This window comes from Azospirillum ramasamyi, from assembly GCF_003233655.1.
In the GTDB taxonomy this organism is placed as follows: Bacteria; Pseudomonadota; Alphaproteobacteria; order Azospirillales; family Azospirillaceae; genus Azospirillum; species Azospirillum ramasamyi.
Window position 1 is genome coordinate 242,844 of sequence record NZ_CP029831.1, and the last position, 230,686, is coordinate 473,529.

Here is a 230,686-nt window from a genome sequence, read left to right on the forward strand (position 1 = left end):
GGGCGGCGGCCTCGCGCTCGTCGGCGGCAAGCCGCTCGACGGACTCCGCCAATGCCGCAAGGCGGGAGGACGCGGCGTCGGCCTCGCGCGCAAGCTTGGCGTGGCGGTCGCGGGCGGCGTTCAGCGTGGCAAAGCCTTCGCGCACGGCGTCGCGGGCGCGGCGGTCGGCCTGGGCAGCTTCCTCGACCGCCAGTTTCGCGGCGTCCAGAGTCTCGCGCGCCAGATCGACCCGTTCCTCGGCAATCTCCAGATCGCCCCGCAGTTCGGCCAGCCGGTTGCGCTGCTTCAGACGGATCGCCGCGGCGGTGGGGGCGCCGGCCTGAACGGTCAGCCCGTCCCAGCGCCACGCGCCGCCGTCACGGCTGACCAGCACCTGCCCCGGCGCCAGCGTCGCGGCCAAAGCCCCGGCGACGGCGGCATCGTCGACCACCCCGACATGGGCGAGAGCACGGGCGGCGGCGCGCGGCCCCTCCACGCGGCTCGACAGCGGCTCCACCCCGTCCGGCAGCGGCGCCACCGACCCATAGGCCGGCAGCGTGCGCCAATGCACCGGCGCTTCCTCGTCCAGCGGCGCGGTCAGCGCATCGCCGAGCGCGGCGGCCAGCGCCCCCTCATAGCCGGGCGACACCGCCACCGCGTCGACCAGCGGCGGAAACGGCCCGCCGGCTCCGGCCTCCAGCAATTCGGACAGCGCCCGTTCCTCGGCACGCAGCTTGGCGCGGGTGGAGTCGGCGGCGGACAGCGCCTCGCGGGCGCGGGATTGGGCCGGCTCGGCCTCGGCCTTCGCCTGTTCGGCCGCCTCGGCCGCCTCGCGCGCCTGTTCCAGCCGCTGTTCGGCGAGTTCCACCGCCAGTTCAGCATCCGACAGGTCGGCGCGGGCGGCGATCTCGGCCTCCAGTGCGGCGCGCTGGGCCTGCTGCTCGGCCAGCCGCTTGGCGAGGCCGGCGGCGCGGGATTCCAGTTCGGCGGCCTGACGCTGCGTGGCGGCGCGGCGGGCCTCGTCCGTGGCGACCGCCTCGGTCAGGCGGGTCAGCTCGCGGTCGAGGGCATCGACCTGCTCGCGCGCCTCGGCCAATGCGTCCGCCGCGGCTTCCTCCAGCATCTCCTCGTCGGACTGGGCGGCGATCAGGCGGTCGCGCTCGGCCATCAGCCGGGCCAGCGCCTCCCCGGCATCGGCGGCCAGCGCCTCCTCACGGCCGAGGTCGCCGGCAATCTGGCGCAGCCGGGCCTCCAAGGCACGCTGCTGGTCGGCGACGCGCTTCTCCTCGGCGTCGAGTTGTTCGCGGGCGATCACCAGCCGTTGCAGGGCGGCCGCCGCGCGCGCCTCGTCCTGGCGCTTCTCCGGCAGGCCGGCGGCGGCCTCCGTCCGGCGGGCGGCGAACTGGTTGACGGCGAGCATGCGGTCGCGCACCGCCGCCTCGGATGCCTCGAAGGCGGCATGGGCGCCGGCGCGCTCCTCCTGGGCGGCGATCCAGCGCAGGTGCCACAGCACGGCCTCCGCCTTGCGGATCTGGTCGGACAGGTTGCGGTAGCGGGATGCCTGCCGCGCCTGTTTCTTCAGACTTTGCAGCTGGGTATCCATCGCCCCGATCACGTCGTCGAGGCGGGTCAGGTTGGCTTCCGCCGCCTTCAGCCGCAGTTCGGCCTCGTGCCGGCGGGAATGCAGGCCGGTGATGCCGGCGGCTTCCTCCAGCAGGGCGCGGCGATCCTGCGGCTTGGCCGAGATGATCTGCGCGACCTTGCCCTGGCTGACCAGAGCCGGCGATCCCGCACCCGACGCGTTGTCGGCGAACAGCAGCTGGACGTCACGCGCCCTCACCAGCTTGCCGTTGATGCGGTAGTCGGAGCCGGAGCCGCGCTCGATCCGCCGGGTGATCTCCAGCTCGTCATGCTCGTTGAAACCGGCGGGCGCGGTGCGCGACCGGTTGTCCACCGCCAGCGTCACCTCGCCCAGATTACGGGCCGGCCGGCTGGAGGTGCCGCCGAAGATGACGTCGTCCATGTCGCCGCCGCGCATGCGCTTGGCCGACGTTTCGCCCATCACCCATCGCAGCGCCTCCACCAGATTGGACTTGCCGCAACCGTTTGGACCGACGATCCCGGTCATGCCGGGTTCGATGACCAGTTCCGTGGAATCGACGAAAGACTTGAAACCCGACAGGCGGAGACGCGTGAACTGCACTGGAGAAGAACCTTTGGCGTACTGGGCTTTGATTAAGGTGCCGGCTCTGGAAAACTGCGGCCCCCTCCCCGACCCTCCCCGCTCTCGGCCAGCCGAGGGCAGGGGTGGGTCAGGGAGGGGGCATTACCGATGCGGATCCTGCAAGCCGGCTTAGTTCAGCAGCTTGTCGATTTCCTTCGCGAAGGTCTCGAACGACTGGGCGCCTTCGATGCGGGCCTTGCCGTCGTTGAGGATGAAGGTGGGGGTGGCCTCGATCTTATACTGGTTCTGGCCGGTCAGGCGGGTGTTCAGGATGGCGTCGGCCAGGTCCTTGTTGGCGAGGCAGGCGTCGATGGTCTCCTGGCTCATCCCGGCCAGCTTGCCGTACTGCGACAGCGCCTTGGTCGGATCGGAGGAGCGGCTCCAGTTCGACTGGCTCTTGAACAGCACGTCGGTCAGCGGGAAATACCGCTCGGGCGGGGCGCAGTGGGCCAGCATGGCGGCGCTGAGCGCGGCCTGATCGAAGGGGAAGTCGCGGAAGACCAGCTTGGCCTTGCCGGTGTCGATGTAGGCCTCCTTGATCTTCGGCAGCACGTTGATGTGGAAATTGGCGCAGTGCGAGCAGGTCATCGACGAATAGTCGAGGATCGTCACCGGCGCATTCGGATCGCCCAGCACGCGGTCGACCATCATCTCCGAAACCGGCGGCAGGGTGGCCGCGGCCTGTGCGGCCGTGGACGCCGCGGTCATGGCGGTGCCGAACGCGGCGGTGAAGCCGATGGCCAGGAGGCCGGCGATTCCCAGGATTTTGCGGTTCACTTTGCCCTCGTTCCTACCAGATGTTGACGTATAGACAATGACGCCCCGATGCGTCCAGCAAGCCGGCTAGCGCGCCGCACGTTTCGGCCGGGCCATCAGCGAGCGGCCGAAACGTTCAAGGGTGGCGCGCAGCTCCTCGTCCTCGACCTCAGCGGTGGTGGCGGTGATGCCGATCTCCTCGTCCATGGTCAGGGCGCGCGGGCGCACCACCGGGGAGGGAGTGGACGGCAGGGCGGCGTGGATCAGCTTGATCTTCGCCACGGCGCGATAGCCGAAGAAACTGTTGATGCGCTCGATGATCTGCGGTTCCAGATGCTGCAGCTCCAGCGCGATGGCGCCCATGGCGCGGATATGCAGCGTCGCCTCCTCGCGCTTGCCGCGGGGAAAGCTGAGCTTGTCGGGGGCGGTGCGCAGCGACAGCTGATGGCCGACGATGGACGGCCAGTCGGTGATCAGCGCGCCGAAGGCAAGTCCGCGCTTGCCCAGCACCTTGCCGGCGACCTCCGGAACGGATTGGCCGATGCGACGCGGTCCGTTCATGCTCTGCGATCACTCCTGTGCGGCCCCGGTCCGGGAACCGGTTCCGGTTCATGTGGGATGGCGGCACCCTAGCGCAAGCGTAGGCCGATGCCCAGCATCCGGCCGGGGCTATGGCCATCTCCCTTCCCCAGACGCTCCAGTCCCTCTATTTCTTCCCATCATGATACCGAATTCGATCGAGGCCGCCCGGCGGCTGCTGTCCTGGTACGACCGCCACCGCCGCGACCTGCCCTGGCGCGCCAGGCCGGGGGAAACCGCCGATCCCTACCGGGTCTGGCTGTCGGAGATCATGCTGCAGCAGACCACCGTGCCCGCCGCAGCCCCCTATTACCGCAGCTTCACCGAACGCTGGCCGACCGTGCGCGATCTGGCCGACGCGCCGCTGGACGACGTGCTGGTGGCCTGGGCGGGGCTCGGCTACTACGCGCGCGCCCGCAACCTGCACAAATGCGCCCGCGTGGTGGCCGACCTGCATGGCGGGCGGTTTCCCGGCGACGAGGCGGCATTGCTGGAGTTGCCGGGCATCGGCGCCTATACCGCCGCCGCCATCACGGCCATCGCCTTCGGCCGCAAGGCCACCGTGGTGGACGGCAATGTGGAGCGGGTGATCGCCCGCATCTTCGCGGTGGAGGAGCCGCTGCCCAACGCCAAGCCCGCCCTGCGCCGGCTGGCGGCCACCCTGACGCCGGATTTCCGTCCCGGCGACTATGCCCAGGCGATGATGGATCTGGGCGCCACCATCTGCACCCCGCGCAAGCCGAAATGCATGCTGTGCCCCTGGGCGGATTTTTGCGAGGCGCGCGCCGCCGGCATCGCCGAAAGCCTGCCGCGCAAGGCGGCCAAGAGCGAGAAGCCGACCCGGCGCGGCGTCGCCTATTGGCTGCTGAACCCCGAGGGCGCCGTCCTGCTGCGCCGCCGGGCGGAGGAAGGGCTGCTGGGCGGCATGGCGGAGGTGCCGTCGACCGCCTGGGGACCGGAACCGCCGGGCGAGGCCGCGGTCGCGGCGCAACAGCCCCTGCCCGCGCGCTGGCGCCGGCTGCCGGGACTGGTCCGCCATACATTCACCCATTTTCACCTTGAGCTTGAGGTGGTCGCCGCCCAGGCCGGTCCGGACTGGCAGCGGGCCGACGGGAATTGGGTGCCGGTGGACCGCCTGGGCGATCAGGCGTTGCCGTCGGTGATGGTCAAGGTGGTGCGCCTCGCGCTTGCCAATGCGTGACGGGCCGCCCGCCTGTCCGACCGGGTGATGGAGTGCCCATGGGAATGCCGCGTGCCGTGACGGCCGTTCTGTTCGTCCTCCTGGCCCTGACCGGGCTTGCGAAGGCGGACCCGCCGGGCAAGGGGGAATGGGCGGGCGTGGCGCTGGTGCTGGCGCTCGACGGGTCGGCCTCCATCACGACCGGCGATCTTGAATTCCAGCTTCAGGGCCATGCCGCCGCCTTCCGCGACCCGGCGGTGGCGGATGCGCTGTCCTCGGCCAGGGCGCGGGTGACTCTGGCTGCCTATTCGGGCCCGAACAGCCTGAAGGTGCTGATCCCCTGGACGACTCTGAACAAGCCGGAGGATGCCGGCCATTTCGCCGACCGCATCGACGCCCTGCCCCGCGGCTTCCAGGGCGACTCGACGGCCATCGGCAGCGCCTTACTGGAGGCGGCGAAGCTGTTCGACCGCGGCGGCAAGGCACCGCGGCAGGTGATCGATCTGGTCTCCAACGGCTTTTCCAACGCCGGAATCGACCCGGCCGAGGCCCGCGACCGGGTGACGAGGCGGGGAATCATCGTCAACGGCCTCGCCATACTCGACGAATTCTCCTGGCTGGAGGAGTATTTCGAGGAGAGTGTGATCGGCGGTCCGGGAAGCTTCGTGAAAAGCGCCATGGACAAGGACAGCTTCGTCGCCGCGTTGCGGCAGAAGCTGATCCTTGAAATGGTATCCCTGCCCGATCACATGCCACGCCCAAGCGCCGCCACTCCCTAGGCGGCCGATAAGACTCCGAGGAGCGGAACAGGTGGAAAGCGTCGATTTTCTGGTGGTCGGGGCCGGCATCGCCGGCGCGTCGGCGGCCTATGAGCTGGCCGCGCAGGGCCGGGTGGTGGTTCTGGAGCGCGAATCGCAGCCGGGCTATCACTCCACCGGCCGGTCCGCGGCGCTCTATACCCAGACCTACGGCCCGGCGCCGATCCGCGCACTGACGGTGGCGAGCTGGGATTTCTACACCAACCCGCCTGCCGGCTTCGCCGAACACGACATGCTGACGCCCCGCGGCGCGCTGATCATCGGCGGCGGCGACCAGATCGACCGGCTGGATGCGGAGTATGAGCAGGGCCGCCGCCTGACGCCGTCGGTCGAACGTTACGACCGTGGCCAGGTCCTGGCCCGGGCACCCTTCCTGCGACCGGACTATGTGGCCGGCGGCGGCGTGTGGGAACCCGATGCCCGCGACATCGATGTCCACGCCCTGCATCAGGGCTATCTGCGCGGACTGAAGGCGCGCGGCGGCCGGGTGGTGACCGATGCCGAAGTGCGAGCGCTCGCTCGCCGCGACGGCCTGTGGGTGGCGGAGACCAGCGCCGGAACCTTCGCCGCGCCGGTGGTGGTGAACGCCGCCGGGGCCTGGGCCGACAAACTGGCGAAGCTGGCCGGAGTCGCGACGGTCGGGCTGGTGCCGAAGCGGCGCACCGCCATCACCTTCGATCCGGTATTCGAGGATCCGGCCGACAAGGACGGGCTGGACGGCTGGCCGATGGTGTCGGAAGTGGCCGAGACCTTCTACGTCAAGCCCGATGCCGGCCGCCTCATGGCCTCGCCCGCCGATCAGACCCCGGTCGAGCCCTGCGACGTACAGCCTGAGGACATAGACGTCGCCCTGACGGTGGATCGGCTGGAACAAGCCTCGCGCTTCACTGTTCGGAGATTGGCCCACCGTTGGGCGGGGCTGCGCAGCTTCGTGGCGGACAAGGTTCCGGTCGTGGGGTTCGCGCCCGATGCGGAAGGGTTCTTCTGGCTGGCCGGCCAGGGCGGCTACGGCATTCAGACCGCACCGGCCATGGGACGGGTGGCGGCCGGACTCGCCACCGGCCGGGGTCTGCCGGAGGATGTACGGACATTGGGCGTCGCCGAGACCGACCTGTCGCCGGCCCGGCTGCGGTAAACGACTGCGGAACCGGGGAGGCGTGTGATGGCAGTGCGTCGGGTCGTGAAAAGCGGGCGCGCCCGCCGCCTGTTGTCCGTGGCATCTCTGGGCATCGCCGGGGCTTTGGCCGGCTGCGCCAACCAGGCGGCGGACGAGGCGCTGCTGGCGCAGACCGCGCTGGTCGGCATGTCGAAGGAAACCCTGCTGTCCTGCGCCGGCGTGCCGCAGCGTCAGGCGACGGTCGGCAACCAGGAGTTCTTCACCTACCGCAGTTCCCGCATCGTGTCCTACCCCAGCCCGCCGCCGCTGGGGTATTACGATACCTGGGGGTGGCCCGGTTACGGCTGGGGATGGCCAGGTTACGGCTATGGCTGGCCGGCTTATGGTTATGAAGTCAACAGCTACGACTGCGAAGCAACCTTCAGTTTGAAAAACGGAGTGGTCGAGCGCGTGGTGTATGGCGGCACATCGGGTGGGTCGGCACGACTTGGCCAATGCTATGCCATCGTCCAGAACTGCATGGCGCTGGTTCCACAGCAGACGATCAGACCAAGCCCTTGATTTCCTTGTCCATGCGACAACTCGTCACTGTTGCATAGCTGCTGCAGAAGGAGAGGAAGGGTTGTAGCCCCTCTAGTACCCGTACTCAGTGTCTGGTAATAGCTCCATTGGCTGATGCCACAGAACAGCAACAACGCATTGCCTGGAGCAGACCCCATGACCATCCTGTCGCGCGCCGCCGCCGCCCTGCTGGCGACCTCGGCCCTTGTCGCCATCGCTTCCCCGTCGCTCGCTCAGGACTTCAAGGGCAAGTCGGCCGGCGACATTCTCGTCCGTGCGCGCGGCCTGGCCGTACTGCCGCAGGAAAAGGGCACTCTGAACAACAGCGCGCTGGGCGACATCGGGTCGGCCAAGGTCGGCAACGACTACATTCCCGAAGTCGACTTCACCTATTTCTTCACCGACAACATCGCCGCCGAGCTGATCGCCGGCACCAGCCGCCACAAGGTCAGCGGCAACCTGCTGCCGGCGCTGGGCGGCGGCATCGATGTCGGCAAGGTTTCCCTGCTGCCGCCGACCCTGACGGTGCAGTACCACTTCATGCCGAAGGAGCGCATCAGCCCCTACGTCGGCGCCGGCATCAACTACACCCTGTTCTACAACGCGGATGCGGCCAACAACCCGAACGCCGCCGGCCTGAGCGTCACCGACGTCGAGTACAAGAACCGCTTCGGCTGGGCCCTGCAGGCCGGTGTCGACGTCGCCCTGACCGGCAACTGGTCGCTGAACCTCGACGTCAAGAAGATCTTCCTGAAGACCGACGTCACCGCGACTGTCAACGGCGCGCTGCCGGTCACCTCGAAGGTCACGCTGGACCCGTGGCTGGTCGGCGTCGGCCTCGGCTACCGCTTCTAAGAACGGGCTCCGGGACTCGTCCCGGGCATCCAAAGGACGGCCTCCCCCATCCGGGGAGGCCGTCCTTTTCTTTTAACCATCTGTCTTGCAGATTGTACGCGGGTTCCCATGATACCCTAATCAGGGTCAACGGAAGGGAGACCGTACCGCCATGCATGTTGCAGCCGTCTTGAAGCGCAAGGGCAACCGGATCGTTTCCGCCGCACCGGACGATACCGTGGCCGCCGTGACCCGCCTGCTGACCGAGCACCGGATCGGCGCCGTGCTGGTGATGGACAGCGACGGCCAGCCGGTCGGCATCCTGTCGGAACGCGACATCGTGCGGGCGATCGCCCGCGACGGGGCTGCGGCACTCGACCGCCCCGCGGCGGACCTGATGACGCGCGAACTGATCACCGCCAGCCCCACGGATACCGTCGCCGACATGATGGCGGTGATGACCGAACGCCGCATCCGCCATGTGCCCATCGTCGAGGCCGGCCGCGTGATCGGCGTCATCAGCATCGGCGACGTGGTGAAGGCGCGCATCGACGATGCCGAGTTGGAAGTCGAATCCCTGCGCGGCTATGTGGCCGGAATGGGCTGAGGCGATCCACCCGTTTCCAACGCGAGAAGGCCCGCCGGGGTGTCCCGGCGGGCCTTCTCGCGTGAAGATCCGACATGCTGGCTTGTACCGGCAGGCCAATGAATTGACCTGCCGTATTGCGTTCGCCGGTATTAGGCCGAATGCGACTGCGGGAAAGCCATGGCTGCCTGGGTGCGGTTGCGCACGCCCAACGACTTGAAGATCGCGGTCATATGGATCTTCACCGTGCCTTCGGACAGGCCCAGCTCATGGGCGATCTGCTTGTTCGACTTGCCTTCGCGCAGGCGGTCGAGCACCTCGCGCTGACGCTGGGTCAGCAGCTGCTCAAGCTGAGGGTCGGTCGGCGGCATCATCGAACCGCCGCGCTGGTCGGGTTCGATCCCCTCGCGCAGAACCGTCGCCGGCACATAGACGCCGCCGGAGAAGATCAGATCGAGCGCGCTCAACATGATCTTCACGCTCGACGATTTCGGGATGTAGCCGGCGGCGCCGTTCTCCAGCGCCTCCCGCACGTCGGAATGCGCCTCGGACGCGGACACGACGACGACCTTCGAATTCGGCTGCCGATCGCGCAGCATGCCAATTCCGGAAAAGCCGGGCCAGCCGGGCATGCGCAGGTCGGTCAGGATCAGGTCATAGGCCTCATCCTTCGCAGCCGCCATGTCCAGAAGCTCGTCGAAATTGCTGGCCTCCGCAAAGGTAGCATTATCGCGCAGCTGCTCAAGCAGACGGCGAAGACCTTCCCGGAACAGGACGTGATCATCACCGATCAGGATCTTCATCGCTCAAACTCCCGAACCATGCCTGCCCCTCCGAAAGTCGCCCCAGGGGTTTGAGAAAAGGAGGGGGCTGTTGCCACCCGCATATTCCCTAAAATCCAAAGGATATAGCAGGCACCGGCCGAACGTAATCTCTATTGAGATGTAACACGCAGGGACGAGAGCGGACAACCGGAAATTAACTTTTGTCACGGCCGCGAATGCCGATCGGCTGAGATCGCCGCTCGCCAAGAGTGATATTACCAAGGATTTGTGATAATTTTAGGTCATCGTGCGAATGCGCTCTTCACGGTTTACGGAAGGGCAAAAAGAAAGCCGGGCCGGCGCCTTGCGGGCACCGGTCCGGCCTGAGCTCGCACACTCCCGCGGACGGTCGGACGCGTGTCAGAAAGCGGCCTCCTCCAACTCCATCAACGGCTTGGCGCCGGCGGTGATGGTGATGAACAGGCTGTTCGTCTGCGGCAGCAGCTTGGTCATGTAGAAGCGGGCGGTCTTGATCTTGGCCTCATAGAAGGCGGCATCGCCCTCCCCGGCTTCGAGCCTGGCCTGCGCCTTCTCCACCATGGTCAGCCAGCTCCAGCCCAGCGCCACCAGACCGAACAGGCGCAGATAGTCGCTGGCGGCGGCGCCCGCCTCCTCCGGATCCTTCAGCCCCTTCTGGGCGATCAGGGCGGTGGCCTGCTGCAGCTTGGCGAAGGCCTTGGCCAGCGGCATCACGAACTCGCCCAACTCGTCCTTCTCCATCGCCGCCTCGATGTCGCGGCCGACGGGATGGAAGAAGTGACGGAGCAGGCGGCCGATGTCCTGCGGCAGCTTGCGGCCGACGAGGTCGAGCGCCTGGATGCCGTTGGTGCCCTCATAGATCTGGCAGATGCGGGCGTCGCGGACATACTGTTCGACGCCGGTCTCCCAGATGAAGCCATGGCCGCCATGGACCTGCACGGCGATGTTGGCCGCGTCGAAACCGATGTCGGTGAACAGCGCCTTGATGATCGGCGTCATCAGCTGGACGAACTCGTCGGCATCGCGGCGTGTGCGTGCGTCCGGGTGCTTTTCCGCCACGTCGAGCTTGTAGGCGGTCAGCGCCCCGAGTGCACGCGCGCCTTCGGTGAAGGCGCGGGCGGTCAGCAGGTTCTTGCGCACGTCGGGGTGGACGATGATCGGGTCTGCCGGCTTGTCCGGCGCCTTCACCCCCGACAGCGACCGGCCCTGGAGCCGTTCGCGGGCGTAGTTGACGGCGTTCTGGTAGGAGACCTCGGACAGGCCCAGCCCCTGGATGCCCACGGCGAGACGGGCCGCGTTCATCATCACGAACATGGCGCGCATGCCCTTGTGCGGCTCGCCCACCAGCCAGCCGGTGGCGTCCTCGAAGTTCATGACACAGGTCGACGACGCCTTGATGCCCATCTTATGCTCGATGGAGCCGCAGGCGACGCCGTTGCGGTCGCCCAGCGTGCCGTCGGCGTTGGGCATGAACTTCGGCACCAGGAACAGGCTGATGCCGCGGGTTCCGGCCGGGGCGTCCGGCAGGCGGGCCAGCACCAGATGCAGGATGTTCTCGGTCAGGTCATGCTCGCCGGCCGAGATGAAGATCTTGGTTCCGGTGATCCTGTAGGCGCCCTCGCCATCGGGCACCGCCTTGGTGCGGATGATGCCCAGATCTGTGCCGCAATGCGGCTCGGTCAGGCACATGGTGCCGGACCAGCTGCCGTCGACCAGCTTTGGCAGGAAGCGCTGCTTCAACTCGTCCGAGCCGTACATCGCCAGCGCGTTGTAGGCGCCGAGCGACAGGCCGGGATACATGCCGAAGCTGAGATTGGCGGAGCAGATGAACTCCTCCAGCATGATGTTGACCAGCTTCGGCAGCCCCTGCCCGCCATAGGCCGGGTCGCAGGCCAGGCCCTGCCAGCCGGCGGCGATGTAGGTGCCGTACGCCTCCTTGAAGCCCTTGGGCGTGCGGACCTCGCCATTCTCGAAATGGCAGCCTTCGCCGTCGCCCGACTGGTTCAGCGGGAACAGCACCTCCTCGCACAGCTTGGCGCCTTCCTCCAGCACCTGGCCGACGAGTTCCGGCGTGGCGTCCTCGTAGCCCGGCAGGGCGGCCAGCCTGTCCAGGCCGACGATCTCGTCGAGGACGAAGCGCACATCCTCAAGCGGAGCCTTGTAGATCGGCATCTCTCGTTCCTCCCCCCTCAGTTCCGCAGCGGCTTGCCGGTGAGCAGCATGTGCTCGATCCGGTCGATGGTGCCGCCGGTGCGCACCAGCCCCATGAACGCCTCGCGCTCCAGCCGCAGGATGTGGTCCTCGCCGACCGGCTTAGAGACGTCGGCCTCCTCGCCGCCGCTCAGCACCTCGGCCAGGGCGGCGCAGACCACCTTGTCGTGCGGCGTGACCTTGCCCTGCAGGGCGAATCCTTCCACCGCCAGTTCCATCGCCGCCTTGGCGCTGGGGCCGGGCAGGACGTAGGAGGCGGTCTTCTCCGGCGGGGCATAGTCGGCCGCCAGTTCCAGCGCCTTGGCCTTGGCGTCGGCCAGCAGACGGTCGCGGTTCATGGTGATGCCGTCGGTGGCGCGGAAATACAGCAGTTCCTTGGCCTCTGCCGCCGACTTGGCGACGGTGGCGGTGCTGATGATCTCGAAGGCCTTGGCGATGCCCGGCATCGGCCCGCGCGGCGCCTTCGGGTTGGCCTGATGGCGGGCCAGCATTTCGGTGCAGCCGCCCCAGGCCGGGATCAGGCCGACGCCGACCTCGACCAGACCGACATAGGTCTCGGCATGGGCCTGGACATGGTCGGAATGCAGCAGGATCTCGCAGCCGCCGCCGAGCGCCATGCCGCTGGGCGCAGCCACCACCGGGAAGGGCGCGTATTTCAGCGCGCGGTAGGTGCGCTGGCCGCTCTCAACCATCTCTTCGATCTGCGGCCACAGGCCGATGTTCAGCGCGAAAAGGGCGAGGCCCAGATTGGCGCCGACCGAGAAATTGTCGGCCTCGTTGTGGATGACCAGCGCCTTCCAATCGCCCTTCCCATCGCCGATCAGGCGCATGGCCTTTCCATAGGCGGCCATGATGTCGGCATCGACGGCGTTCATCTTGCTGGTGAACTCGACGCACAGCACGCCGTCGCCGATGTCCCACAGGCTGGCGGAGGCGTTCTTCCACACCGGCTTGCCGGCGGCCCGCTTGATGTCCGACAGCAGCAGCACGCCGCCCGGACGCACCACCGTGTCATAGACGCCGGAGGTCGTCAGGTGCTGGAGCTTGCCGCCCTCCACCCGATAGAAGGGTCGGCCGGACGCCGTCTCGACCAGCGCCGGGACCGGGATGCCTTCCGACCGGCACAACTCGGCGAACCAGTCGGTGCCCAGACGGTCGATCAGCTCGAACGGACCCTGCTTCCAGTTGTAGCCGAGACGCATGGCCTCATCGACGGCGACGATGCTGCCGGCGATCTCCGGCACCAGGCTGGCGGCATATGCCAGCGTCTGCGCCAGGACGCGGCGGGCGAAGCGGCCGCCCTTGTCCGGGTGCTCGCACAGCTTGCGCAGGTCGCGGCCGGCGGCGGACACGCTGTCCAGCCGGGCCTTTTCCGAAGGGGCGTATTCGCCGGTCCGCAGATCGACCGACTCCTTCACCTTGCCGCCGCCGGCCTTGTTGATGCGGTAGAAACCGCCCTTGCCCTTGCGGCCGGTATAGCCCTCCACGATCATCCGGGTGATGACCGGGTGTTCGCGCATCAGGCCGCGATAGGCGTCGTCGGCCGGCAGCGTCGCCGACATGCTCTTGGCGATGTGCGGCATCAGGTCCAGCCCGACCAGATCCATCAGGCCGAAGATTCCGGTCTTGGGGATGCCCATCGGACGGCCGCCGACGGCGTCAGCCTCCTCCACCGTCAGGCCGAGATCGACCGCGGCATTGACCGCCGACTGGATCCAGAAAACGCCGATGCGGTTGGCGATGAAGCCCGGCGTGTCCTTGCAATGGACCACGCCCTTGCCCAGGCGGCGGTCGCAGACCTCGGCGATGGCGGCCATGGCGTCGGGCCGGGTGCCGGCGCCGCCGACGATCTCCAGCAGCCGCATGTAGCGCGGCGGGTTGAAGAAGTGGGTGATCAGGAAGTCCTTGGCGAACTGCTCGCTCTGGCCTTCCGTCAGCACCGCCAGCGGGATGGTGGAGGTGTTGGACGACACCACCGAGCCCGCCTTGCGCACCGGGTCGATGCGCTTGTAGAGATCGGACTTGATCGCCGGATTCTCGACGATGGCCTCGACGATCCAGTCGACGTCGGCCAGCAGGTTCAGGTCATCCTCGAGATTGCCCGGCGTGATCAGCCTGGCGTTCCTGGGATGCATGAAGGGGGCCGGATCGGTCTTCAGCATCTTCGCCACGGCGCCCTTGGCGATGGCGCTGCGGTCCGCACCCTCCTTCGCCGGAATGTCGAGCAGGACGCAGGGGATGCCGGCGTTGGCGAAATGGGCGGCGATGCCCGCCCCCATCACGCCCGCACCGATCACGGCGGCGCGTTCGATCTTCATGGTCGTTTCCTCCCCGATCCCATTGCTCAGACCGCTTCCAGGATGGTGGCGATGCCCTGGCCGCCGCCGATGCACTGGGTCGCCAGCGCGAACTGCTTGCCCTCGCGCTTCAGCAGGGCCGCGGCCTTGCCGGTGATGCGGGCGCCGGTGGCTCCCAGCGGGTGGCCGAGCGCCAGCGCGCCGCCGTCCGGGTTGATGCGGGACGGGTCGATGTCGAGATCGCGCATGCAGGCGATGGCCTGGGACGAGAAGGCCTCGTTGATCTCGATGATGTCTATGTCGTTGATCGACAGGCCGGCACGGGCCAGCGCCTTGCGGGTGGCCGGGACCGGCCCCAGCCCCATCAGTTCCGGCGCGCAGCCGGCGACGGCGACCGAACGGATCTTCGCCAGGATCGGCAGGCCGTTGGCCTTGGCATACTCCTCCGTCGTCACCAGAACGGCGGCGGCGCCGTCGGTCAGCGGCGAGGAGGTGCCGGCTGTCACGGTGCCGTCGGCGGTGAAGGCCGGCTTCAGGCCCGCCAGGCTTTCGGCGTTGGTGCCGGGGCGGATGCAGCCGTCCTTGTCGACCAGGCCGCCGGGGGTCTGGATGCCGACGATCTCGGCGGCCATGCGGCCGGAAGTTTGCGCCTCGGCGGCCTTGGCATGGGAGGCGACGGCCAGCGCCTCCTGCTCGGCGCGGGAGATGGAATATTTGCGGGCGACATTCTCGGCGGTGACGCCCATCGAGCAATAGGCTTCCGGATAGGAGTCCTTCAGCGCCGGGTTCGGCATCGGGTTGAAGCCCATGATCGGCACGCGGGTCATCGATTCCACGCCGCCGCAGATGAAGACCTCGCCGGCACCCATTTGGATGGCGCCCGCCGCCTGATGGATCGACTGCATCGAGGAGCCGCAATAGCGGTTCACCGTGGTGGCCGCGGCGGTCTGCGGCAGCTTGGCCAGGAAGGAGATGGTGCGGGCGACGTTCAGCCCCTGCTCGCCCTCGGGGAAGGAGCAGCCGACGATGACGTCCTCGATGTCGTCGGTCTTCAGGCCGGTGCGCTCCACCAGCTCCGCGATGACGCGGGCCAGCAGGTCGTCGGGACGGACCTTGGTCAGTTCGCCCTTATGGGCGAAGGCGAAGGGCGAACGGGCGTAACCGGCGATGACGACCGACTTCATGAGTGCTTCTCCTCCTTGTCCTGCGTCTCCGTGATGCCGTTGCGGCGAAGATGCTCGGAGATCTGGGTGTCGATGGTGCACAGCTCCGCCAGCGTCTGCTGGACATCGGCAAGCTGCTGTTCAAGCGCGGAAATCCGGCGCCGCGCGATCGTGCGCATGTAGCGCATCTGTTCGATCTGGGCGTCGTCGGTGTCGTAGAGGTTCAGGAAATCCTTGATCTCGGCCAGGCTGAAGCCCAGCCGCTTGCCCCGGCAGATCAGCCCCAGCCGGGCGCGGTCGCGGTGGCCGTAGACACGCGCGCTGCCGACCCGCTCCGGCGTCAGCAACCCTTCGTCCTCGTAATGGCGGATGGTGCGGTGGGTCAGACCGAATTCCCCGGCCAACTCGCCGATGGCGAGGCGCGGTCCGGACATGCGGCTGCTTTCCGCACCCTCCCCGGTCTCCGCCGTGCCGTAGGCGACCGAAAGCTGATCCACTCCGTCCGTTCCTTTCCTTGACGTTTACGTAAAGGTAAGGTTGATGCCGCATGCTGTCAACAGACTTGTTGACCAGGCCAACCAGTTTGGCGAACCCCGCCCGGCCCTTGGGCAGGCGACTGCCCGGCCATCAACGGGTGCGGCGCGCCCGCGCAGTGACAGGATGCCACGCCCTGTTCCCCATGGCGGCTGTGGCAGGCTTTGCCCAGGACGAGACGCGGCCCGGCCGCTTCCCCGATTCCATATGGGAAGCGGACACGGTGGTGCATAGACGGCCAGAAGGCCGCGACGGTTTCAGGACGGCTTGCCCGTCATTCGGCGGATCAGGACAGGGGACAGGAGACAACCCATGTCGGCGCGCGCCATCGTATCGCTGGGCGTCTGGATATTGGCCATGGTGCTTCTCGGCACCCTGACGGTCGGCGTCGCGCTGGCCTTCTACGTGCTGCTGACCCTGTGCTTCGCGGTGGTGGTCGCGGCACTGACCCTGCTCGTCCGGCGGCGGGAAAACCACCGGGGCGAACAGAGCTACCTTTAGATTCCGTCATGAAAAAGGGGCGCCGGAAACGGCGCCCCTTTCTTCATTCCGCTCACTACGTCTCCCTCACTCCGCTCCCCTCACTCCGGCAGCACGCGCAGGCGGGACACCGCGGTGCGGGCGGACAGGTGGGGGCGCTGCAGATCCTGCACATGGGCGCCGGGGGCAGCGAAGTCGCCGGGCGTGACGGCGCGGACGAGATAGACCAGCCGGAAGCGGGGAGCCGACTTCGGCAAATCGACGGCGGCCAGGAAGCGGTCGTCGCGGAACTCCACATTGCGGACCGACGACAGCTCGCCCAGCCAGGACAGCTTGCCGAGCTGGCCGCTGTTGCCGAGCCGGACATTCTCGATCTCGAATCCCGCCGGCAGCGGGTCGCTGACCAGAACCGAATGATCGAGCGGGTCGCCGACCTCACCCTCCAGGATCACCACCAGCAGGTCGTTGTGGCGGATGCCGGCCGGATCGACCGGACGTCCGGCCATGTCGAACAGGCGGCGGCGGATGGTCATGCCCTGCTCTTCCGCGCCCGCCGGCTGGTCGGGCACGCCGGCCACCGAGACGGTCTGCCGGACCTCGCCTCCCAGGTTGCGGATCGCCGGCGGTGCGGCCGGGTCGATGCGCAGGACCTGGGGCTTGGCGTTCTCCACCGTCTGGTCGCCGATGGCGAGCTTCATCGGCGCGGCGCGGTCGATCAGGGCCTTGGACGCCAGCAGCAGCCAGGCCTGCTCCTGCGGGTTGGTGGTGCGGACCGCGGCGAAGGTCTTTGCCGCGCGTTCTGCCGCCTGGAAGATGCGGTCACGGTCGACCACCCCGCTTTCCGCCATCAGCGCCACCACGCCGGCCTCGTCCCGCAGGGAGGAACCCTGGTCGCGCAGGGCGGCCGTCACCATCCGGGCGCCGGTCAGCCTGGAGAATGCGTCGGCGGCGGCCTGCTGGTCGCCCAGCGCCGCGGCGGCGGCGGCGATCTGCGCCCGGCCGAAGTCGGTCGGCAGCCGGTCCCAGTAGTTTTCGCGGAAATAGCGCAAAGCGCCGGCATCGATCAGCTTCGCCCGCGCTAGCACATACAGGGCATAGGCACGGCCCGGCAGGTCGGCGGTCTCGACCCAGGGGTTGTCGACCGCCTGCTTCATCCAGTCCAGCGCCTTGCGGTAGGGCTGGTCGGGGATGCGGTAGCCCGCCGCCTTGGCACGGCCCAGCACGTCGACCGCATAGGCGGTCAGCCACGGGTCGAGATCACCCTTCGGCGACCATGCGGCGAAGGCCCCATCTGCACGTTGGAAGGTCAGCAGCCGGTCGAGGCCGCGCTGGACACGCGCCTTGATCCGATCCTCCGGCGCGATGCCCAGGCTGGCGGCGACATCGGCCATCGACAGCAGCGGCAGGATGCGGCTGGCGGTCTGCTCCGCCCCGCCCGGTGCCGCCCGGTCGAGCTCGAAGAGCAGGCCCGGCAGGTCGAGGTCCGGCAGCGGAGCCACCAGGGCCCCGACGGACAGGGTTTCCGGCCGCAGCCCGGCGCCGATGTCGGCCGGGAGAGTCAGGCTCTTGTCGGTGGGCAGGGCGATCACGGTGCGGCGCGAAATAAGCGGCGAGGCCGGGCGCACGGCGACGTCCCAGCGCCGGGTGACCCGAACGCCGTCCGGGCCGGTGACGTCAAGCGTGACGTGGCCGGTGCCCACGGCGTTGGCGGTCAGCACCCGGCCGGCGGTCGCCCGCTTGCCGCGCGCCAGCTTCGGCACCTCGAGAGCCGAGCCCCCGTCGCCCGGAAGAATGGAGACGGCACCCTCGGCGGTCAGGGTCATCCGATAATCGCCGGACGGGCCGTTCAGGTTGTCGAGCGACAGCATCACCTGCGCCGAATCGCCGGGCGCGAGGAAGCGCGGCAGCACCGCGTCGGCGACGACCGGGTCGCGGACCAGCATCTGGCTTTCGGCATGGCCGATCCGGCCCTCGCTCCAGGCCACCGCCATCAGGCGCAGGCGGCCCTGGAAATCGGGCAGATCAAAGGGAACGGAGACCTTGCCGTCGCCGCCGACCGTCAGAATCCCGGAATAGAGCGAGATAACCCGTTCCGATTTGGGAGGCACCAGCCCGGCGACCTGACGCAGTCGCGGCGCCGGCGCGGCCGGCGGACGGGTGGAATCGAGGCTGGCCGGGTCGATCAGGCGGCCGTAGGAATCGCGCAGCTCCACGGTAAGCGGCCGCTTGCCCAGATAATGGCGGGCCGGATCGGGAGACGGCTGGTCGGTCAGCTGCATCACCGATTCGTCGACGGCGGCCAGGGTCACGAAGGCCTGCTTGCCCTCGGCGATGCCCTCCACCGTGATGTCGGCGGTCATGGCGCGGCGCGGCTCGATCTCGGCCGGGGCGGACAGGCGGATGTCCAGCGTGCGCGGGGCCTTGTCCATCGCCAGCCAGGCGAGGCCGACGGCGCGGCGCGGCGGCTTCTTCGACTGCGGGTCAGAGGTGGCGAAGGCGGTCGCCAGCACATGGGCGCCGCTGGTCCAGCCCTGCCCGACCGGGATTTCCAGGAAGGCGCCCTGGGTGCCGATGGCGCGGGTGACGGCATAGGTCACGCCGCGATCGGCCACCGCCACCAGAACCTGACTGTCATAGGGCGGCTTGACGAAGACCCAGGCGCTTTCCCCGGCGCGGTAGGCCGGCATCATCACCGAGACGTCGACGGCGTCCGGCCGTTCCCCCGCCGTCGGGGTCATCCACCAGCCGGCGGCGAAGCGCACGCTGGTGGCGACGCCGGTCTTGGGATCGAACACCTCCAGCCGGTAGCGGCCGACGGCGACCGGGGCCTCCACCGCGGTCGGGCTGGCAGCCTGGGCCGACAGGGTGCCGCCGGTCACGCGCTGGTCCTTCACCGTGACCTTGTAGTCCCAGCGGCCGTTGGCCTCGTACCAGGCGTAGTCGTACTCCTCCTCGAACAGTTCGTAGGAGAGGTCGGCGCGGTCGGTCGGCTTGCCGTCCGGGCCGACGGCGATCACGTCGAAGCCGGCGGTGGCGCCTTCCGGCACGCCGTCGCCCTCGAATCGCGGCTTGACGCCGATGGCGAAGGGTTGGTGGCGCACCGGCAGGACGAAGTCGCGGCCGACCGGACGGCCGCCGATGTCGAACAGGGTGGCGCGCACCACCGCTTCCAGCGGGCGGGTGCTTTCAGGCGGACGCGGCAGCTTGACCTTCAGGCGGGCCGAGCCGTTGGAATCGGTGATGAATCCCGGCAGATCGGCGCGAGCCGCCTTCACCTCCTCCTGCGCCAGACCGAAATGATAGCCCGGCAGGTTGGGATAGGGGTTGACCGCGGAGCGCAAGGTCACCGTCAGCTCTCCCGGCAGGCCGGAGGCCGGCGCGCCGTAGAGATAATGGCTGCCGAGCGCCACGTCGGCCTCGCCGTCGGCCGCCAGCTCCGTCGTCGGGGAGGAGAGCGTCAGGTCCAGCCGCGGGGGGACGAAGTCCTCCAGCAGGAACTCGGCCCTGCCGATGGCCGGGCCTTCCGGTTCGGCATGGGCGGTGACCATCCAGCTGCCGGGGAAGGCGTTCATCGGCAGGTCGATGCGGGTGGCGAAGCCGCCGGCCCCGCTGTCGGTCAGTGTGCGCCGTTCGACCTCGAACCCGTCGGGGCGCAGGACCCGGATGGTCAGCGTCTTGCCGGCGGGCGGATTCAGGTCGGTGTCGCGCAGCAGGGCGGTCAGCTGCACCGTCTCGCCCGGCCGGTAGATCCCGCGCTCGGTATAGAGATAGGCGTCGAGCCCGCCGGTCATCGGACGGGCGATGGGAGCGGGCTTGTCCGGCGTCTCGGCCGAGGGGGCGCCGCCGGCGGTCAGGTCGAGAACGGCGAAATCGCCGTCGCCGCGCGCGGCGAACAGGGCCTGCACCGGCTCGGTCCCGGCGGCGCGCAGGGCGGCGAGGTCGAAGCGGCCCAGCCCGTCCTCGCCGGTCTGGACGCGGCCCAGTTCGGACCCGTTGCGGGCGACCAGACGCAGTTCCACGCCCGCGGCCGGGCCGGCGCTCTGGACCGAGCGGGCGAAGACCACCAGCGAATCGTCGCCCAGGATGGTGTTGAGGCCGAGGTCGGACACCACGAACCACTGGGTCGCCTTGCGGTCCCAGCCGCCCGGCTTGATCTCGTCGGCGCCGGCCACGGCGACATAGACGCCCGGCTCCAGCTTGCCCAGCACGGCGTCGATCGGGAAGGCGGTGGTGACGCTGCGGTTCGGCTGGTTGCCGATCCCCATCTCGCCGCGCCAGACCTCCTGCCCCGACTTGTCGAGGATCTCGCCGATGTCGTAATCGGTCATCTGCTGGGTGATGCGGCCGAAATAGATCTTCTCGACCAGCGCCCGGTCGGCGATGCGCAGCACCTGCAGCTTCGCCCGGTCAAGGTTGATCGAGCGCAGCGGCAGCCCGTCCGACCCGACGCGCGGCAGGATGTAGCCGGCCCCGCGGAAGGCCAGCGAGGGCTTGCGGTTGGGCACCTGCACCTCGCGGGTGTCGGCGGCCGGCAGCCGCTTGCCGTCGATGCCCGGCAGCCCGTCCTTCATCGTGACCCGGTAACTCTCGCCATGGCGCAGCCCCTCGACGCACAGGGTGCGGTCGCGGGCGATGGCGGCACCGTCGACCGTCGGCTCCACCGTGACATAGTCGCGGTAGTTGACGGCGCGCGAGCGCTCCAGCCGGTCGGTGAAGGTGAAGCAGGCCTGGGGCGTATCGCGCTCCGCCACCACCTCCACGCCCGACACGCCGAAGGGCACGGGCTCGGCCGCGGGATCGGCGGCGAAGGTCCGGGAAACGGTGTACGTGCCGGAGCACGCGACGAGAACGGCACAGACACGCGCCAGCGCACGCAACATTCGAGACAGGCCCCAATTCCGCGGGTGGGTCCGGAACCGCAACACCGGGGACAGCCCTGGCGTCGGCTCGGACCTGGACAAAACCGGCGCGGAGTATGCCCAAGCGGCTGGGGTTTCGCCATGGCTTTGCGGCGGGGGCGCGCAGATCGCTCCCGCCGCGGCAACGCCTGAAGCGAATTTGCATTCGCATTAAATCTAAATGACCTCGTTCGCCGGTCGGGCTTCGGCCGCATGAGCGGCCGGGCCGCCGTCGCGGTCCAAAACGGATTGCAGTCCGCTTCAGCTGTCCGAGAAGCGGTTGCGCAGGCGGGCGATGGCCTCGTCCAGCACCTCGTCCCGCTTCGAGAAGCAGAAGCGCACGACGCTGGCCGGCGCATTCTCCACGAAAAAGGCGCTGACCGGGATGGCGGCGACCTTCGCCTCCGCCACCAGCCAGCGGCAGAAGGCCTGATCGTCGCCGTCGAAGCCGAAGCGGCCGATGTCGGCGGCGACGAAATAGGTGCCGGCGCTGGGCAGCACGTCGAAACCGACGGAGGCGAGCCCGGCGGCCAGCCGGTCGCGCTTGGCCTGCAGCCCGGCGGCCAGCCCGGTGAAGTACCCCTCCTCCTTGCCCAGCCCGTAGGCGACGGCGGTCTGGAGGTTCGGCGGGGTGGTGAAGGTCAGGAACTGGTGGGCCTTGGCCACCGGCTGCAGCAGATGCGGGGCGGCGGTGACGTAGCCGACCTTCCATCCGGTCAGCGAGAAGGTCTTGCCGGCCGAGCCGATCTTCAGGCAGCGGTCGCGCATGCCCGGCAGGGTCATCAGCGGGATGTGGCGGCGGCCGTCGAAGACGATGTGCTCGTACACCTCGTCGCAGACCGCCAGCGCGTCATGGCGCTGGACGAACTCGGCGATCAGTTCCAGCTCCGCCCGGTCAAAGACCTTGGCCGCCGGGTTCAGCGGGTCGTTGATCAGCACCAGCTTGGTGCGCGGCGAGAAGGCGGCCTCCAGATCGGCGCGGCTGAAGCTCCAGTCCGGCGCCTTCAGCGAGACGAAGCGCGGCACGCCGCCGGCCAGCCGGACGATCGGCAGGTAGCTGTCGTACATCGGCTGGAACAGCACCACCTCGTCGCCCGGATTGATCAGGCCGAGCAGGCAGGCGGTCAGCGCCTCGGTGGCGCCGGAGGTGACCATCGTCTCGGTCTTCCAATCGACGTCGAGACCGTAGAAGCGCCGGGCGTGGGCGGCCAGCGCCTGCCGCAGGTCCGGGGTGCCCATCATCGACGGATATTGGTTCCAGCCCTGGAGCAGCGCGTCGGCCGCGGTCTGCAGCACGTCGGCCGGCCCACGGTCGTCGGGGAACCCCTGGCCCAGATTGATCGCGCCATGCTCCTCCGACAGGCGGGACATGACCTCGAAAATGGTGGTGCCATAGCTGGACAGCAGCGCGTTGCCCGACTTCACCGGAAAACCTCCTCATGCGAACGGACGCACAAGATGGATGCTGCGGGGCGGCGCTGTCCAGTACCCGCTTTCAAAGGCCACAAATCGGGCGGCCGACCGGACAAGTGGAACGTTTGAAACGGTGTGGAACGGCTTTTCGGGGATGTTCCACTGTTCAATTGCCCAGTTCGCCCGCGCAACCCGGCCCCCTCGCGATTGGGAATGGTGGCGTCCATTCCTAACACCTGGCGGGCCGGCGGGTAAGGGATTGCGGGAAAAAGCGGCGGATCAGCCGCGGTTCATCTTGCGCAGGCGGCGCTCGCGCAGCTTCAGGCGGATGCGCTCCACCGGGCTGAACACGCGGGGATAGCGGCGCTTGTTGCGCACGAACATACGGCGGGCGTCGGCGGAGTTGCGCAGCACGAGAATGCCGCCGAGCAGCATCACCGGCAGACCGCCGGGACCGGGGAGTGGCGCCAGCAGCAGGCCGAACAGCATGATGGTACATCCGGCGCCAATCAGTGCCAACTGGCGCACACGCGCGAGCGACAGCGTCTGGGCGGTATCGGGAGAACTCATCTTCGGTTCGCTAGGCTCCATGCTTCGGTTGGTCTGCATATGGGCCGGAAGGTGGTGCGCGAAAAGTCCCCCTCCCCTTGCGGGCGACGGGAAGCAGCGTCACGGGGTAGCCCAGTACCGGAGACAAGGATTTCTACGGCCGGCACTCCCGAAGGCAGGGTTCCAGCCGGCTTGAGGGCTTATCGGCAAAGCGCTCCAGAGCCCTGCCTGCGCGGGGATTACCGGAAGTCCCCTTCGATCCACACTCTCAACGAGGCATGAGGGCTCGTATGGGCCGTCGCGATGAAACGGAAAAGGCCCCACCCCTCAATGCAGCGTCCGCACCGGCCCCGGACGGGTGCCGCGAAGGCGGGCGGGGTCGAGGCGGCTGAGGGCGGCGTCTCGCTCGGCGGGCTTGGGTTCCCAGCCGAATTCGCGGATCAACTGGTCGCGGGCGGCACCGGCCCGCCGGGACAGCCGGTCGAAATCCTCCGGCCCGGCATCCCGCGGGGGCTGGGGGCAGCGGCGGTCGGCGCAGCTTTCCAGCATCAGGCGGATCATCCGCTCGCGCTTTGCGGCGTCGACATAGCCCATCTGGTCGAAATACAGCTTGGTGAAGGCCAGTTCGGTGACGCGGGCATGGCTCTTGCGGTCGCCGACGATCACCGCGGCCACGAGTTCCACGCAGCGGCCGGCGAAATGCGGCAGCGGGGCCGTGCCGTCGTCGGCACGGTCGAGCAGGCTGCTCGGCAGATCGACCAGCCGGCCGGTCACGTCCTTCACCAGATAGCGGCGCCACACCGACATTTCCGCCTCCCGTCAGGCTTTTGCCTTCGACGGGAAGCCTACACCAGACGGCGGGAGGACGGAACCGCCCGCGCGTTATAAGATCATGGGAACATGCCGGATTCTCAATGCGGCACCAATGGCCAGAACAAAGTGATGGCAGCCGTCCCAAGAATTACAACCATGATCGACAGCGGCAGACCCAGCCGCCAGTAGTCGCCGAAGCGGTAGCCGCCCGGCCCCATCACCAGCGTGTTGCACTGATGCCCGATGGGGGTGAGGAAGTCGCAGCCCGCCCCGATGGCCACCGCCATCAGGAAAGCGTCCGGCCGAAGGCCGAGATGGGTGGCGAGGGCGGCGCCGATGGGCGCCATCACCAGCACGGTCGCGGCATTGTTCAGGAAAGGCGTCACCGCCATCGCCGCCACCATGATCATGGCCAGCGCGCCGACCGGCGGCATTCCCTGCGACGCCTCCGACAGCAAACCGGCGATCAGTTCGCTGCCGCCGGTGGTGCGCAGGGTCTCGCTGACCGGAATCAGGGAGCCGAGCAGGACCAGGATCGGCCATTCCACCGACTCGTAGGCCTCGCGCAGGCTGACCACCTTCATCGCCATCATCGCCACCGCCGCCCCGAAGAAGGCGATGGCGACCGGAACCAGCCCGGTGGCGACCAGCACCACGGTCAGCACGAGAACGGCGACCGCCGCCGCGCGCTTGGGCGTGCGGCCGATGGCGAGGTCGCGCTCGGCCAATGGCAGGCAACCCAGTTCGGCCAGCGTGTCGGACATGGAGGCCTTCCGGCCCTGCAGGACGACCAGATCGCCCGACTGCAGGCGGACACGGCGCAGCCGCTGGCGAATCGGCCGCCCGCGCCGGCTGATCGCCAGCAGGTTGGCGCCGAAGCGCTCGCGCAGGTTCACCTCCTCGATGCTGTGGCCGATCATGGCGGAGCGCTGTTCCACCACCGCCTCGACCACGGCGATCTCGTCGCCCTTCTCGACCCCCTGAAGATCCTTTTCATCGACCATCTTCAGGCCGGCGCGCTTGACCAGTTCGGCCAGCGCCGTGGTGTCGCCCTCCAGCACCAGGATATCGTCGGCATACAGCACCCAATGGCCCGACGGCACATAGCGGCGGTACTTCTCGCGCACGATGGCGGCAAGCGTGATCTCGCCTTCGCCGAGCGCCTCCAGCTCCGCGACCGTGCGGCCGACGAACTGGGAACCGGCGGGCAGCCTCGCCTCCGCCGTGTAGTCGTCGATGTTGAAGGCCGGGCCGGCCGCCGCGGCCCGCCCCTTGGGCAGCAGCCGGTAGCCGACCGCGAGGAAGGCGACGCCGAACACCGCGATCACCAGCCCGACCGGCGTGAAGTCGAACATGCGGAAGGGTTCGCCGGTCATCTCGGCGCGGACGCGCGACACGATGATGTTGGGAGAGGTGCCGACCAGCGTCATCAGCCCGCCCAGCAGCGACCCGAAGGCCATCGGCATCAGCAGCATCGACACCGGCGTGCCGGTACGCCGCGCCACCTGCAGGGCGATCGGCATGAAGATGGCGAGAGCGCCGATGTTCTTGACGATGGCCGAGAGCAGCGTGACCGCCCCGGCGAGGATGACGACCTGCGCCCACACCGTCGACATGCGCGACGCCAGCGGGCGCATTGCCGCCTCCACCGCCCCCGAACGGCCGATGGCGGCGCTGACCACGAGGGCGGAGCCGACGATGATGACGATGTCGTCGGAAAAGCCCTGAAAAGCCTCTTTGGCCGGAACGATCCCCACCGCCACCGAGGCGAGCAGGGCAATCATGCCGACGAGATCGTAACGCAGCCGGTCCCAGATCAGCAGCGCGATCACCGCGCCGATGATGCCGAACGATAACATCTGGTCAAAGGTCATTGGGCGGGGCGGCGTCCTTCCTGTTCATGCTCCGGGGCTGCCCCGTGGTCGGGGGCGCCGGACAGAAAGAACCCGAAGCGGGCGGTCAGCGCGCCGAACCCGACGCCTTTCCCTCACCACGGCCATTGCCCGACCTGCCGGACGCCGGCGCTCCCTTTTCGGGGGAGCGGGCGTCCCGCACCAGCCGGCCACACTGTGGCTGCTCATCACTGCCTGGGTCAAGGAAGGGCAGCACGCCGGCCAGCGGAGTCAGCAGCACGCCCAGCGCCACCGCCGCGGCGCCGCGGGCCGCCGACTCGGTGGGATCGACGCCGATGTCGGGATCGCCCAGCGTGCCGCCGACCAGCACCGGCACATGGGTGGCGAACACCTGCGGCGATTTGGAATCGCCGACGATCCGCAGGTCGAGCCCCTCGTTGCGCAGGCTGATCGTCCCCTTGCCGGTGACCAGGGTTTCGGGCGTGTCCAGCACCAGCGCCTCGGCGCGGGCGATGCCCTTCTCCACCGACAGGTTGCCGACCAGGCAGTTGAAGGGCAGCGGCTCCGACCCGGAGATCACCACGCCCAGCGTCTCCAGGATGTTGGTCTTCAGCCCCTTGACCGCGAGGCTGGTGACCCGCCCGCCGTCGACCGAGACGCCGACCTTGCCGTCGGAGGTCGCCAGCAGGTCGGCCACCGTGTTGCCGCTGCCGGCCAGCTGGATGCGGCCGGCCACCGTGCCGCCGATCTGCCCGGCGAAGGAGGTTTCGCTGAAGAAGGTCGACAGCTTCACGGCGCGGACGTCCAGGTTGGTGCGCAGGGCCGGAACCTTGCGGCTGCCGTCCACCTGCACCATGCCGGCGATCCGCCCGCCGCCGATGCCCAGCGACAGCGGATCGAAATGCAGGTCGCCGTTCGTCAGCTTGACGCGCATGTCCAGATCCTGGAGCGGCGTGAAGGGCGCCTCGACCCGCTTGCCGCGCAGCCGGACATCCATGTCGGTGTTGCGCAGCTTCTCCACGTTGATCGGGGTGGACGGAATGACCCGGTTGTTGCCGCGGGTCGGGTAATCGTCGCTGCCGCGCGGCGAGGCGCCGACGAGGCCGGCCAGATCCTGCGCCGCCAGCCGGTTGGAGGTGAGGTCGGCCTTCACCATCGGCCGTTCGCCGTTGGTGTCGACCGACAGGTCGCCGGACAGGTCGCTTTCGCCGACCTTGCCGTTCATGCGGTGGAAGGCCCACAGGCCCCCTTCGCGCGACAGGTGGCCGGAGATGGAATAGGGGCGCGTCTTCGGCGTCGGGATGCCGAGGATCGGGAAGATTTCCGCCAGATCGTTGCCGCTGAGCGCCACCGACAGGTCGATGCCCTCCATCTTCACCGGCTCCGCCACCGAGCCTTCGATGCGGCCCTCGGTCTTGCCGATGGCGGCCTCGATCTTCATCGGATAGGGCTTGGGATCGTCGCGCAGGTAGAGCAGCGAGCCGCCCTCCGCCGCCAGGGTGAAGGGCTTTCCGGCGAAGCTGCCCTTGCCGTCCAGCCGCACAGTGTCGACGTCGTTGCCGCCGGTGGCGGTGTTGATGGTGTTGTCGATGTCGATGTCGCTGGTGGGGTCGCGGTAGCGCAGCCGGCCGTCGGCGATCACCAGCCGCTCGATCACCGGGATGTCGCCGCGGTCGTCGGGGGTCGCGGCCTCCTTCGCCACCTCCTTTTCCGCATTGGGCGGGCCGAAATTCCAATTGGCCTCGCCCTGCCCGTTCTTCTCCAGGATCAGCTTGGGGCCCTGGAACTTCAGTTCCGGCAGCTCCCAGTCGCCGCGGAGCAGGGGCCAGGGCCGCAGCGTGGCGTCCAGCGCCTGGATCGCCACCATGTCCTTTTCTCCGCCCTGCTCCCGCGCCCATTGGGCATTGGCGACGCGCAGGCCTTCGACATGGATGCGGATCGGATTGCCGAGATGGACGCGCAGGTCGCCGTCGATGGCGACCTCGCGGTTCAGCGCGGCCGAGGCCCGGCCGGCGACGAAGCCGCGGGCATCGTTCCAGTCGAACAGCAGCAGAAACGCGCCGACGCCGACGACGGCGAGACCGACCAGACCCAGCAGGCCGTAGCCGATCCATTTGAACACCGACCCCGCTCCCGCTGCCATGCCTCCGGCCCTCCCGAAAATCATCCTTTCCCTGTCAACGGATGGCGGGGCTGAACGGCGAAGGGGCGAAGCCGGGATTACCGCAAGAGAGCCCCTCGCCTAACTCGAAGGTTATAGAATTGCCATGTCGCTTATATTGGATTTAACGCAAAATTCAGGTTCCTCGGGCCGTAATCCGATGATCCGGTTCGACACTCCCTGGCAGCCACGGCCGCAGACACGATGCGCTCCCTTACCAACTTCGCCCCATCCACCTTCGAGGAACGCGGTGCCGCGGTGGCCTTCACCACGCCGGTCCTGGCCCAGACACGGGTGCGCAAGGACAGCCGCGACCAGCTGGAGGTCCTGGTGCCCAACCTGTCGGAAGGGCGCGGCGTCTATGTGGTGCCGTGGAAGTCGCTGCCGCTGGCCTTCCCGATGACCGTGCACGACCGCATGCTGCACGACCTGATCGCCAAGGCCGATGGCTGCTCCCCCGACGACGTCCGCAAGGCGGTGCTGGAGGCGGCGCGCTGCGGCCTTGCCGGCGCCGGCGCCGTGGCGGCGGCGGAAGCGGCGCTGGGCGACGACGAGGAGCAGCGGCTTCTGATCAATTATCAGCTGATCGTCGAGGCGCTAAAGGCGGTCGGCCTGGAATCGACCGAGATACTGCGCGTCGGCCTGACCTCCGCCGAGGGGCAGAAGCTGACCCGCGACCTGATGATGAAGGCGGCGCAGCGCCTCGGCCTGGAGCCGACCGAGCTCTATGGCCGCATCGCCGAGTTGGCGGTGCTGATGGAATCGATCGGGGTCGCCGCCTCACCCAAGCCGGCGCGGCTGCGGCGGCTGATGCGCGACCTGCAGGGTTTCCGCGACAGCATGACCGACTGGGCCACCGACAACGTGTCGGAAGCGGCCCCCATCGGCGGCTTCTGCGCCGAGGTGGCGGAGCACACGGTCAACCACGCCCGCAACGTCATCGGCCAGCTCGATCAGGCGATGGCCTCCTTCGAGACGCTGCTGCGCCAGTGGGAGACCAAGCGGCCGCAGATCCGCAAGGCGTCCAGCCGGCTGTCCTGGCTGCTGGACGGCTGGGAATACCTGATCCTGCTGTGGAGCGACGCGCTGACCCAGGACCGCTACTCCCAGGACATGGCCGTCCACGACATCTTCCGCGTCATTCCGCTGCTGCCCCGCGACGAGGAGCGGATCAACCAGTCGCTGATGGCCGACAAGCTGCACGCCAGCCAGAAGCGGTCGGTGCGCGCCTATGTCGACTGGCGCAGCGGCCAGCTCGACGTCGATCTCGTCATGCGGATCGAGACGCTCAAAGGGAAGGCGGCCTGACCATGGAGATGAGGGATCTGGTCGCGCTGGGCGACAGGCTTCTGGAAATCGACGAAGCCAAGTTCCGTCAGGTGGTCGATCTGCTGGAGCAGATGAACGAGCATCCCGACATCCAGCGCACCATCGCCGCCATCCGCCCCCGGCTGGTCGAGCTGCGGCTGCACCGCCGGCCCACGCTGAAGCGCCTGTTCTGCGACCCGTTCGAGGATCTGTTCGAAGCGTTGGGCAAGGCCGACCCGGTGCCGCTGAGCGTGATCGAGCGGTCGCTGATGAACAGCCTGTGGCCGCTGGTGGAGGCCGAGATCGGCAAGGACCGGCTGCGCGGCTTCCGCCCCGCCCTGCAGGACGGGCCGCAGCGCAAGGCGCTGACGGAAGCCTTCTGGGCGGAATGCGGCGCGGCGGTGACCCGGATCGCCGAGGGCATGGTCGCCGGCCATAACAGCGCGCTGGATTTGCGGTTGAACCCGGCGCGGATGCGGGCGCTGACCGACATCGCCACCATCCTGTCCATCGCGCCCGAGGTGACGGAGATGAAGGCGGCGTTGTCGCCCAAGCCGGTGGCGAAGCTGCACGCCGACCATGTCGAGGCGATCCAGGCGGTCGGCCGCCGCGTCTCCCGCGCCCAGCCGGAGGCGCTGAAGATCTTCGTCCTGATCGCCACATCGCGGCTCAGCGACCCGACGGTGCTGCTGAGCGGCTTGTGGGACATGGATCTGGGGCAGAAATCGGCCGACCGCGCCGCCCTGTTCATGGCGCTGAGCGGAACGGTGGTCGCCCAGATGGAGGACCGTTCGCGCGCCTTCCAGAGCACCTCCGGCACCGGCACCGACCGCATGGCGGCGGCCGATCTGGCGCTCGGCCTCGTCGCCAGCCTGGACGCCACCCGCGCTGCGATGGAGCACAGCCGCAACAAGGAGTTCGACCAGCGGCTGAAGGAAGTCCGCAACTCGGTCCACGCCATGGTGAAGACCCAGGTCCTGCAGGACGCCGACGCCGGCATCGTCGCCGCCATCGGCGCGCTGGACGGCGGCAGCGAAGGACGGGCCCAGCTGGCCCAGGCGGAGAACCAGGCGCGGGCTTTGCGCAAATGCGCGACCATAGCCGATTCGCTGGGCCTGCGCGGCGAGTTGCGGGAGATGACCCGGAAGACCACCGCCTCGCTGACGGAAAAGGCGCAGCAGGCGCTGGCCGGCCCCGCCGGCAACGCGCGCACCGGCTATACCGCCATCCGCATGATCGAACTGATTGCCGGCCCCGCCGAAGCGAATAAGATCATGGACGGGATCATGAACGGCGGCCGGCGTTGAGTGTGCGGGCTGCCGGCGGTTTGGAGGATCGGGAGATGGGAGCGGGATACACCGGCTGGGAACTGCCTGCGGAGGAGCGCGGCCGGCTGCTGGCCCTGATCCCGCAGCGCTATGAGCGGCTCGTCGCCGACCATGTGACCCAGAGCTTCGGCGCCGGCCGGGATGAGCCGCTGCCCACGGCCACCGAGGCGGAGGTGATCGGCTGCGCCGACGACGGCGAGGGGGTTCAGGCGGTCGTCGTCGCCATCGACGGCACCAGCGACCGGCCCGACGGCTCCACCTACCACATCACATGGTCGCTGGAGCGCAACCGCCGCGCGGTGGAGTCAAACGACGTCATCCGCGACTATGGCTGGCGCCCGCTGGAGCCGGTGACGGTCAGGCTGGTGCCGCGGTTCTTCGGGCAGTGAGGAGGGGGGCAGTGATTTTCGGGCGGTGAGGCGCCCCTCACGGCACCTCCGCCACCCCTTCCGCCGCGACGCCGCGCTTGAGGCGCTGTTCGCGGTAGACGATGAACAGGCCGCTGCCGATGATCAGCGCGGCCCCCAGCCCGATGCGGGCGGTCGGCGCGGTGCCCCAGACGGCGAAGTCGAGGATCACCGCCCACAGGATCGCCACATACTGGAACGGCACCACCACCGCGGCCGGGCTGAGTTGCAGCGAGCGGTTCATCATGGCGTGGCCGGCCAGCGCGGTGATGCCCAGCAGTCCCAGCAGGAAGAAGCCGAGCCAGCCCGGCGCCGACCAGGACCAGGGCAGCGCCGCGCCGCCGATCAGGACGCCGCCGACCATCTGGTTGCCGACCAGCGTCAGGCTGGAGGCGGAGCGCAGGACGCGGGTGGAGATCACGCCGGCGGAGAAGATCACCGCACCCAGCAGCGCCACCAGCGACGGCCACAGGTCGAAGCGGCCGGTCGGGTTCAGCACGATGACGACGCCGACGAACCCCACCAGCACCGCCGCCCAGCGGCGCCAGCCCACGCTTTCCCCCAGGACCAGCACCGACAGCGCGGTGACGATCAGCGGCGCCGACATGTAGATGGTCATCACGTCGGCCAGGGGCAGATAGCCGACCGCCCAGTAGAAGCAGGCGACGTCCACCGTCATCAGGAAGACGCGCAGGATGTGCAGCGGCAGCCGGTCGACGGCGAAGACCCTCGCCACGCCCTCGCGCCAGATCATCGGCGCCAGCACCGCCAGCCCGAACAGGCTGCGCACGGCGATCAGCATTGCGACGGAATGGTCGGCCACCAGCCACTTGCCGAGCGCGTCGTTCAGCGTGAAAAGCGTCATCCCGCCCAGCATCATCAGGATGCCGAGGCGGGTGTCGGTCGCGGGTGCCGCGGTCATGGGTTCGCCCGGAGATGGTTGGAGGCGTGATCGATGGGGCGGCAGAGTAGCGTAAGCGCCGCCCGGCTTTCACATCCTCAGATCACACCCCTGTCCCGCAATACGGCGATATCGGCCTCGCTCAGGCCGAGCGATTCCGCCAGCACGGCGTCGGTGTGCTGACCCAGCGTCGGCGGAGCGGTGTCGTGGACCAGCGGCGTGCCGCTGTAGCGGATCGGGCTCGCCACCGTCGGCACGCTGCCCTGGGTCGGGTGCGGCAGATCCTGGTGGATGTTGCGGGCCTTCACCTGCGGGTCTTCGAACACCGCGGTCAGGTCGTTGATCGGGCCGCAGGGAACGCCGACCTGCTCCAGCGCGGCGAGCCAGTCCTGGCTGTCGCGGGTGCGGATCAGATCCTCCAGCAGGGCCACCAGTTCCTTGCGGTTGGCGACGCGGGCCGGGTTGGTGGCGTAGCGTTCGTCCTTGGCCAGTTCGGGACGGCCGGCGACCGCGCAGAACTTGGCGAACTGGCCGTCGTTGCCGACCGCCAGGATGATGTGGCCGTCGCGGGTGGCGAAGGCCTGATAGGGCACGATGTTCGGGTGGGCGTTGCCGAGCCGCTGCGGCGCCTTGCCGCCGACCAGACAGTTCATCGCCTGGTTCGCCAGCACCGCCACCTGCACGTCGAGCAGCGCGAGGTCGACCTGCTGCCCCTCGCCGGTGCGGTCGCGGTGGGCCAGCGCGCCCATGATGCCGATGGTGGCGTAGAGGCCGGTGAAGATGTCGGTCACGGCGACGCCGACCTTGACCGGTCCGCCGCCCGGCTCGCCGTCGGGCTGGCCGGTGATGCTCATCAGCCCGCCCATGCCCTGGATCATGAAGTCGTAGCCGGCGCGGTTGCGGTACGGCCCGGTCTGGCCGAAGCCGGTGATCGAGCAATAGACCAGACGCGGGTTGACCGCCTTCAGGCTCTCATAGTCGAGGCCGTACTTGACCAGCCCGCCCACCTTGAAATTCTCGATGACGACGTCGGCCTGGGCGGCGAGCTTGCGGACGAGTTCCTGCCCCTCCGGCCGTTCGAAGTCGATGGTGATGGAGCGCTTGCCCCGGTTGGTCGACAGGAAATAGGCCGACTGGTCGCCGGCCCAGGGCGGCCCCCAGGCGCGGGTATCGTCGCCGGCACCCGGCCGTTCCACCTTGATCACGTCGGCGCCGAGATCGGCCAGCGTCTGCGCCGACCACGGCCCGGCGAGAACGCGCGACAGTTCCAGCACCCGGATGTGCGACAAGGGTCCGGCCAAGGTGTGTTCCTCCTGTTGATTTTTTATAGCCCTCTCCCGTCCCGGGAAAGGGAGGGCCCCGCCGAAGGCGGGAGGGTGTGGGGTGGTCCGAACATGGATTCCATATCCTCGGATTACCCCTCACCCTTCCCAAGCTTCGCTTTGGCCCCTTCCCTCTCCCGGGGCGGGAGAGGGAGTCAGGTTACGCCGACACCAGTTCTTCCAGCGAGCGCTCGATGATGTCCAGGCCTTCGTCGACCAGGGCATCGGAGGCGGTCAGCGGGACCAGGACGCGGATGACGTTGGCGTAGGTGCCGCAGGACAGCAGGATCAGGCCCTTCTCCGCAGCCTTGGCGACCAGCGCCTTGGTCAGGTCGGCGGCCGGCTCCTTGGTCTCGCGGTCGGTCACCAGCTCCATGGCGATCATGGCGCCCAGGTTGCGGACGTCGCCGATCACCGACAGGCTGTTGCGCTGGGCCATGGCGCGGAAGCGGCCGGCGATGCGCTCACCGAGCTTCTCGGCGCGCTCGATCAGCTTCTCTTCCTCGATGACGTCGATGACGGCCAGCGCCGCGGTCGTCGCCAGCGGGCTGCCGGCATAGGTGCCGCCGAGGCCGCCGGGGATCGGCGCGTCCATCAGGGCGGCCTTGCCGGTGACGGCGGACAGCGGGAAGCCGCCGGCCAGGCTCTTGGCCATGGTGACGAGGTCCGGCTCGATCCCGGCATGCTCGACGGCGAACATCTTGCCGGTGCGGGCGAAGCCGGTCTGGATCTCGTCGACGATCATGACGATGCCGTGCTTGTCGCAGACCGCGCGGATCGCCTGCAGGAAGGACGGGCTGGCGATGTTGAAGCCGCCCTCGCCCTGCACCGGCTCGATGATGATGGCGGCGACGCGGCTGGCGTCGACGTCGGCCTTGAACAGGGTGTCCAGCGCCTTCAGGCTCTCCGCCTCGCTGATGCCGCGATAGGCGTTGGGGAACGGCACATGGAAGATTTCGGCCGGGAAGGGACCGAAGCCGACCTTGTAGGGCACGACCTTGCCGGTCAGGCCCATGGTCAGCAGCGTGCGGCCGTGGAAGCCGCCGGAGAAGGCGACCACGCCGGGACGGCCGGTGGAGGCGCGGGCGATCTTGACGGCGTTTTCCACCGCCTCGGCGCCGGTGGTGAAGAAGGCGGTCTTCTTCGGCGTCGGGCCGGGGACCAGCGCGTTCAGCTTCTCCGCCAGTTCGACGAAGCTGTCATACGGCGTGACCATCGCGCAGGTGTGGGTGAAGCGCTCCATCTGGCCCTTCACCGCCTCCATCACCTTCGGGTGACGGTGGCCGGTATTCAGCACGGCGATGCCGCCGGCGAAGTCGATGAAGCGCTTGCCCTCGACGTCCCACATCTCGGCGTTTTCAGCGCGGTCGATGTAAAAGGGCATGCCGGCGGAAATACCACGGGAAACGGCAGCCTCGCGACGGGCGACGAACGACTGGTTGGTGCTCATTCTTGCTCTTCCTTTAACGACGGTCAGGCGCCGAGGCCGACGCAGAGATACTTGACTTCCATGAAATCATCGAGGCCGTACTTGGAGCCTTCGCGGCCGATGCCGGACTCCTTGACGCCGCCGAAGGGGGCGACTTCGGTCGAGATGATGCCTTCGTTGATGCCGACGATGCCGTATTCCAGCTTTTCCGCCACGCGCCAGACGCGGCCGATGTCGCGGCTGTAGAAATAGGCGGCGAGACCGAATTCGGTGTCGTTCGCCATGCGGATGGCGTCCTCTTCCGTCTCGAACTTGAACAGCGGGGCGACCGGGCCGAAGATCTCCTCGCGGGCGACGCGCATCTCGGTGGTGATGCCGGTCAGGATCGTCGGCTCGAAGAAGGTGCCGCCCAGCGCGTGGCGCTTGCCGCCGACCGCGACCTTGGCGCCCTTCTCCAGAGCGTCGCCCATCAACTCTTCCACCTTGGCGACGGCATCGGCGTTGATCAGCGGACCCTGGGTGACGCCGGCCTCCGCGCCGTTGCCGACCTTCAGCGCCTTGACGGCCTCGGCCAGCTTGGCGGCGAAGGCGTCATAGACGCCGGCCTGTACCAGCAGGCGGTTGGCGCAGACGCAGGTCTGGCCGGCGTTGCGGTACTTCGACGCCATGGCGCCCTTGACCGCCTCGTCCAGGTCGGCGTCGTCGAAGACGATGAAGGGGGCGTTGCCGCCCAGTTCCAGCGACACCTTCTTGACCGTGCTGGCCGACTGCCGCATCAGCAGCTTGCCGACCTCGGTCGAGCCGGTGAAGCTGACCTTGCGGACGATCGGGCTGTGGGTCAGCTCGTTGCCGATGGCGACCGGGTCGCGGCCCATCACGATGTTGAAGACGCCGGCGGGGAAACCGGCGCGCTCGGCCAGTTCGGCCAGCGCCAGGGCCGACAGCGGGGTGTCCTCGGCCGGCTTGACCACCACGGTGCAGCCGGCGGCCAGGGCCGGGGCGACCTTGCGGGTGATCATGGCGTTCGGGAAGTTCCAGGGCGTGATCGCCGCGACGACGCCGATGGCTTCCTTCAGGACGACGATGCGCTTGTTGGCGGCGAAGGACGGGATCACGTCGCCATAAGCGCGCTTGCCCTCTTCCGCGAACCACTCGATGAAGGATGCGCCGTAGACGACCTCTCCGCGGGACTCGGCCAGGGGCTTGCCCTGCTCGGCGGTCATCAGCTGGGCCAGATCCTCCTGCGCGGCGAGGATCAGGTCGTACCAGCGGCGCAGGATCGCCGCGCGCTCCTTGGCGGTCTTGGCCTTCCAGGCCGGCAGGGCGGCGTTGGCGGCATCGATCGCCTCGCGCGTCTCGGCGGCGCCCATGTCGGACACTTCGGCGATGACGGCGCCGGTGGCGGGGTTGGTGACCGGGAAGCTCTTCCCGGAATCGGCCGCGCGCCACGCACCATTCACGTAGCCTTTGCTTCGGAGAAGGCCCTGGTCGTTCAACGACAGCATGTTCGATCCGCCCTGGATGAAGGATTGTGGAACCGTCCGGCCGCGCCCGGCGGATTTCCCTTTTTCATCAAGGGCTTCCTGCCGGGGGCCTGGACCATGGAAAGAAGCGTACCATGTTTAATAAATTAAACAACCCCTGTTTAACTGTTCATATTCTGATGACGGGGTTGCGTTAATGGGATATTGGCTAGACGGGTGTGGAGCAGGAGTCCGATGATGGAATTCGACGTCGGCGCAAGGCTGAAGCAGATCCGCGAACAGCATGGGCTGTCCCAGCGGGCGCTCGCCCAGCGAGCCGGAGTGACCAACGGTACAATTTCCCTGATCGAGCAGAACCGCAGCAGCCCGTCGGTCTCCTCGCTGCGCAAGGTGCTCCAGGGCATCCCGATGACCCTTGCCGAATTCTTCTCCTCCGACGACCTGCCGCCGCCCGAGCAGATCTTCTTCAAGGACGACGAACTGATCGAACTGGCCGGCGAGCTGAAGGGCACCGTCGGCCAGATCTCCTTCCGGCAGGTGGGCGACCTGCGCAGCCGGAACCTGCAGATCCTCCACGAACGCTACGCCCCCGGCGCCGACACCGGCCGCACCATGCTCCAGCACGAATCGGAAGAGGGCGGCATCGTCATCAAGGGACAGATCGAGCTGACGGTGGGGGAGCGCAAGCAGCTGCTCGGCCCCGGCGACGCCTATTTCTTCGACAGCCGCGTGCCCCATCGGTTCCGCAACGTCGGCGAGGAGGAGTGCGAACTGATCAGCGCCTGCACGCCGCCGTATCTGTGAGCGGGTGAGCGGGGGCCGAGGCCCCCTCCCCTCCCCCGCCTTCGGCGGCAGAGGGATTTAATTGCGGAGCGCGGCAGTCCCCTCTCCCTCGAAGAGGGGAGGGTCAGGGAGGGGCACCAGTACGAGCCCCTCCCCCTCATACCAGCCCCCTACCCCGCATTCCCCTTCAGCCGCTCGTTGCGGCGGCGCAGCAGTTCCAGCGTCGACAGCATGCACACCGAGATCACCGTCAGCACCACCGCCACCGCGGTGATGGTGGGGCTGATGTTCTCGCGGATGCCGCTGAACATCTCACGCGGCAGGGTGCGCTGCTCCGGCCCGGCGAGGAAGAGGACCGTCACCACCTCGTCGAAGCTGGTGGCGAAGGCGAACAGCGCGCCAGACGCCAGACCCGGCAGGATCAGCGGCAGGATCACCTTGCGGAAGGTGAGCAGCGGCGGCGCGCCGAGCGAGGCGGCGGCGCGGGCCAGCGTCATGTCGAAGCTCTGCAGCGTCGCCGACACGGTGATGACGACGAAGGGGGTCGCCAGCGCGGTGTGGACCAGGATCAGGCCCAGATAGTTGCCGGTCAGACCCAGCGGCGCGAAGAAGAAATAGACGCCGACCGCGGTGATGACGACCGGGACCACCATCGGCGACAGCACGACGGCCAGCACCAGCGGCTTCCACTTGCTCTTCCACTGGGCCAGTCCCAGCGAGGCCAGCGTGCCCAGCACCATCGACAGGACCGCCGAGGCCACGCCGATGATCATGCTGTTCTTCAGCGCGTTCATCCAGCGCGCGGAACCGAGGAAATCCTCGTACCAGCGCAGCGAGAGGCCCGGCAGCGGATAGGTCAGATAGGTGCTGGAGCTGAAGGACAGCGGCACGATCGCCAGGATCGGCGCCATCAGGAAGAACAGCACCAGCGTGCCGACGACGACCGTCGTGATCCAGGCGATGCGCTGGCTGGCGGTCTGGGGGGAATGGTTCGCGCTCAATTCTTCAGACCTCCCGTCGTCTGGCGGCCGAGCGCCAGCTTGCCATAGAGCAGCGCCAGCACCAGCGTGGCCAGCAGCAGCACCGCGCCCAACGCCGCGGCGAGGCCCCAGTTGACCGTTTCCGTGGTGTAGAAGGCGATGAAGGACGAAATCATCTGGTCTGCCGCGCCGCCGACCAGCGCCGGCGTGATGTAGTAGCCGATGGCCAGGATGAAGACGAGCAGGCAGCCGGCGCCGATGCCCGGAATGGTCTGCGGCAGGTAGATGCGCAGGAAGGCGGAGACCGGCGGCGCGCCCAGCGAGGCGGCGGCCCGCATATAGGCCGGCGAGATGCCGCGCATCACGCTGTACAGCGGCAGGATCATGAAGGGCAGCAGCACATGGGTCATCGCCATGTAGACGCCGAAGCGGTTGTAGATCAGCCGCACCGGTTCCTCGATGATGCCGAGCCATTGCAGGGAGCCGTTGACGATGCCCTCGCTCTGCAGGATCACGATCCAGGCGCAGGTGCGCACCAGCAGCGAGGTCCAGAAGGGCAGCAGCACGAAGATCATCAGCAGGTTCGACCGGCCGGTCGGCAGGTTCGCCAGCATGTAGGCGACCGGGAAGCCCAGGAGCAGGCAGAGCGCGGTGACGCCGAAGCCGATCTCGAAGGTGCGCAGGAAGATGTCGCGGTAGATCGACTGGTCCGCCGGAGCGTGGACGATGGCGCCGTCCGCGTCGCGGGTCAGATCGACCGCGGCCAGCAGGTAATAGCTGGTGACCGGGCCGCTGGCGCTCTTGATCGCCGTCCAGCTCTCGCGCTCGCCCCAGGCCGGCGAGATCTCGATCATCGTCGCCTTGGCGGTGCCGGGAGCGGGCTGCTCCTTCAGCCTGCGGCCGGTCGACAGCAGGGTGGTGCGGAAGCCGTTGACGACGTAGTTCAGCCGCTTGGCGGCGACGGCCAGCGTTCCGGCCTCGCGCGCGGCGAGGATGTCGGCGGCGAGCGCGGCGAAGGCGGCCTCGTCGGGCAGGCCCTGGCCGCTCCACTGCTCCAGCGCCGCCACGGTCTGCGGCATCACCTGCGGCACTTCCCAATCGTCCACCGACTTCCAGATCATGCCGGCGAGCGGCACGACGAAGGTGAACAGCAGGAAGGCCAGCAGCGGCAGCACCAGACCCAGCGCACGGAACTGCCGGGCCCGCTCGGCCCGTTTCAATCGACGCTTCAACGGCACGTCGGCGCCGGCAACGAAGGCGGCTGTCATCGGCATTGTCCTGTTGGAAAGTCCTTTCCCTCTCCCGCCCCGGGAGAGGGGGGCGCCATAGGCGCCGGGTGAGGGGTAATCCAAGGAACCATGCGGTTCGGGATTCCTGCGTTGCCCCTCACCCTTCCCAAGCTATGCTTGGGCCCCTTCCCTCTCCCGGGACGGGAGAGGGCAATACTGCTCAGACGCTTACTTCGCCGCCCACTTGTTGAAGCGTTCGGTCAGGCGATCGATGTTCTCCAGCCAGAAGTCGGTGTTGATCTCGATCGCGTTCTTCATGTTGTCCGGCGCGGTCGGCAGGTCGGTCAGGACAGCCTTCGACAGCAGCGACGGGGCATTCTTGTTCGAGGTGCCGTAGGCGATGCCTTCGGACAGCTTGGCCTGGTTCTCCGCCTTGCCGACGAAGTTCAGGAACTTGTAGGCGGCCTCCTGGTTCGGGCTGCCCTTCAGGATCACCCAGCTGTCGATGGTGTAGAGCGCGCCGTTCCACACCATGCCGAAGTTCTTCTTCTCGTTCTTGTTGGCGGCGTCGATGCGGCCGTTGTAGACCGAGGTCATCGCGACTTCGCCGGACGCCAGCAGCTGCGGCGGCTGGGCGCCGGCCTTCCACCAGACGATGTCGTTCTTGATGGTGTCGAGCTTCTTGAAGGCGCGCTCGATGCCGGCCTCGGTGCCCAGCACCTTGTAGACGTCGGCCGGGGCCACGCCGTCGGCCATCAGCGCGATTTCCAGCGTGGTCTTGGCGCCCTGGCGCAGGCCGCGCTTGCCCGGGAACTTCTGGGTGTCGAAGAAGTCGGCCCAGCTCTTCGGCGCTTCCTTCAGCTTGTCCTTGTCGTAGCCCAGCACGAAGTCATAGACGATGGCGCCGACGCCGCAGGCGTTGACGGTGGCCGGCAGGTAGGCTTCCTCGCCGCCGATCTTGGAGTAGTTCAGCTTCTCGTACAGGCCTTCGTCGCAGCCCAGAGCCAGCTCCTCGCTCTCGACCTGGACGACATCCCAGGTGGAGGCGCCGCCCTGGACCTTGGCGCGCAGGACGCCGACGCCGCCGTCCCAGGATTCGTCGTTCATCGGCGTGCCGGTGGCCTTGAACGGCTCGAAATAGACCTTCTTCTGGACTTCCTGATAGGCGCCGCCCCACGAGACGACAGTCAGGTCGCGGGCGCTGGCGGCCGATGCCAGGGCGGTGAGGGCGGTGAAGGTCGCAGCGAAACCGAGAGCCACCTTAATCTTCGACATGATCCCCGTCCTTGTTCGTCGTGGTTGTTGTTGCTGGTAAGGCACCCTGGCGCTGAGGAACCACGTCCTCAGACCGGATCGAGCGCCCGGCAGTCCTCCGGGCGGAAAGCGATGTAGACGTCCTGGCCCGGCGCCAGCCCGGCATAGGAGCCGGCCGGCAGCTTGACCATGAATTCCGGGTTGGAAGGCGTCGACAGGATCGCCAGCGTGTGGTCGCCGACATAGATCAGGTCGGTCAGCGTCGCCGGCAGGCGGTTGGTGCCCGCATCGCCGCTGTCGCCGGTTTCGATCGCCACGCGCTCCGGGCGGATGGACAGCGAGCTGCGGCTGCCGGCGCCGCCGACATTGACCGCCTGCGCCACCACCGAACCGCCGGCATCCAGCGCGATCCGCGCCCAGCCCTGTTCGATATTTTCAACAACCCCGTTCAGAACATTGTTCTCGCCGATGAAGTTGGCGACGAAGCTGTTCACCGGCCGCTCGTACAGCGCGTCCGGTCGGTCGATCTGCTGGACGATGCCGTCGTTGAACACCGCGATGCGGTCGGACATGGTCAGCGCCTCCCCCTGGTCGTGGGTGACGTAGACGACGGTCAGGCCCATCGTCTCGTGCAGGCGCTTGATCTCCAACTGCATATGCTCGCGCAGGCGCTTGTCGAGCGCGCCCAGCGGCTCGTCCATCAGCACCAGGGCGGGATTGAACACCAGGGCGCGCGCCAGCGCCACGCGCTGCTGCTGGCCGCCGGACAGCTGTCCGGGACGGCGCGTGGCCAGGTTGCCGAGCTTGATCATGTCGAGCGCGGCGGCCACGCGTTCCTTGGTTTCCGCCTTGGAAACGCCGCGCACCGACAGCGGGAAGGCGACGTTCTCCTCGATCGTCAGGTGGGGGAACAGGGCGTAGTTCTGGAAGACCATGCCGATGTCGCGCTTGTGCGGCGGCACGTTCTTGATCGGCCGGTCGCCGATGAAGATTTCGCCATGGGTCGGCACCTCGAACCCGGCCAGCATCATCAGCGTGGTGGTCTTGCCCGAACCCGACGGCCCGAGAAGCGTCAGGAATTCGCCCTTGCGGATGTCGAGATCGAGGCTTTTCACCACCAGATGCTCGCCATCGTAGGTCTTCTGCACCCCGGTGAAGCGCACCAGGGTATCTGTCGTCGCGATCATCCCGCCGTCCATCCGTCCGCTCCCGTCACAGGCGACCTGGATCCGGGTACGCCACCCCGGCCCGGTCCGTCTTTCTGACCCTGACGGTAGCATGCGTTTAAGAAAATAGACAAGAGGAATGGCTATGACTTGAACAATCCAACACTCTGCCGATTTCTTGTGCAAATGCGAAGGCCATGCCCACGCTTCGACCGGCAGTGTGCTTCATTCGCATGCGATTGAGAAGACCAATGATAGATATCGCTGACGGACGGAAGCATGAAAATCCGCTGGCGATGCGAAAGAATGAGACGAATCGCCGCAGGCGATTCGTCTCGGTGCCGACTCAGCGCTGCTGGGCGGCCTGGGAGTAGACGAAGCTGTCGAAGCCGTTCTCGGCCACGCGGAACCACAGCCGCTCCTGCTCCAGGAAGGGCTTCCAGCCGTCATAGACCTTCTTGAAGCGGGGATTGCCGGCGGCGAGCTTGTCGTAGAATTCGAACGACGCCTTCTCGCAGGCCTGCATCATGTCGCGCGGGAAGGGACGCAGGACGGCGCCGCCGGCGACCAGCCGCTTGAGCGCGGCGGCGTTCAGCGTGTCGTATTTGGCGATCATCCAGGTGTTGGCCTCCCAACAGGCCTGCTCCAGGATGGTCTGGTAGGATTTCGGCAGCGATTCCCAGGCCTGCATGTTGAACATCAGCGGGATCTGGGCCGAGCCTTCCCACCAGCCGGGGTAGTAATAGTATTTGGCGACCTTGTAGAAGCCGAGCTTCTCGTCGTCGTAGGGGCCGACGAACTCCGCCGCGTCGATGGTGCCGCGTTCCAGGGCCGGATAGATGTCGCCGCCGCCGAGCTGCTGCGGGACCAGTCCGAAGGGCATCAGGATCTGGCCGACCAGACCGCCGATGCGCATCTTCAGGCCGTTCAGATCCTCCAGGCTCTTGATCTCCTTGCGGAACCAGCCGCCCATCTGGGCGCTCGTGTTGCCGGCGGGGATGTGGTGGATGTTGTAATCCTTAAACACCTCCCGCATCAGCTCCAGCCCGCCGCCATGCATCATCCAGGCGATGTGCTGGCGCGTGTTCATGCCGAAGGGCATGGCGGTGTCGAAGCAGAAGGTCGGATCCTTGCCGACATAGAAATAGGCCGCCGACTGCCCGCACTCGACGGTGCCGTTCTGCACCGCGTCCAGCACCTGCAGCGCCGGAACGATCTCCCCGGCGGCGAAGGGGCGGATCTGGAACCTGCCGTCGGTGGCGTCGGACACTCGCTTGGCGATGAACTCCGCCGCGCCGTAGATGGTGTCGAGGCTCTTGGGATAGCTCGACGCCATGCGCCACTTGATCTCCGGCTGGGAGGTCTGGGCGATGGCCGGGGCCGCGATGGTCCCGGCGGTCCCGGCGGCGGCAATGCCGACGCCGGCGCTGGAGAGGAACGCACGCCGTTTCATGATGACGTCTCTTCCCGTCTTTATGGTTGGTTGTGCCAGTATGATAGCGCAACCAACCGCTCGGGGAATCCCCCTTCCACTGGGGGGCGCGGAATGCGTGGAAGAATCTTGCACCGCAAACGAAAAATCCAGCCGCGGAGGGCTGGATTTTCGGCGACGCAGCATTATTTGTTGTTTCGATCGCCTTCCAGGCGTTTCCTCCCTAAACTCGGGTCGCGGCTCAATAGCTAGCGGCCTTTTTCTTTTTCTGCAATATGCTGAAAGTCAGCTTCACAAACTTTTTTGGCGTCCGCACGACCCGCACGTGCCGAAAGCTAAAATCCTCACGCCTTTAAATTGTTATTTCCAGCGCCCGTTTTGCTTGACCCTTTATAAAGGACCGGGATGATACAGTCCTTGCACTGTTCGATCCCTGCCCCACCCCTTGCGATTCCCGAAAGGACGATGCCGTGAAGAGGCCCCTTGGACAACCAAGCGGCAAGCCCATACGCCGCATCCAGGCGCTTGGTCTGCGTGCAACGGTCGCCATCACCGTGGCGATCCTCGTACTGGGTTCGACTGTGGTGATGGGCCTGGTCGTCGGCAACGGCGCCGCCGACGCCCTGAAGCGGGAGATCGGCGATTCGATGACCGGGCTGGCGCAGTCGCTGGCGCGGCAGCTCGATTCGACCATGTGGGCACGCGCCAACCAGATCGCCGCCCTCTCGCGGATCGAGGCGCTGAAGGATCCGGCGGTGGCGCAATCGACCATCGACGAGTTGAAGCGCCGCGACCCGACCATCGCCTGGATCGGCATGACCAACGCCGACGGGCGGGTGATGGCGGCCTCCGGCGGGCTGCTGCTGGGGGCGGACATCTCCAGCCGTCCGGTCCAACTGGAGGGCATGAAGGGCCTGTTCGTCGGCGACGTGCACGATGCGGTGGCCCTGCGCGGCAAGGTGCCGTACCTGGAGGGCGAAACCCCGAAATTCGTCGATGTCTCCGCCCCGCTGACGACTGCCGGCGGCACCCCGGCGGGCGTGCTTGCCGCCCATTACAGCTGGGAATGGGCCTACGCCTCGATCCGCCAGCTGACGGCGCCGCTGTCCGACCGCAGCGGGCTGACGCTCTTCATCCTGTCGGCCAACGGCTCCGTTCTGATCGGGCCGGACGATACGGTGGGAAAGCCGCTGCCGGTCCCGGCGCTGTCGGCGAAGCTGCGCGACGGCTGGAGCGCCGACGTCTGGCCGGACGGCGTCACCTATGTGACCGGCGTGGCGCATGGCCGGGGCCTGCATGACTATGCCGGACTCGGCTGGACGGTCATCGCGCGCCAACCCGCCAACGAGGTGTTCGCCGAGACGGGCCGGCTTCGGCTGACCATCGTCGCCACCGGCATCCTGCTGGCCCTGCTGTTCAGCGTCGTCGGCTGGTTCGCCGCCGGACGGATCGCCCGCCCGTTGGGCGCCATCGCCGACGCCGCAGAACGGATCGGCAGCGGCGAGCACGGCGTCAGCATCCCCGAGGTCGGCGGCGCCGCGGAGATCCGCCGGCTGTCCGTCTCGCTGCGGGACATGGTGGACAGCCTGACCAACAAGGATGCCGCACTGATGCGGCTGGAGGACATCGCCTACGAGGACCGGCTGACCGCGCTGCCCAACCGGCGCTATTTCGAACAGTATGTCGAGGCGTCGACCGGCAGCGGCGGCGGATCGGCGACGGTGATGTACATCGACCTGGACGGCTTCAAGCCGGTGAACGACCGGCTGGGCCACGATGCCGGCGACGCCGTCCTGCGGCAGGTCGGCAGCCGGCTCGCCGGCATCTTCCGCGACGACGATGTGATCGCCCGGCTGGGCGGCGACGAGTTCGCGGCCATCCTGCCGCGCCGCCCCGGCCGCCCCGCCCCCGATTTCGGGGAACTGGCGTCCCGCATCATCGCCACGGTGAACGAGCCGGTTTCGATCAACGGCGAGAAGGTGCGGGTCGGCTGCTCCATCGGCATCGCCTCCTGGCCGGATGACGACAGCGACATGGCGACGGTGATGCGCCACGCCGACGCCGCGCTCTACAAGGCCAAGCGCGACGGGCGTAACCGCGCGGTGCGCTGGACCAGGGTCGAGATGGGGGCCGAGGGGTAGGAGACCGGGCGGCTCTAGCGTCCCTCCAGCCCCCGAACCATCTCGTTCATGAATCCCAGCTTTTCGATCACCGTGGCCGACAGGATGAAGGGGTAGAGATCCGGCTGGCCCATGCTGCGGTTCAGGCTGTTCACCGCATAGGTCAGGGGCAGCCAGGGCTCGATCAGATCCTCGATGCGTTTCGCCCGGTGGGGGTTGAAATCGACCTCGGCCTCCAACTCGGCCCCTTCGGTGATGCGGGGACGGATCTTCAGGCCGAAGGCGCGGGCTGTCTCCAGCGTATCGACGATGTGGAGGTAATGCGCCCAGGTCTCGGCGAAATCCTCCCAGGGATGGGCGGTGGCGTAGGCGCTGACGAAATTCGCCTGCCAGTCGGCGGGGGCGCCGTTGGCGTAATGGCGTTTCAGCGCCTCGCCGTAATCCTCGCGCTCGTCGCCGAACAGGGCGCGGAAACGCTCCAGCAGGGCCAGGTCGTCGCGCACCAGACGGTCCCAGACATAATGGCCGATCTCGTGCCGGAAATGGCCGAGCAGCGTGCGGTATGGTTCGCCCATCTCGGTGCGGCGCTTCTCGCGCTCGGCGTCGTCGGCCTCGGCGACGTTGATGGTGATCAGGCCGTTGGCGTGGCCGGTCAGCACCGGCGTCACCGTGCCGTCGGGCCCGACCGTGTCGGACAGGAAGTCGAAGGCCAGACCTTCCTCCGGATTCTCGATCCGGGTCTGCAGCGGCAGCTTCAGGTTGGTCAAGGTGTAGAACAGGTGGTGCTTGGCCAGTTCCAGCTTGCGCCAGAGCGTCAGGTTGGCGGTGTCCGACAGGTCGGGGATGGTGCGGTTGTGCCGGCAGGCGGCGCAATGGGTGTCGGCGGAATCGGCCGGCAGCATCCAGTTGCAGGCATCCAGTTCGGCGTTCGCACAGAATTTGTAGAGCGGTTCGATGGTGGCCAGCGCGCTCCACACCCCGTCATGGTCGGTCGGGTCGATCGCCGACAGGGTGCCCAAATCCGGCAGATAGCCCAGCCGGTAGCCGCAGCGCTCGCACAGCGTGTTCTCGAAGTAGAGCGGCTGGTGGCAGTTCTGGCATTCGAAGAGTTTCATGGCGGGGCGATCCCGAGGTCGAGGGGTTCCCTCTCCCCCGATGGGGAGAGGGGATAACTCTGGTCAGCCCGGCGTTTTGACCGGAGCTTCGGGCTTCGCCTCCGGCTTTGCCGGCGCCGCTTCCGCCACGGCTTCCGCCTCGACCGGTTCCTTCGTCTTGGCCGGCTCCGCCGGCTTTTCCTCCTCCACGGTCTCCTCGCTGAAGGACAGGGTCGGGCTTTCGGCGACGCTGCGCAGGGCGCGGGCGGCGCGGCGGAGGGCGAAGGAGGTCTTGCCGTCCGGCTCCAGCGCCAGCAGCAGCAGTGAGCGGCCGGTAACCATGTAATCCTCGCCGGTGTTGACGCGCGGCACCTCGTCGGGATCCGTCAGGTTGGTGTCGACCAGACAGCGCCAGACGCTGCCGCCGGTCACCTCCGGCAGGGTGAACTCCACCACGTCATGGTGGGCGTTGATGACCAGCAGCAGGGTGGCATCCATCGCCGGGCGCTTGATGCCGCTGGCCTGGGCGCGGCCGTCCAGAAGCATGCCCAGGCAGCGGGCATTGCCGTCGTGCCAATGGCCCTCCTCCATCTCGTCGCCGCTGGGGGTCAGCCAGGTGACGTCCTTCACGTCGAACTCGGCATTGTATTCGCCCGACAGGAAGCGGCCGCGGCGCAGCATGGGGAAGGATTGCCGGACCGCCACCACGCGGCGGACGAACTCGATCAGGGACTGCCCGTCCTCGTCGATGTCGTCCCAGTTCAGCCATGCCGTCTCGTTGTCCTGGCAATAGGCGTTGTTGTTGCCGTGCTGGGTGTTGCCGAACTCGTCGCCGGCCAGCAGCATCGGCGAGCCCTGCGACAGCAGCAGCGTCGCCAGCATGTTGCGCTTCTGGCGTTCGCGCAGGGCCTTGATCTCGGGATCGTCGGTCGGCCCCTCCACCCCATGGTTCCAGGACAGGTTGTGGGAGTGGCCGTCGTTGTTGCCCTCGCCGTTCGCCTCGTTGTGCTTGTCGTTGTAGGAAACGAGGTCGTTCAGCGTGTAGCCGTCATGCGCGGTGATGAAGTTCACGCTGGCCCAGGGCTTGCGCCCGCGCTTGTTGAACAGGTCGGCGGAGCCGCACAGCCGCGGCGCCACCTCCGGCAGCTTGCCCTCGTCGCCCTTCCAGAAGGCGCGGACGGTGTCGCGGTAGCGGTCGTTCCATTCGGCCCAGCCCGGCGGGAAATTGCCGACCTGATAGCCGCCCGGGCCGCAGTCCCACGGCTCGGCGATCAGCTTGACGCTGTTGAGGATCGGATCCTGCAGGCAGCTGTCGAGGAAGCCGCCGCCCTCGTCGAAGCCGTAGGGCTCGCGGCCGAGGATGGTGGCGAGATCGAAGCGGAAGCCGTCGACATGCATCTCCGTCGCCCAGTAACGAAGCGAATCGGTGACCATCTGCAGCACGCGCGGATGGCTGAGATTGACGGTGTTCCCGGTCCCCGTCTCGTTGATGTAATAGCGCTTCTGGTCCGGGATCAGGCGGTAGTAGGAGGCGTTGTCGATGCCCTTGAAGGACAGGGTCGGCCCGCGCTCGTTGCCCTCGGCGGTGTGGTTGTAGACGACGTCGAGGATGACCTCCAGCCCGGCATTGTGGAGATGGGCGACCATCTCCTTGAATTCCTTGATGGCGTTGCCCGAGGCGGCATAGCGCGGCTCCGGCGCGAAGAAGCCGATGGAGTTGTAGCCCCAGTAGTTGGCCAGCCCCTTGTCGACCAGATGCTGGTCCTGGACGAAGGCATGGACCGGCAGGAACTCCACCGAGGTGACGCCGAGCGACTTGATGTAGTCGACCACCTCCTTCACCGCCATGCCGCCATAGGTGCCGCGCAGGCTGTCCGGCACCGCCGGATGCAGCTTGGTGAAGCCCTTGACGTGGGTTTCATAGAAGATGGTGCGGTCCCAGGCGATGCCGGGCTTGTGGTCGCGGCCCCAGGTGAAGGCGGGGTCGATCACCTTGCATTTCGGCATGAAGGGCGCGCTGTCGCGCTCGTCAAAGGTCAGGTCGTCGCCCGATTCCATCACATAGCCGAAATGGGCCGGGTTCCAGCGGATCTCGCCGACCAACTCCTTGGCGTAGGGGTCGAGCAGAAGCTTGTTCGGGTTGAAGCGGTGCCCCTGCTCCGGCTCGTAGGGGCCATACACGCGATAGCCGTAGAGCAGGCCGGGGCGGGCGTCGGGCAGGTAGCCGTGCCAGATCTCGTTGGTGAATTCGGGAAGCTCGATGCGTTCGAGCTCCTCCTCGCCGTTCTCATCGAACAGACAGAGTTCGACCTTGGTGGCGTGGGCGGAAAACAAGGCGAAGTTGACGCCGAGGCCGTCCCACGTCGCGCCCAGCGGAAAGGGCAATCCTTCACCGAGCCGCGTTGCCTGTTTCAGGATGTTTGCCATGATCGCCCACTTCTCCGCCTAGTCCAAAGCCGTGCCCTCGCTTCTGAACAGTGAGAAGCGCGGGCCGAGCCTTCAACCCAGCCGATGGGCGCTTGTTCCTTCCCGAAATTTCCCAGCCCTTCAGGATAGGACCGGGCTGGTGCCGGCCGGCATCCCGCGGCGCAGCAAGGCCGCCAGATCGCGCAATCCCCGGTCGCGCGGGTCGCTGGCCCGCCAGACGAGGCCGATGACGCGGCCGGGCGGGCGGGCGCCGGCGGCGGGCGCATCGAAGGGACGGTAATCCACCAGCCCGCCGACACTGGCGGTCCGGCCGGCCTCCCCACGGGTCGCCAGCAGCGGCATCAGCGTGCAGCCGGCCCCGGCGGCCACCATGTGGCGCAGGGTTTCCAGCCCGGTGGCGTGGACCCCGCCGCCGCGCGCGCTGAGGCCGCAGGCGGCCAGCGCCTGATCGCGCAGGCAATGCCCCTCCTCCAGCAGCAGAAGCTCGGACGGGTCGAGGTCGGTCAGCGACAGGCCGGGCGCCGAACAGAGGCGGTGCCCGGCGGGATGGGCGAGCAGGAAGGGCTCGAAGAACAGCGGCTCCGCCACCAGCCCGTCGGACTCCACCGGCAAGGCGAGCAGCACGGCGTCGACCCGGCCGTCGCGCAACTCCTCCATCAGGCTGTCGGTGCGACCTTCCGACAGGATCAGCGTCAGATCGGGCAAGGCATCGCGCATCGCCGGCAGGATGTGCGGGAACAGGTAGGGGCCCAGCGTGTGGATCGCCGCCAGCCGCAGCCGGCCGGTCAGCGCGCCGCCCGATCCGTCGGCCAGGGCCAGCAGGCGGCGCGCCTCCTCCAGCACCACGCGGGCCTGGGCGACGATGGCCTCGCCGCGCGGGGTCAGCAGGACCTTGCGGCTGGTCCGCTCGAACAGCGACAGGCCGAGGGCATCCTCCAGCTTGCGGATCTGGGCGCTCAGCGACGGCTGGCTGACGGCGCAGCGTTCGGCGGCGCGGCCGAAATGACGCAGCTCGGCGACGGCGACGACATATTCCAGGTCACGCAGGGACAGGGCGGAGATATTCATAGACGATGCCTATGGGCGCGTTTCCTTCAATGTCTTGGATATATCGTTCCAGACGCCGGATAACCAGGGGCGAGACAATGACGCCGCTTCAGGCGACCCCGCCCCAAGGAGGATGACCCGGATGACCACCCTGACCACCAGCTTCGGCCAGCCCGTTCCCGACAACCAGAATTCGCTGAGCGCCGGGCCGCGCGGTCCGCTGCTGCTGCAGGACTTCCACCTGATCGAGAAGCTGGCCCACTTCAACCGCGAGCGCATTCCGGAGCGCGTGGTCCACGCCAAGGGGGCCGGCGCCTATGGCAGCTTCCGCGTCACCCGCGACGTGACCGGCTGGACCAAGGCCGCCTTCCTGTCCTCCGTGGGCAAGGAGACGCCGGTCTTCCTGCGCTTCTCCACCGTCGGCGGCGAGAAGGGCTCCGCCGATGCCGAGCGCGACCCGCGCGGCTTCGCGGTGAAGTTCTACACCGAAGAGGGCAATTACGATCTGGTCGGCAACAACACGCCGGTCTTCTTCCTGCGCGATCCGCTGAAGTTCCCCGACTTCATCCACACCCAGAAGCGCAGCCCGGCCACCAACCTGAAGGATCCCACCGCGATGTGGGACTTCTTCTCGCTGTCGCCGGAGACGATGCACCAGCTGACCATCCTGTTCAGCGACCGCGGCACCCCGCGCAGCTATCGCCACATGCACGGCTTCAGCAGCCACACCTTCTCGTGGATCAACGCGGCGAACGAGCGCTTCTGGGTCAAGTACCACTTCAAGACCCGCCAGGGCATCCAGAACTTCACCGCCGAGCAGGCGGTGACCATGGGCGGCATCGACCCCGACCACGCCACCCGCGACCTGTTCGCCTCGATCGAGGACGGCGACTTCCCGGCCTGGACCGTCTCGGTGCAGATCATGCCGGAAGCCGAGGCCGACGACTACCGCATCAACCCCTTCGACCTGACCAAGGTGTGGCCGCATGCCGACTACCCGCTGATCGAGATCGGCGAGCTGGTGCTGAACCGTAACCCGGAGAACTTCTTCGCGGAGACCGAACAGGCCGCCTTCAGCCCGGCCAGCGTGGTGCCCGGCATCTCCTTCAGCCCGGACAAGATGCTGCAGGGCCGGCTGTTCGCCTATGCCGACGCCCACCGCTACCGTCTGGGCGGCAACTACGCGCAGATCCCCGTGAACAAGCCGCAGGGCTGCCCGGTCCACAATTACCAGCGCGACGGCGCCATGCGGGTGGACGGCAACGGCGGCGGGCGGCCGAACTACGAGCCGAACAGCTTCGGCGGCCCGACCCAGACCGGCGTGGCGAGCGAGCCGCCGCTGCGCATCCGCGGCGACGCCGCCCACTACGACCACCGCGAGGGCAATGACGATTACGCCCAGGCCGGCGCGCTGTTCCGCCTGATCGGCGCCGAGGCTCAGGACCGCCTGATGGACAACATCGCCGGCAGCCTGGGCAAGGCCCCGCTGTTCATCCAGCAGCGCCAGTTGAAGCATTTCCTGGCCGCCGACCCGGCCTATGGCGAGGGCGTCGCCAAGCGCCTTGGCCTGACCGTGGCGCAGGCCGCGGAGTGACGTGACGCGCCGGCCCTTCCGCCGCTTTGCGGGAGGGCCGGCTTCGTGATGCCGCGCCCATCCCCTGGGCGCGGCATGGTTGCCGGCATCCAGCCGCGCATTTCCCCTAGACTTGCGGCCCTCTTCCCCATGGTGGGAGGAGGGCTTTTTCTCGTGTCCAACGCTCCCCCTTTCCACCCAAATGGTGTGAATCCCGCTTGGGGGCAGACAAAGCGGCGGCGGGCGTCCTAAAGTCCGCCTTCAGCGCGACAGCTTCGATGACGGAATGGGACGGGACAACGACACCGAACGATCGTCCGGCGGGCGATCCACCAGCGCATTGACCGGGAAGGGGCTGGATACGCTGCTGGCTGCGGCGGAGACGCTGCCCCATGCGCCGGAGGATGAGTGGCGGCTCGACCTGTTCCGGGTGGCGCTGCGCATCGCGCGGTCCACCGAATCGGTGGCGGATCTGGAGCGTGCCAACCTCGCCTTCAGGGCGCTGCCGCACCGGCTGCGCAACCCGCTGGTCGACCGCGCCGCCATGCTGGCCCGGCGCGAGGCGGAGCGCGCGCAGGTGGCCGCGGAGCCGGAGGACGAGCCGAAATCCGGCGGGCTGCTGGGCGGGCTGTTCGGACGCGGGGGCGGGCGGCCGAGCCGGAAAACCGCCAAGGAGCGGCTGATGCGCGAACTGACGACCCGTCGCGACCCGGACGATGACCGGGAGATTTGAAGACCCGATCGCCGAAAAATCCAGACAATGGAAATCCCGGCGCAGGACAAGCTTCCGGGCGGCAGATGCCCGTTCGGCGGCTTGGCCATCCGAAGGACTCCGATACCCTCCCCCTTCCGCGTTCTCCTGCCGCGTCGAAGGTCACAGCCGGGACGGTTTACGGCGGAGCGGGAATGTGCAAAGGTCGCTACCTCCAAATCGGGCTTATCCTGACGTTACAACTGAACGATGACCGGGGGTTCCGTGCGTCGCCTGAAGCCGTTGCTGACCTGCGCCGCCTTGACCGTCCTGCTGAGCGCCTGCGCCAGCGGGGGCGGATCGCAGCGCACCGCCACCCCGGCGGAGATCGATGCCCATATCGCCGAGGCATCCAAGCGGTTCGACATGCCTGAACTGTGGATCCGCGAGGTGATGCGCCAGGAAAGCGGCGGGCGGACCATGCTCAACGGCAAGCCGATCGTCAGCAAGGCCGGCGCCATGGGCCTGATGCAGGTGATGCCGGGCACCTATGAGGAGATGCGGCGCAAGCACGGTCTGGGCTCCGACCCGTTCGACCCGCGCGACAACATCATCGCCGGCACCGCCTATCTGCGCGAGATGTACAACCTGTTCGGCGCGCCGGGATTCCTCGGCGCCTACAACTGCGGTCCGGGCTGTTACGGCGACTATCTGGCCGGCAAGCGCGGCCTGCCGGGCGAGACGCGGCGCTACATCGCGGCGGTCGGCCCGCGGTTGAACCGCACCCCGGCCCCCAACGGCGCCGACATCGTGGTGGTCAGCGCGCCGTCCTCCGATTCGCCGCCGGACTACGGGTCGCCCTACGCGTCGTCGCGGCCAACTCCTTCCTATACGCCGCCGGCGAACAGCCGCCCGGCGGCCAGCCGTCCGCCGATCGCCGTGGCGGCGCTGCCCGCGCCTGCCCCGGCGGCGGCACGGGCGCCCGCCGTGCGGGTGGTGGCGCCCGAAACCGCGCCGGCGCCGCGTCCGGTTGCGACGCTTGCGGCAGCGGGCGGCGGGGTATGGACGGTCCAGCTCGGCGCCTTCCGCTCGCCCGACGACAGCCAGCGCGTGATCGACCGCGCCCGCAACTCCATGCCGGTGCTGTCGCGCTCGCAGCGGGTGGTGCAGGCGGTGGATACCCAGACCGGGCCGCTCTACCGCGCCCGCCTGTCCGGCCTGTCGCAGCAGGATGCGGCCAGCGCCTGCGACGGGCTGGTCACCATCGGCATGGCCTGCTTCGTGGTGGCGCCGGGGGCGTGACCGGCATGGCCGGGCAAGTCCCCGGCCCAAGGGTGTGACGTCCATCGGTCGGCTTGCCGTCCGGCCGCTGGTGGAGATGCCGTGAAGGCTGCGGCTGCGCCCTCCCCACCCTCCGCTACCCGCCTATCCCCGCCAGATCCCGCGCCGGGGCGTTGTCGAGCGCCGTCTGCAGATAGTCCAGGAAAGCGCGTTCGGCCCGGTTCAGCTTCGCCTGTTCGTTCCAGATCAGGTGGATGTTGACCGGCGCGATGCCCTCGTAGGGCGGCAGTTCCCACAGCATGCCGTCACCCACGTCGCGGGCGGCGATGTGCTCCGGCAGGGGACCGATGCCGATGCCGCAGAGGATCATGCGGCGCACCTCCTCCAGATTGGCGGAAGACGCGACGACGCGGCCGGCGAAGCCTTCGCGTGCGCGGAACAGCGTCAGCGGCGACAGGGCGCCGTCGATCTGGTCGGAGGTGAAGGAGACGAAATTCTCGTGCCGCAATTCGGCGATGTCGATGTCGCTCTGGCCGAACAGGCGGAAATCGGGGCCGCAGTAGAGGCGGTAGGTCTGGCGCAGGAACACCCGGCTGGACAATCCGGGTATCGGTTCGCGCAGCAGGCAGATGGCCATGGCGCCGACCCGCTGCTGCAACGCGATGTGGGCATCGGCCGAGGCCATGACGTCGATGCGGAAGGTTACCTGCGGATACATCCGGTGGAATTCCCGCAGCGACCGGTCGAGCAACGGCGTCTGGATGCGGCTGGTCATCAGGATGTGGACATGGCCGCTGATCTCGTCCTTGGCGTCGCGCACCAGGGCCCCCAGCCGTGACACGGTGGCGTGGATCGCCACCGCCTCGTCATAGACCTGCTCCCCGGCGGCGGTGACGGCGAACCGGCCGGGACCACGGTCGATCAGCGTGCGGCCGAGCTGCTCCTCCAACCGCTTCAAGGCGAGGCTGACCGCCGGCTGTGTCAGGAACAGGCGAACGGAAGCCTTGGTGATGCTTCCCTCCTGCACGATCACCATGAAGGTGCGCAGCAGGTTCCAATCCATTTGCTGTCCCAAGCGGGCCAATGCCTGCCTTTGCGCCTCGCTCTCGCTCACCATCCCATCCCTTGTTCAGTCCGGCCGTTTCCGACGGACGCCTTCGGTCGCCCAAACTTTACGCATATGCATATACGATGCGCAACCGCCGCATAAATCAAACTCATATCCAAAATGAAAAATGCTTATTTGCCAGTTCGCATCCGTCACCGCCTAATCGCCACATGGCGGCCTTCAGACATAGGCAAGCCGGCCCGTGCATAACATCGCATGATAGCGGCCATATCCATTATAGATATGCTGCGTAGCTACCGCTTTGTCTTTTTACAACCGGCTGCGCAATGCAGTCGCAGCGGCCAAGAGGATTCGGAATGACACGAGAAACGGCAGAGCGTCTCGACCATGCGTTGCCCGATCCCGGCTTGCGCGCCGCGATCCTCGAAGCCGCCGACGCACAGCAGGACGACTGCGTGGCGCTGCTGTCCGACCTCGTGCGCCAGCCGTCGCTGCTGGGGGAGGAATCCGGGGCGCAGGCGCTGATGGCCGAGCGGTTCGCCGCGCTGGGGCTGGAAGTCGACCGGTTCGAGGTGGACGAGGAAGCGATCTCCCGCATGCCGGGCTTCTCGCCGCCGGTTCTCCCTGGCGCCTATGACGGGCGCGAGAACGTCGTCGGCATTCACCGCCCGCGCGAGGCGAAAGGGCGCTCGCTGATCCTGAACGGCCACATCGACGTGGTGCCCGCCGGCCCGGCGGAGCTGTGGACCACCCCGCCCTTCGAGCCGCGCATCGCCGATGGACGGCTCTACGGCCGCGGAGCCGGCGACATGAAGGCGGGCATCGCCGCCTACACCTCCGCTTTCACCGCCCTGCGCAAGCTGGGCTACCAGCCGGCCGCCCCCGTCTTTCTGCAGACGGTGATCGAGGAGGAATGCACCGGCAACGGCGCGCTCGCCTGCCTGCACCGCGGCTACCGCGCCGACGCGGCGGTGATCCCGGAGCCGTTCAACCATTCCATCTCCGTCGCCCAGGTCGGCGTGATGTGGCTGCGGCTGGTGCTGACCGGCACGCCGGCCCATGTGCTCGACACCTCGGCCGGCGTGAACGCCATCGAGGCGGCCTATGCGCTGGCGGCCCATCTGAAGGCGCTGGAAGTGCGGTGGAACGATCCGTCCTGCCGCCACCCCGCCTTCTGCGGCCATGCCCATCCGATCAACGTCAATCTCGGCCGGATCAAGGGCGGCGAGTGGCCGTCGTCGGTCCCGACGCGCTGCGCGCTCGACCTCCGGCTCGGCTTCTTCCCCGGGCAGGAGCCGGAGGCGGTCCGCGCGGAGGTGATCCGGGCGGTGGAGCAGGCGCGGTCCGGCGACCCGGCCCTTGCCAATGTCGGCGTCGAGCTGCAGTGGAACGGCTTCCAGGCCGCCGGCTGCGAGATCGACCCGGCCCACCCGCTGGTGACCATGCTGGCCGACAGCCACCGCGCCGTGCTCGGCGGCGACCCGGAACTGGTGGCGCTGACCTGCACCACCGACGCCCGCTTCTTCCAGCTCTACGGCGACACGCCCGCCACCTGCTACGGGCCGGAGGCCACGCGCATCCACGGCATCGACGAATCGGTGTCGCTGGACAGCGTGCGCGACGTGACCCGCGTGCTGGCGCTGTTCATCGCCGGCTGGTGCGGTCTGGAACCCGTTTGATCCCTCCCTTGACGAGACCCGCCCGATGACCGCCGAGACGCCGACCTCCACCGCCGCCCAGCGCCCCACCCGCGACTGCTCCGAGGTGGAGTGGAAGGTGCGCACCGATCTGGCCGCCGCCTACAAGCTGTTCGACCGGCTGGGCATGACCGACCTGATCTACACCCATATGTCGGCGCGGATCCCCGACACCCCCGATCATTTCCTGATCAACCCCTATGGCCTGATGTTCCACGAGGTGACCCCCGACAACCTCGTGAAGGTCGACATCGACGGCAATCTGGTCGACGGGCGCGAGGGTGACGCCATCAACCCGGCCGGCTTCACCATCCACAGCGCCGTCCACCACGCCCGCCCCGACGTGGGTGCGGTCATCCACCTGCACACCAACGCCGGCATCGCGGTGAGCGCCCAGGCCGACGGGCTGCTGCCGATCACCCAGGAATCGCTGCGCTGGTACAACCGCATCGCCTACCACACCTACGAAGGCATCGCGCTCGATCTGGCGGAGCGGGAGCGTCTGGTCGCCGATCTGGGCAACCATCACAGCATGATCCTGCGCAACCACGGGCTGCTGACCGCCGGCCAGGACGTCGCCGAGGCGGCGGTGCTGATGTACTACCTGGAACAGGCCTGCAAGCAGCAGATCATGGCGATGGCCGGCGGCGGCAAGCTGATCTATCCGTCGCCCGAGGTCTGCGAGCACACGGCGCAGCAGTACGAGCGCGCCTATCCGCGCGCCGGCGTCCTGGAATGGGACGCGATACTGCGCTGGCTGGACGGCACGTCCGGGCCGGTCGGGCCGCGGTGAGGCGGTTGCCGACGCCCCGCTGCTCCTTCCCTGCCCCCTCCCCGCCGAGGCCAGACTGCCAAACGAACAACACCGACACGACAGGGTCGCTGACAACACCGACAACTTCTGGAGACGAGGACACCCGATGACCAAACGCCTTACCGGTTTCCCCGCCAGCTTCCAACGCGGCTTCACCCGCGGGTTCCACCGCGCCGCCGCCGCCGGCCTGCTGGCCGCCGTGCTCGCCGTTCCCGGCGCCGCGGCGCTGGTCACCGCCCCGGCCATGGCCCAGGAGACGCCGGTCCGCGGCGGTATGCTCAACTCCATCGTGCAGCCGGAACCGCCGACGCTCATGCTGGGCCTGAACCAGCAGGCGCCGACCCAGACGGTCGCCGGCAAGATCTACCAGGGCCTGCTGACCTACGACCAGAAGCTGAACCCGTTGCCGTCGCTGGCCGAGAGCTGGACGATCTCGCCGGACGGACTGACCTACACCTTCAAGCTGTTCCAGAACGTCAAGTGGCATGACGGCAAGCCCTTCACCGCGAAGGACGTGGTCTTCTCCACCTCCAAGTTCCTGATGGAGGTCCACCCGCGCGCCCGTGCCGCCTTCAGCCGCTGCGAGTCGATCACCGCGGTGGACGACCATACCGTCGAGTTCAAGCTGAAGGAGCCGTTCCCGGCCTTCATCCAGGCGTTCGAGGTGTCCTCCGCCCCGATGGTGCCGGCTCATATCTATGAGGGCACGGAGTTCCGCTCCAACCCTGCCAATGCCACGCCGATCGGCACCGGCCCCTTCAAGCTGAAGGAATGGGTCAAGGGCAGCTACATCCAGCTCGTCCGCAACGAGGACTATTACAAGAAGGACCTGCCCTACCTCGACGGCATCACCTTCCGCGTGATCCCGGACGCCGCCAGCCGCTCGCTGGCGCTTGAGAGCGGGCAGGTGCATCAGACCCAGTACAGCGATCTGGAGCCCTTCGAGGTTCCGCGCATGAAGGCGATGTCCCACCTGACCATGACCACCGCCGGCTACGAATTCGTGGCCCCGCTGTCCTGGCTGGAGATCAACCACCGCGTCAAGCCGCTGGACGACAAGCGCTTCCGCAAGGCCATCGCCTACGCCATCGACCGCAAGTTCATCCGCGACAAGATCTGGTTCGGTCTGGGGCGCATCCCGACCGGCCCGATCAACTCGGTGGTCAAGTTCTACGATCCCAACGTCACCACCTACGGTCCCGACCTCGCCAAGGCCAAGGCCCTGCTGGACGAGATGGGGCTGAAGCCTGACGCCAAGGGCGTGCGCGCGACCGTCAAGATCATGCCGATGCCCTACGGCGAGACCTGGACCCGGCTGGGCGAGTATCTCAAGCAGTCGCTGTCCAAGGTCGGCATCGCCGTCGTGCTGGAAAGCACCGACGCCGCCGGCTGGAACCAGCGCGTCTCCAACTGGGATTACGAGATCACCACCAACTTCGTCTACCAGTACGGCGATCCGGCGCTGGGCGTGGCCCGCACCTACCTCTCGTCCAACATCCGCAAGGGCGTGATGTTCTCCAACACCATGGGCTACTCGAACCCGCGCGTGGACGAGCTGTTCGCCGCCGCCTCGCGCGAGAACGACCCGGTCAAGCGCCAGGAGCAGTACAGCGAGGTTCAGAGCATCCTCGCCGACGAGCTGCCGGTCGTGTGGCTGCTGGAGATGGAGTTCCCGACCTTCCTCGACAAGCGGGTCAAGAACGCCAACAAGACCGCCATCGGCGTGAACGACACGTACGAAGACGTCTGGCTGGCCAAGTAACGAGACCTCCCACTCCCCCCTCTCCCCCCGGGGAGAGGGCTGGGGTGAGGGGGCGCGCGGCGGCCCCTCACCGAGTATCCGCGCTATGCCTCCCCCCTCACCCCGACCCTCTCCCCGGGGAAGAGGGGGAGAAGGCGAGAGTGCGGCAATTGGAATAGGACCACGCCCATGCTGGGATTTGCCCAACTCTTCGCGAGCCGCCTCGTCAAGGCTGCCGTGATCCTGATCGCCATCGTGGTGATGAACTTCTTCCTCGTCCACGCCGCTCCCGGCGACCCGGCCATGGTGATGGCGGGCGAGGCGGGGGCCGCCGATGAAAAGTTCGTCGCGCAGCTGCGCGAACAGTTCGGGCTCGACCGCCCGATCCTCGAACAGCTCGGCACCTATGTCGGCAAGATCGTGCAGGGCGATCTCGGCTTCTCCTACCGCCAGCAGCGGCCCGTCTGGGACATCCTGGCGGAACGGCTGCCGGCCACCCTGGTGCTGACGCTGACCGCCTTCGTGCTGGCGCTGGCGCTGGGCGTCGCGCTCGGCACGCTGGCCGCCGTCAAGGTCGGTACCTGGGCCGACAGCGCCATCACCGTCGTCGCCCTTCTGGCCTATGCCACGCCGATCTACTGGATCGGGCTGATGCTGAGCCTGCTGTTCTCCATCCAGCTGGGATGGCTGCCCGCCTTCGGCTATGAGACCGTCGGCGCCGGCTATACCGGGCTGGCCCATGTCGCCGACGTGGCGAAGCACATGATCCTGCCGGTCGTCACCCTGGCGCTGTTCTACATGGCGAGCTATGCCCGCCTCACCCGCGCCTCGATGCTGGAGGTGCGCGGCCTCGATTTCATCAAGACCGCCAAGGCCAAGGGGCTGTCGCAGGGCCGGATCGTCACCCGCCATGTGCTGCGCAACGCCATCCTGCCGGTCATCACCGTGGCGGGCATCCAGGCCGGCCAGCTGGTCGGCGGTTCCATCCTGATCGAGACGGTGTTCGCCTGGCCCGGCATCGGCCGGCTGGCCTTCGAGGCGGTGCTGCAGCGCGACTATCAGGTGCTGCTGGGCATCTTCCTGGTCACGTCGATCATGGTGATCTTCTTCAACATCCTGACCGACATCCTCTACGGCCTCGTCGATCCGCGCATCCAGGTGTCCCAATGATGAAGTCCGAATTCTGGCGGGCCTACGCCCGCAACAAGGGCGCGGTCCTGGGCCTCGTCATCCTGGCGGCCATCGTCTTCCTGGCGGCCTTCGCCTCCCTGCTGTTCCCCAACGACCCGTGGGACATGGCGACCGCCCCCTTCCAGCCGCCGCTGTCCGAGGACGCGCTGCTGGGCTCCGACATGCTCGGCCGCGACATCGCCGCCGGCATCGCCCATGGGGCGCGGGTGTCGCTGCTGATCGGCCTGACCTCCACCGCCGCGGCGCTGGCCATCGGCGTCACGCTGGGCGCGCTGGCCGGCTTCCACGGCGGCCGGGTGGACGAAGCCATCATGCGCTTCACCGAGCTGTTCCAGACCATCCCGAACTTCGTGCTGGCGGTGGTGCTGGTCGCCATCTTCACGCCCAGCCTGACCACCATCGTGCTGGCGATCGCCATCGTCAGCTGGCCGCCGCTGGCGCGCCTCGCCCGCGCCGAGTTCCTCAGCCTGCGGACCCGCGAGTTTGTGCAGGCCGCCATCACCACCGGCCAGAGCAACACCACCATCATCCTGCGCCAGATCCTGCCCAACAGCCTGTCGCCGATCATCGTCTCCGCCTCGCTGATGGTCGCCACCGCGATCCTGCTGGAAAGCTCGCTGAGCTTCCTGGGGCTGGGCGATCCGAACGCCATGAGCTGGGGCTACATGATCGGCGCCGCCCGCACGGTGATCCGCCAGGCCTGGTGGATGAGCCTGTTCCCCGGCCTCGCCATCGTGCTGACGGTGCTGGCGCTGAACCTCGTCGGCGAGGGGCTGAACGACGCCCTCAACCCGAAGCTCGCCCGGTCGCGCGGGTGATCCGATGAGCCTGTCCGAACTGACCCGCAACCCGACGGAGACCGCCGCCATGACCACGCCTCTTCTCGATGTGCGCGGCCTCAGCATCGCGCTGCCGCCGGGCGCCGACCGGCCGCTGGCCGTCGACAACCTGACCTTCACCCTCAACCCGAACGAAATCCTGTGCGTGGTCGGCGAGTCCGGCTCCGGCAAGTCGATGACCGCGCACGCCATGATGGGCCTGCTGCCCGCCCCGCATGTCCGCGTCGCCGGCGGCAGCCTGCTGTTCAAGGGCAAGGACGTGCTGACCATGCCGGAGGCGGAGCAGCGCTCCTTGCGCGGCGGCCGCATCGCCATGGTGTTCCAGGAGCCGATGACGGCGCTGAACCCGCTGATGCGGGTCGGCCGCCAGATCGGGGAGAGCCTGCGCGAGCACACCGACCTGCCCGCCCCCGCCCGCCATGCCCGCGTGGTGGAACTGCTGGGACAGGTCGGCCTGCCCAACCCGGCCGAACTGGCCGAGGCCTACCCGTTCCGCCTGTCGGGGGGCCAGCGTCAGCGCGTGATGATCGCCATGGCGCTCGCCTGCCAGCCCGACATCCTGATCGCCGACGAGCCGACCACCGCGCTCGACGTCACCACCCAGAAGCAGATCCTCGACCTGATCCGCGCGATCCAGGCCGAACGCCACATGGGCATGATGTTCATCACCCATGATTTCGGCGTGGTGGCGGAGATCGCCCACCGGGTGGCGGTGATGCGCCACGGCAAGCTGGTGGAGTACGGCCCGGCGTCCGAGGTGCTGAACCGGCCGCAGCACCCCTACACCCGGCAGCTGATCGCCTCGGTGCCGCACTACATCGAGCACCGCGACGACCACACCAAGGCGGGCGCGCCGCTGCTGGTCGCCGACAAGGTCCGCAAGGTCTTCCATGTCGGCGGCGGCCTGTTCAAGAAGTCCAAGGAGGTCGTGGCCGGCGACGACCTGTCGCTGACCATCCATCCCGGCGAAACGGTCGGGCTGGTCGGTGAATCGGGGTCCGGCAAATCGACGCTCGGCCGCTCCATCGTCGGTCTGATCAAGCCGGATTCGGGCCGCATCCTGTTCGAGGGCACCGACCTGCTGGCGCTCGACAGAAAAGGTTTCCGCCCCTATCGCCGGGCGGTGCAGATGGTGTTCCAGGATCCCTACGCCTCGCTGAACCCGCGCCACCGCGTCGGCGACATCGTGGCCCAGGGGCCGGTCGCCTACGGCGAGGACCGCGGCAAGGCGCTGGCCCGCGCACGGGAACTGCTGGCGATGGTGGGGCTGGACGGTTCCGCCGCCGACCGCTATCCGCACGAGTTCTCCGGCGGCCAGCGCCAGCGCATCGGCATCGCCCGCGCGCTCGCCATGGAGCCGAAGCTGCTGGTGGCGGACGAGCCGGTTTCGGCGCTCGACGTCTCGGTGCAGGGGCAGGTGCTGGAACTGCTGGACGACATCCGCAAGCGGCTGAACCTCGCCATGCTGTTCATCACCCACGATCTGCGGGTGGCGGCGCAGGTCTGCGACACCATCGCGGTGATGCGCCGCGGCAAGATCGTGGAGCTGGGCACCGCGCGCGACGTGTTCACCAACCCCCGCGACGCCTACACCCGCAGCCTGCTCGACGCCATCCCCGGCAAGGCCTGGCAAATCCCGGACGACCTGCAGCCGGCCAAGGCCGGTTCCGGGCTGGCGGGAGCGCATTGAATGAAGGTCGCCATCATCGGGGCCGGCGCGGTCGGCGGCCTGCTGGCCGCCCGGCTGGGGGCGACGGAAGCCGAGGTGACGCTGGTCGCCCGGCCGAACGCCGCCGCCGCCATCCGCCGCAACGGCCTGACCCTGGTGACGCCCCTGAACCGCGTCGCCCGGATCACGCCGCGCGTCACCGACGACAGCCTGTCGCTGGGGCCGCAGGATGTGGTCTTCCTGTGCGTCAAGGCCCATGCCCTGCGCGGGACCATCGACACGCTGACCCCGCTGCTGGGACCGGAGACCGCCATCGTTCCGATGGTCAACGGCATCCCCTGGTGGTATCCGCACCGCCAGCCGGAGCCGCTGGCCGACCGGCCGCTCTCCAGCGTCGATCCCGACGGGCTGCTGTGGCGCTCCATCGATCCCGACCGGGTGGTCGGGGCGACGACCTTCGTCGCGGTGGAGGGCGACGGCCCCTGCCGGCTGCGCCATGTCAGCGACCAGCGCTTCGTCTTCGGCGATGCCGGGGGTGGTAGCGCGGGCGGCCGCGAGAACCCGGCGGTGGACCGCATCGTCACGCTGTTCGGGCAGGCCGGGTTCCAGCCGGCGAAGACCGCCGACATCCGGCAGGCGATCTGGGTGAAGCTGTGGGGCAACCTTGCCTTCAACCCGTTGAGCGTGCTGACCGGATCGACGCTGGGCCGCCTGTGCAACGATCCCGGCACGCGGGAGGCCGGCCGCGCCATGATGCTGGAAGCCAAGGCGGTGGCGGAAAAGCTGGGCGTGGTCTTCACCACCAGCGTGGACGAGCGCATCGCGATGGCCGCCGGCGTCGGCGACTTCAAGACTTCGATGCTGCAGGACTATGAGGCCGGCCGCCGGCTGGAGCTGGAAGCGATCCTGGGTTCGGTCATCGAACTGGCCGAGCGTGCCGGCGTCCATGTGCCGATGCTGCGCGCGGTGCTGGCGATGGTCGATCTGAAGGCGCGGGAGCGGCGGGAAGCGGCGGCTTAGAAGCGTCGGCCGCGCCCCTCGACCATTGCCCCCTTCGACCATTGCCCCCTCCCCATCCCTTCCCCGCTTCGCGGAAGAGGGGGCAGGACGCTTGTCGACGTGAGCTATCCGCGAAGCGGCGGAGTTCCCTCTCCCGCGAGAGCGGGGGAGGGTTAGGGAGGGGGAACCGCAAAGCCCCTCCAAGAAACCAACAAACACCCTCGGAGCCACCATGCCCCTGCCCTCCAACCTGCCGATCAACGCCGACCGTCTGTGGGACAGCCTCGCCGAGATGGCAAAGATCGGCGCCACCGCGAAGGGCGGCAGCTGCCGCCTCGCCTTGTCGGACGAGGACAAGGCCGGACGCGACCTGTTCGTCTCCTGGTGCGAGGCCGCCGGCTGCACCGTCAGCATCGACCGCGTCGGCAACATCTTCGCCCGCCGCAAGGGCCGCGACGACAGCCTGCCCCCGGTCGTGATGGGCAGCCATCTCGATACCCAGCCGACCGGCGGCCGCTTCGACGGCGTGTTCGGCGTGCTGGCGGCGCTGGAAGTGGTGCGCTCGCTGAACGACCGCGGGGTGGAAACCCTGCACCCGGTCGAGGTCGCGGTCTGGACCAACGAGGAGGGTTCGCGCTTCTCGCCGCCGATGATGGGATCGGGCGTCGTCACCGGCGTCTTCACGCTGGAGGAGATCCTCGACCAGGTGGCGCAGGACGGCGCCCGGCTGGGCGACGAGCTGGTCCGCACCGGCTATGCCGGCGAGGCGTCCGTCGATCACCCGATGCACGCCTATCTGGAGGCCCACATCGAACAGGGCCCGGTGCTGGAGGTCGAGGGCAAGGAGATCGGCGTCGTCACCGGCGCGCAGGGCCAGCGCTGGTATGAAGTCACCGTGACGGGAGTCGAGGCGCATGCCGGCCCGACGCCGATGCGCCTGCGCCGCGACGCGCTGGTCGCGGCATCGGCCATGGTGCTGGCGGTGCAGCGGATCGGGCTGGAGACGGACGGCGATCCCTGCACCACCGTCGGCATCCTCGACGTCCACCCGCATTCGCGCAACGTCATCCCCGGCCGGGTCTTCTTCACCGTCGACCTGCGCCATCCGGATGCCAACACGCTGGCCGACATGGACCGCCGGTTCCGCGCCGCCGTCGCCGAGATCGCCGAGCAGCAGGGCGTGAGCGCCGAGATCGCCGATTTCTGGCACTTCCCGCCGACGCCCTTCGCCAAGCCGCTGGTCGACCGGGTGCGCGAGGCGGCGAGCGGCTTCGGCTTCAGCCACCGCGACATCGTGTCGGGCGCCGGCCACGACGCGGTCTATGTGGCGGGCAAGGTGCCGACGGCGATGATCTTCATTCCCTGCGAGGACGGCATCAGCCACAACGAGGTCGAGAACATCTCTCCCGCCGATGGCGCCCGCGGCGCCGCCGTGCTGTTCGAAACGCTGGTCGCCACGGCCGGACGGCCCTGAGCGCAAAAGCCCCCCGGAGATCCTCCCATGAAGTTCGTCCATCACCCCGACGCGGCCCTGCACCGCCCCGCCAGCTACTTCAACAAGGGCCTGCTGCGCGCCCTGCCGGAGAAGCCGGAGCGGGTCGGTGCGCTGGCCTCGCTGATCGAGAAGCGGGGCGAGACGCTGATCCGTCCCGACGACTACGGCTCCGCCCCGCGCGCCGCGGTCCACACGCCGGCCTATCTCGCCTTCCTGGAAACCGCCCATGCCCGCTGGGTGGCGAGGGGCGACATGGGCGACGTGGTGCTGCCCAACGTCCACCGGATGCAGGCGGCCCCCAACTATCCCACCTGCATCGTCGGGCAGGCGGGCTGGCACATGTACGACACGGCCTGCCCCATCGGGGCGGAGACCTGGACCGCCACCTGCGCCGCGACGAACGCCGCCATCCATGCGGCGAAGCTGGTCGCCACCGGGGAGGACAGCGCGGCCTACGCGCTGTGCCGCCCGCCGGGGCACCATGCCACCCGCGACATGGCCGGGGGGTTCTGCTACCTCAACCATGTCGCCGTGGCCGCGGAATCGGTGCTGCCGATCCTGCGCTCCCAGGGGCTGGCGGCCCGTGTGGCGATCATCGACGTGGACGTCCATCACGGCAACGGCACGCAGGACATCTTCTATGACCGCGACGACGTGTTCTTCGTCTCGGTCCATGCCGATCCGGCGCAGTTCTATCCGCATATGGCGGGCTACGCGCAGGAGCGCGGCATCGGCCGCGGCGAAGGCTACAACCTGAACCTGCCCCTGCCGATCGGCAGCGACGAGGCCACCGTGCTGGCGACCATCGGCAAGGGGCTGGAGGAGATCCGGCGCTTCGGGCCGGACATGCTGTTCGTCTCGCTGGGCTTCGACACCTTCATCGACGATCCGCTGGCCGCCTTCGGCGTCACCACGCCGGGCTTCGCCCGCATGGGCGCGCTGCTCGCCGCCGCCGGACTGCCCACCGTGCTGGTGCAGGAGGGCGGCTACGCCATCGACGCGCTGTCGGCTAACCTGTCGAGCTTCCTGGACGGGTTCGAGGGCAAGGCCGCCTGATGACCGCCGTCGCCGCCACCGGAGCCGGCCGCGATCCGGTCAAGTATCTGCTGATCGTCACCATCAGCCTGTTCTGGGGCCTGAACTGGCCGGCGGTGAAGACGATCCTGACGCAGATGCCGATCTTCAGCCTGCGCGCCATCGGCTTCACCGCCGGGGCCGTGCTGCTGCTGGGGGCGGCGCGTCTGGCCGGGCACCGTCTGCGGGTGGAGCGGGCGGAATGGCCGGCTCTGGCGGCGGCGGGGTTTTGCAACGTGCTGGTCTTCAACCTTTGCACGGCGCTGGGCCAGAGCCTGATGGCGACCTCGCAGGCGGCGATCATCGCCTTCACCATGCCGGTGTGGGCGACGCTGCTGGCGATCCCGCTGCTGGGCGAGCGGCCGGGGATGCGGCAGGTCGTCGGGCTGGCCTGCGGGCTGGCCGGGCTGATGGTCCTGCTGGGGCCGGAGGCGCTGTCGGCGCCGCCGGCCCAGCTGGCCGGCCCGGCGGTGATGCTGGTGTCGGCGCTGGCCTGGGCGCTGGGCACCATCGTGATGAAGCGGCGGGTCTGGCGCAGCAATCCGATGGTCATCACCGGCTGGCAGTATGTGCTGTGCGCCCCGCCGATGATCCTGCTGGCGGCGACGGAGACGAGGCCGGCCCTGGCCGAAATCAATCCCGAGGTGTGGGTCGGCTTCGCCTGGCACATCCTCTGCTCGCTCTGCGCGGCGCAGGCGCTGTGGTACGTCACCGTCCGCCGGCTGACGGTGGGCGAGGCGGCGGTCAGCACCCTGCTGATCCCGGTGGTCGGAGTCGGCGGGGCGGTGCTGCTGCTGGGCGAGCCGATGACGCTGCGGCTGGCGGCGGCGCTGGTGCTGATCCTCGCCGCCGTCGCCTGCGTGCTGGCGGTCAGGCCGGCCCGGCGCTGAGCCGAGCCGCCCTCCTGTCCCGCCCTGCCCCGCCTTACTCCTCGGTGAGGCGGCGGCAGCGCCGCTTCATCATCGCCAGCGCCTCGTCGGCGCGGGCGCCGGAGAGGTCGAAGCTCCGCTCGTCCAGCAGGACGCCGTCGGAGTTGTAGGCGCGGACCAGCAGCCCCTCCGGCGTCTGGCTGACCGACAGGTCGAGGACGCCGTCGCCGGTCTCGTTGCCGGCGATGTCGAGGAAGTCGTTGACCTCGTCGAAGTTGATCTCCACGTCGTCCGGCCAGACGCCCTCGGCGGTGAAGTCCAGCAGGTCGTTCAGCCCGCCGACCGGCTCGCAGCGCTTCACACGCGGGTCGGCGGCCCCGACCGCCTCGGTGAAGGCGGCCATCGACTGGCGGATGCGCTCCTGCTCGATCGGGTCGATCTCAAGCTCCTGCCCGTCGTCGGCGAAGCCGAGCTTGAGCGGATCGGGCATCCCCTCCCCTTCCTGCTCCGCATCCTCCTCGATCACCAGACCGACGACGCCGACCAGCCGGGTGCCGGCATCGTCGGCGGGGGCCAGCAGATCCTGTTCGCGGGCGAAGGTCTCCGCCTCCTCCGGCGAGGAGATCAGGCGGCGCAGCAGGGTGCGGCGGTCGGCGGCCTCCAGATAGGACAGCGGCTCCGGGTCCAGCCACAGCGGCAGCAGCCGCATGTCGGCGGCCTTCTCCAGCAGCCCGGCCGAATCGAGCGCCTCCTCGATCACGCCGACCGGCGGCGGCGCGTCGAGCGGGCCGTCCACCTCCAGCGCCAGCCAGAACAGGGTGGAGAGGGTCGGGTCGCCCTGCTCGTCGGTGCCCTGCGCGGTTTCCGAGAAGGCTTCGACCTCGTCCATGAAGTCGTAACCCTCCTCCTCGCGCAGCTTGCCCAGCGCCGCCTCGATCACGCCCTGGCGGTTGGCGTCCAGCACCTCGTCCAGCAGGGCGCCGAAGCGCTCGTCGTTGTTGCGCCACAGCCGGACCAGCCGGTCGGCCGGCGTTCCGCTGAACTGGCCGCCCTTGCCGTTGACCCCGTCCTTTTTCGCCATGATGCGCCCGTTCCTTTCTGATATCGCTCGTCCATTCGGCGAGACCATAGGAGCGCCGCGCCATCCTGTCGACCGCGATATGGTGACGGACCATCCTCCCAAGGGTGGTGCCGCCCGGCGGACCGGACAGCGACGATTGGCCCCTTCCACCCGGTCGGGAAAGGGGTAGGATTCCATGCTCAATCCTTCGGGTGATCCGCCATGTCCGAACGTCCGGTTTTTCCCAAAGACTTCCTGTGGGGCGCCTCCACCTCCGCCTACCAGATCGAGGGCGGGGCCGAGGCCGACGGGCGGGCGCCCAGCATCTGGGACAGCTTCTGCAAGCTGAAGGGCCGGGTAGACAACGGCGAGAGCGGCGACGTCGCCTGCGACCATTACCACCGGATGCCGGAGGATGTGGAACTGATGGCGGCGCTGGGGCTGCGGGCCTACCGCTTCTCCGTCTCCTGGCCGCGTGTGCTGCCGCGCGGGCGGGGGGCGCCGAACGAGAAGGGGCTGGATTTCTACGACCGGCTGATCGACCGGCTGCTGGAGAAGAACATCGAGCCCTGGCTGTGCCTGTATCACTGGGATCTGCCGCAGGCCCTGCAGGACATGGGCGGCTGGACCGTCCGCGACGGCGCCGGCTGGTTCGCCGATTACGCGGCGCTGTGCGCCCGGCGCTATGGCGACCGGGTGAAGCGCTGGGCCACCTTCAACGAGTTCTCGGTCTTCACCCTGTTCGGCTGGGCCTTCGGCTGGGGGGCGCCGAGCATCGCCGACCGCGCCAGCCACCTGAAGGCGATCCATCACGTCAACCTCGCCCATGGCGCCGGGGTGGACACGCTGCGCGCCCTGGTGCCGGGCGCCTCCATCGGCGCGGTCCACAGCGTCCAACCGATGCGGCCCGAGACCGACCGGCCGGAGGATGTCGAGGCCGCCGCCCTGTTCGACGAGCATTGGAACCGCGCCTTCCCCGACGCCCAACTGCTGGCCCATTATCCGCGCCGCATCGCCGAGGCCATCGAGCCCTATGTGCAGCCCGGCGACATGGCGCGCATCGCCCGGCCGTTGGACTGGTTCGGGCTGAACCATTACGCCCCGGTCTATGGCCGCAGGGACGACAGCCTGATCTGGGGCTTCGGCTTCGGATCGCCGCCGGCGGGGATGAAGCGGACGGCCATCGACTGGCCCTATGACCCCGGCTGCTTCCGCGACACGCTGATCGACCTGACCCGCCGCTACCGCCTGCCGATCTATGTGACGGAGAACGGCTACGGCACCAAGGCGGCGGAGGCGCCCGACGCCGAGGGCCGCGTGGCGGATCCCGAGCGGCTGGCCTACCTCCAGGCCTACATCGCCGCGATGGCGGAGGCGAAGGCGCGGGGGGCCGACGTGCGGGGTTATTTCGTCTGGTCGCTGCTGGACAATTTCGAATGGGGCGGCGGCTATGGCACGCGGTTCGGCATCGTCCATGTCGATTTCAAGACGCAAGCGCGGACCCCGAAGGACTCGGCGCGCTGGTATGCGGACCTGATCCGAGGCGGCTGACGCGGCGCCGGCCGCCCGCCTTGGCCGGCGGGGCGGCGGCGGATGGAACAGTGTGGAACGGATTTCGCGCGCTGTTCCATCCGTCCACCGGTGCCGGGGCGGGATCGGGGAGCGCAGCGGCGACCGGCTCCACGGGCCGCGGGCGGGGACGGTCGCCGCCGGGGCCGGCGGGCGTCGGGGGCGGAGCGGCCGGCTCGGGCTGCGGCGGCGATGAGGGCTGAGGGGACGGCTGCGCCAGCGATTGCGGGGGCGATTGCGGGGCCGACGTTGCCGCCGGTTCCGGGGACGGGGCGGGCCGGTCGGGCTGGGCAGCGCGCGCCGCCGGTCTGGCCGGGGCGTCGAGCCCGGCGAACAGGCCGAGCCGTTCGGCCAGCCAGCGCACCGTCTTCGGATCGCCCATCGACACCAGCCGCTCGATCTGTTCCGCCACCAGGGTCCGGATCGAGGACAGGCGCAGCTCCGCCTCCCGGTTCAACGCCTGCCGTTCCCACCAGACGCGATGGCGGAAATCCCGCGATCCGTAATAGGCCCGCCACAGGGTGGTGCGGCTGCATCCCATGGCGCGGGCGACGTAGAGGAAGGAACTGCCGCGCGCCAGCATGCCGGCGGCCATGATCCATTGTTCCTCGTGGAACTGAGATCCGGGAACCAGCGCCCCGCCCGCCGGGACCGGCGGCTCCTCCGCCCAGCAGGGGAAATGGTCGTCGGCGAGGGTGCGGCGTACGCCTCCGGTGAGTGCCGCCTTGGCAAAATAGGGTCCGACGTCTGAGTTTTGCGTGGCGCGTCATTGCGCGGACGCAAACGAGTTGCAAACGTCATGGCTTATCAGCGGGTCGAGGTTCTGACGGGGACGGAGCGGCGGCGAAATTACACGCCGGCGGAGAAGGTCCGAATGGTCGAGGAGGCGTTCCGCCCCGGCGTGGTGGTGACGGAAGCGGCCCGCCGGCTGGGCGTGCACGAAAGTCTGCTATACCGCTGGCGAGGGCTGATGCAGGCGAGCGGGAGCGCGGTGGCCGAACCGTCCAGCTTCGTCGCAGTGACCATCACGCCGGAGCCGACCGTAACAGAACCGCCGGTCTTGGAGCCCCCTGAACCATTGCCGCCTCCAGCGGGTCCGACCACGAGCCCGGCGATCCTCGAGGTCATCCTGCCCAGCGGGGCACGCCTGCGTCTGGAAGGGCCGGTCGATCCGGCTCTGGCGGCGGCCGTCGTCGGTGCCCTGGCATGATCCCGGTGCCGAGTGGCGTGCGGGTGTGGCTGGCCAGCGGACACACCGACATGCGCAAAGGCTGGGCGAGTTTGGCGCTGCTGGTGCAGGAACGCTTCGCCCAAGACCCGCACAGCGGCCATCTCTTCATCTTCCGCGGGCGCCGCGGCGATCTGGTGAAGATCATCTGGTATGACGGCCAGGGCAGTTGCCTGTTCATGAAGAGGCTGGAGCGGGGCCGCTTCATCTGGCCCACGCCGGCGGACGGCGCGGTGTCGATCTCGGTTGGGCAGATGGGCTATCTGCTCGAGGGCATCGACTGGCGCAACCCGCAGAAGACTTGGCGCCCCGAGGCCGCGGGGTGACTGCGACACGGTGAATCGACGCACCGGTTCAGGGGTGATTGTGGCGGCTCAACGGCGCGTTCCCAGGTAAACTGGCGCCATGACCGCCGCCCCGCTCCCCTCCACCTCGGCCGACGACGTCGCCAACTTGCGCGCTGCCTTGGCGCAGGCCGAGGCGCGGGCGGATGCGGCGGAAGCCGAAGCGGCGCGGGCCAAGGCGATGGCGTCGAACACCGAGGCGCTGATCGCCGGCCTGAAGCTGGAAATCGAGAAACTCCGGCGCGAACTCTACGGGACGCGCTCCGAGCGCAAGGCGCGTCTGCTGGACCAGTTGGAGTTCCAGCTCGAAGAGTTGGAAGCGACGGCCGGCGAGGACGAACTGGCGGCCGAGCAGGCCGCTGCCAAAACCACCGCGGTGGCGGCCTTTACCCGCAAACGGCCATCACGCCAGCCCTTCCCCGACCACCTGCCGCGCGAGCGCGTCGTTGTGCCGGCACCGGCGAGCTGCCCGTGCTGCGGCTCGGACAAGCTGTGCAAGCTGGGCGAGACGATCACCGAGACGCTGGAGGTGATCCCGCGCCAGTGGAAGGTGATCCAGACGGTGCGCGAGCGGTTCTCCTGCCGGGCCTGCGAGACGATCAGCCAGCCGCCGGCGCCGTTCCACGCCACCCCACGGGGCTGGGCCGGCCCCAACCTGCTGGCCACCCTCCTGTTCGAGAAGTTCGGCCAGCATCAGCCGCTGAACCGGCAGGCCGAACGCTTTGCGCGCGAGGGCGTGCCGCTCAGCCTGTCCACCCTGGCCGACCAGGTGGGCGCCGCCGCCGCGGTGCTGAAGCCGCTGCACGACCTGATCGCCGCGCATGTACTGGCAGCCGAGCGGCTGCATGGAGACGACACGCCCGTGCCCGTGCTGGCCAAAGGCAAGACCGACACCGGGCGGCTGTGGGTGTATGTGCGTGATGACCGGCCGTTTGCCGGCCAAGCCCCACCGGCAGCGCTGTTCCACTATTCGCGAGACCGCAAGGGCGAGCATCCCGAACGGCACCTGGCCGGCTTCACGGGCTGGCTGCAGGCCGATGCGTTCGCCGGCTATAACCGGCTGTACGAACCTGAGCGCCGACCGGGGCCGATCAGCGCCGCACTGTGCTGGGCGCATGCAAGGCGCGGCTTCTTCAAGCTGGCCGACATCGCCGCGAACACCAGACGCGGCAAGGATGCCCCGCCGATCTCACCGCTGGCCCTGGAAGCCGTGACCCACATCGACGCCCTCTTCGATCTCGAGCGCGCCCTGAACGGCAAGCCCGCGGCCGAGCGGCTGGCGGCCCGCCAGGAGCACGGCGTCGCCCTGGTGGCCACGCTGGAGAACTGGATGCGGACGGAGCGCGCCCGGCTCTCCCGCCATGCCCCCGTGGCCAAGGCGATGGACTACATGCTGACGCGCTGGGACGGCTTCACGCGCTTCCTCGGCGACGGCCGGCTGTGCCTGACCAACAATGCCGCCGAACGCGGCCTGCGCGGGATCGCTTTGGGCCGGAAAGCGTGGCTGTTCTGCGGCTCCGATCGCGGCGGGCAGCGGGCGGCGATCATGTACGGCCTGATCACCACGGCGAAGCTCAACGACGTCGATCCCCAGGCATGGCTCGCCGACGTCCTGGCCCGCATCAACGACATCCCCCAAACCCGCCTGCACGAACTCCTCCCCTGGGAATGGAAGGCAATCCGCGAGCAGACGAAAGCTGCCTGACCGCGGCACTCAGCGGATGCTTACGGTGCGGCTGTCGAGCGGCATGGCGGGGCTCCGCTGGTGGATGGGACCAGCGGGGAAGGATATAGGAATTTTTTCTGACATAGGAGTTTTTATCCAAGAGGTGGGGCTGCAGTTGTTCGCGGACGAAAAATGGCCACCTGAGGCCCGCAAAGCGTACAAGAAAACACTGATACAGTATGATCTAGTTACTGAAATAGATTGGGATGGCGCAGCGAAATCTTTGCCGAATATTCTCCAAATCAAATGCCTGTTACTATTCTTGGAGAAATAGCACTATCACAGCCGACAGACTGTCCCACAGCGACATTAGATGCTCTGGAGATGGTGTAAAATTTGGAGAGTGAACATATCTGTTCAGGGTATCAGCTGATATTATTTTCTCACTTTGATTGAACTTCTTAATTACATCCATCTGCTTTCCATCGATTTTTCCCGACATTTGAAGATGGAGGCTGGCTTTCTCAAGCCTAGTCGCCAACTTATCATTCTCGTGGACATTGACCTTAGCCCGTTGGATATAGTTTTCCAAAGAAATCTCAATCAGAACGCGCATGAGCACGGAAATCGCGTTTACATGCTTTTGAAGATCGAGATGAAACTGTAGCTCTTCCCAAATCTGGTGATGGCGCTGGAGTCTCCCAGGCCAATATAGGCCAAACTCGGTTTGCGGAATGAGTGTACTCCGAACTGTGGGTGTCACCCTCACACTCGGCTTCGGTTTAGGCACCCTAGTCTTGAGCTTTGTGACGCTAGTCTCAGCAGCAACTGCGCCAGAACTAGGAAGGACGCCTTCTCCCTCAAGCCGATTCAGATAATCCTGCTTGCCGTCGATATCCCAAATATCGCCCAAAACAATGTTACGGCTGGCAAGGTCATTCGCAATTCGCGCGAGAGCAGCAAGCGACATTCTTTGATCGTGGATGAACTGAAACTGTCCCCCTTTCATGCTGATGCCGACGCGCTGACGGAGCGGCTCGGCCGAGAGAAGGCGATTAAGAGCGCCTAACAGAACCATCTCTGGACGAAGCGCCAGCAGATGAGGCTGGCCGCGATATGGTGAAAGGCAGTGAAGATGTCGGCGCGCCGTTCGTAGCGGACGGCGATGCGGCGGAAGCGGGCGAACCAAGCGAGCGTACGCTCGACCACCCATCGGTGTCGGCCAAGACGCTCGCTGCTCTCGACGCCACGCCGGGCGATCCGCGGAATGATCGCTCGTTGGCGCAGCGCCTGCCGGCAGTGTGCAAAGTCGTAGCCCTTGTCGGCGTGCAGCTTGGCCGGGCGGCGCCGGGGCCGGCCCGCACACTGGCGGATCGCCGGCACGGCATCGACCAGCGCCTCCAGCAGCTTGCTGTCGTGCCGGTTGGCTGGCGAGATCCTCAGGGCGAGCGGGATGCCGTTAGCATCGACGAGGATGTGGCGCTTGGAGCCCGGCTTGCCGCGATCCGTCGGGTTCGGGCCGGTCTCCTCACCCCCCTTTTTGCCGGGACGCTGGCGCTGTCCACCGCTGCACGATCCCAGTTGATGGCGTTGGCATAGCCGAGCCGGTCGAGCAGCACACGATGCAGCCGTTCCCACACGCCAGCCCGATGCCACTCGTGCAGACGCCGCCAGCAGGTCATCCCCGAGCCGCAGCCCATCTCCACCGGCAGAAGCTCCCAAGGAATACCCGTGCGCAGCACGAATAGGATGCCGGTCAGCGCCGCACGATCGTCCAACCGGGGCCGTCCGCCTTTTGGCTTGGGCGGCTCCGGCGGGATCAGCGGTTCGATGATCGCCCACAAGGCGTCGGAAACAAGAGGGGCTGCCATGCCCCTACCAACCGTTCCTGGCCGGTTTTGTTACGCACTCTAAGCGTAGAGCGTGGTATCTTGCGACGTTCCGGCAAGAGATTAGCGTCGGCTAAACGCTTCTCGATTTCATCTGCCACGCTGGGCCCGCCACCTTTGCCGGTACGCGACATAAAGGTTGCCTTCATACGGTCGTCCCAAGTGCTCTGACCAATACCATTCTGCGTACCGGTATGGCGGCGAAAGAGAATTTCATCAATACGGTCGCGGTCGGCTTCGATCTGACAGCTGATCTCTAGTGGAAATGTGCCCCGCCACAGACTTCTCTGCTCGCGAAAGAACGCCTGCAACTCGCGTGTTGGAGCTCGACGAGGCTCTTCCAAGAGCTTCAGGCATGTCACGCGTCTATTGCCATCAAAGACAATGAACTTTGCTTTCTCTGGCGAAATAAGCGGATACTCATATATCTCTCCCTTCTCAACAATGTCTCTCGCAAGGTTGCGCATGTGCTGTTCGCGCTCGTTAAAGAGCCATGCGATTGCGGCCGATTCATTCTCTAACTCGCCATGCCTGTCATTTGCGCGATTGACAATAAGCGCAGCCAGCGCAATTTTCCGAATCATCATTCGTTTCCCTACCGATTAGGCTACCTTGCTCACTCTGAGAGGACAAAACTGTAACGGATCTGGCGAATTATGCAATTCATGCGTTATTGGTGCGGAATTAATATACCTATCGTTGATAAATTCGCGAGGAGATAGAAAATGATTGAAGACGATGATTCCGTTGGCACAAAAGCTCCCAGCACGCGGTTCCTGAAGCGTCACATTTTGCCTTCGGATAATCATGGATTTATTGGACGAATATACGACCTCAGCATCGTATCTTATTATTTTGATAGCTATGCTGAGCTAGCAATGCACCCGGATTGCAGGTCGTAGCTATGTTGCAGACACAGGTGCAGACGCAAAAATCAACAAAAACATAGACTTACGATAACGGCGGCGCTCCGCGCGCACCTCCTACATATTGATTCAAATCGGATGCGTCTTCCGGTAGAGTGTCGGCCTCGGGGGAGGTCGGCCGTGGGCAACGAGCGCTTCTACAAAATCTGCCAGGACTTTGACCTCAGCATCCACACCGATGCTGACGAGTTGACAGCTCGTTTCACAGACGAGGCGCAGGCACGAACCTTCTTCGAAACCCTGGTCTGGCCGGACGGTCCGTTCTGCCCGCATTGCAAATCCGTCAAGGTCTACCGCTTCAACTCGGTCAAAACGACCCGTAGCGGAGAAGCCCGCGCCCCGCGTGTCGGGCTGTTCGAGTGTGGAAACTGCGCCGCCCAGTTCACCGTCAAGACCTTCACGCCGCTTCACGGGACAAAACTCCCACTTCTCAAGTGGATAAAGGCGCTGTTCTACCTGCTCAGCAGCAGCAAGGGCGTCTCGTCCGTCGTTCTGGCCCGGCATCTCGGCGTGACCCAGCCGACGGCCTGGAAAATGGCACATGCTGTCCGCGAACTTCTCGATTACCGGCACGAAAGCGAACCGGTTCTCGACGGCGAGGTCGAGATCGATACGAAACGAATCGGCGGCGAGCCGCGCAAGGACGGATACACGAAATACGTGTGGAATCCGCGCGGCAAGGGGTCGGACAAGGCGATCGTAGTCATTATGAACGCCCGGGAGGGGCGGGTTCGAACCGGCGTTGTCTCCGGGGAGTCCGCCGCGGAATTGGCCTCGGTCATCAAGGCGGTTGTGAAGCCCGACGCGCACCTGATGACCGACGGAGACAAGGCCCTCGCGGTCGTCGGTCGGGATTTCGGCGGACACTCCAGCGTCAATCACGGAGCGGAAGAATACGCCCGTGTCGAGCGGAAGGACGGCAAGCGACCGCGCAAACGGCGGCGCAATGCTGAGTTGCGGGACGACGAACGGAACGTTCACGTCAATCACGCCGAGGGCTTCGCGGGGCTTCTCGAACGAAGCCGTTTTGGTGTCTACCATAGGTTTAGTCGCGTTCACCTGAGCCGCTATCTCGACGAAGCCGCCTGGCTGTGGAGTTCGGCTTCGTCGAGAACGATGACGACGACCGATGGACATTCGCAGGGCGAAGTCCAGGCGGAGCCGTTCGTCTTTCAGTTGATGACGCTGATGCCCCGGGCGCTCGGCCGACAAATCCGCTGGTCGGCAAAGGGCGGTCTGTTCTGGCCGCCGCCGTTGCAGGACGGGGATCCTCCGGCACCGTCGCGGGTCCTGATGCTGGCGCGGGCAGAGGAGAAAGACAGCAAAGGACACGGCCTGCCGCGGAAATACCGCGAGGCCCCAAAGGGAACACGTAGAACTCGCTCGCTTCCGGGCCCGGTGCGCCTCCGCGCGACATCTCCACCGCTACGACCGCTGCGTCCGGCCCCGCCGCCGCCCGACTACACCGACGAAGAGATCGACGGACTCTACTGACGACGCCGTGTCGGGGGCTTCCACCGACCGGTGGACTGTCGCATCTGGAGACTACTCTGCTCGCCTAAAAACTGTGTCCTGCGCCGATGCGGGGAGACGAACGCCGATGATCGGCCGCAGGTCGCCTACCATATCTAGGCTATGCCTCTAAACAGTTTGCCTGCTGACCTGTGTCTGCAACATAGCTACGTTGCAAGTACGCATTTGATGTAAATAATTATGTTTATCTTCTTTCTCGCCGGGTGGAGAAACTGAATCTTGCCGGCAATATGCTGTGGTCCGAACCGTTTCCCACAGCCACAAGCCTTCCTATATCGCTCTATGAATGGCTGACAGCTTCGGCGGATGTTTTTCTAACGCGGTTCATTTCTGTCGTTGATTGCACGTTGCAGCTTGTGAACGCCGTTTATGAAACCGGGCTCCCTCCGGCGGACTGCAAGATGAAGAAGCTGAAGCAGTCTGGCGTTTCGGCCGCTGTTATTGCTCACCTGGGCGGCATGCTCGATGAGCAAGCGCGCCTAAGGACTGAGCGTAATGCCCGTATACATGAGGGCGTAGAGAGAAGTTTCACCTTGGATGACCAGACCTTTATGACCGCAGCTATGTTTGCGCGAGGCCATGGCATCAGGGGTTTTGATCAAAGCGGTCGTCGCATCAACGTAAATCGCTCATTTCGCGAAGGACTAGTCGGCCTTCAAAGGGAGTTTAATAGTTCGACGCGGAAGCTCGTGCGTCAACTTGACCCCCTTTATGATGAACTGTGGAAGGAGTTCGAGAATCGGTTCGGCCCCCGAATCGCGGCAGCAACCCACGGGTTTAATGCGCGTGCACGCCGAGAAGAAATGCTGTCGCTTTCGGATGCTTCCGACAAGGGGGGCTTCTGATTCGTGGCGGCTCCTTAAATGGCTTCCAATGTTTGCCTCCCTACCCCCCACAACTCTCCGCAGAACCCGCAAAAATTTCGCTCTCAACCTCAACAATCCGCAACAGGATTTTCCGAACACCCCCGCTCTGCGCCCAACCCGCAAAATCATTTGCCTGCAAAGGGCGCACACTCGTTCCAACGAAGGATAATCGAGGGAACGAGACATGGACGGCATGCCGACGGGCCTGCGGGCGGAGCGCGATCCCGGCCAAACCCCCGACCGGATCGACCGCAGCTATCGCCTGGACGACCGCTACAGCCGCGCCGGGGGGCAGGTCTATCTGTCGGGGACGCAGGCGCTGGTCCGGCTGCTGCTGCTCCAGGCGGAGAGCGACCGGCGGGCCGGGCTGAACACGGCGGGCTTCGTCAGCGGCTATCGCGGGTCGCCGCTGGGCGGGCTGGATCAGGCGCTGTGGCAGGCTCGCACGCATCTGGACGCCCATGCCATCCGCTTCGTCCCCGGCGTCAACGAGGATCTGGGCGCCACCGCCGTCATGGGGACCCAGCAGGTCGAATCCTCGGGCGAGGGCACCGTCGATGGCGTGTTCGGCATGTGGTACGGCAAGGGGCCGGGGGTGGACCGCTCCGGCGACGTGCTGAAACATGCCAACGCCTATGGCAGCTCGCCGCGCGGCGGGGTGCTGGCGGTGGCCGGCGACGACCATGGCTGCGTGTCGTCCAGCATGCCGCACCAGAGCGACCTCGCCATGATCGCATGGTCGATGCCGGTGCTGAACCCGGCGGGCATCCGCGACTATCTGGAGTTCGGGCTGTACGGCTATGCCCTGTCGCGCTTCTCCGGCGCCTGGGTCGGGTTCAAGGCGATCTCGGAATCGGTGGAAAGCTCGGGCACCGTGCGGATTCCGGCGCTGGAGGGCGGCTTCCTGCCGGTGGAGTTCGATCCGCCGCCGGGGGGGCTGCATTACCGCTGGCCCGACCTGCCCAGCCTCGCCATCGAGGAACGGCTGGCCGCCAAGGTGGCGGCGGTGAAGGCCTTCGCCCGCGTCAACCGCATCGACCGGACGGTGTTGGGTAGGGGCGGCTGGCTGCGCATCGTCACCACCGGCAAGGCGCATCTCGACCTGATGGAGGCGCTGCGGCTGCTCGGCATCGGGCCGGCGGAGGCGGAGCGGATCGGGCTGTCGGTCCACAAGATCGGGCTGTCCTGGCCGCTGGAGCCGGACTTCGCGCTCGCCGCCGCCCGCGGCGCCGACGAGGTGCTGGTGGTGGAGGAGAAGGCGCCGGTCGTCGAGGGGCAGTTGAAGGATCTGCTGTTCCACCTGCCGGCCGGGGAGAGGCCGCGCGCCGTGGTCGGCAAGACCGACGAGTTCGGCGCGCCGCTGCTGCCCGCCACCGGGGAACTGCGGCCCTGGATCGTCGCGCGGGCGCTGGTGGAGCGCATCCGCCACCGATTCCCGGAGAGGGACTTTTCGGCACGGCTGGCGGAGCTGCTGCCGGGGGAGGCTCCCGCCGCCCCTGCCCTGCCGCGCACGCCCTATTTCTGCTCCGGCTGTCCGCACAACAGCTCGACCAGGGTGCCGGAGGGCAGCAAGGCGATGGCCGGCATCGGCTGCCACTTCATGGCGTCGTGGATGGACCGCGACACGGTGGGCCTCAGCCAGATGGGCGGCGAGGGCGTCAGCTGGATCGGGCAGGCGCCGTTCAGCAAGCGGCCGCACATCTTCCAGAATCTGGGCGAGGGCACCTATTTCCATTCCGGCCTGCTGGCGATCCGGCAGGCGGTGGCCGCCAAGATCAACATCACCTACAAGATCCTGTTCAACGACGCCGTCGCCATGACCGGCGGCCAGCCGGTGGACGGCCCGATCTCCGTCGATGCCGTCACCCGCCAGCTGGCGGCGGAGGGCATCACCCGCATCGCCGTGGTCAGCGACGCGCCGGAGAAATACGACAGCCGGTCCGGGCTGGCGCCCTTCACCACGGTGCATCACCGCGAGGAACTGGACGCCGTGCAGCGCGAGATGCGCGAGATTCCCGGCGTCACCGCCATCGTCTATGAGCAGACCTGCGCGGCGGAGAAGCGGCGGCGGCGCAAGCGCGGCACCATGGCCGACCCGGCGCGGCGGATGGTCATCAACGATCTGGTCTGCGAAGGCTGCGGCGATTGCGGCAAGAAGTCGAACTGCCTGTCGGTGCAGCCGAAACACACAGAATTCGGGGTGAAGCGGCAGATCGACCAGTCCAGCTGCAACAAGGATTATTCCTGCGCCGACGGCTTCTGCCCCAGCTTCGTCTCGGTGGTGGGCGGGTCTTTGCGCAAGCCGGACCCGGACAGGGTGGCCGCGCGCTTCGCCGCGGATCTGGCGGCGCTGCCGCTGCCGCGCTATGGCGCGAGGGAAGAATTGGCGGAGATCCTGATCGTCGGGGTCGGCGGCACCGGCGTCGTCACCATCGGCGCGGTGCTGGCGATGGCGGCGCATCTGGAGGGCAAGGCGTCCTCGGTGCTGGACTTCATGGGCTTCGCGCAGAAGGGCGGCGCGGTCTACAGCTATCTGCGGGTGGCGGGGGATGCGGCGCTGCTCCATCAGGCGCGGATCGACCCGAAGCGGGCGCAGCTGGTGCTGGCCTGCGACACGGTGGTCGCGGCCTCGCCCGACGCGCTGAAGACGGTGCGGCCGGGACGGACGCGGGTGGTGGCCAACGCCCATGTGGCGCCGACCGGGGCCTTCACCCGCGACGGCGCCAAGCTGCCGGATGCGGGGGCGCTGCTGCGCGCCCTGCGCCGGGCGGCGGGGGCCGAGCAGGTCGAGGTGGTGGACGCCAACCGGGTGGTCACCGCGCTGTTCGGCGACAGCATCCTCGCCAACGTCTTCCTGATGGGCGTCGCCTTCCAGAAGGGGCTGCTGCCGGTCGGGCTGGAGGCGCTGACCCGCGCCATCGAGCTGAACGGAACCGGCGTCGCCGCCAACCTGCGCGCCTTCGCCTTCGGCCGCCTCGCCGCGCACCGTCCGGAGGTTCTGGCGGGTCTGGGGGCGGAGGAGGAGGCGCAGACCCCCGATTTGGCCTCCGGCGATCTCTCCGCCATCGTGGAGCGGCGGGCGGCTTTCCTGGCGGCGTATCAGGACCGCGCCTATGCCGAACGCTACCGCGCGCTGGTGGAGCGGGCGCGGCAGGCGGAGGACCGCGCGGCTCCCGGTTCGACCGCACTGGCGGAGGCGGTGGCGCGCGGCGCCTTCAAGCTGATGGCCTACAAGGACGAGTATGAGGTGGCGCGGCTGCACAGCGATCCGGCTTTCCGCAAAAGCCTGGACGAGCGGTTCGAGGGGGATTGGAAGCCGGTCTTCCACCTCGCCCCTCCCCTGCTGTCGCGCGAGACCAACGGACTTGGCGAGCCGCGCAAGATGGCGCTGGGCGCCTGGATCCTGCCGGTGTTCCGCGGGCTGGCGGCTTGCAAGCGGCTGCGCGGCACGGCGCTCGACCCGTTCGGCTATACGGCGGAGCGCAGGATGGAACGCGCGCTGATCGCCCGCTATGAGGCGACGGTGGCGGAGATCGCGGAACGGCTGTCGGCGGAAAGGCTCGCCACCGCGGTGGAGCTGGCGGCGCTGCCGCAGGAGATCCGCGGCTTCGGGCCGGTCAAGCAGCGCGCGTGGGAGGCGGTCGAGCCGCGCTGGCGGGCGCTGGAGGAGCAGATGCGGCGGGACGAGGCTCGGGCGGCGTGAGGCCGCCCGGCCTGCTCCCTACATGCCGTCGATGAGGTCGTGGGCCTCCAGCACCGTTTCCGGCAGGGTCAGCGTCAGCGCCTCGAACGGCGCCAGCAGGGCGCGGATGTTGGAGCCGACGCCGCAGACCCGGTAGTCCAGGCGGATCGCCTCGATCCGTTCCGGCAGCGTGCGCTTGCGGTCGCTGATCAGCTGCCATGCCAGCACGCAGCTGTTCTCGCCGTCCTGGGCGATGACGTAGTCGTAGTCGCCGTAGCGGTTGCGGCGGGCGCCGTCGGCGACCTTGACGCGCATGTCCGGGAATTCGCGCGTCGTCGTCTCGGTCAGCGTCTCCATGGTGTAGAGCGGGACCGGGAAGACGCGCGGCGGCTGGACCAGGGCGCCGAACAGGCTGTCGGGCAGGGTCTGCACGTCCACCAACAGGCGGTTCTCGCCCGGCAGCACGGTGGGGTTGCCCAGCGCCACGATGTAGCTCTTGTAGACGGCGCCGGTGTCGCGCATGCGGGCGGCGACGATGGGGAAGTCGCGGCTGTCCGGCAGGGTGACCGGCAGCGCCGCCGGCTGGATGCGGCGCCAGGGGGTGGGCGCCTGGGTCGTGTTGTCGCGCACCCAGCCTGCGCAACCCGAGGTCAGCAGGGCGGCGGCCAGCGTCGCCAGCAGGAGGGCGCGGGCCATCGGAGTCTTGACCATGCGAGTCTCGGGCATCGGGGCTCCCTTACCAATCATGGTAGATCGTCTTCCAGGTGATGCTGACGCCTTCGCGCGATTCCTCGGTGCTCAGGCGGTCGTCGATGGCCTTGAACTGGTTGTAGGCCTCGTCGTAGCGCATCAGGTTGTAGAGCGCCCAGCCGCGCAGGATGCCGAGGTTGCGCGGTTCCGGCTCCAGCTCCTTGCGGGCGTCGAGCAGGCGCAGCACGTCGTGGTAGCGTTTGTCCTCCAGCGCCCGGTTGGCCTCGGTCGCCATCAGCGAGGCGCGGATTTCCGCCTTCTGCGCCGCCGTCATGTTGGCGCGGGGCAGGTCGCGGGCCAGACCGGCCACGTCGCCGGTCGCCAGACGGGCGATGGCCTGCCCGTAGGCGTTCTCCTGCGCCTGGGTCGCCGTCTGCGGCAGGCCGTTGGCCGACAGGTTGCGGCTGGGGATCTGCGTTCCGGCCGATGCACCGCCTGTCGATGCGCCGCCGGCCGACACACCGGCCTTGGCGGGCTCGCGCGCGGCCAGAACCTGCGCCTCGGCGAAGGCGGCCTCGGCCTCCGACGGGCGTTTCAGTTCCAGCAGGCACCAGCCGCGCTGCTGCAGCAGGGCGGCGGTCGGGCCGCTCCTGGCGATGGAGGCGCGGATGATGGCGATGCAGGAGGCATAGTCCTGGCGGGCCAGCGCCCGGTCCAGCTCGCTCGGCCCCTGCGGACCGCCGCGCCCGCCGGCCGGCCCGCGCGGCGGATCCACCGCCTTCAGCGCCTGATCGACACGGGTCGATTTGCCCTTCCACGGGGCGGCGGCGGCGCGGGCCTGCGGCTTATCGCCCAGACCGTTGTAGGCAAGCACCAGCCCTTCCGCCGCCCGGTCGGACGGCGACCAGTCGTTGGCCTGGGAGAACCAGCCCCGCGCCTCGGCGAAGTTCCTCTGCTTCTGGAAGTACCAGCCGAGCGCGATGGCGCCGTCGGCGTCCTGCCTGTCGCGGACGACGCCCTGGACGCGCGACAGGTCGGCGGCGGACAGGGCGCCGGCCTTGCTCCCCGCGCTGGCGGCGCCGAGCCGCTCCAGCAGACGGCCGGTTTCGAGTTCGGCTTCGGCGCTGCGGACGGTGGAGTAATCCTCCCCCGTCGCCGGGTTGGCGGTGGCGCCGAGCGCCGTCAGCTCGCGCAGGCGGTCGGGGCTGAGATAGCGCGACGCCTTGAAGATGGTGTCGCGCCGCTCCTTGGCCTTGGGGCAGCTGGTGACGATGGTCTTGTAGGTCTCGAAGGCGCGGTCGGTCTGCTTCAGCTCGGCATAGGCCTCGGCAAGGCGCCACGCGTTGTCCAGCCGGTTGCAGGCCACCGCCTCGGGGTTGGCGGCGGCGGCGTCCACCACGTCCTGCCAGCGCTTGGTGTCGCTGGCCGAACGGAGGCGCCCGGCGCTCTCGGCGAGGTCGAGTTCCTGCAGCAGCTTGTCCGACGGCTGCCAGGAGGGCGACTTGCGCCGCTGCTCGGCGATGGCGGCGCGCGCCTCCGCCACCTTGCCGGCCGATGCAAGATTCCAGAACGGGGTCTCGTCGATGCCGGGCGTGGTCGGCTGCGGCGCGAACAGATCCTTGGGCGGCTCCCAGGTCGGATCGAGGGCGCGCAGGCGGGCGATCTCCGCCTCCAGCCTTTCGCCGTCGCCGATGCGGGCGTAGTAGCGCAGCGCCGTCTCGTCCACCTTGCCGGCGGCGGGGGCGGAGCCGCTGCCGGGGGCCGGCGCCACCTCCACCGTCACGCCGGGGGCGAGCGCGCGGCCGCCGCCATGCGACTGCGCCCAGGCATCGCTTCCGCCGCCGAGCGCGGCGATGCCGGCAAGAAGAAGGGTCGAAAGAAGGACGGGACGGGTCACGGGTCGATCCCCAGGCTCTGGGCCGCCAGCGCGGAGAGGTGGAACAGGGTGGTGGAGTAGTAATCCTCGTTGGCCGCCAGCGGCGGCACGGTCACCGCCTGGCCGGCGTCCACCCCGGTCCCGGCCAGACGGCAGGCCAGCCGGTAGACCGCGAGCATGCCGACGGAGGCCGCCACCTGCGTGGTGGTGCCGCCCGGCAGCGAGACGGTGGCGGGGACCGCCGATCCGCCGAACTTCGCCACCAGATCGGCATAGGGGCGGAAATAATAGGGATCGCGGTAGCCGTCCCAGGCCAGATAGAGCGGCACGCGCACGGCGTCGTAGCCATACTGCTTCCTGAAGCCGTCGGCGACGGTGACGGTGCCGGCGGCGTCCAGCGCCATCCAGTCCGGCGGCAGCTGGAACCCGCCGAAGCGCGCCTTCGACAGCAGGACCAGACCGGCGTCGGTCAGCCGGCCCCAGCGCTCCCCGCCGGGCAGGGCGGCGAAGGCGCGGATCGCCGGAAAGATCCAGTAGCTGGGATTGAGGACCAGCGTTTCGCCCTTGCGGAAGCCGTCGCGTCCCGGCAGCAGGACGGTCAGCCCGGCATGCTCCACCAGCACCCCGGCGTCCAGCGCCTTGACGATCGCGGCGGCGGCGGTGCGGTAGGCCTCCGTCTTCCACAGCTCGGCGGCGCGCAGCAGCGCCCAGGCGATCAGCATGTCGCCGTCGGACGCGTTGTTGCGGTCGGTGACGCCGCCGTCGGGCGCCCAGCGCCACGCCACCAGCCCGTCGTCACGCACCATCAGCGTGCGCTGGGTCCAGCTCCACATCCGGTCGAAGGCGGCGCGGTCGCCCGCCGCCACGGCCAGCAGCATCCCGTAGCCCTGCCCTTCGGAATGGCTGACGTCCTTGTTGCCGGTATCGACGATCCGCCCGTCCGGCCGCAGGAAGCGATCGGCATAGCGCCGCCATGCCGCCCCATCGAAGGGAGCATCGGAGGGCGCGGCAAGCGCGCCGGCCGGAAGTGCCGCCAGACCTGCCGCCGCCAATCCCAGGGCTGCCGTCCCGATCAGCACGTCACGCCGCGTTGGGGTCATGGCTCGCTCCGTTCGTGATGTCCATGCTTCAGCAGAAGACGCATGCTGACCGTCAGCACCACCGCCGTCCCCAGCAGCAGGGCGAACAGCAGTTCGAGCCGCTGCGACAGGTTGCGGGCCAGGATCAGGATCAGGTTGCCGATGTCGAAGGGGGTGAGAATGATCTGGTAGGGGCGCGACGCCTCCAGCGTGGTGACGGCCGGCGCCGCGCTGCTCCACAGCGCCCCGCCGCCGTGCATCCTGTCCCACAGGCCGGCCTGCCCCAGGCTGCCCATGGCGCGGTCGATGGACCGGGTATCCGATGCGGTCAGCAGGGTCCAGGTCAGCGGATCGGCGCCGGGCGCCCGGTATTGCAGCAAGGCGGCCTCCGGCAGCTGGTCGGCATTCTCGGTCAGGGCGACGACGTCGACCGGCGCGTCCTCCACCGTCCAGTGGTTGACGTAGCGGGCGGCGGCGGCCATGGAGCGGCGGGCCCAGTCGGGAACCCAGCCGCCGGACGCGGACGCGCCGTCCTTGGCGTCGCCGGCCATCCGCTGCCAACGGTTCTGGGCGCCACCGTCGGCCGCCTGCGCCGTGCCGGCGACGCCGAAGGACGAGGGCGAGGGCGAGGGCGAGGCGCCGGGCCGCGCAAGGCCCGGACGGGGGGTGCCGGACCAGCCCAGCCGCAGCCGGTCGACCAGGGCGCGGCGGTCGGCATCCGCCATCGGCTCTCCCCGCGCATTGGCCTGGGCGATCAGGGCACCCGCCTCCAGCAGGCCGGCGAGACGGTCGGCCGGCAGGGGAGAAGAGGCGAAGACCGCCTGAGGCAGCGCCGCGACCGGGCCGACGATCAGCGCGTTGCCGTCCGGCGCGCCGCCCCAGCCGGTGTAGGGCACCACCGCCATCAGGTCGCCGGCCCGCTGCGCAAGCCGGGCGGTCAGGCTCCAGGCCGCGCCGAACCAGGCGGACTCGCGCCCGACGACCACGAGGTCGAAGGGGTCCGCCGGCTGCCCGCCGGCAAGGCCGCCATAGGGATAGGCGGTGTTGGCGAAGCCTTCCAGGCTGGGCAGGGTGACGAGGCGGGCGAAGCCGGGGATTTCGATGCTGGAGCTGTCGTGCAGGGTGAAGGACGGGCGCCGCACCGCGAAGACGCAGTCGGTGCCGCCGGCCGGCGGCAGCTCCGCCTCCACCTCGATCACGTTGGGGCCGGGGCGGAACATCGCCATCGGCAGCGGCATCTCGCCGTTGTCGATCACGCCGCTGGACCGTTTGTCGATCTCGATGGCGCCCGCCGGCTTGCCGTTCACCCGGACGTTCAGCACCGCTCCGGGGCCGAGGTTGCCCTCGAAGGCGGCGTCGATGTGGAACAGGATGGCGCGGTCGCCGACCGGGGCGAAGCCGGTGGGCAGGGTCAGGCCGAAGCGGCCGGCATAGCGGTAGCCGCTGTGCTGGACGGTCTGGAAGCCCAGTTCCGACAGGCGGTAGCGCCCCTCCGCCTGCACCGGCGGGTGCGGCAGGGGTGCCGGCGGGGCGGCGTCGGCGACGATCATCGCGCTCTGGGTCGGCAGCGGCCGGGAGAGGTCGGCCAGCCGCATCACCGCCTGATCGACCTCCTGCTGGGTGCGGCCGGAAGCGACGGCGACGAAGGCCCCGCCGCCTGGGCCGGGGAGCGGATAGACGGCCAGGAAGGGGCCGGTGATGGCGGCGGCCCGCGCCTCGCCCAGTAGCGGGGCGAGGCGGTCGCGGGTGCCGATCAGCACGTTCTTGCCGCCCGGCAGAGGGAGGGATTCCAGCACCGGCGCGCCGGACGCGCTGGAATCGGCGGGCTTGGAGGGCGGCTGGACCGGCACCGCCGTCACGCGCGGGGTCTGGTCGCCGCGCAGCAGGCCGTAGGACTGCGCCACCATGGCGCCCCAGCCGAGATGGTCGGCGTCGATCTCGCTGCCGGGATGGAGGATTGCCAGCGGTTCGCGCGCCCGGTCGGCGGCGACCAGAAGCTGCCGCATCATGGCGAGGTCGGGCTGGGGAACGCCGCCGTCCGACACCAGCGTCAGCGACGAGGCGGCGAGGTTCACCCGCGCCCACAGGTCGTAGGTGCCGCGCACCGTGCAGATGGCGCGGTGCTGCGCGTTGGTCTGGAAGACGATCTGGTTCTCGCCCGGCCGCATCAGGCTGGCCGGCAGGGTGATCGAGGCGTTGACCGGCCCGCGGAAGGCGGACAGCGGCAGGTCGGCCACCGGCGACCCGTTGATGTAGACCGACATCGATCCCTTTTCGGGCAGGATGTCGATGCCGTTCTCGTAGGTCAGCGCCAGGACGGCGGAGGTCAATCCGACAACCGGCGGCAGGACGGCGCGCAGGACGACCGTCTCCGTCTCGCCATGCAGGGTGACCTCCGGCTGGCCGTCGCGCAGGTTCGACAGGGGGATCACCCGGCGATCCGCGGCATCGGCCGGCGCCGCCCAGCCGGTCGAGAGGGCAAGGCACAGGGACAGCAGGGCCAGAAGGCCCCTGACAGACCTCCAGGCGCCGGTGTCCCGAGCGCCGGTCGGGTTGCAGGCAGCCCTGGGGCCGCGGTTATCAATGCAGGAATGAGCCATGGCCGTTACGGAGCCTGGAAGCTCAGGATGCGCCGCATGGCGCGCGGCAGGGCGAGCAGGACATGCCCGAGCCGCGGCACCACCCGCGTGGCGAAGAACAGCAGCCCGCCGAAGAAAGTCGGGGCGGCCACGCGCTTGCGGTCGAGGAAGGCGTCCCAGCCGACGCTGTTGCCGAAGACGAAACGCGCCATCTCCACGATGTCCTGGCGGTCGCGCGGGGCGAATCCGGTGCCGACCGCCAGTTCGCCGTTGCGCATTTCGACGCGGTAGATGCGCACGCCGGTGGTGGTCGCCGCCTCCGTCTCCGTCGCGGTGATGGTGAGGATCGGCGTCTGGTCTGGCCGGGAAATCGCCTCGCGCCATTTCGGATCGACCAGAAGGCCGACGCCGCCCGCCGACACGTCGGCGACGGTCAGGTCGATGCTGGTCCCGTCATCGAGGGTCAGCACGGCGGCACGGTCGACGGTGAAGCGCTCCTGCCGGCGGACGCGCCTGCGCTCGAAGACGACGGCGAGGCCGCCCAGCGCCAGCATGAAGCTCAGGGAACACCAGACCGCCACCGGGACGATGGCGGCGCGGTGTTCCGGGAACACGTAATAGCGCCATGCGCAGGCGGCCAGCCCGGCGCCCAGCAGCAGGGTGGTGACGATGAAGGGCGTCGCCAGCGGCGAGAAGCCGTCCTCCTCCACCGACTGGCCCTTGGCGGTGACCTTGAAGACCGGGTCGCGCGGCCGGATCAGGGTGGCGATCGCCGCGCGGGAGACGTGGAAGGACTGCAGATACTCGTACAGCTCCGAGAACAGCGGCCAGCGCATCCGCCCGTGCAGGAACTGCGACAGGAATGCGGCGGCGAAGACGTGCGGAATGACGAAGCAGGCGAAGTCCGGCAGGTTGATGCGGTAGATCTCCAGCCCGAACAGGGCATAGCACAGCGGCGACAGCAGGAAGATCGGCCGCCAGAACCAGAAGAACCAGTACAGCATGGTGCTGGTGTAGCAGAGCCGCTGCGCGACGGTCAGGCCGCGCTTGAACAGCGGGTTCTTCAGCAGGAACAGCTGGATCATGCCCTGGGTCCAGCGCGAGCGCTGGGCGATGAAGCTGTCGAAGGTTTCCGGCTGCAGCCCGGCGATCAGCGGGCGCGGCAGGTAGACGCTGCGCCAGCCGCGCGAATGCAGCTCCAGCGCGGTCTCGCAATCCTCCGTCACGGTGTCGCCGCTGAAGCCGCCGACCTCCTCCAGCGCCGCGCGGCGCAGGATGGCGGCGGACCCGCAGAAGAAGGAGCCGTTCCAGCGGTCGAGCCCCGGCTGGATCGAGTAGTAGAACATCTCGTTCTCGCTCGGCATCCGCTCGAAGGTGCCGAGGTTGTATTCGACCGGGTCGGGATTGACGAAGAAATGCGGGGTCTGGACCAGGAACAGCCCGGAGTCCTTCTGGAAGAATCCCACCGTCGCCTTGAGGATGCCGACCGTCGGGACATGGTCGGCGTCGAGGATCAGCACGAGATCGCCCGACGTCTTCTTGAAGGCATGGTTGATGTTGCCGGCCTTCGCATGCTCGTTGCGCGGCCGGGTCATGTAGGTGACGTGCAGCCTTTCGCACAGCGCGGTCAGCGTCTCGCGCCGCTCCTTGGCGGCGGCGGCCAGTTCGGGATCGCTGTGGGCCAGCTTCTGGTCGGTGCCGCCGTCGTCCAGCAGATAGACGCGCAGCTTGTCGCGCGGGTAGTCGATGCAGACCGCGGCGGCCAGCGTCGTCTCCAGCAGTTCCGGCTCCTCGTTGTAGGAGGGAATGTAGACGTCGACGCTGGGCCAGAGGGCGGGGTCGCCCGTCGGCTCCGACGGTTCGCGGGCGATGGGGTCGATGATGACGAACAGCGAGGTCAGGAACAGGACGAAGGACAGCGCCTCCGCCGCGAACAGGGTGACGCCGGGAATGAAGTTCACCAGATCGTCCACCGGCGGCAAGGTGCCGGTCAGCCGCCAGAAGAAATAGCGGAAGGTGACGAAGGCCAGCAGCAGCACGGTCAGGGTGCGGGCATGCCAGAAGCGCCGGGCGAAGCGCCCCAGCACGAAGGCCGCCGCCACGACGCCGACGGAAATGGCTGCGCTGGCAAATCTTCCGACGGGCAGTGCCGCGAGCGCAAGAAACAGACCGGCCGACAGCAACAAAAGAATCCAAAGCAGAACGGAACGCAGCGAAAACCGGCGGCTGTTCTGGCTCGACTGACTTTTGATTCGCTGCGCCTTATTGTTCATGGTCCGAACAATGGTCTTGGCGCCCGGGGAAGGTGTCATGAATATCCGCGGAATGAGGGCGGCCCACGATAGTGGGTACCCCCTTATGCCTCAAGCTTCGTTACAAATCGTTACTTCCTCTTGATAAGCATTCCGGGAATACAATCAATTTCGTGACGTTGCATTCGGGCTACAGGTGTAGGCGGGGGGGACAGGTGCTGTCGCGTCGCGCGACTCTGCGAATCAGGTGAATGGCAGATCACTCCCCTCTCCCCGGCGGGAAAGGGGGGCTGGGCGGATGCCTCCGGCGCGCGGCTGCCTTGCGGTGAAACTCGGGCTTGGGGGGATGACGCGGGAAGGGAATACCGTCATCGTGGCGGACCATTCCTCTGGCCAGCGGTTGCATGCCCACCCTCGTCCTTCTGTCCGACGCCTTCGCCGTGCTGGCCCCCGTGTTCGTGGTGGCGGCGCTGGGATATGGCTGGACGCGCGCGCAGCTTCCCTATGACAGCGCCTTCATCACAACCTTCGCGATCAACGTGTCGTCGCCCTGCCTGGTGTTCTCGGCGCTGACCCGGCTGCGGCTGTCGGCCGAGGTGATGGCGGAGATCGCGGCGGCGGCGGCGGCCTGCATGGTGCTGACCGCGCTGGCGGCGGTGCCGGTGCTGCTTGCGGCGCGGCTGCCGCTGCGGGTCTATGTGCCGGCGATGGCCTTTCCCAACGCCGGCAATCTGGGGTTGCCGCTGTGCCTGTTCGCCTTCGGCGAGGCCGGACTGGGCCTTGCCGTGCTGTTCTATGCGGTGATGTCGGTGGGACAGTTCACGCTGGGGCCGGCGCTGGCGGCGGGGCGCTTCGACCTGCGGCAGATGGCGCGCACGCCCACCATCTACGCGGTGGCGCTCGCCGTGGCGATCCAGCTGGCGGAGTTGCCCCTGCCCGCCTGGATCGGCAACACCACAACGCTGCTCGGCAACTGCGCGGTGCCCCTGATGCTGTTCTCGCTGGGGGTGGCGCTGTCGAAGCTGCGGCTGTCGGGGGCGGTGCGGGCGCTGTCGATGTCGGCCTTCCGGCTGGCCGCCGGTTTCGCCATGGGGCTGCTTGTGGTGTGGGCCATGGGGCTGACCGGGGCGGCGCGCGGCGTGGTTCTGGTGCAGAGCTCCATGCCCGTCGCCGTCTTCAACTATCTTTGGGCTCTGCGCTACGGCAATTCGCCGGAGGAGGTGGCGGGCATGGTGCTGGGCTCCACCGCCATGGCCTTCGTGCTGCTGCCGGCGCTACTGATGATGGTGATGCAATAGGGGAAGGAGTGGGACGGATGGCGCACAGGGAACACCGCTATGCCTTGCGGGTCGACTGGACCGGCAATCTCGGCACCGGCACCTCGGGCTATAAGGCCTACAGCCGCGACCACATGATCGGCGCCGGAACCAAGCCGGCGATCCCCGGCTCCTCCGACCCGGCCTTCCGCGGCGACCCGGCGCGCTGGAACCCGGAGGAGATGCTGGTCGCCTCGCTGTCGGCCTGCCACCAGCTCTGGTACCTGCATCTCTGCGCCAGCGCCGGGGTCGTCGTCACCGCCTATGCCGACGAGGCCGAAGGGGTGATGGAGGAGGAGCCGGACGGCGGCGGGCGGTTCAGCGGCGTCGTGCTGCGGCCGCGGGTGACGCTGGCTCCGGGATCGGACGCGGCGAAGGCCCTGGCCCTGCATCACGACGCGGCGGAGAAATGCTTCATCGCCCGCTCGGTCAATTTCCCGGTCCGGCACGAGCCGGCAGTGGAAGTGGCGGTGGAGGCGACGGAATGAGCGACACCCCTGCCCTCTCCGTGCTGGACGCCGTCGCCGGCCGGCGCAGCGTCCGCGCCTTCCTACCGACGCCGGTGGAGCGGGAGACGGTGCTGCGCATCCTCGACCTCGCCGCGCGGGCGCCGAGCGGATCCAACATCCAGCCCTGGAAGGTCCACGCCATCGCCGGGGAGGCGCGCGCCGCCCTGTCGGCCGAGCTGCTGGCCGCCCATGAGGCGGGCGAACCTGAGGTGCCGGAATATCCCTACTACCCGGAGAACTGGCGGGAGCCCTATCTGGGCCGGCGCCGGGCGGTGGGCTGGGCGCTCTACGGCTCGGTCGGCATCGCCAAGGGCGACCGCGAACGGATGGCGCGCCAGCATGGCCGCAACTGGCTGTTCTTCGGGGCGCCGGTCGGGCTGTTCTTCGCCATCGACCGCGACATGGGCAAGGGCGCCTGGCTCGACCTCGGCATGTTCATGCAGAACGTGATGATCGTCGCCCGCGGCTTCGGGCTGGAGACCTGCCCGCAGGCGGCCTTCTGCTACCGCCACGCCATCACCGCCCGCCATCTCGGCCTGCCGGATACGGAAATCATCGCCAGCGGCATGGCGCTGGGCCACGCCGACTGGTCGGCGCCGGAAAACGCCTTCCCGACGGAGCGTGAACCGGCGGAGGCATTCACGCGCTTCACCGGATTCTAATACCGCCACGACGGCGGCGGTGCGCCCTACAGGGCGGTGAAGCCGTTCAGCGCCGCGCTCAGGGTGTCGCGCAGGCGGTTGGGCTGGATGGGCTTGTGCAGCAGGGCGCATTGGGCGCCGGCGGCTTCCCGCAGGCGGTCGGCGGAGGTGTCGCCGGTCAGCAGGACGCCGGGCACGTCGCGCGACAGGCGGCGGCGGACCATGTCCATCACCATCAGCCCGGTCGTGCCCTCCGGCAGCCGGTAGTCGGCGAGGATCATGTCGGGGGCCTGCCCGGATTCGATCAGCTCGTCCAGCAGGCCGTCCGCCTCGGTGCCGCTGCCGGCCTCCGCCACGCGGAACCCCCACTCCTCCAGCATCAGGGCCAGCGCCATGCGGATGACGGCATCGTCCTCCACTAGCATGATCAGCCGGTCTTCGCTGCCGCCGGCGATCGCGACCGGTTCGGCCCCGCCGGCCCGTGCCGGCGTGCCGGGGCCGGACTCGACCAACGGCAGGCTAACGGTGAAGCGGCTGCCGCGGCCGAGCGAGGAGGTGACGTCGATGCTGCCGCCCAGCATGGTGACCAGCCGCCTGGCGATGCTCAGCCCCAGCCCCAGCCCTTCCCGGCGGTCGCGGGCGGCGTTGCCGACCTGATAGAAGTCCTGGAAGATGCGGTCGATGTGCTGGTCGGCGATGCCGATGCCGGTGTCCCACACCTCGATCTGCAGGCTGCCGCCGCGCCGCCGCGCGCCCAGCAGCACCCGCCCGCCGGGGGCGTAGCGCAGCGCGTTGGCCAGCAGGTTGCGCAGGACCCGTTCCAGCAGGCCGGGGTCGGTCCGCGTCGCCAGCCGCGGCGCCAGCAGGCGCAGTTCCTGCCCGCCCCTCTCCGCCAGCGGGGCGAATTCCCCATGCAGGCGGGACAGCAGGGCGCCGATATCCACCGGCTCCGGATGCGGCGCGACCAGACCGGCCTCCAGCTTGGAGATGTCCAGCATCCCGTCCAGCATGCCGCCCAGCCCGCCCAGCGAGGATTGGATCTGCTCCGCCGCCCGCCGCGCCCCGGCCGGAAGGCTTTCCCGCAGCAGCAGGTCCGACAGCAGCAGAAGCGCCTGGACCGGCTGGCGCAGGTCGTGGCTGGCCGCGGCCAGGAAGCGTTCGCGGGCGTCCAGCGCGACGTTCAGCTCACGCTCCAGCGCCTTCACCGCGGTGATGTCGGCGACGCTGGACACCACGGCCTCCACCCGGCCGGCGGTGTCGGCGACGGGGTGGCTCGACACCCGCAGCCAGCGGGTCGGGGCGGTGGCCTCCTCCCCCTCGACGACGCCGACGATGCGCTCCACCACCGGCTTGCCGCTGCGCGCGGCTTCCGCCGCGGGGGGAAGCCCATGCAGGCGGTTGCCGTTGGCGTCGATGAAGCGGCGCCCGGCGGTGGTCGCCACCGGGCTGGCCGGGGCGGTGGCCGGGACCAGATGGCCCTCCGTCCGGTCGCCGTCATAGCCGGCGGCGGTCGGATCGAGCAGCGTGCGGGCCGGGCCGCCCAGCAGCCGTTCGGCCATCGCGTTCGCCAGCAGGCAGCGGCCGTCGGCGGCGGTCATCGTCAGCGCGTCGTGCAGCGACTGCACCAGAACCCGGTGCCGCCGCTCGCTGAGATTCAGCGCCGCTTCCGCCGCCCAGCGGGCGGTGACGTCACGGAAGGCGACCACGGCGCCCTGGATGCGCTCCTGGATCGGGGCGAGGCGCTTGCCTTGCATCAGCATGGGCGAGATGGAGACCTCGACCAGCACGATGCTGCCGTCCTCCCGCCGCAGCCTTTCGCAGGCGACTCCGCGCGGCCGCCCGTCGGTCAGCGACAGGGCCAGCGCGCGGGCGGCACCGCCGCTTGCCGGCAGGCAGGCCTTCCCGTCCGCCGGCAGATTGCCGTCGCCCTCGGTCGCCGGACCGGCCAGCAGGTCGGACGGCGGGCGTCCGATCAGGTCGAGGTCGAGATGGCCGGTCAGCGCCGTGGCTGCGGCGTTGACGAAGCGGATGCGCCCGTCGGCGTCCACCCCCAGGATGCCGTCGCCCACCGATTGCAGGATGTGGTGGTAGTCGGCGCGCGCCCGCTCCGCGTCGTCGCGGGCCTGCTGCACCTCGCGCAGCCATGCGTTCCGTTCGGTCAGGTCGGTGATGGTCAGCAGCACGTCGCCGCGGTCGCCGTCGTCCAGCGCCACGGTGCGGGCGTCGGTCAGCCCGTCGATGACGGTTCCCTGCGGCCCGACGTAACGGAACTCCTGCCTGACCCACTCGCCGGTCTCGCGCAGCCGGCCGAGCGCGGTGAACAGCCGGCCATGGTCGAGACTGTCGACCAGCAGGGTGAGGGGCCGTCCCTTCAGCCGCAGCATCGGCAGCCCGAACTGGCGCTCGGCCGCGGCGTTGGCCTCCCCCACGATGCCGGCGGCATTCACCGCCAGACAGGCGAGCGGCACCGACTGGAACAGCTGGAGATACTGCAGCCGCGACGCCTCCAACGCCTGCTGGGCGCCGCGCAGCTCCTCGTTCTGGATTTCGAGTTCGGCCTGATGGACATACAGCTCGTGCAGCAGTTCCTTCACCGACGTGGCTGTGATGTCCGCAGCCTCGAAACGGCCGTCGTTGAGCACGCTTTCGGCGCGGCGCCGCAGGCCGCCGGAGGTTTCCTTGGTCATCGGCCCCCTCCGTCCTCGCCGCCCTCGCCGTCATCCAGCCTCAGTTCCATCAATTTCCGGTTGGTGATGTTGATGTGGCTGACGACGACGCCGCCGTCGGGGTCGTTCAGGCGCGTGGCGTGCATCAGGAACCAACGCTGCTCCTCGGACGAATGGCAGGGATATTCGATCGTGAAGTCGCCGGCCCTGCCGTCCAGGATGCCCTGCAGCCCGTCATGCACCGCGCGGGCGACGCCATCCTGCCCGAGGACGCCGGGAGCGAGGCAGACCTCCAGATAATTGCTGCCGACTCCGCAGCCGTCCCTGGTTCCGCCGCCGTTGCGCTCGGCAAAGCCGCGCCATGCTGCGTTGACCATGACGATGCGGCCATGGCGGTCGGTCACGGCGATGTGTTCCGGCAGGCTGTCCAGCACGTTCTGCAGCCGCTCCTGCGCCTGCTTGGTGTCGGTGACGTCGACGAAGGTCACCACCACGCCGGCCACCTGATTCGTGTCGGTCAGGTAGGGCAGGATGCGGGTCAGAACCCAGCGGCCGTCATGGACGCGGACATGGCGTTCCACCGGCTCGCGCCCGCCGAACACCGCCCGGATGTCGGCGAGGAAATCGGGATAGTCGATGTTGGTCGACAGATGCGCGATGGAGCGGCCGATGTCGCGCGGGATGATGTTGATGAAGCTGGCCGCCGCCGGGGTGAAGCGGCGGATGACGAAGTCGTCGTCGAGAAACACCGTGCCGATCTCGGTCGAGCGCAGCAGGTTGTCCAGGTCGTTGGTGATCTCCGTCAGCTCCTCCACCTTCGCCTGGTATTCGGCGTTGACGGAGTAAAGCTCCTCGTTGACCGACTGCAACTCCTCGTTGGTGCTCTGCAATTCCTCGTTGGAGGCCAGGAGCTCCTCGTTGGTGGCCTGAAGCTCCTCGTTGGCGGTCTCCAGCTCCTCGATGGTCGCCTGCAGGTTCTCGCCGCGCGACAGCAGTTCCTGCTCCAGCCCGCGGATGCGCTCGGCGGCGTCGGCGTTGAGGTCGAAGTCGGAATCGGGAACCGACAGCGGCAGCATGTTGGCGCGGTCCAGCACCACCAGGGCGAAGCGCCGCCCGGTCTTGCGAGCGACATAGGGCTGGACGCGCAGGCTGAGCGCCGCCACGCCGTCGCGGTCCTTCACCGGGATGTTGGACAGCGCGAATTCCTCGCCCGAGCGGAAGGCGCGGTTCAGCGCGGTGCCCGTCACCATGGCGACCGAGGAGGGCAGCAGCTTCAGCACGTTCAGCGTCGCCTCGCCCGGCGGCACCTTCAGCAGCGAGGAGGCGTCGCCGAACACATGCAGGATGTTCATCTGGTCGTTGACCAGCAGGCAGGGCGGCACATAGGTCTTCATCAGCGTGGCCATCGCCTCGTCGATGGCCGCTCCCTCCTCCATCCCCGGCGACGAGACGTCGTCGCCATGGCGGGCCAGCGGGGCCGCCACCGTCGGCACCAGCAGCCGCGACAGCCGGAAGGATCCGGTGCGCAGGCTCTGGAAGATCTTGTTGCGGCTGTCGACGGTGTGGAAGTCCGACTGCAGGTCGCCCAGCGTCTCGCTGGTGCCGAGGAACAGGAAGCCGCTCTGCCGCAGGGCGTACTGGAACAGGCCGAGCACCTTGCGTTGCAAGGGCTGGTCCATATAGATCAGCAGGTTGCGGCAGCTGAGCAGGTCGATCTTGGTGAAGGGCGGGTCGCGCATGATGTTGTGCGCGGCGAACACCACCATCCGGCGGATATCGCGCGACACCACATAGCTGTCGCCCCGCGCGGTGAAGTAGCGGGAGAGCCGTTCCTGCGACACGTCCTCGGCGATGGCGCGCGGATATTCGCCGAGGCTCGCCACCTCTATGCTGTCCTGGTCGATGTCGGTGGCGAATATCTTGACGTCGACGCTGCGGCCCATCCGTTCCTGCGCCTCGGCGAACAGAATGGCGAGGGAATAGGCCTCCTCCCCGCTGGCGCAGCCGCAGACCCAGACGCGGATCATGTCGGACGGGCTGCGGTTGGCGAGCAGGCTGGGGATCACCCGGTCGGCCAGGATGCGGAAGGCCGCCTCGTCCCGGAAGAAGCGGGTGACGCCGATCAGCATCTCCTTGTAGAGGTTCACCGTCTCGGCGCTGTTCCGCCGCAGCAGGGCGGCATACTCCTCCATCGACTCAAGCCCGGCGCCCTGCATCCGCCGTTCGATCCGCCGCAGCAGGGTCGCCAGCTTGTAATGGGAGAAATCGACCCCGGTGACGGAGCGGATGACCGCGATGATCTGGGCCAGCGGGTCGGCGCCCTGGTCGGTCTGGCCGTCGCGCTGCCGCCGGTTCGCCGCCGGACGGGCGCGGGCCAGCGCCTTGCGCGCATGGTCGATCAGGCGGGCCGGCAGCTCGTCCGGCGGCAGGGTGGCATCGACCTGCCCCGTGGCCAGCGCGCTGCGCGGCATGCCGTCGAACTGAGCCGTTTCCGGCTGCTGCACGGCGGTGAAGCCGCCGGCGGACTTGATCGCCATCAGGCCGCGGGTGCCGTCGGATCCGGTGCCCGACAGGATCACGCCGATGGCGAGCGGCCCCTGGTCGCGGGCCAGGGCGGTCAGGAAGATGTCGATCGGCAGGCTCATGCCGCCGCCCGCGTCCTTGGCGGTCAGCCTCAGCCGGCAATCCTCGATGGTCAGGTGCTTGCCGGGCGGCAGCAGATAGACGGTGTTGCGCTGGACCGGAACGCCGTCCGTCGCCTGAACCACCTCCATCGCCGTGTGCCTGGCCAGCAGGTCGACCATCAGGCTCTTGTGCACCGGCGACAGGTGCTGGACCACGACATAGGCGAGGTCGCTGTCGCCCGGCACCGCGTCGAAGAAGCGCTGCAGCGCCTCCAGCCCGCCGGCCGAGGCGCCGAGGCCGACGATGCAGCAGGACGTCTCCGGCCGGCTCTCCGCGTCGGTTCCAGAATCGGACGGGCCGGGGGCCGGAACGGGAGTCGCGGCGGCGGCGGCGTCGGTGGCCGGGGCAGTCGCCGCATCGGCGTCGTTCTGGTCGGGCTGCGTGACCGGCGTATCCGATGGCACGATGATGAACGAGTCCTTCTAGCGTCCTGGCGTCGGTCTGCCGACCCTCGGTGCAAACGAGCTCCGGCTATATCCAACGAACCTCAATTGGTCAACTTGACTATCGGAGGACATGATCCTCCGGTCACGTCACTTTAATTGGCGATGTCCGATCAAGCTATCGATTTGACCTTGGTTTTATAACGAATGTATCGTGTCTAAATCGCTCCTTTGCCTTTAGGTCGGAAAGCCTGCCGCGGGGGCCTGACGCCGGGGAAATTCCTGCTATGTTTCCTGGCCCGGCGCCGCATCGTGGTGCATCGGGGACAGGCATGGCAGCAGGGACGGGTCATGAGCTTCACCTCGATCTATCGGCACGGCTTCGCGCGGGTGGCCGCCTGCACGACGCGCTGCACCCCGGCGGATCCGGCGGCCAACGCCGCGGCGGTCCTGGAGGCGGCGCGCGCCTGCCACGACAAGGCGGTGGCGGTGGCGCTGTTCCCGGAACTGGCGCTGTCCGGCTATGCGATCGACGACCTGCTGATGCAGGATCCGCTGATCGACGCGGTGGAACAGGCGATCCTCGATCTGGTGCAGGCCTCGGCCGGGCTGATGCCGCTGCTGCTGGTGGGCGGGCCGCTGCTGCATGACGGGCGGCTCTACAACACGGCGGTGGCGATCCACCGGGGCGAGCTGCTGGGCGTGGTGCCGAAGCAGCATCTGCCGAACTACCGGGAATTCTACGAGCGGCGGCAGTTCGCCTCGGGCACCGGCACGGACGGCGGGACGATCCGCATCGGCGACCTGACCGCCCCCTTCGGCCCCGACCTGCTGTTCTCGGCGGAGGATCAGCCGGGGCTGGTCGTGCATGCCGAGATCTGCGAGGATCTGTGGGTTCCGGCGCCGCCCAGCACCATGGCGTCGCTGGCGGGCGCCACCATCCTGGCCAACCTGTCGGCCAGCAACATCACCATCGGCAAGTCCGACACCCGCCGCCTGCTGGCGCAATCCCAGTCGGCGCGCTGCCTCGCCGCCTATCTCTATTCCTCCGCCGGGACGGGGGAGTCGACCACCGACCTCGCCTGGGACGGCCAGACCTCGATCTTCGAGAACGGCGAGAAGCTGGCGGAGACCGACCGTTTCCCCGACGGCGCCCAGATGGCGGTGGCCGACGTGGATCTGGACCTGCTGCGGCAGGAACGGCTGCGCCAGGGCACCTTCGACGACAACCGGCGCCTGCACGGGGCCGCCAGCGGCGGTTTCCGCACCGTCGCCTTCCGGCTGGACGCGCCGGAGGAGGATGTCGGGCTGCTGCGCGTGGTGCCGCGCCTGCCCTTCGTCCCGGCCAGCGCCGAACGGCTGGAGCAGGACTGCTACGAGGCCTACAACATCCAGGTCGCCGGGCTGGTGCAGCGGCTGCGCGCCACGGGCATCGGCAAGCTGGTGATCGGCGTGTCGGGCGGGCTGGACAGCACCCACGCGCTGATCGTCGCCGCCCGCGCCATGGACCGGCTGAACCTGCCCCGCAGCGGCATCCTCGCCTACACCATGCCCGGATTCGGCACCAGCGAGGGCACCAAGTCCAACGCCTGGCGGCTGATGACCGCCCTGGGGGTGACGGCGAAGGAGCTGGACATCCGGCCGGCCGCCAACCAGATGCTCAAGGACATGGACCACCCCTTCGCCCACGGCGAGGCGGTGTATGACGTGACCTTCGAGAATGTGCAGGCCGGGCTGCGCACCGACTACCTGTTCCGGCTCGCCAACCAGCACAACGGCATCGTGCTGGGCACCGGCGACCTGTCGGAACTGGCGCTGGGCTGGTGCACCTACGGCGTCGGCGACCAGATGTCCCACTACAACGTCAATGCCGGCGTGCCGAAGACGCTGATCCAGCACCTGATCCGCTGGGTCAGCCGCACCGGCCAGTTCCAGCAGGAGGTATCGGAGACGCTCGACGCCATCCTGAAGACGGAAATCTCGCCGGAACTGGTGCCGGCCGGGTCGGACAAGGCGCTGCAGAGCTCCGAATCCGTGGTCGGGCCGTACGACCTGCAGGACTTCAACCTGTTCTACGTGCTGCGCTACGGCTTCCGCCCGTCGAAGATCGCCTTCCTGGCCCGCCATGCCTGGTCCGAGGTCGAAAAGGGCGACTGGCCGGAGGGCTATCCGCTGGAGAAGCGCCGCGCCTACAGCCCGGCCGAGATCCGCGACTGGCTGCGCGTGTTCCTGCGCCGCTTCTTCGGCTTCAGCCAGTTCAAGCGCTCGGCCATGCCCAACGGGCCTAAGGTTGCGGCCGGCGGCTCCCTCTCCCCCCGCGGCGACTGGCGCGCGCCGTCCGACGGCAACGCCCGCATCTGGCTGGAGGAGCTGGAACGCGAGGTTCCGGCGGAATAAGGACAGCAAAAAGGCCGGCGCCCCATCGGAGCGCCGGCCTTTTTCGTTTCGTTCAGATGCCGGTCAGATCGAGATGCGCAGGGATTCGCGGTTGACCGGGGCGGCGTCGGGGGCGGTCATCGGGCGCGGCGGCACGGCGGGACGCATGCCGGCCGGCGGCTGGGCCGCAGCCGGGGCGGCCTGGGGAGCGGCCGGAGCTTGTGGGGCGGCGGCTTGCGGCGCGCCCGCATGGGGCTGGGTCGCCTGCTGTGCGGCGATGAACTGGCCCTGGGCGGTCAGGCCGCTGGCCACGTTGCGGTTGATGTTGACCAGCGTGTCGATCTTGCTGAAATCCAGGTCGATCAGACGGTTGGTGGTCTCGCGGTCGACCAGCAGCGACAGGGCCGCGATGTTCGTCCGGACCTCCGGCGGATGGCCGCAATCCTCTTCGGTGATCGCCGCCTGGAAGATGGTCCACAGGCGCTGATTCAGCTGAAGTGCCTCGCGATAGGCCTTCTCGTCCTTGGCATGGCTGGCGGCGATGATGCGGCGCGCCGCTTCCGCCAGGGCCCAAGCCTCGACGTCGCGCGGATTGTCCGAGGTCGGCTTGTTGGCATAGGTGGGAGTCGGCTTCATTCCAAACCCTCGGTGGAAAACCCATCCGGTGGGGCGCAGCCGCCCCTTTGATAGTCAATGAAGTGTCGGTTATCCGGCCGGTTTTGTCAACGCAACGGGGGTACTTCCGCCGCCGCGGCGGGCGATGCCGCAAACTGGTCACAAGTTCTATGCGTTTCGGCCAGGAGCTTGGCGGCAACCTCCGCCACCCGGTCCTCGGCGATGCCGTCCATCAGGCCGCGGGCATTGGGATCGGCGGCGACGCGGGCCAGCAGATCGGCCTGGGGAACCTCGCTGACCACCACCCGCCCGCGCGGCCCCCACGGGCCGTAGACGGCGGGATAGCCAGGACCGAACAGCCCCACCGTCGGCACGCCGGCCGCCGCCGCGATGTGCATCAGCCCGCTGTCGTTGCCGACATAGAGCGCCGCGCGCTCCAGGCAGGCGGCGGCGGCCATCGGGTCGGTGCGGCCGGTCAGGTCGATGGCCCGCGCGCCCAGCGCGTCGAGCACCGGCCGCGCCCGCTCCCGCTCCGGCCCGGCGGCCAGCACCGCCACGCGGGCCCCCGCCAGCGCCCCGCCCTGCCCCGTCAGCCTCAGCGCCAGCCGGGCGAAGCGGTCGGCCGGCCATTCCTTGCCCAACCAGTTGGCGGTCGGCCCGATCGCCAGGAACGGCCCGGTTCCGGCGGGGATCAGGGCGTCGGCCTGCCGCCGCGCCGCGTCGTCGATCCACAGCCGGGGGGCCGGCGGCGGCGACAGGCCGAGCAGGGCGGCATTCTCCTCCACCTTGTGCATCGGGCGGGGCGGCTTGGCGTGGAAGACCCGACGGCGGGCCGGCACCAGCCGACCGACCGCCGAGTTGCGCAGGTCCAGCACCAGATCCCAGCGCGTGCCGACGCAATCCAGCCACAGCCGCAGCCAATGCCGGGCGTAGGAGCGCTTCGCCAGCGGGATCAGCCGCTCCAGCCCCGGAACGGAGCGGAACAGCGGCGCCGGCAGCGGCCCGCAGGCGATGGTCAGCCGCGCGTCGGGATAGGCGCCGGTCAGATGGTCGAGCAGCCCGGTGGACAGCACCGCGTCGCCCAGCCGGTTGGAGGTGATGAAGAGGATGCGGCTCATGATGCGCGTCCGGCGGCATCCCGCGGGCTGTCACCGGTAGAATGCCGCCGTCCCGGCCGCAGCGTCAGCCCCCGCGACATCACCCACAGCGCCGGCAGCAGCATGCCCAGCGGCATGGCGTACATCAGCGGCACGAAGACGGTCGCCTTGCCGGCCAGGCTGGTCAGGCCCAGCGCGGCGGCCTGCAGCCCCATCACCAGCAGCACGGCGATGGTCACGCGGGAGGACTGGCCGCGCCGGTTGAACTCGCCCGACAGCAGCGCCGACAGCGCCACCAGGGCATAGGTCAGGGCCAGCAGCGGCGAGGAGAAACGGTGGTGCAGCTCCGCGATCAGGCCGCGGCGCATGCGCTCGTCCTGCGCCGCCACGTCGCCCGCCATCAGTTCGGCCGTGCTGCGTTCGCGGGCGTCGGGCCAGCGCTCCGCCGCCTGCGGCGCCACCGCCTTCAGGTCAACGGCGTAGCGGTCGAAGAACAGCTGCGACAGCCGGCCGGTCCTGCGGTCCAGTTCCTGCCGGTTGCCGTCATAGACGACAAAGCGCGTGCCCTCCGGCCCGGTCTGCATCACCGCGCGGTCGCCCATGATCGTCACCGGCTTGTCCGGCTGGCGCCCGTCGTGGATCAGCACCTTGTGCAGGTTGCCCTCGGCGTCGCGGTCGCGCAGGAAGACGCTGAAATGGTCGCCGACCTCGTTGAACACGCCCTCGCGCAGGAACAGCTGCGAATAGTCGCTGCGCACCGTGTATTCCATCCGCACCAGCTCGCGGTGGGCGGCGGGGGTGATCCAGACGTTCAGGGTGAGGACGACGGCCGCCACCCCGGCCGCCAGCACCAGCGCCGGCTGCGCCAGCGACAGCGGGCCGACGCCCGCCGCGCGCATCACCACCAGCTCGCTGTCGGCCGCCATCTTGTTGTAGGTGAACAGGATGGCGCCGACCAGCGCCAGCGGCAGCACGATGCCGAGGAAGGTCGGCACCGTCAGCAGCAGCAGCCACAGGAACATGCCCATCGGCGCGCCGGCGCTGACCACGATCTCGATCAGGCGCAACGACTGGCTGAGCCAGATGGTCAGCGTCAGCCCCGCCGTCGAATAGAGGGTGGCGATCAGCAGGTTGCGGAACAGGTACCGTTGCAGTCGGTTCATGGGCATCGGTTCACAGGCGGCGGCCGGGGCTGTATACGGCCGGCAAGCTGACCGCCCCGGCCCGCCGGGTCAAGTGTTGAAAACCGGGGCCCCGATCCCGGAGCGCCGCGACGGCCCCGTCTCCCCTTGCGGAGCCGGGCATCCGCCGCCGCGCGGCGAGGGACGGGAAACCGCTGGCGCGGGTCCGCGGCAACCGGTATGACGGTCGGCATGGCGACGATCCAGGAAGCGATGACCGCGGCCGTGGCGCATCATCAGGCCGGCCGGCTGAACGAGGCGGCGGCGCTGTACCATGCCGTGCTGGACGCCGTGCCGGGCCATGCCGACGCCGCCCATCTGCTGGGCGTGATCCATCTGCAGTCGGGACAGCCGGAACGGGCGGTTTCGCTGATCCGCGGCGCCATCCAGCACAACCACCGGGTCGCCGATTACCACGACAATCTGGGCAGCGCGCTGAAGGCGCTCGGCCGGCTGGAGGAGGCGGTGGCCGCCCACCGGCAGGCGATCCGGCTGCGGCCGGACTTCGCCCAGGCGCTCTACAACTTGGGCAACGCGCTGGAGGCTCTGGGCCGGCTGGAGGAGGCGGCGACCGCCTTCCGGCAGGCGGCGGCCCGGCGCCCCGGCTATGCCCGCGCCCGCTTCAACCTGGGCAACGTGCTGGCCGCCCTCGGCCGCCGGGCGGATGCCGAGGCCGCCTACCGCGCCGCCATCGCCGACGATTTCGGCTTCGTCGAGGCTCATGCCAATCTCGGCGGGCTGCTGCTGTCGCCGGGCCGGACGCAGAAGGCCGCGGCGGCGCTGGCCCGCGCGCTGGCGCTGCGCCCCGACCATGCGGCGGCGCTCGCCAACCTCGCCGCGGCGCGGCTGGCGCTGGGCGACCGCGACGGGGCCGACCGCGCGGCCCGCCATGCCGTGGCGGCGCGGCCGGATCTGCCCGACACCCTGCTGCGGCTGGGGGAGATGCGCCAGAACGCCGACCGGCTGGGCGCCGCCGCCGACGCCTATGCCGCGGCGCTGGCCTGGAACCCGGCGCTGGCGGAGGCCCATGCCAATCTGGCGCTGGTGCGGCAGGGCCAGGGGCTGCTCGACGCGGCGGAGGCCGGGAACCGGCGGGCGCTGGCGCTCGCTCCCGCCCTGGCCGACGTGCGCTCCAACCTCGCCTATCTCCAGCTGTTCAAGCCGGGGGTGACGCCGGCGGCGGTGCTGGAGGCGCACCGGACCTGGGATGCGGTCCACGGCGCGCCGCATCGCGGGCGCTGGGTCAAGCCCGGCCGGGGGGGCGCGGGCGGAGCCGGCGGCAAGGGGCCGCTGACGGTGGCGATCCTGTCCGGCGACTTCCGCCGCCACCCCGCCGGCCTGTTCGCGCTGCGCACGGTGGAGGCGCTGCCGGCCCATGACGTCCGCCTGCTGCTCTACGCCAACCAGACGGAAACGGACGACGTGACCGAGCGCTTCCGCAAGGCGGCGGCGCGCTGGACCCCGGTGGCCGGCCTGACCGATGCCGAGATCGCCGCCCGGATCCGCCACGACCGGCCCGACGTGCTGATCGACCTCGCGGGCCACAATGCCCGCGGCCGGCCGGGCGTCTTCGCGCGCAAGCCGGCGCCGGTGCAGGTGGCGTGGTCCGGCTACATGGCGACGACCGGGCTGGCGGCGATGGATGCGCTGGTCGCCGACCGTCACCATGTGCCGGAGGGCATGGAGGGCTTCTATGCGGAGCGGGTGCTGCGCATGCCCGACGCCTTCATCGCCTATGACCCGCCGGGCGGTGAGGATATCCTGCCGCTGACGCCGCCGCCCAGCCTGTCGGGCGGGCCGGTCACCTTCGGCAGCTTCAACATCCTGACCAAGCTGAACGACGGGGTGCTGGCGGCCTGGGCGGCGATCCTGAACCGTATGCCGGGCTCGCGCCTGCTGATGAAGACCAAGGCGCTGTCCTGCCCGGCCACCGCGGCACTGTGGCGCGGCCGGCTGGCCGCCGCCGGCATCGACCCGGACCGGGTGACGATGGCCGGCGCCAGCAGCAGCCTGGACCATATGCGCCGGTGCGCGTCGGTGGACGTGGCGCTCGACCCCTTCCCTTTCGCCGGCAGCACCACGACGCTGGAGACGCTGTGGATGGGCGTGCCGGTTGTCACCCTGCCGGGGGAGACCTTCTCCAGCCGCCATTCGCTGGCCTTCCTGAGCGTGGCGGGGGTGGAGGGCTGCGTCGCCGCCGACCCCGCCGATTATGTCGAGCGCGCCATCGCCCTCGCCTCCGACCCGCAGCGTCTGGCGGAGATGCGCCGCGCCCTGCGCCCCCGCATGGCCGGCGGACCGCTGTGCGACGGCGGAAGGCTGGCCGCCGCCCTGGCGGCGGAGCTGCGGGCCCTGGCGGCTCGCGGCTGAAAGCCAGGCCGGAACCAATCCGCCCGCCCCGCCGTTGAGCGTGGACACCCCCTCCACGCCCACAGATGCGGGATTCCGGCGCATGCGTAGCTCCACTCGGCTTGCCATCATGCTTTCCGCGACGGTCGCAGTCCTGTCGCTCGCCGGCTGCGGCGAGCAGGCGAGCCTGCCGGTGGCGGCCGGCACCGGCCCGAACCCGACCCTGCCGGAACCGAAATCCACGCTGATCCCGACCGTGAACATCGCCGAAGCCGTCGGCTGGCCGGAGGGGGCGCAGCCGGTCGCGGCGGAGGATATGAACGTCACCGCCTTCGCCACCGGGCTGGACCATCCGCGCTGGATGCTGGCGCTGCCCAACGGCGACATCCTGGTGGCGGAAACCAACGCCCCGCCCAAGCCGGAGGACGGCAAGGGCATCAAGGGCTGGGTCATGGGGATGGTGATGGACAAGGCGGGCGCCAACACGCCGAGCGCCAACCGCATCACCCTGCTGCGCGACGGCGACGGCGACGGCAAGGCCGAAATCCGCGAGACCTTCATGGAAGGGCTGAACTCCCCCTTCGGCATGGCTCTGGTCGGCGACGAACTCTATATCGCCAACACCGACGCGGTGGTGAAGGTGCCCTACAAGGAGGGCGACACCAAGATCGCCGCCCAGCCGCAGAAGGTCGTCAATCTGCCGGGCGGGCCGATCAACCACCACTGGACCAAGAACATCATCGCCAGCCGCGACGGCAGCAAGCTCTATGCAACCACAGGTTCAAATAGCAACGTAGGCGAGAATGGGATGGAGGCGGAGGAAGGCCGCGCCGCCATCTGGGAAATCGATCCGAAGACCGGATCGCACCGCATCTTCGCCTCCGGCCTGCGCAACCCCAACGGCATGGATTGGGAGCCGGTCAGCGGCGTCCTGTGGACCGCGGTGAACGAGCGCGACGAGATCGGCAGCGACCTTGTCCCCGATTACATGACCTCGGTGAAGGACGGCGCCTTCTACGGCTGGCCCTACAGCTATTACGGCCAGCATGTCGACCAGCGGGTGGAGCCGCAGCGCCCCGATCTGGTCGCCAAGGCGATCCCGCCGGACTATGCGCTGGGTCCGCACACCGCGTCGCTGGGGCTCGCCTTCTCGCGGCCGGGCGAACTGCCGCAATCGTTGCAGCAGGGCGTCTTCATCGGCCAGCACGGTTCGTGGAACCGCGAGCCGCCCAGCGGCTACAAGGTGATCTTCGTGCCATTCCGCGACGGCAAGCCGGCGGGCGAGCCGGTGGACGTGCTGACCGGCTTCCTCGACAAGGACGGCAAGGCCCAGGGCCGCCCGGTCGGCGTCATCCTGGACAACAAGGGCGCGCTGCTGGTCGCCGACGACGTCGGAAACGCCATCTGGCGCGTCAGCGGCAGCGGAACCTCCCAGTCGGCGGAACGGCCGGAGCAGCCGTCACAGTAACGGCGGCCTGCTTGATGGTTCCCCTCTCCCCTGGGGGAGGGGGAGATCCGCCCTCCCCTTCGGCGGCGGATGGCGCGATACTGCGCCATGATCTATCTCGACCATCTGGCCTCGACGCCGCTCGACCCGCTGGTGCTGGAGGCGATGCTGCCCTGGATGCAGCCGGGGGCCGCCGGCAACCCGCATGCCGCCCATGCCGCCGGCTGGCGGGCCGCCGACGCCATCGAGGAGGCGAAGGGAGAGATTGCCGCCCTGGTGGGGGCGCGGCCGGGCGAGGTGGTCTTCACCTCCGGCGCCACCGAGGCGAATACGCTGGCCCTGCTGGGCGGGTTGCCGCCGGGGGGCGGCTGCGTCGTCTCGGCGGTCGAGCATGCCAGCGTGCTGGGCTGCCTGCCGGAGTTGCGGCGGCGCGGCCATCCGGTCGCCGTGCTGCCGGTGGACGGCAGCGGGCGGGTCGATCCGGCAGACCTTGAGCGCGCTTTGACGGAACTGCCCGGCCCGGCGCTGGTGTCGGTGATGGCCGCGAACAACGAGGTGGGGACGGTTCAGCCGCTGGCGGAGTTGGCGACCGCAGCCGCCCGCCATGGAGCGTTGATTCACAGCGACGCGGTGCAGGCGCTGGGCACGCGGGCGCTCGACATGGAGGCTCTCGGCCTGCACGGGTTGAGCCTGTCGGGGCACAAGCTGTACGGGCCGATGGGAATCGGCGCGCTGATCCTTCGCCGTCCCTTCCGGCCGGTGCCGCCATCGGCGGGCGGCGGGCAGCAGCGAGGCCTGCGGGCGGGCACCCTGCCGACGCCGCTCTGCGTCGGGCTGGGCGCCGCCTGCCGGCTGGCGCGTCAGAGGCGGGAGGAGGATGCCCGGCGGGTCGCGGAGCTGCGCGACCGGCTGTGGCGGCAGCTGTGCCGGCGCTTGCCGGGGATCCGCCGGAACGGCGCCGCCGAGGATGGCGACCGGCTGGCCGGTTGCCTGAGCGTCACCCTGCCCGGCATCGACGCCGCCGACCGGCTGCTGGACCTGCCGGATCTGGCGGTCGCCACCGGATCCGCCTGCCACAGCGGAGCGGGCGAACCGTCGCATGTCCTGCTGGCGCTGGGGCTGTCGGCCGCCGATGCCCATGCCAGCCTGCGTTTCGGGTTGGGCCGCGGCACGACGGAGGTGGAGGTGGACGCGGCGGCCGGACGGCTGGCGGATCTGCTGAAGGCCTGATCGGGTCAGAACTGGATCCGGGCGCCGACCTTCACCACCGCGGCGGTCGTTTCGGGACCGCTGTCGAAATTGGTGTCGGCCACCAACTGCCAGCGCGGCGTGATGCGATAGGTCAGGTCGGCGAGATACTGCTCGTTGGCCGCCGCCCCCTCGGGCTCCGACCGGCGCACCCGGAAGGACAGGGACATGTCGCCACGGCCATAGACCAGCCCGGCATTCAGGCTGCGGAAGGATGCGCCGTCCGCCTCCTGCTGCTGGCGCAGGTCGCCGTCCAGGGTGATGTTCTGCCAGGTGAACTGGCTGCCGACGATCCAGGATTGCTTGGGAAGGCGGCGGCTGTCGCTGCGCACGCGCGCCCGGCTGGTGCCGGCGGTCAGCCGGGCCTTGATCCCGCCGATCTCCAGGGTCTTGCGCACCGCCGCCTCCACCAGATGCAGCGCCTCGCTGGGGTCGGGCCAGTCGGCATTGCCGCGCGGCAGCGGCGTATAGCTGGCGCCAAGCTCGAACCCGTGCAGAGGCGGGGTGTAGTAGGTCAGCTTGGCCGTGCCGCTTCCGGCGCCCGCGAAGGCCGGCATCGTCATGCCGCCGAACAGACGGGTGCGGGCGCCATCGGTCTGCCCGATCTCCAGCTCTCCCCAGGATACATCGACCTGTAAGAACTGGCGCTGATCTGCAAGACTACCCTTTTGATAGAGTATCTCGGCCGGCGCCTCTCCAGCCGAAAAAATCGCCGCTGCCGCCAGAATTGGCATGGAAATTCGTCGTTGCATGGGCAAGACCTGTGCTGGTTGGCCGGGGGTCGACTGTCCATTCCGTCGATGCGGCCCTATGTATCCTTTCGCATTTGAGAGATGTTCGTATAAAATTCTGACAAAACTGTGACCTCGACTTTGTATGTTGCGACGCAGAAATGCGTATGGATTCGCAAAACACGCGAATCCATCGAAGTCGGGACGGAGATTATTTGAAAGACGGGTTGGGGAGTGGCTGATCCTTCAGCGGCCAGCCACGCTCCAAATTCAGACGATGGCCTCGACCGCCACGCCGGCCTGTTCAAGCGCCCGGCGGACGGCGGCGGCCATGGCGACGGCGGTGGGGGTGTCGCCGTGGACGCAGATGGTGTCGGCGACGATGGGCAGGCGCGTGCCGTGTCGGCTTTCGACGGCTCCTTCGAGCACCATCCGAACCACCCGCGCGGCGGCCAGATCCGGGTCGTGGATCACCGATCCCGCGACTGTGCGCGGCGTCAGGGTGCCGTCATCCTCATAGGTGCGGTCGGCGAAGGCCTCTCGGGCGACGCGCAGGCCGGCGTCCTGGCCGGCGCGGTCCATGGCGCTCAGCGGCGGGACGACGAACAGCAGGGCGGGGTCAACCGCCTTGACGGCGCGGGCGATGGCGGCGGCCAGATCCGGCTCCACCGCCGCCGTGTTGTAGAGGGCGCCGTGCGGCTTGACATGGGTCACACGCCGGCCCGACAGGGCGGCGCAGGCCTGGAGCGCGCCGACCTGATAAGCGACCAATCGCTCCACCTCCGTGGCGGTGATGCCGCGGATGACCCGGCGGCCGAAGCCGGACCGGTCCTCGAAGCCGGGATGGGCGCCGATGCGCACGCCCTTCTCCCCGGCCAGGCGGGCGGTGTCGGCCATGATGGTGGGATCGCCGGCATGGAAGCCGCAGGCGATGTTGGCGGAGGTCACGATGTCGAGCATCGCGCGGTCATCGCCCATGGTCCAGGCGCCGTAGCCCTCGCCCATGTCGCAGTTCAGATCGATGCTCGGCATGGCGTCTCCCGCAAGTCGGCTGTTCAGGACGGAGATGCGGGGAGGATACAGCGTTCCGGACCGGCAGGGCAGAGGGAGCAGGAGGCGACCCGTCAGTCCTGGTCGTCCAGCGACGCCAATTCGGCCTCCACCGCGATCAGCCGCTCGCGCAGCCGCTGGCGTTCGGCCTCCAGCGCCTCGCGCCGGCTGATGTGATCGATGGACTTGTTCCGCAGGTCGCGTTTGAAGCGGACGATCTCAGGCCGGGTGACGTCGGGACGGATCAGGTTGCGCTGGTCCGCCAGCCGGAGCTGTTCGCTGGTCAGGGTGGCGAGCTGGTAGACGGTGGCGTAGCTGGGCGGCAGCTTAGAGCCGGGGAGGCGTCCGCTGTCCACCGCCTCCGCCACCATGCGCAGCTGGTAGGCGACCTGATAGCCGAAGGGCAGCTCATTCTCGACCATCGCCTGGAACTCGCCATGGGGCAGGCGCAGGCGGGCCTGGACGAGATAGCGGCCGATCAGCAGGAACTTCTCCTGGGCGCTGCGCCACAGGGTCGAGATCTCCTGCACGAACTCCTCACGGCGGACGAGGTCGACGGTCGCCTCCGCCATGCGCTCGATCCGCTCGTCCACCGCGATGTGGCGGCGGGCCTGGGCCTTGGATACCTGCTTGAACCCGCTCATTGCGCCAACTCCAGTTCGTGACGGACGAAGGCCCAGACGCCGGCGACATGCTCGGCCCCCTTGCCGCCCTTCAACTCCAGGAGGCCGAGGCCACGGCTGGCGGTGAATTGGATGTCCTCGTAATCCGGCACCTCGACCGGACAGATCCGGCCGTCGCCCAGCAGCTTGCGCTGAGCCTCGGTGAAGCCTCGGGTGCGCGGCTTGACGCGGTTCATCACGAAGGCGGCGTTCTTGCCGTAACGGCGGACGAAGCGCATCCAGGGCCGGACGGAGTCGAGGTCGTCGTCGCTCTGGCCGGTCGGCACCACGATCAGGTCGGAGGACAGGGCAAGCAGCTTGAACTCCTCCGGGTGGTCCTCGATCGACGGAGGGGTGTCGATCACCAGCAGGTCGTAGCCTTCGATGCCATCCAGGGCGGCGCGGATGTCGGCCGGCGTCATGCCCGCTTCGAAGTGGGTTATGGAGGTCATGCCGTCCGGGCGCTTGGCGAACCATTTGGTCAGGCTGCGCTGGGGGTCGAGATCGAGCGTCGCGACCGTGCAGCCGTCGAGCGCCGCCGCCACCGCGATGTTGCGGCTGAGCGTCGTCTTGCCGATCCCGCCCTTCGGGCCATTGACCAGCAAGCGCTTCACCGGTCCGTGTCCCGTGTCGTTGGTCATCTCATGTCCCTTTTCGCCATCGGCTGTGAACCCCTTTTACCAAAGCGCGGCTGTGGCGCAAATCTAAGACATGTCTTAGGTCCGCTCCGCCGGTTCAGGGTGTCGCAACTGCCACAGACGGGCAGCAGATAAGACTGAACTTCGGTTATCATCGCATGCGGCGGATGGCCGAGGCCAGCACGGGACGCACCGCCGCGTTCTCCGCACAGCCGTCGGTTTCGGCGCTTCGCTCGCCGGCCAAGGCGATGACGCGCAGACGCTCGGCCAAGGCGCGTTCGGCGGCGCAGGCCTCCTCGCACAGGGCGCGGATTTCGGCGATGCTGGGCCGCCATTTTCGGGTGCGGCGCCAGACCCTGGCGGCCTGATCAATCGCCCAGGCCGGGAACTCCCCCAGATCGTCCGCCCAGTCCATCGCGAGCAATTGCTCCACCTCCGGCGTCGTCGCCTTCGCCGGGAAATGGCTCAGCAATGCCAGCACCCGGCCCAGCAGGTGATTGGCCGGCGCGGGCGCCAGGATGCCGTCGTCGATCTCCGCAAGGGCGCGGCGGGCCAGAGCGGCATGACGCGGCGTGACCCCGGCCGGCGGCGTCCAGTCCTCCACCACGTCGGAGAAGCCGTTTTCGGTGAAGCGGCTGTGGCGTCCGGTCTGCCCGCGGTCGAGCAGCTGCCGCAACGGGTCGGGCAGAGCCTCGCGCAGCATCCGGCTGCGCAGAGCCGGCGCCATGGCCGGGTCGAAGGGCAGCGGAAAGCTCGGCTGCGATGCCGGCGAGGCCGGGAACGGGTGGAGGTTGCTCATGCGCCGACTCCCCAGGGGTTGGCGGTACCGGCGGCGGCACCGGGTTGGCCGTTCAGCCGGGCGGCGACGCTGGCCCAGGCCGACAGGCGTTGTTCGGCGTCCGCCGCCGGACGGTTGGCGGACCGCTTCGCGTCCGGACGGGCGTCGGCTTTGCGGTTTGCCCGGTTTGCCGGATTGCCGGTGGCTTCCGCGGGCTGTTGCGCCATACGGGTCATGTCCTGCAGCAGCCAGGAACGCCAGGCGGCGGCGACGTCACGGTAGCGGTAGCCATGGGCGCGGCATTGCTGGACGAAGCGTTCGGCATGACGGTCGAGATCGACGGCGGGGAAGCGGCTCGCGGCCCATTGGCGATCGGTGGCGGATGGGGTCCAGTCCTGGTCTACTGGTTCGGCGGTCGGTTTGGGGGCCGGCTTGGCGACGGACCGCGCATGGGCCGGTTCCTGGCCGGCGACCCGTGGCCTGCCCGCCCGCCTATGGAGCGTGTCCGGATTCTGTTCAGGTTCAAGCTGTTCATGACTCGCCGCTGGACAGGGGGAGTCCATTGCCGAGTCAGCGGGGCTGTCCACCCTTGCACCCTGCCCGGCATCGTCCGTGACGGTCAGGGCCAGCCGGTAGCGGCAGCTGAGACGGCCGCCGCTGGCCGACCGGCGGTGTTCGATGGTCACCAGCCCGAGCGCTTCCAGCCGGCCCAGGATCCGGTTCACCGTCGGGCGGCTGCGTTTCAGCTTTCCCGCCAGCGTCGCCTGCGAGGGCCAGCACACGCCCATGTCGTCGGCATAGGTGCTGAGGGCGGCCAGCACGGCGAGGCCGTCGGCGTCGAGTTCGGGGTGATCCAGCCACCAGGCCGGAATCCGGCCCCAGCGGTTGGGGTTTGCGCTATGGTCGGTCATCTGCGGCGATACTCCTCCGTGCCATCGGCCCGGCCGGCCCGATTGGTTGGACAGCTGGTTGGACAGGCGGCGGTGGCGAGTGGATGGGGTGATTTGGCAAGGAGGATTCGAAGCGGTCCGCGGCAGAGTCGAATCGCGGGCTCGCACTCCATAGAGCAGCAGCCCGCGGATGGTCAGGAATAGCCCGCGACCTTGAAGCATCAGCCCGCGACCATGGAGCCACAGCCCGCGATGTCCCGCCGAATCGGGATCCTGGAGCTTCAGGTCGCGGGTATGGAGCCCTTGCCCGCGATTGCCGGACCGCTTCCTGTCTGTCTTTCCGGGCGTTTCCTGGAGCAACAGCCCGCGATTCCCCGCCGGCCGGGATGGCCGGGAGCAATCCGGCCGGTTCGCGGACGGTGCCGGGGGTGGTGTTCCCCGGTCATGGAGCAGTAGCCCGCGTTTCCCCCTGCCATGCCCCGGGGCGAATCTTCCTGATTCCGCCCGATTCTCCCCGATTCTTCAGGGAGCCGCGGTTCCGCGACCCGGGAAGCCGGGGGCAAGGGCGGCAATCGCGGGCTATCGCTCCATGATCGCGGGGCGTTGCTCCATCATCGCGGGCTGTCGCACCATATGCGCGGGCTATCGCTCCACCCCGGAGGCGTTAATTTCCTTCGGTTCTGTTGCGCCCGGGGGCTCCGCGCGCCATGGTTACTCCCGACCTTCGGAGATGTTCATGAGCAAGATGGCCCCGACCAGCGCCGCCCAACTCATCCTGTTCGAGCTGGAAGACCGTTCACAATCGCACCTGATCGCGCTCTACGATCTGGCGCCGCGGTTCGTGTTCGTCTCCCGCGACAACGACAAGGAGAAGGTGGCGAAGGAGAAGGGCGAACTGGTCACCAAGGACAGCTTCATCAAGTCGGTGCGGCGCGAGTTCGCGTTTCGCGGCCGCAACTACCGCCTGACCGTCCAGCCCGCCCGTATCGACCGGCTGAGCAGCGCGAAGAAGGACGACCGCGCCCCCGGCAGCGGCCCGGATCTGGTGGAAGTCGAGATCTTCCCGTCGGAGCGCGAACAGGTGGTGGAGCAGGTGGTGCGCCGCCTCGCCATGGACCGCTCGCGCCTGTCGCTGACCGGCGAGAACCGCGACAAGGTGCAGATGCGCTTCAGCCTGTACGAGATCCAGCGGGAACTGCGGGCGGTCAACCACACGCTGTCGATCCAGGACATCCGCGAATCCCTGACCATCCTGGCGCGGTCGCGCATCATCATCTCCACCGGCGGCAGCGCGGAACCGGGAAAGAAGAGCCGCGGACAGAACCTGCTGGAATCCACCGCCTTCCCGGTGCTGGCCATCCGCTCCCGTCCCGATCTGGTCGATGAGGACGGCGGTGTCGAGGAGACCTATCTGGAGTTCAACCCGCTGGTCTCCGCCGCCATCCGCGACCTGGAGTTCAAGCCGGTCTCCTACGCCTGGCTGATGAAACTGAAGTCGCCGGTGTCGCGCTGGCTCTACAATCGCCTGTCCATCGAATACGACACCGCCGACGACGATGCGAAGCCGGTGTCGATCAGCGCCGACGAGATCATCAAGAACAGCGGCATGAACGAGTGGTCGCGCCGCCGCGATACGCTGCGCGTGGTGACGGCCGCGGTCGACGCGCTGGTGGACGAGGGCATCCTCGACATCGCCGACAAGGAATACACCAAGGTCGGCAAGCGCATCGACGCCATCGACTATGTGCTGACGCCGTCGCAGAAGTTCCTGGATCAGGTCCGCCGCGGCCGCCGGGTGCAGACCACCAACATCGACCTGCTGAAGCAGATCGTCGGCAACGCCATGCGCCCGGACGGCTTCGTGCCGCTGAAGACCGGGGAGGCGGTGGAGGTGCGCAACAAGCGCGCCAAGCGGCTGGCCGACCAGCCGAAGGCCGAACAGGGCTCTCTGCCGCTGCCGAAGAAATAGCGGGTCAGCGCGGCAGGATCCGCCGCGCCAGCAACGTGATGGCGGTGCCGAGCAAGGCGCCCGCCATCACGTCGGACGCCCAATGGCGGTGCTTCACCACCCGCCCGCCGGCGAGCACCGCCGCGGTTCCGTAGATCATTGCGCTCTGTGCCGGCGACCGGCTGACCGAGGCCAGGGCGGTCGCCGCGGCGAAGGCGCTCGCGGCATGGCCGGACGGCAGCGACCGTGCGCTGATGCGCCAGCCCGGCTTGCGGCGCGGTTCGCATTCGTCGGGGCGGCGGCGCTTCACATAGCGCTTGATCGAGCGGCTCGCGGCCGCCGTCATCACCAGCCCGGCCACTCCCACACTGCCGGCCCGGCGCAGATCCCGCTGTCCGGCCAGCAGACCGACGATGCCGGCGATGGCGAAGCCGGGGATCAGCACGTGACGTTTTATGGCGTAATGGCCCGCGGCGGCCAATGCCTGGCTGACCGGGCCGGGATCGCAGGTGACGATGTCGTGGACCTGCGCATCCAGCGTATCGACGGCGGTCAGGGCGGGCTGGAAGGCCGCGGGCGCCGGGCGCCCGCCATAACCGATGCCGCCGCCCGGATTCTCGATGCCGCTCTGTTCGGTGATGTCGTTCAACGCCGGTCCCCTGCATGCCGCGCCCGCAAAACGGAGGCCGCAGGGGAACGCGGCGGAAGAGGGGCGGTTCCTCGCCCCGTTCTTCCGCCGTAGCGGGTCAGCCCTGCGCCGGCCGCCAGCTTGCGAAGGCGTCGAGCAGCGCCCTCAGCACCCGCTGGAGCTTTTCCGCCCGGTCGGGACGATAGGCGAAGGGCGGCGCCTCCTCGTCCATGTAGCGGTCCTGCGCCAGCTCCATCTGAATGGCGTGGACGTTTTCGGCCGGCTGCCCATAGGCGCGGGTGATGTGGCCGCCGACGAAGCGTCCGTTGGTGACGCAGGTCATCCCCTCCGCCGCCGCGGCGCTTTCCATCGCCGCGACGACGCGGGCGGCCAGCCGCGGATCGGCACTGATGCCGCGGGCCGTCCCCAGGTTCAGGTCGGGCAGGCGCCCGTCGAACAGGCGCGGCACCTGGCTGCGGATCGAATGGGCGTCATAGAGCAGGGCGAAGCCGTGGCGCGCCTTGACCCGCGCCAGCTCCGCCGCCAGCGCATCGTGGTAGGGACGCCAATAGCCCTCCACCCGCTGCGCCACCTCCGCCGCGTCGGGCGCCTGTCCGTCGCGGTAGAGCGGCGTGCCGTCGAACAGGGTTTCCGGGCACAGGCCGGTGGTCGCCTGTCCGGGATACAGGCTCTCGCCGGTCGATGAGCGGTTGAGATCGACCACGTAACGGGAGTAGCGGGCGCTGAGCAGCGTCGCGCCCAGGCCGGTCGCGAAGCCGTACAGGCGCGGGATGTGCCAGTCGGTGTCGCGCAGGGTCAGCGCCTCGTCCGTCAGGCGGTCGGCCAGACCGGGAGAAAGCTCGGTCCCGCAATGGGGCATGCTGATGACCAGCGGCCCGTCGCCTTGAACCAGATCGAAGATGGTGTCGGTCATTATACGGTCTCCAGGGATACCGGCATCAGATGGTCAAGCGTGCCGTTGCGCACCAGGGCGCCGATGGCGGCCAGATCCGGGGCGAAGTAGCGGTCCACCTCATAGCGCGGCACCTCGGCGCGGATGGCGGCGATGGCCTGCTCCAGCCGGCCGGTGGTCTTCAGCGGGCGATGGAACTCCAGCCCCTGGATCGCGGCCAAAAGCTCTATGCCGACGATGTCGGCGACGTTGCCGGCGATGTCGCCCAGCCGCCGCGCCGCGAAGGTCGCCATGCTGACATGGTCCTCCTGGTTGGCGGAGGTCGGCAGGCTGTCGACGCTGGCGGGGTGGGCGAGAGTCTTGTTCTCCGACGCCAGGGCGGCGGCGGTGACATGGGCGATCATGAAGCCGGAATTGAGGCCCGGTTCGGCGACCAGGAAGGGCGGCAGGCCGCTGATGGTGGTGTCGATCAGCATGGCGATGCGGCGCTCGGCCAGGGCGCCGATCTCCGACGCGGCGATGGCGAGCTGGTCGGCGGCCATCGCCACCGGCTCCGCATGGAAGTTGCCGCCGGACAGCACCTCGTCGGTGTCGACCAGAACCAGCGGGTTGTCGGTGACGCCGTTGGCCTCGATCACCAGCGTGCGCGCCGCCTGCCGCATCTGGTCAAGGACGGCGCCCATCACCTGCGGCTGGCAGCGCAGGCTGTAGGGATCCTGCACCCGGTGGCAGTCCGGCCCCTGGTGGCTGGCGTTCAGCTCGCTGCCGGCCAGCACCTCGCGGAAGGCGGCGGCGACGGCGATCTGGCCGGGCTGGCCGCGCAGCGCGCTGATGCGCGCGTCGAAGGGGCGGTGGCTGCCCATAACGGCCTCCACCGACAGGGATCCTGCGACCAGCGCCGCCTTGAAGGTGCGCTCGATCTCGAACAGCCCGGCGAGCGCCAGACCGGTCGACACCTGGGTGCCGTTGATCAGCGCCAGGCCTTCCTTGGCCTTCAGGTCGAACACCGGCAGGCCGGCGATGCGCAGCCCCTCTTCCGCCGGCAGGGTTTCGCCGTTGACCCGGACATGGCCGATGCCGAGCAGCACGCCGCACAGATGGGCCAGCGGCGCCAGATCGCCGGAGGCGCCGACGGAGCCCTTGCCCGGCACCACCGGCAGCACGTCGGCCTCGTAGAGCTTCAGCAGCGCATCGACCAGCGCCGGCCGCACGCCCGAGGCGCCGACGGCGAGGCTGACCGCCTTGATCACCAGGATCAGCCGCACCACGCCATCGGCCAGCGGGGCGCCGACGCCGGTGGCGTGCGACAGGATCAGGTTGCGCTGGAGCGTTTCCAGATCCGCCGCGGCGATGTGGGTGTGGGCCAGCTTGCCGAAGCCGGTGTTGACGCCATAGACCGCCTCGTCGCCGCCGGCGATCCGGTCGATCAGGGCGCGCGAACGCTCCATCCGCGGATAGGCCGCCGGGTCGAGCGTCAGGGCCGGACGGCCGCGGTAGATGCTGCGCAGCGTGTCGAGCGACAGCGCGCCCGGAACAAGTGTGATGGTCTCGCTCATCCCAGAAGTCTCCCAAGGGTCTTTTTGAAGCGTTCGGCGATTTCGTGCTCGCGCGGGTGGCGGCGGTCGCGGACGACGGCGCGTCCGGCGATCAGCACATCCCGCACCAGGGGGGCGTTGCCGGCGAAAATCCAGCTGTCCAGCAGTGCGTCGTCCTTGCGCGCCGCCAGCAGCGGGTGGTCGGTGTCGAGCACCACGAGGTCGGCGCGGCGACCGGCGGCGATGCGCCCGGCATCGAAGCCGGTGGCCTGCGCGCCGCCGGCCTGGGCGCCCTCGACCAGACGGCGGGCGGTGGAGCGGCGGGAGCCGCCGGCCAGCACGGTGCGCCGTCCGCTGGTCAGACGCGCGCCATATTCCAGCCAGCGCAGTTCCTCCACCGGGCTGACGGAGATGTGGCTGTCGGAGCCGATGCCCCAGCCTCCGCCCTGCGCCATGTGGGATTCGGCGGCGAAGAAGCCGTCGCCGAGATTGGCCTCGGTGGTCGGGCACAGCCCGGCGACCGCGCCGCTGGCGGCGACGTCCGTCACCTCTTCCGCGGTCATGTGGGTGGCGTGGATCAGGCACCAGCGGCCATCGACCGGCTGGGTGTCGAGCAGATGCTCCACCGGGCGGCGGCCATGGTGGGCGAGGCAGTCCTCCACCTCCCGGCGCTGCTCGGCGATGTGGATGTGGATCGGGCCTTCCGGCTGGGCGGCGACGGTTTCGCCGAGCAGATCGTCCGGGACGGCGCGCAGGGAATGCGGGGCGATGCCGAGCCGCACGTCGTCGTCCCCGCCATAGGCGCGGCGCAGGGCCGCGGTCAGCCGGTCGAACCCTGCCCCGTCATGGATGAAGCGCCGCTGCCCGGCGGTCGGCGCCGTGCCGCCGAAGCCGGACGCGTTGTAGAGCACCGGCAGCAGCGTGATCGGCAACCCGGCGCTGCGCGCGGCGGCGATGGCGCGGTGGCTCATCTCCGCCGGGTCGGCGTAGGCGCTGCCGTCGCGGTCGTGGTGCAGGTAATGGAATTCGGCGATGGCGGTGAAGCCGGCCTTCAGCGTCTCCACATAGAGCTGGGCGGCGACCGCCTCGAAATCCTCCGGGTCCATGCGGTCGAGCGCCCGGTACATCACCTCGCGCCAACTCCAGAAGCTGTCCGAGCCTTCACCGGAGGATTCGCCCATCCCGGCGATGGCGCGCTGGTGGGCGTGGGAATGCAGGTTGGCGATGCCGGCAACGGCGGCCCCGGCGAAGCGCTCCGCATCGGCCGGGCAGGCGGCGCCGGGCGTCGCCGAGACGATCCGGCCGCGCTCGTCCGTCGTGACCAGCACATCCTCCGCCCAGCCGTCCGGCAGCAGCGCCGAGGCAAAAAACAGGTTGCTCATGAGGGCGCCCTCGCTATTATAGACAACACTATACAAGTATAGGCAACCTGCTGCCAAGGGGGTTGCTGCACGAACTGGTAGGAAGGAGCCGAACCGATGCCGACCAGCGCGCCGTGGGATTCCCTGTGGATCGACCTGTCCGTCGCCACCATGAGCGACGCCGACGGCTATGGCGCCCTCGTCGACGCGGCGGTGGGCATCAAGGACGGCCGCATCGCCTTCGTCGGCCGCCGCGCCGATCTGACCGGCGCGCCCGATGCGCTGGCGACCCGGGTCCATTCGGGGCGGGGCGGCTGGATGACTCCCGGCCTGATCGATTGCCACACCCATCTGGTCTATGGCGGCAACCGCGCCCGCGAGTTCGAGATGCGGTTGAACGGCGCCAGCTATGAGGAGATCGCGCGGGCCGGCGGCGGCATCCTGTCCACCGTCACCGCCACCCGCGCCGCCGGTGAGGACGAGTTGCTGGCCGCCACCCTGCCGCGGCTGGACAGCCTGCTGGCAGAGGGCGTGACGACGGTGGAGGTGAAGTCCGGCTATGGGCTCGACACCGAGACCGAGACGCGCATGCTCTGCGTCGCCCGCCGGCTGGCGCAGGTCCGAGCGGTGGAGGTCCGCACCACCTATCTCGGCGCCCACGCCCTGCCGCCGGAGTTCAAGGGCGACCCCGACGGCTACATCGACCGCATCTGCACCGAAACCCTGCCGGCCATCGCCGAAGCCGGGCTGGCCGATGCGGTGGACGCCTTCTGCGAGGGGATCGGCTTCTCGGTCGCCCAGACCCGCCGCGTGTTCGAGACGGCGAAGCGGCTCGGCCTGCCGGTGAAGCTGCATGCCGAACAGCTGAGCAACCTCGGCGGTGCGCAATTGGTTGCGGAGTTCGGCGGGCTGTCGGCCGACCATATCGAACATCTGGACGAGGACGGCGTCGCCGCCATGGCCCGGGCCGGCACGGTGGCGGTGCTGCTGCCCGGCGCCTTCTATGCCCTGCGCGAGACCAGGCTGCCGCCCATCGACCTGCTGCGCCGCCATGGCGTGCCGATGGCGCTGTCCACCGACAACAATCCCGGCACCTCGCCGGTCACCTCGCTGCTGCTGATGCTGTCGATGGGCTGCACCTTCTTCCGCCTGACCCCGGCGGAGGCGCTGGCCGGCGTCACCCGCCATGCGGCCAAGGCCCTGGGCCTCGCCGACCGCGGCGTGATCGCGCCCGGCAAGCGGGCCGATCTGGCGCTCTGGCGCATCGAGCATCCGGCGGAGCTGGCCTACGCCATCGGCCTCAACCCCTGCATGGCGGTGGTGAACGGCGGCGTGGTCCGCGAGCCGAGGAACGGAGCGGAGGACGCATGAGCGACGTCATCTCCACCGCGCAGCCGCGCTACGCCCAGATCAAGGAGGCCATCCGCCGCCGGATCAGCTCGGGCGACTGGCCGGAAGGCTTCCAGATCCCGTCGGAGCACAAGCTGCTGGAGGAATTCTCGGTCAGCCGCATGACGGTCCACCGCGCGCTGCGCGACCTGACCGACGAGGGGCTGCTGACCCGCGTGCAGGGGCTGGGCACCTTCGTCGCCGAACGGCCGCCCAGCACCGACGTGGTGGAACTGCGCAGCATCGCCGACGAGATCGTTGAGCGCGGCAACGTCCATTCCTGCCGGGTGGAGCAATTGCTCGCGGTCACAGCGGATGCCGGGCTGGCCCGCCGCTTCAACCTGCCGGTGGGCGCGAAGCTGTTCCATTCCGTCGTCATCCACTGCGAGAGCGACGTGCCGGTCCAGCTGGAGGAACGCTGGGTCAACCCGGCGGTGGCGCCCGACTATCTCGACCAGGACTTCACCCGCCAGACGCCGGGCGAATACCTGATCCGGCTGGAGTCCTCGCCGCAGGTGGAGCACGTCATCGAAGCGGTGTCGCCGACGCCGGAGATCGCCCGGCTGCTGGACATCCCCGTCACCGAACCCTGTCTGCGCGTGACCCGCCGCACCTGGGTCGGGGGGCGGGTGGTGACGGTGGCGATGCTGGTGCATCCCGGCAGCCGCTACCGGCTGGGGGCGCGCTTCCAGTTGCCGCCGCCTTGAAGAGTCAGCCCCCCTCCCTAATCCTCCCCCGCTGGGCGGGGGAGGGGACTGCCGCCTGTCTCGCGCTCACCCTCCCACCAGGAGCCACCAACCCATGTCATCCCGCCTCGACAACCAGCGCGTCATCCGTGCCCCGCACGGCCCCGAACTGAGCTGCAAGAGCTGGCTCGCCGAGGCGCCGATGCGCATGCTGATGAACAACCTCGATCCCGACGTCGCCGAACGGCCGCAGGAGCTGGTCGTCTATGGCGGCATCGGCCGCGCCGCCCGCGACTGGGAGAGCTTCGACCGCATCGTCTCGGCGCTGAAGACGCTGAACGACGACGAGACCCTGCTGGTCCAGTCGGGCAAGCCGGTCGGCGTCTTCCGCACCCATGCCGATGCGCCGCGCGTGCTGATCGCCAACTCCAACCTCGTGCCGCGCTGGGCGACCTGGGATCACTTCAACGAGCTGGACCGCAAGGGTCTGGCGATGTACGGCCAGATGACCGCCGGATCGTGGATCTACATCGGCAGCCAGGGCATCGTGCAGGGCACCTACGAGACCTTCGTCGAGGCCGGGCGCCAGCATTACAACGGCGACCTGAAGGGCAAGTGGATCCTGACCGGCGGGCTGGGCGGCATGGGCGGGGCGCAGCCGCTGGCCGCCACCATGGCCGGCGCCTGCATGCTGGCGGTCGAATGCCGCCCCAGCAGCATCGAGATGCGCATCCGCACCGGCTATCTCGACCGCCACACCGCCGATCTGGACGAGGCGCTGGCCTGGATCAACGAGGCCTGCGCCAAGGGCGAGGCGATCTCCGTCGGCCTGCTCGGCAACGCCGCCGACGTCTTCCCCGAACTGGCGCGCCGCGCCGGCACCGACATCAAGTCCCGGCCGCACATCGTCACCGACCAGACCTCCGCCCATGACCCGGTGAACGGCTATCTGCCGCAGGGCTGGACGCTGGAGGAATGGGAGAGCGCCCGCGAAAGCCAGCCGGCCGCCGTCGCCGCAGCCGCGCGCAAGTCGATGCGGGTGCAGGTGGAGGCGATGCTGGCCTTCCACGCCATGGGCATCCCGACCGTCGATTACGGCAACAACATCCGCCAGATGGCGAAGGAGGAGGGGCTGGAGAACGCCTTCGACTTCCCCGGCTTCGTCCCCGCCTATATCCGCCCGCTCTTCTGTCGCGGCGTCGGCCCGTTCCGCTGGGCGGCGCTGTCCGGCGATCCGGAGGACATCCGCAAGACCGACGCCAAGGTGAAGGAGTTGATCCCCGACGATCCGCACCTGCACAACTGGCTCGACATGGCGGCCAAGCGCATCCGGTTCCAGGGCCTGCCCGCCCGCATCTGCTGGGTCGGGCTGGGTCAGCGCCACCGCCTGGGCCTCGCCTTCAACGAGATGGTGAAGTCGGGCGAGCTGAAGGCCCCCATCGTCATCGGCCGCGACCATCTCGACAGCGGATCGGTCGCCAGCCCGAACCGCGAGACGGAGGCGATGAAGGACGGTTCCGACGCCGTGTCGGACTGGCCGCTGCTGAACGCGCTGCTGAACACCGCCAGCGGGGCGACCTGGGTCAGCCTGCACCATGGCGGCGGCGTCGGCATGGGCTTCTCCCAGCATTCGGGCATGGTCATCGTCTGCGACGGCAGCGACGCCGCGGCCAAGCGGATCGAGCGTGTGCTGTGGAACGACCCGGCCACCGGCGTGATGCGCCATGCCGACGCCGGCTATGACATCGCCATCGAGTGCGCCAAGGAGCAGGGGCTGAACCTGCCGTTCCTGAAGTAGGCGGGGAGGGGGAGGAGAATCCCCCTCCCCCCGGGAGAGGGCGACTCGCGGTCACCCCAGGGCCGGCAACTGCGCCGACAGGGCCAGATGCAGTTCGTGGCGACCGTCGGGCAGGCCGGGGCGATGGCCGAAGTCGAGGGCGATGCCGCTCACCTTCATGCCGTTCGCCGCGGCGTGGGCGTGCAGCCGGGCGAAGCCGTCCGGGATGGCGGAAACCGGGCCGTCATGGATGAGGCGCAGATAGCGGCCGGCCGCGAGGTCGACGCGGACCATGCCCGGCGGGATCTCCGTCGCCTTGGCCGCCAGGAAGCCGACAAGTTCGCGCCGCAGCCCGTTCTCCTCCGGCAGCGACACCGCCGCGAAGGAGGTCGCCCCGCTGTCGGCGGCGAACAGGCGCTCCCACGCCGCCGATACCGCCGCCGGCAGGTCTTCCGGGCTGGCCTCGACCATGAAGCCGATGGCGGTCAGTTCGGGATAGCTCACCGTTTCGATCATGACAGTCCCTTGCTTGCTTACAGGTCCGGGTCGGCCAGCAGCCGGGCGAGGACCGGGCCGGCGGATCCGTCGCCGACCGGACCGCCGTCCACCGACAGCAGCGGGCGCAGGCCCAGGCTGTTGGTCAGAATCGCCTCGTCGGCGCGGGCGAGGTCGTCGGGGGTGAGCGGCGCCTCGACCGCGCCGTGGCGCTCCAGGATCAGGGCGCGGCGGATGCCGGGAAGGGCGCCGTCGGCGACGGGCGGGGTCAGCAGCCGGCCGCCGACCGACAGGAACAGGTTGGCGACGCTGGATTCGGCCAGCCGGCCGGCGCCGTTCAGCAGCAGTGCCTCGTCGGCGCCGCGTTCCGCCGCCTCCTGCCGGGCCAGGATGGAATCCAGGTAGTTCAGCGACTTCAGCCGCGACAGCGGCGAATGCTCGTTGCGACGGGTGCCGCGGGCGATCACGGCGGCAGCCGGCGCCGTCATATGGGCGGCGGGGGCGGCCGTCATCATCGCCGTCGGGCGGGCGTCGGCGGGCGGCAATACCCCGCGGGCGCCGGTGCCGCGCGACAGGGTCAGGCGCAGCACGCCGTCCTTGGTGCCGATCGCCGCGATCAGCGCCGCCATCGCCCGCGACAGCGCCGGAAAATCATAGGGCAGCGGCAGGCGCAGCAGGGCGGCGCCGGCGGCCAGCCGGTCGAGATGGCGGGGCAGGTGGCGGGTTGCGCCGTCCTTGATGCGGATGGTCTCGAACAGCCCGTCACCCAGGGTGAAGCCGCGATCGGCCGGATCGATCCGCGCCTCGGCGGCGGGCAGCAGGCGGCCGTTCAGCCAGATGGTCATGCGACGTCCTCTTCCGCCAACTCGCCGGCGGCGCGCAGCTGGGCGCGGGCCTTGACCAGCATTTCCTCATGTTCCGCCGCCGGATCGGAATCGGCGACGATGCCGCCGCCGGCCTGGGCGATGACGCGGTCCTGCGTCACCGACAGGGTGCGGATGACGATGTTGCTGTCCATGGCGCCGTCGAAGCCGATCCAGGCGACCGAGCCGCAATAGGCGCCGCGGCGGGCGACCTCCAGCTCGTCGATGATCTGCATGGCGCGGATCTTCGGCGCGCCGGTGATGGAGCCGCCGGGGCAGGCGGCGCGCAGCAGATCGACCGGCCCCAGCCCCGGCAGCAGCCGGGAGGTGACGACCGACACCAGATGGTGGACGCTGGCGAAGCTCTCCAGCCCGAACAGCACCGGCACCTTGACGCTGCCGACTTCCGACACGCGCGCCAGATCGTTGCGCAGCAGGTCGGTGATCATCAGGTTTTCCGCCCGGTCCTTGATGCTTGCCGACAGTTCCGCCGCCGCCGCCGCGTCGGCCGCGGGGTCGGCATGGCGCGGGCGGGTGCCCTTGATCGGCCGCGTCTCGATGGTCCGGTCGGCGCGCAGCCGGATGAATCGCTCGGGCGAGGCGCCCGCCAGCCGCAGGCGGGGACCGCAGTTCAGGAAGGCGGCGAAGGGGGCCGGGCTGAGACGGCGCAGACGCTCGTACAGCGCATAGGCGTCGAGGGTTCCGTCCACGTCGGCCAGGAAGCGTTGGGTGAAGTTCGCCTGATAGATGTCGCCGGCGCGGATATACTCCAACACCCGGCCGACACGGTCGAGATAGTCGGGGCGCGCCAGTTCAGACCGCCAGCGCACCGGGGCCGGACCGGCTGATTGTTCCGGTGGCGGAACGGACAGCCGCGCGGCCATGCGGCGGGCGCGCTCCTCCGCCTCCGGCCGGGCGGCCACGACCCAGGCGCTCCGCGTCTCCCGGTCGAAGGCGGCGACGACGTCGTAGAGGCCGAAGGCCATGTCCGGCTGGCCCCCCGGATTGCCATGGCGGGAGCGCAACCCTTCCAGGGCCGTTCCGGCTTCGTAACCGATAAAGCCCACCGCGCCTCCGGTGAAGGGGACCGGGCCGGGGGAGGGCAGGGGATATGCTGCCAGCGCCCGCTCCAGCGCGTCGAAGGGGCTGCCGGGCTGCGGGGCGCCATCGACCAGCGTCCGGCCGCCGATGGACTCGACGGTCTGGAACGGTTCGGCGACGATATAGGAAAAGCGCCCGTTCCGCGGATGGGGCGCCGCGCTGTCGAGCAGCATGGCCCAGGGCTCGGCGGCCCAGGAGCGGAACAGGGCGGCGGGGTCGCCGCAGGGGATGGGAATGGTCAGCATGGCGGTGGCAATTTGGCCGGCGGCTCACATCAAGATGGTGGCGCCGCCGTCCACGACCAAGACATGGCCGTTGACATAGGACGCCGCGGCCGATGCCAGGAAAACCGCCGCCCCGGCGATCTCCTCCGGCCGGCCCCAGCGGCGCATCGGCGTGCGGTTGGCGAAATAGGCCCCATGTTCGGGATCGGCGGCGATGGCCGCATTCGTTTCGGTCGCGAAAAAGCCGGGCGCGATGGCGTTGCTGGTCAGGCCGAGCGGTCCGTATTCGGCGGCCAATGCCCGCACCATGCCGTTCAGCCCCGCCTTCGCCGAGGCATAGACGCTGTCGTTCGCCCGCGAGATCTGCCCGGCGACCGAGGAGATGGCGATCAGACGGCCCCGGCCCCGCGGCAGCATCAACCGCGCCGCCTCCCGCGCCAGGATGAGGGGAGAAGCCAGATCGACGTCCAAAAGAGCCAGGATCTCATCGTCGGTCAGGTCGGCCAGCGGTTTGCGGTTGCGCTGCCCGACATTCTGGACCAGCACGTCGAGCCGTCCATGCTCCCGCCCGATCCGGGCGAAGGCGTCGCGCACCGCCGCCCGGTCCGCCACGTCGAAGGCCAGTGCGGACGCGCGTCCGCCGTCCGCTTCGATCTCGGCCACCCGCGCCGCCAGCGTCGCGGAGTCGCGGCCGTTCAGCAGCACATGCGCCCCCGACCCGGCCAGTGCCCGCGCGATCTCCAGCCCCAGGCCGCGGCCGGACCCGGTGACGAGCGCCACCTGTCCGGCGAGCGAGAAAGTCGACAGATAGGGTGGGATCGTCGCGGCCAACTCTGCCTCCCAGGTTGTTGCGGCACCGCCGGTGCTTGGGGTCGCGGCGGACATTTAGCAGACCCGCAGGCCCGATGGCACCCCGCATGCTGCCGGGCGGCGAATCGGGGCGCAGGTCACGCCGGAACATCACCCGGCAGGCGCCATCCGGCAGCCCAGGCAGTGAGAAGCCGCTCTTTCACGGTTATCGTCCGGAAAGAATGCTATTCAAGGCTGCAGAGGTTTCGTGAAAGTATCGCCTGCAGGAAATCAGGTAATCACTCTCGATAATTGTCTGGTCGTCGCTCTCCACCTTCCGATGAAAAGCGGGCTGCTCGGGTGGTAGTACTTCTTTCTCTGATATTCCGTTATTTCGTATAGTGGGGTTGCGGAACAGGACCGCAAGCGTCCGCGGATGTCGGCGCACGGTTCGTCACAGGGAGAAAAGTCATGACACGAGCGCGTTCCAATGCGGTGGTCGGAGCCGTGAAGGCCGGCGACATCATGGTCAAGCATCGGTATGGAGTGGATGCCACCGGCATCGCCATCAAGATCGGTCAGCTGTTCAGCCGGGGAAAGTCGGACTTCGTCCATGCCGGCATCGCGAGTTCTCCCACGACCATCATCGAAATGGACGGTGACGGGCTGCAGGAGAACAGCCTGCTGATCAAGAACGCCAAGTACACCTACGACGTGTTCCGCTGCGCGATCCCCAGCATTGCCGAAGGCGCGGCGCAGACCGCCATCATGATGCGCCAGGGTGTGGCTCCCGGCGGCGGCTTCAACGCCGGCGGAACCACCCAGATGCCCTACACCATCGGCGGCGCCGTGAAGTCCCTGGGCCGGGGTGGCGGCGTTCAATCGACCGATCGCGTCAACACGCTGCTTGACCAGCTTCTTGCCGGTGGCAAGCAGGCCTTCTTCTGTTCCGGTCATGTCGTCTATTGCTATCTGGTGGCGATGGAGCAGGCGAACATCGCGATTCAGGGGAGCTTCCCGCTGCAGAACATGCAGGCGGTCTTCGGTATGGAAGCGCGTTACTACAATCCGTCCTTCCTGCATCAGCATCTCAGCAACAACCAGAATTTCACGCGGGTGGGCAAGGTCAGGGGCGGCGTCCGCGTGGGATGACCGGGCCGGTCGCGACACGGGCATAGCCATGAGAAAGGCCCCGGACGCGATGCATCCAGGGCCTTTTCCGTTACGTCCGTCTTCCGCTACTTCCCGATGCCGGTCAGTGGACCGACGCCTCCCGGCTGCCGGCGGTGCTCGCCACCGGCGGCAGGGCGAAGCCGAGCGGCGGGCGTTCCGGCGCCTTGAAGCCGTGCGCGCGGTCCTCCTCGACCACCACGCCGTCCAGCGCCAGCCGGCCATCGACCACCGACAGGGTCATGGTGGTCTTGCCCTCCACCTCCTCGTCGAGCAGCCGCTCGGCGATCGGATCCTCGACCAGTCCCTGGATGGCCCGCTTCAGCGGACGGGCGCCGAAGGCGGGATCCCAGCCCAGATCGCCCAGCCGCCGCTTGGCCGCCGCATCGGCCTCCAGGGTGACGCCGCGCTCGGCCAGCCGCTCGTTGACGCGGGCGAGCTGGATGTCGACGATCCGCGCCATCTGGTCGCGGCCCAGCCGGCGGAAGATCAGGACATCGTCCAGCCGGTTGAGGAATTCCGGCCGGAAGGCCTTGCGCACCGCGTCCATCACCTCCACCGTCACGCCGGCCATGTCCTCGTCGTCGCCCAAGGCGCTCAGCGCCTCGGCCCCCAGGTTGGAGGTCATGATGAGGATGGCATGGCGGAAGTCGGCGGTGCGGCCCTGCCCGTCGGTCAGCCGCCCGTCGTCGAGCGCCTGCAGCAGGACGTTCAGCACGTCGGGATGCGCCTTCTCCACCTCGTCCAGCAGCACGACCTGATAGGGCCGGCGCCGGATGCGTTCGGCCAGCGAGCCGCCGTCGTCATAGCCGACATAGCCCGGCGGCGAGCCGATCATGCGGCTGACCGCGTGCTTTTCCATATACTCCGACATGTCGAGCCGGGTGATCGCCGTCTCGTCGTCGAACAGGAAAGCCGCCAGAGCCTTGGCCAACTCGGTCTTGCCGACGCCGGTCGGACCCAGGAACAGGAAGGAACCGGTCGGGCGGCTGGGATCCTTCAGGCCGGCACGGGCGCGCCGCACCGCCTTGGACACCGCGCGCACCGCCTCCTTCTGGCCGACGACGCGTTCCGCCAGCTTGTCCTCCATGCCCTTAAGCCGCTGGCGCTCGCCCTCCAGCATCCGTTCGACCGGGATGCCGGTCCAGCGGGTGACGACGGCGCCGATGTCCTTGGCCGTCACCTCGTCGCGCTCGGTATTGGCGCGCGATTCGGCCTCGGCCAGACGCTTCTCCAGGTCGGGCACCACGCCATAGGCAAGCTCGCCGGCCTTGGCCCAGTCGCCGTCGCGCTGGGCGCGCTCCAGCTTGGTGCGGGCCTGGTCAAGCTCCTCCTTCAGGCGGCGGCCCTCGGTGCGGCGGGACTGCGAGGCGCGCCACTCCTCCTCCATCGAGGATTGGCGGGCTTCCGCCTCGGCCAGCTCGCCTTCGAGCAGGTGCAGGCGTTCCTGCGACGCGGCGTCCGGCTCGGCCTTCAGCGCCTCGCGCTCGATCTTCAGCTGGGCGACGCGGCGGTCGACGGCGTCGAGCGCCTCCGGCTTGCTGTCGATGGCCATGCGCAGGCGGCTCGCCGCCTCGTCGACGAGGTCGATGGCCTTGTCGGGCAGCCGGCGGTCGCCGATGTAGCGCGCCGACAGGTTCACCGCCGCGACCACCGCCGCATCGGCGATGCGCACGCCGTGGTGAACCTCGTACTTGCCCTTGATGCCGCGCAGGATCGACACGGCGTCGTCCACCGACGGCTCGTCCACCGTCACCGGCTGGAAGCGGCGGGCCAGCGCCGCGTCCTTCTCGATGTACTTGCGGTACTCGTCGGGCGTGGTGGCGCCGACGCAGCGCAGCTCGCCGCGCGCCAGCGCGGGCTTCAGCATGTTGGCGGCGTCCATCGCCCCGTCGGTGCGGCCGGCGCCGATCAGGGTGTGCAGCTCGTCGATGAACAGGATGATGCGGCCATTGGCCTCCTGCACCTCGCTCAGCACCGACTTCAGCCGTTCCTCGAACTCGCCGCGGAACTTGGCGCCGGCCAGCAGCGCGGTGAGGTCGAGCGCCAGGACGCGCCGGTCCTTCAGCCCTTCCGGCACGTCACCGGCGGCCAGTCGCTGGGCCAGCCCTTCGACCACGGCGGTCTTGCCGACGCCGGGCTCGCCGATCAGCACGGGGTTGTTCTTGGTGCGGCGGGCCAGGACCTGGATGGTGCGGCGGATCTCGTCGTCACGGCCGATGACCGGATCGAGCCGGCCCTGCCGCGCCTCTTCCGTCAGGTCGCGGGTGTAGCGGGCCAGCGCCTCGCCGGCCGTCTTCTCGGTCTCCGCATCGGCGGGATGGTCCTTGCGCTGGGCATCGGCGGCGGCGGCCAGCGCGTCGGCATCGACGCCGGCGCGGCGGAACAGCGCGCGCAGCGGGCCGCTCTGGCGGGCGAGGCTCTCCAGCAGCCGTTCGGCGGTGACGAAGCGGTCGCCGCCGTTGCGCGCCGCCGCGACGGCGCCCTGCAGAACGGCGGCCAGCGCCGGCGACATGTAGAGCGGCTGCGGGCCTTCGCTGGCACCCGGCTGGACCGGAGCGCGGGCAAGCTGTTCCTCGGTCGCGGATTTCAGCAGATCGGGATCGCCGCCGGTGTCGCGCACCAGGCGCGCCGCCACGCCGCTGCCCTCGTCGATCAGGGCCTTCAGCAGATGTTCGGGGAGAAGCTGTTGATGCCGCTCGGCAAGGGCGGCGATCTGCGCGGCCTGAATGACGCCACGCGCACGATCGGTGAATTGACCGAAGTCCATCCGGCACTCCGTTTCCATGGTCTTCCGCCCAGCCATCGGGCGCGGAACGGCGCCCCCGCGGTCCGCAAAATGCGCGACCGGCCGGCGCCTGATGAGTAAATGGTTAACGGATTTGCGGCGATCAAGAGGGGCCCAAGCCGGGGATGCGGCAACCGTAGGGAAGCGGAAGCCATATTGACACACGATGCCCATCCTTCCCTTCATAGCGCCTTGGTATGGACGGCAAGGGTTCCGGCGGGATGGACGTGCGGCAGCTTCGCTATTTCCTGGGCATCGTCGAGCATGGCTCGATCTCCCGCGCGGCGGAGGCGCTGCGGGTGGCGCAGCCGGCGCTCAGCCTGCATCTGAAGCGGATGGAGGAGGATTTCGGCTGCCAGTTGGTCCTGCGCACGGCGCGCGGGGTGGTGCCGACCGAAAGCGGGCGGCGGCTGGCGCAGCGGGCGGCGGCGCTGATCGAGTCGATGGACGGGCTGCGCGACGAGGTGCGCGCGGTGGAGGCGGTCCCCGCAGGTCCGGCGACCGTCGGCATCCCGACCTCGCTGGGGCCGGTGCTGACCGTGCCGCTGGCGCTGGCGGTGCGCCGCGCCCATCCGCAGATCCGGCTGCGGGTGGTGGAAGGGCTGTCCGGCCACATGCTGGAATGGGTGCTGTCGGGGCAGCTCGATCTGGCGCTGGTGTTCGGCGCCGAGGAGATGGCCGGGCTGGAGACGGAGCTGGTGGCGCGGGAAAGCCTGCATCTGGTCGGGCCGGTGGACGACCCGCTGCTGCGCGGCCGCAGCTCCATCCCCTTCGCCGAGGCGCTGGCCCTGCCGCTGATCCTGCCCGGACGCCCCCACGGCGTGCGCGAGGAGGTGGAGCATGCCGCCCTGCTGGCCCGCGCCCGCGTCACCGTCGCCATGGAGATCGACGCGCTGGAACAGATCAAGGCGCTGGCGGCGGAGGGCTGCGGCTATACCGTGCTGTCGGAGCGGGTGGCGCGCTATGGCGCGGTGGCGGATCGCCTGACCGGGCTACCCATCGTCGATCCGCAGATCGACCGCACCATCCTGCTCGCCCATGCCGCCGGCCGGCCGATGCCGGTCGCCGCCCGTGCGGCGCATGTCATCCTGCGCGACATCCTGGCCGGGCTGACGCAGGACGGCGGCTGGCGCTGAACCGCCGCCGCAGCAGTAGCAGCCGCCCTGTCGCTTCGGCAGCGGTCAGGAACCGAGATTGACGATTTCCACCCGGCGGTTGGCGTCGCTGGCCGGGTTGGCGGGGTCGAGCAGCTGCTGGGCTCCGCGGCCGATCGCCACCAGCCGGCCGGGCGACACGCCGAAGCTCCGGGTCAGGTAATCGCGCACCGAGGCGGCACGCCGCTTCGACAGGGCGAGGTTGTAATCGGGGTTGCCGACACCGTCGGTGTGGCCGGTCAGCTGGAAGCGGTAGGCGGCGAGCTCCGGCGAGGTCAGGGCGCGGCCCAGCTCGTCGAGGATGCCGGTGGCCTTCGGCGTCAGCTCCGCCGAGTTGAAGGCGAACTCCACCTGGAAGCTGATCCTCGGTGCGGCCTTCGGCTTCGCGGCGGCGGGAGCGGGAGCGGCAGCGGGGGAGGCGGGCGCCGGCGGGGGTGCCGCCGGTTCCGCGGCGGCGCCGGTGCCGAGCGCGAGGCCGCGGGTCCTGGGCTTCCCGTCGGCCGGGGGCGTGTCCGGCCGTAGGGCGCGGATGAAGTCCTCGGTCGTGGTGGGGGCGACGGTCGGTTCGGTGGCGGCGGCCAAGCTGCCGCATGCCAGCAACAGCGCCAATCCGGCGAATACCGGCCGCAAGACTCTGACTGTCCCCATCCTCAACCCCTCCATCCTCACGCCGGCCGTCTCCGATTCGGGAAAAGCCGGCAGCATGGTAATCGACCGCGTGTCCCGCTTCCAGAATTTGAGCTTCGGGTTGTGCTCTCCCGAGCCAACTCAGCCATGAAAACCCGCGTCGCCGTTTTTCCGTCGACAGCTGCACCGCGATCTCGCCGATCGTTTTCCGCGAGTTCCGCCGGGACCAACCGGCGCGCGAGGTGGCCCCGATCCGGTGGAGGCGGCCCGCCGTCAGGGACCATTTTTGCCGCAGGACTCCGTGGTTCCCGGTCTTGCCCCTGCCACAGCGCGGCGATACCGTGCAGCCCCCGCCGCAGCCGTCCCGGTTGGAACATGCACGACATCGTCATTCAAGTCCTCGGCGTCGCCGGGCTTCTCATGCTCGTCAGCTTCCTGCCGCCGCTGGCCGCCCGCTTCCAGATGCCCTACACGGTGCTGCTGGCGGGCGTCGGGGTGGCGCTGGGCGCCGTGATCCAGACCTTCGCCGGGCCGACCAACGACCCGTTCCACGATTTCCTCAATTCGCTGGCCGAACTGAACATATCGTCGGACGTGCTGCTGCACATCTTCCTGCCGATCCTGCTGTTCGAATCGGCGTTGGCGGTCGATGTGCGGCGGCTGTTCGACGATCTGTGGCCGATCCTGCTGATGGCGGTGGTTGCGGTCTTCGTCTGCACCTTCGCCGTCGGCTATGCGGTCAGCCTGTTCACTCCGCTGGGGCTGGTCGCCTGCCTGCTGCTGGGGGCCATCGTCGCCTCCACCGATCCGGCGGCGGTCATCAGCATCTTCCGCGACCTCGGCGCGCCGCGGCGGCTGACCACGCTGGTCGAGGGCGAGAGCCTGCTGAACGACGCCGCGGCCATCGCGCTGTTCACCCTGCTGCTGGAAATGCTGACGCGCACCTCCCATGGCGGAGTGGCGGCGGCTTCGCTGGATTTCCTGCGCGACTTCATCGGCGGCGTCGTCACCGGCTACATCTGCGGCCGCATCGTCTGCATGCTGGTGGAGCCGATGCGCAACCAGCCGATGGCGGAAATCACGCTGACGGTGGCGCTGGCCTATCTGTCCTATGTGATCGCCGAGCATTACGTCGGCTCCTCGGGCGTGGTCGCGGTGGTGACGTCGGCGCTGGTCGTGGGGTCGGTCGGCAAGACCCGCATCTCCCCCGCCACCTGGGGCGCCATGGAGCATGTCTGGCAGCAGCTTGGCTTCTGGGCGAATTCGCTGATCTTCCTGCTGACCGCCATCCTGGTGCCGCGCCTGATGGCCGACGCCGGATGGGCGGAGGTCGGGCTGGTCCTGGTGGTGGTCGCCGCCGCCACCGCCGCGCGGGCGGTCGTTCTGTTCGGCCTGCTGCCGGTGCTGTCCTGGGCCGGTCTGGCGCAGAAGGTCAGCAATTCCTACAAGACGGTGATGCTGTGGGGCGGCCTGCGCGGGGCGGTGTCGCTGACGCTGGCGCTGGCGGTTACCGAGAATTTCCGCGTGCCGGATCCCGTCCAGAGCTTCGTCGCGGTGATGGTCACCGGCTTCGTCTTCGTCACGCTGTTCGTCAACGGCACCACGCTGCGCTGGCTGATCCGCGTGCTGAAGCTGGACGAGCTGACGCCGGTGGAGCGCGCCATGCGCAACCGGGCGCTGGCGCTGTCCACCGACAGCATCCGCGACCGCGTCGCCGCCGTAGCCCAGACCTATGAGGTCGACGGCGCCGTCAAGGACGTGATGATCTCCCGTTACGAGGAGCGGCTGAAGAAGATCGACCAGGACAGCGGGGACGAGGCGAAGCTGACCGACGAGGACCGCGTCACCATCGGCCTCGTCATCCTGGTGAACCGCGAGGAAGAACTCTATTACGCCCACTTCTCGGAAGGCATGGTGTCGCGCGCGGTGATGGAGTTGCTGGCCGGGCGCAGCGGCCGGCTGCTGGACGCCGTCAAGGCCCAGGGCCGCAACGGCTACCGCGCCTTCGAGGAGCCCTTCATCGCCGTCTCGCCCTGGATGCGGGGGGCGAGCTGGCTGCAGCGCCGATTCGGCATCCACCGTCCGCTGGCCCGGCGCCTGTCGATGCGCTTCGAGGTGCTTGTCGCCGTGCGCACCGTCCTGCGCGAGCTGCTGGCCTTCACCCGCGACCGGCTGGCCCGCGTGCTGGGGCAGGAGGTGGCGTTCGAGCTGGAGGGATTGCTGGTCGGCCGGCTCGGCATCGTCGAGCAGGCGCTGTCGGCCCTGAAGCTGCAGTATCCCGACTATGCCGTGGTGCTGCAGAGCCGCTACGTCGGCCGCGCCGCCCTGCGGCTGGAGCAGGCCGACTATCGGACCCTCTACGCCGAATCGATCATCAGCCAGGAGGTGCTGACCGACCTGGAGCGCGACCTGGAGCAGCGCCGCCGGGTGCTGGAGCGCCTTCCGAAGCTGGATGTCCGCTTCGACGTGGCGGATCTGGTGCGCCGGGTTCCGCTGTTCGCCGATCTGCCGGCCGAGCGGGTGACGACCATCGCCACGCTGCTGCGGGCGCAGCTGGCGCTGCCGGGCGAGACCATCGTGCGCAAGGGCGAGCGCGGCGACGCCATGTTCTTCATCGCGTCCGGCGCGGTCGAGGTGCTGGTGCCCAATCTGGCCGAGCCGGTGAAGCTGGGCACCGGCGATTTCTTCGGCGAGATGGCGCTGCTGACCCGCCAGCGGCGCAATGCAGACGTGCGGGCGCTCGGCTATTGCCAATTGCTGGTGTTGGATGAGAAGGATTTCCGCCGGCTGGTGCAAAAGGACGCGGATCTGCGATCCCACATCCAGGCGGTCGCCGAGGCGCGCCGGCAGCCGACCCAGTCGTCCCCGGCCGCCTCGGCGGTGAGCTGACCGCAGGGGAAGGGATTTTTTCATGGGCGAGACCGCGACGGGCGGCGGCCAGCTTTGGCTGCGCCTGATGCCGGGTCTTTTCGTGCTGCTGTGGAGCACCGGCTTCATCGGGGCGAAATACGGGCTGCCCTATGCGGAGCCGCTGACCTTCCTGCTGATCCGGCTGGGGCTGGTCGCCGCCGTGCTGGCGCTGGTGGCGCTGGCGTGCCGGGCGCCCTGGCCGAAGGATTGGGCGAGCGCCGGGCGAATCGCGCTGGCCGGGCTGCTGGTGCACGGCGTCTATCTCAGCGGCGTCTTCCTCGCCATCGCCCATGGGCTGCCGGCCGGCGTCACGGCGCTGGTCGTCGGCATCCAGCCGCTGCTGACCGCCGCGCTGTCCGGCCCGCTGCTGGGCGAGCGGGTGAGCCGCCGGCAATGGGCCGGGCTGCTGCTGGGCCTTGCCGGCGTCGGGCTGGTGGTGCGGGAGAAGCTGTCGGTCGATGCGGAGCATATGATCGGCATCGGCTATGCCGTCGCCGCGCTGATCGGCATCACGCTGGGCACGCTCTACCAGAAGCGCCACGGCGGCGGGATGGATCTGCGCAGCGGCACCGCGATCCAGTACGCCGCCACCGCGCTGGTGCTGGCCGTCGTCGCGCCGCTGACCGAATCCATGCAGGTGGAATGGACGGGGGAGTTCCTGTTCGCCCTGCTGTGGCTCAGCTTCGTGCTGTCGATCGGCGCCATCTTCCTGCTGTTCGCCCTGATCCGCCGCGGCGCTGCGGCCAAGGTCGCCAGCCTGTTCTACCTGACCCCGCCGGTCACGGCGCTGGTCGCCTGGATCCTGTTCGACGAGAAGCTGGGCGTCGCGGCGCTGGCCGGCATGGCCGTGGCGGTCTGCGGCGTGGCGCTGGTCAACCGGAAGTGAGTGAAAGCGCCGGGCGCGGCAAAATTTCGCTGGATCGTTCGATGGGTCAGCAATCTAATATGTCTGACAAATCGATAAATCCCCCAGGAGGGAAGCGATGGCGGACGTGCTCGATTTCGGCAGCTTCGACTACATCATAGCGGGCGGCGGCACGGCCGGCTGCGTGCTGGCCAACCGGCTGTCGGCCGATCCCGACGTCTCGGTCCTGCTGCTGGAGGCGGGCGGCAAGGACAGCTGGGTATGGCTGCACATCCCCGCCGGCTACCTGTTCTGCATCGGCAACCCGCGCACCGACTGGTGCTTCAAGACGGAGGCGGAGGCCGGGCTGAACGGCCGCAGCATCCACTATGCCCGCGGCAAGGTGCTGGGCGGCTGCTCGTCGATCAACGGCATGATCGCCATGCGCGGGCAGGCGCGCGATTATGACGAATGGGCCGCCATCACCGGCGATTCCCGCTGGAGCTGGACCGAGGTGCTGCCGGTCTTCAAGGGCAGCGAGGATTACTGGCGCGGCGCCGACGAGATGCACGGCGTCGGCGGCGAGTGGCGGGTGGAGCGGCAGCGGCTGCGCTGGGATCTGCTCGACCGCTTCGCCGAGGCGGCGCATCAGGCCGGCATTCCGCGTTCGGACGACTTCAACCGCGGCGACAATTTCGGCGTCGGCAGCTTCGAGGTGAACCAGAAGGGCGGCATCCGCTGGAGCGCCGCCAAGGCCTTCCTGCGCCCGGCGCTCGACCGGCCGAACCTGAAGCTCGCCATCGAGGCGGCCATCGACAAGGTGGAGATCGCCGACGGCCGCGTCACCGGCATCCGCTTCACCGTGAAGGGCGAGCCGGCGCGGGCGGCCTCCCGGATCGAGACGGTGCTGGCCGCTGGCTCCATCGGCAGCCCGGCCATCCTCCAGCGTTCCGGCATCGGCCCGGCGGAGCATCTGAAGTCGCTCGGCATTCCGGTGGTGCTGGACGCGCCCGATGTCGGCGCCAACCTGCAGGACCATCTGCAGCTTCGCATGATCTACAAGGTCGATGGGGTGCTGACGCTGAACAAGCGGGCGGGCAGCCTGTTCGGCAAGGCGATGATGGGGCTGGAATATGCGCTGTTCCGCAAGGGGCCGCTGACCATGGCGCCCAGCCAGCTCGGCGTCTTCGCCAAATCCTCGGCGGAGATGGAGACGGCCGACCTGGAATACCATGTGCAGCCGCTGTCGCTGGAGAAGTTCGGCGATCCGCTGCACGCCTTCCCGGCCTTCACCGCCAGCGTCTGCGACCTGCGCCCGGCCTCGCGCGGCTGGACGCGGATCACCTCGGCCGACCACCGCGAGAATCCGGCCATCGCCCCCTGTTACCTGTCCGATCCGGCCGACCGGGCGAAGGCGGCGAAGGCGCTGGCGCTGACCCGCCGCATCGTCGCCCAGCCGGCGCTCGCCCCCTACCGTCCGCAGGAATACAAGCCCGGCCCCAGCTTTCAGACGGAGGAGGAGTTGGCGCGCGCCGCCGGCGATATCGGCACCACCATCTTCCATCCCGTCGGCACCTGCCGGATGGGCGGCAAGGACGACGCCACCGCCGTGACCGATGCGGAGATGCGGGTGCGCGGGGTGCGCGGCCTGCGGGTGATCGACGCCTCGGTGATGCCGACCCTGACCTCCGGCAACACCAACACGCCGACGGTGATGATCGCCGAACGCGGCGCCGCCCTGATGCGGGCCGACCGCCGCGCGGCGTTGCGGGGGTGAACCCCGTGCCCGCCGGGCGGCGGCGGTGCCGGATCACCGCCCCGTGCTGTAGACGCCGTGGACGCCGAACTCCACCGACTGGCCGGTCAGGTGGCGGGTCAGCAGGGCGGCGACCTCGGCGGCGGCGGGTCTGCCGTCGAGCGCGGCGAGATCCCGCTGCAGGGCCGCCATCGGCTTGGGCGAGGCGATGGCGAGGAAATGGTCGGCGCCGAAGGGCGGTTCCACCGTCAGGGCCAGCCGGTAGGGGCCGCCCCTGGGGATCTGCGCCGGGTCGCCGCGCTCGGCCAGCGGGTAGAGATAGTTGACCGTCCCGTCGGCGGCGAGGTTGATCAGGGTGAAATGGGTGCCCGTGTTGCCGCGGATGTCGAGGGAGACCGTCTCCCCCTGCCGGTAACGGCGGTCGCCCGGCTCCAGCGCCAGGGCCAGCGAGCGGTCCTGCGCCGCCGCCTTCAGCCGCACCACCAGCGACCATTTGTCGATCACCCCCTGCACCCGCCGCCGGGTTTCCGGCGCCATCGGGTCGCCGGCGATGCTGGCCAGCACGTCGCCCATCGAGCTGACCACCTCACCGGCCGCGCTGTCCCAGACCAGGGCGGGGTCGTCCTTGCCGGCCATCTCGATGCCGGAAAGGCCTGCGGCCAGGGTCTTCACCGCGGCCGGCTTGCCCAGGATGCGCAGCGGGATCGGACCGGCGGCGGGCAGCAGGGACGGCGGCTTCGGCTTGGTGGCGACCGGGTCGATCAGCGGCACCTCGCCGCGGCCGCGCGGCTGGACCTGGGGATGCTGCCGCCCCTCCAGCGCCATGCGGACGGCGCCGCGGATATGCGCCTCCAGCTCCCCCTTGGTGACGACGCCGTCGCCGTTGCGGTCGGCCTGCCCGCGCAGCGCGTTGGCGAAGGCCCAGCTCAGCGCGCCGCGCGGCTTGCGGTCGATCATCACCTCGGGCGCCAGTTCATGTTCGGCGACGGCGGCGAAGAAGGTGACGTGCGGCTGGTCGTCCGCCTCCGCCTGCAGGGCGGCGCGGGTTGGCGGGGGCAGGGCGTCGTCCTCGATGCGGTCGACCGGCGCGCCGTCGATCCGCGCCGCCCGCGTGCCCAGCATGCCGGCGCGGTCGTCGAAGCCGCGGGTCATCGTGCCGGAATGGCAGGAATCGGAGACGAAGATCACCCGGCGGGGGGCGGCTTCCTTCAGCAGAACGGCGATCTCGTCGTCGGTCAGGCGCTGGGCGGTGCCGGGACCGCGCGGGGCGAAATCCGCCAGCACCAGGAACTCGTCCATGCCGTCGACCTCGCTGCCGGGCACACGCTCCGGCTGCTGCGCGCCATGGCCGGCAAAGGTCAGCACCAGGGTCGAGTCGGGAGAGGTCTCGGCGATCAGCTCCCGCCACGCCGTGATGATCCGGCTGCGTTCGGCCTCGCCGTCGATGAACAGGCGCAGCTTCGTGACGCCCAGCCCCTTCAGCGCGGCGCTGATGTCGCGTGCGTCGTTGACGGCGCCCTGCAGTGGGTTGATCCGTGTATAGCGGTCGATTCCGATCACCAGCGCCGCGATCTCGGCCCGCGCCGGGCTGACGACAACCAATGAGATCATACCGGCTGCAAGACAGGCCGTCAGGCGGGCAAACGCCCTGTCGGTCATCCGGTGCCGCATTCCACCCAGCATCATACTTCTCCCGCGTGACCGTGCCTCGAAGGCTGCAGGCCAGAAAATTGCATAAAACGCCGCACAATTTGGTGGTAATATCCCCTTCCGCTATAGTTGTTGCTATGGCAGCGTTGCGGCTGGTCCTGATCGGAGGCGGGGTATGCCCACTGTGGGGGTGGAGCGGACGGCCCGGAGTTCTGGATCTGATCGAAATGTCTCTCGAACAGAAAAGCAAACGGGAAATCAGGTCATGCGAAGCAACCGTGCCAAGGCAAGCCTCGTCTCGCTCACCATCGTCGCCATGGCGCTCAGCGGCTGCGTGACCACGCAGGCGGACCGGATCGGCGCCAATGACGGCAGCGACGCCTGCTACCAGTACCGCGTCGCGCTCGATTCGACCGGCAACTACTATGCCGAGGACATGCTGAAGGGCGCGGCCATCGGCGCCGGCGTCGGGGCGCTGACCGGTGCGCTGGCCGGCGGCAATGTGAGGAGCGCGCTGATCGGCGCCGCCGCCGGCGCGGCGCTGGGCACGCTGGGCGGCTACTGGACCTCCAAGTCGCAGCAGGGCCGCGATCAGGCGATCCTGGGCGTGATGAGCGACCTCGACACCGAGAACCAGAACCTGAACCGCACCCAGGTCGCGCTGGACCAGCTGGTGAATTGCCGCCGCGCAGAGATCGCGCGCGTCAAGGCCGACTACCGGGCCAAGCGCATCGGCAAGCCGGAGGCCGAGCAGCGCCTGGCGCTGATCCGCGGCCAGCTGGACAAGGACTACTCCATCGCCAGCAGCATCAACCAGAACATCGTCAAGCGCCGCGACGAGTATCTGATCGCCGCCGACAACATCCAGCCGGGTTCGGCCGAGAGGATCCGCACCAAGACCGCGGTCAAGGCCCAGACCAAGAAGAAGCCGGCGAAGCAGACGGCCACCACCCAGGCCGCCCAGGTGGTCGAGCGCACCAACACCGCCTTCGAGACGTCGGAGCGCATCAACGCCACCACCAGCAGCATCCAGCAGATCGCCCAGAAGGAAGCGACGCTGGACGCCGCCTGACCGGCGCGGTCCGACGACCCGACCGGCGGCGGTCCCGCGCAAAGGATGCGCGGGACCGCCGCCGGACGACACCAGTGCAAGCGGAACCGATGATGGCCGGCTGTCTTTCCCGCCTGAACGCGCGCCTGCGGCGCGGCGCCCTTCCCGTCGTCCTGCTGGGCGCGCTCCTCTGCGGCGTGGCGGGGGCGTTCGCGGCCCGGCCGGCGCTGGCGGGCGACGCGTCCACCGGAGCGTTCCTCAGGATCGAGACAGGCGGCCACACCGCCCGCGTCAACCGGCTTGCCGCCGACGCGCAGGGCCGGCTGATCGCCACGGTTTCCAACGACAAGTCCCTGCGCCTGTGGGCGCGCGACGGCGGGGAGCCGCTGGGCGTCCTGCGCGTGCCGATGGAGGCGGGGGACGAGGGCGCGCTCTATGCCGTGGCCCTGTCGGCCGACGGGTCGCTGGCGGTCGCCGCCGGCAACACCGGGTCGAGCTGGGGCGACGGCGTCACGCTCTATCTGTTCGACGTCAAGGCGCAGCGGCTGAAGGCCCGGCTTCCGGGACAGCCGCAGGTGCTGAACGATCTCGCCTTCTCGCCCGACGGGCGCTTCGTCGCCGGGGCCTTCGGCGGCACCGCCGGCATCCGCGTGTGGGACAGTTCCAGCTTCAGGCTGGTCGCCGAGGACACCGCCTATGAGGCGCGGGTGTCGGCGCTGGCCTTCGCGCCCGACGGGCGGCTCGCCACCGCATCCTTCGACGGCAACGTCCGTCTCTACGACGCCGCCTTCAAGCCGAAGACCAAGCGCAAGCCGGGCAAGGGCGTGCCCTATTCGGTCGCCTTCTCGCCGGATGGGGCGCTGCTGGCGGTCGGCTATGCCGATCGGGCGCAGGTCGACGTGCTTGCCGCCGCCGATCTGAAGACGCGCCACAGCGCCAAGACCACCGGGGTCACCGGCGGCAGCTTCGCCGCGGTCGCCTGGGACGGCGCGGCGCTGGTCGCCGCCGGCACCGCGACGGTGGACGGCAGGCGCAACGTGGTGCGGCGCTGGGCCGATGCCGGCAAGGGGGCCTACACCGACACGCCCGCCGCGCGCGATTCCGTGACCCATCTGCTGGCCCTGCAGGGCGGCGGGGTCGCCTTCGCCGCCGCCGATCCGGGATGGGGCGTGATCGACCCGGCCGGCCGGCTGCAGTTCGCCCGCATGGGCGACGTCGCCGATTACCGCGACATCCATCTCGGCCGTTTCGGCCTGTCCGACGATGGGCTGGTGCTGGAATTCGGCATGGAGCAGGGCGGCCAGCGGCCGATGCGCTTCGACGTGCTGGCCCGCAGCCTGACCCCGGCGCCGGATGGGCTGCCCGGCCTCGCCCGGCCGGCGGCGGAAGGCCCGGGCATCGGCGTTTCCGACTGGCGCAACACCCGCACCCCCAAGGTCAATGGCCAGCCGGTGAAGCTGGACAGCGGCGAATGGGCGCGCAGCGTCACGGTCCTGGGCAAGGAGCGCCGCGTCCTGCTGGGCGGGGAGTTCAGCCTGCGCCTGCTCGATTCCGCCGGGGCGGAGCTTGCCCGCGCCGAGGTGCCGGCGGCGGTGTGGGGCGTCGTCGCCTCCGCCGACGAGCGCGTCGCCGTGGCGGCGCTGGGCGACGGCACGCTGCGCTGGTACGCGCTGTCCGGCGGTGCCCGTCCGCTGGAGGAGCTGGCGGCGCTGTTCCCGCACCGCGACGGCCGCCGCTGGGTCCTGTGGACTCCCGAGGCCTTCTTCGACCATTCCGAAAGCGGCGGCGAGACCCTGGTCGGCTTCCACCTGAACGACCCGAAGAAGAAGGGCAGCCAGTGGGTCGAGTTCAAGCAGGTCTACCGCGTGTTCAACGCCCCCGAACTGGTGCGCGCCAAGCTGCAGCAGACCGGACAGGCGGAGATCGCCGCGCGGCTGTCCGCCATCGGAGACATCCGCCTGCTGACCCAGCGCCGCCCGCAGGTGACCTTGCTGGATTACTGCACCGTGCCCGCCGCCAGCCGCGGTCTGGCGCTCGGCACCGGCGCGACGGAAGCCGCGGCGGCGCCCGTGGTGGCCGCGACCGTTCCCACGACCATTCCGACGGCCGCGGAAACCTGCCATCCGCTCGACATGACGCCGGTCAGCCGCGCCTTCGCGCGCGCCAAAGAACCGGCACCCGCCCCGCAGGCGGCGCCCCAGGCCTCCGCCAAGCCCGCGCCGCAGGGACAGGAGCTTGACGTCGCGGCGGAGGAGCCGCGCCTGTCGGTCACTCTGCCCGAGGGGATCGGGTCGGTGCGGCTGCGCTACCGGCTGGCCGACACCGGCGGCGGCATCGGCTCGGTCGACCTGTTCCGCAACGGCCGCAACGTCAGCGGCCAGGACACCTCCCGCGCCTTCGCGCGCGCCAAGGAACCGGCGCCGGCCGCCCAGCCGGCCCCGCAGCCCGTCCCTCAGCCCGAGCCCGCGGCCGGCGCCACGCCAGCGGATACCGGCAAGGACCAGCCTCCGCCGCCGGAGGAGCGCGTCAGCACCGTTCGCCTCGATCCCGGCAGCAACCGGGTGCAGATCCGCGCCTACAACGGCAGCGACGCGATCTACGAGCACTCGCCGCTGGTCGATTTCGTGCTGCCCAAGCCGGAGTTGACGGCGGTGGCGGCGGCGGCAGGCGGCAAGGCGGCCGATGGCGTGGCGGAGCGCGCCGCACCGGCCAAGCCGCGGCTGATCACCTTCGTCGTCGGCATCGACAACTACCGGCCGGAGGGCACGCAGCTGCGCTTCGCCCGCGCCGACGCCTCCTCCTTCGCCGAGGCGCTGAGCGGCCGGATTCCCGCCGGCTACGATCGGGAGCAGTCACTGGCCCTGTCGAAGGCGCTCTATGACGAGCAGGCGAGCCGCGACGCCGTCATCGCCGGGCTGGAGGATCTCGCCGCCAACGCGCGGGAGGAGGATACCGTCGTCCTCTACCTCGCCGGCCATGGCGTGATCGTGCCGTCGCCGAAGGAACCGTCGGTCAGGCTCTACCATTTCGTCACCCAGAACGTGACCGCCGCCACCCCCCAGGCGATCGGCGAGCAGGGCCTGTCCGAGAAGGAGCTGAACCGGCTGGTCAGCGCCATTTCCGCCCGCAACGTGCTGGTGATGCTCGACACCTGCCATTCCGGCGCGGTGTCGGCGGGCACGGTGGACAAGCTGTACCAGGACATGGGGCAGCGCTACCTGCTGGCCGCCTCATCGGAGCAGGAGGAGGCGCTGGACAGCTATGACGGCCGCAACGGCATCTTCGCCCATGCGGTGCTGGAGGGGCTGAAGGGCAAGGCGCTGCTGCCGGGGGACGAGGCGATCTACAACCTCACGCTCGGCCAGTATGTGAACCGCGCGGTGCCGCGTCTGGCGCGCGAGAAGAATTGGAACCAGTCCGCCATCTTCAAGACCGGCGGCAACGAGCTGAACCCCTTCCCGCTGGCGGCGCCGCAGCCCGGCCAGCCTTGAGCGGGCATCCCGGCCGGACCGGCGCGGCGGCGGGACATTCCGCCGCGCATCCCCCGGATTTGCCTGCTAAAATGGGTGGATAAAGGTCGATTAGTTCGTTCACAGTATTTTCAAAACAGGGGCCGGACCGCTTTCAGGACGGCATGCGGATCGGGGTGGACATGCAAGGCGGCGATCAGTTTGGCGGCACGCCCGGACCGGAGACGGAACGCACGGTTCTGATGCCGACGCCGGGTGGCCGGCGCGCATCCGGTGCTTCCCATGGGGAGCCGTCCGCCGCTGCGCGGGTGGAGGCCGTCGGCGTTCCGGGACCGGCGCTGGCCGGCATCTTCGCCGCCCGTTCGCCGCTTGCCGCCGCCGCCTCTCCCGTGCTGCTGCTGGCGGCGCGGCTGAACGACGTGACCGGGGTGCCGGACCTGGAATCGCTGCGCCAGCGGGTGATTTCCGCCCTGCGCGACTTCCAGAATTGGGTGACCAAGTCCGGCATGGAGCCGGCGACCCAGGCGACCGCGCATTACGCGCTCTGCGCCCTGATCGACGACATCGTGCTGAACTCGCAATGGGGCAGCCAGAGTTCCTGGACGCGCCAGAACGTCACCAGCATGTTCCACAGGAACGTGGTCGGCGGCGACCAGTTCTATGACCGGCTCGCCTCCGCCCGGCAGGATCCGGGCAAATACGGCGACCTGCTGGAGCTGATGTATCTCTGCCTGTCGCTGGGCTTCCGCGGCCGTTACCGCGTCGCCGGCCGCCAGGACAGCGAGCATGCCCGCATCCGCGAGGACGTCTACAACATCCTGGTCAAGCATCGCGGCTACGCCGACCGCATCCTCTGCCCCAACGCGGCGGCGCTGGCGATGGACTATCGCCCGCCGCGCAGTTCGCTGCCGGTCTGGGTGGCCGGGGCCGGCACGGCGCTGTTCCTGCTGCTGCTGTTCCTGGCCTTGAGCTTCCTGCTGAACGGTGCGTCCGACCGGCTGTTCGCCGGCATGGGCGGCCTGCCGCCGCATGGCGGCGTGGTGATCGAGGCGCCGGCCCCGGTCAAGCTGGCGGAGGCCGCGCCGCCGCCGCCGCAGATCGCGCCCCCGCCCCCGCCGCAGACCACCCAGGTCCAGCGCGTGCGCAAGTTCCTGGAGCCGGAGATCGCCGAAGGGCTGGTCGAGGTGACGGAGGACGCGCTGTCGATCACCGTGCGCATGCGCGGCAGCAACCTGTTCGCCAGCGGCAGCGCCAGCCTGAACGACAAGGTGCGGGGATCGGTCCTGCGCGTCGGCCGCGCCGTGGCGGAGGAGCCGGGCGCGGTGCTGATCACCGGCCACACCGACAATGTGCCGATGACCGGCGGCGGCCGGCTGCGCTTCCCGTCGAACTGGCACCTGTCGAAGGCCCGCGCCGAATCGGTGTTGGCGGAGTTCGAGCCGCTCTTCGCCGACAAGTCCCGCCTGAAGGCGGAGGGCAAGTCCGATACCGAGCCGGTGGCGTCCAACGACACCCCCGAAGGCCGGGCGGCGAACCGCCGGATCGACATCATCCTCAGGAAGTGAGCGGAACCGCCCCGCACAGGGGCGGCGCCAGCGGCCGGCAGGGACGCCGATTAGGCGAAGACGCCGAAAGAAGATCAGGGACAGGGGTATCGGAATGAGTCGGCTGACCGCCATCTTGCTCTCCCGCGCAGTGTTGGGCTTCGTCGGTGCGGCGATCGCGGCGGCGCTGATCGCGCTGCTGGCGCCGCTGGCCGGGCTGGAGATGCCCTGGCTGGCCGTGGCCGCCGCCGTGCCCTTCCCGATCCTGGCCGTCGTGCTGGTCCTGCTGAAGCGCCGCGACGCCAAGGCCGAGGAGCGGATGACGGCGGAGCTGACCGGCGGCGCCGACGCGGCCCGCATGGCGGCCATGGACCAGGCCGACGAGGTCGCCGGCCTGCGCAAGACCTTCGCCGACTCCCTCGCCCTGCTGAAGGCCGGACGCAAGCAGCGGGGGCTGGGCGACGGCTATCTCTACGGCACCCCCTGGTACGTCATCATCGGCCCGCCCGGCGCCGGCAAGACCACGGCGCTGCTGAAGAGCGGCCTGAACTTCCCGCTGGCCGACCAGACCGGGGCCAAGCCGCTGAAGGGCGTCGGCGGCACCCGGCAATGCGACTGGTGGTTCGCCGACGAGGCGATCTTCCTCGACACCGCCGGGCGCTACACCACCCAGGACAGCCACGAGGCGGTCGACCAGACCGGCTGGGGCGCCTTCCTGAAGCTGCTGAAGGACGCGAGGTCGCGCCAGCCGATCAACGGCGTGCTGGTGGCGATGGCGGTTCCCGACCTCGCCGCCGCCGGGCCGGAGGAGCGGGCGCAGCATGCCGCCGCCATCCGCCGCCGCCTGCGCGAGCTGTACGAGACCCTGAAGGTCAAGGCGCCGGTCTATCTGCTGCTGACCAAGGCCGATCTGATCGCCGGCTTCAACGAGTTCTTCCACGACCTGAACCGGGACGAGCGCCGGCAGATCGTCGGCGTCACCCTGCCGGCATCCGAAAGCGAGTTGGGCGATGCCGGCATGGCGACGCTGGGCAGCGAGTTGGACGGCATCGCCGGCCGGCTGTCCGCCCGCGCCGTCGACCGCATCCAGCAGGAGCATGCGCAGGAGCGCCGGGGCGCCATCTTCGCCTTCCCGTCGCAGCTGGCCTCGCTGAAGGAGCCGCTGCTCGATTTCGTCGCCGCCGCCTTCAAGGCCAACCGCTACGAGCCGGCGCTGCGGCTGCGCGGCATCTATTTCACCAGCGGCACCCAGGAAGGCACGCAGATCGACCGGCTGATCGGCGGGCTGGCCGAGAGCTTCGGCCTGCCGGCGGCGCCCTTCCGCGGCGGCGCCGTCGCCGCCGGGCAGCAGCGCAGCTATTTCCTCGGCGGGCTGCTGAACGATCTGGTGTTCCGCGAGGCCAATCTCGTCGGCTTCGACCCGGCGGCGGAACGGCGGCGCATCTGGATCCCGCGCATCGCCTACAGCCTGTTCGGGCTGGTCACCGTCGCCGCCACCGCCGCCTGGGTCGCCAGCTATCTCGGCAATGCCGGGCTGATCGACCGCGAACAGCAGGCGGTCGACGCCTATCGCCCGAAGGCGGAGGCGCTGGCCGCCGGCACCGTCGCCGACGACGACATCCGCCGCGTGCTGCCGGTGCTGAACGAGCTGCGCGCCCTGCCGGCCGGTCACGACACGCTGGCGCTGAAACAGAAGCTGGCGCTCGATTTCGGGCTCTACCAGGGCGACAAGCTGGAGGAGGCCGGCGACGCGCTCTATCGCCGCGCCGTGAACGGGCTGCTGGTGCCGCGCATGCTGGTGCGGGTGCAGCGCGACCTGCGCGACCGGCTGGTCGCCGACGACGCCCCGGCGGTGGAAGCGCTGCTGCGGCTCTACCTGACGCTGGGCGGCGCCGGGCCGGTCAATGGCGAGGAGGTGAAGGCCTGGACCGCCGGCTGGCTGCGCCGCGTCTCGCCCCCGCCGGGCGAGGACGAGACCAAGGCGCTCTTCGGCCACATCGACGCCGGGCTCGGCGCCCCCGCCGGCCTGCCGAAGATCAATCTGGATGCCGAACTGATCCGCCAGTCGCGCGAGGTTCTGGCCCGCACGCCGCTGGCCGCCCGCGCCTATGCCGCCGTCCGCGACGGCGAGGCGGCGCGCAAGCTGCCGGAATGGCGCCCGACCGATCAGGCCGGGCCGGAAGGCGACCGGGTGTTCCGCCGCTCCTCCGGCGCGCGGCTCAGCGACGGCATCCCGGGCTTCTACACCCAGCAGGGATTCACCACGGTGATGCTGCCGGGCCTGCCCGGCGCGGCGCAGTCGGTGCGGGATCTCAGCTGGCTGCTCGGGCCCCCGCGTGGGGAAGAGGCCGGGCCGGAGCTGGAAACGGCGGCGCTGACCCTGTATCTGCGCGACTATGCCGGGCGCTGGGACGCCCTGCTGAACGACATCGCGCTGGTGCCGGCGGCCAACCCGCAGGCGCTGGGCGAAGAGGTCAACATCCTGTCCGGCCGCAACTCCCCCCTGCAGAAGCTGCTGGCGGCCGTGGCGAACGAGACGACGCTGCAGCGCGTGCCGGAGGCGCCGGCCGGCGCCGCTCCGGCGGTGGCCGCCCTGGCCGCGGCGGTCGCCGACAGCGGCGTCGCCAGGCTGGTCACACAGATGGTGGACGACCGTTTCCGCCCGCTGAACGACTTCACCCGCAACAGCGGCAATGCCCGGCTGGAGGAGCTGCTGCGCCAGCTGGAGGGCGTGCATGCGGTGCTGGCGCGGCTGTCGCTCGGCTCCGGCGGCGGGCAGAAGCTGTTCGATCTGGCGGCCACCGGCGGCGGCGAGGTGTTCCAGAAGCTCGCCACCGACATGGCCTATTACCCGCAGCCGGTGCGCCGCTGGACCGAGGAGCTGGTGGAGCAGGGCACGGCACGGACGCTGAGCGGGGCACGGACGCAGATCAACGCCGAATGGCAGAGCACGGTGCTGCCCTGGTGCCGCCGCGCGCTCGACAACCGCTATCCCTTCGTCAAGGGCGCCTCGGCCGATGTCGGCATGGACGATTTCGCCCGGCTGTTCGCCCCCGGCGGGCTGATCGACGCCTTCTTCGCCAACCGGCTGCGCCCCTTCGTCGACACCACGCGGGAGCCCTGGCGCTGGCAGCCGTCGGCCGCCGATCTCGGCATTCCGGCCTCGGTGCTGCCGGCCTTCCAGCATGCGGCGATGATCCGCGACGCCTTCTTCCCCGACGGCGGCCGGGTGCCGTCCCTGCGCTTCGAACTGCGCCCGACCTATCTCGGCGCCGGGGTGGAGCAGGTGGATCTGGACATCGACGGCCAGCGCATGACCTTCGCCCGCACCGCGACGCTGGCGCAGGGGCTGCAATGGCCGAAGCCGGGCGGGGCGGGCGACCTGCGCGTCACCTTCACCGGCCAGCCGACCGAGCCGCCGGAGATGACCCAGCGCACCGGCAGCTGGGCATGGTTCCGCACGCTGGACGCCAACCGGGGCCGCAAGGGGTCGGTGCCCGACCGCATCCCGCTGAGCTTCGGCGCCGCCGGCAAGTCGGCGAGCTTCGACGTGCGGATGACCAGCGCGGTCAATCCCTTCTCGATCCGCGACCTCAAGGACTTCCGATGCCCGGACAGCCTGTGATGGGCCAGCCTGTGATCGGGCAGGCGGGCTGCTTCGGCAAGCTGCCGGCGCGGGGGGACTTCCTGCTGCGCGGGCTGCCGCGCAGCTTCGCCGATCCTTGGCACGACTGGCTGCTCGACGGGTTGCAGGCCAGCCGCGCGGCGCTGGGCGAGGGGTGGATGGGCCGCTACCTCAACGCGCCGATCTGGCGCTTTGTGCTGGAGGCCGGGGTCTGCGGGCCGCAGGCGGCGGCGGGCGTGATGATGCCCAGCGTCGACAAGGCCGGACGGCAGTTTCCGCTGGCGCTGGCCGCCCTGCTCGCGCCCGGCCGGAGCGCCGCCGGGGCCGAATCCGATGCCGCATGGTTCGAGGCGGCGGAGGAACTGGCCCTGTCCGTCCTGACCCACACGCTGGATGTGGAGGCCTTCGTCGGCTCCGTCGCCGCACTCTCGGTTCCGCAGCCGGTGTCGCAGCCGGTTCCGCAGCCGTCCGCTGCGGCGCCTTTCACCGGCGCCCGCTGGTGGACGCTGGGCGGGGAGGGCGTGGCGGAGCAGGGCTTCACCACCGCCGGCCTGCCGCCGTCCGCATCCTTCGTCGATTTCCTGACCGGCCGTGCCAAGGAGGAGGCTTGATGCAGTTCACGCAGGACGACCGTCTTCTGTCGCTGGAAACGCCGGCCGGCCCCGACGTGCTGCTGGTGGAGCGGGTGCGAGGGCGCGAGGCGCTGTCCAGCCCCTTCCTCTACCGCATCGACGCGCTCGGCCCCATCGAGCCGCTGGCGGCCGAGACCATCGTCGGCAACGGCGTCAACATCGGTTTCCGCCAGCTGGACGGCCAGCGCCACTACGTCAACGGCATCGCCCGCTCGCTGGGCGTCGGCGTGCCGGTGGGGCGCGATCAGCGTTACTACACGATCGAGGTGGTGCCCTGGCTGTCGCTGCTGTCCTACACCAGCGATTGCCGCATCTTCCACAGCCTGGGCGGCGGCGGGCCGATGGCGGTGCCGAAGATCGTCGAGACGATCTTCCAGGAATTCGGCTTCTCCAACTTCGAGTTCCGCAGCCTGAGCGGCACGTACCAGCCGCGCGAATATTGCGTCCAGTACAACGAGACCTATTTCGACTTCATCAGCCGCCTGCTGGAAGAAGAGGGCATCTATTACTACTTCGCGCATGAGCGCGACCGCCACAGGCTGATCCTGTCCGACAGCGCCGCCGGCTATGCCAAGCTGTCGCCGGCCACCCTGCGCTTCAACCCCAGCGGCCAGTATGCCGACCAGATCGAGCGGTGGGAGCGGGTCTATTCCATCGCGTCCGGCCGCTGGGCCACCAAGGACTATGATTTCCAGGCGCCGCGCACGGCGCTGGACAGCGGCGAGGCGTCGGTCGCCAAGGTGCCGGTTTCGACCAGATACGAGCTGTTCGAATATCCCGGCCGCTATGCCACGCGCGACGCCGGGTCGGCGCTCGCCCGCCGCCGGATGGAGACGGAGGAGCGCGGGCTGGAGGGCGTGCGCGGCACCGGCGCCTGCCGCAGCCTGCATCCCGGCATGACCTTCGCCCTGACCGACCATCCGACGGCGGCGGAGAACAACCAGCCCGTCGTGGTGGCGGAGCTGGAGTTTGACGCCTGCAACGAGGGCTTCCTGCCCGGCGACAAGCGCAAGGCGTCCTACGGCAACAGCTTCCGCGCCCTGCCGGCGAAATCGGTGGTGCGGCCGGCGCGGCGCACGCCGAAGCCGTCGGTGCGCGGCATCCAGACCGCCTTCGTCGTCGGTCCGGCGGGGGAGGAAATCTACACCGACAAGTTCGGCCGCATCATGGTGCAGTTCCATTGGGACCGCCGCGGCCGGTCGGACGAGAAAAGCTCCTGCTGGATCCGGGTGGCGCAGAGCTGGGCCGGGCACCAGTGGGGCATGCAGACGGTGCCGCGCATCGGCATGGAGGTTCTGGTCGATTTCGTCGACGGCGACCCCGACCGCCCGATGGTGATCGGCGTGGTCAACAATGCCGACGCGCTGCCGACCTACGCCCTGCCCGAACACAAGACGCGCTCCGGCATCAAGACGCGCAGTTCGCCCGGCGGGCGCGGCTTCAACGAGATCCGTTTCGAGGACAAGGCCGGCAAGGAGCAGGTCTTCGTCCATGCCCAGCGCGACTATGATCTGCGCATCGGCCATGACAGCCGCAGCTCGGTGGCGGCGGGCCAGCATGTGAACGTCGGCGGCGGCCTGTGGGAATGGGTGGGCAAGAACCATCACGCCACGGTGGACGGCGACCATGTGGAGGCCATCGGCGGCGGCGTGTCGCGGACGGTCGGCGTCGATCTGCACGACAGGATCGGCACCAACTATGCCGTCCATGCCGGGGCGAACCTGTGCCTGGAGGCCGGGGCCTCGCTGACGCTGAAGGTCGGCGGCAACTTCATCACGCTGAGCCCGGCCGGCATCGCCATGAACGGCACCATGGTGCTGATCAACAGCGGCGGCGCGGCCAATGGGCTGAGCGCCTCGCCGGCCATGCCGGCCAAGCCGTCGCCGGCCGACAAGGACAAGGGCGGGACGATCGCGGCCCCGCCGAAGGCGAAGCTGCCGCGCCCGGCGCAAAGCCACACCCCGAAGACCGCGGCCCAGGCCATGGTGATGCGCAGCGCCGCCGCGTCCAACACGCCGCTGTGCGAGATCTGTCAATCATGACTCCCGGCCAGATTCCCAGCATGACTCCCGGCACGAACAGGGCGATGGCCGGGCCTTCGCCCCGCCGGTCGCCGCAGGAGGTGGTCGCCCGCCTCGCCCATCATCTGTGGCCGCAGGAGGATGAGGGGCGCGCGCTCTACATGATCGTCGACGCCGCGCGCGATCCCGGCCTCTACCCCGGCCTGCTGGCGCGGGAGGAGGAGACCGACATGCGCTCCCTCTACCAGGGCGACACGGCGAGCGAACTGGCGGAGGTGGCGCCCTATCTGGTGCGGCTGACGCGCGGCGGCGCGGTCGCCGACTGGCTGGTGGGGGAGGGCTGGGGCCGCGGCTGGGGCATCCTGCTGCTGGCCGACGACGACATCGACGCGGTGCGCCGGCATTTCCGTAAATTCACCATCGTGAACGGCGAGAGCGGGGCGGCCTACCTGTTCCGCTTCTACGATCCGACGGTGCTGGGCAGCTTCCTGCCGATCAGCGACGAGGCCCAGCGCGCCGCATTGTTCGGTCCCGGCATCCGGTTCATGATGGAGGATGCGGGCGCCGACGCGCTCGTCCTGTTCGAATCGGTCAACGGCGACCTGCGCCGCGTCGAAATCCCGCTGCGGACAACTCCGGTTGCAGCATCGGGTGCCGATGCGCCCCGCGTCCGCTGATCCCGAGGCCGGAGGAGACCGCCCATGCCACCCGCCGCGCGCCTGACCGACATGCACAGTTGCCCGATGACGACCGGTCCGGTTCCGCATGTCGGCGGTCCGATCGTCAGCCCCGGCGTGCCGGCGGTCCTGATCGAATTCCTGCCGGCGGCGGTGGTGACGGACATGTGCGTCTGCGCCGGCCCGCCCGACGCGATCGTGAAGGGATCGGCGACGGTGATGGTCGGCGGCCGGCCGGCGGCGCGGCTGGGCGACCGGACCGCCCATGGCGGGGTGATCGTGACCGGGGCGCCGACGGTCGTGATCGGCGGCTGAGGGCCGGGCAAGAGGGTTTGGCAGAGGGGTGGGGGAGCGTGGAATGCTGAGGCTGAGGATCGTATCGGACCATCGGGCGTCGCTGGGCGGCAATGCCGAGAAGACGCTGCATGGCGGCGACCTCACCGTCGGGCGCGGGGTCGAGAATGGTTGGATCCTTCCCGATCCCGACCTTCTGCTGTCGCGCCAGCACTGCGTCTTCGAGAAGACCGGGGCCGGCTACCGGGTGATCGACACCAGCACCAACGGCGTCTTCCTCAACGGCTCCGACCGGCCGCTCGGCCGCAGCGTGCCGGCGGATCTCAGGTCGGGCGACCGCATCCGCATCGGCCGCTTCATCATCGAGGCGACGGTGGAATCGCTGTCCGCCCCCAGCTTCACCGAGATTTCCGGCGCCTTCCGGCTGGGTGGGACGGATGGCTCGCCCGATCCCTTCGCCGCGCCGCCGGCGTCCGCCGCGGCACCGGACCAGTTCGGCGAGCTGTTCGCCGACCCCGCAGCCCGCTCCGGCGATCACCGGCCCTTCGAACACCAGCCGCTGCGGTCGGAAGAGGCGCCCTTCGATGCCTGGACCGCCTCCAGCAGCGGCGCCGCCGCGCGCGAACGGGCGGACGACTGGCGGTTCGGCACCGTGGATGACCATTCCGACCCGCTGAACCAGTCGCTGTCGATCGGCGTTTCGTATCAGCCGCCCGCAGCCCCACCGCAGCCGATGGCTGGCGGCATTCCCGACGATTGGGACGACGACCTCCTCGGCACGCCGCAGCCGGCGGCGCCGGCCTTTCCGGATCCGGGTTTCCCCGCCGTGGCGAAGACGGCCCAGCCGCTGCCGGAAGACTGGAACATCGACGAGACTCTGCCCGACCCGGCCGCCGACCCGCTGCCGGACGATTCCGTCATCGTTCCCCATGCGGCGTTCCATGCCGCGCCGCAGGCCGTGCCGGCTGCGCCGCCCGTGGCGGCTGTGCCCGTCGCCGCCCCCGTCGCCGCCCCCGTCGCCGCCCCCGTTGCCGCCCAGGTCGCCGCGCCCCGGGCCGATGCGGGAGCGGCGGTCGCCGCCTTCTACGAGGGGTTCGGCGCGCCGCTGCCGGCGGGCGGGCTGCCTGACCCGGACGCGATGATGCGCAGCATGGGCGAGGCCTTGCGCATCAGCCTGGGGGCGCTGCATGCCTCGCTGCGGGCGCGCTCCCGCTTCAAGGACGAGTTCCATCTGGAGCAGACCAGCTTCCGCCCGGCGGGGGAGAACCCGCTGAAGCGTTGCGAGACGCTGGACGAAGCGGTGTCGGTGCTGGCCGACCCGCGCCTGCGCGGCTTCCTGCCGATGGGCGACGCGGTGCGCGAGGCGGCGAGCGACGTGCAAATCCACCATCTCGCCTATGCCGCGGCGCTGCAGACCGCGCTGAAACAGGTGGTCGCCAAATTCGATCCCGGCGCGCTCAGCCAACGGCTGGAGACGCGGCTTCTCGACAGCATCGTGCCGGGGGCGCGCAAGGCGCGCTACTGGGACCAGTACGAAACGCTCTACAAGGATCTGGTGGTCGAGTTGGAGGAGGATTTCGACCGGGTCATCGGCGACGCCATCGCCCGCGAATACGACCGCTTCGTGCGCGGGGACTCCCCCGGCGCCCCGGACGGCGGCAAGCCGGACTGACCCGCCGCGGCTTCATCCTTCGACACCGCCAGCCCCCTTCCTGAACCGGACCGCATCCCGCCATGGCCCAGCCTCCCAACGGTACGCCCGACGGCACCCCCGACCAGCCTCCCGCCGACAGCCACGAGCCCACGGCCATCCTGCCGACCGCTCCTGGGGCTCCGGCTGGGGCTGCCGATCGGGGGGCGGATGGCGAGGCGACGAGGCTGACCACGCCGCCGGCCGCAACCGCTTCGGTAACCGGGGCGTCCGTCTCCGGTGTCGAGGCTTCGGGAGGACGGGCGGCGCCGGCGCCGATCGGGCCGGGCACCCTGCTCAGCCACACCTATGAGGTGGACGGGCTGATCGCCCGCGGCGGCATGGGCGAGGTCCACCGCGCCCGCCATGTCGACATGAACACCTGGCATGCGGTGAAGGTGATCCGGCCGGAACTGGCGCAGGACGCCAAGATGGTGGAGCTGCTGCGGCGCGAGGCGGCGGCGCTGCGCGAGATCCGCCACGAGGCGGTGGTGTCCTACGATGGCGTCTTCCGCGACGAGTATGGCCGGATCCTGCTGTCGATGGAGTATCTCGACGGGCCGTCGCTGCAGGAGGTGCTGCAGGGTGGGCCGCTCGGCCCGGACGACGTGGCGATCCTGCTCGACCGCATCGCCTCGGGTCTGGCGGCGGCGCACCAGCGCGGCATCGTCCACCGCGACATGTCGGCCGACAACGTCATCCTGCCCGGCCGCGAGATCGCCAACGCCAAGATCATCGATTTCGGCATCGCCAAGCAGACCGCCGGCGGGGCCGGGACCGTCATCGGCGACGCCTTCGCCGGCAAGTACGGCTATGCCTCGCCCGAGCAGTTCGGGCTGTTCGGCGGAGAGGTCGGGCCGCAGTCGGACATCTACAGCGCCGGTCTGGTGCTGGCCGCGGCGGCGCTCGGCCGTCCGCTGGACATGGGCCGCACGCCCCAGGCGATGATCGAGCGGCGCATGTCCGTGCCCGACCTGTCGGCGCTGGACGAGCCGCTGCGCGGAGTCCTGTGCTCCATGCTGGAGCCGGACCCGCAGAACCGGGCCGGATCGATGACGCAACTGGTCGGCGCGCTGACCCGCCGCCCTGCGGAGATCACGCCTTTCGACGCCGCCCCCTTTCCGGCGGCGACCCCGGCGAAGGAGGAAGCCAAACCGGCGGTGGCCGAGGCCGCGAAGGCCGGCGGTCAGGCGAAGACCGCACAGACGGCGGCAGAGCCGAAGAAGAAGGCTCCGGTCGGGCTGATCGCCGGTGGCGTCGGCGGTCTGGCGGCGGCCGGAATCGCCGGTTTCCTGCTGTTCGGCCAGTCGCAGCCGCCTGCACCGGCACCCGCCCCGACGACGGCCCCGGCGCCGGTGAAGGAGGCGTCGGTTCCGGCGGCATCCGCCACTCAGGCTTCCGCACCGCCTGCCACTCTGCCCGCCATGACGACGGCGCCGCTCGGCGCGCCCGCCTCCCCCACGGCTGCGGCGCCCGTGAAGGCGGAAACGCCGGGCCCCGTCCCGGTCGAGCCCGCGGTCGTCCAAGCTCCCGCCGCCCCGGTGCCGCCGCTGCCGGCCGCCCCGGCGGTTCAGGCCGTCACGCCTTCGGCCCCGGCCCCGATTGCGACCCCGGCTCCCGCACCGGCCCAGATCGTGCCGGCCGCCGTTCCGGCCGCGCCGCCGGTGCCGCCGATCACGCCCGCCGAGGCGCGCAGGAGGGTGGAGGCCGCGGCGGCGGGGCTCACCTGTGCCGGCGTCAGGGCGGTGGAAACGGGCAAGGGCCTGCGCATCGGCGGCCATGTCGGCAGCGACGCCGATGCCGGCACGCTGAAGGCGGCGATCACCGGGCTGCCGGGGGGTGTCGACATCGCCGCGCGCGTCGCCGTGCGCCCCTGGCCGCTGTGCGAGGCGCTGGGCGTCGCCGGACTGCCGGCGCGGGCGGAGGCGCAGGCGGCGGATGCGCTGGAGCTGGGCTTCAACCGGCCGTCGATGGTCTACCGCCAGGGCGAAAAGCTGGAGATCACGGTGACCCCCGGCATGTCGGGCTATCTGACGGTCGATTACATCGACATCGAAGGCAACGCGATCCACATGGTGCCGATGCGCCTGCGCCGCGACGACCGCGTCGATGCCGGCCGCCCCGTCACGCTGGGGATCGCCCGCTCGCCCAGCGACCGCGTCTACACCATCGCCCCGCCCTATGGCCCGGCGATGATCCTGGCGCTGGTGACCAGCGAACCGCTGTTCCCCGCCGACCGTGAGGAGGTGGAGCCGGCCGGGGCTTATCTGGCGAGCCTGCGCGCGGCCATCGCCAAGGCCGAGGCGCAGGGGAGCGTCGTCGTCCAGTCCGCCTTCTTCACCACCATGGCCGAGTAGTCCGGCCGATGGACAGCGGCGGTCGGCGCCTTGCCGTCATCGGCGGCGCATTGGCGCTCTGCGCGCTGGCGGGCGGGATTCTGGGGGTGGGGATCGATCGGCTGAGCGGGCCGTCATCCAGCGGGCCTCCACCGACCCTCATCGCCGAATCGCCGCCGCCACTTCCGGTCGCCGGCACCGCTTCGGAAGCGCGTCCGGTTCCGGCGCCGCTCCCGCTTTCCGTGCTTGTCGACACGCCATGCCCCGATGGGACGCCGCCGGCCGGGCCGGCGCCGCGTTGCCACAGCCTGCGGGTGCCGTCGGATTGGCAGCGGCCGGACAGCCCGCCGCTCGACCTGTTCGTGATGGTGCTGCCGGCGCTGAGCGGCGCGCCCGCCGCCGACCCGGTGGTGGTGCTGGCCGGCGGGCCGGGGCAGGGCGGCAGCGACGATCCGCGCGGCACCGCGGCGATGCTGGAGCCGATGCGGGCCACCCGCGACATCATCCTGGCGGACCAGCGCGGCACCGGCCGCTCGGCGCCCTCCCTGCGTTGTCCGGCGCTGGATCCGCTGCGCACCTGGTTCGGCGGCGTGACGGCGGAGGATGCCGTCGCCTGCCTCGATTCGTTGCGCCGCGCCGGCTACCGGCTTGAGGATTTCGACAGCGGGCGGAGCGCGGCGGACTTGCGGGCGCTGCGCGGCGCGCTGGGGGTGGAGCGCTGGAACATCGTCGCGACCTCCTATGGCGGGGTGCTGGCCCAGGCGCTGCTGCGCGCCGACGGGGGGGCGGTGCGCAGCCTTGTGCTGAACTCTCCGGCGGCGGTGGATGCGACCTGGCTCGACCTCGACCGCCTGACCGCCATCCGGCAGGCGCATCGGCGGATGGTGGAGGATTGCGCCGCCCAGCCCGATTGCGCCCGCGCCTTCCCGCAGCTTGGGCAGGCGGTGGAGCGGCTGTCGGCGGCGCTGGAGCGGCGGCCCCTGGAGTTGCGCCTGCGCCATCCCGGCACCGGGCGGGAAAGCGTCCTGCAACTGTCCTGGCCGGTGCTGGCGACTGTCCTGGCCCTGCGGCTGGGCGGCGCCGATGGGATGGTGGTGATGCCGGCCCTGCTCGACCGTCTCGACCGCGCCGTCGCGCAAGGCGGAGGGACGGGAACCGGCGGGGCGCTGCGGCTGGAGGACTCGGCGGTTCTGTCGCTGCTGGTGCCGCCGGCCATCTGGGGCGTGCTGGGCAACCTCGCCTATGGGCTGAACCTGACGGTGGGGTGCCGGGAGAACCGTCCGCGCATCGATGCCGCCGCCGCCCGGCGCGCCGCGGCGGACCTGCGGCCATACGTGGTGGCCGAGGCGGTGGAGACCGATTACGACGCCGCCTGTCCGGTTCTGAACCTGCCGCCCGTCGATGCGTCCTTCTACCGGCCGGTCGAGTCCGAGGTGCCGGCGCTGATCCTGACCGGCGTGTACGACACCTTCACCGCTCCGGCGCGCGCCGGGGAGATGGGCCGGAGCCTGCGCCGGGCGACGCTGATGTCCTTCCGCGGCATCGGCCATGACGTGCTGGGCGTCAGCCCCTGCGGGCGGAGCGCCGCCGCGCGCTTCGTCGAGACCTTGTCCACCGGCGATGCCGGCGCCTGCGTCGAGCGGCTGCTGCCGCCGACCTTCGCCACCCGGCTGCCCGCGCCGTGAGGATGGCCGCCCCCTTCCTGCGCGCCGCTCTTGCCGCCGCGCTGCTGTTCCCGGCCGGCTGCGCCGTGGTGCCGCGGGAGCGGGTGGCGGCGGTGGACGAGGCCGCCGGGGCCGCCGGCCTGCTGCCGCGACGTTTCGCGGCGGCGCCCTTCACCCTGGCCGGCTGGCTGCGGTCCGGCGGGGCGGGGCCGCTGGTGGTCTATATCGAGGGCGACGGCCATGCCTGGAACAGCCCGACGGAGCCGTCGCGCGACCCCACGCCCTTCAACCCGGTGGCCCTGTCCCTGGCGCTGACCGACCCGGCGCCGCGGCTGCTCTATCTCGCCCGTCCCTGCCAGTATGGCGGGGTGGCGACCGACGCCGCCTGCTCCACCCGGATCTGGACCTCCCACCGCTATGCGCCGGAGGTGATCGCCTCCCTCGGCCGCGCGCTGGATGAGGCGAAGCGGGAAAGCGGGGCGGACCGGCTGGTGCTGGTCGGCTATTCCGGCGGCGGGGTGGCGGCGGCGCTGCTGGCGGCAAGGCGCGACGACGTGGCGGTGCTGGTGACGGTGGTGGCGCCGCTCGACCTCGCGGCCTGGGCGGCGGCGAAGCGGCTGACGCCGCTGACCGGCTCGCTCGACCCGGCGCGGGAAACCGGACGGCTGGCCTTGGTGCCGCAATGGCACATCGCCGGGGGCAACGACCGGGTGGTTCCGCCGGAGGTGGTGCGCGGCTTCGCGGCCCGGGTCGGCGCGCCGGTGCGGGTGGTGCCGGGCATGGAGCATGACGGCGACTGGATGGCGCTGTGGCCGTCGCTGCGCGCCGCTTTTCCGGTGTCGCTGGGATCGGGGCAAGCCGGGTCTTAACGATTTCACCGCCGGTCCCTGCGGGCGTCCATTGCCAGACGCCGGTGCAAACACTATGATTTCAAAGGTGCAACCCGGGTGTCCGCAAGCGCGAGACCCGTACCGCTTGAGACGATCGGAAGACCCGTATGGACGCTCACGACCTTTCCCTGGACGATAACGGCACGATCCAGGCCATCGGCATCCTCGCCGACGTGCTGGACGGGGTGGAGGGGCCGGGCGGCCTCGACACGGTGCTGGTGTCCAAGGCTCTGCGTCAGGTGATCGCCACCAAGTCGCAGCCGGCCTTCGAATTCGCCTCCCGCGCCTTCAACACGCTGGATCCGTCGGTGCGCCGTCAGGTGGCGGAAAGCGCGGACGAGGCGGCGCACCATGCGGTGGAACTGCGCGGCCGTGTCGGCGGCTTCCTGTCGACCGCCCCGAAGAAGCCGGTGCCCCAGGGCCAAGTGGTCGGCCAGCAGCCGAACTTCATCACCGCGCTGAACCTGCGCTCCCGCCGCCGGCCGAACTCACCGTCCTGAAGGGGGCCGGTCCTCGGGAGGCTGTTTCAGCCGGCTTCCTGCGGGCTCATCTCCTGCGGCAGGGTGTCGAGCAGCGCGCAGTCCCAATAGGGGCGCGGGCCGAAGCGCTGGACCAGGAAATCGACGAACACCCGCACCTTCGGCGACAGGTGGCGGTTCTGCGGATAGACCGCGTTGACGCTGACCTCCGACGGAACGTTGCGGTGCAGGACGCTGACCAGTTCGCCGCGCGTCAACGCCTGTCCGCACAGGAAGGTCGGCGACATGATGAAGCCGACGCCGGAGATCGCCGCCTCGCGCAGCAGGTCGCCGTTGTTGCTGCGGATCGGCCCGGATACCCGGACGTTGCGCATCTCGCCATCCACCGTGAACTGCCAGACGTCGGGCGTCGGCACGTTGGTGTAGATCAGGCAGCTGTGCCGGCCTAGATCCTCTGGCGTTTCCGGCACTCCATGCTTTTGCAGATAGGCCGGACTGGCGCACAGCGCCATCCGTGCGGGAGCCAGCCGCCGGGCGATCAGCGAACTGTCGCGCAGCCGGCCGATGCGGACCGCCAGATCATAGCCCTCGTCCACCAGATCGACCGTGCGGTCGTTCAGGTCCATGTCGATCTCGATGGCCGGATAGCGTTCCAGGAATTCCGCCACCGCCGGGGCCAGATGCAGGATGCCGAAGCTGACCGGCGCGTTGAGCCGCAGCCGGCCGCGCGGGGCGGCGTGCAGGTCGGCGACCGCCTGCTCCGCCTCCTCCAGGTCGGCCAGGATGCGGATGCAGCGCTCGTAAAAGGCCTGTCCCACCTCGGTCAGGCTGAGCTTGCGGGTGGTGCGGTTCAGCAGCCGCGCGCCGAGCCTGTTCTCCAACTCGCCGATGCGGCGGGAGACCACCGACTTCGACAGGTTGAGCCGGTCGGCGGCGGCGGTGAAGCTCTTGGTGTCCACCACCTTGATGAAGGCGAGCATGTCGTCGAGGCGATCCATGGCATTGTTGTACACCCGGAAACAATGAGGTGCCAAGATCCGGCATTACCGAAAGCCCCGCCACGCCCTATTTCTGGTGTCACCGCCGGGCCGGACCCGGACGCGGCGGGCCAATTCACCAACCGGACAGGGAGAGACGGCGATGGCGAAGGTTCTGGTTCTCTATTACAGCAGCTGGGGCCATGTGTCGGAGATGGCGCAGGCGGTGGCCGAGGGCGCCCGCTCCGTCGCCGGGACCGAGGTGGCGGTGAAGCGCGTGCCCGAACTGGTGCCGGAGGCCGTCCGCCAGTCCGCCCATTACAAGGACGAGAGCAACATCCCCGTCGCCACGGTGGCAGAGCTGGCCGAGTATGACGCCATCATCATCGGCACGCCGACCCGCTACGGCAACATGGCCTCGCAGATGAAGAACTTCCTCGACCAGACCGGCGGGTTGTGGGCCAAGGGCGCGCTGGTCGGCAAGGTCGGCGCGGCCTTCACCTCCACCGCCACCCAGCATGGCGGGCAGGAGAGCACCATCCTCAGCACCCACATCGTGCTGCTGCATCTGGGCATGGTGATCGTCGGCCTGCCCTATTCCTTCCAGGGCCAGACGGGCGTTTCGGAAGTGATGGGCAATTCTCCCTACGGCGCCAGCACCATCGCCGACGGGGACGGATCGCGCCGGCCGAGCGCCGTCGAACTGGACGGCGCCCGCTACCAGGGCCGCCATGTCGCCGAGATCACGGCGAAGCTGCACGGTTGACCATCGACGCGCACTGACGAAGGGGAGGGAGCCGTGGGCCTGCTGATCGACGGACAATGGCAAGACCAGTGGTACGACACCAAGAAGACAGGCGGCGCGTTCGTGCGGACGGAGGCGCAGTTCCGCGACCGGGTGTCGGCCGACGGCTCCACCCCTTACCCGGCGGAGGCCGGGCGCTATCACCTGATGGTGTCGCTCGCCTGCCCCTGGGCGCACCGCACGCTGATCTTCCGCAATCTGAAGCGGTTGGATGAGGTGATCGGCGTCAGCGTGGTCGATCCGCTGATGCTGTCGGAAGGCTGGACCTTCGCCGAACCGGAGCCGGTGACCGGCGCCCGCCGCCTCTACGAGGTCTATCTGCAGGCCCGGCCCGGCTACAGCGGCCGGGTGACGGTCCCGGTGCTGTGGGACAGGAAGACCGGCGGCATCGTCAACAACGAGTCGGCGGAGATCATCCGCATGCTCAACCGCGAGTTCGACGCCTTCACCGACGTGCGGACCGATTTCTGCCCGCCGGACCTGGTGGAGGAGATCGACCGCGTCAACGCCTTCGTCTATGATGCCGTCAACAACGGCGTCTACAAGGCCGGCTTCGCGACTTCGCAGGACAAGTACGAGGCCGCTTTCGACTCGCTGTTCGCGGCGCTGGACAGCATCGACGCCAAGCTCGCGACCCGGCGCTGGCTGGTCGGCAACCGGCTGACCGAGGCCGATTGGCGCCTGTTCACCACGCTGGTCCGCTTCGACGCCGTCTATGTCGGGCATTTCAAGTGCAACAAGCGCCGGATCGTCGATTATCCCCACCTGTCGGGCTATCTGCGCGACCTCTATCAGGTGCCGGGCGTGGCGGAGACGGTGAATTTCGACCACATCAAGCGCCATTACTACGGCAGCCACGCCACCATCAACCCCACCGGCATCGTGCCGAAGGGGCCGGAACTGGATCTCGACGCGCCGCATGGGCGGGGCGAATTGAGGCCGGATCCGCTGGCGGCGTGACGGATCCGCTTCCCGGCGGTTGTAGGAAGGAAACACAACCGCATGAGGGAGTTCGTCCGATGCGTACAATCATTCTTGCGGCTGCGGCCGTCCTGGCTCTTTCCACGCCGGCCCTGGCCCAGAGCGGCCAGCCGCAGAACGGCCAGTCGCAAGGCGGCTGGGGCGGGGCGCTCGACCAGTTGAACCGCACGGTCAATCCGAACAGCTATCCGCAGGACCGTACGGCCGAGGACCGGCAGTTGAACCGCGACGGGCGTCGCCATGACGGCACGTCGGGAAGCTCGGCCGGCAACCGCCGCGGCAATGCCTACGGCGACTATTCCGACCGCGACCTGCGCAACCAGTATGACCGGCTGGGCGAGGAGCAGCGCCAGATCCGGCAGAACCGCCGCGCCATCGAGGACGAGATGGACCGCCGCGGAATCAACCGCTAAAGCGGATTGCAACCCGATTTGGACCGCGACGGCGGTCCCGGCCGCTCATGCGGCCGAAGCCCGACCGGCGAATGAGGTCATATCAATCCAAAGCGAATGCAAATTCGCTTTGGGGACGGTCGTCAGGGCTTGTAGCAGCGGGCCATGTCTTCCGGGTTGCCCATCGCCTCGCACTGGAAGCCGTTGGAGAACTTGAAGCGCAGCGGGCCGGTCTTGCGGACGCTGACCAGCGGCTTCTTTCCCGGATCCTGGAATTCCACCCAGGCGGAGCTGTCGAAGCGGGTCTGCAGCCCGTTGCTGAGCCGCACGCGGCCCTGGTTGTCCTTGATAACCTGGACGCCGGTGCTGAACAGCAGGTTCGGGCCGTCCTCCTTCGCCGACAGGCCGTTGGTGCAGTTCACGCCCTCCGGCTTCACGGCCACGCACTCGAAGGCGTTGGGCTGGCTGGCGGTGAGGACCATCGCATAGACGGCGACTTCCAGAACGTTGAGCGGCATGGGCGTGCACCGGGTGAGTGGCGGCTGATTTGGAACGGAAAAGGGTCGCGGGCGAGGAATCGTCCGCGGCCCTTCCGTCTTACGGACCATCTGGTTACGAAAGAGATAATGTCGCGTACACGGTCGAATCTTGCGCGTCCGGCCGCCGCTTCGCTTCCGCCGGCGTGACCATGGCCGGTGCGGCGCCCCGGCAACTGGACTTGCGTGCCCCGGACCGGTAGAAGCGGTCGCATCGGCCATGGCTTCGGCCATTTGCTTCAGCCAGAGGGGGCGGGCGCAATCCCATGACGTTCCAACAGCGTTTGATCCTGCTGGTCACCGGTCTGGTGCTGCTGGCGGTGGCTGCGGTCACCACGACGATGGCGTTCACCACGCGCGCGGCGCTGACCGAACGGATCGAGGCGGAGGCGCGGCTGACCGCCGACCTGCTCGCCCGCGGAACCGCCCAGGCCGTCGATCTGCCGCGCGAGGTCGATGCCCTGCTGTCGGAACGGCTGTTGTCGGAAGCGACGCTGACCGCCCATCTGGTGGCGCTGGCGGAAACGGCGAAACTGTCGTCGAGGGCGATCAACGACCGGCTGAAGCAGATCGCCGAGGCCGGCGGCCCGGACGAGATGTGGATCACCGACAACCGCGGGCGGGCCTATCTGCACAATGTGCCCGGTCCCGACCCGGTCTTCGGCCAGGATGCCAAGGGCGGGCCGCGCCACGGCGCCTACAGCGGCCTGCTGAGCCGGTCGCCCGCGTCGATGGTGTCTGAGCCGGCGATGGAAAGCGGCCGGCTGATGAAGTTCGCCGGCGTGGCCGGGGTCGACAAGCCGCGCATCGTCCAGGTCGGCGCCGACATGCGGCGCCTGGGAGACCTGCTGCGCAAAACGGGGGCCGAGGGGGTGGTCGACGGGCTGATCGCCACCCGCGCGGTGGAGGCGGCCTGGCTGCTCGACCGTGACGGCCGGGTGCTGGTACGCGGCGCCGTGGTGTCCAACGGCTCGGGCGGGCCACTGTCGGATGCCGACACCGCCGCGGTCAAGGCGGTGGCGACCTCCGGCGACGTGACCGTCCGCGCGTCGGGCGACGGGCTGCTGGCGCTGGCGCCCATCCGCTATGCCTCGGCCAACGCCGCTGCCAACGCCGTTGCGGCCGGCCTTCCGGCGGTGGCGGCGGTGCGCGTTCCCTTCACCGAACCGGGGTCGATGCTGGGCCGGCAGCTGAAGATCGGCGGTCTGGTCGGCGTCTTCGTGCTGGGGCTGGGCGTCTATCTCTGCATGCGCTTCGCCCGCGACCAGATGGCGCCGGTGGAACGGCTGAGCGAGGCGGTCAAGGCGGTGGAGGCCGGGCGCTTCAACCCCCTCAGCCTGAACGAGGCGGCGAACCGCGACGACGAATTCGGCCGGCTGTCCCGCGTCTTCCGCCGCATGGCGATGGAGGCGACGGCCCGCGAGGAGACCCTGGACGCGCAGTTGGTCATGCGCGGGGCGGAGCTGGAGACCAAGAGCGAGAAGCTGGCCGCCGCCGAACAGCTGATCGAGGAGGAGCAGCGCGCCGCCCGCGACGTGCAGGCCAACCTGCTGCCGCGCCAGCTGCCGGTCGGCCGCGACAGCCAGTTCTTCGGCATGCTGGTGCCGGGCCACACCGTCAGCGGCGATTTCTACGACGTGGTCGAACTGGACGAGCGCCACAGCCTGCTTGTCGCCGCCGGGGTGTCGGGCGGCGGCGTGCCGGCGGCCTTCCTGATGCTGATGGTGCGCGCCGCCATCCGCGAGACCGCCCGCCCCGGCGTCGGCCCCGCCGCCATCCTGACCGGCGCCAACGAGCGGCTGTGCGGCGAGAGCCCCTTCAACGGCTTCGCCACCGCCTTCGTCGCCGTCTACGACCGTGTCGCCGGCACGCTGGTCCATGCCGCCGCCGGGCATCGCGGTGCCTGCCGCGTCACCGCCGAGGGCGGGGTGGAGTTCCTGTCCGCCATCGGCGGCCCGGCGCTGGGCATCCGCCGCGGCGCCCCCTACGCCGAGGCCACGCTGCTGCTGAACCAGGACGAGACGCTGTTCCTGTGTACCGACGGCATCCTGAACTCCATCGACATCCAGCGCGAGCCCTTCGGCGAGGAACGCCTCGCCGCCGCCCTGGCCCACAGCCGCGGCATGTCGGCCCGCGACCGTGCCGAACTGGTCCTGCGCAGCGTCCAGGCCCATGCCGCCGACGGCGTGATCGCCGGGGATCTGGTGTTCCTGTCGATGCGGCGGCTTCTGCCGGTGACGGAGGCGATGGAAGCGGTGGAGACGGTTTGAGCCGGGCGGGGGAGGGAGTGCCGCCGAACGCCGGCTGAAGTCCTATTCCTTCCCCCGCGCGCCCTCCCGCGCCCGCGAGGCCGTTTCCCGTTCCAGCCTTTCGCGCAGGAAGGCGAGTACGGCGGCCTCCTCGCCGCTCAGGCCCGCCAGCTCGTCGCGCAACTCCGCCTCCACCTCGCGCTTCAGCGACTCCAGCAGGCCGCCTTCCAGATAGGCGTCCAGAATCTCGGGGTGGACGTAGCTCTTGCGGCAGACGCTGGGGGTGTTGCCCAGGCGGGTGGCGACCTGTTCGATGGCGCGGGTGACGTTGCGCTTGGCCCCGGTCTCGCTGTCGAACGCCTCGAATTCGCGCAGCGCCATGGCGGCCAGGACGGTGCCGGCCCAGGTGCGGAAATCCTTGGCGGTGAAGTCGGCGCCGGTCGCCTCGCGCAGATAGGCGTTGACGTCGCCCGAGGTCACGGCGTGGCGCTGTCCGTCCGAATCCAGATACTGGAACAGCTCGTCCCCCGGCACGTCGCGGCAGGCGGCGACGACGCGGGCGAGGCGGCGGTCGCGCAGCGCGACGTTCCATTCCTTGCCCGACTTGCCCTTGAAGGAGAAGCGGACCTCCGAGCCCTCGACCTCGGTGTGGCCGTCGCGCAGCGTGGTCAGGCCATAGCTCTGGTTCTCGCGGGCGTAGGTCTCGTTGCCGACGCGGATCAGCGTGGTTTCCAGCAGCCGCACCACGGCGGCCAGCACCTTCTCCCGCGGCAGACCGCGCCGGCCGAGGTCGGAGGCCACCTGCTCACGCAGGGCGGGCAGCGCCCGGCAGAAGTCCAGCATGCGGCCGAACTTGGTGCCCTCGCGCAGCTCGGTCCAGCGGCGGTGGTAGCGGTACTGCTTGCGCCCCTTGGCATCGCGGCCGGTGGCCTGCAGGTGGCCGTCGGGATCGGGGCAGATCCAGACGTCGCGGTAGGCGGGCGGGATCGCCAGCTTGCGGATGCGCGCCAGCGTGTCCTCCTCCGTCACCTGGGCGCCGTCGGGCCAGCGGAAGCGGAAACCCTTGCCGTAGCGCCGCCGCCGGATGCCGGGGGTGTCGTCGGAACTGTAGGTCAGCCCGGCGCAGGCGGCTTCCTGTTCGGGCGAGGGGCTGTCCGCATCGGACGGGGGAATGGTGCTGTCCATGTCGCCATAACGGCCGGCGCGGGCGTTGGTTGCCGTTACCTCCTTCGGGGAGGGTTTCTTCGCAGTTGCAAAAACTCTATCCTCGCACGGCCAGATCCAGAAGGAAGCCGCACGCATGGACCGCAAGCCCGACGAGACGACCCTGACCGCCCATCTGCCGAACCTGGAAATCCAGATCCGCCACCGCGAGGCGGGGGAGGATGGGGCGGAGATGATCGCCATCCAGTTCCGCGCCACACCGTCCTTCGACGCGGTCGCCGGGCTGCTCGCCCCCGCGCTGATGAATCCGCTGCTGCTGGCCGGTCCCGCCGCCGGACAGCGCGCGGCCGGACAGCATGAGGCCGGCCGGCTCGGCGTCAATCCGATGGCGTCCGCCGCCGGCATGGCCGATTTTTGGATGGCGCCGATGCGGCTGTGGGGCGAGATGGTGCGGCAGGCCTGGGCGCCCTGGGTTCAAATGGGGAATCAGATGGGGAAGCGCCGCTAGGTCACGGCCACTTCACCTCGGGGGGCAGGCTCATCAGAATCGCCTCGGTATTGCCGCCGGTCTTCAGGCCGAAGGTTGTGCCGCGGTCGTAGAGCAGGTTGAACTCGACATAGCGGCCGCGGCGGATCAACTGGTGCTCGCGCTGCTCCGCCGTCCAGGGCCGGTTCATGTGCCGGCGCACCAGGGCGGTATAGCTGTCGAGGAAGGCCGTGCCGACGTCGCGGGTGAAGGCGAAATCCGCCTCCCAGTCTCCCGAGTCGAGATTGTCGAAGAAGATGCCGCCGACGCCGCGCGCCTCGCCGCGGTGCGGCAGGAAGAAATAGCGGTCGCACCATTCCTTGTAGCGCGGATAATAGTCCGGGTTGTGGCGGTCGCAGGCGGCGCGCAGGCCGGCGTGGAAATCCGCGGTGTCGCGGTCGTCGGGGACCATCGGCGTCAGGTCGGCCCCGCCGCCGAACCAGCCTTGCGTCGTCACGATGTGGCGCGTGTTCATGTGCGTGGCCGGAACCAGGGGCGAGCGCATATGCGCCACCAGGCTGATGCCCGCCGCCCAGAACTCGCCGGTCTCCGCCGCGCCGGGGATGTTCGCGCGGAACTCCGGGCTGAAGGTGCCGTGGACGGTCGAGATGTTGACCCCGACCTTCTCGAACACCCGGCCCTTCATCACCGACATGGTGCCGCCGCCGCCCTCGCCGCCGCCATGGTCGGGCCGGGTCCAGCTTTTGCGCTCGAACCGGCCGGGGGGCAGGTCGGCATGGGTGCCGGTCAGCTCGTTCTCCAGCGTCTCGAAGGCGGCGCAGATGCGGTCGCGCAACTCCCGGAACCAGGAGGCGGCGCGGGCCTTGCGGTCCTCGACGAGGCTGGAAGCGGCGTTGGGTTCGGCCTTGGATTCGGCCTTGGATTCGGCGGTCATGGCGGTTCCTGTCCGGCGGCTTGCCGTCTCTGGAGCGTCCTGCGTCCAGCGCGAAACGCAGGCGGCTCCAGCCTTATGGTTGGCGATCGGAGTCGCGCTTCGAATCGACGCCGACCTTACGCGGTCCGATCCTGTGCGGCGGTCTGCCGCAGGGCTTCACCCAACACCATCGCGGCGCTGACCGCAACGTTCAAGGAGCGGGCGGGCGGAACCATCGGGATCACCAGCCGGGCGTCGGCGGCGTCATGCACCTCGTCGGGCACCCCGGCGCTTTCGCGGCCGACCAGGATGCGGTCGCCGGCGGCGAATTGGAAGCCGGTGTAGGGAATCGCCGCCCGCGTGGTCAGCAGCACCAGCCGTCCGCTCTGCGGCGCCGCGCGGTAGGCGGACCACGAGCTGTGCCGGGTCCAGTCGAGATGGTCGAGGTAATCCATCCCGGCGCGGCGCAGACGGCGGTCGTCCAGCACGAATCCGCAAGGCTCGATCAGGTCGAGCGCCACCCCCAGCCCGGCTGCGAGTCGCATCAGTGTCCCGGCATTCTGTGGAATATCCGGTTCGAACAGAACAAGGCGTAACGTGGGCCTTGCCTCGAAGTGTTTGTTTTGCATACAAATAGTCCAGCCCCAACACACGCGACAAATTGTCTCCCGGCCAAGGACTTTTCAAGATGGCGACGCGACGGTATACCGCAGCGCAGAAGCTGGAGATACCCACTCCGGACCGATGCGGCATGCCTGAGGGTTTTCCTTCGGCGGGCGGGCTTGTCGTGTCATGCATGTAAACGGTCCATCGGTCGTCCGGCGCGGGCAAAGGGCGTCGGGCATGCCTTGAGGAGAAACAGGCTTATGGCTCAGACCACGCATCCGCCCGGGACGGGTGGCCACGCGGCCTCCAGCGGCGAGGGGGGTTCCCGCCGCGATTTTCTGTATCTTGCCACCGGTGCGGTCGGCGTCGTCGGCGCGGCCTCCGCCGTCTGGCCGCTGATCGACAGCCTGAATCCGGCGGCCGACACCCTGGCGCTTGCCACCATCGACGTTGATCTGGCTCCGGTCGCCGCGGGTCAGGCGATCACGGTTACATGGCGCGGAAAGCCTGTCTTTGTCCGCCACCGCACCCCCGAGGAGATCGAGACCGCCAAGCAGGTCAGCCTTGGCGACCTCCGCGATCCGGTCGCAGACGACGCGCGCGTGCAGAAGCCGGAATGGCTGGTCGTGATCGGCATCTGCACGCATCTGGGCTGCGTGCCGCTGGGCCAGAAGGTCACCGATCCGCGCGGCGAGTATGGCGGGTGGTTCTGCCCCTGCCACGGCTCGCACTACGACACCGCTGGGCGCATCCGCAAGGGCCCGGCCCCCGCAAACCTTGTCCTTCCGACGTACGCCTTCACGGGCGATACCAAGATCCGGCTCGGTTAAGCGGCCCAACGGTTCTGGAGACCTCGAGATGGCTCAGGTTCAAGCCACCAAGTTCAAGAATCCGGTCGTGAACTGGATCGACAGCCGCCTGCCGATCTTCACGATGCTGGATCACGAGTACAACCACTACCCGATGCCGCGGAACGTCAACTATCTGTGGGCGTTCGGTGCCATCGCCGGCATCATGCTGATGATCATGATCGCCTCGGGCCTGTTCCTGGCGATGCAGTACTCGTCGCACACCTCGCTGGCCTTCGATTCGGTCGAGCGCATCATGCGCGACGTGAATTACGGTTGGCTGATCCGCTATATTCACGCCAACGGCGCGTCGATGTTCTTCATCGCCGTCTACATCCACATGTTCCGCGGCCTCTATTACGGCTCCTACAAGGCCCCGCGCGAAATCCTGTGGATCCTGGGCGTCATCATCTTCCTCGTCATGATGGGCACCGCCTTCATGGGCTACGTGCTGCCCTGGGGCCAGATGAGCTTCTGGGGCGCCACCGTCATCACGAACCTGTTCTCGGCCTTCCCGATCGTCGGCGACCCGATCGTCACCCTGCTGTGGGGCGGCTTCTCGGTCGACAACCCGACGCTGAACCGCTTCTTCGCGCTGCATTTCCTGCTGCCCTTCGTGCTGCTGGGTCTGGTGATCCTGCACACCGCGGCGCTGCATGTCTGCGGCTCGAACAACCCGCTCGGCATCGACCCGAAGGGCCCGCAGGACACCGTCCCGTTCAACCCCTACGTGACGGTCAAGGACGGCTTCGCCGTGGTGGTCTTTCTGATCATCTTCGCGGTGTTCGTGTTCTTCATGCCGAACTACATGGGCCATCCGGACAACTACATCCCGGCCGATCCGCTGGTGACGCCGGCGCACATCGTTCCGGAATGGTACTTCCTGCCCTTCTACGCCATGCTGCGCGCGATCCCGGACAAGCTGGGCGGCGTTCTGGCGATGTTCGGCTCGATCGCCCTGCTGGCCTTCCTGCCGTGGCTCGACCGCTCCAAGGTCCGCAGCTGCAAGTTCCGGCCGATCTACCGCCAGTTCTTCTGGATCCTGGCCCTCGACGCGCTGGTCCTCGGCTATGCCGGCGCCATGCCGGCTGAAGGCGCCTGGCTGGTCATCGCCCGCATCGGCACCGCCTACTACTTCTTCCACTTTCTGGTCCTGCTGCCGGTGCTGGGCAAGCTGGAACGGCCGAGTCCGCTCCCCAACAGCATCGCCGAGTCCGTTCTGAAGGGCGGAGGCGGCATCCCCGCCGCCGCTCATGCCAAGCCGATGGAGAAGGCCTGATGCGCGCGTTGAAGACTGCCATCCTCTCGGCGGCGCTGGCTCTCGGCATCGCCGGGGCCGCGCAGGCCGCGGAAAGCGTCCACATCCCCAAGCAGAGCTGGCCGCACAGCGGCGTCTTCGGGACCATCGACAAGGCGTCGGCCCAGCGTGGCTTCCAGGTCTACAAGGAAGTCTGCGCCTCCTGCCATTCCATGCATCTTGTTCCGATCCGCACCCTGGCCGGCATCGGCTTCACCGAGGATGAGCTGAAGGCGCTGGCCGCCGGCTACGAGGTGCAGGCCGGTCCGAACGATTCGGGCGAGATGTTCATGCGCCCGGCCGTCCCGGCCGACCGCTTCCCGTCGCCCTTCCCCAACAGCCAGGCGGCCCGCGCGGCCAACAACGGCGCCCTGCCGCCCGACCTGTCGCTGATGGCGAAGGCCCGCGTCGGCGGCGAGGACTACCTCTACGCCTTCCTGACCGGCTTCGAGGAACCGCCGGCCGGCGTCCATCTGATGGACGGCATGAGCTACAACAATGTGTTCCCCGGCCATCAGGTCGGCATGCCGAACATCCTGCAGCCCGACGGCGTCACCTACGCCGACGGCACCAAGGCGACGGTGGAGCAGCAGGCGCACGACGTGGCGACCTTCCTGACCTTCGCCGCGGAACCGCACCTGGATGCCCGCAAGCAGATGGGCGTCAAGGTCATCCTGTTCCTGCTGGTGCTGGCCGGCCTGATGTACGCCACCAAGCGCAAGCTGTGGAGCACGCTGCACTGAGCCTGACGGTTCGGTGAAGCGATTGAGACTGGACAGGGCGCCCCTTCGGGCGCCCTGTTCTTGTTTGGGAACCCTGTCGTCCGGGCGGGAGACTTACGGCGGAGAAGACGAATGGTGGACAAGCTGATCGACGAGATCGTCGACTTCTGGTTCGACGAGGCGATGAAGCCCTATTGGTTCCGCAAATCGGCGAGCTTCGACCGGGCGGTCGCCGACACGCTGGGGCCGCATTACGAGGCGGCGGCCCGCGGCGACTACGACCGCTGGATGGAGGATGTCGACGGTTGCATCGCGCTGTGCGTCCTGCTCGATCAGGTGCCGCGCAACATGTTCCGCGACGATCCGCGCGCCTATGCGACCGACGCCAAGGCGCGGGGCGTGAGCGACCATGCCGTCGCCAACGGCTTCGACCTGGAATGCACCACGGACGAGCGGATCTTCCTCTACCTGCCCTATGAGCATCACGAGGATCTCGCCAGCCAGGACCGGTCCGTGGCGCTGTTCACCGAGCGGGTGGGCGACGAGACCACGGTGCAATACGCCTTGCGGCACCGCGAGATCATCCAGCGCTTCGGCCGCTTCCCCCACCGCAACGCCGTCCTCGGCCGTCCCAGCACGCCGGAGGAGGAGGCCTTCCTGAAGGAGCCGGGCTCGTCCTTCTAGACCGGCAGCGGCGCCAGCCAGCGTTCCAACGCGCCGAGCAGGTCGGCGCGGCGGACCGGCTTGGTCAGGTAGTCGTTCATCCCGGCGGCGAGGCAGCGGATGCGGTCCTCCGGCTGGGCGTTGGCGGTGACGGCGATGATCGGGATGCGGGCGCGCTCGTCGCCCAGCGAGCGGATGGTGGCGGTGGCGGCCACCCCGTCCATGTCCGGCATGGCGACGTCCATCAGCACCGCTTCGGGCGGCACCAGCGCCTGGGCGACGGCGACCACGGCCTCCGCCCCGCCGATGGCGGTCTCGACCGAGAATCCAGCCTTGGCCAGCAGCCCGGCCACCACCATCCGGTTGGTGGCGCTGTCGTCCACCACCAGCAGCCGGCCGCCGCGCGAGCGGGCCCAACTCATCAGCCGGTCGGCATCGGTGGTGCGCGAGGGCAGGGCGGCCGGCATGTCCAGCGTCACCCGCCGCATGCCGTCCTCCATCCCATGCTCCATGTCCATCCGTGCCCCAAGGGCCGCCAGCAGACGGCGGGCGAGTTCAGGGCAGAAGCCGGCGTCGCCATGGGTATCGAAGCGGCCGGCCAGCTCCGCCCGCAGGGTCACCCGCTCCTGCCCCGCCGGCAGGGCCGACAGGCGGACCTCCAGCCGGCCGGAACCCGGATCGGTGCTGGCGATGGCGCTCGCCGCGAACGCGGTGCAGAGCGCGCCCACGGTGTCGGCGTCGCCGACCAGCCGCGGCGGCGTGCCGCTCAGCACGCTGACGTCCAGCGCGACATCGCGCGCCTGGGCCAGCGCCGCGGCCGAAACCGACAGCATGCGGGCCAGCGCCTCCGGGGCGAAGGCCGTCACCCTCCCGCCGGGGGCGTGATGCAGATTGTCATCGTCCATGACCCGCCATTGGCAAAATGCAACGCAGCTTGCAGGGATCGGCACCGTACATGCCCATGGGCACAGCTTTTCCGATCCTGCCGGCCGGTTTCAGCAAGCGGCGGGCCAACCGGGCTCTCCTCCCGGTGGTCGTATCAGCGGGGAGGGGTGTCCGGCGGGTTGAAGAGGTAGGGGACGAAGCTGCGGTGGTGCTCGTTCACCCGCAGCTCGCTGCCGATCGGCGGGAAGGCGCGCTGCTGGCAATCGGTGCGCTCGCACAGGCGGCAGTTGACGCCGATCGGCACCGCCGCCTTCACGTCGGTGATGTCGATGCCGGCGGCATAGACCAGCTCCGGCGCATGGCTGGCTTCGCAGCCCAGCCCGACGGCGAATTGCCGCGACGGCTTCAGATAGGCGCCGCCGCGCTTGGTCACGGTGCGGGCGATGCTGATGTAGGTGGTCCGGTCGGGCATCTGGGCGAACTGCACCAGGATCTTGCCGGGCTGCGCGAAGGCCTCGTGGACGTTCCACAGCGGGCAGGCGCCGCCGAAGCGGGCGAAGTGGAAGCGGGTGGCGGAATGGCGCTTGGTGATGTTGCCGGCCATGTCGACCCGGACGAAGTAGAAGGGCAGGCCGCGGGCCCCCGGCCGCTGCAGGGTGGACAGCCGGTGGCAGACCTGCTCGAAACTGGCGGCGAAGCGGCTTTGCAGCTGCTCAACGTCGTGGCGCAGGGCGCGGGCCTGGGCGGCGAAGGCGCGGTAGGGCATGACCAGCGCGCCGGCGAAATAGTTGGCAAGTCCGACCCGGCAGATCGACCGGGCATCCTCACTTGAAAATTTCGCCTGGTCCACCAGTTCGTCGATCAGGTCGCCGAACTCCAGCAGCGCGATCTGGTTCGCCATGTGGAAGGCGCGGCTGGAACTGGTCAGCAGGGCGGACAGGCGCAACGTGCCGGTGGAGGCGTCGTAGCTGCGCATGGCGGTTTCTCCCGCCTCGTCGGCGACGATCTTCACGCGCACGTCGTGGCGGCGCTTCAGATAGGCGGCCAACTCATTCAGCAGCGACCCGGAGTGGATCTTCTCGGTGTCCCAGAGCCGTTCCGCCGCCTCGTCCAGCGGGCCGATGTAGTTGTTGCAATAGTGGAAATAGTCCCGCACCTCCTCGTACGGGAATTGCGGGCCGGCGAAGCTGTCGACCTCCTGGCTGCTGGGTTCGCGGTTTGACAGGCTGTCGGCCAGGGACTGAACCCGTTCGTGCAGCTTCTGATAGGCCTGATGCAGGCTGAGCACCCGGCGGGCCAGCTCCGGGCTGGAGCCCACCACGCTGCGCAGTTCGCCCGAGGTCAGCGGCGCCCCGACGAAGAGCGGGTCGGCCAGCGCCTCGCGCAGGTCGGAGATCAGCCGGCTGTCCTCATCCTCCAGGAAGGCGGACAGCTCCAGCTCGAAGGTGGCGGCGATCCGCATCAGCACCGGCAGGGTCAACGGGCGCTGGTTGTTTTCCAACTGGTTGAGATAGCTGGGAGAAAGCTCCAGCGTCTTGGCCAGCGACGCCTGGGTCAGGCCGCGCTGTTCGCGCAGGCGGCGCAGCTTGTAGCCCAGGAACAGTTTCTTCCGCATACGTGTAAAATCCTGCAGGCATTGCGGCCTTGGAGAAGAAGCCGTTCTTCGCAATCTTAGCAAGCGGAAAGCCTGATTTGCAAAGGGCTTCGCAAGTTCGCACGTTTTTGCGAAGAGAGGTTTGAAGCGCTGCGAAGTTTGTGAATAATCCGCGACGTTCCGGTGAAGGATTGCGTCGCTTGACGCCGGAGCGGGGACCGTCACTGCGACGCCAAGGATATGGGAACGCCCGATGCAAGACATTCTGGCCAAGTTGGAGTCCAAGCGCGCCGCGGCGCGGCTGGGCGGCGGTGAGAAGCGCATCGCCGGCCAGCACGCCAAAGGCAAGCTGACCGCGCGCGAGCGGATCGAGCTGTTCCTCGACGAAGGATCGTTCGAGGAGTTCGACATGTTCGTCGAACATCGCTGCATCGACTTCGGCATGGAGAACCAGAAGGTTCCGGGCGATGGCGTGGTGACCGGTCACGGCACCGTCAACGGACGCCTCGTCTTCGTCTTCAGCCAGGACTTCACGGTCTTCGGCGGCGCGCTGTCGGAGGCGCATGCCGAGAAGATCTGCAAGATCATGGACCAGGCGCTGAAGGTCGGCGCGCCGGTGATCGGCCTGAACGACAGCGGCGGCGCCCGCATCCAGGAAGGCGTCGCCTCGCTGGGCGGCTATGCCGAGGTGTTCCAGCGCAACGTCGACGCGTCGGGCGTCATCCCGCAGATCTCGCTGATCATGGGCCCGTGCGCCGGCGGCGCGGTGTACTCGCCGGCCATGACCGACTTCATCTTCATGGTGAAGGACAGCTCCTACATGTTCGTCACCGGCCCGGACGTGGTGAAGACCGTCACCCACGAGGTCGTGACCGCGGAAGAGCTGGGCGGCGCCGTCACCCACTCCACCAAGTCGGGCGTGGCCGATCTGGCCTTCGAGAACGACGTCGAGGCCCTGCTGCAGCTGCGCCGCTTCATCGATTTCCTGCCGTCCTCGAACCGCGAGAAGGCGCCGGTCCGCCCCTGCGCCGATCCGCTCGACCGCGAGGACTACTCGCTCGACACGCTGGTGCCGGAGAACCCGAACAAGCCCTACGACATGAAGGAGCTGATCCTCAAGATCGTGGACGAGGGCGACTTCTTCGAGCTTCAGCCGGAATACGCCAAGAACATCATCATCGGCTTCGCCCGCATGAACGGCTCCACGGTCGGCATCGTCGCCAACCAGCCGATGGTTCTGGCCGGCTGCCTGGACATCGACAGCTCCAAGAAGGCGGCGCGCTTCGTGCGCTTCTGCGACGCCTTCGAAATCCCGATCCTGACCCTGGTCGACGTCCCCGGCTTCATGCCCGGCACCTCGCAGGAGTACGGCGGCATCATCAAGCACGGCGCCAAGCTGCTGTACGCGTACGCCGAGGCCACCGTGCCGAAGGTTACGGTCATCACCCGCAAGGCGTACGGCGGCGCGTACGACGTGATGTCGTCCAAGCATCTGCGCGGCGACGTGAACTATGCGTGGCCTTCCGCCGAAATCGCCGTGATGGGCGCCAAGGGTGCGGTGGAGATCATCTTCCGCAGCGACATCGGCGACGCCGGGAAGATCGAGGCGCGTACGGAAGAGTACAAGCAGAAATTCGCCAACCCCTTCGTCGCCGCGTCGCGCGGTTACATCGACGACGTCATCATGCCGCACGGAACCCGCCGCCGCATCACGAAGGCGCTGTCCATGCTCAAGAACAAGCAGCTCCAGAACCCCTGGCGCAAGCACGACAACATTCCGCTGTGAGGGCCGGCAGCATGTTCGAGAAGATCCTCATCGCCAACCGTGGCGAGATCGCCTGCCGCGTCATCCGCACGGCACGCCGCATGGGCATCAAGACCGTCGCGGTCTATTCCGACGCCGACAAGAACGCCCTGCATGTCGAGATGGCCGACGAGGCCGTCCATATCGGCGCCGCGCCGTCGGCCCAAAGCTATCTGCAGATCGACCGCATCGTCGAGGCCTGCAAGCGGACCGGCGCCCAGGCCGTCCATCCCGGCTACGGCTTCCTGTCCGAGAAGCGCGAGTTCCAGGAGGCGCTGGCCGCCGCCGGCATCGCCTTCATCGGCCCGGACGCCCACGCCATCCAGGCCATGGGCGACAAGATCGAGTCCAAGAAGCTGGCGAAGGAAGCCGGCGTCTCCACCGTCCCCGGCTATCTGGGCGTCATCGCCGACGATGAAGAGGCGGTGATGATCGCCCGCGACATCGGCTATCCGGTGATGATCAAGGCCTCGGCCGGCGGCGGCGGCAAGGGCATGCGCGTGGCCTGGAACGACGAGGAGGCGCGCGAGGGCTTCCGCTCCGCCCAGAACGAGGCGCGCTCCAGCTTCGCCGACGACCGCGTCTTCGTCGAGAAGTACATCCAGCAGCCGCGCCACATCGAAATCCAGGTCCTGGCCGACGGGCAGGGCACCTGCCTGTACCTTGGCGAGCGCGAATGCTCGATCCAGCGCCGCCACCAGAAGGTCATCGAGGAGGCGCCGAGCCCGTTCCTCGACGCCGCCACCCGCAAGGCGATGGGCGAGCAGGCGGTGGCTCTGGCCAACGCGGTGCAGTACAAGTCGGCCGGTACGGTGGAGTTCATCGTCGACGCCGAGCGCAACTTCTACTTCCTGGAGATGAACACCCGCCTCCAGGTCGAACACCCGGTCACCGAGCTGATCACCGGCTTCGATCTGGTCGAGCTGATGATCCGCGTCGCCGCCGGCGAGAAGCTGTCGATCAAGCAGGAGGACGTCCGCCTGCATGGCTGGGCCATCGAGGCGCGCGTCTATGCGGAGGATCCCTTCCGCAACTTCCTGCCCTCCACCGGCCGCCTCACCCATTACCGGCCGCCGGCCGCCGACCCGCATGTCCGCGTCGATACCGGCGTGTTCGAGGGCGGCGAGATCTCCATGTATTACGATCCGATGATCGCCAAGCTGTGCACCTGGGGATCGACGCGCGACGCGGCGATCGCCGGCATGCGCGAGGCGCTGGACCAGTATTACATCCGCGGCGTCAGCCACAACATCCCGTTCCTGGCCTCGCTGATGGCGAACCAGCGCTTCGTCGACGGCCGGCTGACCACCAACTTCATCGCCGAGGAGTATCCGTCCGGCTTCCATGCCTCCGATCTGCCGCCGGAAGACCCGGCGGTGCTGATCGCGGTGGCCGCGGTGATCCATCGCAGCCTGAACGACCGCGACATCCAGATCTCCGGCAAGATGCCCGGCAACAAGGTCAAGGTGCGCGACGACTGGGTGGTGGTGCTGGACGGCACCCAGCATCCGGTCCACCTGCATCCGGCGGAAGGCAGCCCGCAGCGCATCGGCTATACCGTCGACATCGAGGGCAAGCACCACACGGTGTGGAGCGACTGGCAGCTGGGCGAGCCGCTGTTCCGCGGCACGGTCAACGGCAACCATGTCTGCGTCCAGATCGACCGCGTCGGCATCGCCTACCGCCTTCACCACAGCGGTTCGCAGGCCATCGTCAAGGTGCTGACCCCGAAGGCGGCCAAGCTCGACGCCCTGATGCCGGTCAAGGCGCCGCCGGACATGTCGAAGTTCCTGCTGTCGCCGATGCCCGGCCTGCTGGTGTCGCTGGCGGTGACGGAAGGCCAGGAGGTCAAGGCCGGCGAGGTGCTGGCCGTGGTCGAGGCCATGAAGATGGAGAACATCCTGCGCGCCGCGCAGGACGGAACGGTCGCGAAAATCCACGCAGCCACCGGCAGCAGCCTAGCGGTCGATCAGAAGATCGTGGAATTCGCGTAACCGTATAATAAGAAGAAGAGTACCGAGAGGAAGCGTATCGCCCTTGCCCCTCTTCCAGTGGTTCAGCCGGCCGTTGGAAGAGGGTGCATCGGGAGGAATCGCACTGATCATTCAACTGCGCCATAAGAAGCCCTCAGGAGGCGTCGATGACCGAGTTCCCGAAGAAGACCCTTGCCGATTGGGACAAGCTGGCCGCCAAGGATCTCGGCGCCGACGGCGACATCTCCAAGCTGATCTGGAAGACCCCGGAAGGTCTGGACGTCAAGGCGCTCTACACCGCCGCCGACCTGGAAGGGCTGGAGCTGGATACGCTGCCCGGCTTCCCGCCCTTCACCCGCGGGCCGCGCGCCACGATGTACGCGGTGAAGCCCTGGACCATCCGGCAATATGCCGGCTTCTCCACCGCCGAGGAGTCGAACGCCTTCTACAAGGCCAACCTCAAGGCCGGCCAGATGGGCCTGTCGGTGGCCTTCGACCTCGCCACCCACCGCGGTTATGACAGCGACCATCCGCGCGTCGTCGGCGACGTCGGCAAGGCCGGCGTGGCGATCGACAGCGTCGAGGACATGAAGATCCTGTTCCAGGACATCCCGCTCGACAAGATGTCGGTGTCGATGACCATGAACGGCGCGGTGCTGCCGATCCTGGCCGGCTACATCGTCGCGGCGGAGGAGCAGGGCGTTTCCCAGGACAAGCTGAGCGGGACCATCCAGAACGACATCCTCAAGGAGTTCATGGTCCGCAACACCTACATCTACCCGCCCGAACCCTCGATGCGGATCATCGCCGACATCATCGAGTACACCTCCCAGCACATGCCGAAGTTCAACTCGATCTCGATCTCCGGCTACCACATGCAGGAGGCCGGGGCGACGGCGGTGCAGGAACTGGCCTTCACCATCGCCGACGGCCTTGAGTATGTGCGGGCGGCGATGTCGAAGGGTCTGCCGGTCGACAAGTTCGCGCCGCGCCTGTCCTTCTTCTTCTCCATCGGCATGAATTTCTTCATGGAGATCGCCAAGCTGCGCGCCGCGCGCCTGCTGTGGTCGTCCCTGATGCAGGAGAAGTTCCAGCCGAAGGACGCGCGCTCGCTGGCGCTGCGCACCCATTGCCAGACCTCGGGCGTCTCGCTGACCGAGCAGGACCCCTACAACAACGTCATCCGCACCACCATCGAGGCGATGGCCGCGGTGCTGGGCGGCACCCAGTCGCTGCACACCAACGCCTTCGACGAGGCGCTGGGCCTGCCGACCAAGTTCTCCGCCCGCATCGCCCGCAACACCCAGCTGATCATCGCGGAGGAGGCCGGCGTCACCAAGGTGGTCGATCCGCTCGGCGGCTCCTTCTACATCGAGCATCTGACCCACAGCCTCGCCAAGGCGGCGCTGGAGCTGATCGGCCGCGTCGAGGAGATGGGCGGCATGACCAAGGCGGTCGAGAGCGGCATGCCCAAGCTGCTGATCGAGGAGGCCGCCGCCCGCCGCCAGGCCGCCATCGACCGCGGCGAGGAGGTGATCGTCGGCGTCAACAAGTACCGCCCGGAGAACCCCGAGGGCGTGGACGTGCTGGACATCGACAACACCGCCGTCCGCGAGTCGCAGATCGCCCGCCTGAAGCGGATCCGCGCCACCCGCGACGAGGCCAAGTGCCAGGAGGCGCTGGCCGCGCTGACCAGGGCGGCCACGGAGAAGACCGGCAACCTGCTGGCCCTGTCGGTGGAGGCCACCCGCGCCCGCGCCACCGTCGGCGAGATCTCCGACGCGCTGGAAAAGGCCTTCACCCGTCACGTCGCCGTCATCCGCTCGGTGTCGGGCGTCTACGGCTCGGCCTATGAAGGGGACGAGGGCTTCAAGCGCATCCAGGAGGAGGTGGCGTCCTTCGCCGCCGAGGAAGGGCGCCGGCCGCGCATCCTGGTGGTGAAGATGGGCCAGGACGGCCACGACCGCGGCGCCAAGGTGATCGCCACCAGCTTCGCCGACATCGGCTTCGACGTCGATATCGGGCCGCTGTTCCAGACCCCGGAGGAGGCGGCGCGGCAGGCGGTGGAGAACGACGTCCACGTCATCGGCGTGTCGTCGCAGGCCGCCGGCCACAAGACGCTGGTGCCGCAGCTGATCGAGGAACTGCGCAAGCAGGGTGCCGGCGACATCCTGGTGGTGTGCGGCGGCGTGATCCCGCCGCAGGACTATGACTACCTCTACAAGGCTGGCGCCGCGGCGATCTACGGCCCGGGCACCAACATCCCGAAGGCGGCGTCGGACATCCTGGGCATCCTGCGCAAGCAGAAGGCCGCGGCCTGAAGCCGTCGGAGGATCGGCGTTGCTCCCCGGCTTCGGAGGCTTGCGCGCAGCGCAAGAGAGCGCGTATGACCGGGGCCAGGAAGCAACGCCGGATCGGGGAAAGCCGTGAAGCCTTCAAGGCTTGCAATGAGTTCGTCGATAAGCCTGCCGCCTTCGGCGAGGGCGGGCGCCCGTACTAGCCGCCCTCTCCCACTCGGGGGAGGGGCGGGCTCGCCGGTCTTTTGCGGATGAGCGTCACCGCCGAAACGGAGCTCTACTCGCCGGTCAAATCCTTCCTCGAAGCCCAGGGCTATGACGTGAAGGCGGAGATCCACGGCTGCGATCTCGTCGCCACGCGGGGGGGCGAGCCGCCGGTGATCGTCGAGCTGAAGAAGCGCTTCACGCTCGACCTCGTGCTGCAGGGGGTGGACCGGCTGGCGGTCAGCGACAGCGTCTATCTCGCCGTGCCGCAGCCGGGGCGCAAGGCGACCGGGCCGTCGCCGCTGGACAACGATGTGAAGAAGCTGTGCCGGCGGCTGGGGCTCGGCCTGCTGATGGTCGATCCGGGGCTGGCGGAGGGGCGGCGGGTCACCGTGCTGCTCGATCCGGTTCCCTATACGCCGCGCAAGGACAGGAAGCGCACGCACCGGCTGCTGGGCGAGCATGCCCGCCGGGTCGGCGATCCCAACCGCGGCGGCTCCACCCGCGTCGCCATCGTCACCGCCTATCGCCAGGACGCCCTGCGCATCGCCCGCATGCTGCGCAACGGGCCGCGGACGGTCGCGGCTCTGCGCGGCGCGGGAGCACCGAAGGATGTCGGGCCGATGCTGCTGCGCAACGTCTATGGCTGGTTCGAGCGGGTCGGGCGCGGCACCTATGGGCTGACCCCGGCGGGGCTGCGGGGGATCGAGGAGTTCGCCGGCGCGCTGGCGGAGGGGTGACACCCCAAACCGCCATGCCTATCATTGCCTCTCGCCAATCCATGAACGCATAGGCTGGAGCCGGCTTTGTCGGACTACATCAGCAATCTCGTCGTCTTCTTCGTCGTCGTCGATCCGCCCGGGCTGGTGCCGCTGTTCATCGCGCTGACGCGCGGATTCGAGGAGCGGCACAGGAGGATCATCGCGCTGCGCGGCACCGCCATCTCCTTCGTGGTGCTGGTCTTCTTCGCCTATTTCGGCAAGGTCGTGCTGGAAACCCTGTCCATCGGGATGCCGGCCTTCCGCATCGCCGGCGGGGCGCTCCTGTTCTGGATCGCCTTCGAGATGCTGTTCGCCAAGCGCTCCGAACGGAAGGAGCGCGATACCGGCGAAGCGTTGACCGACGAGGACGCCAACGACATCGCCGTCTTCCCGCTGGCGGTGCCGCTGATCGCCGGACCGGGCGCCATCACCTCCATCCTGCTGCTGATGGACGACACCGGCGGCACGGTGGCGGGCCAGGTGAGCGTGCTGGGCGCGGCGGCGACGGTGATCGGCGGGGTGACGCTGATCCTGCTGGGCGCCGACCGGGTGGGGCGGCTGCTTGGCCGCACGGTGATCCACACGGTCAGCCGGGTGCTGGGCATCGTGCTGGCGGCGCTGGCGGCGCAGACGGTGATTTCCGGCATCACCGCGGTCTATCCGCCCCACTGACCGGCATCCCCGACTACTCCGCATGGTCCGCCGGTTCCTGGAGGTGTCAGGGTTTAGCCTGAAAGACTAGTACCCTTTCCGCGACAGCCGCCCACTCTACATCGCCTCATGCCACATCGACGCCGGGCTCTTGCCCGTCGCGTGCGTTCTGACGCGCCCAAAACGAGAGGCGGCGGCCATGGAACTCGATCCATTGATCCTTTCGCGGATTCAATTCGCGTTCACGATCTCCTTCCACATCCTGTTTCCCAGCTTCACGGTTGGACTTGCCTGCTGGATCGCGCTGCTGGAAGCGATGTGGGTCGGCACCGGCAAGGGCATCTACCGCAGCCTGTCGGAATTCTGGACGCGGATCTTCGCGATGTCCTTCGGTCTGGGCGTGGTGTCCGGCATCGTCATGTCCTATCAGTTCGGCACCAACTGGAGCCGCTGGTCCGACACGGTGGGCAACGTCCTGGGCCCGCTGATCCAGTACGAGGTGGTGACCGCCTTCTTCCTCGAGGCCGCCTTCCTCGGCATCATGCTGTTCGGGCGGGACCGGGTGCCGCCCGCCATCCACCTGATGGCCGCCTGCCTCGTGGCGCTCGGCACGCTGCTGTCCACCTTCTGGATCCTGTCGGCCAACAGCTGGATGAACACGCCGGCCGGCTTCGAGATCCGAGACGGCCGCTATTTCGTCACCGACTGGTGGCAGGTGGTGTTCAACCCGTCCTTCCCCTATCGCCTCGCCCATATGGTGACGGCGATGTTCCTGACCACCAGCTTCGTGGTCGCCGGCATCAGCGCCTTCTATCTGCTGAAGCGCCGCCACTACGACCATGCGAAGCTGGGTTTGAGCATGTCGCTGGCGCTGATCACCGTGCTGGCGCCGCTGCAGATCTTCCTGGGCGACGAGCATGGCCTGAACACGCTGGAATACCAGCCGGCCAAGATCGCGGCGATGGAAGGCAGCTGGGAGGGCGGCCCGCGCGCGCCGCTGATCCTGTTCGCCATCCCGGACGTGGAAGCGGAGACGAACCACTACGAGATCGCCATCCCGGACCTGTCCAGCCTGATCCTGACCCACGACATCAACGGCAGCGTTCCCGGCCTGAAGCAGTTCCCGCCGGAGGATCGGCCCGATCCGAGCATCGTCTTCTGGACCTTCCGCGTGATGGTCGCCATCGGCTTCCTGATGCTGGGGGTGGCGGTGACGCATCTGGTCCTGCGCTTCCGCGGCCGGCTGTACAGCAGCGAAAGATTCCTCCGCTTTCTGGTGGCCTGCATGCCGATCGGCTTCATCGCCATCCTGGCCGGCTGGTACACCACCGAGATCGGGCGCCAGCCCTGGGTCGTCCAGGGTTACATGCGCACGGCCGATGCGGTGACGCCGTCGCTGACGACGAATGCGGCGCTGGTCTCGCTTCTGGCCTTCGTCGTCGCCTACACCATCATCTACGGCGCCGGCACCTATTACCTGATCCGCCTGCTGCGCATCGGCCCGGCGCATGTGCATGACATGCCGCAGCCGCGGGAGGGACATCGGCCCAAGCGGCCGATGTCCGGCACCGACCAGTCCATCGAACCAGCGGAGTGACCGTCATGCAGGAAATCTCGGAAGGAAGCCTGCTGACCCTGACCTGGGTCGCGATCGTCGGCTTCGCGGTGTTCATGTATGTGCTGATGGACGGCTTCGACCTCGGCATCGGCATCCTCTACCCGTTCGCGCCGACGGAGGAGGACCGCGACACCATGATGAACACGGTGGCCCCGGTCTGGGACTTCAACGAGACCTGGCTGGTCCTGGGCGGGGCGGGGCTGTTCGCGGCCTTTCCCATCGCCTATGCCGTGGTGCTGCCGGCGATGTACATTCCCCTGATGGTGATGCTGATCGCGCTGATCTTCCGCGGGGTCGCTTTCGAATTCCGCTTCAAGGCGCAGGCGGGCCGGCATTGGTGGAACCGGTCCTTCTTCCTCGGCTCACTGCTGGCGACCTTCGCGCAGGGGGTCGTGCTCGGCTCCTTCATCCAGGGCATTCCGGTGGAGAACCGGCAGTTCGTCGGCGGCATGCTGCACTGGTTCTCCCCCTTCGCGCTGTTCTGCGGGGCGATGCTGGTGGTCGGCTATGCCCTGCTGGGGGCGACCTGGCTGATCTGGCGGACCATCGGCCCGCTGCAGGACTGGTGCTATCGCATGGCGCGGGGGCTGATGCTGGTGGTGCTGGCCGGCGTCGCGGCGGTCAGCCTGTGGACGCCCTTCCTGCTGCCCGAGATCGCCGCGCGCTGGTTCTCCATGCCGAACATGATCCTGCTGTCGCCGGTGCCGATCGTCACGGCGATTCTGGCCTTCGCCCTGTGGCGGGCCATCGACAACGGCCGGGAAGTGGCGCCCTTCGTACTGTCGATGGCGCTGTTCGGCCTGTCCTATCTCGGCCTCGCCATCAGCCTGTGGCCGCATCTGATCCCGCCCGACGTCACCGTGTGGGAGGCGGCCAGCCCGCCGGAAACCCAGGTCTTCCTGCTGGTCGGCATGACGTTCCTGATCCCGTCGATCCTGGGCTACACCATCTATTCCTATTGGGTGTTCCGCGGAAAGGTGACGGGCAGCTTCGGTTACCATTGAGCGGAGGAGGCGCCCCGTCCTAAAAAGCGGGCCGGATTTCGAGGCAAGCGAAAGGGTTGGAGCCATGGATATCGACATCAGCTTTGCCGAGGCGATGCTGCGCCGTGGCGCCGGCCTGCTGGAAGCCCGGATGGAGCAGGGGATGGAGCAGGGAGCCGATCCCTTCGCCGTGCTGGCCCGGCTGCTGGCCGCCGCCGCGGCGACCGACGCGCCGCTGGTGGTGCTGAGCGAGGGCGGCAGCCATCCGGCGCTGTTCGACGAGGCCGCCCGCCGCGCCGGGGAGCCGCTGACCGCCCGTCTCGCCGGCCTCGCCGCCACCCGCCAGGGCGAGCGCGCCACGATGTACGAGTTCGACGGCACCGGGGCGCTGACCGGCAACCGCATCGTCGCCGCCCTGCTGCGGCCGGAGGAGCGGCCCGACCTGCTGCATGTCTACATCGCCGTCGGCCGGCTGCGCGGGGGCGAGGCGCAGATCACCGTGCCGCCCGCGCTTCTGCGCTTCGACGCCGCGGCGCTGGGCCAGACGCTGGGACTGCTGGGCGATGCGGTGTCGCGCAGCACGAACGCCGCCACCGCGGCGCTGGCGCATTCCGCCGCCATCCTGCCGATGGAGGGCCATGAGCAGGGCGGCATGCCGGCGGCGCTGCTCGACCTCTACTGGCATGCGCTGACCCTGGCGTCGGTGCGGACGGATGGCGGGCTGGCGACGATGACGCCGGAAGGGAGCGCGTGAGGGGGTAGGACGCCTGGCGACATGACCGATCCGCGAAGCGGCGGCAGTCCTCTCTCCTGCGAAGCGGGGGAGGGCGGGGGAGGGGCAGGCTGGGGGGTAAGCCACGCCCTCCTTTGCAAATCATTTGAAACTCTTTCCCCCGCTGCCGATCTGGTGACAGAGTCGACGTCGGTGAAATACTGCGTCATATCGTCACCAGTTCATCGGGAGCAGCCATGCGCCAGCGCCTCCGCTTCTATCTCGGCGACGAGCTTCGGGAGATCGACGCGGTCGACCCGACCCTGACGGTGCTGGACTGGCTGCGGCTGTCGGAGCGGCGGGTCGGCACCAAGGAAGGCTGTGCGGAGGGCGATTGCGGCGCCTGCACCGTGGTGGTCGGGCGGCTGGACGGCGACACGCTGCGCTACGAGGCGGTGAACGCCTGCATCCGCTTCCTCGCCACGCTGGACGGCTGCCGGCTGCTGACGGTGGAGCATCTGAAGGGGCCGGACGGCGCGCTGCATCCGGTGCAGCAGGCGATGGTCGATTGCCACGGCTCGCAATGCGGATTCTGCACGCCGGGATTCGTCATGTCGCTGCTGGCGCTGTACCTGAACGAGGAGCGGCCGGACGGCCGGCGCATCGACGACGCGCTTGCCGGCAACCTGTGCCGCTGCACCGGCTATGAACCCATCGTCCGTGCCGCGCAGGGCATGTACGACATCGGCGACCGGTCGGCCGACCGCTTCGCCGACCGCGCCGCCATGGCGGAAAAGCTGAAGGCCCTGCGGGACGAGGAGATCCTCGGCGTCGGAGCCGGCGGACGCCGTTTCCTGGCGCCGGCCACCGTGCCGCAGCTGGCGCAGCTCCTGCTCGACAATCCCGGCGCCACCATCGTGGCGGGGGCGACCGATGTCGGGCTGTGGGTGACCAAGTTCCAGCGCGTGCTGGCGACGGTGATCTACACCGGCCGGGTCCGCGACCTGCGGCGGATCGAGGATCGCGGCGACGCGCTGGTGATCGGGGCCGGCGTCACCTACAGCGACGCGGCGGAGCGGATCGCGGCGCTCTATCCCGACTTCGGCGAGCTGATCCGCCGCATCGGGGCGGAGCAGGTGCGCAACATGGGCACCATCGGCGGCAACATCGCCAACGGCTCCCCCATCGGCGACACGCCGCCGGCGCTGATCGCCTGCGGCGCCACCCTGCGGCTGCGGCGCGGCGCGGAGACGCGCGAACTGCCGCTGGAGGATTTCTTCATCGAATACGGCAGGCAGGACCGTCGCGAGGGCGAGTTCGTGGAGGCGGTGATCCTGCCCAAACCGGCGGCGGGGATGCGCTTCCGTGCCTACAAGATCGCCAAGCGCTTCGACCAGGACATCTCCGCCGTCTGCGGCGCCTTCCGGTTGAGGCTGGACGGCGAGGGCCGCGTCGCCGACATCCGCATCGCCTTCGGCGGCATGTCCGGCACCCCGAAGCGCGCCGGCGCGGCGGAAGCGGCGCTGCTGGGCGGACATTGGACCGAGGACGCCGTGATCCGGGCGATGGAGGCGATGGCCGGCGACTACACGCCGTTGAGCGACTGGCGGGCCAGCGCGGGCTATCGCTCCATGGTGGCCGCGAATTTGCTGATGAAGCTGTATGTCGAGACCAGCGACCCGGCGGCTGACACCCGTCTGGTCGGCGACCGGAGGCTTGCGCATGCCTGACGTCACAACCCCCATCGCGCCCGCCCCAACCCTGCCCGGCGCGCGGATCGAGGGCGCCGTCCATGACCCGCGCCGGCATGAGAGCGCGCACAAGCATGTCAGCGGCGAGGCGGTCTATGTCGACGACATCGCCGAGCCGGCCGGGTTGCTGCACGTCTATCTCGGCCTCAGCAGCCGGGCGCATGCGCGCATCCGTTCCATCGACCTGTCGCCGGTGCGCGGGGCGCCGGGCGTGGTGGCGGTCTTCACCGCCGACGACGTGCCGGGGGTGAACGACATCGGCTGCATGGGCAAGCATGACGAGCCGCTGTTCGCCTCGACCCTGGTCGAGCATGTCGGCCAACCGATCTTCGCCGTCGCCGCCGAGACCCGCGACCAGGCCCGCCGCGCCGCCAAGCTGGCGGTTGTCGAGTACGAGGAGCTGCCCGCCGTCCTGACCATCGCCGCCGCTCGGGACGGCGCACGCACGCTCGTCACCCCGCCGATGACGCTGCGGGTCGGCGACGCCGATGCGGCGCTGGCCGCGGCGCCGCATCGCGTGGAGGGCAGGCTCGCCATCGGCGGGCAGGAGCATTTCTACCTGGAAAGCCAGATCGCCATGGCGGTGCCGGGCGAGGACCAGGAGGTGCTGATCCATGTCTCCACCCAGCACCCGACGGAGGTGCAGCACATCGTCGCCCATGTCCTGGACGTGCCGGACGCCGCGGTGACGGTGGAGGTGCGGCGGATGGGCGGCGGCTTCGGGGGCAAGGAGACGCAGTCGAACCTGTTCGCCGCCTGCACCGCCCTGGTCGCCAAGCGCACCGGCCGCGCCGCCAAGTTGCGTCCCGACCGCGACGACGATTTCCAGATCACCGGCAAGCGCCATGATTTCGAGATCGACTATCGCGTCGGCTTCGACGGCGGCGGGCTGGTCCGGGGGGTGGAGATGCTGTTCGCGGCGCGGGCCGGCTATGCGGCCGACCTGTCGGGGCCGGTGACCGACCGTGCGCTGTTCCATGCCGACAACGGCTATTTCTATCCGGCGGCGCGGCTGGAATCTCTGCCGCTGAAGACGAACACGGTGTCCAACACGGCCTTCCGTGGCTTCGGCGGCCCGCAGGGCATGGTCGCGGCGGAACGGGTGATCGACGAGATCGCCTTCGCCCTGGGCAAGGATCCGCTGGAGATCCGCAAGCGGAACTTCTACGGGACGGATGCCGGGGGAGACGGCCGCAACCTGACGCCCTATCACCAGACCGTCACCGACAACATCCTGCCCGAACTGGTGGCGCAGCTGGAGGAAAGCAGCGGCTACTGGACGCGGCGGGAGGAGATCCGCGCCTTCAACGCCAAGAGCCGCATCCTGCGCAAGGGGCTGGCGCTGACGCCGGTGAAGTTCGGCATCTCCTTCACCGCCAGCCACTACAATCAGGCGGGCGCGCTGGTCCATGTCTACACCGACGGCAGCATCCAGCTGAACCATGGCGGCATCGAGATGGGGCAGGGGCTCTACACCAAGGTCGCCCAGGTGGTGGCGGAAGAGTTCCAGGTCGACATCTCCACCATCCGCCCGACCGCCACCAGCACCGGCAAGGTGCCCAACACCTCGGCCACGGCGGCGTCGTCGGGCTCCGACCTCAACGGCAAGGCCGCGCAGGCGGCGGCCCGCAGCATCAGGGAGCGGCTGGTCGCCTTCGCGGCGGAGAAATGGGGCGTGGCGCCGGAGGCGGTGCGGTTCGGGCGCAACCGGGTGATGGTCGGCGACCGCGACATGAGCTTCGCCGATCTGGTGCGCGCGGCCTATATGGCGCGGGTGCAGCTGTCGGCCACCGGATTCTACAAGACGCCCAAGATCCATTGGGACCGGGCGGCGGGGCGCGGCACGCCCTTCTACTACTTCGCCTATGGCGCGGCCTGCGCCGAGGTGACGGTGGACACGCTGACCGGCGAGTATGTGGTCGACCGGGTGGACATCCTGCATGACTGCGGCCGGTCGCTGAACCCGGCCATCGACAAGGGGCAGATCGAAGGCGGCTTCGTCCAGGGCATGGGCTGGCTGACCATGGAGGAGCTATGGTGGGACGGGGAGGGCCGGCTGCGCACCCACGCGCCCAGCACCTACAAGATCCCGGCCTGTTCCGACCGCCCGCGCATCTTCAACGTCGCTCTGCTGGAGAATGCGCCGAACCGCGAGGACACCATCTTCCGCTCCAAGGCGGTGGGCGAGCCTCCTTTCATGCTGGGCATGTCGGTGTTCCACGCCCTGTCCGACGCGGTAGCGAGCGTCGCCGGGCATCGGTTCTGCCCCAGGCTCGACGCGCCGGCCACGCCGGAGCGGGTGTTGACCTGTATCGCGGCGCTGCGGGAGCGGGCCGCCGCCTCCCGACAATGACCATCCTCTCCACCACCCTCTCCGACTGGCTGTCGCTGGGCGCTCCCGCCATTCTCGTCACCGTCGCCGAGGCGCGCGGCTCCACCCCGCGGGAGGAGGGGGCCGGCATGCTGGTGGGGCGGGAGGCCTGTGCCGGAACGGTCGGCGGCGGACGGCTGGAATGGACCGCCATCGCCACCGCGCGGCGGATGCTGGAGGACGGCACCGCCGCCGAGACGCTCGACCTCGCTCTGGGGCCGGCGACGGGCCAGTGCTGCGGCGGGCATGTCGTGCTGCGGCTGGAGCGGGCCGATAGCGGCACCGTGGCGGCGTTGCAGGAACGGGAGCGCCGGGCGCGGGAGGCGCGGCCGACGCTGCTGCTGTTCGGGGCCGGGCATGTCGGACGGGCCATGGCGACGGCCTTCGCGCCGCTGCCGCTGCGCCTGCGGTGGATCGACGGCCGGGCGCAGGAGTTTCCCGGGACGATCCCGGCGGGGGTGGAACGCATCCTGACCGACAGCCCGCTCGATCCGCTGGCGGAGGCTCCTGCCGGTGCCGGCTATCTGGTGCTGACCCACAGCCACGCCCTGGATTTCGAGATCGCCGAGGCCGCTTTGCGCCGGGGTGATGCCGCCTATGTCGGCATGATCGGTTCCGCCACCAAGCGGGCGAAGTTCGAGCGCTGGTTCCGGGCGCGGGGGCGGGAGGCGCAGGCGCTGGAGGGGCTGACCTGCCCCATCGGTGCGGCGCTGACCGGCGACAAGCGGCCGGAGGTGATCGCGGCCCTGGCGGCGGCGGAACTGCTGGTGGCGCTTGCGAAACCCCTCACCGCATCGCCTCGGCGCCCGACACCAGTTCGATCAGTTCATTCGTGACCTGTTCCTGGCGCAGGTGGCGCGCCGTTGCGGTCAGTTCCTCCAGCGTGTTCTCGATGTTGTGGCGGGCCGTCATCATGGTGGTGAGGCGCGCGGCGTTCTCGGCGGCAAAGCCCTCCATCGCGGCATTGGCGAGCAGGGCGAAGACATATTCGTCCACCAGACGGGCGATCAGGTCGCGCGGCGGCATGTTGATGAGCGGCGGCACCGGCCGGGCGCCAATGTGCGGCAGGCCGAGCGGCAGCAGCGGGCGGCGCATCAGTTCCGGCGGCGCGCCCGCGTTGGTCCGGCCGTAGAGCAGATCCACCCGGCCCAGCCGCCCGTCCGCCGCCGCGTGGTAGAGCGCCTCGGCGATGCGCAGCGCGGTGGCGGTGACGGCATCGGTGTTGGTCGCCATCGCCGTGGTCCAGGCCGGCGGGCGGCCGCGTTCCTCCAGCAGGGCGGCGCCGCGCGAACCCGCCACCCACAGCTCGCAGCCCGGCGGCGCCGCCAGCGCCGCATCGACCAGCTTTTCAGCGAAGCCGCCGACGAAGCCATGTTCCGGCGCGAACAGCACCCAGGCATGATGGCCGCGTCCGTTGACCGGCCATTGCAGCGGCGCGTCGTCCAGCAAGGCCGCGGCCTGGCCCAGCGCCCCGGCGATCACCTCGGCATAGGCGCGGGTGCCGCCCAGCGTGCCGAGCGCCTGCTGCAGCCGCATGGCGGCGAGCGATCGCATGACGTCCGTCACCGATTCCAGATCCTGCACGCTGGCCCGCCGGGCCTCGACCTCCTCCAGCCGTTCGGTCATGGCGTTCCTCCGCCCAAATCCGTCGCCGCCTGGGCGATCAGATCACGCAGCGCCGCCTTGGTGGCGTCGTCGAGCCTGTCGCCGATCTTCGGCGGGCGGGCCTCGACCAGGGCGGCGAGCGCCGTCTGGAAGCGCGGCATCGCCTCCAGCGGCAGCCGGTCGAGCGTGCCGTCGGCCAGCGCCAGCAGCTGCGCCGCCTGGACCGCCAGCGGGCGGGGCGACAGGTGCCGCTGCGCCAGCAGCGCCCGCATGCGCCGGCCATGCTCCACCGCCTTGCGCGTCCGCTCGTCCACCAGACCGCCGAAGCGGGTGAAGGCCTCCAGCTCCAGGAACTGGGCGTAGTCGAGCCGCAGTGGTTCCGCGAGGCTGCGCAGGGCCGGCGGCTGCGCCTTGCCGCCGACGCGGGACACGCTGCGGCCGATGTCCACCGCCGGCTTCTGTCCCTCGTAGAACAGCTTGGCGTCGAGGCAGACCTGACCGTCGGTGATGGAGATCAGGTTGGTCGGGATGTAGGCCGATAGATTGCCGCCCTGCGTCTCGGCGATGGGCAGCGCGGTCAGCGACCCGCCGCCCCTGCCGGGTCCGAGCTTGGCCGCCCGTTCCAGCAGGCGGCTGTGCAGGTAGAAGACGTCGCCCGGATAGGCTTCCCGCCCCGGCGGACGGCGCAGCAGCAGCGACAATTGGCGGTGGACCGCCGCATGCTTGGTCAGGTCGTCGACGATCACCAGGGCGTGGCGGCCGCTGTCGCGGAAATGCTCGGCCATGGTGAAGCCGGCATAGGGCGCCAGCCATTGCAGGCCGGGGGCGGAATCGGCGGCGGCGATGACGAACAGGGTGCGCGCGGTGGCGCCGCCCTGGCGCACCGCCTCGATCGCCGCGCGCACGCCGGACGCCTTCTGCCCGACGGCGACGTAGACGCAGAACACGTCGCCATCGGTCTGGTTGAGGATGGCGTCCACCGCGATGGCGGTCTTGCCGGTGGCGCGGTCGCCGATCAGCAGCTCGCGCTGGCCGCGGCCGAGCGGGAACATGGCGTCGATCACCGCGGTGCCGGTCAGCAGCGGTTCGGACACCGCGGCGCGCTCGGCGATGCCCGGAGCGGGACGCTCCACCGTCTCCCACCCGTCGGCCTCGATGGGCGGGCCGTCGTCCAGCGGGTTGCCGAGCGGATCGACCACCCGTCCCATCAGCCTGTCGCCGACCGGCACGCGCAGCACGGTGCCGGTGCCGTGGACGGCTCCGCCGGCGGCGACCTGCGCGGCGTCGCCCAACAGCACGCAGCCGATCCGATCATCCAGATCCATGGCGAGACCGGCGACCCCGCCGGGAAACAGCAGCAGCTCGTCCACCCGCACGTCGGGCAGGCCGGAGACATGGGCGATGCCGTCGCCGACCGACTCCACCCGCCCGACCGATTCCAGCCGCGCGGCCGTATCCAGCCCGTCCAGCCGGCGCAACGCGCCCGGCATCCAGGCGTCGAGCGCGTCCTCAAGCGACGGGGTCGGCATCGGTTCTTGCGGAGTCATGACGGATCATCTCCTCCCTCGCCTCGGCCAGTGTCTGCTTCCAGCTGCGGCGGACGACGCTGTGGGCGAAATGCAGCTCCACACCGGCGATCAGCGACGGATCCTCGGCCAGTTCCAGCGCCACCGGCCGCCCCAATGCCGCCGTCAGCCGGTCGCGGGCATGGGCGGCGTCCCCGTCCGGCAGCGGGACGGCCGAGGCGAGACGCACCGGCACCGCCTCCGATCCCGCCTCCGCGTCCACCCCCGTCCCCACTCCGTCCGTCAGGGCATGGCGCTGGTCGGCGGGCAATGCCTCCACCGCCGCGCAGGCCTCGTCCAGCAGGGGGCGGGTCAGGGAACGTGCCGGGGCGTCTTGCAGAAGGCGGGCCGCCAGCTGGGTGCCGAGATCGGCGGCGTGGCGTTGCAGAGCGCCCAGGGCCTGCGCCCGCTCCTCGGCCAGCCGGGCGCGCGCCTCGTCCAGCGCATGGTCGGCCTCGGCCTGCGCCCGGTCGAGCAGGGCGGCGCGCTCCGCCTCCGCCTCGGTGCGGGCGGCGGCGATCAGGCGGTCGCGTTCGGCCGGCAGGGCCGCGCGCTGATCCTCCAGGGCCCGGCGTGCGTCTTCGGCGGCTTGCCGAGCGGCCTCGGCCTCGTTGCGGGCGCGCTCGGTGGCGGCCTGGCGCTCGGCGATCACCGCCAGGACGGGGCGATAGAGAAAGCGGCGCAGCAGCCAGACCAGGATCAGGAAATTGACCGCCTGGAGCAGAATCGTCCAACCGTCGATGTGCATGACGGGGCTCCGGAATTGCCGCGGTCAGGCGAACGGGTTGGCGAACAGCAGCAGCAGCGCCACGACGAGGCAGTAGATCGCCATCGTCTCGATCATCGCCAGACCGACGAACAGGGTGCGCGACAGGGTGTTGGCGGCTTCCGGCTGGCGGGCGATGGCCTCCATCGCGGCGGCGACGGCGCGTCCCTCCGCCAGGGCCGGCCCGATGGCCCCGACCGAGACGGCCAGGGCGGCGCAGAGGATGCTGATCGAATGGATGTCCATGGTTCCTATCCCTTTTCAATTGTCCCGACGCCGCCGCCGATGAAAACCGCCGCCAGCACGGTGAAGATGTACGCCTGCACGAGGCCCAGAAGCAGTTCCAAGGCCATCAGCGGCACCGGCACGAACAGGCCGGCCAACGACAGCACGATGGCGATCACGAATTCCCCGCTCATCACGTTGCCGAACAGGCGGACCGACAGCGAGAAGGCGCGCGTCAGCTCCGACAGGATGTTCAGCGGAAGCAGCAGCGGGGTGGGGTGGGCGAAACCCTTCAGGTAGGTCCACAGGCCGCGGCGGCGGATGCCCAGTGCCTGCGACGCCAGCAGCACGACCAGCGCCAGCGCCGCCGCCGTCTCCAGAAAGGCGGTCGGCGCCTTCAGCCCCGGCACCAGCCCGGACAGGTTGGCGACCGCCAGATAGAGGAACAGCGTGCCCAGCAGCGGCAGGAAGGGCGTGGCGTCGGTCTGCATCGTCTCGGCGATCTGGCGGCGCAGGGTCTCCACCACCAGTTCCAGCACGGTCTGGACGCGGCCCGGCCGCTCGACCCGCAGATGCCGCGTCGCCAGCGCGGCGCCCAGCGTCATGACCGCCATCAGTCCCCAGGTGACGACGACCGGCAGCGTGACCGGGACCGGTCCGAGCAGGAAGACGACCGGCGTCGTCAGGGGCGATTCCGTCATGGCGCTTCCGCCCCGGCCCGCTTTTCGCGCCGGACCACGAGGCCGCGGGCCAGCTGGAAGCCGGCCAGCATCGCCAGCAGCGCCGCGGCGCCTCCCCACAGGGCGGCGGCGGTGAAGCCGGCGGCGGCGGCGGCCAGCCGCAGCAGATGGAGCGGAAGCGCCCGCCGGACCCCGCCGGCCACATAGAGCCGTGAGGTCGCCGCCAGCCCGCGGAAGAACAGGAGTCCCAATGCCAGCCCCGCCAGCGCGCCGGCCAGAATGGGAAGCAGTTCGGCGGCGGTCATCGGGTCAGCGCTCCTGCTCGATACGGGACCAGGCGAGCCAGCCGCCGAGCACCACGCCGAGGAACAGCAGCGCCGCCGTCCAGAAGATCCCGCCGCCCGCCCGCTCGTCGAGCCAGCGCCCGGTGAACAGGCCGGCCAGCGTCGGTACGATCACCAGCCAGCCCAGCGCCCCGATCAGGGCGAGGTTGCGGCCCAGTGGCCTTTCGCCCTCGCGCATCCAGCGCTCCCGCCTTTCGCGGCGGCGGCGGACGCTGCCCGGAAGCGGATCCTGCCCGTCGGTCATGGCGCCTCCTCCCCGCCGTCGGCAATGGGGACGACGGGGGTATTGGTGCGGCGGTCGGGATGCAGGTAGGTCAGGATGTGGCGGATCGCGGCCAGATGCATGCGGCGGGCGCCGCTGTGCGCCTCCCCCTCCTCCTCGCGGTCGTGGCGGAAGCGGGCGAGCACGTCGCGTTCCAGGGCCTGCAGATCGTCGCCGACCACCGCCTCCCGCGTCGCCACGGCGATCCGGGCGCCGTCGCGGACGGTCAGCACCCCGCCGCGCACGGCGCAGTAGCCTTCGCGCCCGGCGGCGTCGCGCCAGCTGACGACCGAAACCGCCAGGGCGGTCAGCAGGTCGGCGTGGCCGGGCCAGATGCCGAAGGCACCGCTGGCATCCTCCGCCCGCAGGTGGCGGAGGCCGGTGAGCTTGGCGGCGACGGAGGTGGGGGTGGTGACGAGGAGGGACAACCCTTCCGCCCGCTTCGCTTCCCCCTCACCCCGGTCCTCTTCCCGGGGGGGAGAGGGGGACATCCGCAGGTCTGTGCTCATTCCTCCCTCCCGGCGCGGTCGCGCTCGCGCACCTGATCGAGGGTGCCGGTCATGAAGTAGGAGCTTTCGGCCCAGTCGTCGCCCTCACCGTCCAGTATAGCGCGGCAGCCCTTCAGCGTTTCCTCCAGGGGCACGCTGACGCCGCCATGGCCCGTGAAGGCCTCCGTCACCAGGAAGGGCTGGGTCAGGAAGCGCTGCAGGCGGCGGGCGCGGCGCACGGCCAGACGGTCGGCGGCACTCAGTTCCTCCATGCCCAGCAGCGCGATGACGTCCTGCAGTTCGCGGTAATGGGCGATGGTCTTGCGCACCTCCTCCGCCAGCCGGTAATGCGCCTCCCCCACCACCAGCGGGTCGAGCAGGCTGGACGTGGAACTCAGGGGATCCACCGCCGGATACAGCCCTTCCGCCGCCATGGCGCGCGATAGCACGATGGAGCTGTCGAGATGGCTGAACAGCTCCGCCACCGCGGGATCGGTGAAGTCGTCGGCCGGGACATAGACCGCCTGGATCGCCGTCACCACCGCGCCGGGGGTGGAGGCGATCCGCTCCTCCAGCTCGGCGATCTCGCTGGCCAGCGTGGGTTGGTAGCCGACGCGCGACGGCAGGCGGCCGAGCAGGCCCGACACTTCGGCGCCGGCCTGGACGAAGCGGAAGACGTTGTCCATCAGCAGAAGCACGTCGCGCCGTGCCTCGTCGCGGAAATGCTCGGCGATGGTCAGCGCGGTGAGGCCGACGCGCCAGCGCGCCCCCGGCGGCTCGTTCATCTGGCCGAAGACGAGCGCGGTGCGGTCGAGCACGCCGGAGCGCTGCATCTCCTCCCACAGCTCCTGTCCCTCGCGGGAGCGTTCGCCGATGCCGGCGAAGACGGAGATGCCGGTGTGGCGCTCCACCATCTTGCGGATCAGCTCCATCACCAGCACGGTCTTGCCGACCCCGGCGCCGCCGAACATCGCCGCCTTGCCGCCGCGGGCCAACGGGGACAGCAGGTCTATCACCTTGATGCCGGTTTCCATCATGTCGCGCCGCGGGCTGCGCCGGGCGAGCGGCGGCGGCGGGCGGTGGATCGGCGCGCGCGGCGTGTCGGGCGGCATCTCCGGCCCGTCGTCGCGCGCCTGCCCCATGACGTCGATCAGCCGGCCCAGCACGGCGTCGCCCACCGGGGCGGTCAGCGGGCCGCCGGTGGGTCGGGCCGGCGTGCCCCGCCGCAGGCCGGAGGTTCCCTGCAGCGCGATGGCGCGCAGGGTGGCGGCGTCGAGATGGCCCTGCACCTCCGCCACCAGCCGTTCCGGGCCGTCCCACAGGATCTCCACCGCATCGAACAGCGGCGGCAGCGGCGCGTCGGGAAAGCGGATGTCGATGACGGAACCACGGACCGCCACGACCCGGCCCGGAGCCGAGCCGGATTCCGGGGCGGCAGGCGGATCGGCGGACGGATCGGCGGACGGATCGGCAGACGGTTGCGCGGAGGTTTGAAAGGACATGGTCGCTCCGGCCGATTGGGTAGGACGGAAACCGTGCGGGATGGAGGCGGTTACGGCAGTGCAGCGGCGGTGCAACGAGATCGGGGTCCCACCCGGCCTTCCCCCGGCCGGCGGGGGAAGGGGCGCCTGGATGCTCCCGTGGATTTCTCCCGTGGGGGCGCCGTGGGGGTGGAGGGCAATGCGTCAACCAGATCGACCACCGGATCCCAGCATAGCTCCCTCCGTTGCGTTGCGGAATTGCGTCAAATCAAACCCTGCCCCAATGGAATCGCCCGGCCAGGGTCCCGTGCCGCCGGGATGCCGTTCAGGAGGCCGTCAAAGACGTTCGCAGACTTCATGGGTGGGGTGCAGGGGGCAGACGGGTGTAAGCCGATGGGAATTGGAGGTTTGCGGCCCTTCACCTCAACCGCAGAGCCTGCGGATAATCATGGTTTTCTTCGGCCCCGCCCGGCGAGGGAAGAAGGCTTTTCAATTCCCGGCGCGGGCGGTGGCGAAGGAGCGGGACTCGCGTCTGCGGTCGCGCATGATATGGCGCAACAGCCCGCGGTAGGCATGCGATCGACCGCTTCGCTCAAGGCTGCGGTGGCGCCGCCGGGGAGCAGGTTGGGGAACAGGCCAGCGAACAGGCGTCCATCCTCCGCCGCCGGGTCGCAGCGGGCGGTGTGGAACGTGCCGAAGCCGTGGGAAAGCGGGAATAGCAGGGAGGACGTCATCGCCCCATGCTCCCGACCGCTCACGGCGGAATTGTCGCGCCGGGAGGGTCGGGTGGCAAGGGGCGATGACGCCGCGGGGTGGTGTGCCTTAGCCCATGATCTCGAACTTGATGCCCTGGGCGAGCGGCAGAGCGGAGGAGTAGTTCACCGTCGCGGTCTGGCGGCGCATATAGGCCTTCCAGGCGTCGGACCCGGATTCACGACCGCCGCCAGTCTCCTTCTCGCCGCCGAAGGCGCCGCCGATCTCGGCGCCGCTGGGACCGATGTTGACGTTGGCGATGCCGCAGTCGGACCCGGCGGCCGACAGGAACCGCTCCGTCTCACGGACGTCGGTGGAGAAGATGCAGGAGGACAGGCCCTGCGGCACCGCGTTCTGAAGCGCAATGGCCTCGTCCAGCGTGTCGTAGGTCAGGACATAGAGGATCGGCGCGAAGGTCTCGTGCCGGACCACGTCGGTCTGGCCCGGCATCTCGACGATGGCGGGGGTGACGTAATAGGCGTCGGGGAAGCGGTCGGTCAGCGTGCGCTCGCCGCCGGTCACCGTGCCGCCTTCGGCCTTCGCGGACTCCAGCGCGCGCTGCATCGCCTTGAAGGCGTCGGCATCGACCAGCGGACCCATCAGCACGCCGGATTCCAGCGGGCTGCCGATCGGAACCGAGGCGTAGGCCGCCTTCAGGCGGGGCAGCAGTTGGTCCTTGATCGAACGGTGGACGATCAGCCGGCGCAGCGTGGTGCAGCGCTGGCCGCAGGTGCCGACGGCGGAGAACAGGATGGCGCGCAGGGCCATGTCGAGGTCGGCCGACGGCGCCACGATCATGGCGTTGTTGCCGCCCAGCTCCAGGATCGAGCGGCCGAAGCGCTCCGCCACCACCTTGGCGACCTCGCGGCCCATGCGGGTGGAGCCGGTGGCCGAGACGATGGGGAAGCCGGGGTGGGCGACCAGCGCCTCGCCGATCTCACGCCCGCCCTGGACGACCTGGGACAGGTTGGCCGGCGCGTCGCCGAAGCGGGCGACGGCGCGCTCGAAGATCACCTGGCAGGCGGCGGCGGTCAGCGGGGTCTTTTCCGACGGCTTCCAGACGACCGGGTCGCCGCAGACCAGCGCCAGCGCCGCGTTCCACGACCACACCGCCACCGGGAAGTTGAAGGCGGAGATGACGAGGCAGGGGCCGGCCGGGTGCCAGGTCTCGCGCATGGAATGGCCCGGACGCTCCGACGCGATGGTCAGGCCGTAGAGCTGGCGCGACAGGCCGACGGCGAAGTCGCAGATGTCGATCATCTCCTGCACTTCGCCCAGGCCTTCCTGGTAGATCTTGCCGGCTTCCAGCGAAACCAGACGGCCGAGATCCTCCTTGGCGGCGCGCAGTTCCTCGCCCAGCAGGCGGACCAGCTCGCCGCGGCGCGGGGCCGGCACCGAACGCCACGCCTCGAAGGCGCGGGCGGCATTGGCGACGATGTCCGACACCTGCGACGGCGCGGTCTCCGCCACCGTGGCGAGGGTGGCGCCGTCGACCGGCGACCGGGCGGTGAGCCCGGCTCCGCTGGAGGTCAGGCCGAAACGGGAGAGGATGTCGCTGTGCTGCACCGGGGTGGCTCCTTGGGTCAGTAAAATCTCTCCCTTGCCCTACGGGAGGAAGGGGGGAGAGGGGACTAAGAGGTGTGTTTCGTTAAATCACTTCCCCTTGCCCGCCGCACGGATTTCGGAAAGCGTCCGGCTCGGGGTCAGGGCTTCGGGGTCGAGCTTGATGTGGATGATCGCCGGCAGACCGGACGCGCGGGCGCGTTCGAAGGCCGGGGCGAACTGGTCGGTGGTCTCCACCGTCTCGCCATGGCCGCCATAGGCGCGGGCGAAGGCGGCGAAATCGGGATTCTTCAGCACCGTGCCGGACACACGGCCGGGATATTCGCGCTCCTGGTGCATGCGGATGGTGCCGTACATGCCGTTGTCGACCAGCAGCACGATGACGGCGGCGCCTTCCTGCACGGCGGTGCCGAACTCCAGCCCCGTCATCTGGAAACAGCCGTCGCCGGCGAAGCAAAGAACGTCGCGGGTGGGGTGCTCCAGCTTGGCGGCGATGGCGGCCGGCAGTCCGTAGCCCATCGAGCCGCAGGCGGGCGCCACCTGGGTGCCGAAGCGGCGGAAGCGGTGGAAGCGGTGGATCCAGGTGGCGTAGTTGCCTGCGCCGTTGGTGAAGACGGCGTCATCGTCCAGCCGGTCGTCCAGCCAGGCCATGATGCGGCCCATCTGCACGTCGCCGGGGATGGCCTCGGGCGGGGTGCTCCAGGCCTCATAGGCGGCGTGCGCCGCTTCGGCGCGGGCGGCCCAGCCGGGCTTGGCCGTTACGGTCAGCCCGGCCATCGCCTCCAGGAAGGCGGCCGGGGTGGCGGCCATGCCCAAGGTCGGGCGGAAGACCCGGCCGATCTCGTCGGCGCCGGGATGGATGTGGACCACCGCCTTGCCCCCGGCCTTGCCGGGATCGGGGATGCCCAGCAGTTCGTAGCCCTGGGACGGCACCTCGGAGAAGCGGTCGCCGAGCAGGATCAGCAGGTCGCTGTCCCCGACCAGCGCCGCCAGCTTCGGGTTGATGCCCAAGCCGATGTCGCCGGCATAGAGCGGGTGGCGGTGATCGAACAGCATCTGGCGGCGGAAGGTGACCGCCACCGGCAGCGACAGCGTCTCTGCGAAGTCTTGCAGCGCCGTTACCGCCGCCTCGGTCCAGCGCGAGCCGCCGGCGACCAGCAGGGGCCGCTCCGCCTTGTCCAGCAGGGCGCCGAAGGATGCGACCTGGGCCGGCGTGGGGGCGCTGTCCACCGGCTCCGCCCGCGGGGCGGCGGCGACGTCGGCGGTTTCGGTCAGCGTGTCTTCCGGCAGGGCCAGCACCACCGGACCGGGCCGGCCGGACATCGCGGTGTGAAAGGCGCGGGAGATCATCTCCGGCACGCGGTCGGCGCTGTCGATCTCGGCGACCCACTTGCACATGCCGCCGAACAGCTTGCCGTAATCGACCTCCTGGAAGGCGTCGCGGCCGCGCATGCCGCGCTCGATCTGGCCCACCAGAACGACCAGCGGGGTTTCGTCCTGCTGGGCGACATGGATGCCGGAGGCGGCGTTGGTGGCGCCGGGGCCGCGGGTGACGAGGCAGACGCCGGGGCGGCCGGTCAGCTTGGCCTGCGCCTCCGCCATCATCGCCGCGCCGCCTTCGTGGCGGGCGACGACCATCTCGATCGGGCTGTCGTGCAGGGCGTCGAGCACGGCGAGATAGCTCTCGCCCGGCACGCCGAACACCCGCCGCACGCCCTGCGCCTCCAGGGCTTCGACGATCAATTGACCACCGGTCTTCATCGCGATGCCGTCCCGCCTGTTCAGGATCTCCAGGATACCGACCGTGCCGTGCCCCGCGCCAGAGCGCAAACGACTTTCTTTCCAGCCGTCATGAGCTTTGGTAATGAAGCGGCCATGGATCTGCAGCGCCGCCTTCTCCCCTCCATGAGCATGCTGACCGCTTTCGAGGCGGCGGCCCGCACCGGCAGCTTCACGGCGGCGGCTGCGGAGCTGTCGCTGACGCAAGGGGCGGTCAGCCGGCAGGTCAAGGCGCTGGAGGACCAGATCGGCACGGCGCTGTTCACCCGCAAAGGCCAGCGGGTGACGCTGACCCCCACGGGCGCGCTCTACGCCGACCCGATCCGCGACGCGCTGCGCCAGATCGCGGCGGCCACCGTGCGGACCATCGCGGCACCCAAGGGCGGCGCACTGAACCTCGCCATCCTGCCGACCTTCGGCACGCGCTGGCTGGTGCCGCGTCTGCCTGCCTTCCAGGCGGCGCACCCGCAGGTGACGATCCATTTCACCACCAAGCTGGCGCCCTTCGACTTCCGCCTGCACGACCTCGACGCCGCGATCCATTACGGATTGGGCGACTGGCCCGACGCCGTTTGCGACCATCTGCTGGACGAGGAGGTGCTGCCGGTCTGCTCGCCCGCCTTCCTCGCGGCGCACCCGGTGGCGGAGCCGGCGGACCTGCTGTCGCTGCCGCTGCTGCACACCAGCACCCGCGCCGACGCCTGGAACGAGTGGCTGTCGGCCCAGGGCCTTGCGCCCCGTCCCGGTGCCGGCATGGTGTTCGAGCAGTTCGCCACGACCGCCCAGGCGGCGGAGGCCGGGCTGGGCGTCGCCCTGCTGCCGACCCTGCTGGTCCGCGCCGAGCTGGAGGACGGTACCCTGGTCCCGGTCATCGACCGGCCTCACCGCAGCGTGCGGGCCTATTACCTCGTACACCCTCGCGGCAAGGCCAACCACCCGCCCTTTGCCGCCTTCCGGCAGTGGCTGCTGGCGGAGGCGCGTGCGGACTGGCCGGCAAAGTAGGTCACCTGCCGCGGATCATGTCCCAGCTTGCCATCACGGCCCCGCCCGCGATCAGCGCGCAGGCGGCCCAGACGGTCCAGCCGCCGCTGGCCTGTCCGAACAGGATCAGCAGCAGGGTGGAGGCCGGCGGCACGGCGTAGGACATCACGCCCAGCGCCCGGATGTCGCCGCGCTTCATCCCGTGGTCCCACACGAAGAAGGCCAGCCCGTCCGGTCCGATGCCGAGCGCCAGCAGGGCGAGCCAGCCCAGCATCTCCTGCGGCCAGACGGTGGCCTCCTCGAACAGCAGGTGCCCGGTCAGGCCCAGCAGGGCGGTGACGAGGCAGAAGCCGCTCACCGCTTCGGTCGGGACGGAGCCGAAGCGGCGCGACAGCACCGAATAGGCGCCCCAGATCAGCGCCGCAGCGAGCGCCGCGCCGTAAGCCGGCAGATTGCCGCCATCCAGGTGCAGGCCGCCGCCGCGCCCCGACACGATCAGCGCCGTGCCGGCCAGCCCGCACAGCGCGCCCGCGACATGGCTGGGCTTCAGCCTTTCTCCAGGCAACAGGGCGGAGAACAGCACGATGCACAGCGGCCAGAGATAATTGAGCAGATTGACCTCGACGGCCGACGCCGGCGCGAGGTGGAAGGCCAGGAACAGGCAGGCATGGTAGCCGAACAGGCCGCCGACCCCGACCAGCCAGACCGGCGGCGGCTGGCGCATCGCGCTCAGCACGCTGCGTCCGCGCACCGCCGCGATGGTGCTGCCGGTCAGGAAGGCCAGCCCGAAGGTGACCGCCACCAGTTGCAGCGGCGGCATGGCGCTGGACATCGAGGTCAGCAGTGCGGCCGTCGACCACAACAGGATGGCGATGGCGCCGACGCCGGTGGCACGGCGCACCTCGGATGCGGAGGGTGGGGCGGCGTGGCAGCGGAGGGATTCGGGAAGGGCGTCGGAGCTCATGAAGGGTGCATAGCCGACGCGTTCCCAACCCGCAAGGTCATGCTTTGAAGAAGCTGGTCCTAGGGGACGGTCCGCTCCAGGAAATATTCCATCTCCTGGATGATGCCGCTCTGGGCGGCCCACAGGGCGGCCTGGGTGCGGTTGCGGACGTTGATTGTCTGCATGATGTGGCGCACGTGCAGCTTGACGAGATCCTCGGTCATCAGCATTTCACGCGCGATCTCCTTGTTGCTGCAGCCGTCCATGATCAGCTTCAGGATGCGTGCATGGCGCGGGTAGAGGCCGGGATATCCCAGAAGTTCGGATTCATGCTGGGTCACCGACCCGTCCTCGCCGCCGCGGCGGAGCGCGGTGGGAGAGAAGTAGTCGAAGCATTCCTCCGGCACCACCGGTTCGCCGGCATGGATCAGGCGCAGGGCCAGGACGAAGGCGGAGGGCGCCATCCGGTTCAGCAGATAGCCGCGCACGCCGAAACGCAGCGCCATCCGCATGTGGTGGGCCGAGAATTCGTCCGCGATCATCGCCAGCTTGGCGTCCTCGCCGTACCAGCTGCGGAAGTTCCAGGCGTCGGTCTTGAGCGAGGCGAGATCGAACAGCACGATGTCCGCGGTCCGTTCGCCGGCCTGTTGTTCGCCGGCCCGCTCGCTGCCGCCGTTTCCGGCCTGCGGTTCCAGCGTGACCACCGCTCCTCCGGCGAGGGAGCCGGCGGCATAACGGTCGCCCGCCCCATTCGCCCGCCCGTTCCATGCCGTCTTCGGGGACAGCCCCGTGGCGAGCCGGCTTTGCGGATCGATGACCTCGAAGCAATCATCCAGGATGTTCAGGATGGATTCACGCAGCAATCGGCTCTGATTGTGAACAATCACACGAATGCGATCGGTCATGTCCGTCTCCCCCAGGAATGGACGATATGGCGGGCGACACCATCGCGCGGCCGGGCCGCAAGGGCTCCTCCCCCGAACGCTGTACGGAAGGGCGGCAAGGGCAGCGCAGCGATTCGGACTGCCGGTTTCTCTGTCCGGCGATTTGCCCTCGGCTCCCCGTTCGAGCCCTCGCGTTTGCTGCGTCGTCTGCCGCCGCGCCGAACCGGCGCGATATGCGAAACCGATGGACGATGCACGTTGTATCGACCGGTGCGTGTTCGTCCAATCGAATTTGGATCAAACTATGATCCCGCACTCATGGCGTTGTCTTCATCACTTTTGGAAGACTTCTAGGTTCAGAGGGAGAGAGATTCATGCCGGCTGGGCAGAATCGGCATTAAAAGGCGAACAGTAATTCTACCTTCTTGCAGCAGGCATGCAAAATGATAAATCCGTAAGGTCGAACGGAGCGCCGGCGGAGGACGACTTACGGAGAGGGGTCGTAGACGAAATGGCTGAAATAACGCGCCGTTACTGCAAGAGAAACATTTTTAAAAAGCAATTCCAATTAGAAATCTTGGCTTTCTCGGCGGTTCCATTGCCGCCGGCCCATGATGATAATATAGACTCTTAAACAGTCTCCGCCAGCAGGAAAATCGGGCGCCGGGAAAAAAGCGGGGACGGAGCCCTGCCGAAGCGGACCACCGTCCCCATTCCCATGCCGAACCGTTAGGTTCTGCCTGATGCCGCCCTTTAAGCGCCCTCGAACGGCGGGCGCGGCCGCCCGGCCGCTTGCCTTCGCAGGCATGGGCCTGCGGGGCCGCAGTCGCGGCCCCTGCCGCCGGGTGTAAGTCGGAGCTTACGCCCGGCGATATTACGCCGCCATATCCTGGGTGATGGCGTAGACGCCGGTATCCCAGCGGTCGATGGTGGTTTCGAAGCTGCCGATGCCGTTCACGACGTCGAAGCTCTGGGTGGTGTTGTGGATCAGGTCATGGACCGTGTAGTGGCCGTTGGCCAGCTGCAGTTCCACATGGGTGTCCACCGACTTGCGCGCCGCGGTGTCGTCGAAGTCCACCCGGTCGGACGCGACCACGATCAGCCGGTCAAGCTGGTCGTAGAAGCCGTAGCCGGTGATCTGGGCGTCCGGATCATTGTCGGTGAAGGTCAGCGGGTGCTTGTAGTTCAGCGCCTCGTCGCCGATCAGCACCGGCGCCTTGGCCTCCAGGGCGGCGATCTCGGCGTCGCTGAACAGGCTCTGTCCGCCGTAGGTCGCCTGCGGGATGATCCAGGCGCTGGGCGTGCTGGCCTCGGTCATCGTCGACAGGGCCGCGTCGCTGACGTAATAGCCGAAGGTCACGCCGGCATCGTGCAGCTTGGTGATCGGCGTCAGCAGCTCGCCCAGATAGGCGTTGCCGATGGAGTTGCCGGCCGGCTCCAGCGCGTTCATCGCCGCCTCGGCGTTGACGCTGTAATAGAGTGCCGGGCCGAAGGGACGGGTCGGCACGATGTCGCGCAGCATGTCCAGCCAGGACTGCTCCACCTCGCCCCAGTCGTGATAGCTGCGCGACCATTGCTCCGCCGCGCGGCGCACGCCGCCCTGGTCGTCGGCGATCATCGTCCAGCCGCTCTGCAGCCAGGTCTGCTCCAGGCGGCCCCAGCCCAGCTCCTCGCGCACCGTGCCGCTGACGCCGGTGTAGAGGCTGTCGACCGCGCCCCAATAGTCCTTCTCGGACGAGGACAGCATATGGCCGAAATGGGCGTCCGGCGCGCGGGCGGCGTGGATGCCCAGCATCGCCTGCTCGTAGGAGGCCGGCGCCTCCTTGTGCTGCATCGTGAAGCGCTCAAGCGTCTGCACGTTGAACAGGATCGAGTCCTCGTTCATCTTCTCGGCGATCACCCGCGTGTCGACGCCCGCGAATTCGCGCATGGCCGCCGGGGTGAAGGACACCTGCGTGGTCAGCCACGCCGCTTCGCCGGTGTGCTTGACGATGGACTCCTCCAGCGCCTTCCAGCTGTCGGCCCAACCGTCGACGAAATAGTCCAGCCACTCGGTCGGGTGGTTGGCAACGATGTAGTCGGCCTGCTGCTCCAGCGTGCTGCCGGAAACCTTGATGCCGGTCTTGGCGCTGAAATCGGCGATCATCCGCGTGTTGAAGAAGTCCATCACGCCGGAATGCGGGCTGCCGTCGAAGAAGTCGGCCAGCTCGTAGCCGCGGGTGCCGGTCAGGGCGGAGAGGCGGCCCAGCTTGTCGGCCATCCAGTCACTGTAATAGGCGGTGCCGCCGGTCCAGCCGGCCGGCGCGTCCTTGGCGTCCAGCGGCATCAGCGGGCTGACATAGCCCCAGCCATAGGGATTGCCGCTGTCCGAATTGTGGATGTTGCCGTCGGCGTCGCGACCCAGATAATGCTGGCGCGACTGGATCCAGGAGACCCAGGCCTTGTGGCCGCCGAGATTGGCGAATTCGCCGCCGGGCTGCGAATACTCGAAGGTATCCTCCCACAGCTGCATGCCGATCAGCGGCATCACCCCGTCAGCCAGATGGTCGGCGGCGACGTCGCGCGTCTCCTTCAGGTGGCTGGAGCTGGCATAGTCGGGCACCGATTCCCAGAACAGGTGCTGCGGCGCCAGACCGCGGTCGGCACCCCAGGAGATGGCGGACACGTCCGACTTCAGCGGAGGGCGCTCGCTGCTCACCCCGGCGTTGGCGGTATGCTCGTTCTTCGGCAGCGTGGCGCTCGGCGGCGAACCGGCGGGAGGGGCGGCCGAGGTGTCGCCCAGCATCTCCTTGGTGACGGGGACGCTCAGCGTGCCGTTCCACCACAGCCCCTGCTGGCCGACGACGACGTCCCGGCCGTCCAGCGCGCCCTTGTCGTAGATGACCCCGTCGGCGGTGGAGGAGATGCTGTGGCCGTTCACCACGACGGAGCCGATATAGAGGCTGCGGTCCTGGCCGTTGATGACGGCGTCGTTGTCGTACTGGACCTGGATCTTGTGGGCGAGCGCCGGGTCGAGGTCGACCGTGAACGTGTAGGCGGTCTGGGTGGTGGCGGACACCGTCGCCTCGCCCACCACCTTGCCGTCGGCCAGCAGCTTGAAGTGCGGCGGCACGCCGCCTGCGCTCGTGCCCCAGGCATTGACGACGACGCTGAAGGACTTGGTCTCGGCCGGACCGGCGGTCACGTCATCCCGCACGGGGAACAGGGTCGCCGGCAGCGGGACGTTCAGCGCGCCGCTCCAGTACATCTCCTCCTGGCCCTTCACCACGTCGCGGCCGTCGATCGCGCCCTTGTCGTAGGTCACCGACGGGTCGGTCATGGCGATCTTGGTGCCGTTCACGGAAATGGCGCGGACGAACAGGTTGCGGTCGGCGCCGCCCACCACCGCGTCATTGTCGTAGACGAGCTGCAGATTGTGCGCGGTGCCGGCGGCGACCTTGGCGCTGATGGTGTAGCGCCCGGCGCTGGCGCTGTTCACCGTCGCATGTCCGATGGTCGCGCCATCCAGCTTCAGGGCGAGATGCGGCCAGACGCCGCCGGCTTCCTGCCCCCACGCCTCGATCTCGAAGGTGACATCGATGAGATTGGATTCAGTGACTGCCATCGGCACGACTCCCATTAACCAAAGATCGGAAAACCAGTTGGGTCGAGGTAACTTGATCGTTTGTGTTACCCTATTCGTTGAATGTGTTGACAGGTTGTTGCGACGCTTTGGAGAGTCAAAGATGAGACATCCCTTTGACTCATCTTTGACTCTTCCGTAAAAATCGATTTGCACTCTGCGATTTATTGGAAAATCTGTAGACTTGGTTGAGGTATGACAGGATTTAATCCTGTTGAGCGGGGTTGGTCTCTTTCGTTTGTTTGGCGTACGTGGCAGCTCCGTGGTCCACTCCTGGGTGAGCCGCCGCCGATACCGTCGATACGACCGACACAGCCGAGCAGGGAAAGCGCCATGCGCATCGCCGTGGTCACGCAGAAGATCGTCCGGCATGACGGGCAGGGCCGGGTGAACGCCGTCGTCGTGGAGGAGCTTCTGCGCCGCGGGCACGAGGTGGTGGCCATCGCGACGGAGGTTGCCGACGAGCTGGCGCGCCATCCCAGCCTGCGCTGGATTCCGGTCGGCGGCGGGGTGGCGACGCAGCTTGCCAAGGACCAGCTGTTCGCCTGGCGGGCGAGCCGCGCGCTGGCGCGGGCGAGGCGGGCGGGGGTCGACCGGGTGGTGGTGAACGGCTTCGTCAGCTGGGCGCGGTCGGACGTCAACGCCGTTCATTTCGTCCATTCGGCCTGGATGCGCTCGCCCACCCATCCCGTGCGCAAGGGCCTGTCACCGCTGTCGCTGTACCGGGCGCTCTACACCCTGCTGAATGTCGGCTTCGAGCGCTGGAGCTTCCGCCGCGCCGGCCGGCTGGTGGCGGTGTCGCGCACGGTGGCGGAGGAACTGCGCCGCGACGGCATCGATCCGGCCCGGCTGGCGGTGATCGACAACGGCGTCGATGTGGCCGAATTCCGCCCCGGCACGCCCGACCCGTCCGTGTTCGGCTTGCCGCCCGGCCGTCCGGTGGCGCTGTTCGTCGGCGATGCCCGCAGCGACCGCAAGAATCTGGACGGTGTCCTGCGTGCCCTGGCCGAGGTGCCGGACCTGGCGCTGGCGGTGGTGGGCGACGAGCGCGGCGGCCCCTTTCCGGCGCTGGCGCGGTCACTGGGGGTGGAGGAGCGCGTGCGCTTCCTCGGCCACCGGCGCGACGTGGCGGACCTGATGCGGGCGGCCGACCTGTTCGTCTTCCCGACCCGCTACGAGCCCTTCGGTCTGGTCCTGCTGGAGGCGGCGGCGAGCGGCCTGCCGGTCGTCACCACGCGGCTTGCCGGCGCCAGCTGGCTGCTGGAGGACGGGGCGGCCGTGGTGCTGGACGACCCGGATTCGCATGACGCGCTGGTGGAGGCGATGCGCCGTCTGGCCGCCGACCCCGGCGAGCGCCGCCGCATGGGGGTGGCCGGCCGCCGCATCGCCGAACGCCACGACTGGCCGGTGACGGCGGCGCATTATGCGGATCTGCTGGAGGCGCCGGGGCTGCGCGCCGGTAGTGCGGGGGTGAGCGGGCCGCTGGTCAGGTCGCCGTCGTGAGGGGAGGTCGCCTCACCTGACTTCCAGCCGCAGGTCGACCGTCACGCTGTCGCTGCCGGCTGGCGCGTCCGTCACGGCGATGCCCACCGGTGCGGCGGAGCCGGGGGCCGGCTCGACCCGATGGGGCATGGTGCCGGCGGGGCGCAGGACGGCTCCCATGCGGATGGCGCCGCGGGTCTTGCCGACCGGGGCGGTGCCGGCGGTGGCGACGGGCACGACGCCTCCGGCGGATGCGGCGGTGAGGGCGACGCCGTCGGCCGGGCGGTCAGGCTCCAGCCGGCGGACGCGGTCGTAGTCGCGCTGCACCAGATTGCCGGCATCGACGCCGCCGGCGCCGACCTTGCGGAACTCGCCGGAACAGTCCAGCGCCTGGAACCGGTTGGCGTGGCAGGTGCCGGAGACCGACAGGGCCGGGGCGAGCCCGTCGCGGCCGAGGCGGATCAGGCGGTCGGCATCGTCGAACCGGTTGCCGACGGCGCTTGCGGCGACGACGGCGGCGGTCTGGATATCGGCGGCGCGGTCGTTGGTGCCGTCGCCGAAGCTGGCGGTGCCGCCGGTGAACTGGTTGCGTTCCAGCGAGCGCACGACGATCAGGCCGGTCGCCGGCTGTTTCGGCAGCCGGTAACGGGGCAGGAGAGAGCCGCTGCAGCCGATCAGGCTGTTGCCGTACATCTCCGCCGCCGGGCCATGGATCCAGCCGTTGCCGCAGGCCTCGAAGGCGCAGTCCAGGAACTTGTTGTTCGACAGGAAGGTGCGCTTGGGCGGGCCGTCCTCCGCCAGGATGCCGTAGGGCGAGAAGCCGAAATGGCAGGAGATGAAGCTGGAATGGTCGATGCCGTTCTCCGGCGCCACCGCGATGGAGGCCAGCGTGTTGCCGGCGAGGTCGGTGTCGAGGAACAGATGGTCGCCGAAACTCTCCGTCCCGGCAGACCAGTAGGCGCCGATGTGGTTCTTGGTGAGCTGGCACGAGATCAGCGAGGAATGGTCGCGCCAGACATCCACCCCGGCGCGGAAGCCGAACACCCCTACCCGTTCGAGAACGAAGCGGGAGGTCAGGGCCACCCCGCCCATCTCCGGCGGCGGGTCGCCGGGCCGGTTGCCGGGCTTCGGCCCCTGCAGGCTGAGATGGGCGATGCGGCTGCGCTGGTAGCCGTCGTCGTCCCTCACTCTGCCATCTCGTGCCGCCTGGCGGCTGCCCGCGCGGATGCCGAAGCGGCCGGGGCCGAGATCCTCCGGCCAGGACAGCAGCGAGGCGCGCATCCCGGCGCCGACGATCTCCACCTCGTTGAAGGCCTCGTCATAGCGGTCGAGGTTGGGCAGGACGATCTCGCCGTCCAGCCGGTAATGGCCGGGCGGCACCATCACCGTCCCGCCATGGCCCGACCGCGACAGTTCCAGCACGGCGCCCTGCAGGGCCGCCCAGTCGCATTCCTGGTCGAGCGAGCGGACATGCGGATGGACGCGCCGCGCCGCCTCCAGGCTCTTGTAGCGTTCGGACAGCGGATGGCTGCGCCCGTCGCCGACGGCGCCGCGGTCGCGGATCGACAGGGCGGGGCCGGCCGACGGCAATGGAGACGGCGACGGCGATGGATCTGGGCGGGGGCGCAAGGGCTTTTCCTGTGCGGCCGACGCGGCGGCGGGAAGGGCGAGCGCCGCGGCCAGCAGCAGGCGCCTGCCGATGCGGCGGACATAGGGGGGAGGGGCCGTCATGGCGCGCGGATCCGCGCCGCCCCCGGCGGCGGATTGCCGTCGAGCCGCGCCAGGGCCGCCAGCCCGCCGCCGAGGGCGGCGCGGTAGACCTCCTCCACCCGGTCGAGATGGCGGTCCAGCGTGAAGGGGGCGCGCCAGTAATCGGCATGGGCGGTGCGGCCCATCCGCTGCACCTCGCTGTCGTGGGAGAGCAGGCGCAGGCAACGGGCGAGGTCGGCGGCATCGCCGCTGCGGAACAGGAGGCCGTTCCTGCCGGTCCGCACCGCCTCCGCCGCCGCGCAATTGTCGCTGACGATCACGGGAACGCCGTTGGCCAGCGCCTCGTAGGCGGCAAGGCCGAAGGTTTCGTACCACAGCGACGGCACCACCACGGCGCGCGCCCGCCGGACCTCCTCCAGCACCGCGCCGGGCGGCAGCCAGCCGGCGAGTTCGGCCGCCGGGTTCAGGCGGCGGACCGCCTCGGCCTCGTCGCCGTCGCCGACGAAGCGGACGGGGGTTCCGGCCAGCGCCGCCGCGTCGGCCAGCAGGGCGGCGCCCTTCTCGCGCGACAGCCGGCCGACGAACAGCACATGGCGGCTGTCCGCGACGGGGGCGGGGTCGCGGTCGCGGATTTCGTCCGGCACCTCGACCGGGTTGGGGATCGGCAGGGTGATGGTGCCGGGGGGCAGATGCGGCGCGATCACCGCGCGCTGACGGTCGCTGAGCGTCACCAGCGCCATGCCGCCGGTGAAGCCGCCGGCCAGCGCGCCCGCCGCATGACGGGCCGCCCGCCACCATTTGTGGTGCTGGGCGCGGGCGTCGCAGTCGGTGGCGAGGCAGCCGGCCGACAGCGCCCGGTGCGGGCAGTTGACGCCCTCGGGAAAGACGAAGAAGGCGCCGTTCGGACAGAGCGGGAAGTAATCGTGCAGGGTCAGCAGCACCGGCAGGCCGGAGCGGCGGCAAACCGGAAAGACACTGGGCGACAGCGCCTTGGCCCAGCCGTGGATGTGGACCACCGTGTCGTTGGCCGGGCAGCGGGCCAGCAGCCCGTCGAGCGCGCGGGCCGATTCCCGGTTCCAGATGCCGCGGATCGCCGCCTGCACGCGGTCGGCGTTGCCCTTCAGGTCGGGCTGGTCCAGGCAATGGACGGTGATGCCGTCGATCAGCAGGGCGGGGTCGATGGGCGGCACGGCGGTGAAGAAATGCACCCGGTGGCCGCGCCGCGCCAGCCCGACCGCCCCGGCGATGGCGACCTTGGCCAGTCCGCCGCCCGGGTGGGCGTGGTCGCAGAGGATGACGATGCTGCTCATGGTGGCGGGCTCATTGCAGGGCGTCACGGTAGACGGCGGCGGTGCGGGCGGCGATCACCGGCCAGTCGAAGCGGGTGCGGACCAGCGACCGGCAGGCGTCGGCGTCGGGCAGGCGGCGGACGCCGGTCAGCGCCTCCGCCAGTCCGGTGCCGATGGCGCGCGCGTCGGTTCCGGCCAGCACGAGGTCGCCGTTCAGCCCCTCCACCACCTCGGGCAGGCCGCCGACGGGGGTGACCAGCACCGGGGTGCCGGACGCCAGCGATTCCAGCGCGGTGATGCCGAAGCCCTCCAGCGCCTGCGACGGCATCACGCACAAGTCGGCGGCGCGGTAGGCCAGCGGCAGCTGCGCGTCGGGCACGAAGCCCAGCAGGCGCACATGCTCCTCCAGACCCAGCGCGCCGATACGGTTCTGCAGCGCCGCCGCTTCCGGTCCGCGGCCCGCGACCACCAGCAGCGCGTCGGGCACCCGGCGGCGCAGCTCCACCATGGCGTCGACCAGCGCGGACAGCCCCATCCGCTTCACCAGACGGCGGACCGTCAGGATCACGGGGCGCCCCTGCGGCCAGCCCAGCCGCGCCCGCGCCTGCTGCCGGCTGTCGGGCAGGTCGTAGCGGTCGGCCTCCACCCCGCCCGGCACCAGGCGGATGCGGTCGGGCGGCACGCCGTAACGCTCGGCGAGGATGGTGCCGAAGGAGCGGGACAGCACGACGAAGCGGTTGGCGCGGTGATAGACCAGCCGCTCAACCAGGAACTTCAGCCGAACCGACAGGGGGCCGGCTCCCTCGGCCGCGCTTTCCAAAGCCCATGGGCCGTGGAAGTGGACGACCAGCGGCCGGTTGCGCAGGGTGGGCAGGGCCCCCACCGTGTTCAGCGCGAAATGGGAGGCGACGAGGTCGGGGGCCTGCCGGCGCAGCGCCTCGGCGATGGCGGTGCGCGCCGCCGCCACCCGGCGCGGCAGCGAGGCGGTCGGCGGCGCGAAGCTGTCGATGCGGGCGCCGTTGTCCAGCCTGGCGGAGGTGTTGCCGAGAACCAGCCCGGAAAAGACGATGCCCTGCTGCGGCAGATGGCGTGCAAGGTGGTAGAACATGTTCTCCGCCCCGCCATGGGTTTCGGGGAACCAACCCAGGCCGAGCTGGAGAACGCTGGCCTCCCGGATCTCCGCGGGGAAGGTCAGGATTCCGTCCATTGCTTTTCCTCACGTAATTCCTCGTGGCTCGGCTCGGCCGGGAGCGCCGCCGGTTGCGGGGCGGCCTGGAGGCTGGCCAGCCCGTAGGTCTTCGCGGCCATGCCCATGCCCAGGAAGAACCAGAAGCCGACACCCGTGACCTTCACCAGCGTGTGTTCGAACACCATGCAGCCGAGGATCGTCAGGGCGGCGGTCTCGGCACAGCGGGCGAAGGGGTCCGGCGGGGCGCCGCCGCGGCGCAGCAGCCCGACCATCAGCGTGACGATGCCCGCGACATAGCCCAGCGTGCCGGGCCAGCCCAGTTCGTAGGGGACGCGCAGGATGCCGCTGTCGAAATAGGCCATGGCGCCGAGATGGCCGTCCTCGTTGGTCAGCTTGGTCGCGGTGTCGACGGTGCCGAGGCCGGCGCCGCGCACCTCCGTCAGCGCCTCGATCAGGAAGCGGCCGTAGAACTCCTGCCGCTCCTGATAGCTGCGGTCGTTCTCCATCGAATTCAGCGTGTCGAACCGCTTGACGATGGATTGATTGACCATCGGCACGCTGAGCAGCGGCAGGGAGAACAGGACCAACCCGCAGCCGACCGCGACCAGCCGCAGACGGTGCCGTCCGGGCATGGTCAGCAGCAGCCAGACGAAGACGAACAGCCCGGCCAGCCACGCGGCGCGGACGAGGCTGAGCATCAGCGCACCCAGTGCCAGGGCGCCGGCGACCGGCACCAGGATGCCGCGCGCCGCCGGCAGCACGGCCAGCCCGGTCACCAGCAGGAAGGCCAGCGGGCCGGAGGAGTTCAGCGTGCTGAACACCCGCACCTGCATCGGCAGCGGCAGGCCCTGGTTGGTCATGCCGACATTGATCAGCCAGCGCGCGTCCCAGGGCGGCATCACGAAATACTGGATCAGCCCGTATCCGCCGACCACGGCCATTCCCAGCACGAAGGCGCGCAGCACGGCGTCGCGGATCTGCGGGTAGATCGGCCAGTGCAGGGCGACATAGAGGCCGAGCGTCACCGGCACCAGCCAGTTCAGCAGCGCGAAGGTCGCCGCCGCCATGCCGGCCTGGGTGATCCCGTTGACGTAGGCGTAGAACAGCCCGGCCATCACCGGGACGAAACCGAAATAGGCGCGGTAGCGCAGCATCGGCAGATACTGCGCGATCACCAGACAGGACATGGCGCCGACGGCGTAGGGCGTTACCATGACCGGGCTGATGACGCTCCATCCCGCCTGATAATCGACCAGCCGGCGCACCTCCGGCGTCAGGAACCACAGCCACCAGGTGAAGGCGGCGAAGCGGGCCGGGTCGCGCGTCACCAGCAGGGCGCCGGCGGCGAGCGCGCCGACCGGAAAGATGATCTCCAGCAGGCCGGCCTTGCCCATCAGCACCGGCATCGCCACCACGAACCAGAAGAGGGTGGGGGCCAGCTTGGCGACGGAGGGCAGCCCGTCCCCATTCCCATGGCCCGGCTGGCTCCCGTCGAGGCCCGTTGCGGCGCCGGCTGTGGCGCCGGCTGTGGCGAAGGTCATGCCGGCGACTCCCGCCAGTCGCGCATCCCGGCCAGCCGGCCGCGCAGGGTGGCGCGCAGCTTCGCCCCGGCATGCGGGTCGCCGCCGAGGGCGAGCCGCGCCCATTGCACCGCACCGGGAAACTCGCAGGTGCCGACCAGGAAGGCCCAGGCGGCGAACACCATGCGGTTGGCCGGGTTGAAATGGGCCATCAGGGCGACCGTGTCGTTGTAGGTCGCGTTCTCCTGCGCCAGCGGGTGGAAGTGGTCGGAGCCGCGCTGGTCGATGTCGAAGCGGACGGCCGGGAAATGGTCGACCGCCACCATCGGGTCGTAGACCAGCCGCCAGCCGCGCCGGGACAGGCGCAGGCAGAAATCCACCTCGTTGCGGACCTGGGCGCCGCTGCCGCGCAGCCGGGTGTTCAGCCGCTGGCCGGTGATGGCGGCACGGCGGAAGCTCCAGTTGGCGCCCTTCAGGACATCGACGTCCTGCGCCGGGCCGACGCCAAGATGGTGGTTGCCGATGACCCGGCCGAACCATTGCAGCCGGCCGACGACCCGCCTCTCGCCGGTTTCCGGCACGCCGTCGTGATAGACATGGTCGCGGCCGCCGACGCCGCCGATCCGGGGATCGGTGCGGTACCAGCCCTCGATCCGCTCGACCCAGTCGGGATGGGGCACCGCGTCGTCGTCGGTGATGGCGACGATGTCGCCGCGGGCATGGTCCATGCCGCGGTTGATGGCCGCCACCTGCCCCGGCACCTCGATCTGGACGATCTGCATCGGCAGCGCGCCGTCATAGCGGTGGGCGATCTCGGCGGACTCCGGGTCGGTGTCGCGCACGGTGACGATCACCTGGGCGGGCGCCAGGGTCTGGCGCACCAGCCCGTCGAGGCAGTCGGCGAGCTGGTCCGGCCGGCAATAGGTCGGGACGATCACGGTGACGCCGAGGCGCCCGGCCGCGCCGGGGGCGGCCGGGGCCGGGACGGCGGTGCGGGCGATGCCGGGCGCGGTCTTGGCGGTGCTGCTCATGGTCTCGCTCATGCCGGGGCCAGCTCCCGCCCGCGGGCGCCGTGGGCAGTGGCCCGTGCCGGGGCGAGTGACGGCTCCTCCCCGTTCATCCAGCTTTCGATGGTCTCGCGCAGCCGCGACTTGAACACGGCCCGGTCGAAGCGCGCGGCATGGGCCTGGATGGCGACCGGGTCGAAGCGGCGTTCCTGCGCCTCGAACCGCTGCACCGCCTCGATCAGGGCTTCGGGCGTCTGCTGGTCGAAGAACAGGCCGGTCAGGCCGTCCTTCACCGTCTCGGTGGCGCCGCCGCGGTTCAGGGCGATCACCGGCCGGCCGGCGGCCATCGCCTCAACCGGCACGATGCCGAAATCCTCGTTGGCGGTGAAGACCAGGGCGCGGCAGGCGGCATAGTGGCGGTCCAGCTCCTCGGCGGAGCAATGGCCGACCAGTTCCACCGTCGGCCCGGCCATCTGCTTCAGCCGGCGGAACTCCTCGCCCTCGCCGACGACGACCAGCTTGCGGCCCATGCGGTTGAAGGCCTCGATCGCCACGTCGGCGCGCTTGTAGGACACCAGCTGGCTGAGGAACAGGTAATGGTCGCCGGGCGGCTCGGCGGTCGCGAAGCGGCGGGTCTCCACCGGCGGGTTGATGACGGTGGAGTCGCGGCGGTAGACCCGCCAGATGCGCTGGGCCACCGTTTCGGAATTGGCGATGAAGCGGTCGACCCGCGCGGCGGTCGCCAGATCCCATTGCCGCAGCCGGTGGATGGCGTAGGGCATCAGCGGCCGGACGACCGGGCCCGCCGACGACAGGTAATCGTGATAGCCGCTCCACACATAGCGCATCGGCGTGTGGCAGTAGCAGACATGCAGCGCGTCGGGCCGCGTCAGCACGCCCTTGGCCGGTCCGGATTCGCTGCTGATCACCAGGTCGTAGGCGCTGAGGTCGAGCTGTTCCAGCGCCAGCGGCATCAGCGGCAGGTATTTCTGGTACATCCGGTGGGCCATCGGCAGCCGGTCGATGAAGGTGGTGGTGACCCGGTGCCTGCGGATGACGGGAGAGATGCGTTCCGGCCGGTAGACGTGCGTGAAGACGTCGGCCTCCGGGTACAGCTCGCACAGGGCTTCGATGACCTTCTCACCCCCGCGCATCCCGACGAGCCAGTAATGGACGATCGCGACTTTCATGGTGGGTTCTCCGGCAAGGGGCAGGGAGTTGCTCAGGCTGGAAGCCGGCCGCTCAGGCGATGCGGCGCAGGCGGTAGGAACGGCCGCTGGGCGGGCGGGCGCCGTATTCGAGATTCGCGTGTTCGCGGGCGTTGACCATCGACAGCACCGCCCCGCTGATCCGCCCGCCGACCTGCCGCACCTGCTTGATGCCGGCCCCGGCGAGGCTGGAGGCGGTGCGCGCCCAGCGCACGACATAGAGGATGCGGTCGGCCAGCGGCGCCAGGATGAGCGCGTCGGACACCGACAGCACCGGCGGCGTGTCGAGCACGATCACGTCGTAGCGTTCGGACAGTTCCACCAGCAGCGACAGCATCGCCTGGGAGCCGAGGAGGGTCTGCGGCCGGTCAACCGGCCGTCCGGCGGCGATCACCGCCACCCGGCGGCGCTCGTCCAGATGCACCACCTGATCCAGCGTGGCGTCGCCGTTCAGCAGGTCGGTCAGGCCCTTGGGCGGGCGGCCGTTGCCGAGCAGGCGGTGGATGCTGGGCCGGCGGGTGTCGCAATCGACCACCACCACGCGGCGCCCGGCATCGGCCAGGAAGGCGGACAGCGCCACCGCCATCGTCGTCTTGCCCTCGTCGGCGACGGAGGAGGTCAGCATGATGACCTCGCCGCCCTTGGCCGTGGCCGGCTCGGCGCCGGTGCGGACCAGACGCAGCCGGGCGCAGAGCCGCCAGACCGCTTCGGCGAAGTCGCTGCCGCTGGTTTCCGCATAGGGGTCCCGGGCGGAGTCGGTCCCGCGCTTGCTCCGGCCCAGCAGCGGCACGATGCCGACCGCCGGCAGGCCCAGCAGGGCCTCCACCTGATGGGAGCTGTAGACGCCGCGCTGGCCCATGGTGCGCACCAGGGCGATGCCGGTGGCGATGGCGCCGCAGACGACCGCGGCCAGCCCGGCCAGCACCGCCTTGCCCGGCCCGACCGGACCCGTTGGCACCGAGGCGGAGGACACGACGCGCACGTCCGGCGTCATCTCCAGCGCCTGGAGCACCTGCGTCTCCTTCAGGCGGGTGACGGCGCGGCGGTAATTGTCGTCGGAGGCATCGGCCTGCCGCTGCAATTCGCGCAGACGGACATCGGCCTGGAGGGTGTCGAAGGATTCGTTGCGCAGACCTTCCAGCCGGCGGCTGAGGTCCTGGATCCGGGCGACCTGCTGTTCCACCTCGCCGCGCAGGCCGCGCACCACGCGGTCGACCTCGGTGGCGAGCGACGCGTTCAGCTCGCGCAGTTCGGCGGCCGGACGGGTCAGCGCCGGGTGGCGGTCGCCATACTGGGCGCGCAGCTCGGCCAGCTGGGCGCTGAGCGCCGTCTGGCGCTGGCGCAGGCCGGTGATCAGCGGATCGCCGCCGATGTCGGCGCCGACCAGCGATTCCGGGTTGCCGGGACGAACGGCCTGCAACTGGCGCAGCCGGGCCTGGGCGTTGGCGTGGGCGGAGCGCGCCTCCGCCAGCTGGGCGTTGAGGGCGGACATCTCCTCGTTCACCAGCGGGGCGTCGCGCCCCTTGACCATGCCGGTTTCCGACCGCATCGCCTCGACCGCGGCGCGGCCGGTGGTGGTCATGTCCTGGCGCAGCTCGTCCAGCCGGCTCTGCAGCCATTCGCTGGCGCGTTGGGTGGCGTTGCGCTTCGTCTCGACCTGGATGGCGACATAGGCGTCGGCCACCGCGTTGGCGGCGCGGGCGGCCAGCTGCGGATCCTTGGCCTCCACCGTGATGCGGATCGCGCGCGACTGCACGCCGGGGCTGACCCGCAGGTTCTTCTGGAAGGCGTCGATCAGGCGGGTGCTTTCCATCTCGGCGGCGTCGCCGGTTGGGGCGGCGGGGCGGGGCGGCGGCGTCAGCATGGCCGGCAGAGGCCCCGGCAGGGCGCCGGCCACGTCGGCCAGCAGGGCGCGGCCCTCCTCCAGTAGCGGGGTGAGCGGGCCGGGCTTTTCGGCGGTCGCCGCGTATTCCGGCTCCTGCCCCAGGTTCAGCGCCTCCACCACCCGGCGGGCGAGATCGCGGGAGCGCAGGATCTCGACCTCGGTGTTGACGGTGTCCTGAAAGATGCCCATCGGCTCCGACACCGAGGGGATGTTGATGACCCGGTTCGGATGCGGGTCGATCACCACCACGGTGGAGGCGCTGTAGAGCGGCGTCATCGAGTTGATCAGAAGCACCGCCGGCAGCCACAGGACCGCGGTAATGCCCAGGATCAGCCATTTCTGGCGCCAAAGTGTCTGAGCCAGCCGCTTGACGTCGACCTTGTCGGCGCCCGAACCGACCGGCGGTGCGACCAGACCGGAGGCGAAACCGGCCGCGCCGGGTGGCATGCGGTGTTCCGGTGCTTCCATGGGCTGAACTCCTCTATCTCGACTGACTGTGCGCGGGGAAGGCCGATGGGGAGGACGGACGGCGGCTCAGCCGACCTCGGCCGGGTCCTTTGCGGCTTTGGAGCCGGCGGCGTTTGAGGCGGCGTTCGATGCGGCGATGTCGTGCGCCGCCTCGGACGTGCCGGAGGGGGGGGCGGGCGGAGGAGCCTGTCCGGCGGTCCGCTCTCCCGCCTTCGCTTCGGCCAGGATGCGGGCGTAGCGGGCGACGGTGTTGGGGGTGACGTTGACCAGCTTGCCGGTCCCGCCGCCGCCGGCGACGAGCTGGGCGACCTGGAACAGCGCGCGGCCCTTCTCCAGAACCTCGCCGGGCAGCATCCACAGGATGGAGTCGATGTTGGACGCCAGCCATCCCGGCTTGCCGCCGCGGGTCAGCCGGCGCTCGGCCGAGCGGACCTGCGCGGTGTTGCGGATGGTGTAGAAGGGCGACCAGCCGTCCCAGTCGCCGGCGGTGAAGGGCAGGGCGACGAAGTCGCCGTCCACCTGGGCCGGCGCGGCGCTGCCGAAACCGGCCTTGGTCCACATGTAGTCGAAGCCGGCGGACCGGACCGCGGCGGCGATGTCGGCCCGGACCGGGCCGGGACGGGCGTCGTCGTAGGGACGCCACGCCTCGTAGAAGCGGTCGAGCCGGTAGCGGCGCAGCGCGTTGCCGATCATCCGCCGCGCGTCCATCGCCGGGGCGGCGGCGGGCGCGCTGCGCGGCGCCGGGGCTTCGGTCTCGGCGGTCTCGGCGCTGGCGGCCGGCGTTTCCGATGGGCGGGGCCGGGGGGAGATGCGCAGGACGGGACGACCCTCCTCCCAATGGAGGCGCGGCGTGCTGCCGGGCCCCAGGGGGGAATCGACCAGCGGCCACCAGCCGCGCGGCATCAGGCCGGACGGCAGCATGCTCGCCATCTCCGCCCGCGCGCCGGTCAGCAGGCGGGCCAGTTCGGCGGCCTCCATCTCACCTTCGGCGCAGACGCCGCGGCCGGTGCTGCCGAGAAGAAGCTCCACCCGGCCGAGCACGCCGCCGCGCTCCTCCGGCACCGCCAGCAGGGCGAGGTCGGCGGGGCTGGACTGGGTCAGGCTGTCGACGGTGACCACGAGGCCGCAGCGCAGGCCGGTCGCCGCCACCAGATCGAGGATGCGCGGGATGCAGTGCAGTTCGCGGATCATGCCCGACCACAGAACCAGCGTGGACAGCACCCGGCCTTCCGCCGCCCAGCGGCGCAGCGTCTCGTCGTCGGGCTCGTAATCGGTGAAGGGCCGGGGCGGCTCCTGGATGCGCAGCGGCACAGCGGCGGCGCTGGCGAAGGGCGGGTCGGGATCGACGATCTGCAGGCCGCGGCCGAGCCGGCCCAGCGCGAAGAAGTCGTGGTCGTCGAATTGCCGGCCATAGACCGGGTCGGCCCCGGCGCGGATCAGGTCGGCGGCGCGGTCGATCACGTCGGTCTGCGGCCGGCCGTAGAGCGGCAGCAGGCGCTTGGCCGCCGCCAGCGGCAGCTGTGCCGCGATCAGTTCGGGGTCGCCCAGCAGGGTGCCGCGTCCCCACTCCGCATGGCGGTGGGCAAGGCCGGCGCTGAAGCTGGCATAGCTTTGGCCGGCCACCTTGCCCTCCACGGCGTCGAGGCCGCCGGGAAAGTGGCGGGCGCGCACCGGATCGACGCAGAGGCCGACGAAGCGGCGGGCGCCCAAGGCTTCCAGCCGCTCGCGCAGGCCGGCGTCGGCACCAACGTCGATGCCCAGGCGCGGTTCGGCCAGCAGGCGCGGGTAGAGAAAGGGGGCGGCGACGATGCCGAGCGGGGTCTGCGGCGCCATGTCCAGCACCGCGACCTCCTCGGGCAGCGGTTGCTCCAGCAGGCGGAAGGCGGTTTCGTAGATGGCGGCGGGGTCGGTGCTGCGCAGGGCGCATTCGCCGCAGGATTCCACCACCGGCCACAGCGGCGAGGCGGGATCGCCCAGCGCGACGACGCGGTAGCGGGTGGTCAGCCACAGCGCGTGGTCCAGATGCCGGCCGCCGGCCATCAGGCTGCCGGAGCCGGTCGCCTCGGTGCGGTTGCCGTCCTCCCAGCCGCCGAAATGCCGGCCGCTGCGGCGCCCGTCGTAATAGAGGTCGAAGGCCCACCCGGCGCGTTCCGCCGCGGCGGCCAGCACCGGCGCCATGGCGACGCGGTGCGGGTCGCCGCCATGGGCGAGGAAGAGAAGCAGGGACGGTTTCGTCACGATGCGCGCCCCTCCGGGCCATTGCCGCCGCGCTGGCACCACCAAAGATGCCATTTCGCCACCCCCGGCGGTCCGAAATGGTCGGTCCTCTGCAGGGTCAGGCCGGTCGCGGCGATGGCCTTGCGCATCTCCGGCGCCCAGTGGTGGCGGACCAGCGCCTTCCATTCCGGCAGGACGCCGTGGCAGCGCATGGTCGCCAGCAGCCGGTCGGGGCGCCAGCGGTAGTAGCGGGGATAGGCGATCACCCACAGCGGGTTCGCATTGGTGGTGTCGCAGGCGATGCGCCCGCCGGGCTTCACCACCCGCTTCAGCTCGCGCACGCCGGCCTCCAGATCCTGCAGGTGGCAGAGCAGATCCATGGCGATGACGAGGTCGAAGCTGTCGTCGGGGAAGGGCAGCTTGCGGGCGTCGGCCTGCTGCACCGCCAGGGCGGGGAAGCGCTCCTTCGCCTCGGCCAGCATCTCGTGCGAGATGTCGACCAGGGTCACGTCGTGGCGCTCGGCGAAGGGGCCGGTGATGCGGCCATAGCCGCCGCCGACGTCGAGGATGCGCATCCGCGGCGCGCGCTCCAGTTCCGCCGCCACCGCGCGCCGCTTCTCGTCATAGATGCGGTAGAAGGGCGTGGTCGGGTGGTCGGGGCGGAAATGGCGGCGGTAGCCGTTGTTGTAGATGCCGGAGTTGGCGGCCTGCGTGCGCTCGGCCTTGGCATGCTCCAGCAGGCTGGCGACCTGTGCGGCCACCGTGTCCACGTCGAAGGCCTTGGCGCGCTCCAGCCCGGCATCGGCCGCCGCCTTCAGGCCGGCGGGGTCGGCCAGCCGGGCGATCAGCGTGTCGCGCAGCGGGACCGCTTCGCCCGGCGGGACCAGCCAGCCGGAGCGCCCGTTCTCGATGATCTCGGGGAAGCCGCCGCAGTCGCTGGCGACCACCGGCACGCCCAGCACCATCGCCTCCACCACGACGAAGCCGAAGCTCTCCCACAGCGACGGCACCACGGCCAGCTCCGCCCGCGCCACCACGGCCAGCGCGTGCTCGCGCGGCAGGGCGCCGGTGTAGTGGACGCGGTCGGCGACCGGGGCCACGTCGCGGCGGAACTGGCCGACGACGGCGGCACTCTCCGGGTCCTCGCCGCCGACCATCACCAGATGCAGGCCGGGGTTGGCGGCCAGCACGTCGGGGATGGCGCGGCCGAGGGCGGCGATGCCCTTGCGCCCTTCCAGCCGGCCGAAGAAGGCGACGAAGCGCTCGGGCAGGGGAATGGGCGGCCGGCCGGCGCCGGCGGCCTTCACCGCGGCGAGGTCGATGCTGTTGGGGATGACCTGGATCAGCTCCGGCGCGATGTGCCAATAGTCGGCGACCCGCCGCGCGATGGCGCGGGTTGAGGCGTAGATCGCGGCGCTGCGCCTGGTCTGGTCGCGCTCCAGCGCGTTCAGCAGGTGCGTGTGCGGACCCCAGCTGCCGGCGTTGGTGTCCACCACCAGCCCGGTCGGGGTGGCGAGCCGCGTCACCACCGGGATGGTGCTGAAACGGGTGAGCCACCAGGCGTCGGCATCGAACTCCGCCGCATGGACCACGTCGGGATTGAAGGAGCGTACGGCGTCCGCCAGCCGGCGGTTGGTGCGGAAGCGGTCAAGCATCGGCTGGACCCGCGGGCCCGGATCGACGCGCCGCACCGTCACCCCGTCCTCGATCGCGGTGCCGGCCGCCGGACCGCCGCCGGCCTTCCACGGCGTCACCACCTGCACCGCATGGCCCAGCCGGGTCAACGCGCGCGCCATCGTGTGGGTGTGGGTGGCGATACCGCCGAGCTTTTCGCCGGGCGGATATTCGGGCGTCAAGAGCGACAGTCGCATTGTGGGTTTCCTCAAATTCCGGGTGATGTCCGGGTTCAGGCGTTTCGCCGTCTTGTTCACTGGCCTCGTCAATCGCCGTTAGGTCCGGCCGCGGTGGCGGCGGCCGGGGGCTTGTTCAGCAGGTGGCGCGGCAGCGAGACGAGCAGCGCCGGGTTCGGCAGGAAGGCCCGCCAGGGAAGCCCGGTGGCCCGTCGGTAGAGCGTCGCCGCGGCGACGAACACCAGCGCATAGGCGACGGTGGACACGATCGCCGCCGCCAGGATCCCGCCGCTGCGCAGGAACAGCAGGAGGCCGCACACCGTGACCACCATGCCCAGCAGGTTGGCCAGCGTGGCGGTGAACGGCCGGTTCTCGGCATAGAGGCCGTTCAGCAGGATCGACGCCGCGGCATAGAGCACCGCGCCCGGCAGCAGCAGCCGCAGCGGCAGGGCGCTGTCGGCGAAGGCGGGGCCGTAGACCAGGCCGACGGCGATGTCGGCGAACAGGAACAGCCCGCCCCCCAGAACTCCGCCGACGGCGAAGGTCGCCTGCAGGCTGTTCAGCACCAGATCTCGCCCCGACCGGCCGCGCCGGGTGGCCGCCGGCATCACGACCGTGGCGAGCGCGCTCGACAGGTTGACGATCAGCCAGGACAGGCTGGTCGCCAGCGCGTAGAGCCCGACCTGCGCCGCCGGCAGGACGGCCGGGATGATCAGCAGGTCCAGCCGCTGGGTGATGACGCCCCCCACCACGTCGCCGTGGGTGCGCAGCGCATACCAGACGGTGCTGCGGCCGAGAGCGAGATCGGGCCAGCCGATGCCGTGGCGCCGCAGCAGAAGCAGCAGCGCAGCGACCAGCACCAGCGTGCTCATCGTCGCCTGGGCGATCACCGCGGTCTCGACCGTGAACAGGCCGATGGCCCACAGCACGGCGTAGGAGACGGCGACCCCCGCCGGCTGGAGGAAGTTCAGCGCGTTGAAGCTGCGGAAATCCTGGTCGCCGAGGACCAGTCCCAACATCAGCTCCGACAGCAGGGCCAGCGCGATCATCGGCAGATAAAGGCGGGCCAGCTCCAGCGTCGCCGCCGGCTGGGCCGCCAGCAGGGTCGGCAGAAGCAGATGGCCCGCCAGCACCGCAGCCGTCGCGACCGGCAGCAGCATCAGCGTCCAGGTGGACAGGAGCCGCCCCCCGGCCGACGGGTCGCGGGACAGCGCATAGGTCACGGCCTTGCCGCAGCCCATGCCGAACAGCCAGCCCAGCAGCTGCGCCGTGGTGAGCACCGCGGTCAGTGCGCCGCGGCCGTCCGGCCCCAGCGTACGGGCGACCAGGACGCCTGTCAGCAGGCCCAGCCCCATCGTGGCGGCCGTGACCATAATGGTGGCGGCGCCGTCCCGCGCAAAGCTGCGCCGGGCCGGTTCTGCTGCCGCAGACTGACCGGTGGAACCATTTTGCATTACGCTCACCCCCGTTGGTGTCCCCTGAAGCGTCGGTCCCGCGTCATCCCGGCGGCGTCGCGGTTCTTGTCCGGGATTCGGCGCCGGCCCCTCCCCAGAGGCTGCGGCGATGGGCATGTACGGTCGCCTGTTCACACCTCTCGGTGGCTTGGATGTTCAGTCGAGAAGCCGGCAAACCGGTTGCTGGCGAAGATTGTTGCCGTAGCTAACAAAAACTCCGCTGGCTTCCATTGTTTTCTGGTGAAGAAACAAACTCTCTCCGACTACGTTATTCAGTCCTGATCGGGTTTGTTCTTTCGGATTTGCACCGCGAACGGTAGTGGGGGACCGCGGTGATGGTCAACGCCGCTTTTGGAACTGTTCTTCCCACACACTGCAAGGGTGTTTATTATTGGGCGTTCGTTGGGGATTCATCCAAGGCCCGACGTATCTTTCGGGTCACGATTATCTGGAGCACCAAGTTACAAGCGGTGGGATTACCCCCGCGATTGGCCGCCGGCGCACAGCGGGGGAAGCAAGCGCTCCGCCGCGCATCGCCCCCAGGATTGGGAGGCGGCGAGATGGGGTCTTCGATCCATGTCCGAAGTGCCGGCGGGCGACAGCGGGCGGACGCTCAGCCCGCGTCGGTCCGGCGGCCGGTCATCCCGGCGGGCATCCGGGCGGCGGTGGACCCGCGCAGGATGCAGGTGCCGCCAAGGACGAGGCGGCGGCTGGGGCGGTCCGGCGCTTCCAGCCTCTCGAACAGCAGGGCCATGGCGGACCGGCCGATCTCCTGCACCGGCTGTTCGATCACGGTCAGGCCGGGGCCGACCAGCTCGGTCCAGGGCTCGTTGTCGAAGCCGGCGACCGCAAGCCCGTCGGGGATCGGCAGGCCAAGCCGGCGGGCGGCCTTCACCACGCCCATCAGGAACAGGCTGTTGCTGACGATGAAGGCCTCCGGCGGGTCGGGTTCGGCCATCCAGTGCACCACCGCTTCTTCCGCCGCGTCGGCATAGGGCGCTAGGAAGCGGGCGGCGGGCGTCAGGCCGCGGGCGGTCATGGCGGCGCGATAGCCGTCGTGGCGCTCCTGGCCGGTGGTGCTGGTGTTGCCGAACAGGCCGGCGATGCGGCGGTAGCCCTGGGCATGCAGATGCTCGACCAGCATCGCCGCCGCGCGCGGGTTGTCCAGCACCACCGCGTCATACCGCCCGGTCGGCGCGTTACGGTCGATCAGAACGACGGGAAAATCCAAGTCCAGCCCGTCGAGCCGGTCCAGCGTGCTGCGGGTGGGGGCGAAGATCAGGCCGGTGATCCGCTCCTCCTGCATCAGGCGCAGGTACAACTCCTCGCGTTCCGGGTTCTCGTCGCTGTTGCACAGGATGACGCGCATGCCGGCGCGGTACGCCGCATCCTCCACCGCGCGGCTGACGGCGGTGAAGAAGGGGTTGCGGATGTCCGACACCACCAGCCCGATGGTCTGCGAATGCCGGGAGCGCAGCCGCCGTGCCGACAGGTTGGGACGGTAGCCGGTGGCGCGCACCGCATCTTCGACCCGCTTGCGCAGCGCCTCGCTGACCGGGCCGTTGCCGAGCACGCGCGACACGGTGGCGACCGATACGCCGGCTGCCTTGGCCACATCCTTGATGCCGGCGGCTTTCCCCGAGACGCTCATGTCCTGACCGATCGTGTGGAGGATTTCCCCGATTGAGGGAGGCAACCTTAGCGGCGCCGGCCACGGATGGCCAGCGCGCGGCGCATTTTGAAAGCCATATGAGAGCGTTAATGAAAACGTTTTCAATACATTCGTTCGAACATCTCCCATTTTCGTAGGGTTGACAAGAAGACCATCCGTAAAAGTCTATATGCTGCAATGCAACAGGCGTTGACACCCCAACTGTAATCGTTTGCACTTGTTCTCAACAGACCATACAAGAACACGCGGAGGAGACGGTCGCCATGGCCACCGACACGCACCCCCTTAGCCTTCCCCCGGATCTGGTCCGGCTTGGTGCCGCCCCGGCCGGGAAGGAGGCGGCGATCCGCGAGGCGGCGCAGCTGCTGATCGCCGCGGGCTGCATCGACCCCGCCTATGCCGACAGCATGATCCGGCGGGAAGCGGTGGCGAACACATTCCTCGGCCATGGCGTCGCCATCCCGCACGGCATGGTGGACGATCGCAATCTGGTCCGCCGCAACGGCATCGCCATCCTGCAGGTGCCGGACGGCGTGGTCTGGAACGAGGGGCAGACCGCCCGGCTGGTCGTGGCGATCGCGGCGCAGTCCGATGCCCACATCGCCATCCTGCGCCGCCTGACCCGCCTGATGCAGGACGAGCCGCGGCTGGACGCGCTCTTCACCACCAGGGATCCGGCCGATCTGGTCGCGGCATTGTCGGAAGAATCCGCGACGCCGGCGGCATCCGATGCGGAGGAGGGCGACCTCGCCGAGACGTTCGATTGGGTGGTCGACTACCCGACCGGCCTGCATGCCCGTCCCGCCACCGCCTGGGTCGAGACGGCCCGCGCCGCCGCCGGCCGGGTCCGCATCCGCCATGGCGGCGAGGTGGCCGACGGCAAGACGATGGTCGCGCTGCTGCAGCTCGGCTTGCGGCCCGGCGACCGCATCACCGTTTCGGCCGACGGCCCGGATGCGCGCGCGGTGCTGAACCGGCTGCGCGCGACCATCACGGGCCTGAGCGCGCGGGAGAAGGCGGACGCCGCCGCCGCGGCCCGCAAGGCAAAGGCCGTGGTGCATGGCTGGAACCCGCCGGCCGCCGCGGATGGCCGTGCAATGCCGGTGATCGCCGGCATCGGCGCCAGCCCCGGCCTCGCCATCGGTCCGGTCCATGTGATGCCGAAGGCCGACCTGACCGTGCCCGACCGTCCGGTCCCGTTGCTGGAGGGCGGCAACCGCCTGCACGAGGCGCTGAACCTCACCCGCCAGCAGTTGAAGGCGCTGGCCGACGACACCGCCCGCCGTCTCGGGCCTGCCGAGGCCGGGATCTTCGCGGCGCAGGCGGAGCTGCTGAACGATGCCGGCCTGATCACGCTGGCCTGCCAGCTGATGGTGGAGGGGCATGGCCCCGGCTGGTCCTGGAACGAGGCGGTGGAACGCAGCGCCGCGACGCTGGCCGCCAACCCCAACCCGGTGCTGGCCGGCCGCGCCGCCGACCTGCGCGACGTCGGCCGCCGGGTGCTGACCCGCATCGATCCCGAACTGCGCGGCGGCTCGATCCGCGACCTGCCGGACAGCCCCTGCATCCTGGTCGCCGACGACCTGTCGCCCTCCGACACCGCCGCGCTCGACATGGGGCGGGTCATCGGACTGGCGACGGCGCAGGGCGGCCCGACCTCCCACACCGCGATCCTGGCGCGCACGCTGGGGCTGCCGGCGATGGTGGCGGGCGGCGGTGCGCTGACCGAGCTTGCCAACGGCACCACCGCCATCCTCGACGGCCAGGCGGGGCGCCTGTACCTGAACCCGTCCGATGCCGCCCTCGCCGCCGCCCATGGCTGGATCGAGGAGCAGCGCGTCATGAAGGCCCGGCAGGAGGAGCGGCGCGGCCTGCCCGCCCGCACCCGCGACGGTCACGCGGTGGAGATCGGCGCCAACGTCAACCGGCCCGATCAGGTGGCCATGGCGCTGTCCCAGGGCGCCGAGGGCGTCGGGCTGATGCGCACCGAGTTCCTGTTTCTGGAGCGCGGCGACGCCCCCGGCGAGGACGAGCAGTACGAGACCTACCGCGCCATGCTGGAGGCGCTGGACGGCCGGCCGCTGATCGTCCGCACGCTCGACATCGGCGGCGACAAGCAGGTGCCGCACCTGCAGCTTCCGCATGAGGAGAACCCGTTCCTCGGCGTGCGCGGCGCCCGGCTGCTTCTGCGCCATCCCGAATTGCTGGAACCGCAGCTGCGCGCCCTCTACCGCGCCGCCAGGGGGGCGAAGCCGGGATCGCTGCTGATCATGTTCCCGATGATCACCACCCTGCGCGAGATCGAGACCTTGCGCGCCGTCTGCGACCGTATCCGGGCGGAACTGGACGCGCCCGCGGTGCCGCTGGGCATCATGGTGGAGGTACCGGCCGCCGCCATCCAGGCCGACGCGCTGGCCCGCCATGTCGATTTCTTCTCCATCGGCACCAACGACCTGACGCAGTACGCGCTGGCCATCGACCGCCAGCATCCCGAACTGGCGGCAGAGGCGGACAGCCTGCACCCGTCGGTGCTGCGCCTGATCCGCATGACGGTGGACGGCGCCGAGAAGCATGGCCGCTGGGTCGGCGTCTGCGGCGGCATCGCCGGCGACCCGTTCGGCGCCGCCCTGCTGGCCGGCCTCGGCGTGCGCGAGCTGTCGATGACCCCGCGCGACATCCCCGGCGTCAAGGACCGGCTGCGCGACAGCGACCTCGCCGGTCTGCAGGATTTGGCCCGGCGCGCGCTGGACTGCGAATCCTCCGACGACGTGCGGGCGCTGGAAGGGGGGGCGTCATGACGCAGCACGTCGTCACCGTCACCCTGAACCCGGCCATCGACCAGACCATCACCGTCGAGGCGCTGAAGCCCGGCAGCGTCCACCGGGCCAAGTCGGTGCTCTACAATGCCGGCGGCAAGGGCGTGAACGTCGCCAGCTGCCTCGCCGATTGGGGCACGCCGGTGATCGCCGCCGGCCTGCTGGGCAGCGGCAACGCGGCGCCGTTCGAGGCGCTGTTCCAGGCCAAGGGCATCGCCGACACCTTCCTGCGGCTGCCGGGAGAGACGCGCGTCAACATCAAGATCGCCGATCTCGCCGCCAACGACACCACCGACATCAACCTTCCCGGCCTGACCGTCGATGCCGGCGCGCTCGACCGCGTGCGCGCGGCGGTGCTGGGTCCGGTGGGGCCGGGGACGCCGGTCCTGCTGGCCGGCAGCCTGCCCGACGGATTGCCGGCGGACACCTATGCCGGGCTGATCGCCGACTTTTCGGCGGTCGGCGCCCGCGTGGTGCTGGACAGCAGCGGGGCGCCGCTGGCGGCGGCGCTGGCCTCCACCGACGCGCTGCCCCACTGCATCAAGCCGAACCGCCACGAGTTGGAGGATTGGGCCGGCCGGCCTCTGCCGACCGAGGCGGATCTGCTGGCGGCGGCGCGCGATCTTCACCTGCGCGGCGTGGCGGTGGTCGTGGTGTCGCTGGGGGCGGACGGCGCGCTGTTCGTCGGCGCGGGGCGCGCTCTGCACGGGCGGTTGCCGCCGGTCACGGC

At 69.3% G+C, this 230,686-nt stretch carries 175 protein-coding genes and 1 pseudogene (2 of these 176 only partly in view); 85 read left to right on the forward strand and 91 right to left on the reverse strand.

Going from position 1 to position 230,686, the window contains the following annotated elements; genetic code table 11:
- The 3 genes from smc to DM194_RS17660 all read right to left on the reverse strand — a co-directional run.
- Positions 1-2,182, reverse strand: partial view of a chromosome segregation protein SMC gene (gene smc / locus DM194_RS17650; RefSeq protein ID WP_111068888.1) — the 5' portion only. The gene continues 1,280 nt to the left of window position 1, outside the view; only the first 2,182 of its 3,462 coding nucleotides appear in the window; the start codon lies at positions 2,180-2,182; its stop codon lies beyond the left edge, outside the window.
- A gap of 150 nt (positions 2,183-2,332) precedes the next feature.
- Positions 2,333-2,980 carry a DsbA family protein gene (locus DM194_RS17655; RefSeq protein ID WP_246024439.1) on the reverse strand — a complete coding sequence of 216 codons (648 nt, stop codon included), beginning with the start codon at positions 2,978-2,980 and terminating at the stop codon, positions 2,333-2,335.
- Positions 2,981-3,046: 66 nt separating this feature from the next.
- The gene (locus DM194_RS17660) at positions 3,047-3,520 is read right to left on the reverse strand and encodes a DUF721 domain-containing protein (RefSeq protein ID WP_111068889.1); all 474 of its coding nucleotides are present in this window, start codon (positions 3,518-3,520) and stop codon (positions 3,047-3,049) included.
- A 160-nt stretch (positions 3,521-3,680) separates the two neighbouring features.
- On the opposite strand from DM194_RS17660, the gene mutY reads away from it, so the two are divergent.
- The 6 genes from mutY to DM194_RS17690 all read left to right on the forward strand — a co-directional run bounded on the left by mutY (position 3,681) and on the right by DM194_RS17690 (position 8,655).
- Complete coding sequence (gene mutY, locus DM194_RS17665) at positions 3,681-4,739, forward strand: A/G-specific adenine glycosylase (RefSeq protein WP_111068890.1); 1,059 nt, start codon at positions 3,681-3,683, stop codon at positions 4,737-4,739.
- 56 nt (positions 4,740-4,795) lie between these two features.
- A complete protein-coding gene (locus DM194_RS17670) occupies positions 4,796-5,497 on the forward strand; it encodes a DUF1194 domain-containing protein (RefSeq protein ID WP_246024440.1) in 702 nt (233 codons plus the stop codon).
- A gap of 31 nt (positions 5,498-5,528) precedes the next feature.
- The gene (locus DM194_RS17675) at positions 5,529-6,671 is read left to right on the forward strand and encodes an NAD(P)/FAD-dependent oxidoreductase (protein ID WP_111068892.1); all 1,143 of its coding nucleotides are present in this window, start codon (positions 5,529-5,531) and stop codon (positions 6,669-6,671) included.
- 27 nt (positions 6,672-6,698) lie between these two features.
- Complete coding sequence (locus DM194_RS17680; RefSeq protein WP_176581458.1) at positions 6,699-7,214, forward strand: hypothetical protein; 516 nt, start codon at positions 6,699-6,701, stop codon at positions 7,212-7,214.
- 156 nt (positions 7,215-7,370) lie between these two features.
- Positions 7,371-8,069, forward strand: a complete 699-nt coding sequence (locus DM194_RS17685) for an OmpW/AlkL family protein (RefSeq protein WP_246024441.1) — start codon at positions 7,371-7,373, stop codon at positions 8,067-8,069.
- A 151-nt stretch (positions 8,070-8,220) separates the two neighbouring features.
- The gene (locus DM194_RS17690) at positions 8,221-8,655 is read left to right on the forward strand and encodes a CBS domain-containing protein (protein WP_111068894.1); all 435 of its coding nucleotides are present in this window, start codon (positions 8,221-8,223) and stop codon (positions 8,653-8,655) included.
- Between the two features lie 131 nt (positions 8,656-8,786).
- On the opposite strand, the gene DM194_RS17695 is transcribed toward DM194_RS17690, so the two are convergent.
- The 5 genes from DM194_RS17695 to DM194_RS17715 form a co-directional block, all read right to left on the reverse strand.
- Positions 8,787-9,437 (reverse strand): response regulator, encoded by a 651-nt coding sequence (locus DM194_RS17695; RefSeq protein ID WP_111068895.1) that lies wholly within the window; start codon positions 9,435-9,437, stop codon positions 8,787-8,789.
- A 381-nt stretch (positions 9,438-9,818) separates the two neighbouring features.
- Positions 9,819-11,609 carry an acyl-CoA dehydrogenase C-terminal domain-containing protein gene (locus DM194_RS17700; protein ID WP_111068896.1) on the reverse strand — a complete coding sequence of 597 codons (1,791 nt, stop codon included), beginning with the start codon at positions 11,607-11,609 and terminating at the stop codon, positions 9,819-9,821.
- A 17-nt stretch (positions 11,610-11,626) separates the two neighbouring features.
- Entirely contained in the window at positions 11,627-13,966 is a 2,340-nt protein-coding gene (locus tag DM194_RS17705; protein ID WP_111068897.1) for a 3-hydroxyacyl-CoA dehydrogenase/enoyl-CoA hydratase family protein, read from the reverse strand.
- Between the two features lie 26 nt (positions 13,967-13,992).
- Entirely contained in the window at positions 13,993-15,129 is a 1,137-nt protein-coding gene (locus tag DM194_RS17710; protein WP_111068898.1) for a thiolase family protein, read from the reverse strand.
- Positions 15,126-15,605, reverse strand: a complete 480-nt coding sequence (locus DM194_RS17715) for a MerR family transcriptional regulator (RefSeq protein ID WP_111068899.1) — start codon at positions 15,603-15,605, stop codon at positions 15,126-15,128. Before DM194_RS17715 ends, DM194_RS17710 begins: the two co-directional genes overlap by 4 nt.
- A 349-nt stretch (positions 15,606-15,954) precedes the next feature.
- On the opposite strand from DM194_RS17715, the gene DM194_RS17720 reads away from it, so the two are divergent.
- On the forward strand, positions 15,955-16,143 hold the full coding sequence (locus DM194_RS17720; protein WP_111068900.1) for a hypothetical protein: 189 nt from the start codon (positions 15,955-15,957) through the stop codon (positions 16,141-16,143).
- A gap of 80 nt (positions 16,144-16,223) precedes the next feature.
- Here the strand turns inward: DM194_RS17720 and DM194_RS17725 are convergent, their stop codons facing one another.
- The 6 genes from DM194_RS17725 to DM194_RS17750 form a co-directional block, all read right to left on the reverse strand.
- Positions 16,224-21,002, reverse strand: a complete 4,779-nt coding sequence (locus tag DM194_RS17725) for an alpha-2-macroglobulin family protein (protein ID WP_111068901.1) — start codon at positions 21,000-21,002, stop codon at positions 16,224-16,226.
- Between the two features lie 279 nt (positions 21,003-21,281).
- Positions 21,282-22,445, reverse strand: a complete 1,164-nt coding sequence (locus tag DM194_RS17730; RefSeq protein ID WP_111068902.1) for an aminotransferase — start codon at positions 22,443-22,445, stop codon at positions 21,282-21,284.
- A gap of 267 nt (positions 22,446-22,712) precedes the next feature.
- Positions 22,713-22,922, reverse strand: coding sequence for a hypothetical protein (locus DM194_RS17735; protein ID WP_246024442.1), 210 nt, complete (start codon positions 22,920-22,922; stop codon positions 22,713-22,715).
- A 387-nt stretch (positions 22,923-23,309) separates the two neighbouring features.
- Entirely contained in the window at positions 23,310-23,789 is a 480-nt protein-coding gene (locus DM194_RS17740; protein WP_111068903.1) for a hypothetical protein, read from the reverse strand.
- Positions 23,790-23,893: 104 nt separating this feature from the next.
- Positions 23,894-25,669: an SLC13 family permease gene (locus tag DM194_RS17745; RefSeq protein ID WP_111068904.1), complete on the reverse strand. Its 1,776-nt coding sequence runs from the start codon at positions 25,667-25,669 to the stop codon at positions 23,894-23,896.
- 85 nt (positions 25,670-25,754) lie between these two features.
- Positions 25,755-27,791 carry an AsmA family protein gene (locus DM194_RS17750; RefSeq protein WP_111068905.1) on the reverse strand — a complete coding sequence of 679 codons (2,037 nt, stop codon included), beginning with the start codon at positions 27,789-27,791 and terminating at the stop codon, positions 25,755-25,757.
- A gap of 222 nt (positions 27,792-28,013) precedes the next feature.
- Here DM194_RS17750 and DM194_RS17755 point away from each other — a divergent pair, with 222 nt between their 5' ends.
- Genes DM194_RS17755 through DM194_RS17765 form a run of 3 tightly spaced genes read left to right on the forward strand, consistent with a single transcriptional unit; the run spans position 28,014 to position 30,834 of the window.
- Positions 28,014-29,117, forward strand: a complete 1,104-nt coding sequence (locus DM194_RS17755) for a hypothetical protein (RefSeq protein ID WP_111068906.1) — start codon at positions 28,014-28,016, stop codon at positions 29,115-29,117.
- A gap of 2 nt (positions 29,118-29,119) precedes the next feature.
- The gene (locus tag DM194_RS17760) at positions 29,120-30,424 is read left to right on the forward strand and encodes a hypothetical protein (RefSeq protein ID WP_111068907.1); all 1,305 of its coding nucleotides are present in this window, start codon (positions 29,120-29,122) and stop codon (positions 30,422-30,424) included.
- A 35-nt stretch (positions 30,425-30,459) separates the two neighbouring features.
- The gene (locus DM194_RS17765; protein WP_111068908.1) at positions 30,460-30,834 is read left to right on the forward strand and encodes a hypothetical protein; all 375 of its coding nucleotides are present in this window, start codon (positions 30,460-30,462) and stop codon (positions 30,832-30,834) included.
- 37 nt (positions 30,835-30,871) lie between these two features.
- On the opposite strand, the gene DM194_RS17770 is transcribed toward DM194_RS17765, so the two are convergent.
- The 4 genes from DM194_RS17770 to DM194_RS17785 all read right to left on the reverse strand — a co-directional run bounded on the left by DM194_RS17770 (position 30,872) and on the right by DM194_RS17785 (position 36,009).
- Positions 30,872-31,774: a DMT family transporter gene (locus tag DM194_RS17770; RefSeq protein ID WP_111068909.1), complete on the reverse strand. Its 903-nt coding sequence runs from the start codon at positions 31,772-31,774 to the stop codon at positions 30,872-30,874.
- A 77-nt stretch (positions 31,775-31,851) separates the two neighbouring features.
- Complete coding sequence (locus tag DM194_RS17775; protein ID WP_111068910.1) at positions 31,852-33,054, reverse strand: CaiB/BaiF CoA transferase family protein; 1,203 nt, start codon at positions 33,052-33,054, stop codon at positions 31,852-31,854.
- A gap of 181 nt (positions 33,055-33,235) precedes the next feature.
- Positions 33,236-34,525, reverse strand: a complete 1,290-nt coding sequence (gene gabT / locus DM194_RS17780) for a 4-aminobutyrate--2-oxoglutarate transaminase (RefSeq protein WP_111068911.1) — start codon at positions 34,523-34,525, stop codon at positions 33,236-33,238.
- Between the two features lie 23 nt (positions 34,526-34,548).
- Complete coding sequence (locus DM194_RS17785; RefSeq protein ID WP_176581459.1) at positions 34,549-36,009, reverse strand: NAD-dependent succinate-semialdehyde dehydrogenase; 1,461 nt, start codon at positions 36,007-36,009, stop codon at positions 34,549-34,551.
- A gap of 216 nt (positions 36,010-36,225) precedes the next feature.
- Between DM194_RS17785 and DM194_RS17790 the strand changes: the two genes are divergently transcribed.
- On the forward strand, positions 36,226-36,792 hold the full coding sequence (locus tag DM194_RS17790; RefSeq protein WP_111069215.1) for a cupin domain-containing protein: 567 nt from the start codon (positions 36,226-36,228) through the stop codon (positions 36,790-36,792).
- A gap of 149 nt (positions 36,793-36,941) precedes the next feature.
- Here DM194_RS17790 and DM194_RS17795 read toward each other — a convergent pair whose 3' ends face one another.
- From DM194_RS17795 to DM194_RS17815, 5 genes are all read right to left on the reverse strand, one after another.
- Positions 36,942-37,772 (reverse strand): ABC transporter permease, encoded by an 831-nt coding sequence (locus DM194_RS17795; RefSeq protein WP_162630104.1) that lies wholly within the window; start codon positions 37,770-37,772, stop codon positions 36,942-36,944.
- Complete coding sequence (locus DM194_RS17800; RefSeq protein ID WP_111069217.1) at positions 37,769-39,019, reverse strand: ABC transporter permease; 1,251 nt, start codon at positions 39,017-39,019, stop codon at positions 37,769-37,771. The genes DM194_RS17795 and DM194_RS17800 overlap by 4 nt, the downstream gene beginning before the upstream one ends.
- A gap of 189 nt (positions 39,020-39,208) precedes the next feature.
- Positions 39,209-40,255 carry an ABC transporter substrate-binding protein gene (locus tag DM194_RS17805; RefSeq protein WP_111068912.1) on the reverse strand — a complete coding sequence of 349 codons (1,047 nt, stop codon included), beginning with the start codon at positions 40,253-40,255 and terminating at the stop codon, positions 39,209-39,211.
- A 68-nt stretch (positions 40,256-40,323) separates the two neighbouring features.
- Positions 40,324-41,433: an ABC transporter ATP-binding protein gene (locus DM194_RS17810; RefSeq protein WP_111068913.1), complete on the reverse strand. Its 1,110-nt coding sequence runs from the start codon at positions 41,431-41,433 to the stop codon at positions 40,324-40,326.
- Between the two features lie 313 nt (positions 41,434-41,746).
- A complete protein-coding gene (locus tag DM194_RS17815; protein WP_111068914.1) occupies positions 41,747-42,853 on the reverse strand; it encodes a TRAP transporter substrate-binding protein in 1,107 nt (368 codons plus the stop codon).
- Between the two features lie 449 nt (positions 42,854-43,302).
- Between DM194_RS17815 and DM194_RS17820 the strand changes: the two genes are divergently transcribed.
- Positions 43,303-44,973: a sensor domain-containing diguanylate cyclase gene (locus tag DM194_RS17820; protein WP_162630105.1), complete on the forward strand. Its 1,671-nt coding sequence runs from the start codon at positions 43,303-43,305 to the stop codon at positions 44,971-44,973.
- A 14-nt stretch (positions 44,974-44,987) separates the two neighbouring features.
- Here the strand turns inward: DM194_RS17820 and DM194_RS17825 are convergent, their stop codons facing one another.
- The 3 genes from DM194_RS17825 to DM194_RS17835 all read right to left on the reverse strand — a co-directional run bounded on the left by DM194_RS17825 (position 44,988) and on the right by DM194_RS17835 (position 49,541).
- On the reverse strand, positions 44,988-46,067 hold the full coding sequence (locus DM194_RS17825) for a zinc-binding metallopeptidase family protein (RefSeq protein ID WP_111068916.1): 1,080 nt from the start codon (positions 46,065-46,067) through the stop codon (positions 44,988-44,990).
- Between the two features lie 63 nt (positions 46,068-46,130).
- A complete protein-coding gene (gene glgX / locus DM194_RS17830) occupies positions 46,131-48,473 on the reverse strand; it encodes a glycogen debranching protein GlgX (protein WP_111068917.1) in 2,343 nt (780 codons plus the stop codon).
- 120 nt (positions 48,474-48,593) lie between these two features.
- On the reverse strand, positions 48,594-49,541 hold the full coding sequence (locus tag DM194_RS17835) for a LysR substrate-binding domain-containing protein (RefSeq protein WP_111068918.1): 948 nt from the start codon (positions 49,539-49,541) through the stop codon (positions 48,594-48,596).
- Positions 49,542-49,662: 121 nt separating this feature from the next.
- Between DM194_RS17835 and DM194_RS17840 the strand changes: the two genes are divergently transcribed.
- The 3 genes from DM194_RS17840 (at position 49,663) to DM194_RS17850 (ending at position 53,086) form a co-directional block, all read left to right on the forward strand.
- Positions 49,663-51,114, forward strand: coding sequence for a catalase (locus DM194_RS17840; RefSeq protein ID WP_111068919.1), 1,452 nt, complete (start codon positions 49,663-49,665; stop codon positions 51,112-51,114).
- 265 nt (positions 51,115-51,379) lie between these two features.
- The gene (locus tag DM194_RS17845; RefSeq protein ID WP_111068920.1) at positions 51,380-51,826 is read left to right on the forward strand and encodes a hypothetical protein; all 447 of its coding nucleotides are present in this window, start codon (positions 51,380-51,382) and stop codon (positions 51,824-51,826) included.
- Between the two features lie 228 nt (positions 51,827-52,054).
- Entirely contained in the window at positions 52,055-53,086 is a 1,032-nt protein-coding gene (locus DM194_RS17850; RefSeq protein WP_111068921.1) for a transglycosylase SLT domain-containing protein, read from the forward strand.
- A gap of 115 nt (positions 53,087-53,201) precedes the next feature.
- Here DM194_RS17850 and DM194_RS17855 read toward each other — a convergent pair whose 3' ends face one another.
- A complete protein-coding gene (locus tag DM194_RS17855) occupies positions 53,202-54,128 on the reverse strand; it encodes a LysR family transcriptional regulator (protein WP_246024443.1) in 927 nt (308 codons plus the stop codon).
- 362 nt (positions 54,129-54,490) lie between these two features.
- Between DM194_RS17855 and DM194_RS17860 the strand changes: the two genes are divergently transcribed.
- From DM194_RS17860 to DM194_RS17905, 10 genes are all read left to right on the forward strand, one after another.
- Positions 54,491-55,813 carry a M20 family metallopeptidase gene (locus DM194_RS17860; protein ID WP_111068923.1) on the forward strand — a complete coding sequence of 441 codons (1,323 nt, stop codon included), beginning with the start codon at positions 54,491-54,493 and terminating at the stop codon, positions 55,811-55,813.
- A 25-nt stretch (positions 55,814-55,838) separates the two neighbouring features.
- Entirely contained in the window at positions 55,839-56,624 is a 786-nt protein-coding gene (locus DM194_RS17865; RefSeq protein ID WP_111068924.1) for a class II aldolase/adducin family protein, read from the forward strand.
- 127 nt (positions 56,625-56,751) lie between these two features.
- A complete protein-coding gene (locus DM194_RS17870; protein ID WP_111068925.1) occupies positions 56,752-58,407 on the forward strand; it encodes an ABC transporter substrate-binding protein in 1,656 nt (551 codons plus the stop codon).
- A gap of 168 nt (positions 58,408-58,575) precedes the next feature.
- Positions 58,576-59,556, forward strand: a complete 981-nt coding sequence (locus DM194_RS17875; RefSeq protein WP_111068926.1) for an ABC transporter permease — start codon at positions 58,576-58,578, stop codon at positions 59,554-59,556.
- Positions 59,553-60,395: an ABC transporter permease gene (locus DM194_RS17880; protein WP_111068927.1), complete on the forward strand. Its 843-nt coding sequence runs from the start codon at positions 59,553-59,555 to the stop codon at positions 60,393-60,395. The genes DM194_RS17875 and DM194_RS17880 overlap by 4 nt, the downstream gene beginning before the upstream one ends.
- A 4-nt stretch (positions 60,396-60,399) precedes the next feature.
- On the forward strand, positions 60,400-62,106 hold the full coding sequence (locus DM194_RS17885; RefSeq protein WP_111068928.1) for an ABC transporter ATP-binding protein: 1,707 nt from the start codon (positions 60,400-60,402) through the stop codon (positions 62,104-62,106).
- The gene (locus DM194_RS17890; RefSeq protein WP_111068929.1) at positions 62,107-63,105 is read left to right on the forward strand and encodes a ketopantoate reductase family protein; all 999 of its coding nucleotides are present in this window, start codon (positions 62,107-62,109) and stop codon (positions 63,103-63,105) included.
- 211 nt (positions 63,106-63,316) lie between these two features.
- The gene (locus DM194_RS17895; RefSeq protein WP_111068930.1) at positions 63,317-64,558 is read left to right on the forward strand and encodes a Zn-dependent hydrolase; all 1,242 of its coding nucleotides are present in this window, start codon (positions 63,317-63,319) and stop codon (positions 64,556-64,558) included.
- A 27-nt stretch (positions 64,559-64,585) separates the two neighbouring features.
- Positions 64,586-65,635, forward strand: coding sequence for a histone deacetylase family protein (locus tag DM194_RS17900; RefSeq protein ID WP_111068931.1), 1,050 nt, complete (start codon positions 64,586-64,588; stop codon positions 65,633-65,635).
- Complete coding sequence (locus DM194_RS17905; protein WP_111068932.1) at positions 65,635-66,543, forward strand: DMT family transporter; 909 nt, start codon at positions 65,635-65,637, stop codon at positions 66,541-66,543. Before DM194_RS17900 ends, DM194_RS17905 begins: the two co-directional genes overlap by 1 nt.
- 34 nt (positions 66,544-66,577) lie before the next feature.
- Here DM194_RS17905 and DM194_RS17910 read toward each other — a convergent pair whose 3' ends face one another.
- Positions 66,578-67,603: a hypothetical protein gene (locus DM194_RS17910; protein WP_111068933.1), complete on the reverse strand. Its 1,026-nt coding sequence runs from the start codon at positions 67,601-67,603 to the stop codon at positions 66,578-66,580.
- 201 nt (positions 67,604-67,804) lie between these two features.
- Between DM194_RS17910 and DM194_RS17915 the strand changes: the two genes are divergently transcribed.
- Positions 67,805-69,133, forward strand: a complete 1,329-nt coding sequence (locus tag DM194_RS17915; RefSeq protein WP_111068934.1) for a GH1 family beta-glucosidase — start codon at positions 67,805-67,807, stop codon at positions 69,131-69,133.
- Here the strand turns inward: DM194_RS17915 and DM194_RS17920 are convergent.
- Entirely contained in the window at positions 69,066-69,746 is a 681-nt protein-coding gene (locus DM194_RS17920) for a hypothetical protein (RefSeq protein ID WP_246024444.1), read from the reverse strand. The two genes, DM194_RS17915 and DM194_RS17920, sit on opposite strands and share 68 nt — an antisense overlap.
- A 204-nt stretch (positions 69,747-69,950) precedes the next feature.
- Between DM194_RS17920 and tnpA the strand changes: the two genes are divergently transcribed.
- The 3 genes from tnpA to tnpC all read left to right on the forward strand — a co-directional run bounded on the left by tnpA (position 69,951) and on the right by tnpC (position 72,428).
- Positions 69,951-70,361, forward strand: coding sequence for an IS66-like element accessory protein TnpA (gene tnpA / locus DM194_RS17925; protein ID WP_111068035.1), 411 nt, complete (start codon positions 69,951-69,953; stop codon positions 70,359-70,361).
- Positions 70,358-70,705 (forward strand): IS66 family insertion sequence element accessory protein TnpB, encoded by a 348-nt coding sequence (gene tnpB, locus DM194_RS17930; RefSeq protein ID WP_111065522.1) that lies wholly within the window; start codon positions 70,358-70,360, stop codon positions 70,703-70,705. The genes tnpA and tnpB overlap by 4 nt, the downstream gene beginning before the upstream one ends.
- Before the next feature lie 79 nt (positions 70,706-70,784).
- Positions 70,785-72,428 carry an IS66 family transposase gene (gene tnpC, locus DM194_RS17935; RefSeq protein WP_111068036.1) on the forward strand — a complete coding sequence of 548 codons (1,644 nt, stop codon included), beginning with the start codon at positions 70,785-70,787 and terminating at the stop codon, positions 72,426-72,428.
- Positions 72,429-72,705: 277 nt separating this feature from the next.
- On the opposite strand, the gene DM194_RS28230 is transcribed toward tnpC, so the two are convergent.
- The 3 genes and pseudogenes from DM194_RS28230 to DM194_RS28235 form a co-directional block, all read right to left on the reverse strand.
- On the reverse strand, positions 72,706-73,467 hold the full coding sequence (locus DM194_RS28230; RefSeq protein WP_162630106.1) for a hypothetical protein: 762 nt from the start codon (positions 73,465-73,467) through the stop codon (positions 72,706-72,708).
- A 74-nt stretch (positions 73,468-73,541) separates the two neighbouring features.
- Positions 73,542-74,260 (reverse strand): annotated as a pseudogene (locus DM194_RS17945) (IS5 family transposase); the annotation flags it as partial.
- Positions 74,209-74,865, reverse strand: coding sequence for a hypothetical protein (locus DM194_RS28235; RefSeq protein WP_162630107.1), 657 nt, complete (start codon positions 74,863-74,865; stop codon positions 74,209-74,211). The pseudogene DM194_RS17945 and the gene DM194_RS28235, both read right to left, overlap by 52 nt.
- 459 nt (positions 74,866-75,324) lie before the next feature.
- Here DM194_RS28235 and DM194_RS17950 point away from each other — a divergent pair, with 459 nt between their 5' ends.
- The 3 genes from DM194_RS17950 (at position 75,325) to DM194_RS17955 (ending at position 81,306) form a co-directional block, all read left to right on the forward strand.
- Positions 75,325-76,698, forward strand: coding sequence for an IS1595 family transposase (locus DM194_RS17950; protein ID WP_162629991.1), 1,374 nt, complete (start codon positions 75,325-75,327; stop codon positions 76,696-76,698).
- Positions 76,699-76,967: 269 nt separating this feature from the next.
- A complete protein-coding gene (locus DM194_RS28240; protein ID WP_246024445.1) occupies positions 76,968-77,582 on the forward strand; it encodes a hypothetical protein in 615 nt (204 codons plus the stop codon).
- 205 nt (positions 77,583-77,787) lie between these two features.
- Positions 77,788-81,306, forward strand: a complete 3,519-nt coding sequence (locus DM194_RS17955; protein WP_111068936.1) for an indolepyruvate ferredoxin oxidoreductase family protein — start codon at positions 77,788-77,790, stop codon at positions 81,304-81,306.
- Between the two features lie 18 nt (positions 81,307-81,324).
- On the opposite strand, the gene bcsN is transcribed toward DM194_RS17955, so the two are convergent.
- Genes bcsN through bcsA form a run of 5 tightly spaced genes read right to left on the reverse strand, consistent with a single transcriptional unit; the run spans position 81,325 to position 89,821 of the window.
- Positions 81,325-82,011 (reverse strand): cellulose biosynthesis protein BcsN, encoded by a 687-nt coding sequence (bcsN, locus tag DM194_RS17960; RefSeq protein ID WP_111068937.1) that lies wholly within the window; start codon positions 82,009-82,011, stop codon positions 81,325-81,327.
- Between the two features lie 10 nt (positions 82,012-82,021).
- Positions 82,022-83,872, reverse strand: a complete 1,851-nt coding sequence (locus DM194_RS17965; protein ID WP_111068938.1) for a hypothetical protein — start codon at positions 83,870-83,872, stop codon at positions 82,022-82,024.
- Positions 83,869-84,951 carry a family 8 glycosyl hydrolase gene (locus DM194_RS17970; protein ID WP_111068939.1) on the reverse strand — a complete coding sequence of 361 codons (1,083 nt, stop codon included), beginning with the start codon at positions 84,949-84,951 and terminating at the stop codon, positions 83,869-83,871. The genes DM194_RS17965 and DM194_RS17970 overlap by 4 nt, the downstream gene beginning before the upstream one ends.
- Complete coding sequence (locus tag DM194_RS17975; protein WP_111068940.1) at positions 84,948-87,530, reverse strand: cellulose biosynthesis cyclic di-GMP-binding regulatory protein BcsB; 2,583 nt, start codon at positions 87,528-87,530, stop codon at positions 84,948-84,950. Before DM194_RS17975 ends, DM194_RS17970 begins: the two co-directional genes overlap by 4 nt.
- A 5-nt stretch (positions 87,531-87,535) precedes the next feature.
- A complete protein-coding gene (bcsA, locus tag DM194_RS17980; protein WP_111068941.1) occupies positions 87,536-89,821 on the reverse strand; it encodes a UDP-forming cellulose synthase catalytic subunit in 2,286 nt (761 codons plus the stop codon).
- Between the two features lie 344 nt (positions 89,822-90,165).
- Between bcsA and DM194_RS17985 the strand changes: the two genes are divergently transcribed.
- The 3 genes from DM194_RS17985 to DM194_RS17995 are packed head-to-tail and all read left to right on the forward strand — an operon-like array spanning position 90,166 to position 92,248.
- Positions 90,166-91,059, forward strand: coding sequence for an AEC family transporter (locus tag DM194_RS17985; RefSeq protein WP_111068942.1), 894 nt, complete (start codon positions 90,166-90,168; stop codon positions 91,057-91,059).
- A 17-nt stretch (positions 91,060-91,076) separates the two neighbouring features.
- Complete coding sequence (locus tag DM194_RS17990; protein ID WP_111068943.1) at positions 91,077-91,565, forward strand: OsmC family protein; 489 nt, start codon at positions 91,077-91,079, stop codon at positions 91,563-91,565.
- The gene (locus DM194_RS17995; protein ID WP_111068944.1) at positions 91,562-92,248 is read left to right on the forward strand and encodes a nitroreductase; all 687 of its coding nucleotides are present in this window, start codon (positions 91,562-91,564) and stop codon (positions 92,246-92,248) included. The genes DM194_RS17990 and DM194_RS17995 overlap by 4 nt, the downstream gene beginning before the upstream one ends.
- A gap of 26 nt (positions 92,249-92,274) precedes the next feature.
- Here DM194_RS17995 and DM194_RS18000 read toward each other — a convergent pair whose 3' ends face one another.
- Complete coding sequence (locus DM194_RS18000; protein WP_111068945.1) at positions 92,275-94,914, reverse strand: PAS domain S-box protein; 2,640 nt, start codon at positions 94,912-94,914, stop codon at positions 92,275-92,277.
- Positions 94,911-97,982 (reverse strand): chemotaxis protein CheB, encoded by a 3,072-nt coding sequence (locus DM194_RS18005; RefSeq protein ID WP_246024447.1) that lies wholly within the window; start codon positions 97,980-97,982, stop codon positions 94,911-94,913. Before DM194_RS18005 ends, DM194_RS18000 begins: the two co-directional genes overlap by 4 nt.
- Before the next feature lie 330 nt (positions 97,983-98,312).
- Here DM194_RS18005 and DM194_RS18010 point away from each other — a divergent pair, with 330 nt between their 5' ends.
- Positions 98,313-100,358 carry an NAD(+) synthase gene (locus DM194_RS18010; RefSeq protein ID WP_111068946.1) on the forward strand — a complete coding sequence of 682 codons (2,046 nt, stop codon included), beginning with the start codon at positions 98,313-98,315 and terminating at the stop codon, positions 100,356-100,358.
- 63 nt (positions 100,359-100,421) lie between these two features.
- Here DM194_RS18010 and DM194_RS18015 read toward each other — a convergent pair whose 3' ends face one another.
- The 3 genes from DM194_RS18015 to lptF all read right to left on the reverse strand — a co-directional run bounded on the left by DM194_RS18015 (position 100,422) and on the right by lptF (position 103,212).
- Positions 100,422-100,973 carry a flagellar biosynthesis regulator FlaF gene (locus tag DM194_RS18015; protein WP_111068947.1) on the reverse strand — a complete coding sequence of 184 codons (552 nt, stop codon included), beginning with the start codon at positions 100,971-100,973 and terminating at the stop codon, positions 100,422-100,424.
- An 86-nt stretch (positions 100,974-101,059) separates the two neighbouring features.
- Positions 101,060-102,070 (reverse strand): glycosyltransferase family 9 protein, encoded by a 1,011-nt coding sequence (locus tag DM194_RS18020; RefSeq protein WP_111068948.1) that lies wholly within the window; start codon positions 102,068-102,070, stop codon positions 101,060-101,062.
- The gene (lptF, locus tag DM194_RS18025; protein ID WP_111068949.1) at positions 102,067-103,212 is read right to left on the reverse strand and encodes an LPS export ABC transporter permease LptF; all 1,146 of its coding nucleotides are present in this window, start codon (positions 103,210-103,212) and stop codon (positions 102,067-102,069) included. Before lptF ends, DM194_RS18020 begins: the two co-directional genes overlap by 4 nt.
- A 210-nt stretch (positions 103,213-103,422) precedes the next feature.
- Here lptF and DM194_RS18030 point away from each other — a divergent pair, with 210 nt between their 5' ends.
- The 3 genes from DM194_RS18030 (at position 103,423) to DM194_RS18040 (ending at position 108,256) form a co-directional block, all read left to right on the forward strand.
- On the forward strand, positions 103,423-105,600 hold the full coding sequence (locus DM194_RS18030) for an O-linked N-acetylglucosamine transferase, SPINDLY family protein (RefSeq protein ID WP_246024448.1): 2,178 nt from the start codon (positions 103,423-103,425) through the stop codon (positions 105,598-105,600).
- An 82-nt stretch (positions 105,601-105,682) separates the two neighbouring features.
- Positions 105,683-107,047 (forward strand): PQQ-dependent sugar dehydrogenase, encoded by a 1,365-nt coding sequence (locus DM194_RS18035; protein ID WP_425457303.1) that lies wholly within the window; start codon positions 105,683-105,685, stop codon positions 107,045-107,047.
- An 87-nt stretch (positions 107,048-107,134) separates the two neighbouring features.
- Complete coding sequence (locus DM194_RS18040) at positions 107,135-108,256, forward strand: cysteine desulfurase family protein (protein WP_111068952.1); 1,122 nt, start codon at positions 107,135-107,137, stop codon at positions 108,254-108,256.
- Between the two features lie 5 nt (positions 108,257-108,261).
- Here DM194_RS18040 and DM194_RS18045 read toward each other — a convergent pair whose 3' ends face one another.
- The 6 genes from DM194_RS18045 to DM194_RS18070 all read right to left on the reverse strand — a co-directional run bounded on the left by DM194_RS18045 (position 108,262) and on the right by DM194_RS18070 (position 113,044).
- Positions 108,262-109,008: a porin gene (locus DM194_RS18045; RefSeq protein WP_111068953.1), complete on the reverse strand. Its 747-nt coding sequence runs from the start codon at positions 109,006-109,008 to the stop codon at positions 108,262-108,264.
- A 267-nt stretch (positions 109,009-109,275) separates the two neighbouring features.
- Complete coding sequence (locus tag DM194_RS18050) at positions 109,276-110,037, reverse strand: LamB/YcsF family protein (protein WP_111068954.1); 762 nt, start codon at positions 110,035-110,037, stop codon at positions 109,276-109,278.
- Positions 110,038-110,129: 92 nt separating this feature from the next.
- The gene (locus DM194_RS18055) at positions 110,130-110,699 is read right to left on the reverse strand and encodes a hypothetical protein (RefSeq protein ID WP_111068955.1); all 570 of its coding nucleotides are present in this window, start codon (positions 110,697-110,699) and stop codon (positions 110,130-110,132) included.
- Positions 110,696-111,358, reverse strand: a complete 663-nt coding sequence (locus DM194_RS18060) for a ParA family protein (RefSeq protein WP_111068956.1) — start codon at positions 111,356-111,358, stop codon at positions 110,696-110,698. The genes DM194_RS18055 and DM194_RS18060 overlap by 4 nt, the downstream gene beginning before the upstream one ends.
- A gap of 148 nt (positions 111,359-111,506) precedes the next feature.
- Positions 111,507-112,154: a hypothetical protein gene (locus tag DM194_RS18065; RefSeq protein ID WP_111068957.1), complete on the reverse strand. Its 648-nt coding sequence runs from the start codon at positions 112,152-112,154 to the stop codon at positions 111,507-111,509.
- Positions 112,151-113,044 (reverse strand): helix-turn-helix domain-containing protein, encoded by an 894-nt coding sequence (locus DM194_RS18070; protein ID WP_111068958.1) that lies wholly within the window; start codon positions 113,042-113,044, stop codon positions 112,151-112,153. Before DM194_RS18070 ends, DM194_RS18065 begins: the two co-directional genes overlap by 4 nt.
- A 715-nt stretch (positions 113,045-113,759) precedes the next feature.
- Between DM194_RS18070 and DM194_RS18075 the strand changes: the two genes are divergently transcribed.
- Complete coding sequence (locus DM194_RS18075; RefSeq protein ID WP_111068959.1) at positions 113,760-114,992, forward strand: plasmid replication protein; 1,233 nt, start codon at positions 113,760-113,762, stop codon at positions 114,990-114,992.
- Between the two features lie 4 nt (positions 114,993-114,996).
- Here the strand turns inward: DM194_RS18075 and DM194_RS18080 are convergent, their stop codons facing one another.
- The 4 genes from DM194_RS18080 to DM194_RS18095 all read right to left on the reverse strand — a co-directional run bounded on the left by DM194_RS18080 (position 114,997) and on the right by DM194_RS18095 (position 119,429).
- Positions 114,997-115,620, reverse strand: coding sequence for a phosphatase PAP2 family protein (locus DM194_RS18080; protein WP_111068960.1), 624 nt, complete (start codon positions 115,618-115,620; stop codon positions 114,997-114,999).
- Positions 115,621-115,717: 97 nt separating this feature from the next.
- Positions 115,718-116,533 (reverse strand): N-formylglutamate deformylase, encoded by an 816-nt coding sequence (gene hutG, locus DM194_RS18085; protein ID WP_111068961.1) that lies wholly within the window; start codon positions 116,531-116,533, stop codon positions 115,718-115,720.
- Positions 116,533-118,068 carry a histidine ammonia-lyase gene (gene hutH / locus DM194_RS18090; protein ID WP_111068962.1) on the reverse strand — a complete coding sequence of 512 codons (1,536 nt, stop codon included), beginning with the start codon at positions 118,066-118,068 and terminating at the stop codon, positions 116,533-116,535. The genes hutG and hutH overlap by 1 nt, the downstream gene beginning before the upstream one ends.
- Positions 118,065-119,429, reverse strand: coding sequence for a formimidoylglutamate deiminase (locus DM194_RS18095; protein ID WP_111068963.1), 1,365 nt, complete (start codon positions 119,427-119,429; stop codon positions 118,065-118,067). Before DM194_RS18095 ends, hutH begins: the two co-directional genes overlap by 4 nt.
- Positions 119,430-119,525: 96 nt before the next feature.
- Between DM194_RS18095 and hutI the strand changes: the two genes are divergently transcribed.
- The 3 genes from hutI to hutU all read left to right on the forward strand — a co-directional run bounded on the left by hutI (position 119,526) and on the right by hutU (position 123,281).
- Complete coding sequence (gene hutI / locus DM194_RS18100; protein ID WP_111068964.1) at positions 119,526-120,779, forward strand: imidazolonepropionase; 1,254 nt, start codon at positions 119,526-119,528, stop codon at positions 120,777-120,779.
- Positions 120,776-121,504, forward strand: coding sequence for a histidine utilization transcriptional repressor HutC (hutC, locus tag DM194_RS18105; protein WP_111068965.1), 729 nt, complete (start codon positions 120,776-120,778; stop codon positions 121,502-121,504). The genes hutI and hutC overlap by 4 nt, the downstream gene beginning before the upstream one ends.
- Before the next feature lie 94 nt (positions 121,505-121,598).
- Positions 121,599-123,281, forward strand: a complete 1,683-nt coding sequence (hutU, locus tag DM194_RS18110) for a urocanate hydratase (RefSeq protein ID WP_111068966.1) — start codon at positions 121,599-121,601, stop codon at positions 123,279-123,281.
- Positions 123,282-123,332: 51 nt separating this feature from the next.
- Here hutU and DM194_RS18115 read toward each other — a convergent pair whose 3' ends face one another.
- From DM194_RS18115 to DM194_RS18130, 4 genes are read right to left on the reverse strand one after another with little or no spacing between them, the layout of a single operon-like run.
- On the reverse strand, positions 123,333-123,776 hold the full coding sequence (locus DM194_RS18115; RefSeq protein WP_111068967.1) for a GyrI-like domain-containing protein: 444 nt from the start codon (positions 123,774-123,776) through the stop codon (positions 123,333-123,335).
- A gap of 17 nt (positions 123,777-123,793) precedes the next feature.
- Positions 123,794-124,600 carry an aminotransferase class IV gene (locus tag DM194_RS18120; RefSeq protein ID WP_111068968.1) on the reverse strand — a complete coding sequence of 269 codons (807 nt, stop codon included), beginning with the start codon at positions 124,598-124,600 and terminating at the stop codon, positions 123,794-123,796.
- Entirely contained in the window at positions 124,597-125,964 is a 1,368-nt protein-coding gene (pabB, locus tag DM194_RS18125) for an aminodeoxychorismate synthase component I (protein ID WP_111068969.1), read from the reverse strand. Before pabB ends, DM194_RS18120 begins: the two co-directional genes overlap by 4 nt.
- A gap of 24 nt (positions 125,965-125,988) precedes the next feature.
- Positions 125,989-126,774 (reverse strand): SDR family oxidoreductase, encoded by a 786-nt coding sequence (locus DM194_RS18130; protein WP_111068970.1) that lies wholly within the window; start codon positions 126,772-126,774, stop codon positions 125,989-125,991.
- Between the two features lie 429 nt (positions 126,775-127,203).
- Here DM194_RS18130 and DM194_RS18135 point away from each other — a divergent pair, with 429 nt between their 5' ends.
- Positions 127,204-127,884, forward strand: a complete 681-nt coding sequence (locus DM194_RS18135; RefSeq protein ID WP_162630109.1) for a hypothetical protein — start codon at positions 127,204-127,206, stop codon at positions 127,882-127,884.
- A 103-nt stretch (positions 127,885-127,987) separates the two neighbouring features.
- Here the strand turns inward: DM194_RS18135 and clpB are convergent, their stop codons facing one another.
- On the reverse strand, positions 127,988-130,672 hold the full coding sequence (clpB, locus tag DM194_RS18140; protein ID WP_111068972.1) for an ATP-dependent chaperone ClpB: 2,685 nt from the start codon (positions 130,670-130,672) through the stop codon (positions 127,988-127,990).
- Positions 130,673-130,887: 215 nt separating this feature from the next.
- Here clpB and DM194_RS18145 point away from each other — a divergent pair, with 215 nt between their 5' ends.
- Positions 130,888-131,826 carry a LysR family transcriptional regulator gene (locus DM194_RS18145; protein WP_425457304.1) on the forward strand — a complete coding sequence of 313 codons (939 nt, stop codon included), beginning with the start codon at positions 130,888-130,890 and terminating at the stop codon, positions 131,824-131,826.
- A 45-nt stretch (positions 131,827-131,871) separates the two neighbouring features.
- Here the strand turns inward: DM194_RS18145 and DM194_RS18150 are convergent, their stop codons facing one another.
- Entirely contained in the window at positions 131,872-132,492 is a 621-nt protein-coding gene (locus DM194_RS18150; RefSeq protein ID WP_246024449.1) for an OmpA family protein, read from the reverse strand.
- Between the two features lie 354 nt (positions 132,493-132,846).
- On the opposite strand from DM194_RS18150, the gene DM194_RS18155 reads away from it, so the two are divergent.
- The 3 genes from DM194_RS18155 to DM194_RS18165 all read left to right on the forward strand — a co-directional run bounded on the left by DM194_RS18155 (position 132,847) and on the right by DM194_RS18165 (position 138,002).
- Positions 132,847-135,360: a cation:proton antiporter gene (locus DM194_RS18155; RefSeq protein WP_111068974.1), complete on the forward strand. Its 2,514-nt coding sequence runs from the start codon at positions 132,847-132,849 to the stop codon at positions 135,358-135,360.
- Positions 135,361-135,382: 22 nt separating this feature from the next.
- Entirely contained in the window at positions 135,383-136,267 is an 885-nt protein-coding gene (locus DM194_RS18160) for a DMT family transporter (protein ID WP_111068975.1), read from the forward strand.
- Positions 136,268-136,364: 97 nt separating this feature from the next.
- Positions 136,365-138,002, forward strand: coding sequence for a GMC family oxidoreductase (locus DM194_RS18165; protein ID WP_111068976.1), 1,638 nt, complete (start codon positions 136,365-136,367; stop codon positions 138,000-138,002).
- A gap of 33 nt (positions 138,003-138,035) precedes the next feature.
- On the opposite strand, the gene DM194_RS18170 is transcribed toward DM194_RS18165, so the two are convergent.
- Positions 138,036-139,592, reverse strand: coding sequence for a caspase family protein (locus DM194_RS18170; RefSeq protein ID WP_246024450.1), 1,557 nt, complete (start codon positions 139,590-139,592; stop codon positions 138,036-138,038).
- Between the two features lie 304 nt (positions 139,593-139,896).
- On the opposite strand from DM194_RS18170, the gene DM194_RS18175 reads away from it, so the two are divergent.
- The 13 genes from DM194_RS18175 to DM194_RS18235 all read left to right on the forward strand — a co-directional run bounded on the left by DM194_RS18175 (position 139,897) and on the right by DM194_RS18235 (position 160,025).
- Complete coding sequence (locus tag DM194_RS18175) at positions 139,897-140,703, forward strand: YMGG-like glycine zipper-containing protein (RefSeq protein ID WP_111068977.1); 807 nt, start codon at positions 139,897-139,899, stop codon at positions 140,701-140,703.
- Positions 140,704-140,777: 74 nt separating this feature from the next.
- Positions 140,778-144,173: a caspase family protein gene (locus tag DM194_RS18180; protein WP_111068978.1), complete on the forward strand. Its 3,396-nt coding sequence runs from the start codon at positions 140,778-140,780 to the stop codon at positions 144,171-144,173.
- 221 nt (positions 144,174-144,394) lie between these two features.
- On the forward strand, positions 144,395-145,717 hold the full coding sequence (tssL, locus tag DM194_RS18185) for a type VI secretion system protein TssL, long form (RefSeq protein ID WP_246024451.1): 1,323 nt from the start codon (positions 144,395-144,397) through the stop codon (positions 145,715-145,717).
- Positions 145,718-145,811: 94 nt separating this feature from the next.
- Positions 145,812-149,321, forward strand: a complete 3,510-nt coding sequence (gene tssM, locus DM194_RS18190) for a type VI secretion system membrane subunit TssM (RefSeq protein WP_111068979.1) — start codon at positions 145,812-145,814, stop codon at positions 149,319-149,321.
- The gene (tagF, locus tag DM194_RS18195) at positions 149,303-149,932 is read left to right on the forward strand and encodes a type VI secretion system-associated protein TagF (RefSeq protein WP_111068980.1); all 630 of its coding nucleotides are present in this window, start codon (positions 149,303-149,305) and stop codon (positions 149,930-149,932) included. Before tssM ends, tagF begins: the two co-directional genes overlap by 19 nt.
- Entirely contained in the window at positions 149,932-151,995 is a 2,064-nt protein-coding gene (locus tag DM194_RS18200) for a type VI secretion system Vgr family protein (protein ID WP_111068981.1), read from the forward strand. Before tagF ends, DM194_RS18200 begins: the two co-directional genes overlap by 1 nt.
- A 20-nt stretch (positions 151,996-152,015) precedes the next feature.
- Positions 152,016-152,651: a DUF4123 domain-containing protein gene (locus DM194_RS18205; RefSeq protein WP_111069221.1), complete on the forward strand. Its 636-nt coding sequence runs from the start codon at positions 152,016-152,018 to the stop codon at positions 152,649-152,651.
- 24 nt (positions 152,652-152,675) lie between these two features.
- Complete coding sequence (locus DM194_RS18210) at positions 152,676-152,966, forward strand: PAAR domain-containing protein (RefSeq protein WP_111068982.1); 291 nt, start codon at positions 152,676-152,678, stop codon at positions 152,964-152,966.
- A 43-nt stretch (positions 152,967-153,009) separates the two neighbouring features.
- Complete coding sequence (gene tagH / locus DM194_RS18215) at positions 153,010-154,617, forward strand: type VI secretion system-associated FHA domain protein TagH (protein WP_111068983.1); 1,608 nt, start codon at positions 153,010-153,012, stop codon at positions 154,615-154,617.
- A gap of 62 nt (positions 154,618-154,679) precedes the next feature.
- Complete coding sequence (locus DM194_RS18220; RefSeq protein WP_111068984.1) at positions 154,680-156,992, forward strand: serine/threonine-protein kinase; 2,313 nt, start codon at positions 154,680-154,682, stop codon at positions 156,990-156,992.
- A gap of 8 nt (positions 156,993-157,000) precedes the next feature.
- Complete coding sequence (locus tag DM194_RS18225) at positions 157,001-158,656, forward strand: alpha/beta fold hydrolase (RefSeq protein ID WP_111068985.1); 1,656 nt, start codon at positions 157,001-157,003, stop codon at positions 158,654-158,656.
- Positions 158,657-158,658: 2 nt separating this feature from the next.
- The gene (locus tag DM194_RS18230) at positions 158,659-159,504 is read left to right on the forward strand and encodes an alpha/beta hydrolase (protein ID WP_111068986.1); all 846 of its coding nucleotides are present in this window, start codon (positions 158,659-158,661) and stop codon (positions 159,502-159,504) included.
- 128 nt (positions 159,505-159,632) lie between these two features.
- Complete coding sequence (locus DM194_RS18235; RefSeq protein ID WP_111068987.1) at positions 159,633-160,025, forward strand: hypothetical protein; 393 nt, start codon at positions 159,633-159,635, stop codon at positions 160,023-160,025.
- A 26-nt stretch (positions 160,026-160,051) separates the two neighbouring features.
- Here the strand turns inward: DM194_RS18235 and DM194_RS18240 are convergent, their stop codons facing one another.
- Positions 160,052-161,002: a LysR family transcriptional regulator gene (locus tag DM194_RS18240; RefSeq protein ID WP_111069222.1), complete on the reverse strand. Its 951-nt coding sequence runs from the start codon at positions 161,000-161,002 to the stop codon at positions 160,052-160,054.
- 142 nt (positions 161,003-161,144) lie between these two features.
- Here DM194_RS18240 and wrbA point away from each other — a divergent pair, with 142 nt between their 5' ends.
- The 3 genes from wrbA to DM194_RS18255 are packed head-to-tail and all read left to right on the forward strand — an operon-like array spanning position 161,145 to position 163,180.
- The gene (gene wrbA / locus DM194_RS18245) at positions 161,145-161,747 is read left to right on the forward strand and encodes an NAD(P)H:quinone oxidoreductase (RefSeq protein WP_111068988.1); all 603 of its coding nucleotides are present in this window, start codon (positions 161,145-161,147) and stop codon (positions 161,745-161,747) included.
- A 33-nt stretch (positions 161,748-161,780) separates the two neighbouring features.
- On the forward strand, positions 161,781-162,746 hold the full coding sequence (locus DM194_RS18250; protein WP_111068989.1) for a glutathione S-transferase family protein: 966 nt from the start codon (positions 161,781-161,783) through the stop codon (positions 162,744-162,746).
- Positions 162,747-162,805: 59 nt separating this feature from the next.
- Entirely contained in the window at positions 162,806-163,180 is a 375-nt protein-coding gene (locus DM194_RS18255; protein WP_111068990.1) for a hypothetical protein, read from the forward strand.
- 122 nt (positions 163,181-163,302) lie between these two features.
- Here the strand turns inward: DM194_RS18255 and DM194_RS18265 are convergent, their stop codons facing one another.
- A complete protein-coding gene (locus DM194_RS18265) occupies positions 163,303-163,677 on the reverse strand; it encodes a hypothetical protein (protein ID WP_111068992.1) in 375 nt (124 codons plus the stop codon).
- 284 nt (positions 163,678-163,961) lie between these two features.
- Here DM194_RS18265 and DM194_RS18270 point away from each other — a divergent pair, with 284 nt between their 5' ends.
- A complete protein-coding gene (locus DM194_RS18270; protein ID WP_111068993.1) occupies positions 163,962-165,965 on the forward strand; it encodes a PP2C family protein-serine/threonine phosphatase in 2,004 nt (667 codons plus the stop codon).
- Positions 165,966-166,007: 42 nt separating this feature from the next.
- On the opposite strand, the gene DM194_RS18275 is transcribed toward DM194_RS18270, so the two are convergent.
- Positions 166,008-167,129 carry a DNA topoisomerase IB gene (locus DM194_RS18275; RefSeq protein WP_111068994.1) on the reverse strand — a complete coding sequence of 374 codons (1,122 nt, stop codon included), beginning with the start codon at positions 167,127-167,129 and terminating at the stop codon, positions 166,008-166,010.
- A gap of 115 nt (positions 167,130-167,244) precedes the next feature.
- Between DM194_RS18275 and DM194_RS18280 the strand changes: the two genes are divergently transcribed.
- On the forward strand, positions 167,245-167,616 hold the full coding sequence (locus DM194_RS18280) for a hypothetical protein (RefSeq protein WP_111068995.1): 372 nt from the start codon (positions 167,245-167,247) through the stop codon (positions 167,614-167,616).
- Position 167,617: 1 nt separating this feature from the next.
- Here the strand turns inward: DM194_RS18280 and hemF are convergent, their stop codons facing one another.
- Together hemF and DM194_RS18290 are read right to left on the reverse strand one after the other, a co-directional pair.
- A complete protein-coding gene (hemF, locus tag DM194_RS18285) occupies positions 167,618-168,529 on the reverse strand; it encodes an oxygen-dependent coproporphyrinogen oxidase (RefSeq protein WP_111068996.1) in 912 nt (303 codons plus the stop codon).
- A gap of 116 nt (positions 168,530-168,645) precedes the next feature.
- On the reverse strand, positions 168,646-169,137 hold the full coding sequence (locus DM194_RS18290; protein ID WP_111068997.1) for a tRNA (cytidine(34)-2'-O)-methyltransferase: 492 nt from the start codon (positions 169,135-169,137) through the stop codon (positions 168,646-168,648).
- Between the two features lie 237 nt (positions 169,138-169,374).
- Between DM194_RS18290 and petA the strand changes: the two genes are divergently transcribed.
- The 4 genes from petA (at position 169,375) to DM194_RS18310 (ending at position 172,665) form a co-directional block, all read left to right on the forward strand.
- Positions 169,375-169,944, forward strand: coding sequence for a ubiquinol-cytochrome c reductase iron-sulfur subunit (gene petA, locus DM194_RS18295; RefSeq protein ID WP_111068998.1), 570 nt, complete (start codon positions 169,375-169,377; stop codon positions 169,942-169,944).
- A gap of 28 nt (positions 169,945-169,972) precedes the next feature.
- Positions 169,973-171,241, forward strand: a complete 1,269-nt coding sequence (locus DM194_RS18300) for a cytochrome b (RefSeq protein ID WP_111068999.1) — start codon at positions 169,973-169,975, stop codon at positions 171,239-171,241.
- Complete coding sequence (locus DM194_RS18305) at positions 171,241-172,002, forward strand: cytochrome c1 (RefSeq protein ID WP_111069000.1); 762 nt, start codon at positions 171,241-171,243, stop codon at positions 172,000-172,002. The genes DM194_RS18300 and DM194_RS18305 overlap by 1 nt, the downstream gene beginning before the upstream one ends.
- Positions 172,003-172,113: 111 nt before the next feature.
- On the forward strand, positions 172,114-172,665 hold the full coding sequence (locus DM194_RS18310) for a DUF924 family protein (RefSeq protein ID WP_111069001.1): 552 nt from the start codon (positions 172,114-172,116) through the stop codon (positions 172,663-172,665).
- Here the strand turns inward: DM194_RS18310 and DM194_RS18315 are convergent.
- A complete protein-coding gene (locus DM194_RS18315; protein WP_111069002.1) occupies positions 172,662-173,549 on the reverse strand; it encodes a response regulator in 888 nt (295 codons plus the stop codon). The genes DM194_RS18310 and DM194_RS18315 overlap by 4 nt on opposite strands.
- A 134-nt stretch (positions 173,550-173,683) precedes the next feature.
- Entirely contained in the window at positions 173,684-175,144 is a 1,461-nt protein-coding gene (locus DM194_RS18320) for a helix-turn-helix domain-containing protein (RefSeq protein ID WP_111069003.1), read from the reverse strand.
- A gap of 232 nt (positions 175,145-175,376) precedes the next feature.
- Here DM194_RS18320 and DM194_RS18325 point away from each other — a divergent pair, with 232 nt between their 5' ends.
- The 11 genes from DM194_RS18325 to xdhC all read left to right on the forward strand — a co-directional run bounded on the left by DM194_RS18325 (position 175,377) and on the right by xdhC (position 191,084).
- Positions 175,377-176,909, forward strand: a complete 1,533-nt coding sequence (locus DM194_RS18325) for an acyl-CoA carboxylase subunit beta (RefSeq protein ID WP_111069004.1) — start codon at positions 175,377-175,379, stop codon at positions 176,907-176,909.
- Positions 176,910-176,920: 11 nt separating this feature from the next.
- Positions 176,921-178,921 carry an acetyl-CoA carboxylase biotin carboxylase subunit gene (locus DM194_RS18330; protein ID WP_111069005.1) on the forward strand — a complete coding sequence of 667 codons (2,001 nt, stop codon included), beginning with the start codon at positions 176,921-176,923 and terminating at the stop codon, positions 178,919-178,921.
- Positions 178,922-179,067: 146 nt separating this feature from the next.
- On the forward strand, positions 179,068-181,221 hold the full coding sequence (scpA, locus tag DM194_RS18335; RefSeq protein ID WP_111069006.1) for a methylmalonyl-CoA mutase: 2,154 nt from the start codon (positions 179,068-179,070) through the stop codon (positions 181,219-181,221).
- A 227-nt stretch (positions 181,222-181,448) separates the two neighbouring features.
- A complete protein-coding gene (locus DM194_RS18340) occupies positions 181,449-182,141 on the forward strand; it encodes a DUF2161 family putative PD-(D/E)XK-type phosphodiesterase (protein WP_111069007.1) in 693 nt (230 codons plus the stop codon).
- A 66-nt stretch (positions 182,142-182,207) separates the two neighbouring features.
- Positions 182,208-182,834, forward strand: coding sequence for a MarC family protein (locus DM194_RS18345; protein WP_111069008.1), 627 nt, complete (start codon positions 182,208-182,210; stop codon positions 182,832-182,834).
- A 178-nt stretch (positions 182,835-183,012) separates the two neighbouring features.
- Positions 183,013-184,410 (forward strand): cytochrome ubiquinol oxidase subunit I, encoded by a 1,398-nt coding sequence (locus DM194_RS18350; protein WP_111069009.1) that lies wholly within the window; start codon positions 183,013-183,015, stop codon positions 184,408-184,410.
- 5 nt (positions 184,411-184,415) lie between these two features.
- Positions 184,416-185,435 (forward strand): cytochrome d ubiquinol oxidase subunit II, encoded by a 1,020-nt coding sequence (gene cydB, locus DM194_RS18355; RefSeq protein WP_111069010.1) that lies wholly within the window; start codon positions 184,416-184,418, stop codon positions 185,433-185,435.
- Positions 185,436-185,499: 64 nt separating this feature from the next.
- Positions 185,500-186,168 carry a hypothetical protein gene (locus DM194_RS18360; protein ID WP_111069011.1) on the forward strand — a complete coding sequence of 223 codons (669 nt, stop codon included), beginning with the start codon at positions 185,500-185,502 and terminating at the stop codon, positions 186,166-186,168.
- Between the two features lie 215 nt (positions 186,169-186,383).
- The gene (gene xdhA, locus DM194_RS18365; RefSeq protein WP_111069012.1) at positions 186,384-187,856 is read left to right on the forward strand and encodes a xanthine dehydrogenase small subunit; all 1,473 of its coding nucleotides are present in this window, start codon (positions 186,384-186,386) and stop codon (positions 187,854-187,856) included.
- Complete coding sequence (gene xdhB / locus DM194_RS18370) at positions 187,849-190,230, forward strand: xanthine dehydrogenase molybdopterin binding subunit (RefSeq protein ID WP_111069013.1); 2,382 nt, start codon at positions 187,849-187,851, stop codon at positions 190,228-190,230. Before xdhA ends, xdhB begins: the two co-directional genes overlap by 8 nt.
- On the forward strand, positions 190,227-191,084 hold the full coding sequence (xdhC, locus tag DM194_RS18375) for a xanthine dehydrogenase accessory protein XdhC (RefSeq protein WP_111069014.1): 858 nt from the start codon (positions 190,227-190,229) through the stop codon (positions 191,082-191,084). Before xdhB ends, xdhC begins: the two co-directional genes overlap by 4 nt.
- On the opposite strand, the gene DM194_RS18380 is transcribed toward xdhC, so the two are convergent.
- From DM194_RS18380 to DM194_RS18435, 11 genes are all read right to left on the reverse strand, one after another.
- Positions 191,035-191,874: a F0F1 ATP synthase subunit gamma gene (locus DM194_RS18380; protein WP_111069015.1), complete on the reverse strand. Its 840-nt coding sequence runs from the start codon at positions 191,872-191,874 to the stop codon at positions 191,035-191,037. The genes xdhC and DM194_RS18380 overlap by 50 nt on opposite strands.
- A complete protein-coding gene (locus DM194_RS18385; RefSeq protein ID WP_111069016.1) occupies positions 191,871-193,400 on the reverse strand; it encodes a F0F1 ATP synthase subunit alpha in 1,530 nt (509 codons plus the stop codon). Before DM194_RS18385 ends, DM194_RS18380 begins: the two co-directional genes overlap by 4 nt.
- Positions 193,363-194,166 carry a F0F1 ATP synthase subunit delta gene (locus DM194_RS18390; protein WP_111069017.1) on the reverse strand — a complete coding sequence of 268 codons (804 nt, stop codon included), beginning with the start codon at positions 194,164-194,166 and terminating at the stop codon, positions 193,363-193,365. The genes DM194_RS18385 and DM194_RS18390 overlap by 38 nt, the downstream gene beginning before the upstream one ends.
- Before the next feature lie 24 nt (positions 194,167-194,190).
- Complete coding sequence (locus DM194_RS18395) at positions 194,191-194,430, reverse strand: F0F1 ATP synthase subunit C (RefSeq protein ID WP_111069018.1); 240 nt, start codon at positions 194,428-194,430, stop codon at positions 194,191-194,193.
- A 5-nt stretch (positions 194,431-194,435) separates the two neighbouring features.
- Positions 194,436-195,110, reverse strand: coding sequence for a F0F1 ATP synthase subunit A (locus DM194_RS18400; RefSeq protein WP_111069019.1), 675 nt, complete (start codon positions 195,108-195,110; stop codon positions 194,436-194,438).
- Complete coding sequence (locus DM194_RS18405; RefSeq protein ID WP_111069020.1) at positions 195,107-195,394, reverse strand: N-ATPase subunit AtpR; 288 nt, start codon at positions 195,392-195,394, stop codon at positions 195,107-195,109. Before DM194_RS18405 ends, DM194_RS18400 begins: the two co-directional genes overlap by 4 nt.
- A gap of 4 nt (positions 195,395-195,398) precedes the next feature.
- Positions 195,399-195,677 (reverse strand): AtpZ/AtpI family protein, encoded by a 279-nt coding sequence (locus DM194_RS18410; RefSeq protein WP_111069021.1) that lies wholly within the window; start codon positions 195,675-195,677, stop codon positions 195,399-195,401.
- On the reverse strand, positions 195,674-196,204 hold the full coding sequence (locus DM194_RS18415; RefSeq protein ID WP_111069022.1) for a F0F1 ATP synthase subunit epsilon: 531 nt from the start codon (positions 196,202-196,204) through the stop codon (positions 195,674-195,676). The genes DM194_RS18410 and DM194_RS18415 overlap by 4 nt, the downstream gene beginning before the upstream one ends.
- Complete coding sequence (atpD, locus tag DM194_RS18420) at positions 196,201-197,685, reverse strand: F0F1 ATP synthase subunit beta (protein ID WP_111069023.1); 1,485 nt, start codon at positions 197,683-197,685, stop codon at positions 196,201-196,203. Before atpD ends, DM194_RS18415 begins: the two co-directional genes overlap by 4 nt.
- Before the next feature lie 801 nt (positions 197,686-198,486).
- Entirely contained in the window at positions 198,487-199,983 is a 1,497-nt protein-coding gene (amaB, locus tag DM194_RS18430) for an L-piperidine-6-carboxylate dehydrogenase (protein WP_111069025.1), read from the reverse strand.
- A gap of 87 nt (positions 199,984-200,070) precedes the next feature.
- Positions 200,071-201,741, reverse strand: coding sequence for a thiamine pyrophosphate-binding protein (locus tag DM194_RS18435; RefSeq protein WP_111069223.1), 1,671 nt, complete (start codon positions 201,739-201,741; stop codon positions 200,071-200,073).
- A gap of 114 nt (positions 201,742-201,855) precedes the next feature.
- Between DM194_RS18435 and gcvA the strand changes: the two genes are divergently transcribed.
- Positions 201,856-202,761: a transcriptional regulator GcvA gene (gene gcvA / locus DM194_RS18440; protein WP_111069026.1), complete on the forward strand. Its 906-nt coding sequence runs from the start codon at positions 201,856-201,858 to the stop codon at positions 202,759-202,761.
- A gap of 1 nt (position 202,762) precedes the next feature.
- Here the strand turns inward: gcvA and yddG are convergent, their stop codons facing one another.
- From yddG to DM194_RS18455, 3 genes are all read right to left on the reverse strand, one after another.
- Positions 202,763-203,704 carry an aromatic amino acid exporter YddG gene (gene yddG / locus DM194_RS18445; RefSeq protein ID WP_111069027.1) on the reverse strand — a complete coding sequence of 314 codons (942 nt, stop codon included), beginning with the start codon at positions 203,702-203,704 and terminating at the stop codon, positions 202,763-202,765.
- A 59-nt stretch (positions 203,705-203,763) separates the two neighbouring features.
- Positions 203,764-204,588 carry a LuxR C-terminal-related transcriptional regulator gene (locus DM194_RS18450; RefSeq protein ID WP_111069028.1) on the reverse strand — a complete coding sequence of 275 codons (825 nt, stop codon included), beginning with the start codon at positions 204,586-204,588 and terminating at the stop codon, positions 203,764-203,766.
- Positions 204,589-205,441: 853 nt separating this feature from the next.
- On the reverse strand, positions 205,442-208,171 hold the full coding sequence (locus tag DM194_RS18455; protein WP_246024452.1) for a carbohydrate-binding domain-containing protein: 2,730 nt from the start codon (positions 208,169-208,171) through the stop codon (positions 205,442-205,444).
- A gap of 351 nt (positions 208,172-208,522) precedes the next feature.
- On the opposite strand from DM194_RS18455, the gene DM194_RS18460 reads away from it, so the two are divergent.
- Positions 208,523-209,692: a glycosyltransferase family 4 protein gene (locus DM194_RS18460; RefSeq protein ID WP_111069030.1), complete on the forward strand. Its 1,170-nt coding sequence runs from the start codon at positions 208,523-208,525 to the stop codon at positions 209,690-209,692.
- A gap of 12 nt (positions 209,693-209,704) precedes the next feature.
- Here the strand turns inward: DM194_RS18460 and DM194_RS18465 are convergent, their stop codons facing one another.
- From DM194_RS18465 to DM194_RS18515, 11 genes are all read right to left on the reverse strand, one after another.
- Entirely contained in the window at positions 209,705-211,402 is a 1,698-nt protein-coding gene (locus DM194_RS18465; RefSeq protein ID WP_111069031.1) for a DUF2190 family protein, read from the reverse strand.
- Positions 211,399-212,691, reverse strand: a complete 1,293-nt coding sequence (locus tag DM194_RS18470) for a glycosyltransferase family 4 protein (protein WP_111069032.1) — start codon at positions 212,689-212,691, stop codon at positions 211,399-211,401. Before DM194_RS18470 ends, DM194_RS18465 begins: the two co-directional genes overlap by 4 nt.
- A 10-nt stretch (positions 212,692-212,701) precedes the next feature.
- The gene (locus DM194_RS18475) at positions 212,702-213,877 is read right to left on the reverse strand and encodes a glycosyltransferase family 4 protein (RefSeq protein WP_246024453.1); all 1,176 of its coding nucleotides are present in this window, start codon (positions 213,875-213,877) and stop codon (positions 212,702-212,704) included.
- The gene (locus DM194_RS18480) at positions 213,862-215,400 is read right to left on the reverse strand and encodes an O-antigen ligase family protein (RefSeq protein ID WP_111069033.1); all 1,539 of its coding nucleotides are present in this window, start codon (positions 215,398-215,400) and stop codon (positions 213,862-213,864) included. Before DM194_RS18480 ends, DM194_RS18475 begins: the two co-directional genes overlap by 16 nt.
- Complete coding sequence (locus DM194_RS18485) at positions 215,397-216,422, reverse strand: glycosyltransferase family 2 protein (protein ID WP_246024454.1); 1,026 nt, start codon at positions 216,420-216,422, stop codon at positions 215,397-215,399. The genes DM194_RS18480 and DM194_RS18485 overlap by 4 nt, the downstream gene beginning before the upstream one ends.
- Positions 216,419-217,576, reverse strand: coding sequence for a glycosyltransferase (locus tag DM194_RS18490; protein ID WP_111069034.1), 1,158 nt, complete (start codon positions 217,574-217,576; stop codon positions 216,419-216,421). The genes DM194_RS18485 and DM194_RS18490 overlap by 4 nt, the downstream gene beginning before the upstream one ends.
- A gap of 52 nt (positions 217,577-217,628) precedes the next feature.
- Positions 217,629-219,947 (reverse strand): GumC family protein, encoded by a 2,319-nt coding sequence (locus DM194_RS18495; RefSeq protein ID WP_111069035.1) that lies wholly within the window; start codon positions 219,945-219,947, stop codon positions 217,629-217,631.
- Between the two features lie 66 nt (positions 219,948-220,013).
- Positions 220,014-222,185, reverse strand: a complete 2,172-nt coding sequence (locus tag DM194_RS18500; RefSeq protein ID WP_111069036.1) for a hypothetical protein — start codon at positions 222,183-222,185, stop codon at positions 220,014-220,016.
- On the reverse strand, positions 222,182-224,035 hold the full coding sequence (locus DM194_RS18505; protein WP_111069037.1) for a glycosyltransferase: 1,854 nt from the start codon (positions 224,033-224,035) through the stop codon (positions 222,182-222,184). Before DM194_RS18505 ends, DM194_RS18500 begins: the two co-directional genes overlap by 4 nt.
- 68 nt (positions 224,036-224,103) lie before the next feature.
- Positions 224,104-225,468 carry an oligosaccharide flippase family protein gene (locus DM194_RS18510; protein WP_111069038.1) on the reverse strand — a complete coding sequence of 455 codons (1,365 nt, stop codon included), beginning with the start codon at positions 225,466-225,468 and terminating at the stop codon, positions 224,104-224,106.
- 613 nt (positions 225,469-226,081) lie between these two features.
- Entirely contained in the window at positions 226,082-227,119 is a 1,038-nt protein-coding gene (locus DM194_RS18515) for a LacI family DNA-binding transcriptional regulator (protein ID WP_111069039.1), read from the reverse strand.
- A gap of 284 nt (positions 227,120-227,403) precedes the next feature.
- Between DM194_RS18515 and ptsP the strand changes: the two genes are divergently transcribed.
- Together ptsP and pfkB are read left to right on the forward strand one after the other, a co-directional pair.
- Positions 227,404-229,938, forward strand: a complete 2,535-nt coding sequence (ptsP, locus tag DM194_RS18520) for a phosphoenolpyruvate--protein phosphotransferase (protein WP_111069040.1) — start codon at positions 227,404-227,406, stop codon at positions 229,936-229,938.
- On the forward strand, positions 229,935-230,686 hold the 5' portion of the coding sequence (gene pfkB / locus DM194_RS18525) for a 1-phosphofructokinase (protein ID WP_111069041.1). 199 nt of this gene lie beyond the right edge of the window; only the first 752 of its 951 coding nucleotides appear in the window; its start codon is at positions 229,935-229,937; the stop codon falls past the right edge of the window. Before ptsP ends, pfkB begins: the two co-directional genes overlap by 4 nt.

Coding starts and splice junctions, on each gene's coding strand:
- DM194_RS17660 (WP_111068889.1), bottom strand. CDS start 3,520: ATGAACGGACCGCGTCGCATCGGCCAATCCGTTCCGGAGGTCGCCGGC.
- mutY (WP_111068890.1), top strand. CDS start 3,681: ATGATACCGAATTCGATCGAGGCCGCCCGGCGGCTGCTGTCCTGGTAC.
- DM194_RS17680 (WP_176581458.1), top strand. CDS start 6,699: ATGGCAGTGCGTCGGGTCGTGAAAAGCGGGCGCGCCCGCCGCCTGTTG.
- DM194_RS17685 (WP_246024441.1), top strand. CDS start 7,371: ATGACCATCCTGTCGCGCGCCGCCGCCGCCCTGCTGGCGACCTCGGCC.
- DM194_RS17690 (WP_111068894.1), top strand. CDS start 8,221: ATGCATGTTGCAGCCGTCTTGAAGCGCAAGGGCAACCGGATCGTTTCC.
- DM194_RS17695 (WP_111068895.1), bottom strand. CDS start 9,437: ATGAAGATCCTGATCGGTGATGATCACGTCCTGTTCCGGGAAGGTCTT.
- DM194_RS17700 (WP_111068896.1), bottom strand. CDS start 11,609: ATGCCGATCTACAAGGCTCCGCTTGAGGATGTGCGCTTCGTCCTCGAC.
- DM194_RS17705 (WP_111068897.1), bottom strand. CDS start 13,966: ATGAAGATCGAACGCGCCGCCGTGATCGGTGCGGGCGTGATGGGGGCG.
- DM194_RS17710 (WP_111068898.1), bottom strand. CDS start 15,129: ATGAAGTCGGTCGTCATCGCCGGTTACGCCCGTTCGCCCTTCGCCTTC.
- DM194_RS17720 (WP_111068900.1), top strand. CDS start 15,955: ATGTCGGCGCGCGCCATCGTATCGCTGGGCGTCTGGATATTGGCCATG.
- DM194_RS17725 (WP_111068901.1), bottom strand. CDS start 21,002: ATGTTGCGTGCGCTGGCGCGTGTCTGTGCCGTTCTCGTCGCGTGCTCC.
- DM194_RS17735 (WP_246024442.1), bottom strand. CDS start 22,922: ATGCTGTTCGGCCTGCTGCTGGCGCCACTCCCCGGTCCCGGCGGTCTG.
- DM194_RS17740 (WP_111068903.1), bottom strand. CDS start 23,789: ATGTCGGTGTGGCGCCGCTATCTGGTGAAGGACGTGACCGGCCGGCTG.
- DM194_RS17745 (WP_111068904.1), bottom strand. CDS start 25,669: ATGACCTTTGACCAGATGTTATCGTTCGGCATCATCGGCGCGGTGATC.
- DM194_RS17750 (WP_111068905.1), bottom strand. CDS start 27,791: ATGGCAGCGGGAGCGGGGTCGGTGTTCAAATGGATCGGCTACGGCCTG.
- DM194_RS17755 (WP_111068906.1), top strand. CDS start 28,014: ATGCGCTCCCTTACCAACTTCGCCCCATCCACCTTCGAGGAACGCGGT.
- DM194_RS17760 (WP_111068907.1), top strand. CDS start 29,120: ATGGAGATGAGGGATCTGGTCGCGCTGGGCGACAGGCTTCTGGAAATC.
- DM194_RS17765 (WP_111068908.1), top strand. CDS start 30,460: ATGGGAGCGGGATACACCGGCTGGGAACTGCCTGCGGAGGAGCGCGGC.
- DM194_RS17770 (WP_111068909.1), bottom strand. CDS start 31,774: ATGACCGCGGCACCCGCGACCGACACCCGCCTCGGCATCCTGATGATG.
- gabT (WP_111068911.1), bottom strand. CDS start 34,525: ATGAGCACCAACCAGTCGTTCGTCGCCCGTCGCGAGGCTGCCGTTTCC.
- DM194_RS17785 (WP_176581459.1), bottom strand. CDS start 36,009: ATGCTGTCGTTGAACGACCAGGGCCTTCTCCGAAGCAAAGGCTACGTG.
- DM194_RS17790 (WP_111069215.1), top strand. CDS start 36,226: ATGGAATTCGACGTCGGCGCAAGGCTGAAGCAGATCCGCGAACAGCAT.
- DM194_RS17800 (WP_111069217.1), bottom strand. CDS start 39,019: ATGACAGCCGCCTTCGTTGCCGGCGCCGACGTGCCGTTGAAGCGTCGA.
- DM194_RS17805 (WP_111068912.1), bottom strand. CDS start 40,255: ATGTCGAAGATTAAGGTGGCTCTCGGTTTCGCTGCGACCTTCACCGCC.
- DM194_RS17810 (WP_111068913.1), bottom strand. CDS start 41,433: ATGGACGGCGGGATGATCGCGACGACAGATACCCTGGTGCGCTTCACC.
- DM194_RS17815 (WP_111068914.1), bottom strand. CDS start 42,853: ATGAAACGGCGTGCGTTCCTCTCCAGCGCCGGCGTCGGCATTGCCGCC.
- DM194_RS17825 (WP_111068916.1), bottom strand. CDS start 46,067: ATGAAACTCTTCGAATGCCAGAACTGCCACCAGCCGCTCTACTTCGAG.
- glgX (WP_111068917.1), bottom strand. CDS start 48,473: ATGGCAAACATCCTGAAACAGGCAACGCGGCTCGGTGAAGGATTGCCC.
- DM194_RS17835 (WP_111068918.1), bottom strand. CDS start 49,541: ATGAATATCTCCGCCCTGTCCCTGCGTGACCTGGAATATGTCGTCGCC.
- DM194_RS17840 (WP_111068919.1), top strand. CDS start 49,663: ATGACCACCCTGACCACCAGCTTCGGCCAGCCCGTTCCCGACAACCAG.
- DM194_RS17845 (WP_111068920.1), top strand. CDS start 51,380: ATGGGACGGGACAACGACACCGAACGATCGTCCGGCGGGCGATCCACC.
- DM194_RS17850 (WP_111068921.1), top strand. CDS start 52,055: ATGACCGGGGGTTCCGTGCGTCGCCTGAAGCCGTTGCTGACCTGCGCC.
- DM194_RS17855 (WP_246024443.1), bottom strand. CDS start 54,128: ATGGATTGGAACCTGCTGCGCACCTTCATGGTGATCGTGCAGGAGGGA.
- DM194_RS17860 (WP_111068923.1), top strand. CDS start 54,491: ATGACACGAGAAACGGCAGAGCGTCTCGACCATGCGTTGCCCGATCCC.
- DM194_RS17865 (WP_111068924.1), top strand. CDS start 55,839: ATGACCGCCGAGACGCCGACCTCCACCGCCGCCCAGCGCCCCACCCGC.
- DM194_RS17870 (WP_111068925.1), top strand. CDS start 56,752: ATGACCAAACGCCTTACCGGTTTCCCCGCCAGCTTCCAACGCGGCTTC.
- DM194_RS17875 (WP_111068926.1), top strand. CDS start 58,576: ATGCTGGGATTTGCCCAACTCTTCGCGAGCCGCCTCGTCAAGGCTGCC.
- DM194_RS17880 (WP_111068927.1), top strand. CDS start 59,553: ATGATGAAGTCCGAATTCTGGCGGGCCTACGCCCGCAACAAGGGCGCG.
- DM194_RS17885 (WP_111068928.1), top strand. CDS start 60,400: ATGAGCCTGTCCGAACTGACCCGCAACCCGACGGAGACCGCCGCCATG.
- DM194_RS17890 (WP_111068929.1), top strand. CDS start 62,107: ATGAAGGTCGCCATCATCGGGGCCGGCGCGGTCGGCGGCCTGCTGGCC.
- DM194_RS17895 (WP_111068930.1), top strand. CDS start 63,317: ATGCCCCTGCCCTCCAACCTGCCGATCAACGCCGACCGTCTGTGGGAC.
- DM194_RS17900 (WP_111068931.1), top strand. CDS start 64,586: ATGAAGTTCGTCCATCACCCCGACGCGGCCCTGCACCGCCCCGCCAGC.
- DM194_RS17905 (WP_111068932.1), top strand. CDS start 65,635: ATGACCGCCGTCGCCGCCACCGGAGCCGGCCGCGATCCGGTCAAGTAT.
- DM194_RS17910 (WP_111068933.1), bottom strand. CDS start 67,603: ATGGCGAAAAAGGACGGGGTCAACGGCAAGGGCGGCCAGTTCAGCGGA.
- DM194_RS17915 (WP_111068934.1), top strand. CDS start 67,805: ATGTCCGAACGTCCGGTTTTTCCCAAAGACTTCCTGTGGGGCGCCTCC.
- DM194_RS17920 (WP_246024444.1), bottom strand. CDS start 69,746: ATGGCCGCCGGCATGCTGGCGCGCGGCAGTTCCTTCCTCTACGTCGCC.
- tnpA (WP_111068035.1), top strand. CDS start 69,951: ATGGCTTATCAGCGGGTCGAGGTTCTGACGGGGACGGAGCGGCGGCGA.
- tnpB (WP_111065522.1), top strand. CDS start 70,358: ATGATCCCGGTGCCGAGTGGCGTGCGGGTGTGGCTGGCCAGCGGACAC.
- tnpC (WP_111068036.1), top strand. CDS start 70,785: ATGACCGCCGCCCCGCTCCCCTCCACCTCGGCCGACGACGTCGCCAAC.
- DM194_RS28230 (WP_162630106.1), bottom strand. CDS start 73,467: ATGGTTCTGTTAGGCGCTCTTAATCGCCTTCTCTCGGCCGAGCCGCTC.
- DM194_RS28235 (WP_162630107.1), bottom strand. CDS start 74,865: ATGATGATTCGGAAAATTGCGCTGGCTGCGCTTATTGTCAATCGCGCA.
- DM194_RS28240 (WP_246024445.1), top strand. CDS start 76,968: ATGCTGTGGTCCGAACCGTTTCCCACAGCCACAAGCCTTCCTATATCG.
- DM194_RS17955 (WP_111068936.1), top strand. CDS start 77,788: ATGGACGGCATGCCGACGGGCCTGCGGGCGGAGCGCGATCCCGGCCAA.
- bcsN (WP_111068937.1), bottom strand. CDS start 82,011: ATGCCCGAGACTCGCATGGTCAAGACTCCGATGGCCCGCGCCCTCCTG.
- DM194_RS17970 (WP_111068939.1), bottom strand. CDS start 84,951: ATGACCCCAACGCGGCGTGACGTGCTGATCGGGACGGCAGCCCTGGGA.
- DM194_RS17975 (WP_111068940.1), bottom strand. CDS start 87,530: ATGGCTCATTCCTGCATTGATAACCGCGGCCCCAGGGCTGCCTGCAAC.
- bcsA (WP_111068941.1), bottom strand. CDS start 89,821: ATGACACCTTCCCCGGGCGCCAAGACCATTGTTCGGACCATGAACAAT.
- DM194_RS17985 (WP_111068942.1), top strand. CDS start 90,166: ATGCCCACCCTCGTCCTTCTGTCCGACGCCTTCGCCGTGCTGGCCCCC.
- DM194_RS17990 (WP_111068943.1), top strand. CDS start 91,077: ATGGCGCACAGGGAACACCGCTATGCCTTGCGGGTCGACTGGACCGGC.
- DM194_RS17995 (WP_111068944.1), top strand. CDS start 91,562: ATGAGCGACACCCCTGCCCTCTCCGTGCTGGACGCCGTCGCCGGCCGG.
- DM194_RS18000 (WP_111068945.1), bottom strand. CDS start 94,914: ATGACCAAGGAAACCTCCGGCGGCCTGCGGCGCCGCGCCGAAAGCGTG.
- DM194_RS18010 (WP_111068946.1), top strand. CDS start 98,313: ATGAGCTTCACCTCGATCTATCGGCACGGCTTCGCGCGGGTGGCCGCC.
- DM194_RS18015 (WP_111068947.1), bottom strand. CDS start 100,973: ATGAAGCCGACTCCCACCTATGCCAACAAGCCGACCTCGGACAATCCG.
- DM194_RS18020 (WP_111068948.1), bottom strand. CDS start 102,070: ATGAGCCGCATCCTCTTCATCACCTCCAACCGGCTGGGCGACGCGGTG.
- lptF (WP_111068949.1), bottom strand. CDS start 103,212: ATGAACCGACTGCAACGGTACCTGTTCCGCAACCTGCTGATCGCCACC.
- DM194_RS18030 (WP_246024448.1), top strand. CDS start 103,423: ATGGCGACGATCCAGGAAGCGATGACCGCGGCCGTGGCGCATCATCAG.
- DM194_RS18035 (WP_425457303.1), top strand. CDS start 105,683: ATGCGTAGCTCCACTCGGCTTGCCATCATGCTTTCCGCGACGGTCGCA.
- DM194_RS18040 (WP_111068952.1), top strand. CDS start 107,135: ATGATCTATCTCGACCATCTGGCCTCGACGCCGCTCGACCCGCTGGTG.
- DM194_RS18045 (WP_111068953.1), bottom strand. CDS start 109,008: ATGCCAATTCTGGCGGCAGCGGCGATTTTTTCGGCTGGAGAGGCGCCG.
- DM194_RS18050 (WP_111068954.1), bottom strand. CDS start 110,037: ATGCCGAGCATCGATCTGAACTGCGACATGGGCGAGGGCTACGGCGCC.
- DM194_RS18055 (WP_111068955.1), bottom strand. CDS start 110,699: ATGAGCGGGTTCAAGCAGGTATCCAAGGCCCAGGCCCGCCGCCACATC.
- DM194_RS18060 (WP_111068956.1), bottom strand. CDS start 111,358: ATGACCAACGACACGGGACACGGACCGGTGAAGCGCTTGCTGGTCAAT.
- DM194_RS18065 (WP_111068957.1), bottom strand. CDS start 112,154: ATGAGCAACCTCCACCCGTTCCCGGCCTCGCCGGCATCGCAGCCGAGC.
- DM194_RS18070 (WP_111068958.1), bottom strand. CDS start 113,044: ATGACCGACCATAGCGCAAACCCCAACCGCTGGGGCCGGATTCCGGCC.
- DM194_RS18075 (WP_111068959.1), top strand. CDS start 113,760: ATGAGCAAGATGGCCCCGACCAGCGCCGCCCAACTCATCCTGTTCGAG.
- hutG (WP_111068961.1), bottom strand. CDS start 116,533: ATGACCGACACCATCTTCGATCTGGTTCAAGGCGACGGGCCGCTGGTC.
- hutH (WP_111068962.1), bottom strand. CDS start 118,068: ATGAGCGAGACCATCACACTTGTTCCGGGCGCGCTGTCGCTCGACACG.
- DM194_RS18095 (WP_111068963.1), bottom strand. CDS start 119,429: ATGAGCAACCTGTTTTTTGCCTCGGCGCTGCTGCCGGACGGCTGGGCG.
- hutI (WP_111068964.1), top strand. CDS start 119,526: ATGCCGACCAGCGCGCCGTGGGATTCCCTGTGGATCGACCTGTCCGTC.
- hutC (WP_111068965.1), top strand. CDS start 120,776: ATGAGCGACGTCATCTCCACCGCGCAGCCGCGCTACGCCCAGATCAAG.
- hutU (WP_111068966.1), top strand. CDS start 121,599: ATGTCATCCCGCCTCGACAACCAGCGCGTCATCCGTGCCCCGCACGGC.
- DM194_RS18115 (WP_111068967.1), bottom strand. CDS start 123,776: ATGATCGAAACGGTGAGCTATCCCGAACTGACCGCCATCGGCTTCATG.
- DM194_RS18120 (WP_111068968.1), bottom strand. CDS start 124,600: ATGACCATCTGGCTGAACGGCCGCCTGCTGCCCGCCGCCGAGGCGCGG.
- pabB (WP_111068969.1), bottom strand. CDS start 125,964: ATGCTGACCATTCCCATCCCCTGCGGCGACCCCGCCGCCCTGTTCCGC.
- DM194_RS18135 (WP_162630109.1), top strand. CDS start 127,204: ATGACACGAGCGCGTTCCAATGCGGTGGTCGGAGCCGTGAAGGCCGGC.
- clpB (WP_111068972.1), bottom strand. CDS start 130,672: ATGGACTTCGGTCAATTCACCGATCGTGCGCGTGGCGTCATTCAGGCC.
- DM194_RS18145 (WP_425457304.1), top strand. CDS start 130,888: ATGGACGGCAAGGGTTCCGGCGGGATGGACGTGCGGCAGCTTCGCTAT.
- DM194_RS18150 (WP_246024449.1), bottom strand. CDS start 132,492: ATGGGGACAGTCAGAGTCTTGCGGCCGGTATTCGCCGGATTGGCGCTG.
- DM194_RS18155 (WP_111068974.1), top strand. CDS start 132,847: ATGCACGACATCGTCATTCAAGTCCTCGGCGTCGCCGGGCTTCTCATG.
- DM194_RS18160 (WP_111068975.1), top strand. CDS start 135,383: ATGGGCGAGACCGCGACGGGCGGCGGCCAGCTTTGGCTGCGCCTGATG.
- DM194_RS18165 (WP_111068976.1), top strand. CDS start 136,365: ATGGCGGACGTGCTCGATTTCGGCAGCTTCGACTACATCATAGCGGGC.
- DM194_RS18170 (WP_246024450.1), bottom strand. CDS start 139,592: ATGATCTCATTGGTTGTCGTCAGCCCGGCGCGGGCCGAGATCGCGGCG.
- DM194_RS18175 (WP_111068977.1), top strand. CDS start 139,897: ATGCGAAGCAACCGTGCCAAGGCAAGCCTCGTCTCGCTCACCATCGTC.
- tssL (WP_246024451.1), top strand. CDS start 144,395: ATGCCGACGCCGGGTGGCCGGCGCGCATCCGGTGCTTCCCATGGGGAG.
- tssM (WP_111068979.1), top strand. CDS start 145,812: ATGAGTCGGCTGACCGCCATCTTGCTCTCCCGCGCAGTGTTGGGCTTC.
- tagF (WP_111068980.1), top strand. CDS start 149,303: ATGCCCGGACAGCCTGTGATGGGCCAGCCTGTGATCGGGCAGGCGGGC.
- DM194_RS18200 (WP_111068981.1), top strand. CDS start 149,932: ATGCAGTTCACGCAGGACGACCGTCTTCTGTCGCTGGAAACGCCGGCC.
- DM194_RS18205 (WP_111069221.1), top strand. CDS start 152,016: ATGACTCCCGGCACGAACAGGGCGATGGCCGGGCCTTCGCCCCGCCGG.
- DM194_RS18210 (WP_111068982.1), top strand. CDS start 152,676: ATGCCACCCGCCGCGCGCCTGACCGACATGCACAGTTGCCCGATGACG.
- tagH (WP_111068983.1), top strand. CDS start 153,010: ATGCTGAGGCTGAGGATCGTATCGGACCATCGGGCGTCGCTGGGCGGC.
- DM194_RS18220 (WP_111068984.1), top strand. CDS start 154,680: ATGGCCCAGCCTCCCAACGGTACGCCCGACGGCACCCCCGACCAGCCT.
- DM194_RS18225 (WP_111068985.1), top strand. CDS start 157,001: ATGGACAGCGGCGGTCGGCGCCTTGCCGTCATCGGCGGCGCATTGGCG.
- DM194_RS18230 (WP_111068986.1), top strand. CDS start 158,659: ATGGCCGCCCCCTTCCTGCGCGCCGCTCTTGCCGCCGCGCTGCTGTTC.
- DM194_RS18235 (WP_111068987.1), top strand. CDS start 159,633: ATGGACGCTCACGACCTTTCCCTGGACGATAACGGCACGATCCAGGCC.
- DM194_RS18240 (WP_111069222.1), bottom strand. CDS start 161,002: ATGGATCGCCTCGACGACATGCTCGCCTTCATCAAGGTGGTGGACACC.
- wrbA (WP_111068988.1), top strand. CDS start 161,145: ATGGCGAAGGTTCTGGTTCTCTATTACAGCAGCTGGGGCCATGTGTCG.
- DM194_RS18255 (WP_111068990.1), top strand. CDS start 162,806: ATGCGTACAATCATTCTTGCGGCTGCGGCCGTCCTGGCTCTTTCCACG.
- DM194_RS18265 (WP_111068992.1), bottom strand. CDS start 163,677: ATGCCGCTCAACGTTCTGGAAGTCGCCGTCTATGCGATGGTCCTCACC.
- DM194_RS18270 (WP_111068993.1), top strand. CDS start 163,962: ATGACGTTCCAACAGCGTTTGATCCTGCTGGTCACCGGTCTGGTGCTG.
- DM194_RS18275 (WP_111068994.1), bottom strand. CDS start 167,129: ATGGACAGCACCATTCCCCCGTCCGATGCGGACAGCCCCTCGCCCGAA.
- DM194_RS18280 (WP_111068995.1), top strand. CDS start 167,245: ATGGACCGCAAGCCCGACGAGACGACCCTGACCGCCCATCTGCCGAAC.
- hemF (WP_111068996.1), bottom strand. CDS start 168,529: ATGACCGCCGAATCCAAGGCCGAATCCAAGGCCGAACCCAACGCCGCT.
- DM194_RS18290 (WP_111068997.1), bottom strand. CDS start 169,137: ATGCAAAACAAACACTTCGAGGCAAGGCCCACGTTACGCCTTGTTCTG.
- petA (WP_111068998.1), top strand. CDS start 169,375: ATGGCTCAGACCACGCATCCGCCCGGGACGGGTGGCCACGCGGCCTCC.
- DM194_RS18300 (WP_111068999.1), top strand. CDS start 169,973: ATGGCTCAGGTTCAAGCCACCAAGTTCAAGAATCCGGTCGTGAACTGG.
- DM194_RS18305 (WP_111069000.1), top strand. CDS start 171,241: ATGCGCGCGTTGAAGACTGCCATCCTCTCGGCGGCGCTGGCTCTCGGC.
- DM194_RS18310 (WP_111069001.1), top strand. CDS start 172,114: ATGGTGGACAAGCTGATCGACGAGATCGTCGACTTCTGGTTCGACGAG.
- DM194_RS18315 (WP_111069002.1), bottom strand. CDS start 173,549: ATGGACGATGACAATCTGCATCACGCCCCCGGCGGGAGGGTGACGGCC.
- DM194_RS18320 (WP_111069003.1), bottom strand. CDS start 175,144: ATGCGGAAGAAACTGTTCCTGGGCTACAAGCTGCGCCGCCTGCGCGAA.
- DM194_RS18325 (WP_111069004.1), top strand. CDS start 175,377: ATGCAAGACATTCTGGCCAAGTTGGAGTCCAAGCGCGCCGCGGCGCGG.
- DM194_RS18330 (WP_111069005.1), top strand. CDS start 176,921: ATGTTCGAGAAGATCCTCATCGCCAACCGTGGCGAGATCGCCTGCCGC.
- scpA (WP_111069006.1), top strand. CDS start 179,068: ATGACCGAGTTCCCGAAGAAGACCCTTGCCGATTGGGACAAGCTGGCC.
- DM194_RS18340 (WP_111069007.1), top strand. CDS start 181,449: ATGAGCGTCACCGCCGAAACGGAGCTCTACTCGCCGGTCAAATCCTTC.
- DM194_RS18350 (WP_111069009.1), top strand. CDS start 183,013: ATGGAACTCGATCCATTGATCCTTTCGCGGATTCAATTCGCGTTCACG.
- cydB (WP_111069010.1), top strand. CDS start 184,416: ATGCAGGAAATCTCGGAAGGAAGCCTGCTGACCCTGACCTGGGTCGCG.
- DM194_RS18360 (WP_111069011.1), top strand. CDS start 185,500: ATGGATATCGACATCAGCTTTGCCGAGGCGATGCTGCGCCGTGGCGCC.
- xdhA (WP_111069012.1), top strand. CDS start 186,384: ATGCGCCAGCGCCTCCGCTTCTATCTCGGCGACGAGCTTCGGGAGATC.
- xdhB (WP_111069013.1), top strand. CDS start 187,849: ATGCCTGACGTCACAACCCCCATCGCGCCCGCCCCAACCCTGCCCGGC.
- xdhC (WP_111069014.1), top strand. CDS start 190,227: ATGACCATCCTCTCCACCACCCTCTCCGACTGGCTGTCGCTGGGCGCT.
- DM194_RS18380 (WP_111069015.1), bottom strand. CDS start 191,874: ATGACCGAACGGCTGGAGGAGGTCGAGGCCCGGCGGGCCAGCGTGCAG.
- DM194_RS18385 (WP_111069016.1), bottom strand. CDS start 193,400: ATGACTCCGCAAGAACCGATGCCGACCCCGTCGCTTGAGGACGCGCTC.
- DM194_RS18390 (WP_111069017.1), bottom strand. CDS start 194,166: ATGCACATCGACGGTTGGACGATTCTGCTCCAGGCGGTCAATTTCCTG.
- DM194_RS18395 (WP_111069018.1), bottom strand. CDS start 194,430: ATGGACATCCATTCGATCAGCATCCTCTGCGCCGCCCTGGCCGTCTCG.
- DM194_RS18400 (WP_111069019.1), bottom strand. CDS start 195,110: ATGACGGAATCGCCCCTGACGACGCCGGTCGTCTTCCTGCTCGGACCG.
- DM194_RS18405 (WP_111069020.1), bottom strand. CDS start 195,394: ATGACCGCCGCCGAACTGCTTCCCATTCTGGCCGGCGCGCTGGCGGGG.
- DM194_RS18410 (WP_111069021.1), bottom strand. CDS start 195,677: ATGACCGACGGGCAGGATCCGCTTCCGGGCAGCGTCCGCCGCCGCCGC.
- DM194_RS18415 (WP_111069022.1), bottom strand. CDS start 196,204: ATGAGCACAGACCTGCGGATGTCCCCCTCTCCCCCCCGGGAAGAGGAC.
- atpD (WP_111069023.1), bottom strand. CDS start 197,685: ATGTCCTTTCAAACCTCCGCGCAACCGTCTGCCGATCCGTCCGCCGAT.
- DM194_RS18435 (WP_111069223.1), bottom strand. CDS start 201,741: ATGAAGACCGGTGGTCAATTGATCGTCGAAGCCCTGGAGGCGCAGGGC.
- gcvA (WP_111069026.1), top strand. CDS start 201,856: ATGGATCTGCAGCGCCGCCTTCTCCCCTCCATGAGCATGCTGACCGCT.
- yddG (WP_111069027.1), bottom strand. CDS start 203,704: ATGAGCTCCGACGCCCTTCCCGAATCCCTCCGCTGCCACGCCGCCCCA.
- DM194_RS18450 (WP_111069028.1), bottom strand. CDS start 204,588: ATGACCGATCGCATTCGTGTGATTGTTCACAATCAGAGCCGATTGCTG.
- DM194_RS18455 (WP_246024452.1), bottom strand. CDS start 208,171: ATGGCAGTCACTGAATCCAATCTCATCGATGTCACCTTCGAGATCGAG.
- DM194_RS18460 (WP_111069030.1), top strand. CDS start 208,523: ATGCGCATCGCCGTGGTCACGCAGAAGATCGTCCGGCATGACGGGCAG.
- DM194_RS18465 (WP_111069031.1), bottom strand. CDS start 211,402: ATGACGGCCCCTCCCCCCTATGTCCGCCGCATCGGCAGGCGCCTGCTG.
- DM194_RS18470 (WP_111069032.1), bottom strand. CDS start 212,691: ATGAGCAGCATCGTCATCCTCTGCGACCACGCCCACCCGGGCGGCGGA.
- DM194_RS18475 (WP_246024453.1), bottom strand. CDS start 213,877: ATGGACGGAATCCTGACCTTCCCCGCGGAGATCCGGGAGGCCAGCGTT.
- DM194_RS18480 (WP_111069033.1), bottom strand. CDS start 215,400: ATGACCTTCGCCACAGCCGGCGCCACAGCCGGCGCCGCAACGGGCCTC.
- DM194_RS18485 (WP_246024454.1), bottom strand. CDS start 216,422: ATGAGCGAGACCATGAGCAGCACCGCCAAGACCGCGCCCGGCATCGCC.
- DM194_RS18490 (WP_111069034.1), bottom strand. CDS start 217,576: ATGAAAGTCGCGATCGTCCATTACTGGCTCGTCGGGATGCGCGGGGGT.
- DM194_RS18495 (WP_111069035.1), bottom strand. CDS start 219,947: ATGGAAGCACCGGAACACCGCATGCCACCCGGCGCGGCCGGTTTCGCC.
- DM194_RS18505 (WP_111069037.1), bottom strand. CDS start 224,035: ATGCGACTGTCGCTCTTGACGCCCGAATATCCGCCCGGCGAAAAGCTC.
- DM194_RS18510 (WP_111069038.1), bottom strand. CDS start 225,468: ATGCAAAATGGTTCCACCGGTCAGTCTGCGGCAGCAGAACCGGCCCGG.
- DM194_RS18515 (WP_111069039.1), bottom strand. CDS start 227,119: ATGAGCGTCTCGGGGAAAGCCGCCGGCATCAAGGATGTGGCCAAGGCA.
- ptsP (WP_111069040.1), top strand. CDS start 227,404: ATGGCCACCGACACGCACCCCCTTAGCCTTCCCCCGGATCTGGTCCGG.